The organism is Acinetobacter sp. BWR-L5 (assembly GCF_039655985.1).
Taxonomy (GTDB): domain Bacteria; phylum Pseudomonadota; class Gammaproteobacteria; order Pseudomonadales; family Moraxellaceae; genus Acinetobacter; species Acinetobacter johnsonii.
On the sequence record NZ_JAGFEV010000005.1, the window covers coordinates 57,672 to 288,357 of the forward strand.

At 41.4% G+C, this 230,686-nt stretch carries 206 protein-coding genes, 7 tRNA genes, 1 other RNA gene and 1 pseudogene (2 of these 215 only partly in view); 93 read left to right on the forward strand and 122 right to left on the reverse strand.

The genetic code is table 11. From position 1 onward, the window contains the following. A protein-coding gene (locus JZ787_RS10170; protein ID WP_346312349.1) for a M66 family metalloprotease crosses the window boundary here: on the reverse strand, positions 1-1,356 show its 5' portion. The gene continues 1,266 nt to the left of window position 1, outside the view; the window shows 1,356 of its 2,622 coding nt (coding positions 1-1,356); the start codon lies at positions 1,354-1,356; its stop codon lies off the left edge, out of view. A 467-nt stretch (positions 1,357-1,823) separates the two neighbouring features. Here JZ787_RS10170 and JZ787_RS10175 point away from each other — a divergent pair, with 467 nt between their 5' ends. Next, positions 1,824-2,264 (forward strand): hypothetical protein, encoded by a 441-nt coding sequence (locus JZ787_RS10175; RefSeq protein ID WP_010326978.1) that lies wholly within the window; start codon positions 1,824-1,826, stop codon positions 2,262-2,264. A gap of 140 nt (positions 2,265-2,404) precedes the next feature. Here the strand turns inward: JZ787_RS10175 and JZ787_RS10180 are convergent, their stop codons facing one another. The 4 genes from JZ787_RS10180 to JZ787_RS10195 all read right to left on the reverse strand — a co-directional run bounded on the left by JZ787_RS10180 (position 2,405) and on the right by JZ787_RS10195 (position 5,358). Then, positions 2,405-3,136, reverse strand: coding sequence for a histidine phosphatase family protein (locus tag JZ787_RS10180; RefSeq protein WP_004696597.1), 732 nt, complete (start codon positions 3,134-3,136; stop codon positions 2,405-2,407). 54 nt (positions 3,137-3,190) lie between these two features. Then, positions 3,191-4,045, reverse strand: a complete 855-nt coding sequence (locus JZ787_RS10185; RefSeq protein ID WP_346312236.1) for a 3'(2'),5'-bisphosphate nucleotidase CysQ — start codon at positions 4,043-4,045, stop codon at positions 3,191-3,193. Positions 4,046-4,540: 495 nt separating this feature from the next. Further along, a complete protein-coding gene (locus tag JZ787_RS10190; protein ID WP_005401037.1) occupies positions 4,541-4,792 on the reverse strand; it encodes a hypothetical protein in 252 nt (83 codons plus the stop codon). Between the two features lie 320 nt (positions 4,793-5,112). Continuing rightward, complete coding sequence (locus tag JZ787_RS10195; protein ID WP_004696593.1) at positions 5,113-5,358, reverse strand: hypothetical protein; 246 nt, start codon at positions 5,356-5,358, stop codon at positions 5,113-5,115. Between the two features lie 671 nt (positions 5,359-6,029). Here JZ787_RS10195 and JZ787_RS10200 point away from each other — a divergent pair. The 4 genes from JZ787_RS10200 (at position 6,030) to JZ787_RS10215 (ending at position 9,010) form a co-directional block, all read left to right on the forward strand. Beyond that, a complete protein-coding gene (locus JZ787_RS10200) occupies positions 6,030-6,704 on the forward strand; it encodes an HAD-IA family hydrolase (protein ID WP_004981908.1) in 675 nt (224 codons plus the stop codon). Further along, positions 6,697-7,140, forward strand: coding sequence for a S4 domain-containing protein (locus JZ787_RS10205; protein ID WP_004696588.1), 444 nt, complete (start codon positions 6,697-6,699; stop codon positions 7,138-7,140). Before JZ787_RS10200 ends, JZ787_RS10205 begins: the two co-directional genes overlap by 8 nt. Positions 7,141-7,254: 114 nt before the next feature. Beyond that, on the forward strand, positions 7,255-8,298 hold the full coding sequence (gene recA, locus JZ787_RS10210) for a recombinase RecA (RefSeq protein WP_005401034.1): 1,044 nt from the start codon (positions 7,255-7,257) through the stop codon (positions 8,296-8,298). Positions 8,299-8,404: 106 nt separating this feature from the next. Next, positions 8,405-9,010: a regulatory protein RecX gene (locus tag JZ787_RS10215; RefSeq protein ID WP_346312237.1), complete on the forward strand. Its 606-nt coding sequence runs from the start codon at positions 8,405-8,407 to the stop codon at positions 9,008-9,010. A gap of 426 nt (positions 9,011-9,436) precedes the next feature. Here the strand turns inward: JZ787_RS10215 and ffs are convergent. Beyond that, positions 9,437-9,533: signal recognition particle sRNA small type (gene ffs / locus JZ787_RS10220), an RNA gene on the reverse strand. Between the two features lie 274 nt (positions 9,534-9,807). Between ffs and JZ787_RS10225 the strand changes: the two genes are divergently transcribed. Then, entirely contained in the window at positions 9,808-10,653 is an 846-nt protein-coding gene (locus tag JZ787_RS10225) for a YbgF trimerization domain-containing protein (protein ID WP_058869820.1), read from the forward strand. 59 nt (positions 10,654-10,712) lie between these two features. Here the strand turns inward: JZ787_RS10225 and lpxA are convergent, their stop codons facing one another. The 12 genes from lpxA to rimO form a co-directional block, all read right to left on the reverse strand. Continuing rightward, on the reverse strand, positions 10,713-11,501 hold the full coding sequence (gene lpxA / locus JZ787_RS10230) for an acyl-ACP--UDP-N-acetylglucosamine O-acyltransferase (RefSeq protein ID WP_125273303.1): 789 nt from the start codon (positions 11,499-11,501) through the stop codon (positions 10,713-10,715). Then, positions 11,498-11,983 carry a 3-hydroxyacyl-ACP dehydratase FabZ gene (gene fabZ, locus JZ787_RS10235; RefSeq protein ID WP_010326983.1) on the reverse strand — a complete coding sequence of 162 codons (486 nt, stop codon included), beginning with the start codon at positions 11,981-11,983 and terminating at the stop codon, positions 11,498-11,500. Before fabZ ends, lpxA begins: the two co-directional genes overlap by 4 nt. Before the next feature lie 7 nt (positions 11,984-11,990). Then, complete coding sequence (lpxD, locus tag JZ787_RS10240; protein WP_218288357.1) at positions 11,991-13,058, reverse strand: UDP-3-O-(3-hydroxymyristoyl)glucosamine N-acyltransferase; 1,068 nt, start codon at positions 13,056-13,058, stop codon at positions 11,991-11,993. 3 nt (positions 13,059-13,061) lie between these two features. Further along, positions 13,062-13,556, reverse strand: coding sequence for an OmpH family outer membrane protein (locus JZ787_RS10245; protein ID WP_346312238.1), 495 nt, complete (start codon positions 13,554-13,556; stop codon positions 13,062-13,064). A 33-nt stretch (positions 13,557-13,589) separates the two neighbouring features. After that, positions 13,590-16,124 carry an outer membrane protein assembly factor BamA gene (gene bamA, locus JZ787_RS10250; RefSeq protein WP_346312239.1) on the reverse strand — a complete coding sequence of 845 codons (2,535 nt, stop codon included), beginning with the start codon at positions 16,122-16,124 and terminating at the stop codon, positions 13,590-13,592. Between the two features lie 45 nt (positions 16,125-16,169). Continuing rightward, on the reverse strand, positions 16,170-17,525 hold the full coding sequence (gene rseP / locus JZ787_RS10255; RefSeq protein WP_346312240.1) for an RIP metalloprotease RseP: 1,356 nt from the start codon (positions 17,523-17,525) through the stop codon (positions 16,170-16,172). A 2-nt stretch (positions 17,526-17,527) separates the two neighbouring features. Continuing rightward, a complete protein-coding gene (gene ispC, locus JZ787_RS10260; RefSeq protein WP_346312241.1) occupies positions 17,528-18,724 on the reverse strand; it encodes a 1-deoxy-D-xylulose-5-phosphate reductoisomerase in 1,197 nt (398 codons plus the stop codon). Beyond that, on the reverse strand, positions 18,725-19,549 hold the full coding sequence (locus tag JZ787_RS10265; protein ID WP_004981939.1) for a CDP-archaeol synthase: 825 nt from the start codon (positions 19,547-19,549) through the stop codon (positions 18,725-18,727). Positions 19,550-19,552: 3 nt separating this feature from the next. Then, positions 19,553-20,305, reverse strand: coding sequence for a polyprenyl diphosphate synthase (gene uppS / locus JZ787_RS10270; RefSeq protein WP_346312242.1), 753 nt, complete (start codon positions 20,303-20,305; stop codon positions 19,553-19,555). 8 nt (positions 20,306-20,313) lie between these two features. Continuing rightward, on the reverse strand, positions 20,314-20,868 hold the full coding sequence (gene frr / locus JZ787_RS10275; protein WP_010326990.1) for a ribosome recycling factor: 555 nt from the start codon (positions 20,866-20,868) through the stop codon (positions 20,314-20,316). Between the two features lie 79 nt (positions 20,869-20,947). Then, entirely contained in the window at positions 20,948-21,676 is a 729-nt protein-coding gene (gene pyrH / locus JZ787_RS10280) for a UMP kinase (protein WP_004696558.1), read from the reverse strand. A gap of 43 nt (positions 21,677-21,719) precedes the next feature. Continuing rightward, complete coding sequence (gene rimO, locus JZ787_RS10285; RefSeq protein ID WP_004696556.1) at positions 21,720-23,063, reverse strand: 30S ribosomal protein S12 methylthiotransferase RimO; 1,344 nt, start codon at positions 23,061-23,063, stop codon at positions 21,720-21,722. Positions 23,064-23,414: 351 nt separating this feature from the next. Between rimO and glnL the strand changes: the two genes are divergently transcribed. Together glnL and glnG are read left to right on the forward strand one after the other, a co-directional pair. Beyond that, positions 23,415-24,524 (forward strand): nitrogen regulation protein NR(II), encoded by a 1,110-nt coding sequence (glnL, locus tag JZ787_RS10290; protein WP_004696555.1) that lies wholly within the window; start codon positions 23,415-23,417, stop codon positions 24,522-24,524. Continuing rightward, positions 24,511-25,992 carry a nitrogen regulation protein NR(I) gene (glnG, locus tag JZ787_RS10295; RefSeq protein WP_346312243.1) on the forward strand — a complete coding sequence of 494 codons (1,482 nt, stop codon included), beginning with the start codon at positions 24,511-24,513 and terminating at the stop codon, positions 25,990-25,992. Before glnL ends, glnG begins: the two co-directional genes overlap by 14 nt. A gap of 41 nt (positions 25,993-26,033) precedes the next feature. On the opposite strand, the gene JZ787_RS10300 is transcribed toward glnG, so the two are convergent. Further along, a complete protein-coding gene (locus JZ787_RS10300) occupies positions 26,034-26,360 on the reverse strand; it encodes a hypothetical protein (RefSeq protein ID WP_058951729.1) in 327 nt (108 codons plus the stop codon). Between the two features lie 62 nt (positions 26,361-26,422). Here JZ787_RS10300 and JZ787_RS10305 point away from each other — a divergent pair, with 62 nt between their 5' ends. Both JZ787_RS10305 and JZ787_RS10310 read left to right on the forward strand, forming a co-directional pair. Beyond that, positions 26,423-26,854 (forward strand): HD domain-containing protein, encoded by a 432-nt coding sequence (locus JZ787_RS10305; protein ID WP_094148173.1) that lies wholly within the window; start codon positions 26,423-26,425, stop codon positions 26,852-26,854. Positions 26,855-26,965: 111 nt separating this feature from the next. Further along, entirely contained in the window at positions 26,966-27,874 is a 909-nt protein-coding gene (locus tag JZ787_RS10310; protein ID WP_094148172.1) for a LysR family transcriptional regulator, read from the forward strand. Between the two features lie 302 nt (positions 27,875-28,176). On the opposite strand, the gene map is transcribed toward JZ787_RS10310, so the two are convergent. Further along, positions 28,177-28,971: a type I methionyl aminopeptidase gene (gene map, locus JZ787_RS10315; protein ID WP_346312244.1), complete on the reverse strand. Its 795-nt coding sequence runs from the start codon at positions 28,969-28,971 to the stop codon at positions 28,177-28,179. A gap of 352 nt (positions 28,972-29,323) precedes the next feature. On the opposite strand from map, the gene brnQ reads away from it, so the two are divergent. Continuing rightward, positions 29,324-30,610, forward strand: a complete 1,287-nt coding sequence (gene brnQ / locus JZ787_RS10320; protein ID WP_218288350.1) for a branched-chain amino acid transport system II carrier protein — start codon at positions 29,324-29,326, stop codon at positions 30,608-30,610. 493 nt (positions 30,611-31,103) lie between these two features. After that, entirely contained in the window at positions 31,104-31,340 is a 237-nt protein-coding gene (locus tag JZ787_RS10325; protein WP_004696541.1) for a hypothetical protein, read from the forward strand. Between the two features lie 67 nt (positions 31,341-31,407). On the opposite strand, the gene JZ787_RS10330 is transcribed toward JZ787_RS10325, so the two are convergent. Beyond that, positions 31,408-31,866, reverse strand: a complete 459-nt coding sequence (locus JZ787_RS10330) for a hypothetical protein (protein WP_183175529.1) — start codon at positions 31,864-31,866, stop codon at positions 31,408-31,410. Between the two features lie 123 nt (positions 31,867-31,989). On the opposite strand from JZ787_RS10330, the gene JZ787_RS10335 reads away from it, so the two are divergent. The 3 genes from JZ787_RS10335 (at position 31,990) to JZ787_RS10345 (ending at position 35,131) form a co-directional block, all read left to right on the forward strand. Beyond that, positions 31,990-32,847, forward strand: a complete 858-nt coding sequence (locus JZ787_RS10335) for an alpha/beta fold hydrolase (RefSeq protein WP_346312245.1) — start codon at positions 31,990-31,992, stop codon at positions 32,845-32,847. A gap of 217 nt (positions 32,848-33,064) precedes the next feature. After that, complete coding sequence (locus JZ787_RS10340; protein ID WP_004981955.1) at positions 33,065-34,429, forward strand: amino acid permease; 1,365 nt, start codon at positions 33,065-33,067, stop codon at positions 34,427-34,429. A 216-nt stretch (positions 34,430-34,645) separates the two neighbouring features. Continuing rightward, a complete protein-coding gene (locus JZ787_RS10345; RefSeq protein ID WP_346312246.1) occupies positions 34,646-35,131 on the forward strand; it encodes an Lrp/AsnC family transcriptional regulator in 486 nt (161 codons plus the stop codon). 232 nt (positions 35,132-35,363) lie between these two features. Here the strand turns inward: JZ787_RS10345 and gltS are convergent, their stop codons facing one another. The 11 genes from gltS to JZ787_RS10400 form a co-directional block, all read right to left on the reverse strand. Then, complete coding sequence (gltS, locus tag JZ787_RS10350) at positions 35,364-36,587, reverse strand: sodium/glutamate symporter (RefSeq protein WP_346312247.1); 1,224 nt, start codon at positions 36,585-36,587, stop codon at positions 35,364-35,366. 204 nt (positions 36,588-36,791) lie between these two features. Beyond that, positions 36,792-39,023, reverse strand: coding sequence for a TonB-dependent siderophore receptor (locus JZ787_RS10355; RefSeq protein WP_346312248.1), 2,232 nt, complete (start codon positions 39,021-39,023; stop codon positions 36,792-36,794). Positions 39,024-39,439: 416 nt separating this feature from the next. Further along, positions 39,440-39,655, reverse strand: a complete 216-nt coding sequence (locus JZ787_RS10360) for a hypothetical protein (RefSeq protein ID WP_259233255.1) — start codon at positions 39,653-39,655, stop codon at positions 39,440-39,442. A gap of 194 nt (positions 39,656-39,849) precedes the next feature. Further along, a complete protein-coding gene (locus JZ787_RS10365) occupies positions 39,850-40,836 on the reverse strand; it encodes a PD-(D/E)XK nuclease family protein (RefSeq protein ID WP_094148167.1) in 987 nt (328 codons plus the stop codon). Positions 40,837-40,909: 73 nt separating this feature from the next. Further along, complete coding sequence (locus JZ787_RS10370; protein WP_234964441.1) at positions 40,910-43,549, reverse strand: bifunctional aconitate hydratase 2/2-methylisocitrate dehydratase; 2,640 nt, start codon at positions 43,547-43,549, stop codon at positions 40,910-40,912. 294 nt (positions 43,550-43,843) lie between these two features. Further along, the gene (locus JZ787_RS10375) at positions 43,844-44,113 is read right to left on the reverse strand and encodes a hypothetical protein (protein WP_010327006.1); all 270 of its coding nucleotides are present in this window, start codon (positions 44,111-44,113) and stop codon (positions 43,844-43,846) included. A 121-nt stretch (positions 44,114-44,234) separates the two neighbouring features. After that, on the reverse strand, positions 44,235-44,594 hold the full coding sequence (locus JZ787_RS10380) for a hypothetical protein (protein ID WP_010327007.1): 360 nt from the start codon (positions 44,592-44,594) through the stop codon (positions 44,235-44,237). Between the two features lie 108 nt (positions 44,595-44,702). Continuing rightward, the gene (locus tag JZ787_RS10385) at positions 44,703-45,137 is read right to left on the reverse strand and encodes an I78 family peptidase inhibitor (protein WP_010327008.1); all 435 of its coding nucleotides are present in this window, start codon (positions 45,135-45,137) and stop codon (positions 44,703-44,705) included. Between the two features lie 145 nt (positions 45,138-45,282). Beyond that, entirely contained in the window at positions 45,283-45,486 is a 204-nt protein-coding gene (locus JZ787_RS10390) for a hypothetical protein (protein WP_168158845.1), read from the reverse strand. A 208-nt stretch (positions 45,487-45,694) separates the two neighbouring features. Then, positions 45,695-50,212 carry a translocation/assembly module TamB domain-containing protein gene (locus JZ787_RS10395; protein ID WP_346312249.1) on the reverse strand — a complete coding sequence of 1,506 codons (4,518 nt, stop codon included), beginning with the start codon at positions 50,210-50,212 and terminating at the stop codon, positions 45,695-45,697. A gap of 25 nt (positions 50,213-50,237) precedes the next feature. Beyond that, a complete protein-coding gene (locus JZ787_RS10400) occupies positions 50,238-52,991 on the reverse strand; it encodes a BamA/TamA family outer membrane protein (protein ID WP_346312250.1) in 2,754 nt (917 codons plus the stop codon). Positions 52,992-53,167: 176 nt separating this feature from the next. Between JZ787_RS10400 and JZ787_RS10405 the strand changes: the two genes are divergently transcribed. Together JZ787_RS10405 and coq7 are read left to right on the forward strand one after the other, a co-directional pair. Then, positions 53,168-54,487, forward strand: coding sequence for an MFS transporter (locus JZ787_RS10405; protein WP_346312251.1), 1,320 nt, complete (start codon positions 53,168-53,170; stop codon positions 54,485-54,487). A 4-nt stretch (positions 54,488-54,491) separates the two neighbouring features. Beyond that, a complete protein-coding gene (gene coq7 / locus JZ787_RS10410; protein ID WP_004696505.1) occupies positions 54,492-55,127 on the forward strand; it encodes a 2-polyprenyl-3-methyl-6-methoxy-1,4-benzoquinone monooxygenase in 636 nt (211 codons plus the stop codon). 68 nt (positions 55,128-55,195) lie between these two features. Here the strand turns inward: coq7 and JZ787_RS10415 are convergent, their stop codons facing one another. The 8 genes from JZ787_RS10415 to JZ787_RS10450 form a co-directional block, all read right to left on the reverse strand. After that, positions 55,196-55,633: a hypothetical protein gene (locus JZ787_RS10415; protein ID WP_168158978.1), complete on the reverse strand. Its 438-nt coding sequence runs from the start codon at positions 55,631-55,633 to the stop codon at positions 55,196-55,198. A gap of 163 nt (positions 55,634-55,796) precedes the next feature. After that, on the reverse strand, positions 55,797-56,240 hold the full coding sequence (locus tag JZ787_RS10420) for a 2-amino-4-hydroxy-6-hydroxymethyldihydropteridine diphosphokinase (protein ID WP_218288337.1): 444 nt from the start codon (positions 56,238-56,240) through the stop codon (positions 55,797-55,799). Further along, positions 56,197-56,577: a dihydroneopterin aldolase gene (gene folB, locus JZ787_RS10425; protein WP_010327015.1), complete on the reverse strand. Its 381-nt coding sequence runs from the start codon at positions 56,575-56,577 to the stop codon at positions 56,197-56,199. The genes JZ787_RS10420 and folB overlap by 44 nt, the downstream gene beginning before the upstream one ends. A 145-nt stretch (positions 56,578-56,722) precedes the next feature. Further along, positions 56,723-58,021, reverse strand: a complete 1,299-nt coding sequence (locus JZ787_RS10430; protein WP_005400705.1) for an AarF/UbiB family protein — start codon at positions 58,019-58,021, stop codon at positions 56,723-56,725. 57 nt (positions 58,022-58,078) lie between these two features. Beyond that, positions 58,079-58,849, reverse strand: a complete 771-nt coding sequence (locus JZ787_RS10435; RefSeq protein WP_346312252.1) for a HesA/MoeB/ThiF family protein — start codon at positions 58,847-58,849, stop codon at positions 58,079-58,081. Positions 58,850-59,143: 294 nt separating this feature from the next. Beyond that, positions 59,144-60,790, reverse strand: a complete 1,647-nt coding sequence (locus JZ787_RS10440; protein ID WP_346312253.1) for an AMP-binding protein — start codon at positions 60,788-60,790, stop codon at positions 59,144-59,146. 258 nt (positions 60,791-61,048) lie between these two features. Next, a complete protein-coding gene (locus tag JZ787_RS10445) occupies positions 61,049-62,185 on the reverse strand; it encodes an acyl-CoA dehydrogenase family protein (RefSeq protein WP_346312254.1) in 1,137 nt (378 codons plus the stop codon). A gap of 262 nt (positions 62,186-62,447) precedes the next feature. Further along, positions 62,448-63,218: a 3-hydroxyacyl-CoA dehydrogenase gene (locus JZ787_RS10450; RefSeq protein WP_346312255.1), complete on the reverse strand. Its 771-nt coding sequence runs from the start codon at positions 63,216-63,218 to the stop codon at positions 62,448-62,450. A 143-nt stretch (positions 63,219-63,361) separates the two neighbouring features. Between JZ787_RS10450 and JZ787_RS10455 the strand changes: the two genes are divergently transcribed. From JZ787_RS10455 to JZ787_RS10480, 6 genes are all read left to right on the forward strand, one after another. Next, positions 63,362-64,387, forward strand: coding sequence for an AraC family transcriptional regulator (locus JZ787_RS10455; protein WP_346312256.1), 1,026 nt, complete (start codon positions 63,362-63,364; stop codon positions 64,385-64,387). Positions 64,388-64,714: 327 nt separating this feature from the next. Beyond that, positions 64,715-66,037: a sphingomyelin phosphodiesterase gene (locus JZ787_RS10460; protein ID WP_346312350.1), complete on the forward strand. Its 1,323-nt coding sequence runs from the start codon at positions 64,715-64,717 to the stop codon at positions 66,035-66,037. A gap of 9 nt (positions 66,038-66,046) precedes the next feature. Beyond that, positions 66,047-67,006 carry a hypothetical protein gene (locus tag JZ787_RS10465; RefSeq protein ID WP_346312257.1) on the forward strand — a complete coding sequence of 320 codons (960 nt, stop codon included), beginning with the start codon at positions 66,047-66,049 and terminating at the stop codon, positions 67,004-67,006. Positions 67,007-67,483: 477 nt separating this feature from the next. Beyond that, positions 67,484-67,837, forward strand: coding sequence for a hypothetical protein (locus tag JZ787_RS10470; protein ID WP_029575052.1), 354 nt, complete (start codon positions 67,484-67,486; stop codon positions 67,835-67,837). Positions 67,838-68,125: 288 nt separating this feature from the next. Beyond that, positions 68,126-69,085 (forward strand): aliphatic sulfonate ABC transporter substrate-binding protein, encoded by a 960-nt coding sequence (locus JZ787_RS10475; protein WP_234964454.1) that lies wholly within the window; start codon positions 68,126-68,128, stop codon positions 69,083-69,085. Next, positions 69,085-69,906 (forward strand): ABC transporter permease, encoded by an 822-nt coding sequence (locus JZ787_RS10480; RefSeq protein WP_346312258.1) that lies wholly within the window; start codon positions 69,085-69,087, stop codon positions 69,904-69,906. Before JZ787_RS10475 ends, JZ787_RS10480 begins: the two co-directional genes overlap by 1 nt. A 56-nt stretch (positions 69,907-69,962) precedes the next feature. Here the strand turns inward: JZ787_RS10480 and prmC are convergent, their stop codons facing one another. Then, entirely contained in the window at positions 69,963-70,781 is an 819-nt protein-coding gene (prmC, locus tag JZ787_RS10485) for a peptide chain release factor N(5)-glutamine methyltransferase (RefSeq protein ID WP_346312259.1), read from the reverse strand. Then, positions 70,781-71,869 (reverse strand): peptide chain release factor 1, encoded by a 1,089-nt coding sequence (gene prfA, locus JZ787_RS10490; protein ID WP_346312260.1) that lies wholly within the window; start codon positions 71,867-71,869, stop codon positions 70,781-70,783. The genes prmC and prfA overlap by 1 nt, the downstream gene beginning before the upstream one ends. A 461-nt stretch (positions 71,870-72,330) precedes the next feature. Here prfA and JZ787_RS10495 point away from each other — a divergent pair, with 461 nt between their 5' ends. The 4 genes from JZ787_RS10495 to JZ787_RS10510 all read left to right on the forward strand — a co-directional run bounded on the left by JZ787_RS10495 (position 72,331) and on the right by JZ787_RS10510 (position 75,605). Further along, on the forward strand, positions 72,331-72,756 hold the full coding sequence (locus JZ787_RS10495) for a hypothetical protein (RefSeq protein WP_004696467.1): 426 nt from the start codon (positions 72,331-72,333) through the stop codon (positions 72,754-72,756). A 224-nt stretch (positions 72,757-72,980) separates the two neighbouring features. Further along, positions 72,981-73,508 carry a hypothetical protein gene (locus JZ787_RS10500; protein ID WP_004982017.1) on the forward strand — a complete coding sequence of 176 codons (528 nt, stop codon included), beginning with the start codon at positions 72,981-72,983 and terminating at the stop codon, positions 73,506-73,508. Between the two features lie 289 nt (positions 73,509-73,797). After that, positions 73,798-74,799 (forward strand): LLM class flavin-dependent oxidoreductase, encoded by a 1,002-nt coding sequence (locus tag JZ787_RS10505; RefSeq protein ID WP_004696463.1) that lies wholly within the window; start codon positions 73,798-73,800, stop codon positions 74,797-74,799. A gap of 242 nt (positions 74,800-75,041) precedes the next feature. Continuing rightward, on the forward strand, positions 75,042-75,605 hold the full coding sequence (locus JZ787_RS10510) for a flavoprotein (RefSeq protein WP_168158862.1): 564 nt from the start codon (positions 75,042-75,044) through the stop codon (positions 75,603-75,605). 35 nt (positions 75,606-75,640) lie between these two features. Here JZ787_RS10510 and JZ787_RS10515 read toward each other — a convergent pair whose 3' ends face one another. After that, positions 75,641-76,315, reverse strand: coding sequence for a hypothetical protein (locus tag JZ787_RS10515; protein ID WP_346312261.1), 675 nt, complete (start codon positions 76,313-76,315; stop codon positions 75,641-75,643). A 132-nt stretch (positions 76,316-76,447) separates the two neighbouring features. Further along, positions 76,448-77,284 carry a pyruvate, water dikinase regulatory protein gene (locus JZ787_RS10520; protein ID WP_005400687.1) on the reverse strand — a complete coding sequence of 279 codons (837 nt, stop codon included), beginning with the start codon at positions 77,282-77,284 and terminating at the stop codon, positions 76,448-76,450. A gap of 156 nt (positions 77,285-77,440) precedes the next feature. Between JZ787_RS10520 and ppsA the strand changes: the two genes are divergently transcribed. The 14 genes from ppsA to alr all read left to right on the forward strand — a co-directional run bounded on the left by ppsA (position 77,441) and on the right by alr (position 93,180). Further along, complete coding sequence (ppsA, locus tag JZ787_RS10525; RefSeq protein WP_004982030.1) at positions 77,441-79,819, forward strand: phosphoenolpyruvate synthase; 2,379 nt, start codon at positions 77,441-77,443, stop codon at positions 79,817-79,819. A gap of 340 nt (positions 79,820-80,159) precedes the next feature. Further along, a complete protein-coding gene (locus JZ787_RS10530) occupies positions 80,160-80,927 on the forward strand; it encodes an RDD family protein (RefSeq protein WP_346312262.1) in 768 nt (255 codons plus the stop codon). A gap of 301 nt (positions 80,928-81,228) precedes the next feature. Then, positions 81,229-82,302: a ubiquinol oxidase subunit II gene (cyoA, locus tag JZ787_RS10535; RefSeq protein WP_004696450.1), complete on the forward strand. Its 1,074-nt coding sequence runs from the start codon at positions 81,229-81,231 to the stop codon at positions 82,300-82,302. A gap of 3 nt (positions 82,303-82,305) precedes the next feature. Beyond that, complete coding sequence (gene cyoB / locus JZ787_RS10540; protein WP_218288322.1) at positions 82,306-84,294, forward strand: cytochrome o ubiquinol oxidase subunit I; 1,989 nt, start codon at positions 82,306-82,308, stop codon at positions 84,292-84,294. 4 nt (positions 84,295-84,298) lie between these two features. Continuing rightward, complete coding sequence (gene cyoC / locus JZ787_RS10545; RefSeq protein ID WP_004696446.1) at positions 84,299-84,919, forward strand: cytochrome o ubiquinol oxidase subunit III; 621 nt, start codon at positions 84,299-84,301, stop codon at positions 84,917-84,919. Beyond that, positions 84,916-85,245: a cytochrome o ubiquinol oxidase subunit IV gene (locus JZ787_RS10550; RefSeq protein WP_026056475.1), complete on the forward strand. Its 330-nt coding sequence runs from the start codon at positions 84,916-84,918 to the stop codon at positions 85,243-85,245. Before cyoC ends, JZ787_RS10550 begins: the two co-directional genes overlap by 4 nt. Positions 85,246-85,255: 10 nt before the next feature. Continuing rightward, positions 85,256-86,134, forward strand: coding sequence for a heme o synthase (gene cyoE / locus JZ787_RS10555; protein WP_005400682.1), 879 nt, complete (start codon positions 85,256-85,258; stop codon positions 86,132-86,134). A gap of 105 nt (positions 86,135-86,239) precedes the next feature. Beyond that, positions 86,240-88,354, forward strand: coding sequence for a hypothetical protein (locus JZ787_RS10560; protein WP_346312263.1), 2,115 nt, complete (start codon positions 86,240-86,242; stop codon positions 88,352-88,354). A gap of 7 nt (positions 88,355-88,361) precedes the next feature. Further along, the gene (locus tag JZ787_RS10565; RefSeq protein ID WP_346312264.1) at positions 88,362-89,117 is read left to right on the forward strand and encodes a DUF3142 domain-containing protein; all 756 of its coding nucleotides are present in this window, start codon (positions 88,362-88,364) and stop codon (positions 89,115-89,117) included. Positions 89,118-89,261: 144 nt separating this feature from the next. Next, entirely contained in the window at positions 89,262-89,648 is a 387-nt protein-coding gene (gene rpsF / locus JZ787_RS10570) for a 30S ribosomal protein S6 (protein ID WP_004696436.1), read from the forward strand. Positions 89,649-89,659: 11 nt separating this feature from the next. Next, entirely contained in the window at positions 89,660-89,887 is a 228-nt protein-coding gene (gene rpsR, locus JZ787_RS10575; RefSeq protein ID WP_004278792.1) for a 30S ribosomal protein S18, read from the forward strand. Positions 89,888-89,896: 9 nt separating this feature from the next. Further along, positions 89,897-90,343, forward strand: a complete 447-nt coding sequence (rplI, locus tag JZ787_RS10580; protein WP_004696433.1) for a 50S ribosomal protein L9 — start codon at positions 89,897-89,899, stop codon at positions 90,341-90,343. A gap of 273 nt (positions 90,344-90,616) precedes the next feature. Beyond that, the gene (gene dnaB / locus JZ787_RS10585; RefSeq protein ID WP_004696432.1) at positions 90,617-92,062 is read left to right on the forward strand and encodes a replicative DNA helicase; all 1,446 of its coding nucleotides are present in this window, start codon (positions 90,617-90,619) and stop codon (positions 92,060-92,062) included. Positions 92,063-92,109: 47 nt separating this feature from the next. Continuing rightward, positions 92,110-93,180: an alanine racemase gene (gene alr / locus JZ787_RS10590; RefSeq protein WP_346312265.1), complete on the forward strand. Its 1,071-nt coding sequence runs from the start codon at positions 92,110-92,112 to the stop codon at positions 93,178-93,180. 31 nt (positions 93,181-93,211) lie between these two features. On the opposite strand, the gene JZ787_RS10595 is transcribed toward alr, so the two are convergent. The 5 genes from JZ787_RS10595 to JZ787_RS10615 are packed head-to-tail and all read right to left on the reverse strand — an operon-like array spanning position 93,212 to position 97,398. Continuing rightward, complete coding sequence (locus JZ787_RS10595) at positions 93,212-93,637, reverse strand: BLUF domain-containing protein (RefSeq protein WP_346312266.1); 426 nt, start codon at positions 93,635-93,637, stop codon at positions 93,212-93,214. Between the two features lie 47 nt (positions 93,638-93,684). After that, positions 93,685-94,419, reverse strand: coding sequence for a proteasome-type protease (locus JZ787_RS10600; protein WP_004696423.1), 735 nt, complete (start codon positions 94,417-94,419; stop codon positions 93,685-93,687). 24 nt (positions 94,420-94,443) lie between these two features. After that, complete coding sequence (locus tag JZ787_RS10605; protein WP_010327041.1) at positions 94,444-95,223, reverse strand: transglutaminase family protein; 780 nt, start codon at positions 95,221-95,223, stop codon at positions 94,444-94,446. Beyond that, positions 95,220-95,822, reverse strand: coding sequence for an alpha-E domain-containing protein (locus tag JZ787_RS10610; protein WP_004696419.1), 603 nt, complete (start codon positions 95,820-95,822; stop codon positions 95,220-95,222). Before JZ787_RS10610 ends, JZ787_RS10605 begins: the two co-directional genes overlap by 4 nt. A gap of 25 nt (positions 95,823-95,847) precedes the next feature. Beyond that, positions 95,848-97,398 (reverse strand): circularly permuted type 2 ATP-grasp protein, encoded by a 1,551-nt coding sequence (locus tag JZ787_RS10615; protein ID WP_234950382.1) that lies wholly within the window; start codon positions 97,396-97,398, stop codon positions 95,848-95,850. Between the two features lie 239 nt (positions 97,399-97,637). On the opposite strand from JZ787_RS10615, the gene JZ787_RS10620 reads away from it, so the two are divergent. Beyond that, positions 97,638-98,639, forward strand: coding sequence for a WYL domain-containing protein (locus tag JZ787_RS10620; protein WP_078425881.1), 1,002 nt, complete (start codon positions 97,638-97,640; stop codon positions 98,637-98,639). 438 nt (positions 98,640-99,077) lie between these two features. Here the strand turns inward: JZ787_RS10620 and JZ787_RS10625 are convergent, their stop codons facing one another. Then, positions 99,078-100,886, reverse strand: coding sequence for a tetratricopeptide repeat protein (locus tag JZ787_RS10625; RefSeq protein ID WP_346312267.1), 1,809 nt, complete (start codon positions 100,884-100,886; stop codon positions 99,078-99,080). Positions 100,887-100,982: 96 nt separating this feature from the next. Then, positions 100,983-102,863 (reverse strand): tRNA uridine-5-carboxymethylaminomethyl(34) synthesis enzyme MnmG, encoded by a 1,881-nt coding sequence (gene mnmG, locus JZ787_RS10630; protein ID WP_062033597.1) that lies wholly within the window; start codon positions 102,861-102,863, stop codon positions 100,983-100,985. A 253-nt stretch (positions 102,864-103,116) separates the two neighbouring features. Here mnmG and JZ787_RS10635 point away from each other — a divergent pair, with 253 nt between their 5' ends. From JZ787_RS10635 to purD, 8 genes are all read left to right on the forward strand, one after another. Continuing rightward, entirely contained in the window at positions 103,117-103,467 is a 351-nt protein-coding gene (locus JZ787_RS10635; RefSeq protein WP_058869877.1) for a hypothetical protein, read from the forward strand. A 137-nt stretch (positions 103,468-103,604) separates the two neighbouring features. Further along, positions 103,605-104,492, forward strand: a complete 888-nt coding sequence (locus JZ787_RS10640) for a bile acid:sodium symporter family protein (protein ID WP_346312268.1) — start codon at positions 103,605-103,607, stop codon at positions 104,490-104,492. Between the two features lie 44 nt (positions 104,493-104,536). Then, complete coding sequence (locus JZ787_RS10645; RefSeq protein WP_346312269.1) at positions 104,537-105,418, forward strand: bile acid:sodium symporter family protein; 882 nt, start codon at positions 104,537-104,539, stop codon at positions 105,416-105,418. Between the two features lie 114 nt (positions 105,419-105,532). Then, entirely contained in the window at positions 105,533-106,435 is a 903-nt protein-coding gene (gene prmA, locus JZ787_RS10650) for a 50S ribosomal protein L11 methyltransferase (RefSeq protein WP_183175547.1), read from the forward strand. Positions 106,436-106,453: 18 nt separating this feature from the next. After that, a complete protein-coding gene (locus tag JZ787_RS10655) occupies positions 106,454-107,353 on the forward strand; it encodes a DUF3426 domain-containing protein (RefSeq protein ID WP_279688834.1) in 900 nt (299 codons plus the stop codon). Between the two features lie 380 nt (positions 107,354-107,733). Beyond that, positions 107,734-108,003, forward strand: coding sequence for a DNA-binding transcriptional regulator Fis (gene fis, locus JZ787_RS10660; RefSeq protein WP_001086304.1), 270 nt, complete (start codon positions 107,734-107,736; stop codon positions 108,001-108,003). Positions 108,004-108,093: 90 nt separating this feature from the next. Continuing rightward, positions 108,094-109,668, forward strand: coding sequence for a bifunctional phosphoribosylaminoimidazolecarboxamide formyltransferase/IMP cyclohydrolase (gene purH, locus JZ787_RS10665; RefSeq protein WP_346312270.1), 1,575 nt, complete (start codon positions 108,094-108,096; stop codon positions 109,666-109,668). Between the two features lie 128 nt (positions 109,669-109,796). Beyond that, on the forward strand, positions 109,797-111,080 hold the full coding sequence (gene purD / locus JZ787_RS10670) for a phosphoribosylamine--glycine ligase (RefSeq protein WP_279669888.1): 1,284 nt from the start codon (positions 109,797-109,799) through the stop codon (positions 111,078-111,080). Positions 111,081-111,119: 39 nt separating this feature from the next. Here the strand turns inward: purD and JZ787_RS10675 are convergent, their stop codons facing one another. Next, positions 111,120-112,208 (reverse strand): AraC family transcriptional regulator, encoded by a 1,089-nt coding sequence (locus tag JZ787_RS10675; RefSeq protein WP_234964471.1) that lies wholly within the window; start codon positions 112,206-112,208, stop codon positions 111,120-111,122. Positions 112,209-112,411: 203 nt separating this feature from the next. Here JZ787_RS10675 and JZ787_RS10680 point away from each other — a divergent pair, with 203 nt between their 5' ends. From JZ787_RS10680 to JZ787_RS10745, 14 genes are all read left to right on the forward strand, one after another. Next, a complete protein-coding gene (locus JZ787_RS10680; protein ID WP_168158877.1) occupies positions 112,412-113,305 on the forward strand; it encodes a 3-hydroxyacyl-CoA dehydrogenase in 894 nt (297 codons plus the stop codon). Between the two features lie 611 nt (positions 113,306-113,916). Continuing rightward, positions 113,917-114,789 (forward strand): MetQ/NlpA family ABC transporter substrate-binding protein, encoded by an 873-nt coding sequence (locus JZ787_RS10685; protein WP_159152837.1) that lies wholly within the window; start codon positions 113,917-113,919, stop codon positions 114,787-114,789. A gap of 73 nt (positions 114,790-114,862) precedes the next feature. Beyond that, on the forward strand, positions 114,863-115,888 hold the full coding sequence (locus JZ787_RS10690) for a methionine ABC transporter ATP-binding protein (protein WP_126037103.1): 1,026 nt from the start codon (positions 114,863-114,865) through the stop codon (positions 115,886-115,888). Then, a complete protein-coding gene (locus tag JZ787_RS10695; RefSeq protein WP_004982094.1) occupies positions 115,885-116,580 on the forward strand; it encodes a methionine ABC transporter permease in 696 nt (231 codons plus the stop codon). Before JZ787_RS10690 ends, JZ787_RS10695 begins: the two co-directional genes overlap by 4 nt. A gap of 93 nt (positions 116,581-116,673) precedes the next feature. Next, entirely contained in the window at positions 116,674-117,192 is a 519-nt protein-coding gene (locus tag JZ787_RS10700) for a hypothetical protein (protein WP_004982095.1), read from the forward strand. Positions 117,193-117,385: 193 nt separating this feature from the next. Then, on the forward strand, positions 117,386-120,955 hold the full coding sequence (dnaE, locus tag JZ787_RS10705) for a DNA polymerase III subunit alpha (protein WP_346312271.1): 3,570 nt from the start codon (positions 117,386-117,388) through the stop codon (positions 120,953-120,955). Positions 120,956-120,988: 33 nt separating this feature from the next. Continuing rightward, positions 120,989-121,837, forward strand: coding sequence for an RNA methyltransferase (locus tag JZ787_RS10710; RefSeq protein WP_168158881.1), 849 nt, complete (start codon positions 120,989-120,991; stop codon positions 121,835-121,837). Beyond that, positions 121,830-122,639 carry a serine O-acetyltransferase gene (gene cysE, locus JZ787_RS10715; protein ID WP_004696365.1) on the forward strand — a complete coding sequence of 270 codons (810 nt, stop codon included), beginning with the start codon at positions 121,830-121,832 and terminating at the stop codon, positions 122,637-122,639. Before JZ787_RS10710 ends, cysE begins: the two co-directional genes overlap by 8 nt. Positions 122,640-122,762: 123 nt before the next feature. Continuing rightward, positions 122,763-123,665, forward strand: coding sequence for a hypothetical protein (locus JZ787_RS10720; protein ID WP_148825800.1), 903 nt, complete (start codon positions 122,763-122,765; stop codon positions 123,663-123,665). Positions 123,666-123,797: 132 nt separating this feature from the next. Beyond that, the gene (locus tag JZ787_RS10725) at positions 123,798-125,804 is read left to right on the forward strand and encodes an alpha/beta hydrolase (protein WP_346312272.1); all 2,007 of its coding nucleotides are present in this window, start codon (positions 123,798-123,800) and stop codon (positions 125,802-125,804) included. A gap of 251 nt (positions 125,805-126,055) precedes the next feature. Next, on the forward strand, positions 126,056-128,689 hold the full coding sequence (gene mutS / locus JZ787_RS10730) for a DNA mismatch repair protein MutS (RefSeq protein ID WP_346312273.1): 2,634 nt from the start codon (positions 126,056-126,058) through the stop codon (positions 128,687-128,689). Positions 128,690-128,896: 207 nt separating this feature from the next. Then, positions 128,897-129,220, forward strand: coding sequence for a ferredoxin FdxA (fdxA, locus tag JZ787_RS10735; RefSeq protein ID WP_010327061.1), 324 nt, complete (start codon positions 128,897-128,899; stop codon positions 129,218-129,220). A 132-nt stretch (positions 129,221-129,352) separates the two neighbouring features. Next, positions 129,353-130,072 (forward strand): D-Ala-D-Ala carboxypeptidase family metallohydrolase, encoded by a 720-nt coding sequence (locus JZ787_RS10740; RefSeq protein WP_004982106.1) that lies wholly within the window; start codon positions 129,353-129,355, stop codon positions 130,070-130,072. A 131-nt stretch (positions 130,073-130,203) separates the two neighbouring features. Then, positions 130,204-130,869 carry an O-methyltransferase gene (locus tag JZ787_RS10745; protein WP_346312274.1) on the forward strand — a complete coding sequence of 222 codons (666 nt, stop codon included), beginning with the start codon at positions 130,204-130,206 and terminating at the stop codon, positions 130,867-130,869. Between the two features lie 141 nt (positions 130,870-131,010). Here the strand turns inward: JZ787_RS10745 and JZ787_RS10750 are convergent, their stop codons facing one another. The 23 genes and pseudogenes from JZ787_RS10750 to JZ787_RS10860 form a co-directional block, all read right to left on the reverse strand. Then, positions 131,011-131,853, reverse strand: coding sequence for a universal stress protein (locus JZ787_RS10750; protein ID WP_004696353.1), 843 nt, complete (start codon positions 131,851-131,853; stop codon positions 131,011-131,013). Positions 131,854-131,981: 128 nt separating this feature from the next. Continuing rightward, complete coding sequence (locus JZ787_RS10755) at positions 131,982-132,593, reverse strand: acyltransferase (protein WP_346312275.1); 612 nt, start codon at positions 132,591-132,593, stop codon at positions 131,982-131,984. Next, a complete protein-coding gene (locus JZ787_RS10760) occupies positions 132,586-133,182 on the reverse strand; it encodes a YigZ family protein (RefSeq protein ID WP_333641828.1) in 597 nt (198 codons plus the stop codon). Before JZ787_RS10760 ends, JZ787_RS10755 begins: the two co-directional genes overlap by 8 nt. Before the next feature lie 263 nt (positions 133,183-133,445). Continuing rightward, positions 133,446-134,192, reverse strand: coding sequence for an LPS export ABC transporter ATP-binding protein (gene lptB / locus JZ787_RS10765; RefSeq protein WP_346312276.1), 747 nt, complete (start codon positions 134,190-134,192; stop codon positions 133,446-133,448). Beyond that, complete coding sequence (lptA, locus tag JZ787_RS10770; RefSeq protein ID WP_339400212.1) at positions 134,192-134,758, reverse strand: lipopolysaccharide transport periplasmic protein LptA; 567 nt, start codon at positions 134,756-134,758, stop codon at positions 134,192-134,194. The genes lptB and lptA overlap by 1 nt, the downstream gene beginning before the upstream one ends. Continuing rightward, a complete protein-coding gene (gene lptC / locus JZ787_RS10775) occupies positions 134,748-135,290 on the reverse strand; it encodes an LPS export ABC transporter periplasmic protein LptC (RefSeq protein ID WP_004696345.1) in 543 nt (180 codons plus the stop codon). The genes lptA and lptC overlap by 11 nt, the downstream gene beginning before the upstream one ends. Before the next feature lie 34 nt (positions 135,291-135,324). Continuing rightward, positions 135,325-135,864 carry an HAD-IIIA family hydrolase gene (locus tag JZ787_RS10780; protein WP_004982122.1) on the reverse strand — a complete coding sequence of 180 codons (540 nt, stop codon included), beginning with the start codon at positions 135,862-135,864 and terminating at the stop codon, positions 135,325-135,327. A gap of 3 nt (positions 135,865-135,867) precedes the next feature. Beyond that, positions 135,868-136,845 carry a KpsF/GutQ family sugar-phosphate isomerase gene (locus JZ787_RS10785; protein WP_218288297.1) on the reverse strand — a complete coding sequence of 326 codons (978 nt, stop codon included), beginning with the start codon at positions 136,843-136,845 and terminating at the stop codon, positions 135,868-135,870. Positions 136,846-137,117: 272 nt separating this feature from the next. Further along, entirely contained in the window at positions 137,118-137,861 is a 744-nt protein-coding gene (locus JZ787_RS10790) for an adenosylcobinamide-GDP ribazoletransferase (protein ID WP_346312277.1), read from the reverse strand. Continuing rightward, positions 137,861-138,463 (reverse strand): histidine phosphatase family protein, encoded by a 603-nt coding sequence (locus JZ787_RS10795; RefSeq protein WP_346312278.1) that lies wholly within the window; start codon positions 138,461-138,463, stop codon positions 137,861-137,863. The genes JZ787_RS10790 and JZ787_RS10795 overlap by 1 nt, the downstream gene beginning before the upstream one ends. A 2-nt stretch (positions 138,464-138,465) precedes the next feature. Beyond that, positions 138,466-139,518, reverse strand: coding sequence for a nicotinate-nucleotide--dimethylbenzimidazole phosphoribosyltransferase (gene cobT, locus JZ787_RS10800; protein ID WP_346312279.1), 1,053 nt, complete (start codon positions 139,516-139,518; stop codon positions 138,466-138,468). Beyond that, positions 139,515-140,033, reverse strand: coding sequence for a bifunctional adenosylcobinamide kinase/adenosylcobinamide-phosphate guanylyltransferase (gene cobU, locus JZ787_RS10805; protein ID WP_346312351.1), 519 nt, complete (start codon positions 140,031-140,033; stop codon positions 139,515-139,517). Before cobU ends, cobT begins: the two co-directional genes overlap by 4 nt. A gap of 141 nt (positions 140,034-140,174) precedes the next feature. After that, a pseudogene (locus JZ787_RS10810) lies at positions 140,175-140,672 on the reverse strand (2'-5' RNA ligase family protein); the annotation flags it as partial. A 147-nt stretch (positions 140,673-140,819) separates the two neighbouring features. Next, positions 140,820-140,895, reverse strand: a tRNA-Gly gene (locus tag JZ787_RS10815). A gap of 64 nt (positions 140,896-140,959) precedes the next feature. Continuing rightward, positions 140,960-142,381: a cysteine--tRNA ligase gene (cysS, locus tag JZ787_RS10820; RefSeq protein WP_234950406.1), complete on the reverse strand. Its 1,422-nt coding sequence runs from the start codon at positions 142,379-142,381 to the stop codon at positions 140,960-140,962. A gap of 189 nt (positions 142,382-142,570) precedes the next feature. Continuing rightward, a complete protein-coding gene (locus JZ787_RS10825; protein WP_346312280.1) occupies positions 142,571-143,068 on the reverse strand; it encodes a molybdenum cofactor biosynthesis protein MoaE in 498 nt (165 codons plus the stop codon). 1 nt (position 143,069) lies between these two features. Then, entirely contained in the window at positions 143,070-143,336 is a 267-nt protein-coding gene (locus JZ787_RS10830) for a MoaD/ThiS family protein (protein WP_183172845.1), read from the reverse strand. A gap of 1 nt (position 143,337) precedes the next feature. Next, complete coding sequence (gene moaA, locus JZ787_RS10835; protein WP_346312281.1) at positions 143,338-144,366, reverse strand: GTP 3',8-cyclase MoaA; 1,029 nt, start codon at positions 144,364-144,366, stop codon at positions 143,338-143,340. A gap of 345 nt (positions 144,367-144,711) precedes the next feature. Beyond that, positions 144,712-145,338: a molybdenum cofactor guanylyltransferase gene (locus tag JZ787_RS10840; protein WP_004982162.1), complete on the reverse strand. Its 627-nt coding sequence runs from the start codon at positions 145,336-145,338 to the stop codon at positions 144,712-144,714. After that, positions 145,335-148,127, reverse strand: coding sequence for a molybdopterin-dependent oxidoreductase (locus tag JZ787_RS10845; protein ID WP_346312282.1), 2,793 nt, complete (start codon positions 148,125-148,127; stop codon positions 145,335-145,337). Before JZ787_RS10845 ends, JZ787_RS10840 begins: the two co-directional genes overlap by 4 nt. Before the next feature lie 289 nt (positions 148,128-148,416). Beyond that, positions 148,417-150,027: a nitrite reductase small subunit NirD gene (gene nirD, locus JZ787_RS10850; protein WP_346312352.1), complete on the reverse strand. Its 1,611-nt coding sequence runs from the start codon at positions 150,025-150,027 to the stop codon at positions 148,417-148,419. Positions 150,028-150,123: 96 nt separating this feature from the next. Then, positions 150,124-152,670, reverse strand: a complete 2,547-nt coding sequence (nirB, locus tag JZ787_RS10855; protein WP_346312283.1) for a nitrite reductase large subunit NirB — start codon at positions 152,668-152,670, stop codon at positions 150,124-150,126. 65 nt (positions 152,671-152,735) lie between these two features. Beyond that, a complete protein-coding gene (locus JZ787_RS10860) occupies positions 152,736-154,085 on the reverse strand; it encodes an MFS transporter (RefSeq protein WP_346312284.1) in 1,350 nt (449 codons plus the stop codon). Between the two features lie 612 nt (positions 154,086-154,697). On the opposite strand from JZ787_RS10860, the gene JZ787_RS10865 reads away from it, so the two are divergent. From JZ787_RS10865 to JZ787_RS10875, 3 genes are all read left to right on the forward strand, one after another. Then, entirely contained in the window at positions 154,698-155,285 is a 588-nt protein-coding gene (locus tag JZ787_RS10865) for an ANTAR domain-containing protein (protein ID WP_004696311.1), read from the forward strand. Positions 155,286-155,288: 3 nt separating this feature from the next. After that, positions 155,289-156,272 carry an ABC transporter substrate-binding protein gene (locus tag JZ787_RS10870; protein ID WP_346312285.1) on the forward strand — a complete coding sequence of 328 codons (984 nt, stop codon included), beginning with the start codon at positions 155,289-155,291 and terminating at the stop codon, positions 156,270-156,272. A 283-nt stretch (positions 156,273-156,555) separates the two neighbouring features. Further along, a complete protein-coding gene (locus JZ787_RS10875) occupies positions 156,556-156,834 on the forward strand; it encodes a hypothetical protein (protein WP_168158899.1) in 279 nt (92 codons plus the stop codon). Between the two features lie 23 nt (positions 156,835-156,857). Here JZ787_RS10875 and JZ787_RS10880 read toward each other — a convergent pair whose 3' ends face one another. The 3 genes from JZ787_RS10880 to hrpA are packed head-to-tail and all read right to left on the reverse strand — an operon-like array spanning position 156,858 to position 162,698. After that, positions 156,858-157,631, reverse strand: a complete 774-nt coding sequence (locus JZ787_RS10880) for a 1-acyl-sn-glycerol-3-phosphate acyltransferase (protein ID WP_346312286.1) — start codon at positions 157,629-157,631, stop codon at positions 156,858-156,860. A 6-nt stretch (positions 157,632-157,637) separates the two neighbouring features. Next, entirely contained in the window at positions 157,638-158,750 is a 1,113-nt protein-coding gene (locus JZ787_RS10885; protein WP_218288284.1) for a beta-ketoacyl-ACP synthase III, read from the reverse strand. Between the two features lie 30 nt (positions 158,751-158,780). Next, the gene (gene hrpA, locus JZ787_RS10890) at positions 158,781-162,698 is read right to left on the reverse strand and encodes an ATP-dependent RNA helicase HrpA (RefSeq protein WP_346312287.1); all 3,918 of its coding nucleotides are present in this window, start codon (positions 162,696-162,698) and stop codon (positions 158,781-158,783) included. Between the two features lie 344 nt (positions 162,699-163,042). On the opposite strand from hrpA, the gene ahpC reads away from it, so the two are divergent. The 3 genes from ahpC to JZ787_RS10905 all read left to right on the forward strand — a co-directional run bounded on the left by ahpC (position 163,043) and on the right by JZ787_RS10905 (position 165,235). Continuing rightward, positions 163,043-163,606, forward strand: coding sequence for an alkyl hydroperoxide reductase subunit C (gene ahpC / locus JZ787_RS10895; protein WP_004982189.1), 564 nt, complete (start codon positions 163,043-163,045; stop codon positions 163,604-163,606). A 204-nt stretch (positions 163,607-163,810) separates the two neighbouring features. Continuing rightward, a complete protein-coding gene (gene gloB / locus JZ787_RS10900) occupies positions 163,811-164,542 on the forward strand; it encodes a hydroxyacylglutathione hydrolase (protein WP_234950417.1) in 732 nt (243 codons plus the stop codon). A gap of 489 nt (positions 164,543-165,031) precedes the next feature. Next, positions 165,032-165,235: a hypothetical protein gene (locus tag JZ787_RS10905; protein WP_004696295.1), complete on the forward strand. Its 204-nt coding sequence runs from the start codon at positions 165,032-165,034 to the stop codon at positions 165,233-165,235. 130 nt (positions 165,236-165,365) lie between these two features. Here the strand turns inward: JZ787_RS10905 and JZ787_RS10910 are convergent. From JZ787_RS10910 to JZ787_RS10945, 8 genes are all read right to left on the reverse strand, one after another. Continuing rightward, positions 165,366-165,450, reverse strand: a tRNA-Leu gene (locus JZ787_RS10910). Between the two features lie 33 nt (positions 165,451-165,483). Beyond that, positions 165,484-165,557: transfer RNA gene (locus JZ787_RS10915), tRNA-Trp, on the reverse strand. Between the two features lie 35 nt (positions 165,558-165,592). Beyond that, positions 165,593-165,677 (reverse strand) — tRNA-Leu (locus JZ787_RS10920). A 189-nt stretch (positions 165,678-165,866) separates the two neighbouring features. Beyond that, positions 165,867-165,951 (reverse strand) — tRNA-Leu (locus JZ787_RS10925). A gap of 33 nt (positions 165,952-165,984) precedes the next feature. Next, positions 165,985-166,058 (reverse strand) — tRNA-Trp (locus JZ787_RS10930). A gap of 35 nt (positions 166,059-166,093) precedes the next feature. Continuing rightward, positions 166,094-166,178 (reverse strand) — tRNA-Leu (locus JZ787_RS10935). Between the two features lie 107 nt (positions 166,179-166,285). Next, positions 166,286-167,110, reverse strand: coding sequence for a protein kinase (locus tag JZ787_RS10940; protein ID WP_346312288.1), 825 nt, complete (start codon positions 167,108-167,110; stop codon positions 166,286-166,288). After that, positions 167,085-168,596, reverse strand: a complete 1,512-nt coding sequence (locus JZ787_RS10945) for a DUF3336 domain-containing protein (RefSeq protein WP_346312289.1) — start codon at positions 168,594-168,596, stop codon at positions 167,085-167,087. The genes JZ787_RS10940 and JZ787_RS10945 overlap by 26 nt, the downstream gene beginning before the upstream one ends. A gap of 204 nt (positions 168,597-168,800) precedes the next feature. On the opposite strand from JZ787_RS10945, the gene JZ787_RS10950 reads away from it, so the two are divergent. Continuing rightward, positions 168,801-169,673 (forward strand): ATP-binding protein, encoded by an 873-nt coding sequence (locus JZ787_RS10950; protein WP_346312290.1) that lies wholly within the window; start codon positions 168,801-168,803, stop codon positions 169,671-169,673. Positions 169,674-169,832: 159 nt separating this feature from the next. Here JZ787_RS10950 and JZ787_RS10955 read toward each other — a convergent pair whose 3' ends face one another. Next, positions 169,833-170,501, reverse strand: a complete 669-nt coding sequence (locus JZ787_RS10955; protein WP_010327090.1) for an isochorismatase family protein — start codon at positions 170,499-170,501, stop codon at positions 169,833-169,835. Positions 170,502-171,048: 547 nt separating this feature from the next. Beyond that, positions 171,049-172,065 carry a tRNA (adenosine(37)-N6)-threonylcarbamoyltransferase complex transferase subunit TsaD gene (gene tsaD, locus JZ787_RS10960; protein WP_346312291.1) on the reverse strand — a complete coding sequence of 339 codons (1,017 nt, stop codon included), beginning with the start codon at positions 172,063-172,065 and terminating at the stop codon, positions 171,049-171,051. Positions 172,066-172,210: 145 nt separating this feature from the next. On the opposite strand from tsaD, the gene rpsU reads away from it, so the two are divergent. Both rpsU and JZ787_RS10970 read left to right on the forward strand, forming a co-directional pair. After that, positions 172,211-172,426, forward strand: coding sequence for a 30S ribosomal protein S21 (rpsU, locus tag JZ787_RS10965; protein WP_001136722.1), 216 nt, complete (start codon positions 172,211-172,213; stop codon positions 172,424-172,426). A gap of 33 nt (positions 172,427-172,459) precedes the next feature. Continuing rightward, a complete protein-coding gene (locus JZ787_RS10970; protein WP_004982206.1) occupies positions 172,460-172,906 on the forward strand; it encodes a GatB/YqeY domain-containing protein in 447 nt (148 codons plus the stop codon). 163 nt (positions 172,907-173,069) lie between these two features. Here JZ787_RS10970 and JZ787_RS10975 read toward each other — a convergent pair whose 3' ends face one another. The 12 genes from JZ787_RS10975 to JZ787_RS11030 form a co-directional block, all read right to left on the reverse strand. Continuing rightward, positions 173,070-174,509 carry a M48 family metalloprotease gene (locus JZ787_RS10975; RefSeq protein WP_346312292.1) on the reverse strand — a complete coding sequence of 480 codons (1,440 nt, stop codon included), beginning with the start codon at positions 174,507-174,509 and terminating at the stop codon, positions 173,070-173,072. Between the two features lie 84 nt (positions 174,510-174,593). Then, positions 174,594-175,562, reverse strand: coding sequence for a D-glycerate dehydrogenase (locus tag JZ787_RS10980; RefSeq protein ID WP_346312293.1), 969 nt, complete (start codon positions 175,560-175,562; stop codon positions 174,594-174,596). Between the two features lie 2 nt (positions 175,563-175,564). Further along, positions 175,565-176,230, reverse strand: coding sequence for a hypothetical protein (locus JZ787_RS10985; RefSeq protein ID WP_346312294.1), 666 nt, complete (start codon positions 176,228-176,230; stop codon positions 175,565-175,567). A gap of 120 nt (positions 176,231-176,350) precedes the next feature. After that, entirely contained in the window at positions 176,351-178,237 is a 1,887-nt protein-coding gene (locus JZ787_RS10990) for a M48 family metalloprotease (protein WP_234964512.1), read from the reverse strand. A gap of 87 nt (positions 178,238-178,324) precedes the next feature. Continuing rightward, a complete protein-coding gene (gene purF, locus JZ787_RS10995) occupies positions 178,325-179,860 on the reverse strand; it encodes an amidophosphoribosyltransferase (protein ID WP_004696272.1) in 1,536 nt (511 codons plus the stop codon). A gap of 24 nt (positions 179,861-179,884) precedes the next feature. Continuing rightward, complete coding sequence (locus JZ787_RS11000; protein ID WP_004696270.1) at positions 179,885-180,469, reverse strand: CvpA family protein; 585 nt, start codon at positions 180,467-180,469, stop codon at positions 179,885-179,887. Further along, positions 180,466-181,476 (reverse strand): quinone-dependent dihydroorotate dehydrogenase, encoded by a 1,011-nt coding sequence (locus tag JZ787_RS11005; protein ID WP_346312295.1) that lies wholly within the window; start codon positions 181,474-181,476, stop codon positions 180,466-180,468. The genes JZ787_RS11000 and JZ787_RS11005 overlap by 4 nt, the downstream gene beginning before the upstream one ends. A gap of 90 nt (positions 181,477-181,566) precedes the next feature. Continuing rightward, complete coding sequence (gspM, locus tag JZ787_RS11010) at positions 181,567-182,046, reverse strand: type II secretion system protein GspM (RefSeq protein ID WP_168158910.1); 480 nt, start codon at positions 182,044-182,046, stop codon at positions 181,567-181,569. After that, positions 182,046-183,185 carry a type II secretion system protein GspL gene (gene gspL / locus JZ787_RS11015; protein ID WP_346312296.1) on the reverse strand — a complete coding sequence of 380 codons (1,140 nt, stop codon included), beginning with the start codon at positions 183,183-183,185 and terminating at the stop codon, positions 182,046-182,048. Before gspL ends, gspM begins: the two co-directional genes overlap by 1 nt. A gap of 29 nt (positions 183,186-183,214) precedes the next feature. Beyond that, positions 183,215-183,670, reverse strand: a complete 456-nt coding sequence (locus JZ787_RS11020; RefSeq protein ID WP_346312297.1) for a phosphoglycerate mutase family protein — start codon at positions 183,668-183,670, stop codon at positions 183,215-183,217. A gap of 102 nt (positions 183,671-183,772) precedes the next feature. Beyond that, positions 183,773-184,846 carry an NAD(P)H-dependent glycerol-3-phosphate dehydrogenase gene (locus JZ787_RS11025; RefSeq protein ID WP_346312298.1) on the reverse strand — a complete coding sequence of 358 codons (1,074 nt, stop codon included), beginning with the start codon at positions 184,844-184,846 and terminating at the stop codon, positions 183,773-183,775. A 23-nt stretch (positions 184,847-184,869) separates the two neighbouring features. Continuing rightward, positions 184,870-185,445 (reverse strand): nitroreductase family protein, encoded by a 576-nt coding sequence (locus tag JZ787_RS11030; protein WP_346312299.1) that lies wholly within the window; start codon positions 185,443-185,445, stop codon positions 184,870-184,872. A gap of 232 nt (positions 185,446-185,677) precedes the next feature. Between JZ787_RS11030 and JZ787_RS11035 the strand changes: the two genes are divergently transcribed. Beyond that, complete coding sequence (locus JZ787_RS11035; RefSeq protein ID WP_004982234.1) at positions 185,678-186,058, forward strand: hypothetical protein; 381 nt, start codon at positions 185,678-185,680, stop codon at positions 186,056-186,058. Between the two features lie 58 nt (positions 186,059-186,116). Here JZ787_RS11035 and rhlB read toward each other — a convergent pair whose 3' ends face one another. Both rhlB and JZ787_RS11045 read right to left on the reverse strand, forming a co-directional pair. Next, complete coding sequence (rhlB, locus tag JZ787_RS11040) at positions 186,117-187,268, reverse strand: ATP-dependent RNA helicase RhlB (RefSeq protein ID WP_005400612.1); 1,152 nt, start codon at positions 187,266-187,268, stop codon at positions 186,117-186,119. A 97-nt stretch (positions 187,269-187,365) separates the two neighbouring features. Then, on the reverse strand, positions 187,366-187,578 hold the full coding sequence (locus JZ787_RS11045; protein ID WP_004648643.1) for a cold-shock protein: 213 nt from the start codon (positions 187,576-187,578) through the stop codon (positions 187,366-187,368). Between the two features lie 391 nt (positions 187,579-187,969). Here JZ787_RS11045 and JZ787_RS11050 point away from each other — a divergent pair, with 391 nt between their 5' ends. The 6 genes from JZ787_RS11050 to JZ787_RS11075 all read left to right on the forward strand — a co-directional run bounded on the left by JZ787_RS11050 (position 187,970) and on the right by JZ787_RS11075 (position 191,632). Then, the gene (locus JZ787_RS11050; protein WP_004696251.1) at positions 187,970-188,203 is read left to right on the forward strand and encodes a sulfurtransferase TusA family protein; all 234 of its coding nucleotides are present in this window, start codon (positions 187,970-187,972) and stop codon (positions 188,201-188,203) included. A gap of 138 nt (positions 188,204-188,341) precedes the next feature. Beyond that, complete coding sequence (rpoH, locus tag JZ787_RS11055) at positions 188,342-189,211, forward strand: RNA polymerase sigma factor RpoH (protein WP_004982243.1); 870 nt, start codon at positions 188,342-188,344, stop codon at positions 189,209-189,211. 129 nt (positions 189,212-189,340) lie between these two features. Continuing rightward, positions 189,341-189,706, forward strand: a complete 366-nt coding sequence (locus tag JZ787_RS11060) for a DUF423 domain-containing protein (RefSeq protein ID WP_062033855.1) — start codon at positions 189,341-189,343, stop codon at positions 189,704-189,706. 19 nt (positions 189,707-189,725) lie between these two features. Then, on the forward strand, positions 189,726-189,923 hold the full coding sequence (gene thiS, locus JZ787_RS11065; RefSeq protein ID WP_004696245.1) for a sulfur carrier protein ThiS: 198 nt from the start codon (positions 189,726-189,728) through the stop codon (positions 189,921-189,923). Positions 189,924-189,935: 12 nt separating this feature from the next. Beyond that, on the forward strand, positions 189,936-190,721 hold the full coding sequence (locus JZ787_RS11070) for a thiazole synthase (protein WP_346312300.1): 786 nt from the start codon (positions 189,936-189,938) through the stop codon (positions 190,719-190,721). Positions 190,722-190,906: 185 nt separating this feature from the next. Continuing rightward, positions 190,907-191,632: a hypothetical protein gene (locus JZ787_RS11075; protein WP_346312301.1), complete on the forward strand. Its 726-nt coding sequence runs from the start codon at positions 190,907-190,909 to the stop codon at positions 191,630-191,632. A 40-nt stretch (positions 191,633-191,672) separates the two neighbouring features. On the opposite strand, the gene JZ787_RS11080 is transcribed toward JZ787_RS11075, so the two are convergent. From JZ787_RS11080 to JZ787_RS11090, 3 genes are all read right to left on the reverse strand, one after another. Beyond that, positions 191,673-191,984: an antibiotic biosynthesis monooxygenase gene (locus JZ787_RS11080; RefSeq protein WP_178927663.1), complete on the reverse strand. Its 312-nt coding sequence runs from the start codon at positions 191,982-191,984 to the stop codon at positions 191,673-191,675. A 15-nt stretch (positions 191,985-191,999) separates the two neighbouring features. Next, positions 192,000-192,581: an NAD(P)H-dependent oxidoreductase gene (locus JZ787_RS11085; protein WP_346312302.1), complete on the reverse strand. Its 582-nt coding sequence runs from the start codon at positions 192,579-192,581 to the stop codon at positions 192,000-192,002. A gap of 156 nt (positions 192,582-192,737) precedes the next feature. After that, positions 192,738-193,349 (reverse strand): glutathione binding-like protein, encoded by a 612-nt coding sequence (locus JZ787_RS11090; RefSeq protein ID WP_183174866.1) that lies wholly within the window; start codon positions 193,347-193,349, stop codon positions 192,738-192,740. A 219-nt stretch (positions 193,350-193,568) separates the two neighbouring features. Between JZ787_RS11090 and JZ787_RS11095 the strand changes: the two genes are divergently transcribed. Continuing rightward, on the forward strand, positions 193,569-195,011 hold the full coding sequence (locus tag JZ787_RS11095) for a SulP family inorganic anion transporter (RefSeq protein ID WP_346312303.1): 1,443 nt from the start codon (positions 193,569-193,571) through the stop codon (positions 195,009-195,011). Between the two features lie 61 nt (positions 195,012-195,072). On the opposite strand, the gene JZ787_RS11100 is transcribed toward JZ787_RS11095, so the two are convergent. Next, the gene (locus JZ787_RS11100; RefSeq protein ID WP_346312353.1) at positions 195,073-197,526 is read right to left on the reverse strand and encodes an ExeM/NucH family extracellular endonuclease; all 2,454 of its coding nucleotides are present in this window, start codon (positions 197,524-197,526) and stop codon (positions 195,073-195,075) included. Between the two features lie 193 nt (positions 197,527-197,719). On the opposite strand from JZ787_RS11100, the gene trmB reads away from it, so the two are divergent. After that, on the forward strand, positions 197,720-198,436 hold the full coding sequence (trmB, locus tag JZ787_RS11105; RefSeq protein ID WP_005400603.1) for a tRNA (guanosine(46)-N7)-methyltransferase TrmB: 717 nt from the start codon (positions 197,720-197,722) through the stop codon (positions 198,434-198,436). Between the two features lie 55 nt (positions 198,437-198,491). Here trmB and JZ787_RS11110 read toward each other — a convergent pair whose 3' ends face one another. The 7 genes from JZ787_RS11110 to JZ787_RS11140 form a co-directional block, all read right to left on the reverse strand. Continuing rightward, entirely contained in the window at positions 198,492-199,277 is a 786-nt protein-coding gene (locus JZ787_RS11110) for a fatty acid desaturase (protein WP_346312304.1), read from the reverse strand. Between the two features lie 127 nt (positions 199,278-199,404). After that, positions 199,405-200,178 (reverse strand): F420-dependent NADP oxidoreductase, encoded by a 774-nt coding sequence (locus JZ787_RS11115; protein WP_346312305.1) that lies wholly within the window; start codon positions 200,176-200,178, stop codon positions 199,405-199,407. A gap of 90 nt (positions 200,179-200,268) precedes the next feature. Continuing rightward, complete coding sequence (locus tag JZ787_RS11120) at positions 200,269-201,066, reverse strand: thioesterase family protein (RefSeq protein ID WP_346312306.1); 798 nt, start codon at positions 201,064-201,066, stop codon at positions 200,269-200,271. Positions 201,067-201,119: 53 nt separating this feature from the next. Continuing rightward, positions 201,120-201,794 carry a class I SAM-dependent methyltransferase gene (locus JZ787_RS11125; RefSeq protein ID WP_346312307.1) on the reverse strand — a complete coding sequence of 225 codons (675 nt, stop codon included), beginning with the start codon at positions 201,792-201,794 and terminating at the stop codon, positions 201,120-201,122. Positions 201,795-201,864: 70 nt separating this feature from the next. After that, positions 201,865-202,857: a biotin synthase BioB gene (gene bioB / locus JZ787_RS11130; protein ID WP_346312308.1), complete on the reverse strand. Its 993-nt coding sequence runs from the start codon at positions 202,855-202,857 to the stop codon at positions 201,865-201,867. 74 nt (positions 202,858-202,931) lie between these two features. Beyond that, positions 202,932-204,620, reverse strand: coding sequence for an AMP-binding protein (locus JZ787_RS11135; protein ID WP_078426220.1), 1,689 nt, complete (start codon positions 204,618-204,620; stop codon positions 202,932-202,934). Positions 204,621-204,719: 99 nt separating this feature from the next. After that, positions 204,720-205,346: a TetR/AcrR family transcriptional regulator gene (locus JZ787_RS11140; protein WP_004982268.1), complete on the reverse strand. Its 627-nt coding sequence runs from the start codon at positions 205,344-205,346 to the stop codon at positions 204,720-204,722. Between the two features lie 148 nt (positions 205,347-205,494). Between JZ787_RS11140 and JZ787_RS11145 the strand changes: the two genes are divergently transcribed. The 8 genes from JZ787_RS11145 to JZ787_RS11180 all read left to right on the forward strand — a co-directional run bounded on the left by JZ787_RS11145 (position 205,495) and on the right by JZ787_RS11180 (position 214,929). Further along, a complete protein-coding gene (locus JZ787_RS11145) occupies positions 205,495-206,667 on the forward strand; it encodes an isovaleryl-CoA dehydrogenase (protein ID WP_346312309.1) in 1,173 nt (390 codons plus the stop codon). 36 nt (positions 206,668-206,703) lie between these two features. Next, positions 206,704-208,305 (forward strand): carboxyl transferase domain-containing protein, encoded by a 1,602-nt coding sequence (locus tag JZ787_RS11150; RefSeq protein WP_062033822.1) that lies wholly within the window; start codon positions 206,704-206,706, stop codon positions 208,303-208,305. A 10-nt stretch (positions 208,306-208,315) separates the two neighbouring features. Then, on the forward strand, positions 208,316-209,110 hold the full coding sequence (locus JZ787_RS11155) for an enoyl-CoA hydratase/isomerase family protein (RefSeq protein ID WP_151836394.1): 795 nt from the start codon (positions 208,316-208,318) through the stop codon (positions 209,108-209,110). A 20-nt stretch (positions 209,111-209,130) separates the two neighbouring features. Further along, entirely contained in the window at positions 209,131-211,122 is a 1,992-nt protein-coding gene (locus tag JZ787_RS11160) for an acetyl/propionyl/methylcrotonyl-CoA carboxylase subunit alpha (RefSeq protein WP_346312310.1), read from the forward strand. Next, complete coding sequence (locus JZ787_RS11165) at positions 211,119-212,021, forward strand: hydroxymethylglutaryl-CoA lyase (protein ID WP_346312311.1); 903 nt, start codon at positions 211,119-211,121, stop codon at positions 212,019-212,021. Before JZ787_RS11160 ends, JZ787_RS11165 begins: the two co-directional genes overlap by 4 nt. A 26-nt stretch (positions 212,022-212,047) precedes the next feature. Continuing rightward, complete coding sequence (locus tag JZ787_RS11170; protein WP_346312312.1) at positions 212,048-212,752, forward strand: CoA transferase subunit A; 705 nt, start codon at positions 212,048-212,050, stop codon at positions 212,750-212,752. Between the two features lie 3 nt (positions 212,753-212,755). Continuing rightward, positions 212,756-213,385: a CoA transferase subunit B gene (locus JZ787_RS11175; RefSeq protein WP_346312313.1), complete on the forward strand. Its 630-nt coding sequence runs from the start codon at positions 212,756-212,758 to the stop codon at positions 213,383-213,385. A gap of 134 nt (positions 213,386-213,519) precedes the next feature. Then, complete coding sequence (locus JZ787_RS11180) at positions 213,520-214,929, forward strand: TIGR00366 family protein (RefSeq protein ID WP_346312314.1); 1,410 nt, start codon at positions 213,520-213,522, stop codon at positions 214,927-214,929. A 101-nt stretch (positions 214,930-215,030) separates the two neighbouring features. Here JZ787_RS11180 and JZ787_RS11185 read toward each other — a convergent pair whose 3' ends face one another. From JZ787_RS11185 to JZ787_RS11205, 5 genes are all read right to left on the reverse strand, one after another. Beyond that, a complete protein-coding gene (locus tag JZ787_RS11185; RefSeq protein ID WP_346312354.1) occupies positions 215,031-216,053 on the reverse strand; it encodes a DUF1311 domain-containing protein in 1,023 nt (340 codons plus the stop codon). 114 nt (positions 216,054-216,167) lie between these two features. Continuing rightward, entirely contained in the window at positions 216,168-217,625 is a 1,458-nt protein-coding gene (locus JZ787_RS11190; protein ID WP_346312315.1) for an OmpA family protein, read from the reverse strand. A gap of 160 nt (positions 217,626-217,785) precedes the next feature. Continuing rightward, a complete protein-coding gene (locus JZ787_RS11195; RefSeq protein ID WP_279734849.1) occupies positions 217,786-219,021 on the reverse strand; it encodes a dihydroorotase in 1,236 nt (411 codons plus the stop codon). A 10-nt stretch (positions 219,022-219,031) separates the two neighbouring features. Beyond that, positions 219,032-220,048: an aspartate carbamoyltransferase catalytic subunit gene (locus tag JZ787_RS11200; RefSeq protein ID WP_234950446.1), complete on the reverse strand. Its 1,017-nt coding sequence runs from the start codon at positions 220,046-220,048 to the stop codon at positions 219,032-219,034. 285 nt (positions 220,049-220,333) lie between these two features. After that, entirely contained in the window at positions 220,334-220,687 is a 354-nt protein-coding gene (locus JZ787_RS11205) for a hypothetical protein (protein WP_168158934.1), read from the reverse strand. A 231-nt stretch (positions 220,688-220,918) separates the two neighbouring features. Between JZ787_RS11205 and rlmKL the strand changes: the two genes are divergently transcribed. After that, positions 220,919-223,123 carry a bifunctional 23S rRNA (guanine(2069)-N(7))-methyltransferase RlmK/23S rRNA (guanine(2445)-N(2))-methyltransferase RlmL gene (rlmKL, locus tag JZ787_RS11210; protein WP_168158935.1) on the forward strand — a complete coding sequence of 735 codons (2,205 nt, stop codon included), beginning with the start codon at positions 220,919-220,921 and terminating at the stop codon, positions 223,121-223,123. A gap of 120 nt (positions 223,124-223,243) precedes the next feature. On the opposite strand, the gene JZ787_RS11215 is transcribed toward rlmKL, so the two are convergent. The 3 genes from JZ787_RS11215 to JZ787_RS11225 form a co-directional block, all read right to left on the reverse strand. Continuing rightward, positions 223,244-224,530 carry a DUF945 family protein gene (locus tag JZ787_RS11215; protein WP_346312316.1) on the reverse strand — a complete coding sequence of 429 codons (1,287 nt, stop codon included), beginning with the start codon at positions 224,528-224,530 and terminating at the stop codon, positions 223,244-223,246. A gap of 228 nt (positions 224,531-224,758) precedes the next feature. Then, entirely contained in the window at positions 224,759-227,338 is a 2,580-nt protein-coding gene (gene clpB, locus JZ787_RS11220; RefSeq protein ID WP_346312317.1) for an ATP-dependent chaperone ClpB, read from the reverse strand. Between the two features lie 390 nt (positions 227,339-227,728). Further along, positions 227,729-228,151 carry an OsmC family protein gene (locus JZ787_RS11225; protein WP_004982311.1) on the reverse strand — a complete coding sequence of 141 codons (423 nt, stop codon included), beginning with the start codon at positions 228,149-228,151 and terminating at the stop codon, positions 227,729-227,731. Positions 228,152-228,298: 147 nt separating this feature from the next. Here JZ787_RS11225 and crp point away from each other — a divergent pair, with 147 nt between their 5' ends. Both crp and JZ787_RS11235 read left to right on the forward strand, forming a co-directional pair. Continuing rightward, complete coding sequence (crp, locus tag JZ787_RS11230) at positions 228,299-229,006, forward strand: cAMP-activated global transcriptional regulator CRP (RefSeq protein WP_004696183.1); 708 nt, start codon at positions 228,299-228,301, stop codon at positions 229,004-229,006. Between the two features lie 186 nt (positions 229,007-229,192). Continuing rightward, positions 229,193-230,242 carry an NADP(H)-dependent aldo-keto reductase gene (locus tag JZ787_RS11235; RefSeq protein ID WP_346312318.1) on the forward strand — a complete coding sequence of 350 codons (1,050 nt, stop codon included), beginning with the start codon at positions 229,193-229,195 and terminating at the stop codon, positions 230,240-230,242. A gap of 125 nt (positions 230,243-230,367) precedes the next feature. On the opposite strand, the gene JZ787_RS11240 is transcribed toward JZ787_RS11235, so the two are convergent. Beyond that, positions 230,368-230,686, reverse strand: the final stretch of a protein-coding gene (locus JZ787_RS11240; protein ID WP_004982314.1) for a M48 family metallopeptidase. The gene runs 455 nt beyond the window's last position; the window shows 319 of its 774 coding nt (coding positions 456-774); its start codon lies beyond the right edge, outside the window; it ends in the stop codon at positions 230,368-230,370.

Below are 230,686 nucleotides of genomic sequence, written 5' to 3' on the forward strand. Positions count from 1 at the left end.
ATAACCCGTCGGTGAAGTCTTGTCCCACACTAAGAGTTTATTAAATTGAGGTTGAATTTTTTCGAAGGTGCTGTAACCCGTATAGTGGGTATAACGTGAAACTGAGCTTGATGCATAACCACCAGACATGGCATCTCGGCTATGTGGATATAAAGCTAAAAAATTTGCAATTCCTGTAGAAGAAGCCCATAAATCCTTATTATTCCAAATCAAATTACCCCGCATCATATTACGATACGGAATATAACCCCAACCACTGTCCGCATGATGAGAGGTCCAGAAATCATTACCCTTCTCCTGCCCAGGATAATGCCCCAATCCATAGTGGTGTCCAATTTCATGACTAAATTCATTCCCAACCGAATCATACAACGTTAGCATGCCGTTACCACCACTTAAGCCATGATTACTTTCTCCATTGGCATATTTTCCACGGCTATGGTGTGCAACTACGGTTTGGGTTAATTGTGGTTGATCTTGATTTACCATCGAAGCACTGGTAATTCCCCAGTTTGCTAGATTAATGCCTACACTAAATGTCGACTTCCCCACGTTTTCACGCATGTCACCCTCATAAACCCCGCCTTGGCTGGCACTTGCCGTATCGTAAATCGTCCCGTCGGCAATCATGACGCGATCTAACTGAATATCATCATATTTTGCAACGGTCATTTCAGCAGCTGGAATCGTTTGAAAGTAATCTGAACCTGCCCGAACAGGATCATTCAGCATATAGTGACCATTGGAAACAGGAGGAGCAGTTAACATGCCGATACGAATATTATTTAAGACCAACTCTCCAGGAGAGGCAAAATCAATTTTATCTTCCGCGATTTGCCCCTGCCGTCCATGAGAATCTTTAAACTGAATACGCAAACCTGGACGTATTTCATCCCAATTGAGTCGAGCACTCCACGCACGCTTACTATATTGCACACGCGCACGCTCATCAGTATTAGTTTGATCAGACTGAGGAATCTGAGTTGGATCGTTAAATATAACTGTGCGGAGCAACTGATTATTCATGTAAATATCAGCACTCAGACCATCAATTTTCCCCATGCTATCAGTTGGCGTAACTAGCAATAGCGCTTCTTTTTCCATCGTCAGACGCGGCATTTTTTTACTTTCATTACCATTTGGATCAACCACATGACTCTGACCAAATTGCAGCATCGCCTCAAAGCTACCAGTTAAATCATTTCGTATCACACGTATTTTTGAGTTTGCATCGTAATCAAAATAACCCAATGTATTTACATCAGCCACATCCTGTGTAGGTTCCGCATAGGTTTTCACTACAGGCGTTGTAGAGTTTTCGGTTCCACTCTCTCCACCACCACATGCAGCAAGCATCAGCGTTACAACACAAAGACTTAGCTTGCAATACAAGAACTCATTCACACTTTTCACATCTTCCCCCAAAATAGTCACAAATAAAAATCAAAAAACCATTAATAATTTATATAAATCAAAAGCTTAATTATTTAACACTATTTTCTATTCATATTCAATTTACATAATTTGTCACTTCAGAACATATTTTTTATAAACCTTAAAACTAAAGTCCGAAAAGTAAAAGTTCTGTGACAGGGCTTGAATTTATGAAAAATAATGATGAGTTATACATTTGAATTTGCACCAATATAGTGCCAATATTTGTCAGTCAATTTCTTTTAAAAAATATATTTCAATTAATTTTCTTTGTAAGCACGTAGCTTATTTTAATTTTTAGATCCAAAACGACTAAAATCCCATAAATAAATTATGGTATTCTGTTTTCTTATAATGAAACCACATAGAATGTTCTACTGGGGAATAGCATGATTAATAAATTTCTTCCAACACTTGAAAAATTCCAACCGACAGAACAACAATATATTGAGTATTTTCATACCAAAGGTGAAAAAGACATACTCGCCAAAGTCATCTCAAATATGCGTGGAACCGCAGAAATTCAGGCCTCTCAGGGCGTTGACGCGTGGTTAGGCTATGGCGTTTACTTGCCTGCAATTGAACGTATTTTTGCACTGCACCAAGGGGAAACGGAAGCTGAGTTTTATGACCGCACTCAATATCCAGCCGATGTTGTCAATGCTTATACCCTTTCGAATCATGAGATTGCCACGCTCATTGCTGCAGATAAATACAATCGCATTCATCAGCACAGCGTAGCGGTGAATACCTCATTATGGCCTTTAAATGATGAAGGCCTAAGTATCGACTTACTCGATTTTCCCAATCGACTCAAAGCCAAAATTTAAATTGATGCGATATAGCATTTAATAAAGCCGACGAATGATCGATCTATAAATCTCGTATATTCTTTTTCTCGTTCAAACGAACGTCTAAATGAATGAACGAGATTTTTAGTTGAATTAATTTTTATTTTTAAACAAAGCACTTACAGATTTTGAAATTCATGAATATTCAGTTCATTCATTTCCCCACGCCAAATCCATTTCAATTTTGATTCCAAAAACACATCTCCCTCAAACCATACGAAAAGACCTTCCATCATTTTCGGCCAGTCTTCTTTGGTCACAATCGTACGCCCTGAAATAACCGCCAAAATCGCAGCTAAAATCGTGTCATGACTGACCGCAAGGCTCAAACCATAAGGGTTGTTCGGATGCGTGTTATATATAAGCTCCAATACATCTACGACACCGTGAATCGGATGCTTCATACCAGGTAAGGCATTATTCACAAAGCTATTAATAAATCCTAGAGCGCCTTGACGCTGAAAATAAGGGCCGGCTTGCTTAATATCCAAAACAAAACTGCCTGGCTCAACCAATAAACCTTGTTCGATAATTTCAATACGGTGGGTATTTGGCTCAAGGGTTTGTCCATCTGCCCCTTGAATCATTAACGCAGCGGTATCAATACAACGTTGAATTGGGCTAGAAATACAGTGTTGTATCACTCGATCCGTATTATCGATCAGATAGGAACCCCACGCCTCCGCCAAATCTCGCCCTTGATGCGTCAACTGTAAATCATAGCCTGCAAGCCCCTGACCCGTAACAACTTCACGAATGGAATGACGTGTAAACAACGTCACTGGCGTTTTTGCATCTGGCAATAAATCAATTGCCTTCAACATACTAGGCGGGAGTAACTCTAAGGCCATAATCACTAGCAACTCAATAATTCAAAAAACACTATAGCACGCTCAGTTTTTAGCTCAAGCCGACGAAGGCATTAGTTCAAGTGCTTGTAATGCCAGTTTTTTCATATCTTTATTTCGATATGCAATAAAACCGCCATTCAGTAAACTCAATCTTTGGTTATATACGAATGGTCGTCCCTGAAAATCAACCAAACCACCACCGATTCGCTCCAATAAACACTGCCCAGCACTGGTATCCCACTCACTCGTTGGGTGAAAGCGCGGGTAAATATCGACTCGGTCTTCCAACACCATACAAAACTTATATGCACTCCCTGCGCGATACTCTTGAATAGGTGTAAGTTTTTCTAACTGCTCTAAATACACATGGTACTGTGGTTTACTCTGACTACTTTGACTTAAGCCGACTTTAACAGCACTGTGGTTTTCAACTGGAACATATTCAGACCATACGTCTTTTTCAATATTATATTTTAAAGGCTGACCTTGTAGTGGACAGAAGTAAATTTGCTGTTCACAAGGAATAGCCAGTACCGCAAAAGTTGTATGCGCACCCTCAATAAGACTGAGATTGATGGTGAATTCAGGACGTTGATGCAAAAATTCTTTGGTGCCATCTAAAGGATCAAGCATCCAAAAAGACTGCCACTGCTGTCTATGCGCATGCTGCCCTTCTTCAGAAAGAACAGGCAAATGAGGAAAGGTGTTGTTTAAAGCATCAGTAATAAATTGATTGACACGATAGTCCGCTTGCGTGACGGGTGAATGATCGTATTTTCGTTCAACTGTAAAATCACCACCTGCAACATAAGCTTGATACTCTGCTCGTAAAATCTCGCACGCTTGAGTCACAATCGGTACAAGTTGCAATATCAGCGCATCTTGAGGTGCAGTTGTGGGCTTAAACATGAGACCGCCTTTTTATTCATTAAGTTATAGATCGAGAAGTTCATCTATTGGGATAGCAGCATGCTGATCGCCTCGTATTCAACGGTATACAGTCACCTCAGAGGAGAACACGCGAACACTTTTTCAACACTGCCTTAAAAATATTATACGCCTAAGACACTCAGGAAATATCACTCAATTCCAATTCTTCTTTTGACTTTGGGTTGAGTGGTCCAATCAACCTGACTTTACCTTTACCCACACCTTAAATATTGAGACTAGAGAAAGTCACAAGCTGACCGTTTCTAATTTGTACTTACGCTTAACTTCTTTTCAGCTTTATACATCCAAGTGATTACTTTAGGAAAAATCATCGCGCAAAAAAATCCCACGCATGGGAGCGTGGGATATAAAACAAGAAAAGCTACAGCGCTTTAATTTCGAGTGTAGTATAAACCTGCATTTAAAATACATCAATTAAAAAATGCACTCTTTCTCCAGTTTTTTTAAATTACTTTACAGCGACTCATTTTTATCTGAACACTTCACTTCTAATTGATACTCATCCTGCGTCACTTTGATCTTAATCTTTTGATACTTTCTTTTATTCGGATCCATAGCCGAACTAGCGACTTCATGCAAAAACTTTCGGTCATTCATAAGCTCGCTATATGCTTTATAACCAATCAAAATCTTTTCAGGCTTTTTATTTTTGGAAATTAATTCTTTTAGAATATCGTCTAGTTCATTTGCAGTAACAATTGACATATCGAAGCAACTCAAAATAAAAAAGATTATCCATGAACAATATGATCAAAAGATGTCAGAAATCATCTTTCTCACTATTTTCATTTCAATAGAAAAATAAAAGCCCGATCAGTATAAAAACAAATCGGGCTTTTAGTCTGCAATCACTCAGACCAGAAAGTTATTATAATAAAAAACCTGTTTACCTCTCTCCAAATAAACAGGCTTAACTGCACAAACATCATCTAATCATTATATTTTCATTTCTTTATGTCACACACTCTACAGACCAAATATTTAAGATAAATGAAACCTTAGGGCTTTTTAACACAATTGAATACTTAATCATCATTACGTAAAAAGGTTAACTCATATTCATCGTGCGTAATTTTAATCTTGGTATTGCGATAAGTCCGCTTATTTGGATCTAAAGATGAACTCATTACATTTTCTGCAAATTTTTTATTCGACATAAATTTTGCATAGAGCATATAACCAATACGGATTTTTTTAATGGCCTTTTTCTTACCTTTTGCTTCATATTTATCTAAGGTTTCATCTAAAAAATCTAAATTTAATTCACTCATCCATTCCTCTCTATTTTATTCTCATTCGCCACATCTTTTTTAACCGATTCTTGTGTAAATAACCAGAAAAACCACTTTATTTTTTATTTTTGTCAGAAAACTTACTTTTATTGCGCTGGGCTGGATACAACGAATCTTTCTCCATCAGTTGAAGTGATTTAAATTTAGCTTCAAACATAAAAAATCGCCCTCAGGTGGTGTTAATAGTATCGATGTAAAATGAACATTTGATGAAATAGATTAGATAGATATGAGAGCCGAATAGCTAAGTGGTACTGAAAAGCTGAAAAAACCAATGATGCAGTCCATTGTAATCCATGGCTGATTTAGGTCAGCAGCAACAGTAGAGGTTTTTCTATAATAATGACTGCTCTAAGTGTTCTCATCGGATGTTTACAAAAACTCTTCCTTCTCCATAAGGTGAATCATTTCTTATGTTGAAGTTCAATATTGTTGTGGATCAATGTGCGATTAACACATCTTATATACTCTGACTTAAAAAATTGAGATCCCATATTCTTCAATTTTTGACAATGAGGTATGCAAGTCCGTAAGCTTATGCAGCTATACGCTATAATTACGCCATATTTGCATAAAGTAAAACTACTAGATCGACTGCTAACTGTTTTCTATAGCCGTTGCTGAACTTTGAAACATTGGAGATTTTTTGAGTGGAAAAGCCAATTATCATTTTTGATATGGACGGCACATTACTAGATCTTGCCTATGATGATTTTATTTGGAATCATCAGCTTCCTATCCGTTATGCTGAACAACACCAGTGCTCTTTAGAACAAAGTACTCAGGCCCTGTTTCAGTTTTATCAAACCCATAATCACACACTCAATTGGTATTCTACGCGCTTTTGGACAGCCAAAGTCGGCGTAGATACGCTCGCTTTGCAGCAGGAATTTAAGCATAAAGTTAGCCTACGTGAAGGCTGTCTTGAACTTCTCGACTATTTAAAAAGTAACGGCTACCCTTGCTGGCTTGCCACTAATGCTGACTGCGAGGGACTCAAGTTCAAACTTGAACACACGAAACTGGCTTCATATTTCGATGTCATTATTAGCAGTGAAACTCTCGGTCATGCCAAAGAGTTTACTGAGTTTTGGCAACATCTCCATGAACGCCATCCTTTTGCAGCCACACAGTGTTACTTTATCGATGACACTGAAAAAGTACTAAAGGGTGCTGAAAGTTATGGTATTCAAAACCTATTTACCATTGCTCAACCCTCATCACTAGGTCAAAGCAAGACATCCAGCCCTTATCCGATCTTAAATCAGCTCACCGATTTAATTCCTTATTTAGAGCAAGCTGAGGTCACGGCCAAATATGCGTAAATCTACTTTAGCGGAAGATGCTGTCGGCATGCGTATTGACAAATGGTTATGGGCAGCACGTTTTTTTAAAACACGTTCCATTGCCAAAAATGCAATTGAGGGAGGCAAAGTTCACCACAATGGCGAACGTGTCAAAGTGTCGAGAGAAGTTCGGGTTGGAATGGAACTCACCATACAACAAGGTATTGACAAGAAAACCGTAGTGATCAAAGAGCTCTCTGACGTGCGTGGCCCCGCTCCTGTTGCACAAAAATTATATGAAGAAACTGAAGTCAGTATTACACGACGGGAATTGATTGCAAGCCAAAGAAAGTTGCATAATCTAGCTCGACCTGATCATCGTCCAAGTAAAAAAGACCGACGCGATATCAGTAAGTTTAGACAAGAAAATGATCAACAATTTGACCAATATTGGTCTTATAATGATGATGAATGACATGCGTCATATTGTGTCGCACACGATGTGACTTTTATAGAAGATACAGACTAAATCTGTCACTATACTGAGCATATTCAGTAAATATCCGTGACATCGTTTTGAGGTTGTAAGATGGATGATAATAAAAGCAAGGCGCTCAATGCTGCGCTAAGCCAAATTGAAAAGCAGTTTGGTAAAAACACAGTAATGCGTCTTGGCGATAACACCGTACAAGCTGTTGAAGCGGTATCAACGGGTTCTTTGACACTTGATATTGCTCTAGGCATTGGCGGCTTACCGAAAGGTCGTATCGTTGAGATTTATGGTCCTGAATCTTCAGGTAAAACAACCATGACTTTACAAGCGATTGCCGAATGTCAAAAAGCAGGTGGTACATGTGCATTTATCGATGCAGAACACGCTTTAGACCCACAGTATGCGCGTAAACTTGGCGTAGATATTGACAATCTACTGGTTTCTCAGCCTGACCATGGTGAGCAAGCACTTGAAATTGCAGACATGCTGGTTCGCTCTGGTGCCATTGACCTCATTGTTGTCGACTCTGTTGCAGCATTGACACCACGTGCGGAAATTGAAGGTGAAATGGGTGACTCACACATGGGCCTTCAAGCGCGTTTAATGAGCCAAGCATTACGTAAAATTACAGGTAATGCAAAACGTTCAAACTGTATGGTGATTTTCATTAACCAAATTCGTATGAAAATTGGTGTAATGTTTGGTAGCCCTGAAACCACGACTGGTGGTAATGCGTTGAAATTCTATGCGTCTGTGCGTTTAGACATTCGTCGCGTAGGTCAGGTCAAAGAAGGCGATGAAATCGTTGGTTCTGAAACCAAAGTGAAAGTTGTCAAAAACAAAATGGCACCTCCATTCCGCGAAGCGCTCTTCCAAATCCTGTATGGTAAAGGTGTCAACCATTTGGGCGAACTTGTAGACTTGGCTGTTCAACAAGAAATCGTACAAAAAGCAGGTGCTTGGTATTCATACCAAGGTGATAAAATTGGTCAAGGTAAAAACAATGTGATCCGTCACCTTGAAGAAAACCCTCAGTTGGCTGAAACCATTGAGAAAATCATTCGAGAAAAACTACTGACGACTGCAAACGCTGCGCCTGTAGAAGAGAATGAAGAAGAGCCAGACTTTTTAGATGCTTAATTAAAGGTATCGAAAAAGATTAAATGTTATTACACGACATTTAGGCTTACACTAAGAAACGCCCTACGGGGCGTTTTGTTTATTCAGATCTATTTCATAGCCGATTATGCCTAATTCAAAATTCCCTAAACTCCTTGACTATGATGCTCTCAAACAACAATTTGGTGAGGAAGAATCCCCCGCTACTCAATACGGCCACACGCAGGTAACACAAGAAACTGCTGCTGCTTTAGATTTTGATGAAGAGAATCAACCCAAACCCACAGGTTTAACAGGTTCCCGTCTACGCTCTTATGCCTTTGCTGTATTAACACGTAAGGAATATTCAAAAGCAGAATTGATTGAAAAATTGGCCACATGGGCAATGCACCGCGAAGAAGTGATTAAACTGGTTGAAGAGCTTTCAGCACAAAACTATCAGAGTGATCAACGTGTGGCTGAGATCACTTTATCGAGCCAAAAGCGTAAAGGCAAAGGCCCTAATCGCATTAAACTGGCGCTTAAAACTAAAAAGATTGACACTGGTTTAATTTTAGAAGAACTAAAAGAAACAGATTGGGTCGAACAAGCCTATCAACTCAAAGTTAGAAAGTATGGAATTGAGGTCGCAACAGATCCAAAACTAAAAGCCAAGCAAATCCGTTTTTTAATGTATCGTGGCTTTGAAATGGACGCGATTATGAAAGCGATTAATCGCAGGGTTGATGACTAATCACCATTCGCTCTTGACCAAGCTATACCCAAATCACCTTTATAAATATTGATCTTATATTCACACCCAACATTAACTACATGTAATCGTTAATGAATTATAAAATTATAGCACTCTTAAATAAGTATAAATCAAACCAAACTCAGAAAAGCTTAAATATATACAAGACGTGTAAGATAAAAAATAATGCAATGATTTCTAATGCTTGAAATACATCACGCCCAAAAGAAAAAATACACATGGTAGAGAGCAAAAAGAGGTGAGGAATAGAGTAAATGAATTTTAAAATAAAAGTTAAGGGTAAAGATAATAGGAAATATTACAAATGTAATAACAGTCAATGGACAAGATATTTTTAAATTTGGTCTACATACAATGTATTTGTGTATTGATTATTATATTTTTAATAAATGAATATGGTGGCAACCCTACCAGCAAGCCTTCGGCACATCATATTTCTACTACCGTTGCTACCTTCCGGTCCTGGCGGGGTTCGTAGAGTACAATTGCGAAGTAACCGGCAGGGCTACCATTGCAAGAACAGAGTATAGAGATTTTTCCCTAAGTTGCAAGCCTATAAACGACTTTTCAATAAGTATTTCATTCAATTGACTATTTATAAAACAAAATCAAGAAAAATCGCTCAATTTTTGGTAACGACTAGGCTACATTCATTTACCTAAATATACGACAACAATGTAAAAGGTTATTGCAATTCATAACGTTGCCGTTTTTAATGAGGGAAATGAATTTTGTTTGATGTGTCCCCCATCAAAGCCTTATAACACGGATATTTTATGATGCTAAAGAAGCATAGCCTATGTGCCCTCACCCTACTTTGCACAACGCCTGTTTTCGCCAATATTCCAATTGAATCTCGCGGCTTAAGCCAAGCAACGAACAATAGTGTCAATCCAACCAGCGTCGCAGTAGACACAGGTGCGAGTGCAACAGCAACCAATATTAATTGGCAAATCATGCAAAAGAACCAACAATTAGAAAGTGATTTGCGTAGCTTACGCGGTAAACTTGAAGAGCAAGACAACGAGATCGCTCAACTCAAACATGAGTTGGAAAATCGTTACGCTGACCTAGATCAACGCTTAGAGTTACTTCAGCAAAAAGTAGACCCTGAAGCGAGTACCACAACGGAGGATAACCAACAGGATACTCCTCCCAGTAACACCACAATCACCAACCCCAGCAGTAACACAACCGCAGCCGCAGTAAACAAAGCACCTGTAGTGGTCAGTACGCAAAACACATCAGAGCCATCTGAGCTAGAAAAAGCCGCGTATACTGTCGCATTGGATGCCTATAAGCAAGGTGGTGCGAAGAAAGCGATTGCACCCATGCAAAATTTTATTAAAAACAATCCCAACAGTGTTTACATCAGCAATGCATATTTCTGGTTAGCGGAATTTAATTTAGCGATTGAACCTACCAACTATGCAGAAGCGAAAAAGAACTACGGGATTGTGGCAAACCAATACCCAAACTCTTCGCGCGCACCTCGAGCCGTCTATCAGCTCTATAATATTGCCAAAGAAGTGGATAAAAACTCGACTCAGGCCAACCAATACAAAGCCAAACTTCTTAAGCAATATCCCAAGTCTGAAGAAGCCTCTTTCTTTAAAAAATAATTTTCCTACAGATATAAAAAAAGACACGCGAAGTGTCTTTTTTTATATCTGAAATAAGCTTAACGCACAATGCCGCGCTCTGATTGCTCTAATGAATCGATGAGCAATTGTGCTTCAGCAACTTCAGGCAAAATTTCTGCACGGATACGTTCTAAAGCCTGCTCTGTCGTCAAACCTTCTTTATAGATCAGTTTAAATGCTGTACGTAAACCTTGAATCACATTTTTAGACCAACCTTTACGACGCATACCTTCAACATTCATCGCAAAAGCATGTGCAGGATTACCAGAAACCATCACATAAGCAGGTACATCTTTCACAATCAATGACGCACCACCAATCATGCTATAAGAATCAATCTTACAGAATTGGTGTATACCCGAGTTACCGCCGACAATCACATAGTCACCTACGTGAACATGGCCAGCCACGCCGACGTTGTTTGCAAAAATATTATGATCACCGACCACGCAGTCGTGCGCAATATGTGTATTCACCATCAATAAATTATGGCTACCAATCTTGGTTATACCGTGATCCTGAACCGTACCACGGTGTAAACTACAATGCTCACGAATTTTATTATGGTCACCAATTTCTAACCAGGTTTCTTCACCTGCATATTTTAGATCTTGGCAGACCTCACCCACGCTTGCGAATTGGAAAATTTCATTGTGTTCTCCAATACGCGTATAACCACCGACCACTACATGCGAATGTAACTGCGTACCTGCACCAATAGTGACATTTGGACCAATAATACAATACGGTCCAATCTTTGCATCTGCTGCAATCACGGCAGATGCATCGATGATTGCTGTTGGGTGAATAAATTCGTTATTGCTCATGATTGCTCTATTTTCTGATGCGAAACCATAATTTCCGCAGATGCTGCTACTACACCGTCAACGGTGGCAATACAATTATATTTGTAAATACCACGTTTCTGCATGACCAATTCTGATTTTAACACCAATTGGTCGCCTGCAACGACTTGCTTTTTAAAGCGAACTTTCTCTGCACCTGCAAACAAGAACAAAGAACCTTCACTTGGTTTCTCATTGTTCATTATGAAACCAAGAATACCTGAAACTTGCGCTAATGCTTCGACAATCAAAACACCAGGCATAATTGGATAATTAGGGAAATGGCCTTGAAGAAATTCTTCATTAATAGACACATTTTTATACGCCACAATTCCATTTTCAGTCACATCAACAACACGATCGACCAATAAAAAAGGATAGCGGTGTGGTAAGTACTCACGAATAGTTTGAATCGTCATTGGCAATTCAGGTTTCGTGAAACTAGTAGAATTCGACTCAGTCATCATATTTCTATTTACGCAATTTAATTGTTGATTCAAGGGACTCAATTTGAGCCTGCATATGATCAAGTTTTTTTACCAATTGGGTCAATGGCACATCTGCTAATTGTCTTAAACGAACAACGGTGCGTTTCCACTTTTGATTTTCAAACAGTCCAATTCCTGAAGAATACGTTCCGGCCACAGAAATATTATTTGTGACCATTGACATTCCAGTTAAAGTGACATTATCAACAATATTTAGGTGCCCTGCAATTGCAGACCCACCACCTACGATGCAATTTTTGCCAATGGTTGTACTACCCGCAATTGCGGTATTGGCAGCAAAAGCAGAATTGGCACCAATTTTAGCGTTATGGGCGATTTGCACAAGGTTATCAATAATGACACCATCTTCCAAAATTGTGTCATCCAATGCACCGCGATCAATACTACAATTTGAACCAATCCGTACATCATTACCGATGATGACCGAACCCAATTGAGCAATTCGATGCCATTTCCCTTGATAAGGGGCAAAACCAAAACCTTCACTACCAATCACAGTATTGGCATGAATACGAACACGATCGCCAATTTTGCATGACATCAAATTTACATGCGATTCAATTAAACCGCTGCGGCCAATTTCAACCCCATCATGTATGCTGACATGTGAATGGATAATCGTGTCATCGCCAACAACGCAATTTGCTCCAATGACCACATAATGTCCAATATAAGCTGTATCTGAGATGATTGCAGAAGGATGTATCTGCGCAGTGCTTTCGATGCCCTGTTCAGTGTGCTTAACCTCAAAAGCATGGGTTAAAATGGCAAAGGCTAAATAAGGATTGGTAACAACAATAAAGTTTTGATGTTCTACCAAGTGATCTTTCAGATCAGCTGTAACAATGAATGCTCCAGCTTTAGACTGCTGTGCTTGCTCTAAGTATTTTTCACCATTTACAAATGCAAGATGTCTAGATTCTGCCGAATCTAGACTTGCTAATCCCTTAAGGATTAAATCAGCTTGACCTACACACTCACCTTGGACTAAACGAGCAAGATCTTCTAAGCGATACTGTTGAGGATTCATTGATTACTTAATTGCGTTAACCTTTTGAATCATTTTATCAGTTAAATCATACTTAGCGTCATAGGCAAGTGCTGAGTTTTTATTCAAAACAACATCTAATTGATTTTCTTTACGCAATTGTTCAGCAACTTGCTTCACTCGACCATCAAATACAGTACGTACTTGCTGAATAGAGCTTTGCACACTGCTTTGCATGGTTTGCTGCAAAGTATTGAACTCGTTCATTTTGGTTTGATACTGAGTCACCATTTTTTGCTTATCCGTAGCGCTCAGCTTATCACCTGTTTGTAAACGCTGTTGTAAGTCTTGAAGCTCTTTACTAAGTTGATCAAGCTTCGTACTTTGCGGTTGAATTTTCTGTTGAAAACTCGAATTTTGCTGTTTTAAATAGGTGCTATTTTCAACAACACGCTCAAGATCTACCACACCATAGCCAGCAGCATTCACCACTGTAGAAGTTAATGTTGTAAGTGTTAAAGCTGTAAGAAGTTTTTTCATATTTATATCTTTCATGTAGAGAAAAGGTCGACCTTAGAAGGTACGACCGATTTCAAATTGAATGTTCTTTGTTTCATCGCCATCTTTATCATTCAATGGGTATGCATAGCTAAGAGACAATGGACCAATCATGGTAATCCAAGTAAAGCCTACACCCACGCTATAGCGCATGTTAGAAACATCAAAACCAAAGTTGTCTTTACAGTATTGTTTCGCATCTACACCTGGGTCATTTGCCTCACCAGACATATACAACTTACCAGATGGCACATCACACTGTGTATCAAACACTTGCGCACCTTCAGCAAACAGCACTGGACGAACTTGACGTGTCCAATCCCCTTTAAATGGCAAAGGCAAAGCCAATTCTGTACCAAATTGAATCAGCGCATTACCACCCACTTCCTCATAGTCATTATCTTTAGATCTTGATTCGCTATAAGTCACACCTGGATATTTCGGACCTAAGGTACTGTTATCATAACCACGTACCGAACCAAAACCACCAGCATAGAAGTTTTTATAGAATGGTAAGTCATTACCATAACCCAACTTACCATAGCCACGAAGTACGAAGTCTTTACCTAATGGGAAATACGCCTGAGCATCATATGTCAGTTTCTGATATTCAACATCACTACCCGGTAATGCAATTTCACCATTTACACGATGCGACATACCAGATGTAGGGAACACCGGACGGTTTAAAGTGTTATATGACCAACCCAAGTTTAAGTTATACGTTAGGAAATCACCGTTAAATTCATTATCATAATCAACAGTCTGACCATTACATTTCGTACCAGTTATTTTTGTTGGATCAGCAGGGTCCTCATACAAGTTTTCTATAGTACCAATACAAACATCTTCAGCTTTGCCAGTTGCCTTACCGCCATGTGCCAGCAAGTAATCACGTACATAGGTCGATACATACGGACCTGTGGTGACTTCAGTTTGGTCGATGTTTAAACCCGCACTAATGCTTTGGTTTTCATCAATTGGATAACCGAAATTGATACCACCACCAAAACTGTCCGTCACATAGTTGTTGACGTTATAGTCTTCATCCAACTTGGTTTTACGGTAGTACATGTTATAACCACGACGTACACCATCAATCGTAAAGTACGGATCCGTCACACTTAGGTTGTAGTAATCTTGTGTTTCTGAGCGGGATAAATCAATTGCAACAGAGTTACCTGTACCCATGAAATTGGTTTGACTTAAACCTGCTTGGAAGGTTACACCACCACTTTGTGAGAAACCAACTGCTAAAGTACTGGTACCTGAGTGTTGCTCTTCTACATTAATATTTAGATCAACTTGGTCGGCTGTGTTCGGAACACGTGCAGGTTTGATATCTACAGTCTTAAAGAAACCTGTGCGCTCTAAACGAACTTTAGATAAATCAATTTTCTCATTACTTGCGAGTGCACCTTCCATTTGGCGCATTTCACGACGTAATACTTCATCCGCAGTTTTCGTGTTGCCAGTAAAGTTAATACGACGCACAGTCACTTGCTGACCTGGATTCACATAATAATTTAAATCCACCAGATGAGTTTCTTTATCGATCTGAGGCACGACGTTCACTTCTGCATAGTAATAACCTGCATTACCGTATTTACGTAGAAGCAACTGTTTAACAGCATTCACTTTTTCTTGTGAATAGATATCGCCATCTTTATAAATTTGCAAAGCTTTCAGTTCTGCTGGGGTGTATAAAGCATCGCCCAAAAATTTAGTTTCGCCAAATTTAAACTGTTCGCCTTCATCCACTGAAACTTCAACAAAAATATTCTTTTTATCTTCACTTAAATTTAAGCTTGAGTGATTGATATTAAAGTTGATATAGCCTTTGTTTAAATAAAGTGCACGTAAAGACTCTAAGCTTGCAGCCATCTTTTCACGTGCATAACGGTCATTGCGTGAAATAATGGACGTCCAACCACTTTCTTTTACCGCAAACGCTTGTTCAATTTCGCTTTCTTTAAATACGGTATTACCAATAATATTGATATCTACAACTTTTGCAGCCTTACCTTCAACAAACTCAATAGTAAGATCTACACGGTTGTTCGGCTTCGCTGTTGTCACAACTTTAACATCAGCATCATAACGACCTTGCTGCATGTACTGTTGTTCAAGCTCAGACTCAACCGTCTGTAGCGCTGATTTTTTCAGCACTTCACCTTCGGTAATCCCCATCTTCTTCAAGCCTTCTTCCAAGGCCTCTTTAGGAATGAGTTTATTACCTTTAAATTCAACTTTAGAAATTAGTGGACGTTCGACAACTTTGAAAACCAGCGTATCACCCTGCTTTTCTGTTTTAATGTCATCAAACAAACCTGTTGCATATAAACTACGAATGGCATTGGCAAGTGCTGCATCGCTCACACGATCCCCACTATTCAACGGAATCATTCCATAGACATTTGCTGGCGTTAAACGAACAAGTCCATCAACCTTAATATCACGTACTATATAATCTTCTGCTGCATATACTTGTTGTACTGTTGCCATAGCACTGATGAGCGCCAAAGGCATAAATAAATGTGTGTGCTGCATGCCAGTTTTTTCCGATGTAAAATTTAATTCCGTATCTACGCTTTTTTACAAACGCATAAAATCATTGAATAGTGCCAAAAGCATCATACTTCCGAGCAATACCATACCAATTTTTAAACCAACCAATTGTATTTGTTCAGAAACAGGTTTACCACGTATTAGTTCTATAAAATAATAGACCAAATGTCCACCATCAAGCATAGGAATAGGCAATAAATTTAATATCCCTAAACTTACACTCATCAGTGCCATAAATGAGATAAAAGTTTGCCAACCCATTTCCGCACTTTGTCCTGCGACTTTGGCAATCGTGATCGGTCCTGATAGGTTGTCTAGACCAATCAAACCGCGCACCATTTTCACAATCGAGTTCAAAATCATACTCGACAGTTGACCGGTTTTATCCACCGCCATCATGAAGGCTTCAGCAGGATTATATTGTATCGTTTGTTTATATTCTGTAGGAATACTGATTTTCCCAGGGTCACTTTGTACACCTAAGACACCAGAAACCTTGCCCATATTGTCGCGCTTACCTTGCGGCATCACCTCAAGTTGTACTAATTTATTTTGACGAAGCACATCAATTTTTAACAATTTCTCAGGCGAGGCTTGAACCACTTGAACTACATCAAACCAATCATTCATCTTGATGCCATCAATCGCGACAATTTTGTCACCTTGTTGCATACCCTGACGAATGGCTGCACCATCTTCACTCAACTTAGTCACAACTGCAGGAATTTTTGGTCGATAAGGCGTAAAACCCAGAACATCAAGCGGAGACTGTGTTTGATCTTTCAAGAAGTTTTGAATAGGTAAACTAAACGTTTTAACTTGTCCCGCACGTTCGGCCTGAATTTGGATTGATCCCGTTTCACCCACACGATCAACCAAGGCAAAATTCAATTTTTCCCAAGTGGGTGTCGTTAAGCCATCAACAGCGGTAATTTTATCACCCACTTGCATTTGAACTTGTGCTGCAGGGGTATTAGGTAGCACTTTACCCACACGTGTATTCAATTGTTCTTGTGCAGGTAAAAATAAAATCCAAAACAGTAAAATGGCGAATGCCAAGTTAATCAATGGACCCGCCGCAACAATTGCGATACGCTTCCAAGGTGACTGACGATTAAACGCTTTGGGCGCATCCTCTTCAGCAACATCACCTTCACGCTCATCCAGCATTTTGACATAACCACCCAAGGGCAATGCCGAAAGCTGATATTGAATACCTGACTTTTTAGAGGTCCACTTTAAAACCGTTGGCCCAAAACCAATGGAATAAACTAAAACTTTTACGCCCAATTTACGCGCAACAAAATAGTGCCCAAACTCATGTATTGCAATAAGTGGGCCTAAAAGCAAAATTGCCGCAACAATCATAAACAAGGCGCTCATGCTTAAATTCCTATATTCACCACATATTGCTGAGCAACATGACGTGCGTTTCGATCAGCTTCTAAAATAACATCAAGTTGTGTTGCTGCTTGATGTGGGATGGTATTCAAAGTGTGTTCAACAATAGCAGGAATATCCATAAACCCCACCTGTTGATTTAAAAAGGCAGCAACCGCAATTTCATTGGCTGCATTTAAAATCGCAGGGGCCGTACCCCCAGTTTTCATCGCTTGACGTGCCAAGCTTAATGCAGGGAATCGATGCGTATCAGGCGCTTGAAAATCCAACTGATGATTTTTAAATAAATCTAAAGCTGGAACATGGGTTTGAATACGCTCAGGCCATGCCAACGCATGTGCAATCGGCGTACACATATCAGGATTTCCCATTTGCGCCAATGTTGAACCATCTACATATTGCACCATGGAATGAATAATACTCTGCGGATGCACAACTACTGTAACAAAATGTTCTTCGATTGAAAAAAGATGACAAGCTTCAATTAGCTCTAACCCTTTGTTCATAAGGGTCGCCGAATCAACCGAGATTTTCTGCCCCATCGACCAATTAGGGTGTTTGCACGCCTGGGCAGGCGTTACATTATGTAATTCATCTAAACTATGTTTTAGAAATGGCCCACCGGATGCGGTCAGAAGAATACCAGAGACTCCGAGTTTCGGCTGTCCGTGACGCTCAGCTTGTAAATAGGTCTGCGGCAAGCATTGGAAGATTGCATTATGCTCAGAATCTACAGGAAGTAAAAGAGCCTGATGATCATGAGCAGCCTGCATCATGATGTCACCCGACATCACCAGCGCTTCTTTATTTGCCAAAAGAACACGCTTTCCTGCTTTTACCGCTGCTAGCGTCGGCATTAAACCTGCAGCACCAACAATGGCCGCCATTACCACATCTACTTCTGGATGTTCTGCAACTTCGATGAGACCTGCCTCATCCGCCAAAATTTCAATGTTTTGTAAATTGGCTGCGAGGAGAAGTTGGCGCAGTTCATCCACTTTAGCTTGAGGTACAACTGCAATTTTCGGTTGAAACTGCTGACAAATATCAACAAGCTCTTGTATCCGACTATGTGCGGTAACAGCAAACACAGAATAGCGTTCAGCATGTTGATGCAATATTTTTAAGGTGCTCTGCCCAATCGAACCTGTAACACCTAAAATACAAACAGATTGAGACATTTACAAATCTACGCCAATAAGTTTTAACACATATACACCCGCAGCAAAGATAGGTGCAGCAGCCAGTAGCGAATCAATACGATCCAACACCCCACCATGCCCTGGCAAAATACGACCTGAGTCTTTAATTCCAGCACGACGTTTAATCATAGACTCAAACAAATCACCGAGCACCGAGCTAAATACAGTCACTACAGATAAAATAAGAAATAATAAATGCTGTGCGTACGTTAGGTCTAAATAGAGGATTTCAACAGCGACCACAATGATCATGGCCGTAATCACACCACCATAGAGACCTTCCAACGATTTATTTGGACTCACTTCAGGTGCAAGTTTACGCTTACCCAGTTTACGCCCAACAAAGTATGCCCCGCTGTCAGCACCCCATACCAATAAAAACAGGTACATCAGCCACCATGGAGACATCTTCCAGAGTGCAAAAATAGCAGTCACAGCCGAAGATATCAGAACAATCCCAACCACCTTAAGGGTTGAATTATACCAAGCATCATAATTTGGATAGGATTTAACCCAATACAGACTGAGCAACCAGCATAGAATAGAGGCAGCCCAAAGTAGAAGTGCAATATCATTAAAGTATAAGGCAAGTGTAGCAAGGCCAGCACTTAGTAAACCAAAACCCCATGCTAGAGGTTTATTAACATTTTTTGTTGTACGGGGCATGAGTTTAAACCACTCATAGCCTGCAACCCCTGCCGCAATAATCATCAGCACAAACATTGGATAGTGTGACTGGGTTGCAAACATACAACTCAGTACAACGGCCACCAAAACCAATGCGGTTATAATCCGCTCTAACATTTATTAGTTCTCAATTTTATCTTGTAGAATTTGTTCCGTCGTTTTCCCGAAACGACGTTCACGCCCACCAAATACAGCCAAGGCGTCATCAAACTCTTCTACACTAAACTCTGGCCAAAGAGTCGGAGTGAAGTAAAGCTCTGCATAAGCTGCTTGCCACAACATAAAGTTCGATAAACGAAAATCCCCGCCTGTACGAATCAATAGATCCACAGCGGGTAAATCACTCAAACTAACGTATTGGCCAAAAACATGTTCATCAATTTGCTCAGGATCTAACGTTTGAGATTGAACAGCAAGTGCAATCTGCTTAGCCGCATGCGCCATATCCCACATCCCACCGTAACTAATTGCGATGGTCAAAGTCATCTTGTCGAAATTAGCAGTGTCTTGTTCGGCATGCAACATTAAGTCACGCAATTGCGGAGATAATTTAGAACGATCACCAATAAAACGTAAGGACATTTGATATTGATGCATACGAGGCAACTGTTCATGAATCGTGTCTTCCAACAGTTTCATGAGCAAATCAACTTCAGCTTGAGGGCGCTTCCAATTTTCACTCGAAAAAGCAAAAACGGTTAATGCTTGAATATTTTTTTTTCGACAATGTTCAACAATCGGGTCAAGGACATTTTTTCCTTCACGGTGACCATCGCCCTTTTGCATTGCATTTTTTTTGGCAAAACGATTGTTGCCATCCATGATGATGGCAACATGTTTTGGAAGAGTAAGCTTATCTTCTGAATCGGTCATTATACAAGTTAGACCTTCAACAACTCAGCTTCTTTATTCGCAAGACGTTTGTCGATTTCAGCAACAAACTTATCTGTGATTTTTTGAATATCATCAGATGCACGACGTTCATCATCTTCAGAAATTTCTTTTTCTTTCAACAATGCTTTGATGTCGCCCAGTACATCACGGCGAATATTACGTACTGCAACTTTTGCATTTTCAGCTTCGTTACGTGCAACTTTTTGCATGTCACGACGTGTTTCTTCCGTCAATGCAGCCATTGGAACACGAATCGCATCAGCCGTAATTGGGTTTAAGCCCAAATCTGACTCACGAATCGCTTTATCAATTGCCGCAACCATCGTACGCTCAAATGGCTGAACCAACAATGTACGCGAGTCTTCAACACCCACGTTTGCCACTTGGTTTAATGGCACATCTGAGCCATAGTAAGGAACCATTACCCCGTTTAAGATAGATGGATGCGCACGTCCAGTACGAACCTTGGCAAAACCATGTTCTAACGAGTCAAGTGACTTGTTCATACGGTCTTCTGCGTCTTTTTTAAGATCGTTAATCATGTGATCTTCCTTACTTAATTCGAAAAGATATAAATTCTAAAATAGCGTGTAGTATAAAGAGCTTTCGAGGTCACGTACATTAGTTCGTTACGTGAGTACCCTCTTTTTCACCCATAACCACTGAAAGCAATGAACCTGCTTTATTCATGTCAAAGACTTGAAGCGGCACATTGTGGTCACGACACAAGCAAATCGCTGTTAAATCCATCACACCCAATTTCTCATCTAACACTTGGTCAAAAGTTAAGGTGTCATATTTAACGGCATCATCGTATTTGCTTGGGTCTTTGTTGTAGACACCATCAACTTTCGTTGCTTTTAGGATCAGGTTGGCTTCAATCTCGATACCACGTAAGCATGCTGCTGTATCTGTGGTAAAGAACGGATTACCTGTACCTGCGACAAACACACAAACTTCACCTTGTGTTAGATGACGAATGGCATCACGACTTGAGTATGATTCAACTACAGCACCAATTGGCAATGCTGACATCAAACGAGTTTTGATATTACGGCGTACCAAAGCATCACGTAATGCCAAACCATTCATCACGGTTGCAAGCATACCCATTTGGTCACCGGTTACACGACCAACCAAACCATCTTTTTGTAATTGACTACCGCGATATAAGTTACCACCACCCACAACAATCCCGACCTGCACACCCAAACCCACTAAGTGCGCAATTGCCAAAGACATTTGATCAAGTACTTGAGCATCAATACCCATATCTTTATTTCCAGCCAATGCTTCGCCAGAAAGTTTCAGTAAGATGCGTTCAAAACGTGGTTTTTTAGAATCCAACATCGCAATAACTCCAATATCTAAATTTTAAAATTTTATTTGTGTCTTAATTCGATTTAATCGAAATCAATTGTGCATACAGATCATATTCATCTGCATCGGTAATTTCGACTTCTAACAAATCGCCTGATTTAATCTGGCTTTTATCAATATCTTCCACAAAGACATTGCCATCAATTTCAGGAGCATCTGCGTATGAACGTGCAATCGCAACTGGGAATTCTTCATCCAGTTCATCGACTAGCACCGTCATTTTCTGACCAACACGCTTTTGAAGTTTCGCAGCAGAAATCGCCTGTTGCACTTCCATAAAGCGCTCATAACGCTGTTGCTTAATCTCTTCAGGCACATGATCTGGCAAGTCGTTTGCTGTTGCACCTTCAACAGGTGAATAGGTAAAGCAGCCTACGCGATCAAGTTGTGCTTCTTTTAGCCACTCAAGCAAGATTTCAAAATCTTCTTCAGTTTCGCCCGGGAAACCCACAACGAAGGTTGAACGAATTACTAAGTCAGGACATTTTTCACGCCACAACTTTAAACGCTCAAGTGTATTTTCACTATGCGCAGGTCGTTTCATCAGTTTTAAAACTTTTGGGCTGGCATGTTGGAATGGAATATCCAAATAAGGCAAAATTTTGCCTTGTGCCATCAAGTCAATCACTGCATCCACATGTGGATATGGATAGACATAGTGCAAACGCACCCAAATACCCAGTTGACCTAAGGCCTCACACATGTCATAGAACTTTGTCTTAACAGGTTGACCATTCCAAAAGTCTAATTTGTATTTGGTATCGAGGCCGTAAGCAGAAGTATCTTGGGAGATAACGAGTACTTCTTTTACACCAGCACGTTTAAGCGCAGCCGCTTCTTCTAAAACAGAACCGACTGGGCGAGACACTAAGTCACCACGCATACTTGGAATAATGCAGAAGGTACAACGATGGTTGCATCCTTCTGAGATTTTTAAGTACGCATAATGCTTCGGCGTTAAACGAATCCCTTGTTCTGGAACAAGGTCAATAAATGGGTTGTGTTTTGGTGGCTCAGGCACGTATTGGTGCACAGCTTCCATCACTTCTTGATATGCAGCCGCCCCTGTCACTTTTAAGACATTTGGGTGCATTTGGCGAATTTTGTCTTCGTCTTTACCTAGGCAGCCCGTAACGATTACACGACCGTTCGCACTCATGGCTTCGCCAATGGCATCTAAAGACTCTTGCACTGCAGACTCAATAAAACCACAGGTATTTACAACAACTAAATCCGCACCGTCATAATCTGATGCTACATCATAACCTTCAGTCTTCAACTGAGTTAAAATTCGTTCGGAATCAACCAATGCCTTAGGACAACCTAAAGAAACAAAACCGACTTTGGGGGATTTCATGAATCTGCGCTCCACTAGAATGCGCGTATTGTATGTCTTTTCTGTTTATAAAAACAGATCGATTCCACACTCTTTGTTTAATGCACCAAAATAAAACCAACACTGTAGTAGAATTAACATAACGCACCATTTTAAGCCACTTTCGGTTTACTTGATTTTTAGAATCCGCTATATCTTTAGCTAATCGTTCATTTACAGCGCATTCCGCAAAAAAAGTGTGCTCATTTCACTATACAAAATCAAAGTTGGCGTGCATTTTGCTTTATTTGCATCAATTCAGTCCGCTATTTGGAACGGTTAATGCTTTATCAAGATGCCATTGCGCTATTTTAATACAGGATACATTCGCTAATGGATCACCCTATTTCTATCGACTATCGCCTTTTAGTGGACAATTTGACCACTGCGATTTTATTGGTCGACAGTAAATTAAATATTTTTTACTTAAATTCCTCTTGCGAAGCATTATTTGATATCAGTCTTTTACGTGCCTCTGGTCAACCTGCGCTTAATTTACTCCATGCACCCAATGATGAGTTCAATACAGAAGAAGCTCTTCTCAATACTTTAAACTCGGGACAACACTACACCCGCCGTGAAGCCATCATTAAGGTCAACTTTAAAGATATTCATGTTGACTATACCGTGTCACAGTTGAATTCAAATAAGCCCTATCATCCTTTGCTTTTAATTGAGATCAATCCGATTGATCGGATGCTCAAAATTTCCAAGGAAGAAAACTTCTTACAACAACATCAGGTCGCACGCCAACTCATTCGCGGTGTTGCACATGAAATTAAAAATCCGTTGGGCGGAATTCGCGGCGCTACACAACTGTTAGCGCGTAGCCTCAATGATCCGCAATATAGCGAGTTCACCGACATTATTATCAGTGAAGTCGATCGCTTACGTAATTTAGCAGACACCATGCTTGGTTCTCGTCAGCTCCCAAGTTATGAGTTGGTCAATGTACATGAACCTTTAGAGCGTGTCCGCTCACTCATTACCAATCAGACCAAAAAGAAAATTAAGATCACCCGTGATTATGATTTGTCATTACCAGAAGTGATGGCCGATCGTGATCAACTAATACAAGTCATGCTGAACATTAGCGTTAATGCAGTGCAAGCCATGACTGAAAATAAAGAGTTCTTTGTCGACCACCAACCTGAGCTGATGTTACGTACCCGTATTCAACGTTTAGTGACCATTAATGGTGTACTGCAACGCTCCGTAGTGCGGATTGATATCGAAGACAATGGTCCAGGCGTTCCAGAAGAAATTTTAGAATCTGTGTTTTACCCGCTGGTCACGGGTCGTGCTAAAGGCACAGGACTAGGTTTAAGTATTGCGCAAAATATTATGCATCAACATAACGGAATGATTGAATGTCAATCTGTTCCCGGAAAAACAACTTTTAGCTTATATATACCTTGGGAGTTAAACCATGTCGCGAAATAAAATATGGGTAATTGATGACGATCGCGCCATGCGCTGGGTGCTGGAAAAAACATTCAAAGAAGAAGGTTTCGACGTCACAAGTTTTGAAGAAGCTCAATCCGCTTTAGACCAGCTCAGTTTAGATGCACCCGATGTGATCTTGACCGATATTCGCATGCCCGGCATCGATGGCTTAACTTTTTTAGCGAAAGTTAAAGCCAACTATCCTGATCTACCTGTCATTATTATGACGGCTCACTCTGACCTAGAGTCTGCTGTTTCAAGTTATCAAACGGGTGCATTTGAGTATTTACCCAAGCCTTTTGACATTGATGAAGCATTAGCCTTGGTGAATCGTGCGATTCTGCACATCACCAAAATGCAGCAGCAAGAATCGGCAAAAACTGTACAACCGATTCAATCGACCGAAATCATTGGCGAGTCTCCTGCTATGCAGGAAGTTTTCCGTGCGATTGGTCGTTTGTCTCAATCACACATTACAGTGTTAATTAATGGTGAATCAGGTACAGGTAAAGAGTTGGTTGCACATGCTTTACACCGCCACTCACCACGTAGCAGTAAACCTTTTATTGCACTCAACATGGCTGCAATTCCAAAAGACCTAATTGAAACAGAGCTTTTTGGTCATGAGAAAGGTGCCTTTACAGGGGCAAATACACAACGCCAAGGTCGCTTTGAACAAGCCAATGGCGGAACACTGTTTTTAGATGAAATTGGCGATATGCCTTTCGAAACGCAAACACGTTTACTGCGTGTTCTAGCTGATGGCGAGTTTTACCGTGTCGGTGGGCATATCCCAGTAAAAGTGGATGTACGTATTGTCGCGGCAACGCACCAAGACTTAGAAAAATTGGTACATGATGGTCGCTTCCGTGAAGACTTATATCACCGTCTGAACGTGATTCGCATTCACATTCCAAAACTGGCGCATCGTAGCGAAGACATCCCAATGTTAGCGCAACACTTCTTGGCACGTGCAGGCAAAGAATTAGGCGTCAGCCCTAAAATCCTTCGCCCTGAAACGCAAGAATATATGCAACAGCTGCCTTGGCAAGGAAATGTACGTCAGCTCGAGAACACCTGCCGCTGGTTAACGGTCATGATTACAGGGCGTGAAGTTTATCCTGAAGACTTACCATCAGAGCTGAAGCAAATTCCAATTACCCGCTCAGGTGAAGATGCACAAGCAGCGCATAACCTTGATCGCATTGCAGTCCACCATTGGGATGAGTTATTAGGTCAATGGGCTGTGCAGAAACTAAAAAATGGCGAGATGAAAATCCTCGATATCGCCACCCCTATGTTCGAACGCACATTGATCATTGCTGCGCTCCAACAAACCCGTGGCCGTAAACGGCATGCGGCTGAGTTACTCGGTTGGGGGCGTAACACCCTTACGCGTAAACTTAAAGAGCTGGGTATGGATACCGCAGATGATGAAAGTGAAGAAGAAGCTTTAGAAAACTAAGGCAGATTCAAATAAAAGCGCCGCAATGGCGCTTTTATTTATTAAGCCGTAAAACCCAAATAACGTGAATAACCTTCAACACCTAGTGGTGCTTTTAACATGATAAATTTTGGGTAACTGGCTTGGGTTAACTCTTCAAACATAATCACTTGATCATCATGCGCATGGAGATCATCAACACTGCGCTGCATAGTCGCTTCAAATTCATCTGTGATATATTCAAAGCCAATATCCATCGCAATAAATAAGGTATGTTCACAAGGCTGAACGTATTGTTCATGAGACCAATCAATTACCTGTTGTTGGCAGTGTGGACACGCTACGGGATCTGTCGCTTCACAGTCTAGTGGGATCAATTGATAAGTCATAATTTAGTTTTTAAACAAAGATGCTGCGAAGTTTAGCATAGGATAAAGTACCTAGAATAATCATGTCGACTTTAGAAAAAGCCATTGCACTGGCTGCAACCCAACATGCGGGGCAACTCGATAAGGGCGGACAACCTTACATCTTGCATCCATTACGCCTCATGTTGCAATTTTCCAATCCTACCCTACAAATCATTGCGGTGTTGCATGACATTTTGGAAGACACCGCAACGACTGCTGAAGACTTAGAAGCGCTTGGCTTTAGTGCCGAGATCATTAAATCCATACAAGCACTGACCAAACAAACAGGTGAATCACGTTTGGAAGCGGCTAAGCGCACTACATTAAACCCTCTTGCAACCCAAGTAAAATATGTCGATGTACTCGATAATATGAACCTTTCGCGCATAAACAACCCAACAGCACGCGACTTTGCACGACTTGAAGAATATAAAGAGGTGCTTGAAATACTCAAACAAGCGAAAACTCAGTGAAACCCTTAAAATAACTGAGTATTTTCAATTAAATCTCTACAATTTCAAAATTGACAAACTGCAACGATCACTTTTTAATTAAGCCTATCGTTGCACAAATGGACATGGTGAATGTTAAGCGATTTAGATGATTTTTATTGTTTTGCTCAAGTGGTTGAACATGGTGGTTTTAGCGCAGCCGAACGCGCAACAGATATTCCTAAATCCAAGCTCAGTCGACGCGTGTATAACCTCGAAGAGCGCTTGGGTGTACGCCTAATTCAACGCAGCTCTCGACACTTCGCAGTGACCGATATTGGTATGAACATTTACCGTCATGCGCAAGTGATGATGAATGCTGCACAAGCCGCACACGACTTGGTCGATCATCTCAGTTTACAACCGCGTGGTGTCATTAAACTCAGCTTGCCTGTATCGATTGCACAAAACGAAATTGCACGTATTTTACCTAACTTCTTAAAAACCTATCCCGAAATTAAAGTGCAAATGATGGTGACCAATCGCCGTGTGGATATTATTAACGAAGGTTTTGATATCGCGCTGCGGGTTCGCTCCAATCTAGACGATGATCCAAGTTTGGTAATTCGTAAATTTGAAAATATCGAGCAGCATTTATTTGCCAGCCAAGCTTACTTAAATGAATTTGGCGAACTGAAACAACCTGAAGATTTAAGCCAACATCATATACTGAGTATGGTTGATGAGCATTTAGATCAACATATCATCGTGCATAATGATGCACAGCAACAAAAGAAAATACGCGTCAATCCTGTAGTGATGGGCTCTGATTTGAGCATGTTGGCTCAACTGGTCCGTAAAAACTGCGGCATTGCCTTACTTCCAGACAGCATCGTACAAGATATGGTGAAAAGTGGTGAGCTGGTTCGTGTCCTACCCGACTGGAAAGCACCACACGGTATTTTTCATGCGGTATATCCTTCACGTCGTGGTTTACTGCCTGCTGTCCGTGTGTTTATTGACTATTTAATTGAACACCTTAGCTCAAATAAATCACTTTAAACCCTACTCATGCTCAATGACATTGAGCCAATCCATGAGGCAAAAAAAAGAGCTTAACCGAGGTGGATAAGCTCATAAACTTTCAAAATAAGAAACTACAGCGAGTATCTTGGAAACAATTTTAGTGACAAAATAAAGTCTAGGCCAATAGCTTACATGTATAAGTTTTAATCAGATAATATCAAAAACCCAATAAATAAATGGTTTCAAAAATATCAGTTATTGATTTTAAGACTTAATTTAGCTTTTAAGCCACAAAGCTAGACCAAAGTCTAAAATTTAATCACCTACAAAACATCAACTTAAATTCCTGGATAACTGCCCGTACCTTCAGGCCAAGGTGATAGTAACTCAAAACCTGTTTCAGTCACGAGTACCATATGCTCCCATTGCGCAGTTAAAGACTTATCTGCAGTCACGACTGTCCAACCGTCCTTGAGCTCTTTGACATGCGCTTTGCCCATATTAATCATCGGCTCAATCGTAAACACCATGCCCGCTTTAAGCTGCATCCCCTTACCAGGTTGCCCGTAGTGCAATACGCTTGGCTGTTCGTGATAAACCTTGCCAATACCATGACCACAATACTCGCGTACCACACTATAACCTTCACGGTGCGCAACTGTTTGAATGGCATAACCAATATCACCAAGCGTTGCACCTTGCTTCACAGCATGAATACCGGCAACCATCGCCTCATAAGTCGTATCGACTAGCTTTTTGGCTTCTGGTTTCACTGTACCCACATAGTACATACGACTGGTATCACCAAAGTAGCCATCTTTAATAATCGCCACATCAATATTAATAATATCGCCATCTTTGAGCACAACATTCGGCGATGGAATACCGTGACAGACCACTTCATTTGGAGAAATACAAGTGGTTTTGGTATAGCCATGATAACCAATATTGGCAGGCGTCACTTTTAAGGTATTTACAATGAAGTCATGACAAATATCATCTAGATATTCAGTTGTGACACCCGGCTTTACATGCTCACCAATCATCGCTAAAACTTCGGCAGCCAAACGACCAGATATACGAAGTTTTTCTACATCTTGTTCAGTTTTTATGCTCACATTTAAGCCACGCATTGAAATATCCTCAATTATGAAGTCGCAAGTATAGACCTTTTCTCAATATTTTTGTTCAAACTTAAATCTTAGGGTAGCCTCCAACAACCAGCCTTTAAAAAAAAATTGTGTGATTTTAAAGCATTTGCACTACGACTTTTAATTTAGGAAAAACAGTGCCTCAAGCTTTTCATATTTATAATTTTTCTATTTTAAAATGGATAATCAATCACATATATCAACCTGTTTTTTACAAGTTGATATATTCACTTTTCATCTTATAAAAAAATTTAATACTACCCATGAAATAAATTAGCCAAAAAAACACATATGCACTAAAATCGTCCCCTTTGTTCAACTCGATCTCCCTTTTATGACAAGTCTGCGTACTCGGGATATTGTTGCTTTGGGTTTTATGACTTTCGCACTCTTCATTGGTGCGGGCAACATTATCTTTCCACCGATTGTGGCTCAACAAGCAGGTGAGCATGTATGGTTAGCAGCTTTTGGTTTCTTAATCACTGCTGTGGGCTTACCTGTAATCACCATTATTGCGCTGTCACGTGTCGAAGGTTCGATTCAAATTTTAAGTTCACCTTTGGGTAAAATAGCCAGCCTCATTTTAACCATTACGTGTTACCTAACTGTCGGGCCACTCTTTGCGACACCACGTACTGCAACCGTTTCTTATGAAATTGGTTTTTCATCTTATCTTGGAACATCAAGCAGTAGCTTGCTGATCTACAGTGCAATCTACTTTAGTGTAGTCACCCTCATTTCACTGTATCCAAACAAGATTTTAGATACGGTTGGTTATGTACTCTCGCCACTGAAGATTTTATCTTTGGCCATCCTTGGCATTGCGGCGATGATGATTCCAACTGGTTTCGTTCCGCCAGCCATCAATAATTATGTCGACAGCCCTGTTTCTGAAGGTTTTGTAAATGGTTATTTAACCATGGACACTTTAGGTGCTTTGGTTTTTGGTATTGTGATTATTCAAGCGATTCGTTCACGCGGTGTCAGCAACCCTAAACTGATTACACGTTATGCGGTTATTGCGAGTATCATTTCTGGTATTGGTTTAACTGTAGTTTACCTCAGCTTATTTAAACTTGGCCTTGGAAGCCATGAAGTCGCAGCAAATGCGAGCAATGGTGCAGTGATCCTGCATGCATATGTTCAACATGCATTTGGTGACTTAGGTTCTATCTTCCTTTCTGCCATGATTTTTATTGCGTGTATGGTCACTGCGATTGGCCTGACCTGTGCATGTGCTGAATATTTCAGTTCAATCACTAAAATTGGCTATAAAGTTTGGGTCTTCATTCTGATTGGTTTCTCTTTCATTATTTCAAACTTAGGTTTAACCAAACTCATCGCCTTTTCTGTGCCTGTTTTAAGTGCAATTTATCCACCTGCAATTGTGGTGATTATGCTGAGCTTTGGCTGGAAATTCTTTAATCATCCTCGCCGAGTGATTGCACCTGTTACAGCAGTGTCTTTGGTCTTTGGTATTCTAGACGGTTTAAAAGTTGCGAACTTTGAACTGCCGTATGCGCTGACTCACTTACCTCTTGCAGAACAAAACCTTGCATGGCTTATCCCATCATTGGTGGTTTTTGTAATTGCTATTGTAATCGACAAAGTGAAAAAGTAAGCAAAAACTGATGTTGTTAAAGTCTGGTTTTACCCAAACCTGATTTTAAGCATGATCAATATTTGTCACATTTTATCCAAATGGACACATATTGTTTCATTTCTTTCTACATCAGTTTTTGTACATACTGACACATTTCATATACACCGCTAAAGTCGTATATCAACACCTTCATATCTCTTATAAATTTAATATTAGAAAATAAAAAATTCTTTAAAGCCTGTCCTAGCAAGCCATTCATGGCATCAATATTGCTTTATACAATCTATGTATAAGCTTACATACATCATTTATTTGTCATCTTATACGGTAACGAAATACTATTTATTCACTAAAAAAATGCTACATACATATTTTCTGATTGGTATAGCATAATTTCTCTGAAAAATAGTTGTTTTTGCTCTTGATCAACGCAAGTTTTAGCAGTACAACATTAAGAACTAATCCGACTAAACACATTGGTTTTTAGTCAAAAACTCAAGGAGGGATGGAGATGTTATCATTACATTTCAACAAGCAAGTCTTCATTAACGCTCTGAAGGCAAACAAGAATATGGTGACGTATTTAAGTACCACCATTGCCCTGATGGTCATTATGATCATGCATGGCTTAATTCAAGGTAACCTTAAAGCTGAATATTTTGCTTACGCTATCGTCGTATCATTTGCCTTTTATTTATGGGCAGTCGTCGATCAAAAATTCCGAAAGGCCACACAGTCAATTGACTAGCAAACAGGTGGATGATTAGTCATCCACCTTTGTAAAAGTATAAAAATTAAAAAACTATAAGAACAACTTAAAATAAACCTAAAAACATTCCCCACAACAAACCCAACGTCGCCACAATTTCCCCCACAACCAATGCCATCATTGCCATCAGCATGATTGATTTGGGCAAAGTCCATTTGCCTAAAACATGCGGACTACGAAATTGGTTATTGGTGTCTTGCAATAGCCCATGCACAATATAGCTCAGTATAGAAAAGCTAAAAAAGAATAAATTAATTCCCACAAACAGCATATTCACAGGTTCAGGCCAGACTGAAATTGCAGCCATTACCGCAATAATTAAACTTGCAGGTGCATATAACAAACTGCTGCGGTGTGCGATATCAACATAATAGTGCGCACGAAACTGTGGTGAATGGCGAATTTGCGCATATTTCCATACCCCTGTCAGCATCCCAACAAACAGAAAAATCCCACTAAACAGAAGTGCAAATTTTACCGACATATCTAATTCAACAAACTGCATGTGTTTTCCTTTTTTATTTTCACCCTATTCTATACAGATCTACTTGACTTCAAAGTCATAGATTAGACAAGTTTCTTTTTGGAACTTAGGTAGAGTAGAAAAAACTTCAATACTTAACCGATTATGCAAAATTACGAAACTTTAGCTATTACCTGCTCTGACCATTATTCACTCAGTGGACGCTTTTATGCAGCCCAAGGTACACAACAAGCCCTACCTGTTTTAATCTGCCCTGCCACAGGTATTACCCAGCAGTTTTACCACTATTTTGCATCATGGCTTGCAGAACAAGGCTATGCCGTTTTGGTTTTTGACTTTCGCGGTATTGGTGAGTCTCTGCATGAACCACTGAAAAAGTCGAAAGCCAGCATCGTGCAATGGGGGCAATTAGATATCCCAGCAGCGATGGAGGTGTTATTGAATAAAACCCAAGCGACACAAGTGATCTTGCTCGGTCATAGTGCAGGTGGGCAACTTTTAGGTATTAACCCAAACTATGAAAAAGTCGCAAAAGTCGTTGCTGTTGCAGGATCAACAGGCCACGTAAAAGATTTGAAAGGTCGTACCAAATTGCTGGCTCCTGTGATGTTTAAACTAATCTTCCCTATTGCACGTTATACCTTAGGCTATGGACCGACCAATGCCATTGGCATGGGCGAAAACCTACCCAAAGATGTGGCGCGTGATTGGGCACAGTTTTGCAGCAAACCTGGTTATGTAATTAATGCCTTAGGCAAAACAGTACAAGATGACTTCCACCGTGATATTCGCTGTCCAATCACAGCCATTTGGGCCTCGGATGATGAAATTGCCACGCAAGTGAATGTTAAAGGCTTACTCAGCCTTTACCCAAATGCCCAAACAGATCAAATTGAACTCAAACCACAAGCTTATGGTCACAAAGCCATTGGTCATATGGCGATGTTTAAGCGCTCTCATCAAAACTTATGGCCTGAAATTGCAGCACAGCTTTCATCTTAAGGCTGCACATATCAAGCCAAGGCCTATCGCCAGTTCAAGCAGCACTTGCTTGACTGGCTTTATTTTCACCGCAAAATTGCAGCTTTCAGATAAAAACCAACGCTATTGATAAATTTAATTTCATTAATCGATAAATAAATATTATATTTCCACCACGAATTTTTATTAAGTCATAGTTCATGTGATGTCTATCGCATGTGCTAGAGATGGATGAATCATGTCTGCACAACAGCAACCCCAGCTTAAGCATGGGCTGAGCAACCGCCATATTCAGCTGATTGCTTTAGGCGGCTCTATTGGTACAGGCCTATTTTTAGGCATTTCGCAAACCATTAAACTGGCTGGCCCTTCCGTTATTTTAGGCTACGCACTGGCGGGCTTAATTGCATTTTTCATGATGCGCCAGTTGGGTGAAATGGTGGTTGAAGAACCCGTGAGTGGCTCTTTTAGTTATTTTGCCTATAAGTTTTGGAGCCCTTTTGCGGGCTTTATGTCGGGCTGGAATTATTGGGTACTCAATGTCTTGGTCTGCATGGCGGAACTCAGTGCCATCGGGCTCTATGTCCAGTATTGGTGGCCTGAAATTCCCACATGGATTTCAGCACTTGGTTTCTTTGTACTGATCAATGCCATCAATCTGCTGCATGTCAAAGTCTTTGGTGAAACAGAATTTTTATTCTCCATGATTAAAATTCTCGCAATCATTGGCATGATTGGATATGGCGCTTGGTTACTGGCAAGTGGTCACGGTGGTGCACATGCCTCTATTTCCAACCTCTGGGCTCTAGGCGGTTTCTTTCCCAACGGGATTTCCGGCTTAATCATGGCGATGGCCATCATTATGTTTTCCTTTGGGGGGATTGAACTCGTTGGTATTGCAGCTGCGGAAACCAAAAATCCGACCACAACTATCCCTAAAGCAGTCAATCAAATTGTCTACCGCGTGTTACTGTTTTATGTGCTTACGATCATTGTTCTGCTCTCATTGTTTCCATGGAATCAAATCGCAGAAGGCGGTAGTCCTTTTGTTTTGATTTTTGACTCCTTAGGCAGTCAAGGCGTTGCAACTGTGCTGAATTTTGTGGTCTTAACCGCAGCTATATCAGTGTATAACGGCACCAGCTACGGCACGAGTCGTATGCTGCTAGGTCTGGCAGAACAAGGCAATGCCCCACAATTTTTAAAGAAAATTAACCAACGCGGCATCCCTTATGCAGCCATTTTATGCTCTGCGTTGGTGACCTTACTGTGTGTCGTATTGAATTATATCTTCCCAGAAAAAGCCTTTAAGCTGCTAATGAGCCTTGTGGTTTCAGCCATTGTGATTAACTGGATGATGTTGGCGTTGACCCATTTAAAATTCAAGCAACGCATGCTGGCATTGCAAAAATCAACATTGTTTCCAACTTTGATTTACCCTATCAGCAACTATATCTGTATTGTATTTATGCTTGGTATTTTAGTGGTGATGTGGCTCACACCTGATATGCGAATTGCAGTGATGCTGATTCCACTTTGGATTGGCTGCTTAACCCTAACTTACTGGTTTAAACAAAGATCAAAAACGCAAAAAATACAATAAATAAGTCAGCAAACAGCGCCGTTAAAAGGCACCCTTCCCTTTAAGGGCGCTGGTTGCAAATCAAAGCCAATTTCCCAAATGACTTTGATTGAATCACTTTATTGTAGTCATGACCGATGCAGAGTGTTTCTCTTTTATTTGCTTATTTTGAGTATTTATTGAGAAATATTTTCACATAAAATAGTTTATAAAGAAAATTATACGCAGGAATACGTTATGAATGACGCTCACTACGTTTTAGATAAAATTGACCGTCGTATTTTGTCTGAACTTCGCCAAGATGGCCGTCTGACCGTTACCCAGTTGGCTGAGAAAGTTGGGCTGTCCTCTTCTCCTTGCTGGACACGTGTAAAACGCCTAGAAAATCTCAATATTATTGAAGGCTATACAGCAAAGATTAATTCAAAAGCCATTGGCATTAATGAGCTGTTTTTTATTGAAATTACGCTTGAACGCCATGATGATGAAATCTTAGAACAATTTAGTGAAGCACTGGCTTACATGCCTGAAGTGGTTGAAGCACATTTAGTAACTGGCGATTACGACTACTTACTCAAAGTTGCAGTGAAAAATGCGGAACACTATGAACGCTTTTTGCGTAAAAATTTGTACTCAATGGAAGGTGTACGACATACACGCTCCATTTTTGCCTTACGTCCTTTAAAACTCGAAAATAAATCCGACCTCATTATGATTGAGTGATTGCTGCAAATATTGTGTAAATGTGGTTTAATACACTCAGTATGAGATGAGCCTCTTACAGTATGTGCCTTAGATGTGCATACGACTAGCCCCTAACCATGGGGCTTTTTAATGTCTATACGTTTTAGATCACTGATATTTTAGATAGTACACATTATTCAAATACAAAATGGTAGCCAATAAAAAAGCACCCCAAGGTGCTTTTTTATTAACGATATCATCTCTAAAAATTTTAACTTAAAATACCAATTAAAAGTTGAATCACAAAAGCATTCACAATATCGACAAAGAATGCACCTGTCAGCGGGATAATCAAAAAGGCTTTATGGGATGGTCCATAGGTATTGGTTACCGCTTGAATATTGGCAATTGCTGTAGGTGTCGCACCTAAGTTGACACCACATTGGCCTGCACAAAGTACCGCAGCATCGTAGTTCTTACCCATCACACGGAAAGTCACAAAGTACAAATAAAGCGCTAAGAACAATGTTTGAACAATCAAGATAATCACCAGTGGACCAGCCAAATCTGCCAACAACCAAAGCTGTAAGGACATCAACGCCATGGCTAAAAACAGTGCCAGTGAAGCATTACCAAATACATCGATACAGCGGTCAAAGACCTCAACTTTCAAACCATGCTCTAAAATATTACGTAAAACCACACCACACATTAGCGCCCAAACAAAACTTGGTAGCTCAAACCACTGCCCTTTAGCCGCCGCTGTCATGAAGTATGCAAAGCTGATGCAAATTGCAAAGATCCCCATAGTTTTGACCGCATCATCTGCCGTAATCAGACGTGTTTTTTCAGGAAATTCAAATGGCGCCGTTTGTGCTGAAGGTGGCGCTTCATTACGCCCTGTTGCTGCTGGAATTTCTTCAGCTAACTGGTAGCGACGTATCAGAAATTTAGCGATAGGTCCACCTATTACCCCGCCAATGATCAAACCAAATGTTGCACTTGCCATGCCCAGTACAATCGCACCCTGCACACCGTGTTCATTTTCAAATATCGTACCCCACGCTCCTGCTGTCCCATGACCACCTGTGAGTGTGACTGAACCAGTAATTAAACCAATCAGCGGGTCTAGACCTAAAACTGTGGCAAGGCTAATACCAACCACATTTTGCAGCAGGACAAATACAATGACGCAAACCAAAAAAACAAGCAGCGACTTCCCACCTTCTTTGAGCTTAACAAAGCTTGCACTTAAACCCACAGAGGTAAAGAACATCAGCATAAAAATTTGCTGAATATTGGTATCAAAGTTGACGGTTATGTTTGAACTTTTAAACAAAATATAAGTAATAACAGCTGCAACCAACCCACCTGCAACAGGTTCGGGAATGTTATATTTTTTTAAAATACTGACTTTATTCACACATACATAACCGACCAATAGCACAGCAACTGCTGCAACAATGGTCATAAATGCATCGAATTGATAATTCATGAGATATCCAATGATGCTTATTGCATTAATTCTAAAACAGATAAGTCAGTGGTGAACAGGCTAAAGTTTCTCAATGTACAATTTCTATGCTTTAGATTACATGATGTTTTAAAACTGAGCTCAGTATTTTAAAACTACATCATCTTAAAAACAAAAAAGACCCAATTGAGTCTTTTTTGTTTTTACAGCAGCGTAACTTTAAAATTAAAATTTATAATGAAAGCTTAATGTTGCATTTCTTGGTTCGCCCCAAATCATTGAGTCTGAGCCTATTCCATCATAATATTTTTTATCAAATAAATTATTTACATTGAGTTGTGTACTAAAATTTGGATCAAACTTATAACCCAGCATTGCATTTGCAAGATACAAATCACCTCTGTCCACACGCGTCGCACCTGTGCCTTTATAAATTTTACTAAAATAATTTAGGCCAGCACCGGCATACCATGCTTCATTTTTATATTTAACAAATAAGTCTGCCGTAGTCCGAGAACTGGTAGAGTTATAATCAACACCTTTAGCATCCTTAGCATCAAAATTGGCAACACCAAAGCTAAGCCCCCAATTCTCATTAAGCTCACCATCAATGTTGAGCTCAACCCCTTTACTTGTTACACCTTCAGCCGCAAAATAAGCATTTTCTGGTGTATCAGCCCCGTTGTTATCTTTAACTTTTACTTCTTTTCCATTTGAATCATATAATTGCTCTGCAACATTATCTTGCTCAATTCGGAAGATAGATAAGGCGGCATTTAGCTTTCCATCCAAATATTCACCTTTTAAACCCATTTCATAGCTTTTACCATCAATAGGATCAAGGTAATTGCCACTTACATCTTTTCTGTTTTGTGGTTTAAAAATACTGGTATAGCTCACGTATGCTGAATAATCTCGCGCAACGTCATAAATAAGGCCAAAGTAAGGCGTAATCTCATTTTTAAACTCTCTATTCCCTTTACCATCTGCTGCTTCGTATTCCCAATTTGAAACACGAACACCTGCAACGGCTTTTAATGGATCTAAAATATGGAATTTACCTGAAATGTAACCTGCTGTTTGAACCGTGTTATTGAGTACACCTTTTTGATTTTTTTCTATAGGTACAACAATTTGGGTATTCATATCGTTAAAGTTTAATGCATCTACATTTAATACATTCCCTCCCGTATAATAAGAACCTCCAAAGTTATTTTTCTTTAGTTCAGATTTATTCCATGCCCCTCCAATAACAATCTCTTGCTCACGGCCGGCAAGTGTGAAAGGTGCTGCGATATAAACATCGACATTATTTTCATCGGTACGTTGATCATCTGCATAAACAGAAACATTATACTTTTTGGTAGTCTCATTATAGACAGGAAGTTTATTTGTTTCTTTATTCACTTGCCCTGTTGTGTACAACAAGTTTGAAGATGAATCTTCTTTTCTGTATAAATATGAAACGTTTAAGCTTACATCATTAAACAAAGTATGCTTTAAGTCAGCAAAAAGCATCGTCGTTTTTGCATCCCAATACGTCCAGTCAGAACTAACTGTTAGTGATCGATCAAAATTGGTTCTGGTACCATCGGTATAAAATGCGGGTAAGCCTCCCCAACGCACACCATCGCGATTCAACTCTTGATAAGATGCAGCGAAAGATAATAATGTTTTATCGCTAATATCATAATCAATTGCACCATAAACAATATTTCGCTCTTTCTCATAAAAATCCATAAATGAATCTTCATCAGAATGTTTTACAAAGACGCGTCCACGAAGTGAACCATCATTATTTAAAGGTGCAGATAGATCCGTCGAGCTTGAATAACTATTCCATGAACCTGCCGATGCACTTACTGATCCAGCAAATTCCCTTGAATTTGCATGCTTACGGATTAAATTAATACCCATTGCTGGGCTTCCAGCTCCAGTCATTAAACCATTAGCACCTTTTACGACTTCAACACGATCATAAATACTTAAATCTAGGTCAGCTGCCACTAAGTTTGCAGTTGTTGGCTTGCCATCGATAAGGAAATAATCTACATCAAAACCGCGTGCATAAGGTCGTTGACGTTCGTCCGTACGTGGAGTAGATACACCTGTAATATTACTCATCAAATCTTGGAAGGACTCAATGTTACGATCATCCAAATATTCACGGGTATAGACTTTGACTGTTTGTGGGGTTTCACGTAGGGATAAATTCAACTTGGTTGCCGTATTTGTGCTACTCGTCGTATAGCTGCCTGTATTTTCGGTAACTGCTGTTTTATCTTGGGCTGTAAGGGTAATAGTCGCCAACTGTGCATTGGGCTGAGACGTTGCATTCGCCTCCTCCTCTTCCACGGTGTTTGCGTGAGTTATAGACAGCATGGCAGTTGAAGACAGGAAAATGATTTGCATCGCCAAATAGAGTGGCTTTTGCGTAGACAGAGGACGTATAAACATATCAGGACATTCACAGCTAATGAGAAAAAATAAGACAATGAATTGATAATTTTAAAGTGCCCACGTGCCTACTATGCTTAAGCAAAACAAGCACCTTTGTAGCATCACAAGTACTAAGATTCGTAAAATCCTTTTCGAACATCTCAGTGGTTTGAGTCATTACATATCAATCCATGTCGAAAAATTATAAACAAAAAATAACGCAAGTGATACTAATTATCATTAGCAAATACATCTTTAATTTAGATTTAAGATATTTGTATTGCCGATATACGTTCCTTTTCACAGAAAAACTGAGTAAAAAAACAAACAATCGCTATTTATAATGCTCTAACTTTTTATAATTATAAATATGAAAAAAAAAAATAGACCACGTGTATTTTGGTCTATTTTTAACTCATGGTCTTGTCGACGACTTACTCGATGTCATAGACCCAGTTTTTAGCTTGTTGGTCTGTTGTCGTTTCACACACATAGTAGTCTTGATCCCACGAGTCTTGATGGAAAATTTCCATTTTTCGGTAGGTCACTTGTTTACCATTTTCCACACAGATAAAGCTATCACCTTGGTCTTTGACTTGAGTTCCGTTGAGGAAACCACCAATACAGAGGAATCGAGATTGTTTAACCATTTGTGTACTTCAACTTTTTAAATCATTTAACAATTCGTGGATTAAACGATTTATTAGATGGACTGTAAAGTGGAACAAACAATATCTATAAAAGAAATATCAATCTATCAAAGTGAATATTCAACTGAAAGATTGAAGTCATAAGCAATACACAAATGACCTCATGTTGTAATATCAAGAGATGCCTATTTCATTTAATCAACAAACTGTGCAGGACTTAAAGAATTAGTTTCAATAAATTGAGTGTACCTCTTCAGTTTCTCAAGAGTACTTTCGATATCTATTAATTCTGAACTTTCATCTCTAATAAGATACTTAGTTGTTAAAATCGTCATTGTTTCACCTTTACCAAATCTGGTTGGTTTTTCAAAACTTAAACCATCCTCCTTAGCTTTAGCTAAATAATGCTTGTAACAAATATTTCTAAATTTTTTGTCATTTTCTTCTTTGTTACTATTAATTTTTAACACTAGATCTTCTTCTTGAATTTGCAAATACTGTGTACAAAATTCATTTTTTTGAAATGCCCACCAATACCCCATGAACCCACCATTTTGATTAGGAACATATCCCCAATTACCTCGATTCAACTCTTTTTGCAAATACTTGAAAAATCCGATCCAATTTTTATGATTCCATTTCTCTTTATGAACAAATGCGTTAACTTCATTTTCAATTGAATTTATATAGTCTTTAAAATCATTAAAAATATCACTGAGCACATTCTCATAAATATTTAAAACTGAAATTAATTTATCTCTAGAAAAAATCTTAAACCCATCATCTATTTCTTTTTTATAATTAGATTGATCGTGTGTTTTAAAAAATATAGCTAAAACATTTTCCTCACCTACCTCTGAGGCAATAATATTTCGATATCTAGTTAGCTGATCTCCATGTGATTGGGTTCCAGTTTTATCTTCAATAATAATAGAAAAATTGTTTATTTTAAGTAAGATATCAATATTTTTGTATTGTTTGGAAAGACTGAACTGTTCAATTTTTTCAGGTATTTTTTTATTTTCCAATTTAAAAAATTCTGATATTAAACTCAAAGCACAATTTTTTAAAGCTTGATTTACATTCTCATATTTAGGATTTGCATGATCTAATAGCCAAAAAATAAAAGCATCTTGCGATAATTCTTTTGTAGCATATTTAAAAATATTTGGTTTATCCATTTTATAATCCAAAAAATAAGGGCTGATAAATCAGCCCTTATTTTTAACTCATTTAAACTTAATTATCAATAAATTAAGTCAACTGAGCAGCAGCAATTTTCTTGGTATCAACATTCGCAGCAGCGTCAGTATAGTCGCCCATTTTGTCGAAGCTTAAGTATTGGTAGATGTCAGCAGACATACTATCAATTTGAGCTGCATACTGTTGGTATTCTTCTGGAGTTGGTAATTTACCAAGTACAGCAGCAACAGAAGCAAGTTCAGCAGAAGCTAAGTAAACGTTCGCACCTTGACCTAAACGGTTCGGGAAGTTACGTGTAGAAGTCGATACACATGTTGTGTTCGGAGCCACACGTGCTTGGTTACCCATACATAATGAACAACCTGGCATTTCAGTACGCGCGCCAGCTTTACCATAAGTATTGTAGAAACCCTCTTCCATCAATTGACGTTCGTCCATACGCGTAGGTGGAGCAATCCACAAACGAGTTGAAAGTACGCCACCAGGAACTTTCTCAAGCAACTTACCAGTTGCGCGGAAGTGACCGATGTTCGTCATACATGAACCAACGAATACTTCGTCAATTTTCACGCCTTGAACGTCAGAAAGCAATTTTGCATCATCTGGGTCATTCGGGCAGCAAAGAACTGGTTCAGTAATTGTCGCAAGGTCAATTTCATACACTTTCGTGTATTCAGCGTCAGCATCAGCTTTAAGAAGTGATGGATTCGCTAACCATTTTTCCATGTTCTCTACACGACGAGCCATAGTACGCGCATCGCCATAACCTTCAGAAATCATCCACTTCAACATTGTGATGTTTGATTTCAGGTATTCAGCAACTTTCTCTTCAGAAAGTGTGATAGAACAACCAGCAGCAGAACGTTCAGCAGATGCATCAGAAAGTTCGAATGCTTGCTCAACAGTAAGGTCAGTTTCCATTTCTGTTAAGTCGATCTCAAGGATACGACCAGAGAAGATGTTTTTCTTACCTTTCTTCTCTACAGTTAAGTCACCTTGCTGAATTGCAACGTAAGGAATGGCATGTACAAGGTCACGTAGTGTGATACCAGGTTGCATTTTACCTTTGAACTTAACAAGTACAGATTCAGGCATATCCAGTGGCATAACACCAGTCGCAGCAGCGAAGGCTACAAGACCAGAACCCGCAGGGAATGAAATACCAATTGGGAAACGCGTATGTGAGTCACCACCAGTACCAACTGTATCTGGAAGAAGCATACGGTTTAACCAAGAGTGAATAATACCGTCGCCTGGACGTAGAGATACACCACCACGGTTCATGATGAAATCAGGAAGCGAGTGTTGCATTTGAACATCAACTGGTTTTGGATACGCAGCTGTGTGACAGAAAGATTGCATAACAAGGTCAGCAGAGAAACCTAAGCAAGCCAAGTCTTTCAATTCATCACGTGTCATTGGACCAGTGGTATCTTGCGAACCAACAGTCGTCATCTTAGGTTCACAGTAAGTACCTGGAAGTACGCCTTGACCTTCAGGAAGACCACATGCGCGACCAACCATTTTCTGTGCTTGAGTAAAACCTTTGCCAGTAGCAGCAGGTTGAACTGGAGCACGGAATAAAGTCGATGGAGCAAGACCAAGAGCTTCACGCGCTTTAGTCGTCAAACCACGACCAACGATTAAGTTGATACGACCACCCGCACGTACTTCGTCTAGAAGCACTGGAGTTTTAAGTTCAGCTTCAGCAATGACTGCACCGTCTTTAGTTGCAGTTACTTTTGCAGCAGCGTGATCAATGTTAAGAACGATTTCGTCGCCCATGTTCATGTTTGCAACATCAATCTCGATTGGCAACGCGCCAGCATCTTCCATTGTGTTGAAGAAAATCGGAGCGATTTTAGAACCTAAGCAGTAACCACCGTCTTTTTTGTTCGGGATGTGAGCAATTTCGTCACCGAAGAACCAAAGTACAGAGTTAGTTGCTGATTTACGGCTTGAACCAGTACCAACAACGTCACCTACGTAAGCAACTTGGTTGCCTTTCGCGATTAAGTCTTTAATTTGGTTAAGTGGGCCAACTTCACCAGGAACTTCTGGGTTGATACCGTCACGTACGTTTTTCAACATTGCATTTGCGTGCAATGGAATGTCTGGACGGCTCCATGCGTCTTGCGCAGGTGACAAGTCGTCAGTGTTGGTTTCGCCAGTTACTTTGAAAACAGTCAGTTTGATTTCAGTTGGAACGTCTTTACGAGTCGTGAACCATTCAGCATCAGCCCAAGACTGCATAACCGCTTGTGCATTCGCGTTACCCGCTTTTGCTTTGTCTGCAACGTCATGGAACGCATCAAATACTAGAAGCGTTTTCTTAAGCGCTTCAGCAGCTAATTCAGCAAGTGCAGCATCGTCAAGAAGAGCAACTAAAGGAGCAACGTTATAACCACCAAGCATAGTGCCTAGTAAGTAAACCGCACGTTCTTTAGAAACTAATGGTGAAGTCGCCTCGCCTTTAGCCAAAGCAGCTAAGAATGCAGCTTTAACATATGCAGCTTGGTCAACACCCGCTGGAACACGGTTTTCTAGTAAATCAACTAAAAATGCTTCTTCGCCAGCTGGTGGGTTTTTTAATAATTCAACTAATGCAGCTGTTTGAGCATCGTCAAGTGGCTTCGGTGGGACTCCGAGTGCGGCACGTTCTTCAACGTGTTGGCGGTAAGCTTCTAGCACGGTGTTATTCCTCTTTTTTAAAAAATTATTTACGTATTCCTGCTTTAAATAAAGCTACGTAAATAATATGGACTGCTTAATTTTACTAAAATTCCAGTTAAAAGTTAATGCGCTACAAGTGTTTCTTCGTGATGCCCATTATTTTCTAACTAAATGATGTTCATATTGATTGCACATAAAAACGGCAATATAGTCAGATCGTTTGGAATTGTTTCACATTAACTTTGAACTGCCATTTAAAAACAAAAAAGGCAACCTATGTTGCCTCTTTTTACGCAATATAAATATTCAACCTTAGTGTACTGTTGTGGCTTGAATATATTGTTTGAAACTTTCACGGCAACCTTCAAATTTCATCTGAATTTCATCATCATGCAAATTTTGATGTGCAGAGCTTGCAAAAGAAATTTGTACTGAAATTCGTGTAGGTTCATGGTCAAGTGCGTGTTTGAAGTATACATGGTCACCCAAGCTAAGGACATAATGACCACCGCCAATTACGGCCACACCATTTTCATCTTCCAAGAGTAAATCAGCGTGATTTAAATAGCCAACAACTTCCATTTTCTGCTCCTCTCGTTTTTTATTCTATGTTCATTATTCTTTATTTTTATATGCTTTGCTATATATATGATTTAGAGTTTTGTCACAAAAAGTTCCATGCAAAAAATAAAAAAACCGTTCCTTAGAACGGTTTGTAATCTGGCATTTCAGTATGCGGTGTTGCAATACATTTTTCAGTATATTTCACACGAACTTTTTCACGTGCACCTTCAATATCGGATTTAATTTCAGCCTCAGGTAAAGCATAAACATCTTCAATAATTTCTAACGCAAATGTTTTGGTCATTTCGTCTTCAACTTTATTGGCATGCTCAATTGCTTTATCTTTTTCAATGGCATTTTGACGGTCTAACATAATTGAACGTGCTGCATTACCAATACTTTTACAATAGCCATGCCATTGCTCTTCTGGTGTTAACGGTTTTTTTTCAGCACAACCCACCAGTGCAATCACAGCAGCCAAAGCGAATAACTTTTTCATTACAACTCTCCTATTCGCCCTATCATAATCAAACTTTTTCAAATGAAGAACCATTACTCATTTTAAATAGAATAAATGCCCAAATTTGGGCTTTTATTCTTAGAACAATTAACCGCAGCTTGCTTGAACCACTTTATTGGTTTTCGGATCGACTGTTACTGTCACACGGTCTTCGCGATAATCCATAGTCACAGGCTGCCCCGGTTGTACTAAGCGTACCATCTTCGCACTGGTTTTTTGCTTAATCTGTGCTTCAGTTAAATTTGACTGACCAATCAAAGCTGTCGCTTGCTCAGCAACACATTTGCTTTGACTAGCACGGAAAAGCGCCCATTCTTCAATGACTTGACCATTCGGCAAATGGCAATAGCCTACTTCACCATTGGCCTCTTTTCGAATCTCTAATTTACCACCCTGTTCAACACAGTATGTACTGGCAGGATTAGCCATCCCCAAAGTTGGCTTTTCAGTTTCATTCTTTTGCGCAGTACTACAACCCGAAATAGCAGCAACCATTAATCCAAGCATTAAGATTTTTTTCATAAAAAATATTTCTTTAAATAAAAGATCAACATAGCAAATATATTTTTAAAAAACTGTGCGAGTTTTGCAAAATTTAAGATTGCATAAAAAAGCCCATCACTTGACAGGCTTTTTTATATTGAAAAGCTGTATTTTTATGTCATTTTTAATTGACTGAGTGAATATCAAGCTCTTCGTTTTTCGCTAAAACTACAGATGCTAGAATTGGAGTACCTAAAATGAACGGCATGGCAAAAATCCAAAAGACCACGGTATAGTGCGGATCAAAGAAAAACTGAATAGCAAGCGCCACTAAAATTAAAACTAAAAATAAAATCGCTGCAAAACGTATTACAAAATTGATCGGCATAGGGATCATCACTCTAAATTTAGCAAGTCCATTTACTATACACCTACTTTGATTATGGTTTAATTGATTTTAAGTATCTAGTGTCTGTTATTCATAGGTTTTCTTCATCTATCAAATAAAGAGTTTTATCAAATGGCAGATTAAGCTTTTTTTAACCCCTAAAAATAAAGCCTACATGATGGAGGCTTTATTTAGCAGGAGGCTGGCTTTAGAACTTCCAGTTATAAAAGACGTCGATGGCACGCTCTAATGACTGACTCGCCTCTAAGTACATACGTTTGTTCATTTGATAACGCAGAGTCAGTTTATTGACTGGTGTAAAGACACCCACACCATAACGAATATATAAGTCAGGTGTAATATACCCCGTCAGACTGACTTGTGTGTCATCCCCTGTACCTTGCGCATCCAACGCCAAACCACTTAAGCCAAAAGTACGTCCAATTTGGTTCGTAAAAGCGCGTGTACCGCCTAAACCTAAACTGATCCCTGCGGCAGCAATGGTGTTGTTGACATCTGACTTAAAGCCTTCCGTTTGACTTAAACCAGTTGTACCTTCGTTAATACGACCTGTAATTAATGCATTCAAAGCCTCTTGCTCAGAAAGCCCTGCATCGTTATAGACTTGAATATTGGGTGATGTTGCTGTACCCGTTACACGGAAACCCACCGTACTACCTTGTACATTTTTATTTGCATCAACATCCAGTGTTGGGTTGCTCAACACACCGTTAAAACGTGCAATGGCACGGTTTAAATCCAAACTCTGTCCATAAGCTTCAATTTTAACTTTCTGACTTACCCCAATTGCACCATTGGCACGCATTGCGGTTTCAGCACCACGCTGCGATAGATATAAACGCCCTAACAATGGAATACGGCTATTAAACCCTTGGAAGAAAACTTGATTACCTAATCCGACCATCACATCGGCACGAATATCCCAAGGTTTTGCGCTATTTAAAATCGCTAATTGGTTTTGACCTTCTCTGACCACGCGTACATCAGATGATACATTCACCACAGGTACAGATGCTTCAGGCATCGAAATCAACGCACGAGGAACTTGAATTTCACCGTTTAAGGTCAACTTCTTACTCAATGGTAAAACATCCAGTGTGATTTTTGGTGTTACTAGCGCGGTAATTAATGGTGCTTGGCGAATTAGTAAATTTTCTCCATTCAACTGAAGCTGAATGCGTGGATCATTTTTCCAATCTACCGTCCCTGTAAGTGTACCCACACCACGACCACTGTTAAAAGCACCATTAATGGTGGCTTGGTCTTGGCGTATAGCGGAATACAACTGAATATTGGTCAAATTGACTGGCAGTGAGATCATACTAATTGAACCGTCTTTCAGACGGACATCGCCTGTAAGTAGTGGTGCTTTTAGCGTTCCATTAATCTTACCTGCATACGAAAGTGTTCCGCCCATCGAACGTACATCAGCAATGAAAGGTTTAAAGACTTTGAGTTGCACCTGATCAAATGCAATTTCACCACGCATAGGCAAATTGTCCCGATATGGATCAATAACCACATTGGCATAGCCCACACCAATTTCAGGTGTTTTGACATCCAAACGGATTTGTAATCCTTCTGCGATGCTTTTGGCAACCAAAGCCACTTGTTCATATTTTAAGGTTGAGCCCATATCTTGTGGGTCATCCGCCGCCAAGCCAATCACACCATTACGGGTGACTAAGCGCGCATCAATTTTTGGTTTAGACCCTTGTGCCCAAACCGCTTTAGCATGACCATTTAACTTACCTGTAATTGCTAACCCTTCAGGCATAAAGGCAGCAAAGTCGTTTAGGTCTAGGTTTTGAGTCACGAATGAAATATTTCCACGTGTTTTACTGACACGAATCGGCTGGTCAAAACACAACTGACTTTGTTGACTCATCCAACAATGCGCGCCAATCAACAAATCTGCTTTGGCACTGTTATAGACCACGGCTGCACTTTGGCGCTGTACCAAACGTGCGCGTAAAGAGTCAAAATCACCTTTTTGGATCTGGCCTAACCAATCATTTTGCGCATTAAAACCACCTGCCAATTGCACATAAAATTTCGACTTTTCGTTTTGTGCAGAAACTTTTAATAAATGGGCTTTACGAATACCTGCCAGTGAAATTTCACCTTGCTGAATTTCACGATTACCACTTCTTAAGCTTTCCATTTTTGCAGTCAATAATGACGGCGTTGTTTCCGATGTCGGTAACTGCCCGACAATGCGTAATTTACGCATATCAATCAGATCTTTAAAGCCAAAATTATCCACTGCTAAGTTTGCGGTGGCCCTTAGGCGTGGTTGAGATTGGATATTTAAATAGCCGTAGGCACGGCCACGTAAGCCCGCATAAATTTCATACAGAGCAGGTGCATTAATATTCAATCTTAGGTTTTGTGCATTACCCGTCGCTTGCACTTGGTTTTTAGCATACGCCAACAGTAGATTATTCGCTTCAAACTGTTGCGGTAAAAAGCCTTTTTCGCTGGAGTTGAGCACCAAAGCTAAATTACCTGTACCACGGACTGGCTTATTGTTCAGTGTACCTGCGAGGTTTAGGCTCTCAATGTTAATGCGTTTTAAAGCATCCGACCATGTGCCTTTGGTTTTCACTACACCAGACAATTCGCCTTTAACACTAGACGCAAAATATTGTGGTTTAAAACGAATGAATGCTGCATTCACATCCCAAGTGATGCCGTGAATAAAATGCACCAAACCACTGGCATTAATTTGACCTGCTACACCATTGTGTTTCAGCTCAGTCACTTTAATAAATTCAGGCGTTCCTGAAAGTTTTAGGTTTAATGTGCCCTGACTGGCTTCAAACTGACTGGCTTTTAAAGCGCCATCATAGTTCACTGCATAGCCTTTGAAAGCACCACCCGCTTTTTCATCATTGAACAGAAGTGCTGCAGTTGACTGACCTGTTAAGTGAACCGATTCATTATTACCCACTAACTTTCCAGTCAAATCAATCCCCTGTAGCTGAATGATCTGCTGATTCGGTTTGGCATAGCCACTTGCTTGTAGCTTTCCATTCAATAGATTAACTGGTGAAGCTTCGGCAACCATTTGCGGGTTAAAATCTTTCGCGTTTAAAGCAGCTTTCCACTTCAGTTGACGTTTCTCATCTGGCAGCTCTACCACCGCATTACCACTTAAGCTTCCCTTACCTGCTACATAACTAAAACTCGGCACATTTAAATTATTATTTTTAAAATTTAACTGCGCGAGGTAATTACCCGCAGGTAACGTCGCTTTTTCGTGTTGACTCACAACAGTAGCAACATGAATATCTTGCTGACCTTCAACCAACGCCAGTTTTACATCCCCTGAAGCACTACTTAACCAGCCGATATAAGGCATGGCGCGGTCAATATTTTTCCAAGAGACATCCATCAACATTGGCTGGACTTTGTTATTTTTCTCTGGGTTTTGGTCTAGTGCGAGATGCCATGCTTCATAACGATCAAAGTCTAGATCTGCGGTTAAGTGCAAACCTTTTTCAAGTGTGCCTTTGGATGCAATTTTTGCATCCAAACTTGGTGGTAGAAAGTCAGAAACCACTTGTGGCAGTACATCATCTTTAGGATTGATTTTATCTAAACGACCTTGTATATCCCAAGTGACATGATCCTTCCAACTTACCACACCACCCAGATTGACCGAACCTTTCATCAACTGAGCATTTAGGTTATCAATATCAAGTTGATGAACCAAATCGGTATGCATCAAAGCAGTATATTGACCTTTTGGAATATCTTTACCACTTAAATCTGTATTTAAATCGATATCTAAACGTTCGATATCACCTGAAAATTTAGCAACGCCTTTTTCAGCATAGAGTTTGTAATCGGTCAGCAGTGGTAAGTTGTAATGATTAAATTTAAGCTGACCTTGCATCGGTACATGCTTACGTACAGGGTGCAAAATGGCCCAACCTGTCAACAGGTCAGGCGTCCGCGTTGCAAAACCCGCTTGAATGGTGTCCAGCGTGCCTGTTGCATGTACAGCAATATCATGCACATTTAAACTATCACGCAGTGCCGGTAAGTTGGCAATGGCCGTCGCTTCAAGTGGATATTTCCCTGAGAATTTCATTTTCCCAGTTGCTTTACGAACTGCTAAATAGCCCATGTCCATACGAGAGTCTTCAAACTCAAGTTCCGTCCCTGACCAAAGGGCATTATTTAAATGCACATCATAAAAATCTACTTGGGCATCGGATGCAGTACGGATATTTAAATGATCAACATCTGCTGTATCTAACCGTAAAACAAAGGGTAATTTAATTTCGCTGAACTTAAAGGGTTCATCACTCGGCTCACCTTTGGTAATGATGCGCAAATTGCGCACATCGGCTTCACGTAGATGAATCTCTTTATTCAAAATGGCACGCCAGCCTAAAACCACATCGGCACGGTCAATTTTGACATCAACAGGTTTTAAGGTGACCACCACATTTTTAAGGATAATGCCTTTCCACAGATTACCACCTTCATATTCATATTGGATAATCTGCTGACGTTGTAAAACTTGGTCGAGTAGAAACTTACTGCCTTTATCAGTAGAAAACATGACCGCAAGCGATATCACCAACAAAATGAGCGTCAACAACAGCGTCAAAATGACACTTCTAAAAATCCGTCGCTGTTTGATGTGCGGCGCAGGTGGCGTTGGTTCTTGCTGCTGTTCTACTTCAGCCATAGTCTTCCCAAAAAAGTCTTAAATTTTATAATAATGAGCCAATAAAGAAATGCACACGTATCGGATGACTATCATCAGAAATTCCTGAAGCTACATCTATACGAATAGAGCCAATTGGTGAGGCCCAGCGTACGCCAAGACCGACACTATATTCGGTGTCATTGCTAAAATCTGTATCATAAGCATTACCAAAATCGCTGAATACTGCTGCACGCCAGCCTTCTTTAAACTGGTAATTGTACTCCATCGAGCCAACAGCTAAGGCCTGACCGCCCACTTTAAAGCCATCAACCACTGGAGACAGACTCTTATAGTCAAAACCGCGAATGCCTTGGTCACCACCCGTGAAATAACGTAAGTTATAAGGGACTTTATTAAAGTCTTCAGTGAAGATATAACCGAGATCACCACGCCCAACAAACTGATGGTTGTCATTTTCACCCAATGAATAGATAAAGCGCCAACCCGCATTTACGATAGCCATATCGGCATCTGAAAGTAGGCTTTCGCTACCCAATTCAATTTTATAAGTTTGTTTAATACCTTTACTTGGGTTTACACGTTTATCGCTGTCAATTCTAGAAATTTCATAGCCCAATAAAAGCGACTCTTGCTCAGGATCATTATTTGCAATAAATGCATCCGGCAAATCATCTACATTCGCTGAACCCTTTTGCGTCAGTCGGTCTAAACGGTAACGTACACCATAGGTATGTTGCCAATTGCCCATTGGGTTTTTAATAACACGGTCTGCCCCTGCAACAGCAGACTCGGTGAGTAAGTTTACACCTTGTCCGACATCATCACGTTCTTCACGCTCATAGCCGCCCACGAGACTGATATAATCATTTAGTGGATGTTTATAGGGAATATTATAGCGACCATCAATAGCCTGTCGGATTTCTGAAAGCTCTAAGTTGGCATCAAATGAGTGGCCACGTTGGTTTACAATCGCACGGCGATATTGTGTACGCAAACGCGCCCCAGAATCACTACCATAACCCGCACCAACCTCGACACTATTTAACTGGTCCGCGTTTAAAGTGACTTTGACAGGGATCACTTTTGTTTCTCGAGCTTCAAGTTTTAAACGTTCTTCTTCACTTTTTTTGGTTTCTTGTGCGCTGCGAAGTTCTAATTGTGCTTGATTTTGCTCGGCATCATTGACACCAGCAAACTGTGCTTCACTTACCACAGACTGCGTCACTTCACGGCTTGAAACAACTTCCTGTTTTTCTTGAACCAGAACATCCTGACGAGAAAGTTGTTGGTCATCGACCAACTGCTGTAAATCAGGGGGTAACTCACGAACCCTTTCTACAGGATCAGGTCGAACAGCATCTACCAAGCTGTAGTTAAAGTAACGTGAGTTGGTCAAATTATTAGCCAAACCATTAACACGCCAAAAAGTATAATCCGCCCCAGGCTCCCAAGTCACTAAACTTTGTAAAACATCTAAATCAATAGGGAGCGGTTTGCTTGGGTCGCTCATCACAAACTCAACACCGCCGAGTTTATAACGTTCACCTGTTTCATAACGTAAGTTAATGTCTGCCGTATTTTGCGGCTGTTCAACTTTCACATCATGTAAACGCCAGTAACTATCAAAGAAACCGTTATTACTAGCAGCTTCATTAATTCGTGCTTTAGTCGACTCATATAAACCATGGTGTAATACATCACCGACATCTTGCTCTGGTAAGACTTTAATCACTTGGAACTGCGGTAAGTACTGACCTGCACCACTAAACTCGATGTTTTGTTCTTCAATCCGCACAGGGTTATTCGGTACCACTTGAATGCGCACACGATTACTGCTGGTTTTTTCAAACTTAAACTCAGCATTATAAAACCCAACGGCTTGAGCAGCTTGGTTGGAAAGTGTCCGCAACTGTGGCAGTGCTGAAGGAAAGTCTTCAAAAGATTCTTCAGTAAAGCTCGAAACCTTGCCTTCAATATTTTCTTTTAAATTGACCAAAGCAGCCTGATACGCTTTATTGGATATCTCGCCTTCATATTTCGCATTGATGATTTCAACATCTGCATTGATTCGCGGCACTTTTGCAGTATCTAATGCTCTTGGTGGTCGAATTTTATAAAGCATGCGCTTAAAGAAATTTGGTTCTTTGGCAATTTGCTCTTCAGCGCTCATACCAAAATCTAAGTTATTCCCTTCAGTGTTGGCTTCTACTGAAATTTTACTGTCTGCTTGAATGCTTTGCATCAGTTGATCAACATTGACTGGAGCTTGATTAATTTCCGCCATTTCCTGTTGAGTTGCATCGCTTAGCACCAACTCGGTCTTTTGGCCACTACGGTAAGCTTGGGCTTCTGCTTTCGCTTGCTCAGCTACCTGATAAATATCATTGGCCATACCTTGGTCAACTTGGACAGTTGGCAAGTCCTCAAGGTTATCAAACTCAATCGGTGCAAATTCAGGTAAATTTTTTAAAGCCATCTGCTGTTGTTGCAACATTTGCATACTGTCTGGAACCGTGGGCTGAACCACAGAATTTTCAACTTTTTTTAATTCGTCCGCACTGCCCATACCTTGGCGAATTGCTTCTTTTTTAATGTCTTCAGTGAATTGTGTAGAAATTTGTGGATTGACTTCCGCGTTACTTGGTTCAATCGCAACGGGCGTTTCAGCCAAAGCAGCTTGTGACAAAAGCGTTAAAAAGATACTCAGACACAAATATTTATTGTTATGATGCCACGGTATGAAAGAATTCATACTCAATGAAAGAGTCGACTTTTTAAATTGTGTTTTGGCAAGCATATAAAACTCTAAATTTATTTAATCGTTATGGATTTGCTCTAATGAATTGTCACAAAAGAACTGAAATCTATTGATTATTTTAACCAGTTTCAGGTTTTAAATATCTTACATGATTTTATTGAACGTTTGAGCAATTAGTCACATTTCTTAATAAAACTTAATGCAGTGCAAAAAGCATGAAAAACAATGAACATCTATTAAGTACCCGTCGTTTTCTTCCCATGTTTATTACCCAATTTTTTGGTGCTTTAAACGACAATGTCTATAAACAAGCTTTGCTTTTAGTCATTACTTATGGATGGATTAATCAACAAGCCGCGGATGTCAGTACCTTAAATAATTTAGCCGCGCTGTTATTTATTTTGCCTTACTTCATTTTTTCTGCAACTGCAGGACAAATTGCCGATAAGTTTGAGCGCTCACAACTTATTCGTGGCATCAAAGTTCTAGAAATTGTGATTATGCTCATCGGTTCCGCGGGTTTCTTATTGGGCAATTTATGGCTGCTGCTCTTGGCTCTATTTATGATGGGAACACACTCCACCTTCTTTGGCCCCATTAAATACGCCATTTTGCCTGAGATTCTAAACCCGAATGAACTCATGTCGGGCAATGCGCTATTTCAGTCGGGCACCTCCATTGCTATTTTAATCGGGATGATTTTGGGTGGCGCAGTCATTTCGGTTTCTCAAGGCAATCTTATTTGGATCAGCCTGACTGTCGTCATCATTGCCATTTTGGGTTATCTCTCCAGTCGATTTATTTTAAAACAGCCAGTCAGCTCACCCGAGTTAAAAATTGACTGGAATTTCTTTAGAACCAGTTTTCAAACACTCAAATATGCCAAAAGCCTCCCCCTCATCTTTATGATTTTACTGGGAAATTCGTGGTATTGGTTTTACGGCGCGACCTATCTCACCCAAATTCCACAGTTGACTCAACAAAACCTACATGCATCAGAAAATGTCGTCAGTCTTTTACTCACGTTCTTTTCTGTCGGGATTGGAGTTGGCTCCCTGCTGTGTCGTAGAATTGGCGGCTCTGAAGTGAATATTAAAATAGTGCCTATCGGTGCGATTGGACTCACCCTATTTGCCTTTTACTTGGCTTTGAGTCTGGCTTATGTCCCAGAGCGTACAGGGGCAATGATGAATGTCGCGGATATGTTTAACCACGGTGCAATTTACTACCATGTCATGCTTGCGGTGACCTTACTCGGCATCAGTGGCGGTTTTTATATTGTGCCGCTATACGCCATGATGCAAGCCTATTCACCGCGTTCACATCGTGCACGTGTTGTTGCCGCAAACAACATATTAAATGCGGTGTTTATGGTGTCTTCTGCTATATTTTCGATTATCATTTTAAGTGTTTTGAAGATTGATATTAAAATACTTTTCAGCATTACTGCTGTATTGAGTGCGGGCTTTACGCTGTGGTTGTTATATCGACTCAAACCCATGCTAAAAACTGTACAACCTGAGTTAGAGGACTAAAGTTATGCGTCATTACACTGGCATCGATAAATTTATCAATTCTTTTGATCAAGCCCTGCGTAGCTTAGTTCCGGGCACAACGTCTGCTCAACGTGAAAACCCAGGCAAGGCGGTAGAAACTCAACTCGCAGTGAGTGAAGCGCGTCATGTTGCAGGTTTAATGCGGGTCAACCATAGTGGTGAAGTCTGTGCGCAAGCGCTTTATCATGGGCAAGCATTAACCGCAAAATTGCCAAATGTACGCCGCGAAATGGAACAAGCCGCGATTGAAGAACAAGACCATCTTGCATGGTGTGAAGACCGCTTAAAAGAGCTAGACAGCCATACCAGTCTGCTTAATCCAATTTGGTACGGTTTATCCTTTGGTATGGGTGCAATCGCAGGCATTGCAGGTGATAAATATAGCTTAGGTTTTGTTGCAGAAACTGAACGCCAAGTGAGCCTGCACTTACAGCATCACATCAGCCAACTCCCTGCTCAAGATGACCGTTCACGTAATATTCTTGTGCAAATGAATGAAGACGAATTGCATCACCGTGATACAGCACTGAATGCTGGCGGAGTCGATTTGCCAATTCCTGTCAAAATTACCATGACGGCTATTTCAAAACTCATGACCAAGACCAGTTATTTTATTTAAGCAAATATGCCTTACTCTTATAAAAAAGCAGTGGTTATGCCACTGCTTTTTTATTGACTCTAATTTGCTTATTCCGCTGATATCGGCAGTAATAAAGTATTACCCGCTTGCTTTAAATTCGCCGTATATTTTGACGCTAGTGATGGATTGGATGGATAGCTTTTCCCATTGTACTTCAGTATGACCTGTCCTAAACCTCGGGTATAGACCGATAAATCACGCCAACCTTGGGTTTGAGTACTTAAAGCATAAATCGGTGTAGATGAAACAGTCATTTTGCTATGCGGTTGGAAACTCCCATCTGCAAGACCTTTAAAGACCAGCAACGTACAGCCACCTGAACCACACCACTCCATCCCACTTAATAGCACCACGGCATCATCGATTCCGTCTTGGTTTAAATCATATAGGCTAGTTTGATAATCCGATTGATCTTGGGTATAGGTCTGAACAGCTAGTTTTAACCCTTGTTTTTCAGTCGTTTGAGATACACTCGTTTTATCCATAGCAGTTGTCGCTGTCATTTTGGACGGAGTTGAATGACAGCCCGCTAGAAACACTGCTAAAGAAAGAGCACTCAAAATTTGTATTTTCATGAAAATAGCTCGCTGTGAATTGTGTTTTATGAGCATGTTAAGCCAGTTCAACTGCCAATCACACTTCGATATGTTATTTGGTTTCCAAGCAGCTTACCGTTGGAAATGTATGCGTTTGATGTTGAAATGCATTATCCTTCCACACATCGAACATTGGAATTTTAACATCTAAAGCCAAAGGCAATTTTTTGGGATTGAACTGCATATGTTCTAAGTTTTCACCCCATGCAATCAAATCGACATCCAGTGAAATCTGATGTGATGGACGGACACGCCCAGATGTGGCTTCCATATTTTTCAGCAATACTGAAATCTCGGTAACAGACAAAGACGATTTCAACAAACAGGCTGCATTCCAATAATCTGCCCCAACCCCATCACGGCATGGAATTAAATAAATATTCGAAAATTGTAGTTGCCCAATTTTAGCAAGTTGCTCAGAGGCATATAAAAAATGTTGCTTTGGATTATTATTACTCGCCAGAGCTAGGGCGAAAATCGTTTCGGTGGCGTTCAAGACGAATTCCTACAGAATTTGCTTGCGCGATAATGGCAGGCTTACGGATGGTAATATTAATCGATTCAATCGCATGAAAGGTAGAAAAAAGTGCGTTGATGACCAATTTTGCCGCATGTTCAATCAGTTCAGGCTTGGCGTCTTGAATGACCTTTGCTGCAATTTCACAAATTTCAGCATAATTTAAGGTATGGTCTAAGTCATCTGAGTTTGATGCTTGCTCCAAATCCGTTTGAATAATCATATCCAACATTAAAGGCTGAATAATCTGACGTTCCCAGTTAAAACAGCCAACCACTGTTTCAACTTTTAAGCCTTCAATGATAATTGCGTCCACATTATTACCTTTAACAGATTTTGACATTTTAATCCCTGTCTTAGGAAACTAAGTTTTTCATCCCCTAAACAGGAAAGCGTTTTTCAGTCCCTCCTTTCAAAAGAAGGACTGAAAGGTTTTTTTGGTGAATGTGCTTCAAAAGAACTTAGTTTTTTAACAACACATTTGGATCCATAGTTTGCACCATTTGCAAACGCTGGTCAGCATAGATGTCGGTATACGGTGCAAGGATGCGCATGAAACGATCGAAATACAACATCTGTTTAAATAACAAGGCAAAATCACGTGGGAAGCGAATACCGTGACGCTCGCCTACTGCAACCATATCCATCATGATGTCATTCAAATCTGCTGGGTTTGAACTCAGCAATTCTTGCGGATCTGCCAACAACACACCACTAAATAAACGCTCAAGATCTGCGGCCAACACCTGAGTATCAATCTGCACTGCGGTCATGCCCATTTTCAGCATGTTTTCCGCCATGAGTGCATAATCCGTTTTTTGTAAGGCATCCATAAAGGCAATACAAGCTGTCCATACTTCAGGTTTCAACTGCCCCACAATGCCGAAATCAATAAAACCCACACGACCATCATCAAGCAGCATCAGGTTTCCAGCATGTAAGTCAGCATGGAAGCTATTACACATCATCAGGCTACCAAACCATGTATTCATGGCAGTTATCAGGACTTGTGAAGGATCTTTACAGCGCTTTTTAACCACTTCAAAATCAGTTAATGGCACGCCGTAAAGACGCTGCATGGTGAGCACACGGCGAGTCGAATACTGGTGATAGACTTTAGGTGCCATCGCCTTATGGTTTTGCGTGATATTGAGATAATTCACAAAGTCATCCAGATTACTGGCTTCTTCAATAAAATCGACTTCGCGCACCATGCGGGTTTTGATTTCTTCCACAATGTCTGCAAGAGATGCAAATTTGACTTTAGGCACTGCTTTTTCTAAAACCTTGGTAGCCCAGTGCAGAACATTTAAGTCGGTATAGAGAATTGTTTCTACACCTGGCTTTTGTACTTTAATAACTACATCTTCGCCCGTCACCAGCTTTGCGGCATGGACTTGAGCAATAGATGCTGAAGCTAAAGGTGTTTCATCAATCGATGCAAAAATCTCAGACAGATTTCGGCCTTCAAACTCAGACGCCAAAACCCCTTGTACATAACTAAACGGTAAAGATGGCGTTTGGTCTAAACAGCCTTGAAACTCTTCAACATATTCACGTGGAAAAAGTGAAGGTGTACTCGCAATAAACTGACCCAACTTGATATAGGTTGAGCCCAGAGACTCAAAGGTTTCACGCATCAATTTGGCATTACTTGGTTTTTCAGTTGCGTACTTAATACCAGCACGTGCTGCAATGACTGCTGTTTCCCCAACACGGGCAACGGAACGCAGTCCATCTAAAAAGATATTGTTTTTCATAATATCGGTCAAAAATAAATTGTATTGAGTGTATCAAAGAATGAAAAAATTGTAGGCTTATCTTGCCTGACAAACGGGACAATCTGTATCTTTTTCGAAAGCAAGCAAACGTTGTTTCATACTTAAGCCATCCCAAAGTAACAAGCGTTGTTTGAGTGCAGTCACATTTAAACCCAAATATAAAAGTGCATGATGCGCTTGAAGACTGGCCATTACATTTGGGGTGGTAGCTAAAACGCCCGAATCTGCACAGCGTAGACTTTCATTCGCATGTTCTTCTTTAGGGAACAGACATTCATAGCAAGCGGACTCACCTTCCACCATAAACAGTTGCCCTTGAAAACCAATGGCCGATGCACTGATGAGTGGAACATTGGCCGCTTTACACTGCTGATTGACCAAATATCGTGTCGTAAAATTATCACAACCATCAAGGACTAAGTCTTGACCTGCAATTAAACTAGCTGCATTGGCTGTATCAAGTTTTACAGCATGCGCATGGACTTGGATGTAGGGATTGATCTGCTTTAAACGCTGGGCCAAAACCTCTGCTTTATAAAAACCGACATTATTTTCTACATAGGCAATCTGTCTTTGGAGATTGCTCACTTCGATCGTATCAGCATCAATCAGAGTGATTTGCCCTACACCAGCACGTGCCAATAACTCAGCAGTCAAACAACCAATACCACCACAGCCAACAATGAGTACATTGGCCAACTTGAGTTTTTCTTGTGCCTCTATATCCCATCCGTCCAATAAAATTTGACGACTATAGAGATGCATTTCAGCATTACTGAGTTCTAGACTTTCATCTAACTCGTCCATGATTCAGCCTTTTGCTAAAGAAAATATTGATGGCGAATTATACCCATGAAACCAAGGTTAGCTATGCAAAAATTCAATAAATGCTATGTGCTTTACATAGCTCAACTTTTTCACTTTTAAGTTACGGAGATTGAATCATACTAGTTACCTAGTTAAATTTTCTTAGACTATTTATACCTCTAACTATATTTCAAGCGGTGTTCCACAAGTCACATGCCACTATAAATGGTTAAAAGAAAAAGCCAGTCTATTAGAACTGACTGGCTTTAGCTTTAAGACCCTTTTATTTTTAAATTAAATGGCAGCTTGTAAAGTTTGCATCTTTGCCACCTCTTGCTGTTTCAGCAAATTACGTTGAATTTTTCCACTCGACGTTTTCGGCAAACTTTCAACAAACTCAATTTCTTTCGGATACGCATGTTTAGATAAACGTGAGCGCACATAGGCTTGGAGTTTGCCATCCAATTCCTTAGATGCTTGGTACTGTGGCTTCAGCACTACAAAAGCTTTCACCACTTCCGTACGCTCTGGATCAGGCTTACCAATCACAGCTGACTCGAGTACTTCCGCACACTCAAGCAAAGTACTTTCGACATCAAAAGGTCCGACTCGATAGCCTGACGTTGTAATGACATCGTCAGCACGCCCAACAAAGTCGATACCACCAATTTCATTCAGCTTGACCGTATCACCTGTTAAATAATACTGTCCCACAAAGGACTTACGATTATTGCCACCATAGCCTTTAAACCATGTCAGTGGTGACTGGCTAAAGTCTATCGCCAACGTTCCTATTTCACCGCACTTGACTTCTTGGTGGTTGACATCAAGTACAGCAAAGCGGTGTCCAGGGTTAGCAAAGCCTGCCGAACCAACCTTTTTCTCATGCTCCAATGCATGATGGTTCGCAATCACCATGCCCAACTCAGTTTGTCCATACTGGTCATAAATATTGACATTCAGATCATTATTGAACCAATGAATCACTTCTGGGGTCAAAGGCTCACCCGCACTACTGACAGCACGTAGGTGAGTTTTAATGGAAGGATCAAACTTTTCTTTAAAACCAAAGAACATCCGAAAAGCTGTAGGTGAACCCGTTAAATTACTGACGCGATATTTTTTAATGACTTCAACCGCATGATCGACGCTAAATGCGCGCTCATCCATAATGATGCTATGCCCCAAGCTGAGCGGCCCTGTGATTCCGTAGTACAACCCATAAGCCCAGCCCGGATCGGCTAAATTCCAAAATGAATCGTCTTCTCTTAAATCAACCGCATGTTGCATATAACCCTTAAAAGCCAAAACTGCTTTTAAAGGGACAGGCACTGATTTGGCTAAACCTGTGGTGCCTGAGGTAAACATCATGAGGAAATCATCATCAAAGCTACGCAAAACAGCTTCACATTGATTGGACTGTTGTTTTGCTTCCTGCCAAAAATCAGTTTCATTGCTGGTTAAGTTTGTTCCTGCATTCACAGTCAGGATATGTTTGACTTCAACGTGATTTAGCTTTGGACGTTGCTCTGCATTGGTCACAATCAATTTAGTATTCGCAGTTAAAACTCGATGTTCAATCGCCTTCGACTCAAAAGCAGTAAACAAAGGCTGATAAATCGCGCCGATCCGCCATGTTGCTAAAATTGTAATCAACAGTTCACGCGTACGCGGTAACAGCCCTGCGATACAGTCACCTACTTGAATCCCAATACTTTTAAAATAATTTGCCAACTGAGCTGAGGCAACATCGAGCTGTTCAAAACTCCATTGCTCAGACTCGCCATTTTTTCCTTCCCAGATGAGTGCTGTTTTTTTCTGCCCTACATAGCGCTGACAGCACTCAATATAGGCATTGATTGCATTGGGTTGGCCTAGCAATTGTTCCTGAATCAGTTGTTCATAGTTAAATTCTTGATGGGCTTGTTCTAATGTCTTCATCACGACAACCTCGTATTATCCATTTTTAAGGCCAAATCCACTTTGGCCGTCCATATTCTTTATCGTTTTAAGCGTTGAACTGACCTCATTGTCAGTCCTATATTATTTGAAAACTTAGAGCGGTTCAGTTGCTCTATTTAATGACTGTACTTAACCGCTGTACCTAGATAACCATGTTTTAAATGCGCCTACAATTTCCAAATCCCTCAATGAAAATGCAGGCTTTGAACATCGACCAAGGTCTAAAACTAAGTCGACTTAAACCTTGGTGACTTCACGTGCAATGACAAGACGCTGGATATCAGACGCTCCTTCATAAATCTGGCTCACACGGACGTCCCGATAAATTCGTTCAACAGGAAAATCTGAAACATAGCCATAGCCACCATGAATTTGAATCGCATCAGAACAAACACGCTCCGCCATGGTTGAGGCAAACAGTTTGGCCATAGAGGCTTCTTTTAAACACGGCAATCCTGCATCCTTCAAAGTGGCTGCATGGAAAATTAACTGACGTGCAGCTTCAATTTGCGTCGCCATATCGGCTAAACGAAAAGCAACTGCCTGATGTTGCACAATTTCAACACCGAAGGCTTTTCGTTCATTAGCATATTCAACCGCAGCATCTAAAGCGGCACGAGCCATACCCACTGATTGCGCTGCAATACCAATACGTCCCGACTCCAAATTTGAAAGCGCAATTTTATAGCCCTCACCTTCTGCGCCTAGCAAATGATCTGCTGGAATGCGGCAGTTCTCCAAAACGATGGTTGCCGTATCTGAACAGTGCTGTCCCATCTTTTCCTCTGTACGAGAGACAATATAGCCGTCGATATCGGTTGGGACTAAAAAGCAAGAAATACCTTTCTTACCCGCAGCTTTGTCTGTGACTGCAAAAACCAAAGCGACTTGAGCATGCTTACCTGTGGTAATGAATTGTTTGGTTCCATTCAGCACCCATTCCTCACCTTCACGAACGGCCTTGCACTCCAACGCACCTGCATCTGAGCCTGCTTGTGGTTCAGTGAGACAAAAACATCCCAACCACTCACCTGTGGCAAGCTTGCTTAAATATTTCTGCTTTTGTGCATCAGTTCCGTAGCGCTGGGTAATACCGCACGGCAGTGAGTTTTGCACACTGACAATGGTCGAAATCGCACCATCACCTGCTGCAATTTCCTCAAGTGCTACCACCAGTGAAATATAATCTAAGCCTGCACCACCCCATTCAGGTGAAACAGTCATACCCAAAGCACCTAACTCACCCAGCTCTTTGAGTTCTTGCGCAGGAAACTGTGAGGTTTTGTCACGTTCAGCTGCAGTTGGTTTCAGTTTTTCCTGCGAATAACTACGCAGCATATCCTGAACCATTTTTTGTTCTTCATTTAAAAGCATTAGATGTCCCTTCTCTGTTCAGGTTATTAAATTTAATAAATATTTGATACACGGCGACCCATTCGCAACCTGAAAGCCTTTCAAAAGATAATGTTTCTGCGAGAAAGTAGTCTGTAAATTTAATAAAACAGGTTTTGCGAATGGAGATGGTTTTGCCTACTTTTCCCGAAAGAAAAGTAGGTCGAACCGAAGGTTATAAGAAGCCTTTACTTATCGAGGCAAAGACTCCGTTATAAACTCAAAGATCACAAGTCAAAATAAATTATTTAGGCTGCATACGAATCGCACCATCTAAACGAATCACCTCACCATTCAAATAAATATTTTCAAAAATATGCCCCACAAGCTGAGCAAACTCTTGAGGTTTTGCCAACCGCTTCGGAAATGGCACCATTTCACCCAACGCATCTTGTACATTTTGCGGCATCGCCTTCAACATTGGCGTTTCCATAATGCCCGGAGCAATGGTCATCACTCGAATTTTCTCACGTGCTAGCTCGCGTGCCAGTGGTAAAGTCATTGAAACCACAGCGCCCTTAGAGGCTGCATAAGCGGTCTGTCCAATTTGTCCGTCATAGGCTGCAACCGAAGCTGTATTCACAATCACTCCGCGTTCTTCTTCACCAGCTTGAAGTTCATATTTCGCGATTAACTGCGCAGCAAAACGCAGCATATTGAAAGTACCTGAGACATTGATGTTTAATACTTTTTGGAATAACGCCAGCTCATGAATACCATCACGACCTAACACTTTGGCTGAAGGCGCTACACCCGCACAGTTCACCAAACCATTCAATTGCCCATATTCCGCCTCGACTTCTTGGAAGAAACTTTGCACAGCGTGCTCATCAGTAACATCGAGGCTTTTAAACTGAGCATTTTCACCCAACTCACGCTGTAGCTCTGCACCTAAAGCTTGGTTCATATCCACCAAAATAACTTTCGCACCTTGCTCAATCAAATGACGTGCTGTTGCTGCACCTAAACCCGATGCTCCACCCGTGACGACAAAAACCTTCCCTTGAATCTTCATTTATTTTTCCTTGTATGATTGAATGCTACGACTTAAGAAGAAATGTAAACACTGAAGCACTCGAGTACAATTTCCAAATATTGCATCTTCCATGATGGTTTTGGACAATGCTCAAAATGCACAATAAAAATATGGAAGCCACTATGACTGCATCGGAACATGCAAACGCCCAGAAAGATTCCATTTCGATTGCTTTGGTACACGAAGCATTGTTTGAAGCTGAAAAGCAGGGATATGCAGTTGCTGATATTTTGAAAAATGCAGGCATCAATAGCGAATTGTTAAGTGCGACAAAAGCACGGGTCTCAGTCAATCAATATGCACAGCTCTGGACTGAACTGGCCAATGTGATGAATGATGAGTTTTTTGGGATGGATCGTCATGCTATGCGCCGTGGCAGTTTTCAGTTTTTATCTAAATCACTATTACACACCATCCAGCTCGAACAAGCCATTCAGCATATTTTGCAGTTTATGAATTTGGTACTAGACGACTTTAGCAGTCACCTCATGGTGCAAGAACATTATGCCTATATTGTGATTTATGAACGACAACAGCCCAAGCGTATGTTTAGTTACGCAACTTACATCATGCTGATTCATGCTCTAATGTGTTGGCTAATAGGTCAACGGGTAATTTTGAATCAAATTCAACTCAAATGTGATGCACCTACAAATGACATCGATTACAAAGTTCGTTTTTGTGAAAATATCCAGTATCAAATGGCTGAAAACTATATTCAGTTCGATGCCAATTATTTAAAAATGCCCATAAAACAGGACAGTAAATCGTGGTATCAATTTATTCAGCAAACCCCACATATTTTACTGACCCGTTATAAAAATCCACATTCAACCAGTGCCCAAATTCGTCGCTATTTAATGCAGGAACCCCCGATCCAGTGGCTTGAACTGTCTGAAATTGCCCATCATTTCAATATGTCTGAGGCGACTATTCAGAGACGACTGAAAAGTGAAGGTTTCAGTTATCAACAACTCAAAAATGATATACGCCGTGATATGGCGATTGAGCTGCTCAGTAACAGCCAAGTATCATTACAAGACATTAGCACTGAACTCAATTTTCATGATCCGAGTGCTTTCCATCGTGCTTTCAAAAAGTGGACTGGGGTCAGCCCTGGCGCTTATCGTCAAAATAAGGATGCTTAACTTCAGTCGATTGGTATAAGCAACTACGAAACGCTCTTGCTCTTTCTACATAACAAATAACCGACCCATAAAATTCTCTCGTTAAAGTAAACCTCAACATTCTATTGTTCTGGGTTTGGTTTTGATTGGCCAAATGAAATGTCAACAGAGCTTATAAATTAAATTGATTTTTTGATGCTCATTCATCGGAAAATCAGGGGGCTGTCGCACTTTGTCACTGACTTAAAAAAATTACCTGCCATAGTGATCTCGTCATATTGTTTTACACAATATTGAATAAAAACATCATGGAGGGAACACATGAGCACCCAATTAAATAAAAACTTAATGAAAAATATCGGATGGTTATCATTATTGCTGTGCAGTCAGCAAGCGATAGCAGACTCATACATTTATGTGACCAATACCACCCCTGAAACGGTATCCGTCAATATTAATCATCATGGTACACGCACCTTAACTCAGGGGAGTCAATGGGCTCAAGAAGCCACCCAAATTGCACCTTATGAAACCAAACGTGTACTGCGTTTTAACCGTTATACTGGGGTAAAGTCAGGTCAAACCTATAATTTTGATACCGTGATTACAGGCGGTGGTTCAAGTGTCACCCTGAAGCAATCTATGACCGGCACTTGGTCTGGCAGTGATATTAAACACTCTGCATCTGGCAGTGATTTCTCTGCACCATGGTTTAACGATCGTAACATTCAGCGTTTCAACACCAATTATGCAGGAAAAGCGGCGCAGACTGCTTTTAAAGCTGAATACACTGGCGGTTATGACGACTTCCACTACACTATCCATCAAAATACCGTGCCAGAACCCGTTGCCAGCAGTGCCGACGAGTTTAAAGTTTTAACCTACAATATTTATGCTCTTCCTTTGGTAGCAAGTAAAATTGATTCACGTTTAGAGCAACTGCCGCAAAACCTAAAAGGCTACGACGCGATCTTATTCCAAGAAACCTTTGCTTCTGGGCGTACCGCCATGTTGGCCAAATTAGCGCAGGAATATCCGTACCAAACCTATATTCCAATCGGTTCAGGCTTCAATATTTATGACAGCGGCATATTGGTTGCCAGTCGCCATCCAATTGTAAAAACGGATCATTTTATTTACCCGAGCTGTACGGGGATTGACTGTTTTGCCGATAAAGGCGTGATTTATGCTGAAATTCTCAAGAATGGCAAAGCCTACCATGTGACCTCCACGCATACCGCATCGTTTGATACCGACGCGGCACGTGATATGCGCCAGCAACAATTTAAGCAAATCCGCGCTTTGGTCGATAAGCAAAATATTCCATCATTTGATGCAGTGCTCATGGGCGGTGACTTTAATGTCAACAAACTCCTGTGGCCGCAAGATTATGCTCAAATGCAAATTAACTTGAATGGTACGGTCCCAGTCAGCACAGGATATACCGAATCGACCTTCGATCCACGAGTGAATAAACTCGCAGGTGCAGGACTCACGGGTGGCTCTACCGTAGAGTATTTAGACTACGTGGTGTCATCCAATAACCACCGTCAGCCTATGCAAGCACGTAATGATGTCCGCATTCTTCGCTCGGCTGCCGACACCGTATTTATGACTTGGGACTTATCTGACCACTTCCCAGTAATGGGTCAATTCCAATACAACCCATAAGGAAGAATAATGAAGCGCTTTGGGCTTATCGCTTTGGTGCTGAGTGTATTGGTGATCGGTGTGGTGATATGGTTGGGCCTTGGCTCATCATATGCCACATCGGGTCAAACTCAGGCATCCTCACCGTCCCTTACAGAGACTGCTCAACCCAGCAGTTTGCAAGAGAAGCTTGCCGCTGCAAACAATGACGAGTCAAAAATGCAGCAACAACAGCAACAAGAATCTATCCAAAAAATCATTCAACTCTTTCAAAAAAATCCGGGCAATATCACACAATTATTAAACCAGTTACAGCAAAACTGCCCTGATACCAACTGTCAGGCATTATTAAAACAGGTATTGGACGAATATCCAGATCAGCAGTTTGCCCAGACTTTAAAACAATTGATAGAACGCCTACCACTGTACGAAAAAGAAATGCAAGCTAAAACCATGTCCACACAAATGACACCACAACAGCGTTATCAGGAAATTTGGAACTTACGTGAGCAGACTTTAGGTAAGCAAGAAACCCAACTCGGCTTTGCTGAAGAAAAAGAGTTTGCCAGCTATCAGTTTGCTTATGGTGAGCTCTTGAGCCGCGCACCGCACATGACCTTACAACAACGGCTGAGTGAACTTGCGCAACTACAGCAACAATATAAAAACCCGAGCAAAAATATTGATGGTCAAAGTGGTAGTTATGATAAAGCCCTTAAATTGGCTTTAATTGGCGTCACCGATCCAATACAACAGCAAGAAATTACCCAACAAATTCGTAACAGCTACTTTTCAGGCAAAGAAGCGGCGCAGTTGGCTGAACGCGAACAACAAGTCGCTCGGCAACAACAACAGATCGCCAGTTATCAATCTGAGCTTGCTGCTCTCAACCAAGAAATGAACCAGCAAAAACAAAACTTAGCTGAAAGTGCATGGCAGCAGCAATATCAACTCCGTCTAGAACAACTGAGGCAAAAGCACTTTAACTAGTGGCTTAAACGTTCATCATTCTTCACATCAAACAAAGACAGCTAAAGCAAGGTGATATACCTCATGTTGCTTTAGCATGTCCTTATAAATTGCAATTCCACAATGTTTTGAGTTCGCATCAATGATGCGTGAAATAAAGACCATTGCAACAAAAATATTAATAAAATATTACTTTTCAACATCTTAAAAATAACTTAAATAACTTTTTAATTGAAGTCCCTCGATAGTCGGCATTGAATACTTCTTTTGATCGATCTGAGTCCATTTGAGCAGTAGCGTAAAATGTAAACATGCACTCAATTTAATAAATTTAATCTTTTCATTTACTTAACAAATCCATCTTTCATTTATCGGAATCTATTTGCAAAAAGTTCCAAAATGGATTATTTTTCAACCAATTTTAAAGCATTCTTTAATGCTTATTTTCCGGCTGTACTCCCCCTGTTTAATCACCTTATTTCTTTTAAAGGTTATGACATGCTTAAAATGATTGATGTTCTCGATCAACGTCTAGTGCAAAACTTTACTCAAGCTTTGCAGTCTCCTACCCCACAATTTGAAGAGCAATTGGATCAAGGTATTCTCAATGCATCAGACCTTGAATTAAATCATGCTGTTACTGCATTTTTTAATGAAGTTAATGCGATTGAAGCTGCTCAAGCGTTGGATATTAGCGCTGACCGTATTCAAGCCCTACAGTTAGGTGCATCGTTTAAAGATGAACAATATTTAGCTGATCTAAAGAAAATTGTGACACTTTGTCTTGCACTTGAAACTGATGCTTTAGAGCAAGTTGAAGTGTTTGACAGCTTACAAGACTATCCTATGTAAGCTTGCAAGCCCTTAAAAAAGCGACTATTACAGTCGCTTTTTTACATTCAAAATGAATGATTTAGTTATGCAATCTTCATATAAGAAGAAATTATTCTATGCTTTTTTAAAGTTATTCTATACTCCAAAAACTACACAAAGTTCAATCAAGTTATTAAAATTCAGATACTTAAATCAAGACTATCTACTTATTTCAATTTAATATTTTATTATCCATTTTTCTTTTTTTATTTTTCGCATACATAACGTTAAAAGAACTCACAAATGAACTTATTTAAATGATGCAACATGAAAAACTTTAAACTACTGAGCACTTCACTGATTTTAGGTCTGATCGGCTCGTATGCCAATGCCGCTATTCCAAACACACTTAAACTCGATTATGCCTACTACGCACCAACCAGTCTTGTGGTGAAAGAGCAGAAATTGTTAGAAAAAGCCTTACCTAAAACTGAAATTAAATGGGTATTTAGCCAAGGCAGTAACCGTTCACTGGAATATTTAAATAGTGGCAGTGTCGATTTTGCTTCAACCGCAGGGCTTGCAGCCGTACTTAGTCGTGCCAACGGCAGTCCAATCAATACCGTTTATATCCAAAGCCAACCTGAATGGACCTCTTTGGTGGTTGCTAAAAACTCCCAAATTAAAAGCCTAAAAGACTTAAAAGGAAAGAAAATTGCCGCAACCAAAGGCACAGATCCATTTCTGTTTACCTTACAAGCGTTGGATACAGTGGGTCTAAATAAACGTGATGTACAACTGGTTCACTTACAACATCCAGATGGCAAAACAGCTTTAGAACGTGGTCAAGTCGATGCTTGGGCAGGCTTAGATCCATTGATGGCATCGGCACAAGTCCAATCTGGTGCAAAATTGCTGTATCGAAATATTGGGTTTAACAGTTATAGCGTGCTCAGCGTCAAAGAGTCTTTTACTCAGCAAAGTCCCGAAGCCATTGAAGCAGTGATTAAAGCTTATGAGCAAGCACGTAAATGGGCCAAAGCTAACCCAGAGAAATTGGCGGAGTTACTGGCACGCGAGTCCAAACTGCCGTTGAATGTCGCAAAATTACAATTAAGCCGTACCAACTTTGATCAAAACATTCCGTCAGCCAAACAGATTGCTGCATTACAAAAGTCTGGCGGCATTTTGAATGAAGAAGACTTAGTCCGTAAAGGCACCAATGTTAATCAAGTCGTGACTCAGTTGTTTAAACCACAATATGCACAAAAGGTTGTAAGCAAATAATGACCAAGTCAGTCGCGAGCTCTTTCACCCCTATTGTAGTGAAAAAGAGTTCCTCATTTCAGTTGAAATTGAAGAGTGTTCTCAAAGCGATCACCCTTCCAATGCTCTTACTGATTGCTTGTGAATATCTGGTTCGTGCAGGTTTTATTGAACCTTATTTATTACCTGCACCCAGTAGTCTATGTCAAACCTTTCTAGATTTATGGCAGGCAGATTTATGGATGCATGTCTGGACCAGTACATGGCGGGTGTTTCTAGGCTTTTTTATTGGCAGTGCTCTGGCTTTAATATTTGCGCTTTTGGTGGGACTCAATAAACAGGTTGAAGCGTTTTTAGAACCCAGTTTTTCAGCGATTAAATCCATCCCGAGTTTAGCGTGGATTCCTCTACTTTTACTGTGGCTGGGAATTGATGAAGCATCGAAGATTACCTTGATTGCGATTGGTGCATTTTTTCCGACCTATACCAACACGGTCGCAGCGATTAAAGGAGTTGATCGCAAGCTCATCGAAGTCGCACAAGTCTATCGATTGAAGTACTGGCAGCAAGTACAACAGATTATTCTGCCTGCAGCATCTCCGGGGATCTTAACGGGACTGCGCAACAGTTTAAGTTTGGCATGGATGTTTATGATTGCTGCAGAACTCATTGCAGCAACACAAGGGATTGGCTACTTACTGAGTGATGGCCGAGAAACTTCACGCCCCGATATTGTGATCTTAGCAATTATTCTTCTAGCCGTGCTCGGAAAACTCAGTGATAGCATCATGAAGGCCATCGAGACTTGGCTCCTGCGTTGGCGTGACGTATTTGGAACATAAGCTAGAAAAAATAAAAGCGCATCGAATGCGCTTTTATTTTGGAGGGAACAATGAAATTATTGTGTCCACTGCCCTAATGTAACGCGGTCATTCCCACCATAATCTTTCACAGTCCGGACTTGTTTATAGCCCGCCTCTTTAAAGATTTTCTGTACAGCGTCAGCTTGATCATAACCATGCTCAAGCACCACCCAACCATCGAGGGTTAAATGCTTTTTGCCTTGCTGGATAATGACTTTTAAATCAGCCAAACCATGATCCGCAGCAACTAGAGCACGTTCAGGCTCAGTTGCTAAGTCTTGCATGTGGGCGTCATCGGCATCGATGTACGGTGGATTCGAAACAATCACATCAAAAAACTTTCGATTTAGCGGTGCAAACCAACTTCCACACACAAAAGTCACATCATTTAAGTCATGCTTTTCTGCATTTTGCTGCGCCACGGCTAAAGTTGGCTCATAAATATCGGTAGCCGTGATGTCCCATGTGTCCCGTTCACTGGCCAATGAAAGCGCAACCGCACCCGTCCCCGTACCTAAATCGACAATGCGGGCATCTTCAGGTAAGTCTAAACGTAGTACAGTTTCAACCAATACTTCGGTATCTGGACGTGGCACTAAGGTGTCAGGAGTGACAATCAGATCCAATGTCCAAAACGGCTGTGAACCTGTCACATAGGCCAAAGGTTCACCTGCTTCAATTCGCGCCAAGGCAGCAACATAGGCTTGCTCTTGTTCATCGGTCAGCACTTGATCTTTTTTCATAAACAAATCAAAAGAATCAATTTTGGTGATGTGTTCCAGCAACCATGCGTTCTCTTGACGTTCGTAACTCTCGGCTTCACCACGTAAAGCCAAAGCTTGGGCAATATTCATTATCCACCATTCTGCTGTGCAAGCATCGCAAGCTGATCTGCTTGATATTCACGATGTAAGCTATCTAATAGTTCAGTTAAATCGCCTTCCATAACCGCGTCTAACTTGTATAAAGTTAAGTTAATACGGTGATCGGTCATACGACCTTGCGGGTAGTTATAGGTACGGATACGCTCTGAACGATCACCCGAGCCGACCAAGTCACGGCGCATTTCAGAAGTTGCTGCATCAGCTGCTGCACGTTTTGCATTTTCCAAACGTGAAGCAAGCAAAGCCATCGCTTTGGCTTTGTTTTTATGCTGCGAACGCTCTTCCTGACATTCCACCACCGTTCCTGTTGGAATGTGGGTAATACGCACAGCAGAATCGGTTTTGTTGATGTGCTGACCACCCGCACCTGAGGCACGGTAGGTATCAATACGTAAGTCTGATGCATTAATCTCGACCGTTGTATCGACATCAATTTCAGGCAAAATCGCAACGGTACACGCCGAAGTATGTACACGACCCTGAGACTCCGTTGCAGGTACACGTTGTACACGGTGCGCGCCACTTTCAAACTTCAAGCGACCGTAAACGCCTTCACCATTCACCAAACAAATGATTTCTTTATAACCACCGTGTTCGCCTTCATTTTCAGACAACACTTCAATACGCCAGCCTTGTGATTCAGCGTACTTGGTATACATGCGGTATAAGTCACCCGAGAAAATAGCGGCTTCATCACCGCCTGTTCCCGCTCGAATTTCCAAATATGCAGAGTTCGCATCATTTGGATCTTTCGGAATCATTAAGATATTTAAATCAGCTTCTAAAGACGCAATAATGGCTTTATTTTCTTTAATTTCTTCAACAGCCATTTCCTTAAAATCAGGATCTGACAGCATCGCTTCAGCCGTTTCAATATCAGCTTCTGCTTGTTTGTACTTGGTCCAAACTTCTGCGATTTCGCTTAAATCACTATGTTCACGTGACAACTGACGAAAGCGTTTGTTATCCGAAATGACTTCTACATCTGCAAGTAATGCTGTTAATTCTTCGTGACGGTCAGAAAGTTGATCTAATCGTAAACGTAACGATTCTTTCATTAGGAAAATATCTCAATATAAAGGCTGCAATACAGTTTCACAGCACCAAAAAATTTGCGCTTAGTTTAACGGCTCTATCACGCAAAGAACATCTTTATTCAATCCTGAGCGACGTTTACTTTATACGCCTCAGTAGATTGATACACTTTTAAAGCGTGTTTATGCACTTACTAGCGTTCAAAAAATGTAGAACAGCTTATTTCATATACATCTTTTAAATAGGTCATTTCAGCTCAAAATTCAGAGTGTGAACTGTATCACTCCTAGGTTTATCCACATTTGCATGATTTTGGATAAATTTCATTCTGCTTATTCACATTTGTAATAAAACTGATACAAACAAGAAACCAACGGGTTTCAATTTAGTTTTAACTCTCCACAATTAACTGGAATCTTTTTGTTACATTAGCCACATCGAAAGAAGTAAGACAGTTCAACCAATGTTGGACATGGAGAAATACATGAAACTTAATACACTCTTAATGTCAGCAACATTAGCAACGGCATCTATGTTTACTGCAACTGCATATGCAGACAGCACAACTCGCGTTGCTGCAGCCAGTGCTTTAGGTAGTGTTGCAGGGACAGCAATTGGTAAAAACATGGGCGGCACAACTGGTGCAACTATTGGCGCAGCACTCGGTGGTGCTGGTGGTGCAGCAGTTGCAAGTGACAAACGTCATCGTACTGAATCTGCTATTGGCGGTGCGATCGGTGGTGGTGCGGGCTATACCGTAGGTAAAAGCATGGGCGGCACCAATGGTGGGTACGTGGGTTCTGCATTAGGTGCAGCGGGCGGTGCAGCACTCGGCAACAAAATCTCAAAAGATAAACAGTATGACTCTTACCATGGTAAAAAATGGAAGAAAAAACATAAACACCATTAATTAGCTGCATCGTAAAGATGTCATTGAAAGCACCTTCGGGTGCTTTTTTATGGCACAGATTTAGACGCAACAACACATCAGCCAAACTGGTAGAAAATACGAAGAGCCGTTACACAGCACTTACCAAAGCAACAGTTTCGATAAAATTTCTCTTCATTATTCTTCCCACTTGTTTCGCTAAAGTGAAATCAAGACAAAATAGACATGCTCTTAGGAGTTTAAAAATGAAAATTAAATCAATTTTAATGAGTACCGTAATTGCAGCTTCTGCATTAACGATGACCACAACATATGCAGGTAATACAACCAATACTGCACTAACGTCTGCATTAGGTGGTGTTGTCGGTGCCGCGATTGGTAATCAAATGGGTGGGCAAACAGGCGCGATGATTGGTTCTGCCATTGGTGGTGGTGCAGGTGCAGCTGCTTCAGCCAACAAACGTGACCGTAATGGTGCAATCATTGGTGGAGCACTCGGTGGTGCAGGTGGTTATACCGTAGGTAAAAACATGGGCGGTACCAATGGTGGGTATATTGGTGCAGGTCTCGGTTCAGCGGGTGGTGCAGTTCTGGGTAAAAAAGTCTCTGAAGACCGTCGTTACGATGATGAATATGACCGCCGTTACGATGACCGTTATGATCGTCGTTATGACAGCCGCGGCTACCGTAACAGCAATTATAAATATAATGGTCGCGACTATCGTGGTGACAATGGCCGTCACTTGGGCTGGTACAAAAACGGGAAACGTTAAGCACCTATAAAATATTTTCAAATAAAAAGCACCTTCGGGTGCTTTTTATTTATCTCACAACCGACACTCAAAAAAGACACTGCATCGTTTCTACTGAATGCAGCAGCTTACCACTTTGGTTTTAAACGTATATGTGGCTGGTGCTGTTCAACGATGTTGAATATAAATTTTGTTTCATTTTTAAATCAATACTTTACTATAAAACAATCAGAATATCGAATAAAATCGATATACAAGATGGCACTTATATCGTATTATTTCGATATATAAAACAAAACTGAGAAGTAGAATGCGCACGTTGTCCGAGACTCAATTTTCTATTCTAGAATTAGCTCCTGTCCGCGAAGATCAAACTGTACAACTCACTCTACAGCATAGCTTAAAATTGGCCCAACAAGCTGAGCGTTTAGGCTATAGCCGACTTTGGCTTGCAGAACATCATAATATGGATGGTATTGCCAGCTCTGCAACTGCGGTGCTACTCGGCTATTTACTCGCAAATACCTCAACCTTAAAAGTGGGCTCTGGCGGTATCATGCTCCCAAACCATGCCCCACTGATCGTAGCGGAGCAATTCGGTACACTTGCAACACTCTATCCAAACCGGATTGAATTAGGTTTAGGTCGAGCACCAGGTACAGACCAAGTGACCATGCGCGCACTTCGCCGTGGCCGTCAAGAAACTGAAGATCAATTCCCACAAGATGTCTTAGAAATTCTGCATTACTTTAAGGACGCTGAGCCAAATCAGCGTATCATTGCAACTCCGGGGCAAGGGACACATGTGCCTGTATGGCTACTTGGTTCAAGCTTATTTAGTGCACAACTGGCTGCAAAACTAGGACTTCCCTACTCTTTTGCATCACACTTTGCACCGCGCATGCTAAAACAAGCGATTCAGCTCTATCGTGAAAACTTTGAACCCTCTGAGTACTTATCCAAACCTTATGTGTCTATGGGTGTCCCGACGGTCGTTGCTGAAACCGATGCCGAAGCTGAATATCTAGCGACCAGTGCCTACCAACGAGTTTTAGGTCTCATGCGCGGTCAAAGTTTAAAGTTAAAAGCACCAATTGCCAGCATGGACGGTCTATGGTCACCTGCGGAAAAAATGTCGGTAGATAGTTTTTATGCCATGGCGCAAATCGGTTCCAATGGCACGGTAAAAGAAGGCTTGAAACAGCTTCTTTTGGAATATGATGTCGACGAGTTTATTTTCACCTGTGACATCTATGACACGGACAAACGTTTAGAAAATTTTGAACGTCTCATGCAGATCAAAAATAGCTAAGTACAAATGAAGCTAATCGCCTTATGCGTATTAATGCATACCCATAAGGCGACGTGCATAAATGAATAACTAAAATCTCAGCCGATACCTAAATAATCCTTAAAACCCTGCAAAAACTGCTGCTATGTCTAGACTAAAGTTAGCGTGACTGCTCAGACAATTTATCACTTTGCCTTTTTAGAGCAAAAGCACTAAAAATAATAAATTAAGGAAAGACGATAAAAAACAATTAAGGATCGAGCATGGTCAATTTGCATTCAACAGACAATGGATCTGGTTTATTTCAAAACCATCCCGAGTATTTTCAGCATTTTAAAGGGCAACTGATTGCTGCTTCAGAAATTAAACAACATACTTTTGCTGAGCAACGTGTCGCAATTATTGGCACTAACCAACATACAGTAACAGCCCTCGAGTCGATTTGTCAGGTCGCTCAATCAGTCTATGTTTTTCAAAACGCACCTCAATTCATCTTGCCGAAAACGGAACGCGGAATTCAACGCTTAATCCAACATCCACTGGTTATTAAGAACCGACGTCTATTTAATACACGCATCAAATGCCTACTGGCTTTACGCTTTTTAGAAACCCAAGTTCAAGACCCATGGCTTAGACACCAACTTAAACCTAATTCCGCTGCCGATAAACTTAAATTTTTTAAGTCCGATCATTATTATCATGCCCTACAGCGCGACAACTGTAAGCTAATCACTTGGCCAATCGTCAAAATTCGAGAACATGATATTCAAAGTTTAGATGGTGCTGAATATCCAGTCGATGTGATCATTACCACCTATAGCCATTAACCGTGTAGGGTAAGTTCTATCCACTTACCCGTTGTTTATTTCGTCACACCTGTATATTGATAGCCTCTATTTGAACGCTGATAACGTAAGTATTTTCCAGTCGGGTGGCTGTTTTTATCTAATAAAGTGATATCAATCTTGTTTAAGTCTTTTGCAACACGAATATATGAACCGCGCTGCTCTTCGTCATAATGACAGTCATAATCTACTTCAATCGAACTTAGTTGCTTGTTCTTGGTCTGAAAAACTGGTGTTGCTGTCAAAGCTTGGGCATGCATTTTAAAGGCTTGAATTTGATAGAGACCGTGACAACTATCGCCTTTGTAATAACTTTGAATCAGATAAATCGGCTGTGCACCCCATTTCACTTGATCAATCTTTAAAATATAGCCTGTTTCTAAAGGCTGAAGTTTAGTGGACTTGCTCGATTTCATCTGCACATAGGATGAAAATTCACCCATGGTACCGCCACCACCTACATCAAAGGTATAGAATTTAAGCAGTTGGTCCGGTGAGGCATTAATCTTTAGTCTAAGATTTTCAGTCAATTTGGGGAAAGAATAAGCATAACTTTCTGCATTTTCACGGATTAAATCAACCACATCATTTTCGATCTGTTGATTCACTGCATAAAAATCTAGCGCTGCATATTTTTGATCAATGGCCTGCTCAGCCTGATGAATTGATATATTTTGCGCATATAAAGCCATATTAAAATGAGCAAAACAAAATACACCTAATAGGCATTTTGATATTATTTTCATTTGATATAATCTATATTTTTATATTGATCGACATTATAAAGCATCATCAATATGACGCTTTATAATGTAATGACAATATCAACCAATGCGACGTTTTAAACCCGTCATTTGCAGTACACGAGTTGAAATTTCTTCAATCGACATTTCCGAGACATTTAAGTATTTAATCCCTTCAGAGATATAAATCCCTTCAATTGCGCGAAGCTCCATTTGGCACTGGCTGAAGCTTGCATAACGGCTATTGGCTTTACGTTCAGAGCGAATAGCGACAAGACGTTCAGCATCAATCATCAAACCAAAAAGCTTCTGCTTATGTGCGCGAAGTACCGCAGGTAAACGGTTGTCATCCAAGTCTTCTTCTGTCAATGGATAGTTTGCTACACGAATCCCAAACTGTAATGACAAATAAATTGAAGTCGGTGTTTTACCCGAACGTGATACCCCAATCAGAATCAGGTCAGCCTTGTCATAGTGGCGTGTACGTGCACCGTCATCGTTATCTAAAGCAAAATGCACCGCATCAATACGTGCTTTATAAGACTCCGAATCGGTCACCGCATGGGTCTGTCCGACTAAAGTTGTAGGCGGCGTTCCCAACTCTTCAGACAGTTTACTAATAAGCCCTTCAAATACATCAAGATTTATAGCATTTGCAGTATTAATAATGTCACGCACGTACGGGTCGACTAAAGTGTCAAAAACCAGTGGCTTTTGTCCGTCTTGTTGTGCCCTTAAATTGATCTCAGCAACGACATTTGTAGCAGCTTCTTCAGAGCTAATATAAGGAATAATATGAATGTCAAAGTCAACATTTGGAAACTGCGCCAATAGCGAGTGCCCAAGGGTTTCAGCGGTAATCGCAGTACCATCAGATACAAAAAAAACACTCCGCTTAAATTGTTTACTTCCCGACATTAAAATTCTCCTCAAAAATTTGTCTTAGTGCTATATAATCTTTATAGTAAACCGATCTTACATGACTGTCGCTTAGTAAAATCAAAAAGCTAAGTAGATTTGTTATAATCTGATGCCAAGATAGTGATTAAATACTGCAAAAGTGGAGTAACAACTTTGGAAGCGCGCGTAATTGGTCTAGAAAAATTAGGGAAACACGACGTTGAACTTGTAGGTGGGAAAAACTCATCTTTAGGTGAAATGATCAGCCACCTATCAAATGCAGGTGTATCTGTACCAGGTGGCTTTGCTACTACAGCTCAAGCATATCGTGAATTTCTCGAGCAAAGTGGCCTAAACGCTAAAATCAATGCAGAGTTAAAAGTCCTCAATGTTGATGATGTAAATGCTCTTGCTGAAACAGGCGCGAAAATTCGCCAATGGATTGTAGATACTCCACTGACGGCAGAACTCGAACAAGAAGTTCGTAAAGCATTTGCAGAGCTTTCAAACGGCAACCCAGACATCGCGGTTGCCGTTCGTTCTTCTGCGACAGCAGAAGATTTACCAGATGCATCTTTTGCAGGCCAACAAGAAACCTTCTTAAACATTCGCGGTATCGACAACGTATTGATCGCGATCAAAGAAGTATTTGCATCACTGTATAACGACCGTGCAATCTCTTACCGCGTACACCAAAACTTTGCGCATGATGTTGTGGCTTTATCTGCTGGTATTCAGCGTATGGTTCGCTCTGAAACTGGTGCAGCAGGTGTAATGTTTACACTCGACACTGAATCAGGTTTCCGTGACGTAGTGTTTATCACTGCATCTTATGGTTTGGGTGAAATGGTTGTTCAAGGTGCTGTAAACCCTGACGAATTCTACCTTTCTAAACCTCTTTTAAATGCAGGCAAGCACGCTGTCCTCCGTCGTAATCTGGGTTCTAAACACCAAAAAATGATTTATGGCGAAGAAGCATCTGCAGGTAAATCAGTTGTTGTGGTTGATGTTGAAAAACAAGAGCGTCAACAATTCGCATTAAACGACCACGAACTACAAGAACTTGCAAAACAAGCGCTGATCATTGAAAACCATTATGGTTCTCCAATGGACATCGAGTGGGCAAAAGATGGCGATGACGGTCAAATTTATATCGTTCAAGCGCGCCCTGAAACAGTGAAGAGCCGTGAAAACGTCGGTACCATGGAACGCTACCTTTTGAAGCAAAAAGGCACAGTGATTTGTGAAGGCCGTTCAATCGGTCAACGTATCGGTTCTGGTAAAGTACGCATTGTTACGTCTATTAAAGAAATGGACAAAGTACAAGACGGTGACGTACTGGTTTCTGACATGACTGACCCAGACTGGGAACCAGTGATGAAACGTGCCGCTGCAATTGTCACTAACCGTGGTGGTCGTACTTGTCACGCAGCGATTATTGCACGTGAACTGGGTGTTCCAGCAATTGTCGGTTGTGGTAATGCAACTGAAGTTCTAGTAGACGGCCAAGAAGTAACTGTTTCATGTGCAGAAGGTGATACAGGTTTCATCTACGAAGGTTCTTTAGATTTCGAGATTCAAACCAATTCAATCGAATCTATGCCAGAGCTTCCGTTCAAAGTAATGATGAATGTCGGTAACCCTGACCGCGCATTTGACTTTGCACAAATTCCAAATGAAGGGATTGGCCTTGCACGTCTTGAGTTCATCATTAACCGTATGATCGGTGTCCACCCTAAAGCATTGTTGAACATTGACAGCTTGCCACGTGAAACACGTGCTGCGGTAATGGCACGTACTGCGGGTTATGCATCTCCAATCGAATTCTATGTTGAAAAACTGGTTGAAGGTATTTCTACCCTTGCTGCAGCATTTGCAGACAAACCTGTGATCGTTCGTATGTCTGACTTTAAGTCAAATGAATATGCAAACTTGATCGGTGGTAAGTTATACGAACCTGAAGAAGAAAACCCAATGTTGGGCTTCCGTGGTGCAAGCCGTTATGTGTCTGACAACTTCCGTGACTGTTTCGAATTAGAATGCCGCGCGTTGAAAAAAGCACGTGACGAAATGGGCTTAACCAATATTCAAATCATGATTCCTTTCGTACGTACTGTACATGAAGCGAAACGTGTAATTGAATTATTGGCGTTAAATGGTTTGAAACGTGGTGAAAATGGTCTAAAAGTGATCATGATGTGTGAGTTACCAACAAACGCATTATTGGCTGAACAGTTCCTTGAACACTTCGATGGCTTCTCTATCGGTTCAAACGACTTAACCCAGTTAACACTTGGTCTAGACCGTGACTCTGGTATTGTATCTCACCTATTTGATGAACGTGATCCAGCTGTAAAAGCGCTTCTTTCTATGGCAATTCATGCATGCCGTAAAGCAGGTAAATATGTGGGTATCTGTGGTCAAGGCCCATCAGATCACCCAGATCTTGCGCAATGGCTTATGGAACAAGGTATCGAATCTGTATCACTTAACCCTGACTCAGTATTAGACACTTGGTTCTTCCTTGCAGAAGAAAAAGTTCAAAAAGCTTAACTCTTTGATGCGAAAAAAAGACCCTTTCATGGGTCTTTTTTTATATCTACTCTTTTAACGCATCCGCATTAAAACAAGCATATTGATACAAAAATTTAGACTAAGTCTGGCACTCATGCAGCATCATCTTGATTGAGAAAAGATCGCATTGCGATAAAGCTAGAAGAAGCAGCATAATCCTTGCTACACTGTCCTGCATTTTGTGTAGTTTTGTTAATTTCAGCTTGAAATTCTCTAGACTATCCGCATGTTTTATCATAGATTTTTTATTTGTTTTTCATCTGAAACAAATACATTTATTATTTGAATATCCCAATTTATATTTTGAGATTAAGTTTATATGCAGATTTACTTGGCACGAAATAATCAACAAGCCGGTCCATATACCTTAGAGCAGTTGAATCAGATGCTCGCAAGCCAACAAGTTTTATTGACGGATTTAGTTTGGCATCAGGGTATGCCTGAATGGAAAGCTTTAGGTGAACTCACCCAAGGAAAACTGGCGTATGAACCTGTAGGTTATCAACCTCAGCCCCCTATTCCTGAGCCAATGCATACGCCAAATCAATTTTCACAACCAAACCGTACAGCGGCGAAAGTTGCTCAACCTGAACTTGCATCAATAGGCACACGTGTCTTAGCCAAAGTCATTGATTTACTTCTTTGGCTCCCTGCCGCTGCTATCCCCTCGTTCTTTTTACAAGCAGATAAATTTGGTGAACTAACTGAAATTCAGCAAAAAATGCAAGCGGCCACCACAGCAACTCAGGCCAGTGAACTGCAAGCACAACTGTTTAGTTTGATTCCTACTGAAGCATGGACCACCATGGGAATTTACATACTGATTATGCTGGGTATTCAGGCCTTTTTCTTAGCAAAAAGTGGTCAAAGTATTGGTAAAAAACTCACCAAAATTAAAATTGTAGACGTTGAAACCAACGAAAAAGTCAGTCTTTTGCGTGTATTCACATTGCGCAGTGTTGTCTTTATTGTGCTCAATATGCTGTTCATGCCGTTTATTACCATCATCGATCACGTCTTTGGTTTAAGTGCAAAGCGTCAAACTTTGCACGATAAGCTGGCGAAAACCAAGGTCATTAAGCAGTAATTCGACCATATTTAAGCTGAGGTTTGGCGTCCCTCAGTTTTCCGCAGTTTATTGATATTCAAAATAAATCCATAAATAAATTATAAAATTCCGAGTGAAAAAATCGGTTTTTATAACAGTCATTTAAAGCATCTTTACGTATAGCTTAGTTTGTCGATATGAGGCATAATGCCCTACAACGTAGCGGTGTCTTATGATTGAGAAGTGTTTTTAGACTTAAAAAGAAACTTTTCAATCATGCGACACTTTAATCGCTATCCCAATTTTATTAGGGAATGGGACTCTTCACCGAGGTTGTAAAATGAGACAAACGATTTTAGCTGTATTGTCTTTATCTGCGATTGCCGCGCTCTTAACTGGGTGTGGTGGTGATATGGTACTTCTAAACTCAAAAGGTCCAGTTGCACAAGGTCAATCTGACTTAATGATGACTGCGATCTATTTAATGCTATTGGTGGTTATTCCATCAGTCGTAATGGCATTATGGTTTGGTTGGAAATATCGCGCGTCGAATAAAGATGCAGACTATAAACCTACATGGGCACACTCTACTGCAATTGAAATTGTAGTTTGGGGTATTCCTGTCATTATTATTGGTATTCTGGCTTGGTTAACTTGGTGGGGTTCACACAAGTATGACCCTTACCGCCCACTCGAATCTGATAAAGCACCTGTAAATATTCAAGTCATTGCAGAACAGTTTAAATGGATCTTCATTTACCCTGATCTTAACATTGCGACGGTTAACGAAATTCGTTTCCCTGAAAAAACTCCAGTTGCACTTAAAATTACCTCTAACTTCACGATGAACTCTTTCTTCATCCCTGCGTTAGGTGGTCAAATTTATGCAATGGCAGGCATGCAAACGCACTTGAATTTGTTAGCAGATGGAACTAGCCCAGCTGAAGGCTACCGCGGTTTCTCTTCGAACTATTCAGGCTACGGCTTCTCGCAAATGCGCTTCCGTGCTCACTCTGTAACTGACGCTCAATTCGCTGAATGGGTTGCTGCAGTTAAAGCAGGTAACGGTACAAGCATTAATCCTAAAGCTGTACAAAAAACAATTTTAGATCAAGCTGAATTTGAGTCTTTACGTGACGGTAACCGTGGTAAACACCAAATTGAAGTTTTGATTTCAAAAGCAAAAACTCCTGAAGAGAAGGCTGCTGCTGAGGCAATGAAGCCTTATCCAACTAAGCCACACCCTGTGACTTACTACTCTTCTGTAGAGGAAGGCTTGTTTAAGTCAGTCATCAGCAAATATATGAGCAACTATCACGGTGCTGATCACTCAGCGACTGCGGGTGCTCACGGGGCTGCTTCATCTGAAGCACATGCCGCTGTTGAACCTGCTTCATCAGTTGTAGGGGAATAAGACATGAGCTTCTTAGGTAAGTTAGGTCCGGACGTTATTCCGCACGATCCAATTGTACTGGTCACAGTTGCAATGATGATCTTAGGTGGTATCGCAGTTGTTGCTGGTATTACCTACTTTAAAAAATGGGGCTACTTGTGGAACGAATGGTTCACATCAGTCGACCATAAAAAAATTGGTATCATGTATCTTTTCGTATCGATCATCATGCTTTTGCGTGGTTTCGCCGATGCGATCATGATGCGTCTTCAACTGTTCCTTGCAAAAGGTGGCGGTGAAGGTTATTTACACCCAGAACACTACGATCAGATCTTCACCGCACACGGTGTAATCATGATCTTCTTCGTAGCAATGGGTCTAGTTGTTGGCTTAATGAACATCTCTGTACCACTTCAAATTGGTGCACGTGACGTTGCCTTCCCATTATTAAACTCTCTAAGCTTCTGGCTATTTGCTGGTGCTGCAGGCTTAATGATGGCATCTCTTGCAATTGGTGAATTCGCTGCAACAGGTTGGATGGCTTATCCTCCTCTTTCAGGTATCGAATACTCTCCAGGCGTGGGTGTGGACTACTATATCTGGGCACTTCAGATTTCAGGTTTAGGTACGCTATTAACAGGTGTTAACTTCTTCGTTACCATCATTAAAATGCGCGCGCCTGGTATGTCACTTATGGACATGCCGATCTTTACTTGGACATCTTTGTGTACTGCGGTATTGATCATTGCGTCGTTCCCAGTGTTAACAGCAACAATTGCGATGTTAACGCTTGACCGTTACTTCGGTTTCCACTTCTTTACAAATGACATGGGTGGTAGCCCAATGTTGTATGTAAACTTGATTTGGACATGGGGTCACCCAGAAGTTTACATCTTAGTATTACCAGCATTTGGTATTTACTCTGAAGTTGTTTCAACGTTCTCTCGTAAAACGTTGTTCGGTTACAAATCAATGGTGTATGCAACAATTGCGATCACAGTACTTGCGTTCGTAGTATGGCTTCACCACTTCTTCACCATGGGTGCTGGTGCGAACGTGAATGCGTTCTTCGGTATCATGACCATGGTTATTGCGATTCCTACAGGTGTGAAAATCTTCTCTTGGTTATTCACAATGTATAAGGGTCGTATCACCTTCACTACTCCTATGTTATGGACGCTTGGCTTCCTTGTAACATTCGGTATTGGCGGTTTAACTGGTGTATTAATGGCGGTTCCACCTGCGGACTTCCTTGTACACAACTCATTGTTCTTGATTGCTCACTTCCATAACGTAATTATCGGTGGTGTGGTGTTTGGTATGTTTGCCGGCATCATTTTCTACTGGCCGAAAATGTTTGGTTGGAAGCTCAATGAAGCATGGGGTAAAGCTGCGTTCTGGTTCTGGTTCTTCGGTTTCTACTTTGCATTCATGCCACTTTATATCCTTGGTTTCATGGGTATGACTCGTCGTTTGAATACATATGACAACCCTGAATGGGATCCGTACATTGCTATTGCATTCTTCGGTTCTGTGTTAGTCGCGATTGGTATTGCATGTTTCGTTATGCAGATTGTTGTTGGTTACTTACAACGCAACGACAACCTCGACCTTACAGGCGATCCATGGGATGGTCGTACACTTGAATGGGCGACTTCGTCTCCTGCTCCGTTCTACAACTTTGCTCACCTTCCAACAATCAATGGTATTGATACGTTCTGGAATGACAAAGAGAATGGCGTAGCATATGCGAAACCTACTTCATACGAAGACATTCATATGCCAACGAATCGTGCTGCTGGTATTGTGATTGCCATGTTCATTACTGTTATGGGCTTTGGTTTAATCTGGCATATCTGGTGGTTAGTTGTTGTGATGTTCATCGCTGCTATTATCAGCTTCATCGCGTCTTCGTTTACGAAGAAAGTGGACTACTATGTTCCTGCTGCTGAAGTTGAGCGTATTGAAAATGAACGTTACGCGATTCTTGAAAAACATTTGAAGAAGGACTAAGACAATGGCTGACGTACTTCATCACGAAAACCACGGACATGATGAGCATCATCACCACGATGATACTGACATCACCGTCTTTGGTTTTTGGACTTATTTGATGAGTGACTTGATTCTATTCGGTACACTCTTCATTGCATTCGCTGTTTTAAGTAGCCATGTGCCTATGGGCACACCAAGTGCAAAAGAATTATTCGGTGAGTCTTTAGGTTTCGTTTTAACTGAAACTTTCGCTCTCTTGATCTCTTCTGTAACTTTTGGTTTTGCGGTTCTTGCTGCATACAAAAAGAACGTCAACCAAGTTTTAACTTGGTTAGCGATCACTTGGTTATTCGGTGCTTCATTCATCGGTATGGAACTATATGAGTTTAATCACTTAGTTCATGCTGGCCACGGTCCAAGCGTAAGTGCGTTTTTATCGTCGTTCTTTACTTTAGTAGGTACGCACGGTATTCACGTAACTTCAGGTTTGGTATGGATGATCATTTTGATGATTCAGATCAAGAAAAATGGTTTGACTCTTCCAAACACTCGTCGTCTTGCTTGCCTAAGCTTGTTCTGGCACTTCCTTGACATCGTTTGGATCTGTGTATTCAGCGTAGTTTACTTAATGGGAGTTCTATAATGAGTCACGATCATAACTCAGCTGGTGCTTCACACGGTAACACCAAGCAATACACGATCGGCTTTATCCTTTCAGTTATCCTGACCGTAATTCCATTCGGTATGGTAATGGCTGGTGGTTTTGGCCGCGGTATTGTTATGGCCGTTATCGCAATTACAGCGGTTGCTCAGGTTCTAGTTCAATTAGTTTACTTCTTGCACATGAACTCATCTTCAGAGCAACGTTGGAACGTGATTGCATTTATCTATACAGTACTTTGTATTGCTGTACTTCTAGTCGGCTCTGTATGGATTATGAACTACTTACACTACAACATGATGATCTAAACTGATCGTCATGTTGAAAAAGTATTTATTCCTGACTAAACCAGGAATTCTCTTTGGTAACTTCGTTACCACTCTGGGCGGCTTCTTTTTAGCCGCTCAGGGGTCTGTAGATTTCCTCCTCCTTCTCATCACCCTACTCGGTACAACACTGGTTGTTGCTTCTGGCTGTGTCGTCAATAACGTCATTGATCAAGATATTGATCAAAAGATGGAACGGACGATGAACCGTGCATTAGTTAAAAAAACCATCAGTCCTTCCGTTGCTTTGGCATTTTCTGCTGCGCTTGGAATATTAGGTTTCGCCCTACTCTGGTTCTTTGTTAATGCTTATGCCTTTGGCTTTGCTGTACTTGGTTTTGTGGTTTATGTGGTTTTTTATAGTCTATGGAGCAAACGCACATCCATTCACCAAACCGTGATTGGAAGTATTTCTGGTGCTAGTCCACCAGTGATCGGCTATACAGCTGTGACCAATGAATTTGATGTTGCCGCATTGTTGCTTTTTTTAGCATATGCACTTTGGCAAATGCCTCATTCATGGGGAATTGCGGTATACCGCTTTGACGACTATAAAAATGCAGGCATTCCAATTTTACCTGTAGCACGTTCAATTTTCCGCACGAAAGTTGAAAGCTTGATTTATGTCTTGCTATTTGCTGCGGTGTTAAATGGTTTGTATTGTTTTGGCTATACCAATATGTTTTTTCTTATCACCTTTAACGCACTTTGTGCTTATTGGGTATATTTATCAATCATTGGTTTTAAAGCTGAAAATGATCAGGTTTGGGCAAAACGCTATTTCTTATATTCAGTAATTTTAATTACTGCATTAAGTTTTAGTTTTAGTTTTAGCTATGTCTCACCTGCGCCACATTTGCCTCTGTTTTAAAAAGATAGAGTTCTCTCTATCTTTTTTTATTTCAACTTATTCAATATTTAAGTCTAGTCTTTAAATTGTTACCATAGCAGACACAACAATAACTCATGCTCTGTAATGAAAATTCCATCACAATTTTTTAAAAAATCTATTTTTATTAGTCTATTCCCTATCACTCTTGCTTATAGCACGCACAGTTTTTCTGGTTTTGATGTTACTTGCTATCCATCGACCAACATTCAAACCAATGCGTATACAGCCTGTGACAATTTGCCTGCGCTCACGCCCGCCAATGACAATCAAACCAATATGCTTTTACTTCTGAGCGACATGGGCTTGGCCAAATTGAATTTTAATCAGCCAAATGGTCCGCTTTGGGAAACTGAATATAGCAACGTACCATTTGCAGCTAAAACATTGTTTGAAAGCGTAACCAATAAACGACCGAATGCCCGATTAAAACCGAGCAATGAAAAAACACCCTACCAAGAACATTGCAGCAGTCTAGACAATGGTGCAGATCAATTTACCCAGCAGGTGAGAGCTGACAAAAATCTCAGCAAAACGGAAAAAGATTTACTGATTCAAGAAAGACAAAATATCTCGGCCTGTGACCGTGATCTTGCTCTCATCCAAGTCAATCCAAACTGGTCTCTACAAGCACGTCAGTATGCGTCTTATTTAAATGCTACCATTGCCTTTTACAACAGTAACTTTTCCATAGCTACTAAAATTTACTCAGTTTTAACTACGGTTGATCAGCCTTGGATCAAAGAAACATCACAATATATGTTGATCCGTAGCAGCCTCAATGAAAGCTATCAGTCAGGTGTCGGTAAATATGGCGACTTAACAACCGATAAAGTAGATCAGACTTTACTCAAAAATACCTATGAGCATATTACTACCTACTTCAAACGCTTTCCTGAGGGAAAATATGCGGCAAGTGCACGCGGCTTACTACGTCGTTGTTATTGGCTGAGTGGAAATACCGAACTCCTGACCAACGAACTCGCATGGCAAATCAATCATCCCGATTCCAAATACTATAATTTAGAGCTCGATAATCTAGCCTTTGAAATGGATCGCCATGTATTTCAAAGCCGCTCATTCAATGCAAAAAACCTAAAAGATCCCTTCTTTCTGACCATTTCAGATTTAATGCAAATGCGTCAGGCAACATCAGCAGAAGATAAAGTCTTAAGCTGGTCTGAACTCAACAACCAAAAAACACTATTTAAGAGTCAGCCAGAACTATTCCACTACCTACAAGCCAATCACTTATTCTTTGTGCAGAACAAACCAGCCGAAGCTTTAAAATATTTGCCAGAACATTCCTCTAATTCAATCGATAGTTACCTTCAACTCAGTCAAATATTGTTAAAAGGTCGTATTTTAGAAAAACTCGGACAAACTCAAAATGCACAGCAATACTGGGAAGGTTGGCTTAGTCACTCGAAAGAAGTTGAACAACGTGGCTTATTTGAGCTGATGTTGTATCCACATTATGCTCAACAGCAAAGTGCAAACCTATTCATCGGTTCAAATGCTAAAATCAAACAAGCTTCATTGCAAAAAAGCTTTATTGAAAATCAAGCCAATGAAAAAAACTTAATGCAAATTGTACAGAGCAAAGCATCAAATACAGATCAAAAAAATTTAGCTTTATATAAAACTTTGCAAAAGTCATTGGTACATCAGAACTTTAAACTGTTTAATCAAGCCTTTGTACTGCTACCACAAGATGCCGCGAAGTATAAATATGACTCAGAAACATATAAAAATTATAAAAACCAACCACCTTTCAGTGATTTCATTTGGACAGGAACAAAAATCACGCCACAGATTCAATGCCCTGATTTATTCAGCCTGACTCAAAAACTTGAAAATTCACCTCAAGATTCAAAACTCCAACTTTGTTTGGGCGAATATGCACGCTCGACTCAAGGCTACAACATAAGCTATGTCACCGCTTTAGAAAAAGAAACTGCTAGCTTCCAAGGTGCAATTTTTACCCGTGGCCAAGTGTATAAAGACATCATCAAATCCAGTTCTGTACCAGATTTAAAAGCATATGCTCTTTATCGCTCAATCATGTGTTATTCACCAAGCGGGATGAATGACTGTCAGGATGCAGAGGTTGAAAAATCCACTCGTAAACAATGGTTCGACCACATTAAACGTGACTATCCAAGTACCTCTTGGGCACAATCTTTAAAGTATTACTGGTAAAACGTATATGTTGAAGCAGATTTTTTCAGTTGTTATAACGTTGATCTGTATGCTGAGCATCATGGCCTGTCAGCCGAGTCAGTCAGCTTCAACATCTGGTTCGGTAAATGCCGAAGACTATGGTGTGTTTTGGATTTGGGGCAATATTTCATCTGCCCCTTACCTCAAAGCGGCTAAAGAAATTTATGTTTTACAAGGTGAAATCCGTTTAGACTCCCAAACACATCACTCTAAGCTCATACCGCAAGGCGTAAGCGTTTTAACGATTCCTCAGCAAAAGGTGTGGCTGGTTTTTCGTAATTATCATCTAGACTGGCAGGGCCAAGAACTTGCACACATTCTAAAACGTATTCAGCAATGGGAAAATGTAGGGAATCATATTCAAGGCATACAAATTGATTTCGATGCCAAAACCAGACATATTCACCAATATGCCCTATTCTTAAGTCAATTAAGAAAACAATTACCGCAGCACTATCAACTCAGTATCACGGGTTTAATGGACTGGACCAATGTGACAAATCAGGAGACTTTAAACCTCCTGAATAAGACCATCGACGAGTTGGTCATTCAAACTTATCAAGGTTCAACCACCCTCCCCAACTATGCAGCTTATTTAAAAAAAGTTTCAGCACTGAAACTGCCTTACAAAATTGGCATTGTTCAACATGGTCAGTGGCATAGACCATCAAAGCTTGAAAATGATACAAACTTTAAAGGCTATGTCGTCTTCCTTTTGCGCTCAAAACCTCAAAATAATTAGGGCTTTTTAAGAGAAGTTCTTGAATTTGGCGCGCAAAGTCTCTAAAATTCCCCCTTCGCATCTAATGCGACACAACCTAGGTTGTGACTCCTTGCTTCTAACAACTTTTTTGTTAGGGGCTGTTTAAACCGTAAGGAGCTGACAATGCGTCATTACGAAATCGTACTTTTAGTACACCCTGATCAAAGCGATCAAGTCGTTGGTATGGTAGAACGCTACCTAACTCACATCAAAGAAGCTGAAGGTCAAATTCACCGTCTTGAAGACTGGGGCCGTCGTCAATTGGCTTACCCAATCAACAAGATCCACAAAGCTCACTACATTCTTATGAATGTTGAGTGTGGTCAAACTACTCTTGATGAGTTAGAAGAATTGTTCCGTTACAACGATGCAATTATTCGTAGCCTTATCATCCGTCGTGAGAACGCTATCACTGAAGAGTCACTATTGGCTAAGAGTGCTGAAGAAAAACGTGCGCGTAAAGCTCAACGTGAAGAAGCACAACAAGCTCAAGACTCTGCTGAAGCATAAGGAGAACATCAATGGCACGTTTTTACCGTCGTCGCAAGTTCTGCCGCTTTACAGCTGAGAACGTTACGTACATCGACTACAAAGATATCGACACTTTAAAACAGTACATCACTGAAAACGGCAAGATTGTTCCTAGCCGTATTACAGGTACTAAAGCTCGTTACCAACGTCAATTAGCGCTTGCTATTAAACAAGCTCGCTACTTGTCTTTGATCCCTTACACTGACAATCATAAGTGAGGTTGAGCTGTGGATATTATCTTATTACAACGCATTAAAAACCTTGGTAAATTAGGCGATAAAGTTTCAGTTAAAGCTGGTTACGGCCGCAACTACCTTATCCCTCAAGGTCAAGCAGTAGCTGCTACTGAAGCTAACACTGCTGCTTTTGAAGCTCGTCGCGCTGAACTTGAGAAAGCTGAAGCTGATGTTTTAGCTGCTGCTCAAGCACGTGCTAGCCAATTAGACGAAGTTAACATCGTAATCACTGCGAAAGCTGGTGACGAAGGTAAACTATTCGGTTCTATCGGTACTCGTGATATCGCTGACGCGTTAACAAATGCTGGTCTTGAAGTTGACCGTGCAGAAGTTCGTTTACCGAACGGTGCACTTCGTCACACTGGCGAATTCAACATCGCAATCCAATTGCACCATGATGTTGTTGCTGAAGTTCTCGTTACTATCGTATCTGAGTAATTTCTTGCAAAAAAAAGAGCATGCTTTTGCATGCTCTTTTTTTTATCTCTATGAAAAAGTAGTTTCTTCGCTCAGCTTAAAACTTCATCAGCCTGCCTCGCAAAATGCCAAATTTGAATATTATGGGTTTTATCCATAAGCCTTGAATTCAGCACACAGCAGCTGCATTTTTTGATAAAGTGCATAGAGTTAAATGACTGTAATTTTTTCCAAATTTACAGTGAAATTTATCTTAAGTTATCCCTCTTACTGTATTAAAAATCAGGGCGTTATATGTCACAGGCGAATGCCACTGCTCAAAAGAGCTCATCGAAACAAGACAATAAACCGAATGAGTCAGGGCAACTGAAAGAATTCCGTACACCTCCGCATAACTTAGCATTGGAACAAGCCGTACTTGCCGCTTTAATGACGGTTGCTGAATCCTTTGAACAAGTTGGCGATGTACTGACTGAAAATGACTTTTATGCGACGCGCCATAAATATATTTTTCGTGCGATTGCGCAACTCTCCAAAGACAGCTCACCCTATGATGCAGTTTTAGTCCATGACTGGCTCACCACACAAAACCTACTCGATGCGGTTGGTGGTGAAGAGTACCTGATGCAATTGATGGCAGACTCCCCGTCTAGTTTCTATAACATGGAAACTTATGCCACTAAGATCAAAGAATTTTCAACTTTGCGTAGCATGATCAAGGTTAGCTCTGAAATTTTACAAAATGCCTATGACACCAAAGGTCGTAACGTCAGTGAAATTTTAGATTTAGCCGAAACCAATATTTTCTCCTTGGCAGAACAACACAATAACAACGCCAAAGCTCAAGGGCCTAAAGCCATCAATACAGTTGTGGCCGATGTCTTTGATAAGCTGAATGAGCTGTCGCAAATGGAAGGCAGCATTACAGGCTTAACCACAGGCTTTCTTGAACTCGACAATAAAACCTCGGGCATGCAAGCAGGTGATTTGATTATTGTTGCAGCGCGTCCATCGATGGGTAAAACCACCTTTGCCATGAATTTAGTGGAAAGCGTGCTGTTTAATAATGACCTACCTGCCTTGGTTTACTCCATGGAAATGCCAGCCGACTCCATCGCCATGCGTTTGATTTCATCTTACGGGAAAGTCCATCAGGGCCATTTACGTTCAGGTAAACTCGATGGCGATGAATGGTCAAAAGTGACCGGCACCATTTTGCAACTGCAAGAGAAAAAGCTCTATATCGATGACTCTTCTGCTCTTCCACCTACAGAAGTTCGTGCTCGCGCACGTCGTATTGCCAAACAGCACGATGGTAAACTCGGCTGCATCATGGTCGATTACTTACAGCTGATGAAAGTACCAGGCATGGGTGATAACCGTGTAGGTGAGATTTCAGAAATTTCACGAAGCTTAAAAGCTCTTGCCAAAGAAATGATGTGCCCTGTGATTGCACTATCGCAGCTTAACCGTTCCCTCGAGAACCGTCCCAACAAACGTCCCGTCATGTCAGACTTACGTGAATCCGGTGCGATCGAGCAGGACGCCGACTTGATCATGTTTATTTACCGTGATGAAGTCTATAACAAAGAATCCAAAGAAGCGGGCACTGCCGAAATTATTATTGGTAAGCAGCGTAACGGCCCTATTGGTACCGTTCGACTTGCTTTTGAAGGCCAATACACCCGCTTTAGTAACTTATCCCCTGAGTTTTATGCTCAGTACGATGATGAGGAATAATTAAAACCTCATCATCGCCCTTCCATGACCCTGTAGGAGTAATTAGGGTGCGTCAAGCAACAGTTTATATTGATAGCCAAGCGCTGCAATATAATTTAAACCGTGTCAAACAACTTGCCCCAAACGCGAAAATCGTCAGCATGGTCAAAGCCAATGCTTATGGACACGGAGTCAAAGACTGTTTAGCAGCCTTAAGTGAAACCGATGCCTTTGGTGTCGCCTGTTTACAAGAAGCACTAGAGATTCGTGAACTCGGCTTTAAACAGCCGATTACCCTCATTGAAGGTGTTTTCTCAGCAGATGAAATGCCAACCGTCATTGAGCAAAATATCGAGTGTGTGGTTCATCAGCAACAACAAGTCGATTGGCTGATCGCACATAAAACCACGTATATCGCACAAAAGCTTAAAGTATGGGTAAAACTCAATAGCGGTATGAACCGTTTAGGCTTTAAAATTGCTGAAATCATTGCTGTCATCAACACATTGAAAGCAGAAGGCTTTACATGTGTCCTAGCAATGCACTTTGCCAATGCCGATGCGGATCACCCACTCAATGAGCAGCAACGTGCGCAATTCCTACACATCAAAGAAGCGTGCTCACCAATTCTAGCCTCATGTTGTAACTCAGCGGCTATTTTTAAATGGCCTGAACTTAATTTTGATTTTGTTCGTCCCGGCATCATGCTTTACGGGGCATCACCTTTTGTCGATAAAAATGCACACGACTTGGACTTAAAGCCCGTTATGAGCTTCACGGCGGAAATTATTGCATTAAATACCATTCAAGCAGGTGAAGGTGTCGGCTATGGTTCGCATTTTGTCGCAAACCAAGAAACTGAACTGGCTATTGTTTCGATTGGTTATGGTGATGGCTACCCACGTGCATTTCCAAAACAAAACCATGTTGCTATAAATGGTCAGGCTGCAGCTGTTGTGGGCCGAGTAGCAATGGACATGATTGCGATCGATGTGACGGGTTTAAACGCCGAACTCGGTACAAAGGTTGAGCTCTGGGGTGAAAACCGCTTAGTTGACGATGTTGCGGAAGCCAATGGAACTATTGGTTATGAGCTACTTTGTCGGTTAAGCAATCGCCCTACACGTAAGCAAATCTAACAAAAAAGCCCAAGTTCTACTTGGGCTTTTTTCAACACAAACTCTCATCAGGCTGGGCATCGTAAAGGTCTTGTAACAACTGATCAATTTGTTGCTGACTCATACTCTGCGGTTCAAATGTTGTAAAACCCATCTCACGCATTTTGGTATGTACACTACTCATACGTTGCACATACTTCATGCCCCAAGCTCTAAAATGTGCCGCGTGAATGGTTTTCGCCTCAAAGACTTTGATATCTTTATGTCTAGGGTCTTTCAATAATTTCGACATTAATAATTCTAAAGCAGCTTCATCCCCTTCTAAGCACTGGAAATAATGCTGATCTGCATAATAAAGAACGCCTGAAATATTATGTATTGCATTAAAATCACGTGCTTCGCTTAAAATGTCTCGAACATCTTGAAGAAGCTGTACGTGATCCGACGTTGAAGTACTTGCATAGCAAATTTGCCGCATAGACTTCCCCAATTTATTGATTTCATTATTTTTAGCATCTAACACGTTTATACTAAATAGTCATCCGTCGGCTTTGCCAATTCTTGCAATCCTTTTCTTAAGGTATCCGACCATTGCTTACTGATGCTTGAAAAATACGGATCCTCTTCATCAATCCGCTTACCCACTGGAATATGTAAACTATCTCTTGTATACACCAAAGCATCTAAAGGCAAACCTACAGAAACATTGGAACGTAAAGTTGAGTCAAAAGAAATCAAACTACACTTCACCGCTTCGTCTAAGGGCATGTCATACCGTAATGCACGATCTAGAATCGGCTTGCCATATTTACTTTCACCAATTTGAAAATACGGCGTATCTTTGGTCGCACAAATAAAATTCCCCTGCGGATAAATATTATAAAGTTGCATTTCTGCCCCTTTAATTTGTCCACCGACCAATAAACTACAGTAGTAATTACTCTGTTCCTGCGTGTCCGGCGCCATATCCGCCAAGACTTTTTTCAAAGTATGTCCAACCAACTCAGCCGCTTCGAACATGGTATTGACACTATATAAATTCGGTTCTTGGCTTAACTCCAGATGATTTTTTAAATGTCCAATCACCGCTTGGGTCGTTGCTAAATTTCCTGAGGTTTGAATCGCAATAAAGCGTTCACCCTCCACACCGAAGGTATACAGTTTCCTAAACACGGATATATGGTCTACACCTGCGTTCGTACGTGTATCACTTATAAAAACCAAACCATCTTGCAGACGAAGTGCACAACAATAGGTCATAGAACATCCTTTTTCAGCTAAACCTTAACAACTTAAAACTTGTACCATGGAATGCATCGATTCCACCCCACCTTTTTCACGTACGCCACGAACGGGAGCCACATCCCAATAATCGCGCCCAATAGCTACATAGATATGTGACTGTGGTTTGAATAATTGATTACTGGTATCAAAACAATACCATGCATCATCAATATATACCTCGGCCCACGCGTGACTGGCGAGGTGTGAAGTTTCAGGCACATGCAAATACCCCGATACATAACGTACCGGTAAGCCCAGATGCTTGCACATAGCAATAAAAACATGACTATGGTCCTGACATACACCTTGTTGCCCATTGAATGCATCAATTGCCGAAGTTAACACCGAAGTTTCGGCAGGTACATAAGGAATATGCACTAAAACTGCTTCTGACAGTTTCATCAAATTTTCCCGATTCAACTCAGGCACATACTGATGTGCAAATGCCTTCATTTCAGCATTGCACTGGGTATTGAGCGTCGGCTGTAAAAATAAATTGGGATTCAGCCGATCTTGTATACCATGTTCTGCCAAGCTATTAATTTCAACAATGCCCTGCGCCATAATGGTCAACTGTTGATAGGCTTCACGTTGCGAACTGGTAATCCAAATATTTTGGAAGGCATCCCGTTTTTCTTCACGCTCTCCTGGCACACTCACATGCCAATGACATACCTTTTGGTGTGAATTATTCGTAGGTGTCATTTTGATATATTGAATGCTATTCAGGGCCAATTCACTATATTGATAATGCGTTTGATGATTGATCATAAGTTTCATACATCAACCTCAAACAATTGTTGAATATAATCACTAAAATGATAAAAATTCATCGCATCAGGTTGTGATTTGAGCTCTAGCCAAGCCTGTGCCAAATTTAGCCAACCCATTTCTTTTAACAAGATGACGATGTTTTCTATTTCAACTAAAGTATTTTGTGCATCTTGTTTCAGGCGGATTTGACGGTCGAGCTGCTCAATCATTTGCCCCAAACTAAAGAATAAAAAGACATCACTGGCTTCAGACTCAAGTACATCCTGACACTCTCCAACCACATCACAAATATAGGCGGTGTTTTCAGTGGCATTTTTGATAAATTGATTTAGTTCCGCGTAGGCCTTTGCAGATAAAATCCCGCGCAAGTCTTGCACATTACTCTTAGCACTTTGAAATTGCTGGTTAAATGAAGCAGGATTGTTTGGGTTTAAAATCAGCTCATTCAGTGAACACGCATCAAAAGCAGGCAAACAAAATGCATGCGCATAATCCATTGCAGGCTGATCTTGGGTAAACGGAAACTGAGCACACAAATATTGAGTACGTGTTAAATAACGCCCTAACCAAAAAATATTTTCAGCATTGGTGCTTAATAAAATCATAGTTCTACCCTCATATTTGTTTATTTTATGAATGTAAGTTTTCCACGACCCAAGTGTCTTTAATTCCTCCTCCTTGGGATGAGTTGACCACCAACGAACCTTCTTTCATCGCAACACGTGTTAAACCGCCAGGGACAATTTCGGTACGATACGGTGAACTGAGCACAAACGGTCTAAGGTCAATATGACGCTCAGAAACACCCGATTCAGTCATGGTTGGACTGACAGAAAGCTCTAATGTGGGCTGGGCAATATATAAATGCGGTGTCGCCATGAGCTTATCTCTAAATTGCTCAATTTGGCTTTTACAGGCTTGCGGTCCAATCAGCATACCATATCCACCCGAACCTTGCGCCTCTTTGACCACTAACTGCTCAAGGTTCTCCAGTACATAAGCCAAATCCTGCTTGTCACGGCATTGATATGTCGGAACATTTTTTAAGATAGGTTGTTCACCTAAATAGAACTGAATCATTTTATCGACATAAGGATAAATCGATTTATCATCCGCAACCCCTGTGCCTGGTGCATTCGCAATGACCACGTTATGACTCAAATAAGCCGACATCAACCCTGCGACACCTAAAGTGCTATTCGGCATAAAGCACAGCGGGTCAAGGTATGCATCATCCAAACGGCGGTAAATTACATCTACTCGTTGACGGCCACGAATGGTTTTAACATAGACTTTATCATGCTCCACAAATAAATCGCGTGATGTCACCAAAGGCACATCCATTTCACGGGCTAAAAAAGCATGTTCATAATAGGCACTATTAAAACGTCCCGGTGTCAACACCACGATGAAAGGCTGATCGACATAAGCATTTTCAGCCAAGATTTGTTTAAGTAATTGTGGGTATTGTTCTATGCCTAAAATATGGTTCTTCTGCATCAAATCAGGCATAAGTTTTTCACTAATCTTACGACTTTCAAGCATATAAGACACGCCCGACGGCGTTCTTAAATTATCTTCGAGCACATAAAACTCACCCTGCCCATCACGGATAATATCAATTCCACTAATTTGGCTATAAATCTGACCTTTTAAACGGTGCTCATACATATGCGGTTGATAAGCCTCATGCGTCAACACTTGCAGTTCTGGAATAATTTTCGCTTTGAGAATGTCTTGTTGATGGTAAATATCATGTAAAAATAGATTTAAAGCTCGCACACGTTGTGCAGAGCCAAGGGAGATTTTATTCCATTGTTGTTTAGCGATCACACGTGGAATTAAATCATAAGGAATGGTGCGCTCAATGCCCTCAGATTCACCATATACAGTAAACGTAATACCTTCATATAAAAAATGCTGTTTGGCAATTTGGTTTAGTTCTTCGAGTTCTTCTACACTATGCTGTGACAACCAGTGCTCAATACGCGCACAAGCCTCACCCGACATCGCTTGGTCATCTGTCATTTCATTAAAGAAATTCGAGGTCATTTGATGAAACAATCCAACAGACTGGCTCGATAGACGATCATGAGAGTGAATCGGATTTAATACAGGAGAGTTAAGCTTATATCCGTCCAACATCGTATTTACATTTGTATCTTTATCTTCTTTAAACATACAAACCTCTCAATTGTTATCGATATGTAACCCATACGTAGCAATATCTATGCCATGGATTTCTAAAGATGCTTTGTTTATTAATCGATAAAAAACGCATTGCTTCAATTCTATTTCGCATTAAGTTGTGTCAAAAAATATAACTGAAAAATTTCAAGCAAAGCTTGCTTAAACGAATGAGTTTTCTTATTGTGTTCACATTCAAGTAAGTAATTTCGACTCCTAAATTTTATTAAACTATGTCTATACAAGAAAAAGAAACGTCCAATAGTCTCTATCGCCAATGGCAAATTTTGTCTCGTCTTTCCACTGGAAAATGGATGGGGACTCGAGAGCTGCAAGAGATTTTACAACGTGAAGGCATCGATATTACTTTGCGAACCATTCAACGTGATTTAAACCAAATCTCTCAACGCTTCCCGATTGAAAACAATGGGGCTGTGCCTCAAGGTTGGCGTTGGCGTTCTGATGCTCCAATTCAAAGCTTACCGCACATGACCAGCTCTCAGGCGGTGACGTTTATGATGGTGGAAGAACACCTTAAACATCTACTTCCACCAAGCTTAATTGAAGAAATGAATCCATGGTTTGACTTAGCACGTCGTAGCCTCTCTACCCAAAACAATGTACGCCAATGGATTAACCGCGTACGCATTGTCCCTGCGACACAACCACTGATTCCCCCAATTGTGGAGAAAACAGCGCAGCAAGCCATCTATGAAGGACTGCTCCAAGACAAACAGCTGGAATGCGTTTATCAAGGCTTAAACCAAGCGGCTGAAGCAAAAACCTATACGCTCAATCCACTCGCACTGGTTCAAAAAGGTGCAATTATTTATCTAATTTGTACCCGCCACGACAAAACCGATATTCAGACCTTTGCGCTGCACCGTTTCAAATCAGCGACGGTTTTAAACACACGTGCCTTACACCCAGTCAATTTTGATATCGATGAATACATCGAATCAGGTGCGTTAGGTTTCCGTGTAGACTTTTCAAAACCCACAGAAACCGTTGCACTTACCCTGACCATGACTGAAATAGATGCACTGTATTTGGAAGAAACCAAACTCAGTACCAATCAGGTTTTAGAACCGCTTGGAAATGGGCAAATCTTGGTTCATGCGACCGTACCTTTTACCAATCAACTGGTGTGGTGGTTACGTAGTTTTGGTCATAAAATTAGTCACATTGAACCCAAAGAAGTTCGTGATGCAGTTAATCAAACCATCACTGACTAAAATAAAAAAAGCCCCAAGTATTCGGGGCCTTACAGTTTTTTTGGTATTAGATATTTGAATTGCTTGAGTTTGTCGTTTTCATTGCTCATCTTGGTTTAATGCCTCCCCTAAACCAAGATAAGTGCGCTGTTTTTGGTGATTGATACAAACTAGCATTGGCATGCAAGCTCTCCACTGTTAAAACGGATCGATTTCATTGTCATGGTGTTGACCTCATGTTAAGAACGTAAAATCAATTTAAAAGACGGCAATACTTTTGTGAAATAACATGATTGGCTATTTTTATCTGTTTTTATCTTAAACAACTCTTTTGCTTTGTTTATCTGTCAAAACAAAAAGCAGACCTTATGGTCAGCAGGCTTATGATTAGCCTTCTGCATTTCCAAATGCCGATCGCAAAAACCTTCCTCATCAGCAATCGTTACAAATCATCCGCTTTTATTTCTTCCAAAATTGCCACTTGCTACGTTTAGGCCGCTTTTCTTCAATACGCACTAATCCCTTGAGGGCTTCATTATTGATTCTGTCATACATTTTTAAATACTCAGGATTCAACTGCTCTCCGATATATTCAGGCGTATACGATGTACAAGGTTTTCGTAATGAGCGCTCATACCATTTTTGTGCAACGTCTAAATCGGCATTAAAATAGAGCCCTTTTTCATACAAATAGCCAATTTTACATTCCGCATATTGGTCTTTTTGATCAGTCACTTTTTGAATCCAATACACGGCTTCTTCCAAATTTTTCTCAGTGTACAAGCCATTTAAATACCAATATCCCACCTGGTACTGTGAAGATGCCTCACCTTTTTGGGCATTCAGTAAAAACAGTTTGAAGAATAATTGTTTGGCTTCATCCATATGTAAAAATGAATCAATTTTTCCAATCTGCTCCGAAACTTGTTCAATCGAATAATCACGTGCATTTTTGAGAACGTGTTGAGCCAGTTGCAGCGGACTTTCTTCGGTAAAGGATGCGATTAATTGCATCGCTTCTGCCTGCATTTCATCTATACCCTCAATGCGTGCATCCAGTACGACATTTAAATATTTTCGAGCCAATTCGAAGTCTTGCTCAACACCTCGTCCTTTTAAATACATACGACCCAAACTTAAATCTGCCGCTATGACCTGACCTGCTACTTGTTGATACAGTCCAATTGCCATATCTAGGTCCAGTGGTACACCTAAACCATGCTCATACTTATCCGCTAAATTATTGATCGCAACGGGATTACCCAAATCAGCAGATTTTTGATACCAATAGACACATTGTTCGTAGTCTTGTTGAGTCCCAATACCGTCTTGATACATCCAGCCTAAATGATAATAAGCATTTGCTAAAACAGCTTTTTCAGTTTCAGGCGCTTGTGACGAAATTCGATGATACAGATAGAATGCTCGTGCCGAGTGAATCACATGTTCGCTCACCACGCCATAATTCTGATAAACTGAATTTACCAAGAAACACGTTAACCAGCCAAAACGATAATAAGCCGCCAACCCCAATGTGGCTGCCCAACAACCCTGTTCGGAGGACTGCTCCAAGAGCTGCAAACTTTTTTGTAAATCTTGTTCAGTGCCTTGACCTCGTGCATAACATCCCGCCAACTGATATAGCGCAATGCTATCCATTTTGGACGCGGCTTCTCGATACCAGTTAAAACTTCCTTCCAGACTTTTTTGTAAAATTCCACCAATGAATAATTGCTGTGCTAACTGACACATCGCAGGGGTATAACCTGACTGAGCGGATTGACGTAGTAAATCAATATAGAGCTGAAACTCACGCTCTTGGTAGGCTTGATCTGCCAAATAATATTGATAAATACCCCGATATTGCTCGGCTTTACCTCGAATGAGTTGAAGGATTAACGCTCCATGTCCAGTTTCATGCTCAGAGAAATACTCAATTCGTTCAATCAATCCCAAACTTTTAGACACTTGCTCCAAGGGTAGAAACCATCGTGTAATGGTATAGAGTCCCGGAACATCTTGCATTTTCACAATGTCAGAAGATGGCTCAGGATCTTCGGGTCGAACCAAAGCTCTCAGCATCTGCATAGGAGATTCTGCTTCTGGTGGCATTAAATTTACCCCAACCAGTTCTCCATCATTGGTTTTAGCAACCTCCCAAACTTTCATAATGGCTTGATCAAATTGATAAAACTCACTACTTTGATTGAGCCAGATAACCACATCACCCGCGCGAATCTCTTCTCCGCTTTTATAATGTAATGACATAATTCACCTTATTTTTTATTGTATATTACCCCTGCGCAGATTTTACCCAAAAAAAAAAGCCCGCATAAAGCGGACTTTTTCAATAACTTTCAAATATTAAGCAGATTTTTTCGCTTGTGCATTTTTACGGATCGTAATCATGATCAATTGTACTGCTGCAGGTGTTACCCCCGGAATACGATTTGCTTGTGCGAGTGTCTCAGGACGTACATCTTTCAATTTTAAAGTAATTTCACGAGATAAGCCTGAAACCACATCATAATTAAAATCAGCAGGAATTTTAGTTTCTTCCAAACGCTTCATTTGCGCAACGTCTTCATGCTGACGGTTAATATAACCTGCATATTTCACCGCAATTTCAATTTGATCGCCCACTTGTGCAGAGACTTCAGAACCTGTGAGCTCCGCAATTTGAGCAAATGAAATATTCGGACGTTTTAACAAATCAATCGCAGAGCATTCTTTCGATAAATCTGCACCCGTCATTTCAACAAATTTTTTGCCCATTGGGTTGTTTGGTGCCGCCCAAAGGTGTTGTAAGCGACCTGTTTCTAGTTCAACCGCTTCCATTTTTTCACAGTAAGCTGCCCAACGCTCATCATCCACCAAGCCCATTTCACGACCCACTGGCGTTAAACGTTGATCCGCATTGTCTTCACGCAACATCAAACGATATTCGGCACGTGAAGTAAACATACGGTACGGTTCTTTCGTGCCTAGCGTAATCAAGTCATCTACCAATACGCCCATATAGGCTTCATCACGTTTTGGTGTCCATTGCTCTTGATCCCACGCACGACGCGCAGCGTTTAAGCCTGCAAGCAAGCCTTGTGCACCCGCCTCTTCATACCCTGTCGTACCATTGATTTGACCGGCAAAGTACAAGTTATTGATGGCTTTGGTTTCTAAAGTAAACTTCAACGCTTGCGGGTTGAAATAATCGTATTCAATAGCATAGCCCGGACGTAAAATGTGCGCATTTTCCATCCCGCGAATTGAACGAACCAGCTCAAACTGCACATCAAACGGAAGTGACGTTGAAATACCATTTGGATAAAGCTCATGTGTATCTAGACCTTCAGGCTCTAAGAATACTTGGTGTGAGTCTTTATCGGCAAAACGGTGAATTTTGTCTTCAATGGATGGGCAGTAACGTGGCCCCACACCTTCAATAACACCAGTGTACATCGGTGAACGGTCTAAACCGCCGCGGATGATGTCATGGGTTTTTTCATTGGTATGGGTAATATAACAATTCACTTGTTCAGGGTGCATAGATGCATCACCCATGAATGACATCGTCGGTGATGGGAAGTCACCCGGCTGTGGAATCATCACAGAAAAATCAACCGAACGCGCATCAATACGTGGTGGCGTACCTGTCTTTAAACGACCCACTGGCAAATTCAACTCACGTAAACGGTGTGCCAGTGAAATTGAAGGTGGATCACCTGCACGGCCGCCACTTGATTTTTCAAGACCAACGTGGATTACACCACCCAAGAACGTCCCTGCAGTGAGTACAACTGTTTTCGCATCAAAGCGAATACCCGTTTGAGTTACAACACCCTTTACAGTATCACCCTCAACAATCAGGTCATCTGCGGCTTGTTGGAAAATATCGAGATTTGCTTGGTTTTCTAAAGTGTCACGAATCGCGGCTTTATAGCGAATACGGTCTGCCTGTGCACGTGTTGCACGAACGGCTGCACCTTTACGTGAGTTTAGGATACGGAACTGAATACCACCTTTATCGGCAGCCAATGCCATTGCACCGCCTAAGGCATCAATTTCACGCACCAAATGCGATTTACCAATACCACCAATTGCTGGATTACAGCTCATCTGCCCTAAAGTCTCAATATTATGAGTTAAGAGTAAAGTCTGTCGCCCCATACGTGCCGCAGCCAATGCTGCTTCTGTACCTGCGTGACCGCCGCCGATAACAATGACATCGTAAACTTTAGGATAATGCATAGTGGTAAAGGAGATTAAAAAATGATAACGAAAGATTATAGCAAATTTTCGATTGTAAGTTGACAGATTCCGTGGAATTTATTGTATATGCGGTACCATGCTTACGGCACTAGCGCTAGGTTTATGTAATTTTACTTGCAGAGCAATAGCAAAAACTCAACAAAGGATGCGTTTTGTTACCTGAAAAGCCTTGTATTAATTTGATCATTTTTTATCCTATAAGTTGATCATACAACAACCAAAGGTAAGCATTATGAATAAGAAGATTCTTTTTTCATCCATTCTCTGCGGTTTATTTTTTTCGCCTTTTGTGTCAGCCAACGACAAAGTTGAAAAGGTTTATGACAGTCAACGTTATCAACAAGTCTGTAAAGGCAAGTCACAAGGAACAGCGGTTAGTTTTGCCTATCGAGGTATTATTTGGAATGGTACCTGTGAACCTCAATTTTTCCCAAGCTCAAAAAATGCCAATATTCATGGTGATGAAGCTGAGTTAGCCAGCATTTGCCAAGGCGACTCAAAAACGACATCAATCAATATCGAAGGTAAAGAAATCAAAGGCAAATGTGCCCTTGGTTTTGTAGCACCTAAACCAAGAATGTAATCAAAACAACTTAAAGCTCATGCTGTATTAAGGGTGAAAAATAGTCCATTTTTTACCCTTTTTTCTACCTTGTAAATTATTGAATTCTGTATACACTCAAAAACACAAAAGATAAAAACGAATAAAAAAGGTATTCCATGGATTCGGAATTGTTTACAGTTTTTTTGCCTTTGACTTTGGCCTTGATGATGATGGGTCTTGGTTTACACCTACGCCCAGCTGATTTTTATCGCCTCACCCTGCACCCCAAAGTCATTTTCATCGCGCTATTTTCACAGTTAGTTCTACTGGTGGGCATTGCGTTCCTCATTTGCCAGTTTTTAAATTTAGCGCCTATTTTCGCGATTGGTTTGATGCTCGTTGCAGCTTCACCAGGTGGGCCAACGTCAAACCTATTGACCTATTTATTTAAAGGTGATGTTGCGCTCAACATCACTCTTACAGCCACGAACTCCATCATTTCAACACTAACCCTTCCTTTTATTATTAATTTTTCACTGATGTACTTTCTACAAACATCACAACCCGTTGACATGCCCGCCATGAAAATGATGAAAGTTTTTTTCATCACTCTACTTCCTGTCAGTATGGGCATGTTTTTACGTTATTACTTTCCAAAACTTGCCGACAGATTAAACCGCCCAATGCGTATTTTGTCTGCAAGCTGTCTTCTTTTTATCTTTTTTCTCGCACTGTACTTAGAGCGACATAATTTTGTTGAATATGTGTTTGAGATTGGGCCTGCCGTGGCCTTATTCTGCTTCTGTAGTATGTTTATTGGTTTTTTTGTGCCACATCTGGCCAATATTCCAGAAAAACAAGCCTTAACCTGCTCTTTTGAGATCACCATTCACAACACCGCACTTGCCATTACAGTTGCCCTTTCAGTCTTAGGCAACACTGCCATGGCCATTCCTGCCGGTATTTATTCTATTTTCATGTTTGTATTTGCTGCGTTATTGGGCCTATTAATCTCGCGAAGAAATGACAGTTTATTTTTGAAGAAAGAGACCGCAGCTGGATAATTTCACGGTCATGATTTATACAATTTTAAGGAGAATATACACCTATGGATTCAGGAATGATAACTATTATGTTACCCCTAGCTCTTGCCATCATCATGATTGGTTTGGGCTTAGAGTTAACCCCGAAGGATTTTGCACGCGTCAGCAAACATCCCAAAGCAGTATTGGTTGCTTTATTTTGTCAGTTGGTACTTCTTGTTGGGATTGCCTTTGTAATTTGCAAAGTACTCAACTTACCGCCACTGCTTGCCGTCGGCTTAATGCTCTTAGCAGCTTCTCCAGGTGGTAGTACTGCAAACTTATTTAGCTATTTGTTTAAAGGTGATATTGCGCTCAATATTACTTTAACCGCAATTAACTCCGTTATTGCAGCGTTTACCTTGCCGCTAATTGTCAACTTTGCCATTCAGTACTTTATGCAGGATGGACAACACGTCAGTATGCAGTTTAGTAAAATCTTGCAGGTATTCTCGATTATTCTTATCCCCGTCTGTATTGGTATGTTGATTCGCCACTATGCACCTTCTTTTACCAAGAAGCTGAATAAGCCATTGCGTATTTTTTCTGTTGTATTTTTGGTCTTAATCATTGTTGGAGCAATAGCCAAAGAACGCGCACATATTCTGGAGTATCTGACTCAGGTCGGTTTAGCCACCGTCATTTTCTGTATTTGTAGTTTAATGATTGGTTATTTTGTACCGAGACTACTGGGGATCAACAGTGCTCAAGCACGGGCTTGTGCCTTTGAAATTGGCATTCATAACAGCACCCTTGCCATGACCATTGCACTCACCGTGATGGCCAGTACCACCATTGCCATGCCTGCAGCGGTCTATTCTATTTTTATGTATATCTTTGCTGCCATCTTTGGGACATTACTCAACCGTTTTGCCCCATCGGTTCAAACCAGTACAGAACAAGCCTAGAACAGGTGTAGATCTAAGGATGCTTCGGCATCCTTTTTTATTTTGAGGAATGCTGTCGAACTGCCCCCTGTTCCGCTACAATATTTATTTATACATAAATATTAGGTTATTCCTGTGAAGTGGTTACAAATTCATATTACGGTTGATCAAGCGCAAGTCGATTTTACTGAAACCCTTTTAGAATCTTTGGGTGCAGTCAGTGTCACATTAGATGATGCAGAAAACCAAGACTTACTTGAACCACTTCCAGGTGAAACGCCACTTTGGAATAAAGTCATTGTGACAGGTATCTATGCGCAAGAAGACGACGAAGAAATTGATGTCAATGCATTAGAAACGTTTATTCGCACTCAAATGCCTGATGCACCGATGCGTAGCGAATTTCTTGAAGACCAAGAATGGGAACGCACATGGATGGATGCCTACGAACCGATTCAAATTGCTGACAAATACTGGATCGTTCCTGAATGGATGGAAGCACCAGAACCAGATGCAGTGAACATTAAACTTGATCCAGGCTTAGCGTTTGGTACGGGGAACCATGCATCTACTTTTCTTTGCCTGCAGTGGTTAGGTAAAACTGATGTTAAAGATAAAATCGTGATCGACTATGGTTGCGGTTCAGGTATTTTAGGGGTTGCTGCTCTACTCCTAGGTGCAAAAAAAGTCTATGCGACAGATATTGATCCACAAGCAATTTTAGCCACTGAACAAAATGCGGCACTCAATGGCGTGGCTGAGAACCTTTATGTCGGCTTACCAGACGAGTTCAATTTAGAGCTGGCTGACCAAAAAGCAGATGTCTTTGTTGCAAATATTTTGGCAGGCCCGCTTATGATGTTAGCGCCAGAATTCGCAACTTTGGTCAAATCTGAGGGAGAGTTCGCACTTGCAGGTGTAATTGAAGAGCAAGTTTCTGATGTTTCTAGTGTTTATTCTGAGTTTTTTGATATATTAGAGGTCGAGAAACGTGATGAAAACTGGTGCCGAATCTCGGGTAAACGCCACACCTTTTAAATGAACTCTTAATACACTATGAGCGACAAACAAACCTCTTGCCCTAAATGCCTAACCATCTACAAAGTAAGTGTTGCACAACTCACTGTTGCGCAAGGTATGGTTTGTTGCCCAAAGTGTTCGATGACCTTTAATGCGCTCTCGCATTTAACCACGGGTCATACTTTTGACACAGGTGAGGAAAGATCGTCGAATCAGAATGACATGAGCATGTCTTCAAATTCAGCATTTTCCTCTCCTCGTGTAGACAGCATTCATTTTGATTTATCACAATCTGCTGCGCTTTCAATGTCGACATCAAATTTGCTTGATATTTTCAATCTGAAAGTTGAGCACTCCAACATTGACCTCAAAACCTATTTAAACAATTTAAACTATTTTAGTACCGACCCGATTGGTAACTATCCTGCCATGAATTTGGCAGACAACAATCCAGCGAAACCGCAAAAAAGCCCGATGTACTATATGCTTTGGGGTGTGGTTAACTTCAGCTTATTGGCGCTATTGTGTTTCCAATACTTATGGTTTAACCCACATATTCTCAATAACAGCCCCGCACTAGGCGCAACCTATAATAAAATTTGTCTTGTACTGAACTGTAGCAGCCTACAAGAACGCTACAGCCTAATCAGCATTAATAAATTAAAAGTAAAACGTATAGAGGCACAGAAAACTCAATTTTCAGGTGAACTGATCAACTATCATGATACCAGTCTTCCGCTACCAGATCTTAAGGTCATTTTAAAAGTGGATGGTGAAGTCGATTCAACCTATCAACTACATGCAAATGAATATTTGATTGATAGTCTGGTTGGAATTAAACGAATTCCTAAAAATAGTCCGTTCAAATTCAAATTTAGCCTGCCAGTCAGCCGTAAAAGCTTCAATCATTACAGTTTAGAAATAGTCCAGCCCTAAAATTTAAAAAAAATGTAAAAAAAGTGAAAAAAAATGCAGTTTTCTTGCTCACTTTTTCTTAGACAATGGTATGATACGCGCCACGAAAGCTTAGTGCTGCAATCTCCTCAGTCTTTTAATACAAATAGAACTTCAGCAAAAATACGCGTTATCCCAATATCGCGTATTGAGCAGATTTTTTTGTTTAAAAAAGGTCGGTAACAAATATTTAACTATTGTTACGCTTATATTTCGACCAACTTAGCGATATTGTGGCATGCTAAATGTACAGTTTTAGAACTACTCGTTTTAGGATCTAAAACGAAGTTCATTTTAATTTTAGACCACTTTATATATGTCACTTTACCCAAGTGATATTTAGATTTTTCGGATTACTTCGCATGAATAGCAAATCTCCTATTTTTACTGCACAGTCTGATGTCGCTCTTCGTATTCACGTAGATCGCGCAGTTCGCCACTATTTTGCACAACTGCAAGGCGAGCAACCATCTCAGGTCTACGACATGGTGCTGGCAGAAATGGAGAAACCTCTTCTATCTGTAGTTTTAGAATATACCCGCGGTAACCAAACACGTGCTGCGGAGATTCTAGGACTTAACCGTGGAACTTTACGTAAAAAGTTGAAAGCTCACGGTTTAATGAGTGAATAAATGATAAAATGCTTGCGGCTTCCGCGGGCATTTTTTTTACCTGCTATTTTTGGCTTTTTGTTTTAATTCTTGATAACTGTGACGAAGATCATGACCATTAAACGCGCTTTAATCTCTGTTTCCGATAAAACTGGCATTGTTGAGTTCGCTCAAAACCTTGTTGCTCTAGGGGTAGAAATTTTATCTACTGGCGGTACATATAAGTTGTTAAAAGACAACAATATCGCTGTAGTTGAAGTTTCAGAGCATACTGGTTTCCCAGAAATGATGGATGGTCGTGTAAAAACGCTACACCCGAAAATTCATGGTGGTATCTTAGCTCGTCGCGGTCTAGACGAAGCTGTGATGGCTGAACACAATATTGATGCGATCGATCTTGTGGTTGTGAATCTTTATCCATTTGCTGCAACTGTCGCTAAACCGAACTGCTCACTTGCAGATGCGATTGAAAATATCGACATCGGCGGCCCAACCATGGTGCGTGCTGCTGCGAAAAACCATGCTTCTGTCGGTATTGTGGTCAATGCTACAGACTACGACACTGTTGTTGCTGAGCTAAAAGCAAATGGTGCTTTGTCTTACGAAACTCGTTTTGACTTAGCCGTTAAAGCATTTGAACATACAGCACAGTATGATGGCATGATTGCTTCTTACCTAGGCGCTCGCGTAGGCAAAGAAGAAGGTCAAGCAGACAAGTTTGCTCGTACGTTCAATACACAGTTAAATAAAGCTCAAGACTTGCGTTATGGTGAAAACCCGCATCAGTCAGCAGCATTCTATGTCGAAAGCACAGCAACTGAAGCCTCTGTTTCAACAGCGAAACAACTTCAAGGTAAAGAACTTTCTTATAACAACATTGCAGACACAGATGCCGCACTTGAATGTGTGAAATCATTTGCCAAACCGGCTTGTGTCATCGTTAAACACGCAAACCCATGTGGCGTTGCTCTGTCTTTAGATGGTATTCAAGCAGCATATGACTTGGCTTATGCAACAGATCCTGAATCAGCTTTTGGCGGCATCATTGCATTCAACCGTGAATTAGACGTTGCAACTGCACAATCAATTGTTGACCGTCAGTTTGTTGAAGTCATCATTGCACCAAGCATTGCTGAAGGCGTACTTGAAGTCACTGGTGCGAAGAAAAATGTTCGTGTTCTCGTGTGTGGTGAATTACCTGCACTTGATGAGCGTGCGCCACAATTGGACTATAAACGCGTCAATGGCGGTTTATTGGTTCAAGACCAAGACTTAGGCATGATCACCAAAGATGATCTTAAAGTTGTGACTAAACGTGCACCAACGGATGCTGAGATTGATGATTTGATCTTTGCATGGAAAGTTGCGAAATACGTAAAATCAAATGCCATTGTTTATGCTAAAGGTCGTCAAACCATTGGTGTAGGCGCAGGTCAAATGAGCCGTGTTAACTCAGCGCGTATTGCTGCAATTAAAGCGGAACATGCAGGCTTAGTGGTTGAAGGTGCTGTAATGGCGTCTGATGCATTCTTCCCATTCCGCGATGGTATTGATAATGCAGCGAAAGCAGGCATTAAATGTATTATCCAGCCGGGTGGTTCTATGCGTGATGAAGAAACTATTGCAGCAGCTGATGAAGCTGGTATTGCAATGGTCTTCACGGGCATGCGTCACTTCCGTCACTAAGTGATAGATGCAGACCGTAATGACAAAGTCATACATGTGGTTTAAAACAGATTTCTAAATCTTACATAAAGTCCTCTCCTTCTTAGGCTGAGGACTTTATGTCATTTCGATTCATGGAGTATGAACCGATGAACATTTTAGTTTTGGGTAATGGCGGTCGTGAACATGCGTTGGCATGGAAAATCGCGCAAGATGAAAAAGTTGCAAAAGTTTTTGTTGCACCAGGTAATGCAGGAACTGCAACAGAAAACAAATGTGAAAATGTTGCACTCAACATTTTAGATAATGCTGCAATTATCGACTTTGCAAAAAATAATGCAGTAGATTTGATTATTGTGGGTCCAGAAGCACCGCTTGTAAATGGTGTAGTTGATGCTTGTCGCGCGGCAGAGCTTCAAATTTGGGGCCCAACTCAATTTGCTGCCCAGCTAGAAGGCTCAAAAGCTTTTGCTAAGCACTTCTTAAAACGCCACAACATTCCTACTGCGTTCTACGATGTATTTACTGAAGTCGATGCAGCGAAAGCATTTGTTGAAAAAAATGGCGCGCCAATCGTGATCAAGGCCGATGGTCTTGCTGCGGGTAAAGGCGTGATTGTAGCTATGACCAATCAAGAAGCTTTTGATGCGATTGATGACATGTTGGCGGGCAACAAGTTTGGTGATGCCGGTTCACGTGTTGTGATTGAACAGTTCCTTGCAGGTGAAGAAGCATCTTTCATTTGTATGATTGATGGCGACAACATCTTACCAATGGCAACTTCACAAGATCACAAACGTATCTTTGAAGGCGACCAAGGTCCAAACACGGGCGGTATGGGTGCTTACTCTCCTGCTCCAGTGGTTACAGCTGAAGTATTTAATCGTGCAATGACTGAAATTATGCGTCCAACTGTGGAAGGCATGAAAAAAGATGGTCATGTTTACACAGGCTTCTTATATGCAGGCCTCATGATTGATGAACAAGGTCAACCTCGTGTAATCGAATTTAACTGTCGTTTTGGTGATCCTGAAACACAACCGATTATGATGCGTTTAAAATCATCATTGGTCGATCTGGTTGAAGCTGGTATTGCAGGTAATCTTCCAGCAGAAGCTGAATGGGATGAACGCAAATCAATTGGTATTGTTCTTGCAGCAGAAGGCTACCCAGAAACCGTTCGTCAAGGTGACGTCATCTCTGGTCTTGGCCAATCTCCTGAAAACACAAAAATCTTCCATGCAGGCACAACAATGAGTGCCGACGGTCACATCTTGACTGCAGGTGGTCGTGTTTTATGTGTCACAGCTCTTGGCGATACCGTACTTGAAGCGCAAGTCAATGCTTTAGAAGTTTGTGGTCAAGTTACATTTACGGGTATGCAATATCGTACAGATATTGGTTATCGTGCTATTGCGCGTGAAAATGCTTAAAAACACTCATACTTTAAAAACCCGCTAAATGCGGGTTTTTTATTGCAAACCGCTGCGAAGCTTTTTTAGCTGTCTCGGTGTTACACCAAACCAATTTTTACAAGCACGGCTTAATGCTGACTGCTCGGAAAAACCCAGTACAGAAGCGATTTGACTCATCGACGCTTTTGAGTCTGCTAAATATTGCAATAACAGCTGTTGTCTGAGTTTATCTCGAATCTGCTCAAAGCTAGTTCCCTCTTCATCCAATTTACGTTGTAAGCTTCGAGGATGCATCGCAAGCATATTTGCAATATCAGTTTTATTTGCTTTTGGGCCCGATAAATGAATACGAATCGCATGTCGAACACGATCGCTAAATGAACCTTGATGACTGCGAAAACTCCGCTCCAGATAACTGTCTACAATTTCCCGTAAGCCATGATCTATGCTGTCTAAAGTAATATTCAACATATCTTTATGGAAATACAAAGCTGCATGTTGTTGATCGATCATGACTTCCGCATGAAAAAATCGTTTATACACATTTAAGGGAGCAACTGGACTATGTGGCAGTGCAACTCTCAGTGGCTGATAACGTTCGCCACTTAAATAACGAAGAACCCGATGGCACACAGCGAGCCCCATATCCATGGTTTGTCGTTTACTCAAAATACGTGTAGCGTCATGTAGCTGAATATCAAAAATAAGTTCAACAATATTCGAGTTGGGCTCAAAAATATCTGTACGAGCACGGTCATTGATATATAAGCGTAAAGCAGAGCCATGCAAAAATAGCAAATCTGAACTGTATTTAATCACCTCATGAAGTGTCGATGCACTTTGTAAGATCAGCCCCAGTACACCTAAAATACCAATGTCCTGATACTGGGAAATACGCAAACCTAAATCCGCAGACTTGGCGTGTTGCGCACTTTCTTCAAGAAGTTGGATCAGTGCGGTATGTGAAATCCATGCATTGTCATCTTGTAATTGCGCAAGTTGAATCCCATGCTTGATCAGCAACGGCATTGGGTCAACGCCTAGTTGTTGCATTACTTCTAAATAACCACGTAGCCCTGAACTATGCACCATATCATCATGGATATTTTTTGGGTATTCAACTTCGCTTGAATCATCCTGATTCATTCCAACAATCCTTGTCTCAATCCGTCAAAAAATTGACTCATTCCGTCAAGTTAGCATAAAAAAGCCACGGCAGAATAGCCCCATGAGCAATTTATTTGTTCATAAATTTTGCACATCAAACACACAACAAGATGATGCGACTAAATGTAGCACATGGATATGAAAACTGCATTTTTCACCAAGGATAAAACAAGGAAAATCGAATGAATTTCAAGAATGTAACAGTTGCAGGTAGTGGCGTATTAGGCTATCAAATTGCTTTTCAAACAGCATTTCATGGCTTCAAAGTATCAGTTTATGACATCAATGATGAAGTACTTGCTAAAGCCAAAGCTAAATTTTATGAATTATGCGAATGCTATAAACAAGACCTTAATGCGACTCAAGAACAACTAGACAATACTTTCAATAATTTGAGCTATCATTCTAACCTTGCAGAAGCAGTAAAAGATGCGGATTTATTAGTTGAAGCCGTGCCTGAAGATGCGAATATTAAAACTGAGTTTTATAAACAACTCAGCCTAGTAGCTCCTGAAAAAACCGTATTTGCAACCAATACATCTACAATGCTACCAAGCCATTTCAAGGATCTTACTGGTCGTCCAGAAAAATTTTTAGCACTTCATTTTTCTAATAAAATCTGGACTTTTAACATGGCAGAAATTATGGGCCATGCTGGAACTGACAAAAAAGTATTCGATGATGTAGTTGAGTTTGCTAAAGCAATTGGCATGATGGCTTTACCAATTTACAAAGAACAACCAGGTCACCTTCTGAACTCTATGTTGGTTCCATTTTTAATTTCAGCAACCGAGCTTTGGGTGAAAGAAGTTTCAGATCATGAAATGATTGATCGCGCTTGGATGAAATCTTTTGGCTCACCGTTGGGCCCATTCGCGATCTTAGACATCATTGGTATTAACACAGTTTACAACGTCGCAAAATTAAATGCAGAAACCAACCCAAATATGACTCCACTTATGGAGAAATTAGATGCTGAGTTTATTAAACCAGGCCATTTAGGTATGTTTGCTGGTAAGGGCTTCTACAGCTATCCAAACCCGACTTATGCATCTGAAGATTTTCTAAAATCATAATTAATTCATTAGCTGAGTTAAATTGGTACGATACACACTCAATCTAATGTCTTCATTCGGATCGAGTGTGTATCTTATTTTCAAGTTAAAATGCTGCGAAGAATAGTCAAACAAATTTCTTAATGCATAATGATGTAATACCTAATTCAGATAAGAAATATAAAACAAGCATATTGCCATTTACCCCTTTTATCTATTTTTTGTATTTAGTTTGGATAAAATCTTATAAAGCATAAAATTTATGCAAATTATTATTTTTAAACAAATTAATTAAAAATAATATATTGTTTTCATTATAAAATTACACACAACTTACAGAATCCTAATCTTTAAATAAGATAAGTATTGAACTTTTATGCTCTATATCGAATATTAGTTTGTTGGTATGATGTGCAAAATTTAACGATTGAGCAGAGATGTTTCTAGTGAGTTGAAAAAATTAATCTTTTTCAAAGTGAACGCCTATATTCGACTGATATCGAATTGCACACTTGCAAAACTCACATTACAGTCAGATGCATCAAATCAGGCATACCTGATTTAAAATCAATTGATCTCTCTATTGTTCAGCTAAGTTAAGCCTCATTTAGATGCTTACTCGGGAAGAAAAAATGAAAAAAATTCTAGGAATTGCGCTGGGTTTATCTGTTGCTTTGACCGGTTGTAGCAAACCTGAAGCACCTGCAACAGATGCGGCTAAAACGGATACTGCAGCAGCTGAGCAAACAGTAACCATCGCATCGACTGGTTCTGATGCTGATATTTGGCGCCACATTGCAACTTTGCCAGAAACTAAAGCAGCTGGCTTAAAGTTAGACATTAAGAACTTCACTGACTATGTTGCAATGAACACTGCTGTTGCAAACAATGAAGTCGATGTAAACGCATTCCAATCTTATGCTTACCTTGTAGCATATAACGAAGCGAACACAGCGAAGATTGCCCCTCTTTCAACGACCTACCTAGAGCCAATGGGCATCTATTCAAGCAAAGTCAAAACACTGGCTGAATTTAAAAATGGTGCAACGATTGCGATTCCAAATGATGGTGCGAACGAATCACGTGCATTGTTATTATTACAATCTGCGGGTCTAGTGAAGTTAAAAAATGACTTTGACTTCGTGAAAGGCACTTCGAAAGACATCGTTGAAAACAACAAAGCTCTCGTCATCAAGCCTATTCAAATGGCAACGGCTGTACGTGTGAAAGACGAAGTTGATGCCATTGTTTTGGGTAATACCCTTGCAATGGAAGGTGGTCTAAACGTATTGAAAGATGCGATTTACTATGAACCAATCGATCAAACCACAAAAATGAACGTAAACGTTCTTGCGGTGGCTGAAGCGCGTCAAAACGACCCTGTACTGAAAAAAGTCGGTGAGCTTTACCATGTCGCTGCAGTAGGCAAATATGTTCAAGAACATTTTGGCGGCACAAAAATTGATGTGAACAAGCCAGTAAGCTACCTTACTCAAGCTAAATAGTAATATAATCAAATCAACGAAACAGGCAAAGTCTCTTTGCCTGTTTTTTCATTTTTGTGTAGTTTTTGACGATATGATTCAATTTAAAAACATTTCAAAGCACTATCAGTTGAAGGGCCAAACCATTCCTGCACTGGACCAAATCAATTTGGACATTCCAGAAGGCAGTATTTTTGGCGTTATTGGCTATAGTGGTGCAGGTAAAAGTACCCTCATTCGTTTGATCAATTTACTTGAACGCCCAACTCAAGGCCAAGTGATTATCAATCAAAAAGACTTTACTGCATTAGATGCAAAAGCATTACGTCAAGAACGTGCAAATATTGGCATGATTTTCCAGCATTTTAATTTACTGCAAACCAAAACCGTTGCAGCCAATATTGAAATGCCCATGAAACTTTTAGGTTATAGCAAAGCTGAACGTGAAAAACGTTTGAATGAGCTACTTGAGTTTATTGATCTCAAACACAAAAAAGAAGCTTATCCAGACGAGCTCTCGGGTGGTCAAAAACAACGTGTCGGTATTGCACGTGCGCTTGCCAACCATCCTAAAATATTACTTTGTGACGAAGCGACTTCTGCACTAGACCCACAAACCACCAAGTCTGTCTTGGACTTGCTCAAAAAAATCAATCAAGAGCAAGGCATTACCATCGTCATGGTGACACATGAAATGGATGTGATCCAAAGCATCTGCTCACATGTAGCCGTAATGGAACTCGGTAAAGTGGTTGAAACTGGAAAAACAGTGGACCTGTTTAGTCGTCCGCAACATGCAACGACACAGAATTTTATTCAAACGATTTTGCATCAACAACTACCGATTAAGCTTCTGAATAACCTCGAACATAAGCACCATCACAGTATTTACCGCTTACAATTCCTGGGTAACTCTGCACACGAAACCGTAATTCAAAACTTAATTAAACAGTTTGATATTAGTCTCAATATCCTGTTTGCCAATATGATTGAAATTGATGGCAATGTGATTGGGCAAATGTTTGTTCAACTCTTGGGCGATGAAAGCCTGATCGCTGAAGCGGTTGAGTTTTTAAAACAACATGGTGTGGCTGTTGAACAATCAGGAGAGCTGGCATGAGAGATTTAATTGTCCAGTGGTTAACTCAAATCACAGCACCTTTTTGGAAAAGCTCTTTATCAATTGATCAGTTTATTACTGCTTTGCAAGAAACATTTCATATGGTGTTTTTTGCAATGCTATTTGGCTGTATTTGGGGCTTTATTCAGGCCATCATTTTATTGGTCACACGTCCTGATGGTATTTTGCCAAACAAAGCGATTTATCACAGCCTGAACCCGATTGTGAATGCTCTGCGCTCTCTACCCTTTATTATTTTGCTGATTGCGGTTTTACCTTTAACCAAACTCATCGTCGGAACATCGATTGGCACGTGGGCTGCAATTGTTCCGCTCACCATCTATGTCGGACCATACATTGGTCGTTTGGTGGAAACTTCATTACTTGAAGTGAATGAGGGCATTATCGAATCTGCACAAGCAATGGGTGCAACTCCGCTACAAATCATCTTTAAGTTTATTTTACCTGAAGCACGCAGTTCACTGATTTTAAACTTAACCACAGCCACCATCAGCTTAATTGGTGCAACCGCGATGGCCGGTGCAGTGGGTGCAGGCGGTATTGGCGACCTTGCTATTTCTTATGGTTATCAACGTTTTGACACCAGTGTCGTGATACTCACAGTAATTGTGCTGTTGATCATGGTGCAAATTGTACAGTCTGTCGGGGATTGGTTATCGAGAATTCGTTAATCTCATCCTATAAAAAAACACTCTGAATTCAGGGTGTTTTTTTTACCAAAAACTTTTATAATTTAATTAAATTTCCATTTAAATCAAAATAATATGAATCATAACAATAGCAAGACAACAGTAATTCAAGACTTCAATGGTCTGTCTATCACAATTCCAACTTCTATACCTAAGCTGGTTTTAATCCTTAGCACCCTAATACTCTCGTTCATACTCTATATTGGCTTATATGAGGATGCAAAAAACTACTTTTCAACCATAGATTATAGTGACTATTTCCAAATCATCATTGCTCTCGGTCTTGTATTTATCATTGTCAATTTCATCAGAATATGGCTTTGGTTGCTCTTTGGAAAAGAAATTATTGAGATCACAAATCAACATTTAAAAATGAAAAACTCTATTCTAGGGATCAGCATATCTAAAATCATCCCTATCTCAGAAATCACACAAGTGAGTGTCAATAGCAATCCAAACAAACAACAACCGGGTAAAATTCTACTTCATCGTGGAACAAAGGTGATTGACCTTGGCAATTTCATTCGTGCTGAAGAATCAGTATATCTCGTTCAACTGATGAACAATAAACTCGATAAAATAAAGGCATCTTAGATCCAAACTTATCAACACTATAATGATGGCGATATCAATAATCGCTTTAGCATGTCGTCTAGCTATATGCACAACTCATCTCAAAGCATATTTATGAGATGAGTCATCAAAACTTAAGCATTTCCCTGCTTTTTCAAACTGAAATCTAAATTCCCATGTTAAACTATTCAGCGGTTTTTGCAGGGACTCACTTATGCACTTTGTACATCTTGGTATTCATACAGAATTTTCAATCACAGAATCAATTGTACGTATACCTGATTTAGTCAAAGCTGCTAAGGCAGAAGGTATGCCAGCCCTTGCCATTACTGACTTATCTAACTTACACGCTGCTGTAAAATTTTATGGTAAATGCTTAGATAATGGTATCAAACCGATTATGGGTTCAGAAGTTCGCTTGAACGATGCTGAACATCGCGTGACATTATTGGCGATGAGCAATGTTGGCTGGCGTAATCTAACCGAACTGGTTTCAGAAGGTTTTATCCGAGGTCAACAGCTTGATATTCCTTGCGTTGCAAAAGACTGGATTTTAGAACAAAACCATGACCTGATTGCACTACTTGGCATGCGATCTGATGTCGGCAAAATGCTCTGTACATCGAATCCACAAAAAGCCGAACCTTTACTCGAAGAATGGATTGCAAAATTTGGCAATCGGGTTTATTTGGCTCTATGTCGAACAGAACGCTCAGGTGAAGATGACTTCAACTATGAAGCCTTAAAACTGGCTAAAAAGTACAATATTGGTGTAGTTGCGCACAACGATGTGCACTTCATGAAAGAAATCGACTTTGAAGCACACGAAGCCCGAGTCTGTATTGCCGATGGTTATGTATTAGGGGATAACCGCCGACCAAAAAATTACTCTCCAGAGCAATATTTTAAATCTGGCCAACAAATGGCGGAATTATTTGCAGACATTCCCTCTGCAATTGAAAATACTTATCAAATTGCCAAACGTTGTAACGTCACGCTGCAATTAGGTAAATACTTCCTGCCTGACTACCCTATTCCTGAAGGCCATACCATCGACACCTACTTTGCACATTTATCTAAAGTAGGTTTAGAAGAACGTTTAGACTTTTTATATCCACCTGAAACGCGTGATGAATACTGGCCTCAAAAACGTAAAGAATATGATGACCGTTTAGAGTATGAAATCGGTACCATTCTTAAAATGGGTTTCCCGGGCTACTTCTTGATTGTCATGGACTTCATCCAATGGTCCAAAGGTAATGGCGTTCCCGTTGGTCCAGGCCGTGGTTCAGGTGCAGGTTCACTTGTTGCCTACAGCTTAAAAATTACGGATCTCGATCCTCTCCCATATGGGCTGCTGTTCGAACGCTTCTTAAACCCAGAACGTGTTTCAATGCCCGATTTCGACGTCGATTTCTGTATTGCTGGTCGTGACCGCGTGATTGACTATGTGGCGCGTACATACGGACGCGATGCAGTATCACAAATTGCCACTTTCGGCACCATGGCAGCCAAAGGTGCGATTCGTGATGTGGCACGTGTCTTGGGTAAATCTTATGGTTTGGCAGACCGAATCTCAAAAATGATTCCGACCAAACCTTTAGGTTTAAGCCTCGAAGAATCCATTGAAGCAGAGCCACAACTTAAAGACATTGTCACTAACCCATCCAACCCAGACAATGACGATGCTGCTGAAATTTGGGAAATGGCATTAAAACTCGAAGGCATTACCCGTAACACAGGTAAACACGCAGGTGGCGTGGTCATTTCCCCGACCAAGATTACCGACTTTTCTGCTGTTTTGTGTGATGCCGATGGTACAGGCCGTGTTGCGCAGTACGATAAAGACGATGTTGAATCGGCAGGTCTAGTGAAGTTCGACTTCTTGGGTCTACGTAACTTAACGGTCATTGAAGATGCCGTTAAGAATATCAATAAGCGCATTCAGCTAGATGTGCCTTTAGACATTGCGTTCATTCCGCTTGATGACAAAGATGCATACCTTATCTTTGCCAATGCCAACACCACAGCGGTCTTCCAGTTTGAATCCGTGGGCATGAAAAAAATGCTCAAAGAAGCACGTCCAAGCAAATTTGAAGAAATTATCGCCTTCGTATCCCTTTACCGTCCGGGTCCGATGGACCTGATTCCAGACTTTATCCACCGTATGCATGGTGGCGAGTTTGAGTATCTTCACCCCCTACTTGAAGGTGTACTTGAGCCGACTTACGGCATTATGGTTTACCAAGAACAGGTCATGCAGGCAGCACAGTATTGTGCGGGCTATAGCTTGGGTGGCGCGGACTTACTTCGTCGTGCGATGGGTAAGAAAAAGCCCGAAGAAATGGTCAAACAGCGCCAAATTTTCACGGAAGGAGCAGCGAAAAAAGACATTGATGAAGCCACTGCCAACCATATCTTTGACTATATGGAAAAGTTCGCAGGTTATGGTTTTAACAAATCACATGCCGCAGCCTATGCCCTTGTAGCTTATCAAACTGCATGGCTCAAAGCGCATTATCCAGCTGAATTCTTAGCAGCGGTGATGTCATCGGAAATGCAAAACACCGATAACGTGGTGTTCTTGATTGATGACTGTCGACACAACGATATAGAGGTATTGCCGCCTTCGGTCAATATGTCTATCTATCAATTCCATGCTTCGGACGACAAAACGATCGTCTATGGGCTCGGTGCAATTAAAGGCGTCGGTGAAGCGGCGATGCAGTCGGTTATTGACTCGCGTATTCAAGATGGGCCGTATCGTGACTTATTTGATTTCTGCCATCGTATTGATCTGAAAAAAATTAATAAGCGGACTTTAGAAGCGTTGATTCGATCAGGTGCTTTAGACTGTCTCGGCATTGAACGCTCAAGTTTAATGGCGCAATTACCTGAAGCGGTACAAGCGGCTGAACAAGCTCGCTCAAACCGTGAAACAGGCATCATGGACTTGTTTGGTGAGGTTGAAGAAGTACAACGTAAACCCGCTAAACCCGTTAAACCTTGGTCAGATGAAGTCCGTCTCAAAGGTGAGAAAGACACCCTAGGTTTGTATTTAACCGGCCACCCAATTGATGTCTATCGCACTGAGTTGAAAGCGTTTATTCCGAATAAAATTAATGAACTTACCCCAACCCGTCGTGGTGTTACTACGGTTTTTGCAGGTCTCGTGGTTGATGTAGCTAACTTCCCGAACCGAATGATGGTGACGTTGGATGATGGTACCTCACGAATTGAAGTCTCTGCGAATCATGAACGCTTTATGCGTTTTAAAGACATCATTCAAAATGAAAAAGTCGTGGTAATTGAAGGCGAAATTTACGAGCGTGAAGGTTTTGACCGTCCAATGGGACGCTTAACCAAAGCATTTACTCTGAATGAAATTCGTCAAAAACGCGCCAACTGTATTCAAATTCGTCTCGACCCAACACATAGTACAAAAACACAGAGTCAAGATTTAAAAAATATACTTGCACCCTTTTGTAATGTCGATATGTGTAATCACATTCCGCTGCAATTGCTGTTGGACTACCCGTATGCCACGGCTGAATTGCACTTAGGGATCAATTGGAAAGTGGCACCGCTGGATGAACTACTTTCCAAACTCCGTGACTATTTTGGTAAAGAAAATCTTCATGTGGAATATCAAGTCAAATCCAAAGCAGCCAAAGCGGTGAGCTATGAAGAAGCCAAACCTGTAGATGTACCACCGCCCCCTGCGGATATGAGCATGGATGATGCCATGGACTTATATCAAGCTGAAGTCGGTCAGTTCTCTTAATTATTTAAATTTTAAAGATTCATTGGAAAAATCATGAGCCAATTTGACAATGCCGCTGTTTCAGCGCATCTCTCCCATGTGCGTATTGTCATGGTCAATACCACACTCCCTGCGAACATTGGTAGTGCACTGCGCGCCATGAAAACAATGGGACTCTCAAAGCTGGTGTTGGTTGCGCCAAAAACCTATCCACATCCGGATATAGATGCTTTAGCTGCGGGTGCAACTGATTTAATCGAGCAGATTGAAATCGTTGAAACCCTTGCCGATGCCATCAAAGACTGCCATTTAGTGTTTGGTACCAGTGCGCGTAGTCGTACCATTCCTTGGCCTTTGCTAGACGCACGTCCCGCAGCTGAAAAATCAATTTCAGCAGTGGTGAATGATCAGCAAGAGGTTGCTGTTGTATTTGGCCGTGAAGACCGCGGGCTAACCAACGAAGAACTAGCCATGGCCAACTACCATGTCACCATTCCTGTAAATACAGACTATGGTGTACTAAATGTGGCTCAAGCCATTCAAGTGATTTGTTATGAAATGCGTATGGCCACACTGGCTAGTGTGGAAAGCACTGAAGATGAAGCTGCAACCATGCCTGTAACAGATACAGAGTCTATGCAGTGGGATGAGCCTTTGGTCACACATGAGCAAATGGAACAGTTCTACCCGCACATTGAAAAAATGTTGGCCGAGATTGAATTTTTAGATCCAAAAAATCCTCGGTTACTGCCTTTACGCTTGCGTCGTCTTTTTGGACGTATACAATTAGATCGTATGGAATATCATTTACTTCGTGGTATTTTTAGTCGAGTACAAGCTTTAAATAATGGCACATGGAAAAAGTCAAATACGGATCAAACAGAGGATCAATCTAATGCTTAAACAGCTCAAAGAAGATATACAAGCTGTATTCGCGCGCGATCCTGCGGCACGAAACACTTTAGAAGTTCTGACCACATATCCAGGTATTCATGCTTTGATTATGCACCGTATGGCGCATGAGTTATGGAAAAAAGAATGTAAAGGCTCAGCACGTTTATTGTCTTCTTTTAGCCGTTTTGCAACAGGTATTGAAATTCACCCGGGTGCTAAAATTGGTCGTCGTTTTTTTATTGACCATGGCATGGGCGTCGTGATTGGTGAAACCGCTGAAATTGGCGACGATGTGACCCTATATCATGGTGTCACTTTAGGTGGAACTACATGGAATAAAGGCAAACGTCACCCGACCTTAGAAGACGGCGTGGTAGTTGGTGCTGGTGCTAAAATTTTAGGCCCTTTTACTGTCGGTAAAAATGCGAAAGTCGGCTCAAATGCAGTCGTCACCAAAGCTGTTCCAGCCGACACGACCGCAGTTGGTAATCCTGCACGCTTTATTTCTAAAGATAAACCGAAAGATGAAGCAGAAACACGTCGTCGCGATTATGCAGAAAGTATTGGTTTCCAACCTTATGCTGCAACGCAAGACCAGTCTGATCCAATTCTTGAAGGTATGCGTGTTCTACTTGACCGCATTCAGTTGAATGAAAAACGGATGAATACCCTTTGCCAACGTTTGTCTTTACTTGATCCAACTTTTAAAAAGCAACAACAAAATGAACAACCCTTTAGTGCTGAAGAATTGAAAATTTTGGAAGATGTACGCCGCGAATGTGAAGCTCAAAGCCTGCCATCTAACGACTAAACATGAAAAGTGTTAGTTTTTGAAAACCTGCCTATAGCAAACCTTGCATGTTCATCAGAGTTTTTTTAGACTGACGAACATGCCTTTTATACCACTTCTTAAAATAATGAATGGAAGAACCTTATGATGCTTAAACCCTTAGCGGTTGCTGTTCTTGCTGTCTCGTTTTTAACAGCGTGTAGCTCAAACCCAACGAAGAATAACAACGATACCATCGTTTTTACAGAGCCTGAATTAACTGCACCATTTTATGCACTCAATCCATTTAATTATGATGCGCCACCTCCATTTGAAATTAACTTAAAAAAAGCAGCGGCTCAGCCTGTAACAAAAATGGAAGTGACTCGCTCTGACGATCCATCTAAAAAAATGGTTTTAGACACCAATAAACTGATTATTCCAACCATAAACAGCAAAGACCGTCAATTAAAGTTTGCCGTACTGGCAGGCGACAATGAAGTCGACATTACTGAAATTGATGACTTCTTACAGTTGGTTGAAGGCAAAGCCCGTCACTACCCACCGCGCTTTACGGAACGCCAAGAACGTAAAGGTTTTGAGTTAAAACTAAAAGAAGTGACACAACAGCTTGATACGTTAGCATCGAAAGACAATGCTTCATTTGATGTACTGGTTCGTGCATTCAAAGCCAGCGTTATGGCACGTAATTTAGACCTTGGTTCAGTCTATACCACCAAGTCTTTAGCTTATGCACAGCGTATTTTAAAAATTAACCAAGAAGACCCTGAAGCAAACTTCTGGTTCGGTTTTGCTTTGTCTGAAGGTGGTGGTCAACGCGAAGCGATGCCATACCTCGATAAAGCAATGAAAGCTGGTGTTCAAGAAGCCTATTTAGCGACAGCAAATAACTACATTGCTATGGAACAAAAGAAAAATGCGGTGCAAACCTTGAAAAACTACAAACTGAAATATCCACAAGAAGCCGAAGTTGCAGATCGCTTGATTAATGAAATTGAAAAACAAGGTCGTTGGAATGTTTGGCAAGTTCTAAATACTGCAAAATAATTCTATCACTTCTGATGTACCTAAAAATAGACCGAATTTTCGGTCTATTTTTATTTTAGGCGAATTGATAAATCCGAGAATTATCGTATGATTTAAAAAATTCAAAAGAATAAACGGTAGTCGACGCTTTTTATGCCTAAATACATCCGTAGCACCTTGATGGTAACCACTCTATTTTCGCTCTTGAGTGGTTGCCAAGTGGTCAGTGTGAAAAATCAATCACTGAACGTCACGATTACCAATGAGCGTGAAAGTATTTTAACGCGGGATAAGCTCAGTGAAGCGAGTCTAAACGTGCTGTCCATGACAGGTCGAGAAGCCAAAATCTGTTCAGAGCAACCTGAAGAATGTGTCAGCGAACTCAGACAAATTCCACAAATTCAAGATGAACAACTTCTCTCTACTGCCAGCGAACTGTATCTCGCTAAAGCAATTTCCTTAGAAAAATCATCTGCCTGTAAAGTGAGTATTTTAGCCAAGACCCAGTCTGAAGAAAAAAAAGCGCTACAAAAACAAAACTACCAAAGCTGCCTAGATCAACAACTCGGCATGTTAGATAAAAGTATTCGCTACAGTTATGCATACATGTTTAACACCAAACGTGGCCCCCAAGATCGTATTTTTGATAACCGACAAGTCCAACTCCGTGACTTTTATAACCAAGCTATCGCTAAACTTGTACATAGTTATGGACTACGCCATGGACCAGCAGAAGTCGGCAATCAAATCAAAGTGGGACAAAGTATTTACCGCATAAATTACGATAACTACCCACTTTTAAAAAACCGTCAAGTTGAACAACTAATGTCAACTTACAATATGAACTTTTCAGGCCTGCGCTCTATCACACGTCGCGATGGTTTTGGTTCAGAGTTTCTGATTGTCCTCCCACCTGAGCACAATGACACCTCACCAGAAAAAGCCAAATATATTGTCGATCCACTACATTATCAGTATACCAATGGTCGTAATCCCAACATTCACAATGCCCGTTATTTAGCGGCGACCATTACTGCACAGCCACGCTCTGCATCCAGTATCGATGAGATCTTAAACAACCCTGAGTTTGAAATCTCAGCTTATGATCCCTACAAGTTTGAATCTGCGAAAATTGCAGGCAAAAGTTACCCTCTTGCTGCAAACTTTTCTGCACCTTATGGCTTATGGTTGGCACAAAACAACTTAGGCAAGGCCGCGTATTTATCCCTGATTGATCGTGATGCACGCCTCACCATGCCGCACCTATACATGCTTGAGCCGTACAACCCAAATAAAAAAGTAGTGGTGCTCGTTCACGGACTAGCCAGTAGTCCAGAGGCATGGATTCGTTTGACGAATGATGTCATGGGCGATCCCGTGCTACGTGAACACTATCAAGTCTGGCAAGTGTTCTACTCGACCAATATGCCAATTTTGGAAAGTCGTTTCCAAATCTATGCAATCATTCAACAAAGTTTTAATTTGCTCGACAGCAAAGCGCCTGCCAAAAAGGATGCAGTGTTAGTTGGACATAGTATGGGCGGCATTATTGCGCGGCTTTTGGTAAGCGATGCTGACTTAACCCCTGCGGCAATGAAACTGCTACCTAATCGACGTGTGCAACAATTTAAAAATGACCCTCTGTTTAAATCGCGCCTCGACATTCAACCGATTCCAAACTTTAGTCGGGCCATTTTCTTGGCAGCGCCACATCGTGGGACAGAGTTTGCTGACCGCTGGTTTACCCTTGCGGCACGTAAAGTTATTCGTCTACCTGGTGCGTTTTTGGGGGCACTGACCGATGTTATACAAAGTAGTGACCCTGACCTACAAGCCTTCATTAAAGATGTCGATAATGGACTCATTCAAAATGGGCCAAGTGATCTCAGCAAGAACTCTAACTTCACTCGATTAACGAAAAATGTCGTTCCATACAAAGGCATGAAATTCCACAGTATCATGGGGAATGCGACCAAAAGTGATGACCTCAATATCATTACAGACGATGTCGTGCCTTATACGAGTGCCCATCTAGATGGTGCATTGTCTGAGAAGATTATTAAAGGTGGACATTCTATTCAAGAAACGCCTGAAGCCGTTCTTGAGTTACGTCGTATCCTGCGGTTGCACCTGACTGAACTCGGTCTGTATAAACCTTAAATCTTTAAAAGCCTAAACAGATGTTTAGGCTCTTTTATTTTTGCTTTACGCTAACGCATACAGCAATAATCACTTGGCTGTTTAACAACTGTTCGCTTTATAGATGATTTATTGTTTAGTCGTTTTCAATTTTGCTAAGATATTGCCATTCATACAATAGCTGTTCATAGCGCATAAATACACACGGTAAGCGGTGTCGCTCGGTCTATTTTTATATTGTGCATTTTCAAAGATTTAAGGATTTCACCTACATGAGCAATTCGGGAATCATAACTGATTTGTCCACCCTCACTCCCATGATGCAACAATATATGGGCGTCAAAATGCAACATCCGCACTCTTTGATGTTCTATCGTATGGGTGACTTCTACGAGCTATTTTTTGAAGATGCACACAAGGCCGCTAAACTTCTCGGAATTACCCTGACCCATCGTGGCAAAGTCAATGGTGAACCCATCCCTATGGCAGGTGTTCCTTACCATGCAGCTGAAGGCTACCTTGCTCGCTTGGTGAAAAAAGGCGAAACCGTCGTCATTTGCGAGCAAATTGGTGAGGTTACAGGTAAAGCCCCTGTTGAACGTGGCGTTGTCCGGATTATTACACCGGGTACGCTGACTGACGATGCCTTACTGACTGCACATCAAAGTTCAAACCTTGTTGCGCTTTGCGTACAACAAAATGAAATTGGTATTGCATTGTTAGATTTGAGTGCAGGTTTATTCAAAGTTCAGCAACAAGAGTTTCAGCTTGAGCAACTCGGTATTGAACTGTCTCGCCTCATGCCAAGTGAAATTTTGGTCGATGAAAATATTGTCGACCCCAATATCATTGAACACATTAAAAAACTGCTCGACTGCCCTGTAACACGCCGTCCCAATGTCGACTTTAATTTAAACAATGCACAAAAAACTTTATGTGATCAGTTTGCTGTATCGACTTTAGCTGGTTTCGGTATTGATCATTTGCCGCTTGCCAAAGCAGCAGCAGCATCGCTGATTCATTATGCCAAAGAAACGCAAAAGACTGCCTTGCCGCATATTCGCTCAATTCAACTAGAACAAAGCAGTGATTTCATTGCGCTTGATCCTGTGACGCGTAGAAACTTAGAGCTGGTTGAGCCTCTGTTTGAACACGGCACGTCATTATTCCAACTCATCAATGACTGTCAAACTGCAATGGGTGGACGTTTACTTAGTCGTACACTGATGCAACCGTTACGTGACACCAAGCTCTTAGACGCACGTTTAGATGCCACCAAGAGTCTTGTGGATGGCTACCACGAATCGCCAGTCCGTTTAGTATTAAAAGAGATTGGAGACATTGAACGTGTCCTCAGTCGGGTGGCTTTAGGTAGTGCCCGTCCGCGTGACTTAGTGCAACTGCGCCAAGCCTGTGCTCAAATCCCTTATTTACGTCATGCCATTCAACCCGTGATCCAAAGCAAACAGTCTGCACTCATTAGCCAATTGAATGAGGAATTGGGTGATTTCCATGGCTTACATCAACGTTTAATGTCTGCCATCGTTGAACATCCACCTGTGCTTTTACGGGATGGAAATGTAATAGCCGAAGGCTTCGATCATGAACTGGATGAACTCCGTAAAATCCGCGATCATGCAGGACAGTACTTGATCGACCTTGAAATTCAAGAACGTCAAAATACTGGAATTTCGACCTTAAAAATTGGTTATAACCGTGTCAGTGGGTATTATATTGAACTGACCCGTGCACAAGCCGAGCAAGCACCTGATCACTACATTCGTCGTCAAACCTTGAAAAATGCTGAGCGTTATATCACCCCTGAGCTAAAAACCTTTGAAGACAAAGTGCTTTCGAGTGAATCCCGTGCATTAGCTCGCGAAAAAATGCTGTTCGAAATGCTTTTAGATGAACTGCGCGCCGAGATTGGGCATTTACAAATGATGAGCAGCGCTATTGCGCAGATCGACCTCTTAGCCAACTTCGCACATCAGGCTCGCTTACGCAATTGGTCACGTCCTGAGTATAGTCCAGAAATTGGGGTTAAAATTATTGCGGGACGTCATCCAGTGGTTGAGGCTTTGAACAAAGCCTCATTTACACCGAATGACACGACACTTGATTTTAACCACCGCATGGCCATTATTACGGGTCCTAACATGGGCGGTAAATCAACCTTTATGCGTCAAACGGCTTTAATTAGCCTATTGGCCTATTGTGGCTCATATGTACCAGCCCAATCAGCAGTCTTAGGTCCTATTGATCGAATCTTTACCCGTATTGGTTCTGCGGACGACCTATCTACAGGCAAATCGACCTTTATGGTGGAAATGACTGAGACCTCGCAAATCCTACATCATGCAACCAATCAGTCGCTGGTTCTGATGGATGAAGTTGGTCGTGGCACCAGTACCTATGATGGTTTATCCTTGGCATGGGCTTGCGTACTTGACTTAACCAAACGCATTAAATGCTTATGTTTATTTGCCACACATTACTTTGAACTAACCGAGCTAGCCAAAGAAACTGCTATTGATAACTACCATGTCACCGCAAAAGAACTCAATGGCAACCTCATTTTGTTACATAAAGTCCAACATGGGCCAGCGAGCCAAAGTCACGGCTTACAGGTAGCAAAATTGGCGGGTATTCCTGCCAGTGTGATCAAAGAAGCACAAAATCGTCTGAAAATTTTAGAGAAGCAACAACTGCAAAAACCTAAAGTCGTTCAAAATGATTTGTTTGCCGCGATAGAAACACCTGAACTTGAAATCATTGAACGTGTGGTCGAAATTGAGAAGCCTTCTGCCGCACTTGAACTACTCAAGAGCATTGATGTCGATAACTTAAGTCCACGTGAAGCCTTACAGCAGCTTTATGCATTGAAAGATCAGCTACATTCATAGTAGTTTTCTATTTTTGTAAACCGTCTAGACCGTCAAAATGACGGTCTTTTTTATTGTAAAAAGCAATTTTCAGCAGAATGTTCAGTTTTTATCAAATTTAACAGCCGTGCATATAACAAATATCAATAAAAGCAATTGTTAGTTGGTGCTGTTTTTGCCTAAAATACACATTAGTTATTAGAACCATATTTTTAGGTAGCCTTCGCCATGACCTTTGTTGTCACTGAAAATTGTATTAAATGTAAATATCAAGACTGCGTAGAAGTTTGTCCAGTAGACTGTTTCTATGAAGGTCCAAACTTTCTAGTGATCAATCCTGATGAATGTATCGATTGCGCACTGTGTGAACCTGAATGTCCAGCAAATGCAATTTTCTCTGAAGATGAACTGCCAGAAGGTCAAGAAGTATTTATTGAACTAAATGCTGAGTTATCACAAACTTGGCCGAACATTACCCAGATTGGTGACCAACCTGCTGACCGTGAAGAATGGAACGGTAAAACAGATAAGTTACAATATTTAGAAAAGTAAGCCAGAAAAAGATCAGCATAAGCTGATCTTTTTTTATACCTAAAACACACATTTGATTGCAATATTTCCAATTTTTCCTCACAAATTTGGATTAAAATAATAGGCGTATTTTTTAAATATTTGATTTCTATAATGAAGAAATTTTTAAAGGGATTATTTGCGGTTAGCATAATCCCCTTGGTGATGATTGGCTGTACGACTTCATCCCACAAAGGCCAGACCATCACAACTCCTGATGGAAAACGTATTTTTATCCCACAAGAGAAAATTAGTTTTGACCGCCCTGCTCCACCTAAAATTATTCCTTATACCTACAATGCTTGGATGTCTGTCGGTGACACGCTAGCACGCGTACGTGAGTATGAAGTTTTTCTTGAACGCAATGGCGTGGGAAATATCATCCCAAGCTTTGAACTGCTCAGAACAGCACGTGACTGGCAAAAATGTGGTCGTTCACAATACATGATCCCGAACCGTGAACTTTGGAAAAACCAAATTGCGACCTTAAAAGTATTTAAATATTTAGTTGCAGCCAAAGTACTGACTGATTTTGAAGTCACTTCAGTTTATCGTGATCTACCTTTAAACCAATGTGCTGGCGGTGCAAACTCATCCCGCCACTTATTCAATTCTGCCATCGATTTTCGAATTGGGTCTGAAAACCCGCAACCCGAAGATTATGCTTATATTGAAAATACAAAATATCGTCTATGCCAATTTTGGACCCAACATGGTCAGAGCTTGAACATGGGCTTAGGTTTATATGCTTCTGGTCAGATTCACATTGATACCCAAGGATATCGCACATGGGGCCCAGACCTCAGTCGCAATTCTTCGATGTGTAGTTACTAGTTTTTAAAAATTAAAAGAGGTCAATATGACCTCTTTTTTTGAGCATTGATTTCAACAAATATGGTCGGAAAAATTGCACTCTGAAAATAAAAGTTTAAAATGCTCCACATCGCAACCAAGGTGAACATGCTATGCAACAAATGTGGACAGAGATTGATAACTATATCGATGCACATTTAATTCCTGAAGACCCCATTCTACTGCAAACTTTAGAAAATACAGAGAAGCATGGTTTTCCAGATCACTTAGCTGTTGCACCGAACCAAGGCATGCTTCTACAAATGCTGATTCAAATGAATCAATGTAAGCGTGTGCTAGAGCTTGGCACTTTTGCTGCCTATAGCACAATGTGGTTAGCGCGCGCTTTACCTGAAGACGGCTATATTTTAACGATTGAAGGGCGTGATACGCATGCCGCGATGGGCCAAGAAAATATCGACAAAGCTCAGCTTAAACAAACCGTTGAACTCAAATGTGGACGTGCAACAGATATCCTTAAATCACTGCCTGCAGACATTGAACCTTTCGACTTTATTTTTATTGATGCCGATAAACAAAGCTACACAGAGTATTTGGAATTAAGCCTGAACCTATCTCATTCAGGTACTTTGATTTTCCTCGATAACGTGATTCGTGCAGGCGATATTATCAATCCTGAAAATCATAAACCAAGTATTGAAGGGATTCGAAATATGTTCAAAGCGATGCAAAACCATCCGAAAATTTTGTCGTGCACCGCACTTCAAACGGTCGGTAGCAAAGGACATGATGGATTTGCCTTAGCTATTGTAAAATAAGCTAAAACTTAGATTAAAAAACAATCGATTAATTTAAGCTTATATAAATTATAAACTTACATTTACTGTCCATATAGTTATCCACAATTAATGCGGATAACTATGGATAAAACAGTTTCAATTTAGATAAATCACTCTAAATTAACGGGCGACCAGTAAAGGAACTTTGGCATTCCTAAAGATGGTGGTTGCAATGCTGCCCAAGAAGAACTGATGAATTTTACTGTGGCTGAATGCACCGAGTACAATCAATTGTATGCCATGCTCATTTTGGTATTCCAGAATATTCTCAGCCACGTCGCCATAACGATACTCTGTAATCACATCCAAATTCGCATCTTTCAAATACTGTTCAGGCTCTCTTAAAATTTCAGGATGGTCACCGACATAGACCAAATGGCATTGTAAGAGGCGCAGCAGATCACTTTGCGCAATCCGCTTCATCATCTTCACACACGTCGGTGAATACTCGTAGGCAAAGATAAAGCGCGTAGGTGGCTTAAAGCTATCGCCTACCGTCATGACGGTACAGTTTGCGCCACGGATAAAGTTCTCAACATTACTGCCCAACGGTTTATTGCGTTCAGCCGATTTCTCACCCACACGACCAATCACCACAATGTCATCTTCATGCAATAAGTTAAAACTTTGCTCTAGAAAGTCACCCTTTTCTTGAATATGCGTTGTATGTAGGCCATGCGTTTCGAGAATGAGTTTCGAAATATGATCGAGTAAATTATTGCTATAACTGAGCGCAAGTTCACTTTGTTTTTGCTCTAATTCAGCCAGCTCTTTGAGCAACATTGCATTGCTTTCAAATCCAATTACCCCGCTAATTTCACCTAAGTGATAACTTGCAGGATAATAATCCAAAACTTGTAAAAGGACCAATTCCCGCCCCGTCTGTTTTGCAATCCATGCCGCAGCTTCTGCTAGGGCATTGATACAAGGGGAAGAATCAATACATGCAATGACTCGTTTCATTATCGCCTCTCATTACACCGCATTTGGTATAAGGTCTCATTGTTGTTCTAAACTTAGCATATCTTTTTTTTTGATGGCAGGTTTTTATGTAATTAAGTATTGATAAATGTTCAATATTCTTTGATATCTTAATCACGTAAACGAATAAACTGAGCAGGATTGCCAGCAACAATCGATTGCTTGGCGATATCTTTGGTTACCATACTATTCATCCCCACCACAGCATGTGCACCAATTTTCACCCCATCTTTCACACCCACATGTGCACCCAACCAAACATCCCGACCAATTTCTATCCCTTGTGAACGCACAGGTTGTTGATAAATCGGATCGCTAAGTGCCATACCATGATCAAAGGCATATAAGTGACAATAAGCCGCAATACGCACTTGATCATGTAACTTAATCCCCACACGACCACCATCTAAAATACAATGGTGGTTGATCGCGACTTCGTTGCCAATCTCTAAAGGCCCATGCAAAGTACAATCGGCAGCAATAAACGTGTTGTCGCCAATGACAATTTTGCGACCAGGCTCTGCAAAAATGTGTGCCAATGGAGAAATAAAACAGTTTTGACCAATTTCAACGGTTTCCATTTCCATTAGATAAGCTTGGTATTCTTGCTGCCATACTTCAGCCCACACACGGTTTTTAGGCTTGAGCGACCAATACAACCAGGGCATATAGTTTAAGCGGTGCTTATGCTGCTCACGATATTTTAATAAGGGATCAGTCATGATGGTCATCCACAATTTTTAACGCTTCACGTCCACGGGTCACATCTTGTATTTTAAGTGCGAGCGCTTCAATCTGATGCACTTGTAATAATGCCTCCACAAGCACGCCATCCGCAGTATATTGCTCATTAAATTCAATCTGCTGGCAATTCAGCTCGTACTGGAAAATTGCCCATTCATTAAATTGGCAGGCGAAATGCACTTTTTTCTTCTCAATGAGTTCTATTTTTTCAGCCAACAGTAAACACTGTCCTGCAGTTCCACCATAAGCACGTACCAGCCCGCCTGTGCCTAGCTTGACACCACCATACCAACGATTGACCAAAACCAAAACATTGGTCAGTTCATTGCCTTCAATGGTCGCTAAAATAGGACGACCTGCAGTACCTGAGGGTTCACCGTCATCATTAAAACGAACATTATGACCAATTTTCCATGCCCAACACTGATGCGTGGTACTGATATCTTTATATTGCTCTAGAAAATCTTTAACGGCTTGTTCATTTTCAACAGGCACAGCAAAAGCTTGAAAACGACTTTTTTTAATGTCTTCTTCATAGCTCACTAAACTAGAGATGGTAAATGGCATAGCGTAATTTTTAAAAATTTCACAAAAAATTATAACGTATTTTCAATCAACTATCGTATGAAAATGGCTTTTCGCTTTAAGCCCACACAAAATAAAGAGATATGCATCCTATGTAGCATGCTAAAAAAAGCGATTTCAAAAGGATGGCAGAGCACACAGTTTGAGTATAAGGGGATGCCCTGTTATTAATTCAATGCAAAGCGATGGATTAAACATATGGGAGGGAAATCTGCGCCAACTCTTTTCATTGGCGCAGAATAATCTTATACAGTGAAGTCATCACCAAGGTAAACTTGACGCACGGTTTCATTGGCTAAGATTTCATCTGGAGAACCTTCAGCAATCACCGCACCCTCACTCACGATATAAGCACGTTCACAAATCGCCAAAGTCTCACGAACGTTATGATCCGTAATAAGAACGCCAATACCACGGTCTTTTAGGGTACGAATAATATCTTTAATGTCGCCCACGGAAATTGGATCAACCCCAGCAAAAGGTTCATCGAGCAACATAAATTTTGGATCGGCTGCCAGCGCACGTGCAATTTCAGCACGACGACGTTCACCACCAGACACACTCATACCCAATGAATCTTTAATATGGCTAATTTTGAAATCGGTCAGCAATTCATACAAACGCTGTTTACGTTGTTCTTTGTTTAGGTCTTTACGCGTTTCCAAAATCGACATAATATTTTCAGAAATAGTGAGTTTTCTAAAAATTGATGCTTCTTGAGGTAAGTAACCAATACCTTTACGCGCACGTTCATGCATAGCCAAATCAGACATGTCTAGGTCATCAAGATGAATTTCACCTTTGTCCATACGCACCAGTCCAACCACCATGTAGAAGCTGGTGGTTTTCCCTGCACCGTTAGGACCGAGCAAACCTACGATTTGTCCGCTTTGCATGCTAAAAGATACATCTTTCACTACCCAACGCTTACTGTAGTTTTTCGCAAGATGCTTAATACATAGGGTTTGTGGCTGATTGAGAGTTTGCTCCATTAGTCACGCGCTCCTGGGAAGGATTGAGAACCTGAAGGTGGGATCACAATCTGAACACGACCACTCGACGAACCATTGTTGTTTGGTGTGCCAATCGCTTCGATATCACCTTTGTTCATACTATAACGCAATGTATTACCACGAATACTGGCACCATCTTGTTCTAGAAGTGCACTACCCGATAAGGTAATAATGCCTGTTTCTGCATTATAAATAATCTTTTGCGCCTGACCTTTGGCAATACCTTTATTGGTACTGACTTGCTGCTGGAAACGTGCAGGCTTACCATTGGCCGTAATGGTGCTAATTTGACGGGTTTGATTTAAATTGGCAACAATCGAATCCGCTTGTAGTTTCATCGTGCCCTGTTCAATGATGACATTGCCGGTGTACGTCGTAACACCCGTTTTTTCATTAAAAGTCGCACGATCTGCAACCAACGAAATCGCTTTACTACGGTCACTTGGCAGTGCTAAAGCAAAAGTTGAAACAGCCACACCTAAACTCAGTGCAAGTGTTTGCTTGAGGAAAGTTTTCGAAATAGAAAATTTTGGATTATGGTTCATACTTCCCTCGAATATGGAAAAAGTCATATTGACCCGTATTTAAATTCGCTTTTAAGCCCTGACTAACAAATTCGGCTTGTGGTGTTGTAACAACCACTTGATGCTGAGATTCAAGTTCACGCGTCTGTGGAAACGCAGTCAGTTCTGCTGTCTCAAACTGCATCTGACCTTGATCCAACATTTTCTTTGCAACCACTTGGTTTGTCAGAACGACTTTTTCGTTGTCGTTGATGCCATTGGCTTGCTTGGCATAGAAAGTTGCATCCACTTTTCCATCTTTATACATCTCAGCATTTAAGTTCTCTAACTTAGAGGTCTTCTTTTGCATGTCCTGCTCAAGACGATCTACTTTTGCGCGGACGTATAAATTACCCTGCTCATCTGTTTGAGTCAGTTGGATCTGCTCAGCAGAATAGGTCATGCTTTGCGCACCATCGACCTCGAGCTTTTGCCCTTTTCCGCTGTAATAGTAATAACCACTACTGATAGCCGCAATGGCTACAGCAGTGATATATAAAACTTTAGTATCCATAAATGTTAACTAAACTCTCATGCATGCATACAGATTAATGCGGGACTGCGGTGTACTTTTCAAGTAAAGTTTCGTATACACCTTTGGCTTGTAAAATCATATCGCAGATTTCACGTACCGCGCCACGTCCACCCATCGCTTGAGTTACCAAATCGGCACGGCGACGTACTTCTAAATGACCATTTGGCACGGTCACTTTCATGCCTGCAATGGCAAATGCAGATAGGTCAGGCCAATCATCACCCATGTATAAACAATCTTCGGGTGAAATACCAAATTTTGCACAAGCCTCGCGCAATGCAACACCTTTGTCTTCACGGCCTTGATAAACAAGGTCCACGCCCAAATCAGACATGCGTTTTTCTACGATCTGACTTTTACGCCCTGTGATAATAATCACTTTCACACCAGCTTGCTGAACCAGTTTCATGCCTAGACCATCACGGATATCAAAAGATTTGATTTCGTCTCCCGAGTTGGTCAAAGTCACAAAACCATCACTTAAAATACCATCAACATCCAAAACTAGAGCTTCTACATAACGCGCTTGTTCTAACAAAATATAAGAAGCCATTTTTTAATTTACCCCAGCTTGAATCAGGTCATGCATACTCAAAACACCAATGACTTTATTGCTCTCATCAACAACGACAAATTGGTTAATTTTCTTTTCATTCATTCGCTCTAATGCTTCAACAGCACGTGCTTCCGGTGAAATCGTCAGCGGGCTCTTAATCATCACATCAGACACCGCCAAGTTCACATCAAAACCTTGCTGTTTATCAATCAAACGGCGTAAGTCACCATCGGTAAAAATCCCCAATAGATGATCATTGTCATCCACAATTGTGGTTAAACCTAGGCGTTTGTTAGAGATTTCGTACAGAACTTTGTTCATTGCTGTATCTGGAGACACTTTCGGTAGTTCGTCTCCAGTGTGCATTAAATGCTTCACATGTAATAACAAGCGTTTACCCAAAGCACCCGCAGGATGCGAGCGTGCAAAGTCATCTGAAGTAAACCCGCGTGCATCTAACAGTGCAACAGCCAATGCATCACCCAAAGCTAAAGTCGCCGTTGTACTCGATGTTGGTGCTAGACCTAATGGACACGCTTCTTGGATATTGCCTAACGTTAGCGCCACATCAGCATTCTGTGGCATCGGCCCACGGTCATCCCCACTGATGGTAATTAAAGGCACACCCAAATATTTGATCAAAGGCATCAGCATCATGATTTCATCACTCTTACCTGAGTTTGAAATCGCAATCAGCACATCACCTGCAACCAACATCCCCAAATCACCATGCCCCGCTTCACCTGGATGCATAAAGAATGATGGTGTACCTGTAGAGGCAAAGGTGGCTGCCATTTTTCGGCCAATATGCCCTGATTTCCCCATGCCAGTAATGACTAAGCGACCTTTGCACTTTAAGATAATTTCACAAGCACGGCTAAAACGATCATCGATTTGCTGAGCAAGTACCGAGAGTGCCTGACGCTCTATCTCTAGTGTTTCTAAAGCAACTTTTTGGAAATCAATGGGATTTGACATATTTTCAGAATTCAACGTTGTTTTACCTGAACCGTGTGACGAAATGAAACGTCAGCACATAAAAAAATAATTTTCACAATTTTATCATATCTCTGTAGGCAACTAGCGCGGAAATCTTTGGATTTTCACAACATATCTACAAATGTGTTTTGCCTATGCTGGAAGACCTTTGTTTCAGATGCATATAGCTCGTTGCCTTTTTATTATTTTTTCTTTCGACCACGTATGACTGCACAGCTTTCATGCTGAGAGGCTCTTATTTATTTCGTAACTTAAGTTAAATAAAAAGTAGCCATCACAAAACTAAAGAGTGTCGCTAATTCAATTATTTCAATACTGGCACCAATGGTATCTCCCGTCACACCGCCAATACGCTGTATAAATTTATACCGCAAATACCACAATACCAGATAAAAAGTGGCAATCACTACAACACCAACCCATGCCCAATACAAAGCCACTAAAGGCATCAACAGTAAAATTGCCACTGCCATCGGTCGTACTAAATATTGACTCAACTGGCTGCCGAGTCCTTTAGCGCGCACATAGTGTGTACTTAAAAAGAAAAATAGCGGTACGAGACGCCCTAACATAGGAAAGAGGATCAGCGCTGTATACAGCTGTTTTTGTAATAACACATACAATGCCGACCATTTTAATATACAGACAATGACAAGACTAAGTACACCCATAGGCCCGCAACTCGGATCTTTCATGATCTCAAGTGTGCGTGCTTTATCGCCAAAACCACCGACCCAAGCATCTGCGGTATCAGCCAAACCATCCAGATGCAAACCACCTGTCAGCCAAATCCATAACACCAGAATCCCACTGCTTAACAGCACAAGTGGCAAAGCATGCAATAACAGGGCGATCCCATATAGAATGCCTCCCATAAGCAAACCCACTACAGGATAAAACAACAATGCCTGCGCATTTTGCTGAGGCGTTGGCATTGCGCTTAAGCGAACTGGAAACGTCGTTAAAAACTGTAATGCAATCCAAAACGGTGTCATTACACATCCTCATTTTGAATAAACTGAAGTTGCCCTTGATCGAATACAAAACGGTTCAACTGTCCCAACTCTGCTGACATTTTTAAAAGATCGTTATCATGCTGTTTCAGCGCTTGGCACTTTAAGAGTTTGATTACGCCACCATGGGAAATAATCAATGCGCGTGTCCAGCCCTGCGCATACATTTGCTGGGTCAAGATCTGTATAGATTCGACAACGCGGCTTTTAAATGTCATTAAACTTTCCGCCTGAGGCGGGGTAAAGCTTAACGGTGTTTGCCAAAATTGAGCCAATTTATCTGGGTAGAGTTGATAGAGTCGCTCAGTCGACTGAGCCTCCCATTCCCCAAAATCCATTTCTTGCAAATTCGGTTCTATAAACAAAGGAAGCTGTTTTTGCCCCGCCCATTGCTCTGCAAACAAACGGCAGCGCTGTAATGGTGAGCTATAAATGACATCCCACACCTGCCTAAGCTGCTCAGCCTGTGTGATGGTAGATCGCATTTGCGTCCAACCCTTCGCAGTCAAAGCATCATCCGTTCTACCCCGTAGAGTATGGCTTAAGCTGGTTTCGCCGTGGCGTAGGAAGTCTAAATACAACATCCTTAAACTTTCTCACCAATCACGGCCGCTTCAGCAAATGTTGCCATCTCATTGTGTAAGCGACAGGCTAACTTGATCAACCCCAGTGCAGCCCCTGCGCCACTGCCTTCACCCAAACGTAGGTTCAGCTTCAATAAAGGCATCGCTTTAAGTTCTTCTAGCAAACGTACATGACCATATTCAGCCGACTGATGCCCAAAAAGCATCCAAGCGCGAACGTCTGGATTTAAACATACTGCGAGCAATGCCGAAACAGTACTGATAAACCCATCCACCACCATCGGCAGTCCCAATTGTGCACAGCGAATATACGCGGCTGTCATGGCTGCAATTTCAAGCCCACCCACTGCACATAAGGCTTTAAACGGATCATTCCCAACATATTGCGCATGCAGTGAAAGTGCTTGATCAATCACCTGTTTTTTATGTATCAATTGTTCAGTACGGATACCTGTTCCAACACCCGTGAGCTTTTCAGCGGGTTCAGCCAATAAAAAACAAGCCACGGCTGAGGCTGAACAGGTATTTCCAATTCCCATTTCACCCGCGACATAGATATCCGCCCCATAAGCGATGGCATCTTCCACACTTTTTTGACCCAAAGCAAAAGCATCTTCACACTCAGCCTCAGTCATAGCCAGAGTTTGAGCAAAGTTAGCCGTACCCGCGCGGATGCAGTGGCGTTCAACTCCGACATATTCATACGCTTCACCGACTGAACCACAGTCGATGACTTGTAACTTGGCTTGATACTCTTTGGCAATCACACTAATACACGCCCCGCCAGTTGCGAAGTTCTGCAACATTTGACGCGTCACCGCTTGTGGATAGGCAGAAATATTTTCTTCCATCACCCCATGATCACCTGCAAAAATCGTAATCCATGGGCGGTCAATCTTAGGTTTTACAGTGTTTTGCAAACTGGCTAAGGTTACTGCAACCGATTCAAGCTCCGACAACGAGCCCGTCGGTTTGGTCAACTGTGACTGGCGTACTAGGGCTTGAGCCAATACTGACTCACTCGGACTTTGACATGCTTCTAACCACCAACTCACACTTGTTCTCCTTTTAAAATCATTGGAAATCCTGCTACGCAGAACACCACTTTATGAGCGATTTGACCTAACTGCTGATGCAATCGCCCTGTTTCATCGACAAAGCGACGGCTGATTTGTCCCATTGGAACCACACCTAAGCCTGTTTCATTACTCACTAAAATCAGCTCGGACTGTAAATTTCCGACAACATCTAACAACTTCTGGCATTCTTGAACTTGCAAATCTGGGTCAGCATGCATCAGTAAATTACTCATCCATAAAGTCAGACAATCGACCAAAATGGTTTGGTTTGGGCAATCTAATTTGAGCAACTGCGCTGCAAGATAAATAGGTTCTTCACACAGCCCCCAATCTTCAGGTCGTTGTTGCTGATGGTGTTGAATACGCACTTGCATCTCCCCATCCAAGGCTTGTGCAGTTGCCACATAAACCACAGGCTGCGCCAACTGTTGTGCAATCTGCTCCGCCAAGCGACTTTTCCCCGAACGTGCACCACCTAAAATCAGTTGCATTGCGCATTCCCCCAACTCAATCTGTGTATGTGAAAACAATGACCCTTGTAAGACATGGGACTGATAAAAACCAAACGTGAGCTTTGAGACATTTAAGCTATAGCTAATATCTTCAATTTCAGCCATCCGTGCCAATACATGATCACTACACAATGCTTCACGGTATAGACCTAATGTAATATGTGGACAATAACTCAATGCCGCGACTTCCTGCGAGGTTTGCAGCAATGTTTTTCTAATTTGATCCAACACGCCTGCGGTATCATCTACTTTTAAAAATAAGGCACTTTCAAAACTATTTAATTCACCCATCTGTAACTGAAAAGATTCTAGCTTTAAATTTTTAAGGCGTTCAAGCTGCTGATTCAGTTGCACTCGACTAAAGTCATCCGACTGTGTTGCCTGCTCTACCCAAAAACCTGCAACAAATAAAGTGATATGAAACTGCCGTTGATTTGGTTGATAAAGTAAATCTGAGAACTGCTCACGAAGCTTTGTTAAATAGCTGATCAAAACGGGATCATCCACTTCAATATACCAAAGTGCATAGCGTTCTCGTCCCAAATGCCATTCAGGATAGTCTGGAGCTTCGGTCGGTACTACAGTGCTATGGGGTTGAAGAAACACAATTTTATTCACAAATTAGGATGAATAATTTAAGCATATTTTTGTCAAAATTATGGGCTGAAACGCCGAGATAATTTCACATTTAAATGAATTATTTTCAATACACTCAAATTACAGACATAAAAAAACCCCAAGTTGAACTTGAGGTTTTTTAAATTTTGGAGCGGGAAACGAGACTCGAACTCGCGACCCCAACCTTGGCAAGGTTGTGCTCTACCAACTGAGCTATTCCCGCAATATGGATGTGCATTATAGAGAGTTTCATCAAACTGTCAACACTCTATAATGCAATTGCTGAATTAATCAGCGCGGCGCCAGATTGTCCCTTGGCGAGTGTCTTCCAAAACGACACCCTGATCTAACAAGGACTGACGAATTTCATCCGCTTTGGCAAATTCTTTGGCTTTTTTCGCATCTTGACGTTGTTGAATCAAATCTTCAATTTGCTCTTGAGACAAAGCCAACGCCTCTTGCCCAATATCAGACTTCAGGAATTCTTCAACATTGTGCTGAACCAAACCTAAAATATTGGTTAAATGACGTAAGGTTGCATAGTAAATCGCCGCTTGTTCCGCTTGTTGCTCTTTCACGGCACGGTTCAATTCTTTGTTGACTTCAAACAATACCGCAATGGCTTCAGCGGTATTGAAGTCATCACGCATGGCACTGTTGAAACGCTCAAGCAATGTTTCATCTAAGGTATCGACTTGCGTATCACCATAGGCTTGTTGATAAGCTTTGAATGAATGATAGAAACGTGACAGTGCTGTTTTTGCTTCTTTTAAGGCAACATCAGAGAAGTTCACAGGGCTACGATAGTGTGATGACACAATGAAGTAGCGAATCACTTCAGGATGGAACTTATCCATCACATCACGAATGGTAAAGAAATTGCCCAATGACTTCGACATTTTCTCGCCATCAACGTTGATGAAACCGACATGCATCCAGTAGTTGACATACTGCTCGCCAGTTGAAGCCTCAGACTGTGCAATTTCATTTTCATGGTGCGGGAACATGAGGTCTGAACCACCACCATGAATGTCAAAATGATTACCTAGGCAGCAAGTCGACATCGCAGAACATTCAATATGCCAGCCCGGACGACCTTTGCCCCACGGCGAAGCCCATGCAGGTTCATTTTCTTTGGCATGTTTCCAAAGTACAAAGTCAAAAGGATGTTTTTTCTCAACTTCAACATCGACACGTTCAGATGCACCCGCTTGCATATCTTCCAATTTACGCCCTGAAAGACGACCATATTTGGCGAATTTTTCCACTTGGAAATACACATCACCATTGGCAGATGGATAAGCAGTGCCCTTTTCAACCAAGTTGCCAATCATGCTTTGCATTTGATCAATATAATCTGTTGCACGCGGTGCTTCGTCTGGATGTAAACAGCCTAGGTTTTCAGCATCTTCATTCATCGCTTGAATAAAGCGGTCTGTCAGCTGCGTAATCGACTCTCCATTTTCATTGGCACGTTTAATGATTTTGTCGTCAATGTCGGTAATGTTACGTACATATTTAACGCTCCAACCTTGGCTACGCAGGAAGCGAATAATATAGTCAAATGCAACCATCACGCGCGCATGTCCAATATGACAGTAGTCATATACCGTCATACCGCAAACATACATATCAATATGCCCCTCAACACGAGGTACGAATTCTACTTTTTTGCGTTGCTCTGAGTTATATAGAACAAATGGTTGCATAGCGATTCAAAAGACTTCAAATATAAGAATGGATCATCTTAACCTAAGCATTATTTTTCATAAAGTTTTCAGAAGATTTTTCTTTCAATTATCTCGCCACTTTTCATTCATACTCAACTGTTACTAAATTTCCATTATCCAAATCTTAAACGGATTATTGGTAAATATTGGCATTGCATGATGCATTTGCTAGGGAGGAACATGTGCATGCTCACAATGCTCATGGCTATGAAGTTTTGGCGCTTCATGATCTGTTCGAATACAGCAACCCTCGACATACTGACTGGTACCGTCCATATAAAATTCCTCTTTCCATACAGGAACTTCATGTTTTACCCGTTCTACCGCTTCCTCACAGGCTTGAAAGGCTTCACGGCGGTGCGCAGCGTAAGCCATTGCAATAATCGCAGTATCACCAATATCTAAAGCACCAATGCGATGCACCACCCGAACGTAGGACACGCCATATTTTAATTGGATCTCTTGTTCAATTTGACGAATCATTTTTTCAGCGACAGGTGCATAAGCGGTATATTTTAACGCTTTTACAGCTTTACCTTGATGGTGATTCCGCACCGTACCAATGAATATGCCAATGCCACCACACTCAGGAAAATGTTGGATGCCATCAAAGTCATTTTGGGTAAAAGTCACTGTTTGAATCCGCGGAAATAGTTTTAAGTCCATCTCAACCTCCTGCCACAGGGGACAACAACACCAAAGTACAATCTCGACTTAAAATGGTCTGCCTTGGAATAATGTCTTCACCGATTGCACAGGCACAGCGCTCCAATACTGTGTGGACATCTGGGTACTGAGTAACGAGATCCTTTAAAACCACCGTAACCGATGAATCAGGCTCGCATTGCAGCATTAAATTGCGGGGTAACTGCCGTTCAATCGCACCAAAAGCTTCGATCTTCACTCTAATCACGTTGTTTAATTCCTGAGTCATCCTAACCTCCAATCATATGCATACTGATTTTTCGCACGGGCTGATGCAACTGCTGTTTTTGAATAGCATGAAAGCCTTGCTCTTTATGCCAAACATAAGTTGAAAGTTTCCCCTCTAAAACAAAGGGTTCATGCTGATTGATTTGAGCAAGTTGTTGAATGTCTGACTTTAGGTTTAAGCCTTGCTTGGCAAAAAGACAATTATAAAACTCACCTTGCGCATTCAACCGTAGTCGGTCACATTCCCCACAAAATGAGTTGCTAATGGTAGAAATAATCCCAACCTTCTCGCCATCTACCTGATAACTACGTGCTGGATTGGCACCTTGTCCTTCAAGCACTTGCACCGTAAATTGCGAGCTGAGTTGCGACAAAATCTCTTGTTCAGTGACAACATCGGCTTGCGACCAATTTTGATCGCCATCTAAAGGCATAAACTCAATAAAACGCAGTTCTACCTTTTGCTGCTTTGCCCACTGCACCAAAGGGACAATTTGATCGTCATTGATGCCTTTCATCAGCACGGTATTGATTTTGATGTTAAAACCAAGCTGTTGTGCAGCCTGAATGCCTTCCAACACTGTATGTAGTTGTTTCTTGGTGAGGTGTTGAAATTGTTCGGTATCTAAACTGTCTAGACTAATATTTAAATCATCCAGCCCTGCTTGCTTTAAAGCAGTGGCATATTGTTTTAAATAATGACCATTGGTGGTCATGGAAATACGCTTCAACCCCTGTTTTTTTAGGCTTTGTAGTTGTTCGATAAAATGTACCACACCTTGGCGCATTAACGGTTCACCACCCGTGATACGAATTTGCTCAATGCCATGCTGCACCATAAATTTGCAAAAATGGTAGAGTTCTTCAAAGCTGAGCAAGTCGTGCTTTTTCATCCATTCGGGATGTTCGGGCATGCAATAGACGCATTTAAAATTACAACGATCCGTCACCGAGATTCGTAGTTTGCGCTTTTCACGTCCAAACTGATCTTGGAATACTCTAACTGCGGATACATGGGTCATGCTGTTCATCTGTCTTGCCTATGCGTCCTTTGAGCGGTGTGGGTGCAGTTCATATTTCACGCCCTATTTTCTGAAGTATATTTTGCAATAACTGTTCCAACTTTGTGCACTTTCTAAATTTTGAGTATTTCAGTTCACCGCCGCAATGAGTGATCACTGCTGCATACATTCATAATCTAAATAAAATAACGACTCCCTCTAAATTTATTTCAAATAATTGTTTTATAATAAATTTAATATCAAAATGAATACTTATTTGGTTCTTTTATAGATTTTTATTTAAACAGTCAAATCAGCTTATGGCAACATCTTCTACTCTCGACACACACCTCCTCTCTTCAATATCTGAGGTATTTATAAAAAATTGAGTTGCCGATGCTGTTGTAACTCATCCAACGAGTTAATGCTGTGAAAAAACAGTGCATGATTTTTAAATCGTGCCACTTGTGGGTGCAAATCTGCAAAACACTGCCTTAAACTGCGCTGATTTTGCTCAAGGTGCTGAATCAATGTCGGTAAACTGCTCCGTTTTAACAAACAAAACGGATACAGTGCACGGTCATTGATTTCTACAATAACGACACCACAGTTCGGATCTTGTTGCATCGCTTGATGTAACCGTGAAAACACTTTTTTCGGAATAAAAGTGACATCACAGGGCACGAACAGCACATAGTCTGATTGCACATGTGTCCATGCACTTTTCATCCCCATCAATGGTCCTTGAAAGCCTGTTGCCTCATCTTCAAAAAAACCAATCGAAGGAATCAACCGCTCATAAATGGAGTGATCACGATGGCTGTTGACCCATACCTTGGTTGCTCGTGATTTTAGCTGCTGATGAATTTTGATGAGTTGAATTTCATCATCAAATTTTTGCAAGAGCTTATTAATGCCATTCATACGACGCGCCTGACCGCCCGCCAAAATGACAACTTCAGTTTCTGGGTAGCTCACGGGTTTGAATATTTTTCTTTTCATTCTACCTCCTCCGTTTGACACGCTTTGATCAGACCTCGAATTTCAGGTAAGCAGGAACCGCAATTTCCTCCTGCCTTTAAGCATGCAGTCACTTGTTTTTCATGGGTGATATTTTTTTCTTTAATGACATCGATAATACGATTTTTCCCAACTTTAAAGCAACTACAGACCAGTGGGCCATCGCTATTAGTCATTGACATGGCTTGCCCTGCCAATAAAGCCTTCCGATGCATCGCACTTAAGCGTTCGCGCTTAAACAGACTTGCCACCCAGTCTCGATCTGGCAATAACGCTTTAGGCGCAATATACAGACTTGCAACGAGGTGTCCATCTTGTAACACCACACTATGACTGATATGGGCGGTTTGATCTTCTACATTGAGCCATTCAAAACTTTCATCATCAAAAGGCAATAAAGCTTTGAGTTGTTCGGTCGTTTCCGTAAAACGTCGACGGTCTGCCAGCTCATAACGAATAGCTTTGGACGTTTTGATTTTGGTCCACCAAATGCTTTGTTCAATACTTTGTTGTACCAAATGTTCAAAGCCCGTTCTGACATAAAATACGCCCTGCCATTGCGTATAAAACGGATGAATCATCACAGGGGTATGTTTGAACTCAGGTTCTCCTGAAATCGCATCCACCACAGGATTCACCACTTTGCCAATCCGTGCATCTGATGCGAATTGATCACTCCAGTGAATCGGTGCAAAAATCTGTCCACGGCGGATATTGTCACTGACCGTGGCACGCAGTACGCAATTTCCCCAAGCCGATTTGATCTCTACCAGTTCCCCATCTTTCAAACCATATTTCAAGGCATCATTTGGGTGAATTTCACAATAGGGTTCTGCTTTATGTGTACTTAAATTGGCTGATAAACCTGTACGTGTCATGGTATGCCATTGATCGCGGATGCGTCCCGTATTGAGCACCAATGGATATTCACTGCTGGTTGGATTTACTGCACCAACTGCTGTTGTTGCAATAAACTTGGCTTTACCATCTGCGTGACTAAACTGACCATCTTTAAATAATTGAGCAAAAGTGTTTAGTTGGGTTTGACTGTTTTTCAAAAGGGCAAGTACAGGCCACTGCGTCGGTTCAAGTTCTTGGTAGTCATCAAATGAAAGATCCGTCAGACCTGCCAAATTGAAATAGCGGAATGTTTCAGTCGATGAACGTAAAGCAATTTCTGCATTTTGATAAGCTGAAAGCTGGGCATGTTCTTTGAAAATGTCATGACTACTTTCAAAGTCAAAACCCTGAAATCCTAATTTTTTCGCAACTTGTGAAACTGACCACCAATCCGCTTGTGCTTGGACTGGGCGTTCTAGAAAGGCACGCTGTCTGGAAATACGGCGTTCTGAATTGGTGACTGTCCCATCTTTTTCCCCCCAACCCAATGCAGGCAGTAACACATCGGCATATTGCGTGGTATCAGTATCTAGACAAATGTCTGACACCACCACAAACTCACATTTCTCTAGTGCACGTTTCACCTGATCGGCATTGGGCAAACTCACCACAGGATTGGTCGCCATAATCCAAATGGCTTTAATTTTTCTAGCTTCGACCGCTTCAAAAAGGTCGACAGCCTTTAAACCCACTTGCTTGGCAATCGTTGGACTGTGCCAAAACTGCTGTACGAGTTGCTGATGCTTGGGATTATCCAAATCCATATGGGCAGCCAACATATTGGCAAGGCCACCCACTTCACGCCCGCCCATTGCATTCGGTTGGCCCGTCATGGAAAAAGGCGCTGCGCCCAATTTCCCAATTTTGCCAGTTAACAAATGACAGTTGGTAATGCTATTGGCTTTGTCTACCCCACGTGAAGACTGATTCACACCCATTGAAAATAAGCTCATCACTTTTTCTGTTTGAGCAAATTTTTCAAAAAAGAGTGCTAATTTTTCAACAGAAATCCCCGTCCGTTCGCTCACACTCGCTATTGATGCTTCAGATGCGCTGCTTGCCAGCGCTTGCTCTAGCCCTTGAGTATGCTTTGCAATAAAATCGGTATCGGTATAATGATTGGTTGCTAAATACTGTAATAGACCATTGAACAGTGCGACATCTTGACCCGGTAAAATCGGTAAGTGTAAATCAGCCGCCTCACAAGTGGCAGTAAAACGCGGGTCAATCACGACGACAAAAAGATCTCGCTCCTCTTTGGCTTTCATGATGCGTTGGTACAATACTGGATGACACCATGCTGTATTTGAACCCACCAAAACCACCATATCGGTATGTTCAAAATCACTATAACTGGCTGGGACTAAATCTTCCCCAAAAGCGCGTTTATGCGCAGCAACGGCTGAAGACATACACAACCGTGAATTGGTGTCGATATTGGCCGTACCTAAGTAGCCTTTAACAAATTTATTGACCACATAATAGTCTTCGGTCAGCAGTTGACCTGAAACATAAAAAGCAATACTTTCAGGCCCATATTGATCGATATAATGTTGAAATTTGTTGGCGATTAAATCTGTTGCGGCATCCCATGAACTTACCTCACGTTGCGGTTTACGCCCTAACATGGGATGTAAGACGCGCGTTTCTAAACCTACCGTATCGGCTAAATTACTGCCTTTAATGCACAACTTTCCATAATTAGATGGATGTTGAGCATCACCCACCACAGAGACTTTTTGCCCTAAAGCCGTTTCTTCAACAGTTGCTGTTACCCCACATCCCACCCCACAATATGGGCAAGTGGTTTGTGTGGTTGTTATCATTTTTTCTGTGGAGCTATGCAGTTCCATTACAGGGATACTATTCATTTCTGCTTCGCTCCTATTTGCCTTTCATTTATTTTGAATCACTCACAACGGCGTCTTTTCTTTTGTGTTTAGATTTAGGATTAACCTTCGGTTCGACCTACTTTTCTTTTGGGAAAAGTAGGCAAACCATTGTCATTCACAAAACTCGTTCCATACCACTTTCATCCCAACTTATTCGCAGAAACATTGATTTTCATAAGTAGCCCTACCTCAAACAAGTTGTGAATGACGTTTCCACGTATCAAATTAACTATTAGAAAATCTATCCCCCTCCTTTCAAGAGGAGGTTTTACCCTGCTTTTTTTAATGCAAAATCTTTACCAAATAACAATTTATTTCGAATTGAGGAAATTGGGGTTTGATCCGAAATAAGTTCTGCATACCAAACACCATCTTCGGTATCCCCAAACAACACCGCACCAACGACCTTATCCTTTTGAATAATAATGCGTTTATAAATCTGACGTTTTTCATCATTTAAAATGATGTCTTCAAAGTCATCCTTCGGTTCAAAATTACCCGCTGAGAACACATCACAGCCACTTACCTTTAACTGTGTCGGAACAGTTGGTGCTTTGAACGTTAAGCTGCCATGCTCCGCCAAATGTGAGGCACAAATGAACGCCTGCCCCCAAAGTGGCTCAACCAAGCCAAAAGTCTGGCTACGATGTTCAATACACTCCCCCACGGCGTAAATACTTGGGTCAAAAGTCTGCATGGTGTCATTCACCAACACACCACGGTTACAGCGTAGTCCTGCACTTTGTGCAAGTGCTATGTTCGGACGAATACCAACTGCAAATACTACAAGATCCGCCTCTAGGACTGTACCGTCTTTCAAGCGAATTTGAGTGACATGACCATCTACACCCACCAATGCTTCAGTATTGGCCTCAGTGATAATGGAGATACCCTTTTGTTCAATACTATGGCGTAACATTTGGCTAGCTTTACTGTCTAATTGACGCTCCATAATGCGATCCATCAGATGTAAAACGGTGACATTCATCCCGCGTTGTTTGAGGCCATATGCAGCTTCAAGTCCCAACAGTCCACCACCGATTACCACGGCATTTTTCTTGGTCTTGCAGTAATCCAGCATGGTGTTGATGTCGTAGATATCTCGGAAACTAATGACACCTTTCAAATCCGATCCAGCAATTGGAGGAATAAATGGTTTCGAGCCTGTCGCTAAAATTAAACGATCATAATCAACCACTTCACCTTTTTCGGTATAGACCTGCTTACGAGGACGGTCTATACGTACCGCAGGGTCACCCGCAATGAAACGAATCCCTTTGTCGCTATACCATGCATGTGGATGTAACATGATGTCGTCAATGGTTTTATCGCCTGACAATACAGGCGATAACATAATACGGTTGTAGTTTCCCCAAGGCTCTTCACCAATTACGGTCACTTCATAACGATCTGGTGCCATATCGAGCAAATCTTCCAAACAACGCATCCCCGCTAGGCCATTACCAACCAGCACCAACTTCATTTTTTCCTGAGATGCACCTGTGTTTGTGATGTAGGTTTTTTGTGGTGTCGGACTAATCCACACTCGGCCATTTTCAATTTTACTTGGAAAAACCAACAGTTTCTGATCTTTATCTTCCAAACAACGTCCTGTCGCCAAGCTAAAATGCTGTTTATAAATGGGCGATGCCACCACACGCTCACCTTGCAAATCACCAATAATGCCGCGCGACATTACAAAAGCTTGGCTAAATGGGTCTTGATTGCTCAAGGCATATACCCGCTTTTCAGCACCGACACGAAAAATAGCAATTTGCTGATGTTCAATAAGTGCACCTACGCCAGTGTTTGGCGTTACATCATCTAACGCACAGACATCAACCCAATTTAGCTCATTCATTTCTTTTAAAATTGTCATCATCTTGATCCTTTTTAAACTTATTCATTCATTTATTCCCTCTATCTTTGCTTTTGAGAGAGTGCTGAAGAAAGAAGTTTGAATACCCTAATTTTGTTAAGCTTCAACCACTGGAATACGGCTACGATCTCGTTCAGCCTCAGTTTTAGGACGAATCTGGCCACGAACTTCTGCAAACTGAATATGCGGATCTTGTTGTTGCTCAGCTTTGGCATTGATGAAAGTCACGAAGCGTTTACGTACTTCTGGGTCTTCAACAGCCGTACGCCATTCATCTTGATAAGTCACCACCACATGGCTCATACGACGTTCTAGTTCAGCAGCTAGACCTAAAGAATCATGCACAACCACATCTTTGAGATAATCTAAACCACCTTCCATGTTGTCGCGCCATACCGAAGTTCGTTGTAAACGGTCTGCGGTTTGCACATAGAACATAAAGAATCGATCGATGTATTTAATTAAAGTTTGGGTGTCAAGATCCGAAGCCAATAACTCGGCATGGCGAGGCTTCATCCCGCCATTACCACAAACATACAGGTTCCAGCCTTTTTCAGTGGCAATCACACCGACATCTTTACTTTGTGCTTCGGCACATTCACGGGTACAGCCTGAAACAGCCATTTTTAATTTGTGCGGTGAGCGCAGTCCTTTGTAGCGGTTCTCTAGGAAAATAGCTAAACCAACCGAGTCATCCACACCGTAACGACACCATGTGCTGCCGACACAAGACTTCACTGTACGCAGCGATTTCCCATACGCATGGCCTGACTCAAAGCCCGCAGCGATGAGCTTTGCCCAAATTTCAGGAAGTTGGTGAATTTGCGCGCCAAACATATCGACACGTTGCCCACCAGTGAGCTTGGTATATAAACCATATTCTTTGGCAATTTGCCCCACAGCAATTAACCCGTCAGGCGTCACTTCACCGCCTGCCATACGTGGAACTACAGAATAAGAACCATCTTTTTGAATATTTCCTAGGTAGTAGTCGTTACTGTCTTGTAGACCTGCATGGCTTGGTTTCAAAACAAAGTCATTCCAACACGACGCTAAAATATTGGCTGCAGTTGGCTTACAAATATCGCAGCCCAAACCATGACCATGTTGTTGAATCAAGTCATCAAAAGTTTTGATTTCATTGACCCGTACCAAGTGATACAGCTCTTGACGTGAGTAAGCAAAGTGCTCACAAATATGGTTATTCACGGTCACGCCTTGGCGTTGTAATTCAGACTTCAGTACTTGAGTGACCAGTGGCGCACATCCACCACATGCTGTAGCTGCTTTGGTACATTTTTTTAGGGCACCTAGAGACGTTGAACCCTCGGCAATTGCACTACAAATATCGGCTTTAGAGACGTTATTACATGAGCAAATGGTTGCACTGTCTGGCAGCAAATCAACTCCACTGCCGCCAGATTTACTTGAAGATTGTGCATAACCTGGCATGATTAAACTTTCAGGATTTTCTGGAAGTGCTAAACCATTCAGCATCATTTGTAGTAAGTCGTTGTACTCTTTTGCACAGCCCACTAAAACTGCACCAAGTAGCTTGGTCTTTTCGGCATTTACCACGATTTTTTTATAGACTTGTGTGTCTTCGTCGGCATAGAAATAACTGAGTGCATTTGGTGTCATCGCATGTGCATCACCGACAGAAGCAACATCAACGCCCATCAGTTTCAACTTGGTGCTCATGTCTGCACCTGCAAATTCAGCACAAGCTTGTTCAGTGACATGTTTTGCTGCAATACGTGCCATGTCATAGCCTGGTGCCACCAGACCATAAATTTTGTTTTGCCACAGTGCACATTCACCAATGGCGTAAATATCTGGATTTGACGTTTGGCAATAATCATTAATCATGATCCCGCCACGCTCCCCAAGCGCTAAACCACTTTGACGTGCCAACTCATCACGTGGGCGAATACCAGCTGAGAACAAAATGATGTCTGTTTCAAGCTCAGAACCATCACCAAATTTCATCACATGCTTCGTCGTTGCACCTTCCTCAATTGATGAAGTTGCTTTTTGGGTATGGACTTTTACGCCTAAGTTTTCAATTTTTGCACGTAGAACCTTTCCGCCCAAGTCATCAATTTGAACCGCCATGAGACGTGGTGCAAACTCAACCACATGGGTTTCCAAGTTCAAATCACGTAGCGCCTTAGCGGCTTCTAGGCCTAATAAACCGCCACCAATTACCACACCTGATTTCGCATTGAGACTTGCAGCACGAATCGCATCTAAGTCTTCAATGGTTCGGTAGACAAAGCAGTTTTCACGGTCATTACCCGAAATAGGCGGAACAAAAGCATATGAACCTGTTGCCAAGATTAGTTTGTCAAAACGAAGAACATCACCATGATTCGTCGTCACCGTTTTATGGCTTTGATCAATTGCAACCGCTTTGGTATTCAAACGTAGATCAATGCCATAAGCATCAGCAAAATCTGCACGACAAAGGGTTAAATCCTTTGCCGATTTACCACTGAAATATTCAGTTAAATGTACGCGGTCATAAGCCAAGCGCGGTTCTTCGGCCAAGATGGTAATTTCAACATCATCACCCACATGTTCGAGTACTGATTCGATAAATTTGTGGCCAACCATGCCATGACCAATCATGATGATTTTCATATTCTTTCTCCGCAATATTTCATTTGTTCTGCCTAAGCCTTGAGGCTTGGGTTTAATCTCTTTATTTAGTTTTGCGCTTCAGCAATGCTACGATCATGTACTGCTTGTTCGAATAAGCGCTGTTCCTTTTCTTTATGCTCAACAGAGAAGCGAATCATCAGGACAAAACTTGCTGCGATGACCACCAAGCCACCTAAAATCATCAGTGTGGTTTGAATATCCAACATACCTTTGAGTAGGAACCCTGCTGCCACTGCACCAACGTTCCCCCCTGCGCCAATAATGCCTGCCACACCGCCCAAGGCATCACGATCAATGAAAGGCACCAAAGCGTAAGTTGCACCACATGCCATGTGCGTGAACAATGCAAAGACTGTCATTGCGAGAATCGCAAAGATAGGGGTATTCATTTGAGAGAATAGGACGAGGAAGAGACCTTCCAGCAAAATCATGCCAAACAACACTTTGGTACGACCATCAAGCCCTTTTTTGGTTGCGACTTTGTCTGACACAATGCCACCCAAAGCACGAGCAAACAGCGCTAGTAGGCCGAAAATACCTGCCGCCATTCCCGCTTCTTTTAAACCAAAGCTAAAATGGTCGACGTAGTACATCGCGACAATGTTGTGAATAAATATTTCAATCCCGAAACACGCGGCATAAGCGCCAAATAGAATCCAAACACGGTAGTTTTTCGCAGCATGCATCAGAATCGCTACACCACCTTTTTTATCTGAACCAACACTGGCACCCTCTGCACGAAGTTCTTTGAAGTTGCCTTGTGGACAATCTTGAGTAAATTTCCAGTACATCAAACCCACGATCAGCATCAGGACACCCGGAACAATCAGTGCAATTCTCCAGCCCATCGCTTGCTCTACACCAAACATCACCAAGGCACCGAGCATCAATGGCATAAGTACTTGTGTTGCACCACCGCCTGCATTACCCCAGCCTGCTGTCGCTGCGTTTGCAGTCCCGACTACGTTTGGCGCAAACATAATGCTGGTGTGATACTGAGTGATGACAAAGCTTGCCCCAATCGCACCAATCAATAGACGGAAGAACAAAAAGGATTCATAGCTATTTGCAGACGCGACTCCAAAGACTGGAATGCTGCCGAGTACAAGAAGTGCGGTATAGGTTTTACGCGGGCCGTATTTATCACACAATGGCCCCACAATAAGACGAACTAAAATGGTGATGGCTACAGCAGCAATATTAATATTGGCAATTTGATCTTTGGTTAAATGAAATTCACCCGCAATCACTGGCATCAGCGGCGCACAAGCGAACCAAGCAAAGAAGCAGACAAAAAAGGCGAGCCAACTCATGTGGAAGGCTCTCATTGCTGCGCCGTTAAAACTGAAAAGACTTATTTTTGTTGCTTTTTTAGCATGTAAATTTGAAGACATAACCTTCTCCAGACTGAACTGAGCGTATAGTTTTTCTACAGCACAAATACTTGCGATGTAGAAGCGATCAGAACGGACGTCGTTGGCCGTCTTACAAATTTGATTTAGAGTCGTCTTTGACTCATTAGGGATAATGCAACGAGTGTGCCAATATTTCTAATTTAATTTTAATCTGTTGTTTTTTAATATTTTATTTAAAATAAAATCTTATACTTCGATATAAGCAGCTCTTTTTATTTTTAAAGCACAACAGCTAATTTTTCCGACTTTTTAAAACCCTGCTACCTCTTGGTGCATTTTGCATTATCGATGAGCATCTGCTTTATCAAATAAACGACATTGCTTTGTTCTAAGCACGACATCTAGAAATTCGCCCTTAGACGTACAAATCGACTGAGAACATCAACACTTCAATTTACTGAATCCATATCCGTAAACTCTTTCATGAAAACTCCGATCACAACATATGCAACATGCATACTTTGTCTGTAATCGCGACCATAAAGATTGACTGCCTGATTCGAGATAAAGCTGGCATTTGTTAAGTTTGGCATTTAAATTGCTTGTACACTTTTAGATCTCATTTTCAGGTTTTCCTGAGCACTGTACAGTATGCCTAAACTGAAAATTGCATTGATTGATGACAATCAAGAACGCGCACAATATATTCGAAGTTCCCTCATCGAACATGATTTCGATGTAGTTGCCTGCCTGATTATCGATCACATCAATATTAGCCGCCTTGAACAATTAAGTGCGGATGTCATTTTGTTAGATATGGACCATCCGCAACGTGACATCATTGAAAGCTGTGTAAGCCAATTTAATCTGCCCACTGTTTTATTTACTAAAAATAGTCATAAAGACACCATTAAAAGTGCCATAGATGCTGGGGTGACAGCTTATATTGTGGATGGGATTGATCCTTCAAAGTTAGAAAATATTTTAGAAATCTCAATCGAGCAGTTTCGTAAACACAAAAAGTTGCTCACAGACTTACAAGACACCAAAAATAAACTCGCCGATCGTAAAGATGTGGAGCGTGCGAAAGTCTTACTGATGCAATTACATGGGCTATCTGAAGACGATGCCTTTCAATTGCTGCGTAAAAATGCCATGAGCCACCGTATGACCATCGGTGAAATGGCAAGACGTCTATTGGATGCTCAACAGCTTTTACAATCTCAACTCAAGGACTAAGTCATGGCTCAACTCGAAAAGTCACAACTTCATCTGGGCTATATTCCACTTTTAGACTGTGTTGCTTTACTATGGGCTAAACAACGCGGTTTTTTTGAGGAAGTAGGCTTAGACGTAAGCTTAGTCAAAGAAGCGTCTTGGGCAAGCTTAAGAGATCGTTTGGCTTTTGGTTTTCTAGACGCCGCACATTGCTTATCTGCCATGTTGCCTGCTACCGCACTCGCTCAAGATCAACTCGGTATTCCTCTACAAACCCCTCTCGTCTTAAGCTACAACAGTGCTTTTATCAGCTTAAGCCAAAAACTATGCTACGCGCTTGATATCAAAAAAACTGACGATGCAGCCACCACTGCACAAAAAGTTTTTAGCGTCATGCAACATGAACAGTATCTTCCGATTGCCCATGTGTTTAAGCAGTCTATTCATCATTATTGTTTACGCGAGTGGTTGGCGTTGGCCAATCCTGAATTTGCCAAACGCGTACATTTACGCACTTTACCGCCACCCTATATGGTGGAAGCCATTTCAAATCAATTGATCGATGGTTTTTGTGTTGGGGAACCTTGGAACACACAAGCGGAAATTCAAGGCTATAGCCAAATCATTGCGACTGGCTCAGAAATTATTCCTCGCGTCGCAGACAAAGTACTGGCTGTGACTCAAGAATGGGCTATCTCCAATCCTAATACACTTGCAGCCCTCGTCCAAGCCATCCAAAAAGCACAAGTTGAACTTAAACAAATGCAAGATCTTGAGCCTGTTTGGCAAGTCTTGGTCGATTACAACATCATTCGCTTTGCGTGTTCAGCAAGTGTTCACGTCGAAAAATATCACCTGATTCAGAACATCATTCGTAGTTTTATTCCCGAACAAGTCCAGCCGCAAGTTTCGGATTTTGTTTGGCTCACACAGCAAATGCAAAAATGGGATGATGTAAATTTAGATAGTGATGAAATTCACAGTATTAGTGAAAATTGCGTCATTTAAGAAAATACTTGATTTTTAAATTATTACTACATGTTACTTAAGACGTAATTACGCACTATTTTGAAACATTTATTCTGAATAATATTTTGAAGTAAATCTGTGATCTAACTTTACTACCACTTTATTAGACATTTTTCTTTAGCTTCCATTTATCTGAGCGTGCTATTTACTCATGCGAAAAGCACGTTAAGATATTTTAAAACATGAAAACAATAGATAAATAATCTTCATCACAACTTCTTTTTTAAACGTCAAACTAACCCAAGGACAGCGGGGGTGCATTATGTTTACCGAGGAAAATCGACATGTTTCTTTATTACATGCGATTAACAAAATACTGATTAAAGACTGGGATCCCCTGTGTATCTATCGCAATCCTGCACTACAAGATGAGTATGAGGAATACTTACCCAGTTTATTTCAATTCATTTGTGAACAAGCCAGTGAAACTGAAATTTTTGAATATTTATGGTGGGTGGAAAATAAGGTTATGGAAGTCAAAGGGAATAAGACCCATACTTTAAAAATTGCACATTTGTTGAAAGATTTACAGGAAGACTAAGCAGATTTTACGCCTGTAAATGCTCAATCAAATCGGTCACCATGTTGCTGTTGACGCAATACTCTTAAGTCTGCAAGCCCAGTATAAATTTCTGCTGCAATCAAGTCGCGGAACTGCTGTAACTGTTCTAGGTTTTCAATATGCATCAAACTTTGTCTGGGCATAAACTTAAAATAAAAAGGCAAGCGTTTCGGAATCAAATGTTTCGGCAAAGATGGGATCACCTCCCCTTTACGCAGTAATCGATTTAACTGCGGCACTTGTAGCAACTTTTGAAAATATTGGTGCTGAACCACTTTATTAGCATCAAAACCAATATCAAAGACTTCATCTCCACCTAACGCGGCAAACGGCACAATGTCATAGCCAAATTCTTGAGCAAGTTTTAAAAAGCCGTAGCGCTGTTTCCAAATCAGGTGGTACTGTTCGCCCTCACGTTTTAGAACTTCGCGTCCGCCACCAGGAAAAACCAAAATGGAATAGCCTTGTTGCATGGCTTCACGTACATAGGCTGGGACACCATCGACTGCACCAAATTTTTTCACCACACTGCGCCACAGCGGCAAATAAAAATGGCTATGATCAGCAATACTGACCACAGCCACTTGATGCTCATTATAGAGATAATCAATCAACATAGGTGAATCAAGCACACCATACATAGAATGATTTCCTACATACATTGCAGGTTGTGATGCATCTAACTGTTCAGCACCGATAAATGTCGGTGTGAAATAAACTTTGGATAAAGCACTCAGACGTTTAATCCATTTTGCATCATGTTCAACCTGCAACATACGGGCTTATGCGACGTGTTTTTTCACAAGCACAGCTCCAACAGAGTAACCTGCGCCGAATGAACACAAGACACCGTATTCACCGTCATTGACTTGGTCTGCTGTGCGGTGCAACGCAATAATGACACCTGCTGAAGAGGTATTTGCAAACTCATCTAAAATGATCGGTACTAAATCAGGCTGAGCATGTTCTTTGCCTACGACCAATTTCAAAATCAGCTCATTCATGCTGGCATTGGCTTGGTGTAACCAGAAACGCTTCACATCAGTCGGTGCAATGTTGTTTTTCTCAAGTTGCGCTGTAATCATTTTGGCAACCAGTGGACAAACTTCTTTGAACACTTTACGACCGTCTTGAGCGAAACGATTGTTTTCAATGTCTGCATCGACTTCACTTAAGTTTAGGAAACCAAAGTTATTGCGGATGTTGTTTGAGAACTGGGTGAATAAGTTAATGTCTTCAATTTCAAAACCAGTTTTGCTGTCGGTTTCTTCAATGATTGAAGCGGTTGCAACATCACCAAAGATAAAGTGACAATCACGTGAACGGTAGTCGGTATGACCAGAGGTGATTTCTACATTCACCAATAATACACGGCGTCCGCCTGCTTTGATCGCATCATAGGCTTGTTTAATGCCAAAAGTTGCTGCCGAACAAGCCACGTTCATGTCATAGGCATAGCCTTGAATACCAAGTGCAGTTTGAATTTCAATCGCAACAGCCGGATAAGCACGCTGTAAATTAGAGCACGATAAAATCACGACATCGATATCTTCTGCAGTTACGCCTGCATTTTCCATCGCTTGTTTTGCAGCGATCACACCCCATTCGGCTTGAATCGAGAGTTCATCATTTGAACGTTCATGTAACAATGGACGTAAACGCTTCGGATCTAAGATCCCTGTTTTCTCAACCACATAACGACGTTTTACACCAGATGCTTTTTCAATAAACTCTGCGCTTGACCCACGACGGGCTTCCAACTCGCCCGAAGCAATTTTGTCAGCATTGTCTAGGTTATACTGTTCCACATAAGCATTTAAACTTTCAACTAACTCTTCATTGGTAATGATGTCTTCAGGATGATAAAGACCCGTACCTGTAATGCGGATGCCCATGTAAAACTCCTTCTTTAAATTACCTATATCTTAACTGATTCCAAGCTTTTCCCATACTTTTTGCAAGCGAGTCGGAGAAATGGGCATCTTTGTCTTCATCGGTTGAGAGAATAAAGAAATCCGAAACTCCTCAACCATGAAATACAATTCTTTAAGGCGAGTGTCATTTTTAAACTTAAATAATTTTTCCATCCACGGGTCAACTTGATCAATGGCAGAATTATCCCTCTGTAGGTTATTGGGCAGGCGCTCCAAACGCAAGACCAATGCTTTCAAATATCGAGGAAATTCAAGCCAGATGTCGGAAGATTTCACATAAACAAAGTTTGATAAGCACATCAAATCTAGCTGATCTTCAACATCATCAATATTTTTCCCAAACACTGCATCATCTAAGACCAACAACTTTCGACGTATATCCTGCCATTGAATATAGATCTCTGTCACATCTGCCAGTGCTTTTTGCCCATGGGTCAGAAAAGTTTTTTTGACATTTGCAAGCAAGTTTTCAAACTCTTGTGCATTGACCGGCAGTTCATGAATCGACATTTGCAGTGTGGCATAAACTAACATTTGCTCCAGCTGCGCCTTATCGCCCAAAGGTGAATACGCCAATGCCAAAGGTTTGGAAATTTGTTTTTTCAACTGACGGACCAAATCCCCCAGCTGTATATGCACCAAACGAAGTACACCCTCGCGGTGCTGTTTAATCGCCTCAGCTTGATCATTAAAGGTCTGAATCACGACACCGGACTCATCCTTTTGTTCCAATACTGCAAAGGCCTTGGTCGGGACTAAAGCTTGATACTGCTTCACCACCACGCCCGTCACTTTTTGTGATGCTTCAAACACAAAATTTTCAGGAAAAGCTTGAAACTCTCCTTTGAGCTGTTTGACTGGACTATGGGTTTCCGTTCGGCAGCGCGCTTTTAACTCAGACAAGTCACGACCTTGTTCAATCACACGGCCTTTGTCATCAATGACTTTAATCAGCGGCAATAAATATTGTTCAACCCGATCAAAGCTAAAGTCTTTTTCAGTGATTTGTTCACCACGTAGCTGGAAGGCTAAAAAACTAAAAATATGCTGCTGCAAATGCATCGCATCTACTTTCGCCATTAGCTTTGCAGCCGTATCAGGGATAGGCACCAAGTGACGACGTTTATCTTTAGGTAATGCTTTGAGTAAGGCTTCCATTAAATCCTGACGCCAGCCGGGAATGCCCCACGACCACAAGTTTTCATCCACCTGAGGCAAGGCTTGCAACGGAATTTTCACTGTTGCACCATCTTCGTCATGGCTTGGATCAAAACGGTAACTGGCCGCAAGGCGCAGTTCGCCATTGCGTAAAAAATCGGGGAATTGTTGTGTGGTTGGACGGTCGTTCATCCACAGCGCATCATCATCGATAAATAAATAACGTGGGTTTTGCGGTTCAACCGTTGCGCGCCAGTCTTCAAAACTACGACGGCTTGCCACATCTTCAGGAACTTTAGCCGCATAAAACTGGTAAATAGTCTCTTCATCCACCACCAAATCACGGCGGCGTAGCTTATCTTCGACCCGCTCTACTTCTTCAAGTTTAAGCAGGTTGTGTTTTAAAAATGGTGGCGTAATGCCCAAATGTCCTGTCGTCAGTGCATCTCGAAGGAAAATTTCATGTGCTGCAACATGGTCGACTTTTTCATAGTTGATTTGACGTTTCGGCTCAATAATTAAGCCAAATAGTGAAATTTGGTCATAGGCATTGACCACACCTGCTTTTTTCGACCAGTGCGGCTCAAAATAGTGGTGCTTGAGCAAATCACCTGCTGCAAGCAAAATCCACTCAGGTTCAATTTTTGCCAGTGTACGAATGTAGACCTGTGAGGTTTCTACCATCTCAAAAGCCATGACCCAAGGCGTATTGGTCTTATGTAAAGTAGATGCTGGAAAAATGCGGGCCTTTTGCTGACGTACCGCCATAAACACATTGCGTTCATCGGTTTTATTGGCAATAAAAGACAACAAACCTGTTAAAAGCGCACGGTGTAAATTTTCATAACTGGCTTTTTTTTCATTAAAAGACAGCTTTAAGCCTTTTGCTAAATCGACCAATTGCTCATGAGTTTTCTTCCACTCACGTAGACGCAACCAACTTAAAAAGTGATTACGCGCAAAAGTACGACGTTTGTTTTCACTCATGTCTCGGTTGGCAACCAGTGCTTCCCAAAGTTTGATATAAAATAAAAAGTCAGAATCGGCTTCACGGAACAATGCATGTTTTTGATCTGCTTGCATTTGTTTATCCGCAGGGCGTTCACGTGGGTCTTGTACGGCCAAGGCAGCAACGATCACCAAGACTTCATTCAACACACCAAAATGTGCCCCACCCAAAATCATACGGGCCAAACGTGGATCAATTGGCATTTTGGCCATTTGTTGACCAATTTTGGTTAATCCACCTTGTATGCCTCCTTTACCTACAGAAGAAGATGTTACGGACTGCTTTTCATCTGTAACTTTTGGCGGATTCTTATCAGACATAGCCCCAAGTTCAACCAACAACTTACGACCATCGTTGACTAAACGATGATCTGGCGGCTCAATAAAATCAAAATCTTCTAAAGCACCCAGCCCTAAACTTTGCATCTGTAAAATCACTGAAGCTAAGTTCGTTCGCTTAATTTCGGGTTCAGTAAACTCTGGGCGACTTTGAAAGTCTTCCTCAGAATACAAACGAATACATACACCTGGAGCAATACGACCACAACGACCTTTACGCTGATTTGCTGCGGCCTGAGAAACTGCTTCAATCGGTAAACGCTGTACGCGTGAACGATAGTTATAGCGAGAAATACGCGCAAAACCACTGTCAATCACATAACGAATATTGGGTACAGTCAGCGCTGTTTCTGCAACGTTGGTGGCGATAATAATGCGTCGCCCGCCACCTGATGGATTAAATATTTTTTGTTGTTCAGCTAAAGCCAAGCGCGCATATAAAGGTAAAATTTCTGTATGTCGCGGTCCATGCTTTTGCAAAGTTTCTTGTAACTCACGAATCTCTTGTTCGGTACTGGCAAAAATTAAAGTATCGGCATATTCAGGATGTCCTTTTTCTTGTGCATCCCGAAAACATTCCTCTACAGCTTGCACGACAGCACGAGGCAGGTTTTCTTCAAAGTCATCAAACTCATCATCATCACTACCGACAATGCTCATCTCAGATACAGGGCGATAACGTAGTTCGACTGGAAAGCTACGACCTTCTACTTCAAAAATAGGCGCATTGTTAAAGTACTGACTAAAACGGTTTACATCTAAAGTTGCCGAAGTGATGATGACTTTTAAATCTTTACGGCGAGGCAAAAGCTGTTTGAGATAACCCATGATAAAGTCGATATTGAGCGAACGCTCATGCGCTTCATCGATAATAATGGTGTCGTATTTATTGAGATAACGGTCATTGGCCAGCTCTGCCAGCAAAATACCATCCGTCATTAAACGGACGATCGAATCCTGCGACCCTTGTTCATTAAAGCGAACTTTAAAGGAAATCGACTCGCCAAGTTTCTCACCAACTTCTTCCGCAATACGCTGGGACACGCTACGCGCAGCCAAACGACGTGGCTGTGTGTGACCAATCAGACCGGTTAAACCACGACCCGCCAACATTGCAATTTGCGGTAGCTGTGTGGTTTTACCCGAACCCGTCTCCCCTGCAACGATAATCACTTGATGCTCTTGAATGGCATCAATTAACTTGTCTGCATACTGCGTAACAGGCAGGTCTTGATTCAGTTTAATATTCGGAATGCGTTCAATACGCTCTAGAACTTTTAAATGCGACTGTTCAAATAATGCTTGATATTGCTTTTCGTTGGCATCTTTTCCTTTTTTGAGTCGGTTTAAACGATGACGGTCTTTGACCATCACCAATTGCTCTATATTTAAAGGACGCTGCACAGAAAAAATACCTACATCAAAAACATCAATCGCTTAGTTTACGTGGTAATACAGCGAAGCGAAAGTACAGCATAATTTTTTAATTTTAACTTTTTTTCAAATATCCCCTTGAATTTTAAGCCTAGGGACATCATGTCTGTAGACGAGTTGCGGAATAGATGATTTTGTCATTTGGTCATCATATTTATCATGCTAAATGAACAGAATGATCACATTCGCTGAAATAGTCTGGAGTAAGATTCGGTTTTTCCGATTCTTGTAATGTAAAAATACTGTTTCAGCAATAACAAAAATTTCGATACCCTATTCAACATTAAATACAAACCCCAATCATGGAGACAATGATGAGCTTGATTAATACTGAAGTAAAACCATTCGCAGCTACTGCATATCACAACGGTCAATTTGTTGACGTAACTGAAGCAGATCTTAAAGGCAAATGGTCTGTAGTATTCTTCTACCCAGCTGACTTCACTTTCGTTTGCCCAACTGAACTTGGTGACCTTGCTGACAACTACGCTGAATTCCAAAAATTAGGCGTGGAAATCTACGGTGTTTCTACTGACACTCACTTCACTCACAAAGCTTGGCACGACACTTCTGAAGTTATTGGTAAAATCCAATACCCATTAATCGGCGACCCAACTTGGACTCTTTCTAAAAACTTCGACGTTCTAATCGAAGCTGCTGGTCTTGCTGACCGTGGTACTTTCGTAATCGATCCAGAAGGTAAAATCCAGATCGTTGAAATCAACGCTGGTGGTATTGGTCGTGATGCTCAAGAATTACTTCGTAAAGTTAAAGCAGCTCAATACGTTCACGCTCACCCAGGTGAAGTTTGCCCAGCTAAATGGAAAGAAGGCGAAGCAACTCTTGCTCCTTCAATCGACCTAGTAGGTAAAATCTAATCTAAATTAGATTGAACACATAAAAAACCACGCTTTTTAGCGTGGTTTTTTATGGCCAAGATAACAGCACAATATGACAAGAAAGAGAAAAATATAGAATAAGAAAGAGCTATCCTTTATGCGTTACACATAATTCATGACTGGAATTCAGTGCTTGTACCCGCTACAGTAGAATGAATACATGCAGCTCTTTGAAGAATAAAAATGACTTATCAAGTTCATATGATTGATGTGAAAAACCAACTCCAAAACTATATTTGGCTACTGGAACACACCTCATCAAAGCAAGTCGTGGTGGTTGATCCAACTGAGGCTGGATTAGTTGAAGATTATTGCACTGAACATGGCTTAAACATTGCTCAAATTTGGCTGACTCATTGGCATAAAGACCATATTGGCGGTGTCTCTGACCTGATTGCGAGTCGGAATATTCCTGTGTATGGGCCACGTGAGGAATTATCTAAAATTCCATTCATCACCCATGCATTGATGGATGATGACTATTTTTCATTTCATGATTTACATGTCGACGTTTTAGCAGTTCCAGGCCACACACTGGGCCATATTGTGTACTTTATTGAATCTATCCAGACTTTATTTTGCGGTGACACTCTGTTTGCTATGGGCTGTGGGCGAGTGTTTGAAGGTACACATGAGCAGATGTACCATTCGCTCAATCGTTTAGCGGCTTTACCTGCCGAAACCAAAGTCTATTGTACGCACGAATACACGCTCTCTAACGCGAAGTTTGCCATCCATGTTGAACCAGACAATATCGCCATTCAAGAACGTTTAGACCGTGTCGAAACCATGCGTTATTTGGGGCAATGTACCCTTCCAAGCAGTATTGAGATCGAACTCGAAACCAATCCTTTTTTACGTACAGAAAATGTTGAAGAGTTTAAACGACTGCGTGATCTGAAGGATCAATTTTAATTGGTCTCCGCCTTCTAGAGACTGCTGACTAACGCAGTCTCCTATTATGTATGTATGCTTCTATTGAGTTATAACGATCAGTTTGGGCTCCCACCCTTAACCTTTGAGCTCTCAAAATTTCAACCTACGCAGTTTCAAGCCACACGATGCCTGAATCGAATGATCACGAGCAAGGCTGTTTGAAAATACTGTCACAAAAGACCCAGCCTTTGAAAAAAATCATTACATTTCTATTTATGACAAAATACTTCTCTATCACGAACGCACATAATTCCATTGTATTGAGACTCATCTCAAAATATTATTATTTTTCATCATGATAAAATTATTTTAAACAATGAAAAACTATCGTTTATGCTTTCTATACGTTTTCGCCTTAGTTTAGATTGCTTTAAAAAGAGACAAAAACAAAAATATATAAAAAAATCCCCTTTAAAAAAGCGTGAAATATCCCTATTAATAATTTATCAGTGAAAAAGGAATATCCTCGTGAAAAAAGTAGTGAAAGCAAAAAACCTCATCGCCTTTCGTATTTGGCTAGAGAAATTAGGTTATTCAGTTAAAACTTTAGCAGACAACCGTGGCTTTACTTTTAGCTTTAAAAAAGAATATGGACTGGTGACTTGCGACCTAGCGGGCAATAACTTAGCCATGCAGCTCGGTGAAGAATTCGAAGACCATTTGAAAGCCTAAAATTGCTCCATACTTACTTCGCGTGACGAATCAAAATTTAGCCCCTTAAAGGGGCTTTTTTTATATATGAATCATCTATTAAATTTTAGGCAATAAAAAAGCAAGGCTTAATACCTTGCTTCATTACTGATGGTGGGGACGGAGAGACTCGAACTCTCACACCTTGCGGCGCTGGAACCTAAATCCAGTGCGTCTACCAATTTCGCCACGTCCCCATCAGGGTGCTAACTTTGCGTTAGACTTTAAGTTGGCAGAGGATCAAGGATTCGAACCTTGACGAACGGTTTTGGAGACCGTCATGCTACCATTACACCAATCCTCTATTGCCTTATAAACCATCTTAATTCAAATGATTTATGGTGGGGACGGAGAGACTCGAACTCTCACACCTTGCGGCGCTGGAACCTAAATCCAGTGCGTCTACCAATTTCGCCACGTCCCCAATGGCTGTGTATATTATAGCGATAGACACTATATGACAAGCGCTTTTATAAGCAATCACCCGCTTTTCTGTCATAAAATCGACAGTTGAATCTATTTTTATGCTCTATCTGTATAAAAAGACTATTCAGCTCTTTACTAAATTTTAGGCAATAAAAAAGCAAGGCTTAATACCTTGCTTCATTACTGATGGTGGGGACGGAGAGACTCGAACTCTCACACCTTGCGGCGCTGGAACCTAAATCCAGTGCGTCTACCAATTTCGCCACGTCCCCATCAGGGTGCTAACTTTGCGTTAGACTTTAAGTTGGCAGAGGATCAAGGATTCGAACCTTGACGAACGGTTTTGGAGACCGTCATGCTACCATTACACCAATCCTCTATTGCCTTATAAACCATCTTAATTCAAATGATTTATGGTGGGGACGGAGAGACTCGAACTCTCACACCTTGCGGCGCTGGAACCTAAATCCAGTGCGTCTACCAATTTCGCCACGTCCCCAATGGCTGTGTATACTATAGGGATCATTTTCGCATGACAAGCAATTTTTAAGAAAAACACACTCATTTGATTAAATAAGAAACAATAATCATATACTTGGCTTTTTCTCATTCAATTTCAGTCATTAAGCATCGTTTTGCAGCCATGGTATTTTGCCATCTTTGGCTTTTTTGCTTAGCTAAAAGTCGCTGTAAAAGTGGACTAAAACCCTGAAAAGGTTCTGGAAGCGCTATCTTCAAAAACTGACAGTGTAAATACGCCCAATCTTGGTAGCTTGATGCCTGCAAACGTTGATCAGTCAACCACTCAAGTAGAATGATCCCGAGTGCATACAGGTCGGTTTGTACGGTCTTTGCTTCACCATGAAATAATTCAGGTGCCATATAGCGCGGTGTCGCCGTTAGAGCCTTTTGACAGCTTATTTCACCAATTCTTTGGCTCTGCTCAAAATCAATTAATTTACATGTAGAACCATCTAACAAAAAATGCGAAGCTTTTAAATCAGCATGAATCCACCCCATCTGATGTAATTCTTCAACAGCATTCAGCATTTTAAAAATGATATGAATGACATGATCACGACTTAACTGATGGGGATTCGCCATAAGTAAGGATGGAACATCTTTTAAGATGAGTGCGGCTTTCACCAGCTCTGAGTGAAACTCAAAATTTTCAAGGATTTGCACTTCAGGCAAGAACTTTGGCAGTTGCAGCATCGCAAGTGCATGTTGATAAAAACTAAGTTCAGTGTCAAAGCCGTTAATTAGCGCCACATGCTCTGATAGCGACTGATACTTTAACCAATACCCCTGCCCTGCAACTTCAAAGCGATAAAGCCTTCGCCCCCAGCCCAAACGCTGAGTCGGAGTATGAAGCGACATCGCGAGAGCATTTAATTCTTGACGATTAAACTGCCAAGAATTCGGATTCATTCATCTCTGCCGTATCCAATGCAGTTAAGACCTCTAAACAATGTTGTATAGTTTTCCCGACACGAGCATGTGTTTCAATCATTGAGATTTTTGGCCAAGTTGCACGTTCGCCTTCACGTTGTAAGAGCTTAAACAAGTGTGGTCTTGGATTTTGCAGCATATAACTATAATGGCGCAGGCCATATTTCCCTACAATGTTCACATCGCCATAATAACGCTGATCCACCACGCCATAGCCATGATCCAGTAAACGGCGGATCGGTGGAATCATCCCCACACGCTCACGGGCAAAGTCCATCACCCCTTTACTAATCACTTTGCCTTGTCTGCGTACAATTCGTTCAGGCCAGCTCAACATGTCTTTACGAAACCGTGCTTCATCCGACTGCATAAACGGCACCACATGTGGGTTCACTTGACTGGCAATGGTGTAGTTTAAATTGTATAAACGCGCCATTTTTTCCTGCGGGAAATCGCTACGCACACTACCATCGACCCAGCGTGTCGAAGACATATAGGGAGTATATAAGCCATCATGTCGCTTACTGGTGAGCTTGACTGGTGGAAATAGAATCGGCACTGCACAAGACGCGAGCACCGCACTCCACACCAATAAGTCAGGTGAAGTAAAGGTATTCATAATGCGTGGATTTTGTGAGGCATCATAAGGCGCAACCGCTACATTGTTATATAAGCCTGACTGCTTAAAGGCCTCTTCAAAGGTAACGTCACCCAAATTTGCAATTAAAAAGTTTTTTAAATGCTTTACATCCGCTAAGCCGCCATTGCCCTTTAAGACCTCACGAAAGCCTCGAAATTGAAAAGCATCGGTAAAAAAGTTTTCACCATTTAAGATGCTCAGCATTTCTGCAGGCGTTGCTCGCCCCAGCATCGCTGTCATAATGGCACCCGCACTTGAACCAGACAGTACTTTCGGCATCAGGTCTTGCTCAAGCAAAGCCTTACACACACCTGTATGAAACAGTCCTAATGTTGCACCGCCTGAAAACATCATGGCTGGTTGCCCAAAAGCTTTTTGGCAGTGCTGAAAAAATTCAATTTTTTGCTGTTTATCTAAACACTGGCAATCTGTAGATGCTACAAATGCTAAACCCAAACTGACTTCTTCAATATAGTCTTCAATAATTTTTTTGGTGCCGACATAGGTTGCGGTAAACAACATGGGATGAGCAATATTGGCAATGTCGTAACTCAAACCTTCTCGTAGCAGGTACATTAAATCGGTCGTACGCTTTTGTTGGCGATAACGCTTCAACAAACCCAAACGATGGGTAATCACTTCTGCATCGAAATAAGGTGAACAGTTGTCATACTTCCACTCTTGCGCCCCTGACTCTTCATCAATTCTAAGTGCAATGCTTTTCCACTCAGTATAGTTCTCTGCCTGAGCCAATTGGTTTTTCAGTTTTTTGATTCGATAGGCTTGGTGCGGGTTGATTTCCCGTGTGAAATCTTTAAACAACATATTCATCCTCACCCACTTTTTTTGTTTTCCTAAAATTTCACTGACACGTTCAACCGTCAGTCTAACTGACTATGTGCAAATTATGTGAGCATTACAATTGCCATTTCAACCCTAAAATTGGCAAATCTGCACCACGTTAAGGGTTTGATGCGGCTAGATCGGATGTTAAGATCAACGACAAGTGTAATTATAAGCTGATTAATCATGGCGACCATTGACCTACCGAACAATATCTTAGAAGCACTATCGACTGTACTCCAACAACTACAGCAAAGCCTACCAGAAGTTAAACAAGCACCTGATTTTTCAGCGATTGCCTTTAAATGGGAAAATGGCGAGTTAAAAGCGATTCATCAGCTCAAACGAATCGAATTAAATGATTTAAAAGGCATTGAGCGTCAAAAAGAAAAAGTACTGCAAAATACAGAACAGTTTCTTAATGGTTTACCTGCCAATGACGTCCTGCTTACTGGCTCTCGCGGGACAGGCAAGTCCTCTATTGTGCGTGCTTTATTAACGGAATACGCAGAGCAAGGCTTAAGGCTGATTGAAATTGAACGTGATGATTTATCCGAACTGCCTGAAATTCAAAAGCTAATTGCAGAGCGCCCTGAAAAGTTTATTGTGTATTGTGATGACTTGGCTTTTAACGCCGAAGATGAAAACTATCGCAGTTTAAAAAGTGTGCTGGATGGATCTTTGCAGTCAGGTTCAAGTAATTTTATTATCTATGCCACCAGTAATCGTCGTCATTTACTGCCTGAGTTTATGCATGAAAACACACCTGTGACTCGAGTCGACGTACCGCAGTACACTGAACTGCATCCACAAGAAGCGATTGAAGAAAAAATTTCACTCTCCGATCGTTTTGGATTATGGCTGTCTTTTTATCCAATGGATCAAAACTTATATTTGGACATTGTGCAGCACTACTTAGCAAAAGCTCAAATCGCCATGGACGATATGGTACGAGCCGAAGCGCTTCGTTGGTGTCAGTCGCGTGGACAACGCTCTGGACGTGCCGCGTATCAATTTTCTAAACACTGGGTCGGTTCACAACAATTAAAACAGCTTTAGGATAAAAATACTGATAGGAACTTAAGCATCTATTTTATCTAATTTTTACGACTAACAGTTCAGTCTAATCAAATAAATAACCCAAATTCCGCATTAGAATTTGGGTTATTTATTTGAAAAAATGAGGGATGAATATCAGTTCAAATAGCTTTGATCTGATTATTGATATTTATCTAAGTTTGTTTCTGGCCCATCTTTGACCACAGCTTGCGCTTTTGCATAACTCTCCATTAAGCATTTATATTCTGGGCAGACATGATCTGAAAGAATTTCGGCAAAACGGGAGCCTTCAGGACGGTTCCAAGTACGCATTAACTCGGCCACAATCGCAAAAGTATCGGTTGGAATTGCGCCCGCTTGGGTCACACGAGCAATTGATGTATCTGTGGCTAATTTGCTCCAGTTACCTGATGCATCCACAACACAATAGACGTTATAACCTTCTTTACGAGCGCTTACAGCAGGGAAAGTCATACATACACTGGTCAGCGTTCCAGCAATAATCAGTGTCTTCCTACCCGTTTTTTTAACTTCATCTACAAATAAGGGATTGTCCCAAGTATTAATTTGTCCAGTACGTGGTACATAAACTGCATGCGGAGCAAAGTGATGAATTTCAGGAATTAAAGGGCCATTGGGGCCGTCAGGTACAGAAGCCGTGGTAATTACAGGTATATTTAATAAAGTTGCTGCTTTTGCAATTGCAATCACATAATTGCGTAAGTCGGGTACAGGTACATCGCGTACGGTATTAAAAAGTCCACTTTGATGGTCAATCAGTAGAATTATCGAATCATCAGGGTCTAGCATTCCATTAGTAGCCGCCATGGGTAACACCTCTAAAATTTTCTTCTAATTATGTACTTCCATTGTTGTAATGAAAGTTCCTAAGACAGACCGTCATAGCTTTGTGATTTATACGACCAAGATATTTTTAATGAAATCTACATCTGCCTTTCATATAAACTAAAGAATATCCTTAAGCTCAGGAAGCTAAATCATGTTACTTGTTGTAATTGGCCTTCGTGGCTTTGAGTTTTATCCTCGTATAGAAATAAAAATTTAAGAAAAATACAAACTATTAATATTAATCAATACCTTAAAACCATATAAAATAAAATTTTAATTAAATTCAGAAATACTCAAAGTCTTAATCTCTTGAGATCAATCAAAAACCACGCTAGGCATACTTATCCCCAATTTCTATGGATAAACCTATGGGTAAATACTTTTAACTTGGTGCTAAGCTACATTTAAGTGAGTCAAAAAATATTCTTAAAGTCTAAGCAGCGCATTTTTAAAAGCCCTTTGGTAAAGACCTAAATGTAAAAAAGCCCAACATTTAGTCGGGCTTTAAACTGATCAAATGAAAGTCTTAGACTTCACTGGGATTAGTCAACTCAGTCATTGGCCAGCGTGGTGTTGTCGTTACAGCTAAACCATCTTGCTGTCCTGCTTTTAAACGCTGATAACCAGCAAAAGCAATCATAGCGCCATTGTCCGTACAAAGTGCAGGTTCGGCATAGTAAACCTGAGCACGAATCTTGGTTAAATCTGCTTCCAAACGCTCACGTAAACGTTTATTGGCACTGACACCACCTGCGATCACTAAGCGTTTTAAACCTATTTGCTTCAACGCTTTCACAGATTTTTTAACTAAGGTATCCACGATAGCTTCTTGGAAACTCGCTGCAATATCCGCATCACGGTTTTCGTCACCGAGTTTTTTCATTTGCACAGATACGGCTGTTTTTAAACCACTAAATGAAAACTCCAAACCTTGATGCAGCATTGGACGTGGGAAAGCAAAGGCATTCGGATCACCTTGCTCAGCCAGTTTTGAAATATTTGGGCCACCTGGATACGGTAATCCCATCATTTTCGCAACCTTATCAAAGGCCTCACCTGCAGCATCATCAATCGACTCCCCCAATAATTCGTACTGTCCAATCCCATAGGCAGCCATCAATTGAGAATGTCCACCTGAGACCAAAAGTGCTACAAAAGGAAATTCTGGCGGCGTTTCCGATAAAAGTGGTGCCAACATATGCCCTTCCATATGATGCACACCAATTGCAGGTTTATTTAAAGCAAAGGCCAAAGTTCGACCAAACAGCGCACCTGTCATCAGCGCGCCCATCAAACCTGGGCCACGCGTATATGCCACGGCATCAATTTCAGATTTTTTTACACCACTTTCTTCAAGCAGTTGATTCATCAATGGAATCAGCTTACGCACATGGTCACGCGATGCCAACTCCGGCACCACACCACCATACTCTGCATGCAGTTTAATTTGGCTGTACAGCACTTGCCCACGTAAACCCGACTCGCTGTCATAAAGGGCAAGTCCTGTTTCATCACAAGATGTTTCTAAGCCTAAAACGATCATTAAACTGCCTATAACCTGTATCAAATCTATTGCGTGAACCATTATAGACTTGTGGTATGAGATGTAAATGAGTAAAATACTGACCTTCACTTGTGATCAGGGCAATGTCGCCCAGATCTTATCCATAACTTAATGAGGATTCTTCATGCCACAAGTTAAATTGAAAGAAGGCGAACCAGTAGACGTAGCTATCCGTCGTTTCAAACGTTCATGCGAAAAAGCGGGCGTTTTAGCTGACGTTCGTAAGCGCGAATTCTACGAGAAACCAACTCAAGAACGTAAGCGCAAAAAAGCTGCTGCTGTTAAACGCTACCAAAAGAAATTGGCGCGTGAATCAGTACGTACTACTCGCCTTTACTAAGATTAATTTGTGATTGACTGCCTGGACTAAATAATGACTACTTTAAAAAGCCAAATAACTGAAGTTTTGAAAGCCACTATGCGTGCTAAAGAAATGGATAAGTTAACGGTAATTCGTGGTCTACAGGCGGCAATTAAGCAAATCGAAGTCGATGAGCGCAAAGAACTTGACGACGCTCAAGTTCTTGCGGTCATTGAAAAACAAATTAAACAACGTAAAGAATCGATCAAAGCCTTTGAAGGCGCTGGTCGAGAAGATTTAGCTAGTAAGGAACAAGCCGAACTTGAGGTTTTATCTCAATTTCTACCAGAAGCTATGACTGAGGAAGAACTTGATTCCATGATTGCGCAAACGATTGCAGCGCAAGAAGCTACTAGCATGAAAGATATGGGTAAGGTGATGAATTCTCTGCGTCCGCTCATAGCCGGGCGCGCCGATCCTTCTCAAGTTTCAGCAAAAATTAAAGCAAAACTGGCTTAATTTAAAAATCTTTAAATCGATTACGTTGAACTGACCTTAAAAAGGCAGTTCAAAGTTTTATTTTCTATAAAAATTATTATTTTTATTTTATCTATTCATTCTCAGCTTTAAAACAAATCCTGACTCATCTCTGTTTTATCCCTCTATTTGCAATACCGCTTTCCTAAGCTCTAAATTGTCGATCCTTTTGCATTTGGGTTAAACGCGTTTTAATGGTCGCTGACATTGATTCATTATCTTTCGCTAAACGCTGAGCATGCAATAAAGATTTAATCGCTTCTTCTTCAAAGCCCGACCAGAACTGCACTTCAGCCCGATAGCGCAAAACATTAATGGTATGCATTGACGACTTTTTATCTAAACTCGCAGCTTGCTGCATCAGTCTCCACGCATTCACATCACGCGGATTATTTTTCAAAAACCGATTGAGTACAGGCTGCGCAAGCTCAGGTCGATTCTGACGAATATAAACTTCAGCCAATTTATAATTTAAAGCCCGATTTTCAGGCATGATGCTCGCAGGTGATTGGATAACAGCAAGGGCTTCATTCACACGATTTTGTCCAAGCAAAATATCAGTTTGAATCAAGGTCTGCAGGTTATGTAATTTCTGATGCGACTTGGCCTGATCTAACACTTGTTGAGCAAGTTTATAGTCACCTTGTTTGAGGTAAAAACTAGCCAAAGCCAATTGTGCTGCATAGCTGTTACGGCTTACCAGCATCTGAAGTTGCTGTTCTGTCGCCTGATTCGATATCACCATGGTATACAGCTTTAAGATCTCAAAGTCTTCATCACGCCAAATAGATTTCACTTTAGGCAACTGATTCGCTCTGAGTCTTGCCTCACTCATCCGCTCAGTCGTGAGTGGGTGTGTGAACCAAAAGTCGGGTAAAAAACTCACTCGACTGGTTGCACGGTGCATCACTTCAAAAAAATCAGCCATACTTTGCGGGTTATAACCAGCGCTATACATATACTGCATCCCTATACGGTCAGCTTCACGCTCTTGGTTACGACTATAAGACAGCTGCTTGTCCATGAGTGCGGCTTGCGTACCAACCATGACCGCAGAACCGACATCACCATCGGCTTGAGACGCAACCAAAGCACCAACCAAAATCCCTGCCAGCGCGAGCAACCCCTGCCCCTTAAACGCCTCTTGCGAACGACTGTAGTGGCGCTGTGTGACGTGCGCAATTTCGTGCGCCATTACGCCGGCAACTTCATCCATATTATTGGCATTGGTAATCAAACCAGCGTTTAATGCAAACAAACCACCCGGGACTGCAAAGGCATTAATTTGCGGGTCATTAATGACCACCAGACCAATCGGTTGACCAAGCTGGGTTTGACTCAAAATGCTTGAAAAAGCATTCATCAGTTGATCTTCTAGCCACGGATTTTGCGTAACAGGTAGCTGACGCTGTACTTCACGATAAACTTTTTCACCAATATAGCGCTCATTATATTGATCAATAAAACCTATACCTGAACCAATCTCAGGTACATTGAACTGTGGGGCATTCGTAAGAAATTGACCTTCTGCAAAACCAACAGTCGAAATAAGACTTAAACTGCACGCACACAGAAAACGCTTCAACCCTCACCCCGACTTTATTTAAAGGAATCGAATGAATATAACATTGATAATTGAATGAAAATGCAATGAAGTGTTATCAAATTTTTATCTAAATTCAGGATTCACCACATATGGAGGTTGACTACCTTCCAATGCTTTCACCAAGTTTTGGTAAGCCAACTCTGCCATTTTTTTACGTGTTACAGATGTTGCAGAACCAATATGTGGCAACGTTACCACATTATGCAGCTGGAACAGTGCTGAATCTTGCAAGGGTTCTTTTTCATAAACATCCAGCCCAGCTGCAAAAATTTGCTTTTGCTCCAAGGCCTGAATAAGTGCCTGTTCATCCACTACGGCACCACGCGAAATATTTACAAAGACGGCATGAGATTGCATTTTCTTAAATGCTTCTGCATCAATCAAATGCTGCGTATTCGCGTTTAGATCAACCGCCACAACAATGAAGTCCGATTGCTCTAACAGCTCATCTAATTCGCAAAAACGTGCATTTAAGGGTTGTGCCAATTCTAATTTTTCTCGGCGCCCGTGATACAAAATATTCATATTGAAACCATGAAAACCACGTCGCGCAATTGCCGCACCAATATTCCCTAAACCAATTATACCCAATGTTTGACCAAAAATTTCCTGACCAAATTGTGCCTGCCCGACAGTACGCGACCACTGACCTGTTTTGGTCCATTGATCCAAATAAGGCACTTGACGCGCCGCACTCATCAACAAAGTAAAGGCCAAATCGGCAGTCGTTTCAGTTAGCACATGAGGGGTGTGGCTGAGCCAAATTTTTGCTTGGTTTAAGTAGTTCAGATCATAGTTGTCATAGCCAACACTAACACTAGATATAATTTTGAGCTGTTTCGCAGTTTCTAGGTTGTTTTGATTCAGTAAACGCCCTGCACCAATCATGGCATCCGCATCCGCAACTTGCTCACGGATTTGCGTATTTACATCACCTGCTTTCGGGTTGATGACCACCACGTGATAACGCTGCTCTAGGCGCTGTAATACTTCTGCATCTATTTGACTAAAAACAACGACTTTCTGCTTCATACCTATTCCATATTTTGTTGTTTTGCTCGCATCATGTGCCACAGGGCTTTTTTAAGTAATGGCTGATCAAGCATTTCTTGTAAGCTTGCTGCTTGTGTGACTTTTATACCATTAGCATTTGGTATAGAGCCCAATGCAATAACTGTTTTGCCCTGACTTAAACCATCAATGAAACCTTGAATATAACTCTGAACACCGCGCCCATCTTGGAAATTCAACAAAGGAAAAGGCCAATTCAGCGCATATTTTTGCGCAGGTAAGGCCTGCACAATATTTTGCCACAACTGTTGCTGCTCCAAGCTCAATTGTGTCGCTTCAAGCACCAAAGCGCAGTGCTCCAAAGCAACAGCTTGCAACTGAAAAGCCTCAACATGGATGGCCTCTCGGACAATCTCTTCTTTTAATGCTGTAACAACTTCTTGTTCAATCGGCTGCGTTGCAATTTCAGCAGGAGGCGCTGGATGTGGAAGCTTATTCTGTACAAGTGGATGTTCAGAAATGCTTTTGGCTTCGGGCTGAGATTGAGGTCGTACAATTTCAGAAATAATCTCAGTCGTGCTTTGATCTCGCCAGATCGATGTGGTTGCATTTTGTTGAGACGGCAAAAAAGCAGGAACCCACAAATCAATTCCTAAACTCGCCAAAACCTCACGCTGATGCCCGATCATCTTTTACCTTCACACTTAATTCAGTGCATATTCTATCGAGAAATGCCTAGAGATGCTGTTCTTTTCACATATTATTCGCATAGACAATATGCAAATACTAAGAACGCATTAAACCCTCAATTAAACAATCATCAAGCGATTTTTCTTTTGCATTTGCTCAACAATCTCTTCACTGTCGAAACCGAGACGCCAATAAAGCAACTCCAAAACATCCTGCTCATCTTGAGTAATAATGCGGTCGTTCCATAGACAAATTTCAGCCACCCCCAAAATACTTAAACGATCCCGCAGCAGCAGCCCCGCCATATCATTTAAAATTTCGGCCAAATCAATCGGCTCATCTGAAATTTCCGCATACTGCTCTAACTCTTGTACAGTTAAAACTCGACGCAAGATTTTCTCTCGTACTTCCAACTGTGTTTCACTATTGATTTGCTGCACATGTAACAAAGCATCAATTAAACGCACAATCTGCGGTTTAACTTCATCTAGAGCCGCAGGTGTATGCACAGGCAACAAATTCAGCTCAAACTTAACCCGTTCAAGTAGCAGTGCATCCAACAGTCCAATTTCACCGTCTTCTTGAATAATCTTCGCCAACTTTAATAAAAACTGGCGTGCAATTGTCGCTGGCATGCCACCAATATTTCGGCATGCCTCATGGAAAATTGAAATATGAACACGGCCATCTAGATTTAATAGTGAATCCACAATGGCACGGCTGACTTCAGCCTCAGCAGGAATAAACTCACGGAATTGACGAATCATGAGAATCGCGACCATCAGCTCGCGCGAACCTGTTGCGGTCTGTAAAGCTCGCTGAATTAACTCTGGACGTTCAATATGTGCACGTACTTCAGGGTTAAGCGGTTTAATTGCATCTTTAATGGCAAAACTAATTGGAGACAGTCTTAATAAGGGCAAAGGCTGCGGTGAAGTCCAAGGCGCTTGGAAATCTGCGTACTGCTCTTCTAAGGAACGAAACAAGCCAAATAACGGACGGTTGCGCAGTTTTTCTAGGTTTTCCAACTGTATGTCTTGAACCAAATTCGGATTCATTTCATAAATACGTTCTTCAATGCTTGGATGAATATTCATCCAACTTTGCGCACTTAATGAGTTGGCAAAACACATGTGTGCAATCGACTCAGAATATTCACTGTGAATTTGCGAACCTGCGTGATGCACATAGATACGCATGAGAGTTTGAATATTGGCATCATTTTGCATCAGACGACGTGTTTTCATATCATTTTTTAAAGTACGCCCCCCCAACGTCAGAAACTTAATACAGCGTGTAACCAGCACCCCCAAACTTCCAATCAGCCAGATCACACCACCTGTTGCAACAAAAGTGGTTTCAAAACTTTGCGACTTTTTATGATGAGTTGAAAATCCCAATTTAGCAATTTTACTGCCCCACTGACTGAAGGTGGTGAGGGCACTATATAAAATTTTTAACCGAGTATTTTCAGCGGTCTCACCTGATAAAATTTGATTAAACTCATGATTCAATAACCCCGTCAGCTCAAGTTCATCGAGGTTTTGCAGGGCGCCCCACGTTAAAATAATCGCAATATCTTTGGGATAAAAACCAGCAGTTAAGGCATTCACCCCCACTTCATCGGGCAAAACATAGACCGCAGGTGTTTCAATTAAAAAAGTATCCGCTAGTTTTTCTGTAATTTTCAGTGCAATACTTTCTTCTGGTGTACTTTCAATCAAACTTAAACGTCGTGCACGCAGCTGCTTGGCCAAACTGTGTCCGCCTGAACGGAACACATACAACTCATATACCACGGAATAACTCATCACCAAGAGCAATAAACCAATGATATAAATACTCAAGCTATGCCAAAAAATGCTTTGACTCGAATCAAAATAAAAAACCAGCAGCCCAGCCACAGTATTTAAAATAAATAGCGACAAAAGTACCGCCAGCAAGCAGATACTGGCAGACCACAACATGTTTTTATTCTTTATGATTGAATAACTTACACCCTTCAATGTAAATCCCTTTTCTTACATTGTTTGAATCAATCCATCATAAATGAAAAAAGCGGGAAACTCCCGCTTTTCTCAAATCTAAATCAATTAGACTTCTTTCACACCCGTCAAATCAACGGAAGCTGCATCAATGTTGACATCAATATAGCTGTCTTTCTTTTTCGATGTTTCACGACGTTTCGCCTGTAATTCATCTAAATAAGCTTCATCGATACCACCAGCAACATATTTACCATCAAATACCGAGCAATCAAACTCTTGTAAATCTGGTACTTTGCTGGTGCGCACAGCTGCTTTTAAGTCTTCTAAATCTTGGAAAATTAGACGATCTGCACCAATAATTTCACGAATTTCTTCAACGGTACGCTCAGATGCAATCAACTCTTCTTTTGCTGGCATATCAATGCCATACACGTTTGGATATTTCACCATCGGCGCAGCAGAAGCAAAGAATACTTTTTTCGCACCCGCATCACGTGCCATTTGGATAATTTCATTACACGTAGTACCACGCACAATCGAGTCATCCACCAAAAGTACATTTTTACCTTGGAACTCAAGTTCAACAGGGTTCAACTTTTGACGTACTGATTTTTTACGCAATTGCTGACCCGGCATAATGAAGGTACGGCCGATGTAGCGGTTCTTCATAAAGCCTTCACGGAACTTCACGCCCAACATATTTGCCAGTTCAAGTGCAGAGGTACGCGATGTATCTGGAATTGGGATCACGACATCAATATCGTGCTCTTCACTCCACTCTGTCAGGATTTTTTGAGCAAGCTTTTCGCCCATTTTTAAACGTGCTTTGTAGACTGAAATGCCATCAATAATCGCATCTGGACGCGCAAAGTAAACATATTCAAAAATACATGGGCGGTATTCAGGCGCTTCAGCACACTGCTTGGTAAACATCTGCCCTTGTGAGTCGATAAAGATCGCTTCACCCGGCGCAATATCACGCTCAACTTTAAAGCCGAGTGCCGTAATAGCGACAGACTCAGATGCAATGATATATTCCATACCAGCATCAGTTTCACGCGAACCGTAAATCAGTGGACGAATACCATTTGGATCACGGAAACCCACTAAGCCATGCCCAGTAAGCATTGCAACTACAGCATAACCACCTTTACAGCGTTCATGTACTTTACTAACTACATGAAAAATGTCGTCTGCTGTAGGCATCAATTTGCCGCGTTTTTGCAACTCATGCGCAAACACGTTTAACAGTACTTCTGAGTCTGAATCCGTATTCATATGACGTAAGTCTGTTTTGAACAGATCGTCATGAATTTCTTCAGCATTGGTTAAGTTACCATTATGCGCTAACGTGATCCCGTAAGGTGAGTTCACATAGAAGGGCTGCGCTTCAGCGCTGCTCGATGAACCCGCAGTAGGATAACGCACATGCCCAATACCATAGTTACCTTGTAATGCACGCATATGGCGAGTGTGGAACACATCACGAACCATGCCATTGTCTTTACGTAAGAATAAACGACCTTCGTGGCAGGTTACTATCCCAGCTGCATCTTGCCCACGATGTTGTAACATCGTTAATGCATCAAACAACATTTGGTTAACAGCTGATTTACCAGCTATACCAACTACTCCACACATAGCAACCTCGCAGACAAGCTAGGATTAATAAAAAGGATTATTTGTTGACTCACCCTGTCCCTCAGCATTTTTCGAGGAAATTTTCGGTGAAGAATCTGAAGATACATGTGTATCTTTAGACTTGATATGTGACATCGCCTCGCTTGCAGCCTCTTTAGAAAGCTCCATCGCCCAAGGCGCGTAAGGCAAAAGTGTTTGGACAAACTTGGATTGTCTCCAATATGGAGAACTTTCAACCCAAGAACCCACACCTTGCATCGTAATCAGAACAATTAACAACCCTTTTAATGAACCAAAAGCACCGCCGGCTAATCGATTCAAAGGCCCGAGTTTTAAACTCTTCAATATGTTATTCAGTAATGCCGTGACAATCCACGTCAAAACCACAATAACCAATACAATAAATGCAAAAGCTGCAATTTTTTGAACCACTGGATCTTCACTGAGTGAGACCATCGAAGGTGCTAGGACGCTTGCAAATTTAGCACCAACAATCAGCGCTAAAATCCATCCTATCAAGTTCGCAAAGGCTTTAACAAATCCTTGACGCAAACCGTTGAGCCCTCCAATGAGCAATACAATCAATATGAAGATATCAATGGCATTCATGTTGTTTTCATTGCAGAGACGCAGTCTTGAATTAAGGTTGGTCCTGTATAGATGAGGCCACTATAAACTTGTACAAGATTTGCCCCTGCATTTTGTTTTGCAAGCGCCTGCTCACCCGACAAAATCCCACCCACACCAATCAAAGGAATCTGACCTTTTAAAACCTCAGCAAAGGCTTTTAAACACGCTGTACTTTTCTCAAACACAGGCGCACCAGATAAACCACCCGCTTCATCACCAAAAGGTAAGTTTTCCACCCCTTCACGAGACAAAGTCGTATTGGTCACAATCAACCCATCAATTTTAAACTGAAGCAGTTGTTTCGCAATAAATTGAATATCTTCCGCTTCCAAATCCGGCGCAACTTTCAACACCAAGGGTACATAGTGCTGCTGCTCTTCAGCCAACTCTAACTGACGTTTTTTCAGCGTCTCTAGCAGCTCAGTTAAAGCATCGCCACTTTGCAAACTACGCAGGTTTTTAGTATTTGGAGAGGAAATGTTAACGGTAATATAAGACGCATAGTTATAGACTTTTTCTAAACAAATGAGATAGTCATCTACTGCTTTTTCGACTGGGGTATCCGCATTTTTGCCGATATTAATCCCTAAAACCCCTTTGAACTTGGCCGCTTTGACATTTTCAATCAGTTGATCCACACCATCGTTGTTAAAACCCATACGGTTAATAATGGCTTTAGCTTGTGGGATACGGAATAAACGTGGCAGAGGATTACCCTGCTGTGGACGCGGAGTAATGGTTCCAATTTCAATAAAACCAAACCCTAGACCTGCCATTGCGTCAATATAAGCACCATTTTTATCTAGACCAGCAGCCAAACCTACAGGATTGGGGAACTCGATGCCCATACATGTCACCGGTTTAGCCGCTATATTTTGACGCATTAAGCCTAGCTTATGCGTTGATTTCAATAGCGATAGTGTTAGCTCATGTGCACGCTCTGGTGCTAAAGTAAACAACAAAGGGCGGGCAAGAGAATACAACATATCTGTAAAAGTCTACTGCTTTTTAAGTCGCCATATTATAGGCATAGCCTCGCTAAAACACCATGCTTCGTCTGGCTTTATTTTTAGCGATTATTTCACGCTAGCCGATAATTTAATCTGCCCTGCATCTGAGACCAACTCCATTTTTTCAATACTCAAACCATTTTGCGTTAGTTGGGTCAAAAAGTTAGCTAACACTACATAGTTGGCATGGCTTACTACCAACTGAATTTGTTCAGCATTCTGCTGCGAAGCAACCGACAAACCTTGCTGCTGTGCAATACGCTGGATCTGTTCCATCGGGGTTAGTTGACCATCTGAGCTCGATTTCATGGTGACTGCATTGCTCTGCATCCATGTCATGGTTTCTTTGAGCTGGTTCACGCGTTTTTGCTGTTTCTCTGCCGCAGCATGGGTATACCAAAGTGCAGCCCCTATCGAGCTCACCAATACGAAAATGAGCAAGAAGATGACTAATACACGGTCGCGCGGTGTAAGACGATCAAAATAAGTACTGATCAGCTCTAAACGCTGATCCAAAACAGTTTGTAAATTTTGCATGGCTTTCATTATTGTATTTTCACCATTCCAATTGCCCCACCCGTGGTCGGCTGAATATTGCCTAATTCAACCTGAAAACCTTGTTGATTAAGCTGCTGAGTGAGTGTCTGTAAAGCCTCTGCCGAGTTGGCTTTAAGTTGCATATTTAGGCTATTCGCTTCATACACCACCTGATTAGCCACAATTTGCTGTTGCATAAGCACAGGCCCAACGCGACTCAATAAAGACAAAGCTTGCGCATCCGCTTGTTTATTCATATTCAGTTGATATTCAAACTGGCTTCGCAGCGTTTGCTCGGTCACAGGATAGTTCGCACCAAACCAATATTTAAATTGATCGACCGCCTGAACAGCCACTTGCTCTGCAAGCTTTTTATTTTGATACCAACGGGTCGCATCATAGGTCAATTGCGTCACAATCAATGCAGCAAATACCGCTGCACAGGCTTTCCAATAGCCCGTTGAAACATGTTGCTCTTTCACCTTCGGCAAAAGATTCCATGGATGTTGTTTTGCTCTTGGCAATGCCATCCATTCATAATGGAAAGACTCAAGCTGCTCCTGCGTCACACTGGCGTTTAAGCTATGCATGTGCGAAGCACTAAAGTTACAAATTTTATATTTTTGGTTGACTGCTTGATAATCTAAAAATACAGCAAGATCATCAATTGATCCGCCCAACCAAGTATTAGCGCGAAACAGAAGTCGCTCTTCTACATAGCCCAAGATTACCTGTTCTGCGTCAGGTACAGGCAAAATCAGAAAATCAGGCAATAGGCTGACCAGCTTCACAGGAATCAAACTCAAGGCATGCTGTAAAGTCTCTAAACGATGCTTTGAAATACCCAAAACAGTGAGTTGCTCAGGCGCTTGAAAGTGATGTAATACTTTCATCTGATCGATTGAGCTCAATACATATTCTTCCAGCAAATACTTCACACCTTCAGCCCCCAACTGCTTGTATTGGGCCTTAGGCATATTTTGCTGAATAATTTGCACATCACGGCTTGGAAAGAAAACAGTTGCTTCCTCACCATGATGCGCTTGTATATCTTGGATCAATTGCTCAAGTGTATAAGCAGATTGCCATCTTTCCCCTATAGACCAGTGCCATGTTCCATCGGCTTCGGGCATCCAAATTTGCAACATGTATTATATTCTGCCGTTTTAATTGGTTTTTATATGCTAGGTATAAATGCTTTTGTTTGTGTCGACAAGCCTTCCGCGATAACTGCTTGCTCATAAATCCGCGCTTCAGCCAAAGCATAAGGATTGAAAGATTCTGTCACCAAAATCGAGGCCATATGTGCCACCAAATTCATATGACACACCACCACAATAGACTCATACGGCAAATGTGATAACCATTCCACAGCCGCTTTTGCATCATCATCGGGCTTAATGGTATTGCAGATTACAACAGGTACATCCGCAAAGTACTGTTTAATGTGTGCCAATGTTTCCTGCGCACGCAGCAATGGGCTAACCACAAAGACATCAGGTTGGATACGTGACTTTAAAAAGTCAGCAGTTTGCTCTGCCTGTGCATGCCCACGTTCGGTGAGTGGGCGTTTAGTGTCATTCCCCATGATCGGTGGCGCAGCTTCACCATGACGTACCAAAGTCAGTTGCATAAAAAATCCTTATTCAAATCCTGATTATTTTAATTAATTTTTATGACAATTCAGTCATTATACCCACTTAAACGCTCATTTTATTTCGGTTTTTAAGTGACTTTAAACCTCATGATGCGGCAAAACAAACTCCACATCACTGCGGTGTCCATTTTTCATTAAGGATAGTGCAATTGTCATTGGTGGTGCATTTTCAAAAATAACACTGTATAAAGCGCTAGTAATCGGCATATACACATCTAGCTCTTCAGAACGTGCTTTGACTTGTACAATAGTGTTAATGCCTTCTGCTGTTTGTCCCAATTCAGCGGTTGCCTGTTCCAAACTCTTGCCTTGCCCCAGTGCAAAACCGATTTGATAGTTGCGACTCAGTGGGCTGCTACACGTTGCAAATAAATCACCGACACCAGACAAACCTAAGAAGGTCAGTGGATTTGCCCCTAACTTCACAGCAAAACGACTCATTTCCGCCAAAGCACGAGTCAAAATCATACTCTTGGTATTTTCACCGACTTTGTATGCAGCAGCCATTCCCATCGCAACCGCATAAATGTTTTTAAGCGCACCGCCGAGTTCTACACCATGCACATCATCACTGGCGAAAACACGGAACAAGGCACTATGTAAAGCTTGCTGTACCGCATAACGCACCAAGTCAGACTGGCTTGCAATGACCGTCCCAGCCGGTTGTCCTGCCACAATTTCCTTGGCTAAGTTTGGCCCAGATAACACGCCATAAGGCACTTCTGGTAGCTCTGAGCGAATAATATCACTCATAAAACTAAAAGTATTCGCTTCGATACCCTTGGTCAAAGACACCACGGCTTGCGAAGTAATAAACGGTTTAATTTGTTTGAGTACATCACGGAAAGAATGACTCGGAATCGCCACCAAAATAATATCGCGATCACGAACAGCCTCTTCTATATTTGAAACTGCACGTAAACCGTCTTCAAGTTTAAAATCGGGCAAATAGCGTTTATTCACATGTGTCGCATTGATATCAGCCGCAACCGCTTCATCACGAATCCAAATCATGGTATCGCAGCCATTACGAACCGCGGTATTCGCCATCGCTGTCCCAAAACTACCACCACCCAAAACGGTAATACGTAGTGCCGTTTTTTGATCTACTGCTACAGGTTCAACCAAATCTGAAAACTTCAACTCTGACATTATTTTTATATCCTAAAATGGAACTATTGATTCCAATAACTTACATAATCTTGGGTTTGAATTTCGGCACGTGGCGGAATCGCTTTAACTGCCGTACCAATATATAAAATACCTGAGATCAAATCATCTGCGCTGAAGCCTAAAGCCTGTTTGAAATGCACCGACTCCACCACTGCCCCACTACGCCACATACTCGAAAAACCTTGAGCTTGTAGGGACAAAATAAAATTCTGAATAGTAGCCCCACTACTTAAAGTCTGCTCAAAATTAGGGACTTTCGGATGCGATTGAAATTTAGTCAATACCAAAACCAGTAATGGGGCACGAAAAGGATGATTTTTAACACGCTCTAACTGTGCTGACTCAGTCTCACCCAAATCAGCCAAGGCTTGTGACAATAACTCACCAAATGCCTCACGTTGATCTTCAGCAATTACGATAAAACGTGTCGGCTTTAAACGATGATGATCTGGTGCAGTCAATGCGGCTTGAAATGCCCGCTCTAATTGTTCTGCATTGGGAGCAGGCTCGACCAAATGGCCAATCGATTGACGTTGATGCATATTCTGGTGAACGATATCTACCGCGAGTTCCGTCATTAGGCTCTTAATCTTTCAAATTAAACAATACGTTTTAGAGTAGCACACTCTGAAAAGTTTGCTCTAGGGCTTCAGTATGAAATACCCAGTTTCGGCAAAACTAATTTTAAAATTTTGAGCACTTTTCAAACTGTTCGATAAGACTGCATTTTTCATACATTTCTTACATGATTCATCCTACAAGCTATGTTCCAATAAACAATGATTTAATAAAACATGACTGGGGTATGAAATGAAAAAGAATATCGCTATTGCTGGAGCAGCAGCACTAACACTACTTCTAAGCGCTTGCGCATCGACACCAAGCAACTCTTTAGCGATCCAAAAAGCTGACAATCAATACGAAGTTACAGGTATTGGGAAAACTGCATTGATTGCAAAAAACAACGCCATTGAAGCAGCAGCTAAAACGTGTGGCTCTAAAGCAACAGCGATTGTGAGTGATGAAAAAACCGAATATCAAGGTGCTTTAAAAGGCGTTGTAAGTGACGAAACTGGAAAAATGATCCAAGCAGCCGCATCTGTACTGGGTTCTATTTCGGGTACAAACTCAGGCATTAATCAAGACAGTGACTATCAAACAATCCTGACTTTTTCTTGTAAAGCAAAATAAAGATGCCATAAAAAACCGCTCATCTGAGCGGTTTTTTTACACCAATCACTTCAAACGATTAGCAATAGCCTTCTAAACGTGTCAGTGGCAGTTTTTGCCCAATGGCTTTTTCAATTTCGGGTAGATAGAACGCATCATCTTCAGATAAGAAACTAATACTCACACCACGCGTACCAGCACGACCTGTACGACCAATACGGTGCACATAGTCATCCGACTGTTCAGGTAAAGTGAAATTGACCACATGCGATACACCATCCACATGGATACCACGTCCCGCAACATCGGTTGCAATCATGATGTTATGTTGACCATTTTTAAATTGATCTAACATTTTCAAACGTTTGTCTTGTGCAATTTCACCTGACAGCATCACCACTTTATAGCCATCACGCTTCAAGTTGTCATAGAGCTTACGCACTTGATCGCGACGATTTGCGAAAATCATCACTTTTTCAATGGGCTCATCACGCAGAATGTCTTGTAGCAATTTATATTTATCAGACTTTGCCACCATGTACACCCGTTGTTCAACGTCTGCATTGGTCTTCTTCTCTGGCTCAATTTCAACAGTTACAGGTTCAAACAACCACTGCTGCGCAAGGTTTAAAACATCGTAACTAAACGTTGCAGAGAACATCAGAGTCTGACGTTGTTCCTTACGCGGTGAGAAACGAACAATACGTTTGACTGAAGGAATAAAGCCCATATCTAATAAGCGATCGGCTTCATCAATCACTAAAAATTCAATCTGGTCGAGCCAAACTTCTTTTTGTTCAACAAAGTCAATCAGACGACCTGGCGTCGCCACCATAATATCGACAGGTTTTTTATCAAGTTGTGCTTTTTGTTTATCAAAGTCAACGCCGCCTAAAAGCGTCACGACATGTAAATCTGAGAATTTTGTGAGTTCTTTCGCATCGCTTTCGATTTGCAGTGCAAGCTCTCGAGTCGGTGCTAAAATCAAGGCACGAGGTTCACCGCGGTAGCGCTGCTCTTGAATTGGATTATTCAGCAAGTCGTTAATCACGCTCACCAAAAATGCCGCTGTTTTACCAGTCCCTGTTTGCGCACGACCAATTGCATCGTGTCCCGCCAAAGTGAATTTTAAAACCTTTTGCTGAATAGGCGTCATATCCTTAAAACCTAAAGCATCAATAGCTCGTTTAAGTTGAGGATGTAAATTTAAGGTTTCAAAACCTGATGACATATAAGTGCGCTCTGACGAAAAATCACGAAAATTGATCTGTAGTATAAACAAAAACGCCCCAATTTACATTGGGGCGTTTTAAAGTACGTTCAGACAATTAGTCTAAAGGTTGTACTTCTTCAGCTTGGAAGCCTTTTTGACCTTTTACAACGCTGAATTCAACGCGTTGGCCGTCACGTAGTGAACGGTGGCCGTCGCCTTGGATTGCACGGAAGTGAACGAATACATCGTCGCCGCCATTGCGTTGGATAAAGCCGAAGCCTTTAGTGTCGTTGAACCATTTAACTACGCCTTGTTCACGAGCTGTCATAAGTTAATCCTCATTGTATCTAAAAGAAGGACCACCCGGTGTTGCAAACAGCAGACCAAACAAGGTTTAAAAATATTTATTATTTCTAAGCTTGTAATCATTCTGTATAACTATTAACAAAATCCCGGTTACATCCATTTGTAAAATAGGCTTTAAAACAATTTATGGTTGTGTTAAATCCCAGTACGCGACGAGCTTAACATGGGTTAAAAACAATTCATACCCTTTTTTTTGATTAATCGTCTTTTTAATTCAGCATATTTTTTAACTAGTTATTTGTAATTTTAGATATAGCGACTATAGGCCTATAAAGCATGAAATATTTGGGTTTTGGCACTGAATTTGCTAATATTTCTACCCACCTAAATGTTGTAAAGCCTTCCTTAGCTATATGAGTGATATCGAACAAAATACCAACATTATTGATGCAATGGGGCAACCATGTCCTATGCCTCTGTTGTTGCTTAAACGCGCACTTAAGAAGAGTCCAGCGCAGCATTTTCTATTAAAATCGTCTGATCCGCACAGTCAGATCGATATCACGCGTTATTGCGAAATCCATCATTTAACTTGCGTTTTGAAACAAATTAATGAGCATGAATTTCACTACTTCATTGAATCTTAATTCTTTTCAATTACACTAAGTCTATTCACATTTGCATAAAAGTTTACATTTCTATACCCAATTTTCCATTATTCAGTGGAAGATTGGATTAAGATAAATTCAATTGTTGGGTAAAAATGAAATCCCTAAGGAGAACACATGAGTGACAGCAGCAATCAATTGATGCCCCTGTCATTATCGGCACCAGGTGTAAACTTGGGCGCTTATATTAGTACTGTCAACCAAATCCCGATTTTGACAGCGGAACAAGAAAAAGAGCTAGCTGAACGCTACTATTATGACCAAGACCTCGATGCCGCTAAACTTCTAGTCATGTCGCATCTGCGTTTTGTGGTTCATATTGCCCGCAGTTATGCAGGCTACGGCTTACCTCAAGGTGACCTCATTCAAGAAGGTAACTTGGGCTTAATGAAAGCTGTTAAACGCTTCGACCCAAACATGGGCGTACGCTTGGTCTCTTTTGCGGTACACTGGATTAAAGCCGAAATTCACGAATATGTGATTCGTAACTGGCGTATTGTCAAAATTGCAACGACTAAAGCACAACGTAAACTGTTCTTTAATTTACGTAGTCTAAAAAAATCGTCTAAAAAGCTCACTCTAAAAGAAGCGCAATCGATTGCGAATGACCTCAATGTAACACCTGAACAGGTGTTAGAAATGGAAGGTCGTTTAACTGCTTATGATGCAGCGTTTGAAGCTCAAGGCGATGATGACGATGAAGGTTCAACCCATGTTGCACCTGCGCTCTATCTTGAAGATAACCGCTATGACCCAGCGCGTTTGGCTGAAGAAGAAGATTACGAAGAACAGAGCACCAATGCTTTGCATGATGCGATGGAACAACTTGATGACCGTTCGCGTAATATTTTACAGCGCCGTTGGTTAGATGATGAAAAATCGACACTGCACGAACTAGCTGCTGAATACAATGTTTCCGCCGAACGCATTCGTCAACTTGAAAAAAATGCCATGGAAAAAATTAAAGTGGCGATGTCATCGAACTAAGATGATACCAATACAGAAAAGGGCGAAATGCCCTTTTCTTTTTACTAATAAATGAGGCTTTTTGTCTTTTAACCTTTCTTCAAAATATGCTACTTTGTTGCGCACAGTGATATAAGTAAAGCATTGCATATGTGGATTGCGATTTCAGCGCTGAATTTAGCGTTTGCCGTTATATTAGGTGCCTTTGGCGCACACGGTCTCAAAGCACGTGCTACTGAAGCCCAATTGGCTTGGTGGCAAACTGCAACTGATTACTTTTTTTACCATGCGCTTGGTTTACTGGCGCTCGGCATTTTGGCCAAAGTTATTCCTCAACTTCCCATCAAAACCAGCTTTTTACTGATTCAAATCGGCATCTTCTTTTTCTGTGGTTCCCTCTATGTCATGGCATTGGGCTTACCGCGTGGCCTAGGTGCGATTACCCCGATTGGTGGTGCATTGATGATTGCAGGTTGGTTGGTTCTGGCATGGAATGCCATGAAATATGCCAAGTAAACAACTAGAGATGAGCACGATGCAGATTTATTTAAACGGCGAACTACAGCACACCGAATGTAAAAACCTGCTTGAACTGGTGCAAACCTTTGCACTTGAAGGCAAACGTTTTGCTGTTGAGCAAAATGAAAATATTATTAGTAAAAGTAAATTGGAACACACTCCAATTTGTGCAATGGATCGAATTGAAATTATTCATGCCGTCGGTGGCGGTTAATACGGAGTTCACATGCAAGACAGCCCTCTCATCATTGGTTCTAGATCATTTCAATCTCGTCTACTGGTGGGCACAGGTAAATATAAGGACCTGCTAGAAACCGATTTGGCCATTCAAGCCAGTGGCGCAGAAATCGTGACTGTTGCTATTCGTCGGGTCAATATTGGTCAACACCCCGACCAACCAAACTTATTGTCCGTGGTCCCACCTGAAAAATACACCATTCTCCCAAATACAGCAGGCTGCTTTGATGCCAATAGTGCCGTGCGTACCTGTATGTTAGCGCGTGAATTATTAGACGGTCATAACTTGGTCAAGCTTGAGGTACTCGGTGATGAAAAAACGCTGTATCCAAACATTACCGAAACATTGAAAGCGGCACGTACCCTGATTGACGATGGTTTTGAAATCATGGTCTATACCTCGGATGACCCAATTGTGGCACATGAGCTTGAAAGCATGGGCTGTGTTGCCATCATGCCTTTAGGCAGTTTGATTGGTTCGGGTTTAGGAATTTTGAATCCACACACAATTTCTATTATTAAAGAAAATGCCAAAGTGCCTGTGTTGGTGGATGCTGGTGTGGGAACTGCAAGTGATGCAGCCATTGCAATGGAACTCGGCTGTGATGGCGTGTTGATGAATACCGCGATTGCTGCAGCTCAACACCCGATTTTAATGGCTTCTGCAATGAAAAAAGCAGTTGAAGCGGGTCGTGAAGCATTCCTCGCAGGTCGTATGCCTCGCAAACGTATGGCCAATGCAAGCTCACCAGAAACAGGTTATTTCTTTAAATAATCTCTTAATCTGTTTTAAGCAATAAAAAAGGACTCTTCGGAGTCCTTTTTTATTTATCTGAACACTAGGACAACACTTTATGATGACCTAGGTTGTAGGGACATTTCGCCACACGCTTTGATACACTCAGCAATACCCACCTTCAAACATCTATAACCATATAAAAATGAGAGGAAACGATGCCCATGCAAAAATGGATTAGACCAACACACATAGTCAATGCCCTATTTTTCATAACACTCACAAGCAATGCTTGGGCCAAAGTAGAGGCAAAACCGACTCTCAAAGTAAGTTACCAATCTTTTGTACCAAAAAACTGGAAGATTTTAGAAAAAGTCCAAGGCGATTTAAACCAAGATGGTCAAGCGGATATTGCCCTGATTATTGAAGACACCAATCCTGAACATATTGTTAAAAATGATCGCTTAGGGAGTGATGTCCTCAATATCAATGAACGAAAGCTTTTGGTTTTATTGAAGCAAACGCATGGTTATCAACTTGCGGCGACTAATACTACTTTGCCGACAGAAGGCGATATAGAGTCCCCTTGCCTCGCTGATCCACTCGGTGAGACTGAAGCATTAAGTATTCAAAAGGGCGTGCTCAAAGTTCATCTGCACTACTGGTTAAGCTGTGGTTCGTGGTATGTGACCAATCACACGTATACCTTCCGATACCAAGACCGTGCATTTAAACTGATTGGTTATGATGTCGATGATTTCCACCGTGCATCAGGCGACATCACGGCGCGAAGTATCAACTTTATGACAGGCAAAGTAAAAAGTACAACAGGTGAAAATGAGTTTGCTGAAACAACACAACCTGTCAAAGTTCAATGGTCAACATTAAAACAGCGTTATGCATTGAAACTCGAACAGGTTCAGTTTAATGAAACACTGGAGTTTAAATAAACGGAGCGAAGAAAAGCGCTGTCAAACTCATATGCATCACTTATTGCGCTTCTAAAATACGAATTTGCACATGAGCAACTGCCCCTTCGGTTGCTTGAGCATGTTGCTGCATATTGACACTGTGCATATGTGTTTCTAAATGCTGCATACTTTCCCATTTTTCATACATCATGATTGAAAACGGTACTTTGGTTTGTAATGCACTCTCAACAGCAGGATGATCGATATGCACATCATAGAGATGGCAACCGGGCTCTTGTAATACTTGCTCACGGATGTTGTTGAATGAATCAAGAACCGTTTTAAAATCTTGCTCTGAATGACAAATGATTTCAGCAATGACAGTTAACATACTCGCATCTCCCAATTAAGCAAAAACTTGCGTCAAATGCTCACGGTACTGTGCCATATAGGCTTCAACTTCAGGTGCTTTAATCACATCATTGACAATAAACGTCGGTAAGGTTTGCATCCCTAAAAATTGATTGGCTTTGTGAAAAGGTAAATAAACCCCGTCGACCCCAACCCCATGGAAAAATTGTTCAGCATCATTAAATGCATCCATTGGCGCATTCCATGTCAACGACAGCATATAGTTTTTATCGTGAATCAGACCGCCTGAACCATATTTTTTTGAAGCGTCCGAACGTGAGCGACCATCATTGGCATACAGACTACCGTGCCCTTCGGTAAAGACATCATCGATATACTTTTTCACAGTCCACGGCGCACCCATCCACCAACCTGGCATTTGGTAAATCACGGTGTCTGCCCACAGAAATTTCTCCACTTCAACTTTTGCATCATATTCGCTGTCGGCACGGGTTACTTGAACCTGATGTCCTAAGCCTGACAAGACCTCTTGTGCAAATTCAGTTAAGGTATCGTTTAACTGACCATTCGAGTGTGCAAAAGTTTTTGCACCGTTAATTAATAAAATATTTTTCATTGGAAGAGCCTAAAAGCCAAAATCTATGTAGGCACTATAGAGACTCTGTTCAGCGCTAAAAAGTAGTGAATCTGCAAAATATTATTGACTAAATATCAACAATAAACTTTAGAGTAATAAAAAAGCGCCTCTCGGCGCTTCTTCAATGCATCAAAATTAAGGAATTAGACCTTCATCTCGCATTGCAATTTGTACAGACTGACGTTCAGCCACTTTATTACGGATAAAGATAATATTTTTATACGGCGATAAATCATGTTCGATGACATTTGACCAATTGGTGAGGACAAATAAATACGCATCTGCAGGTCCAAAATTATCATCAACCAAATAGTCATGATCCGACTCACCAATTTGTTTGTCGATATAACTAAGTAAACGATCAATCTCTGCATAGGCTTTTTCTTTAGCAACAGCGTCTAATGGCGCACCAAAGAAAACAGCATAAGCATCGTGCAATTCAGAGTTTAAATAACCTAGCCATTCTAAAACTTTGGCACGCCCCAAACCTGATGGCGGAATAAGATCCTGTTTTGGATCATGTTGTGCTAAAAATGGCAAAATGGCTACATTTTCAGTCAGAATCAAACCTGGATTAATCTCTAAAGCGGGGACATATCCTTTTGGATTAATTTCGTAATAATCAGCACCTTTTTCTGTTTTATGTGTTTTTAAATCTACTCGGACTAAATCAAAGTCAACATTAATTTCATTGAGGATAATGTGCGCCGCAAGCGAGCACGCACCCGGTGCATAATAAAGCTTCATATCTGATCCTTGTTATAACTCTATTCTCTGTTTTAAATGGCTTCTAACAAACTTTCAAGTGATCAAAACCTGTAAATTGCAAAAAAGCGTAAACGAAAAATCATTCGTTCGCCTATTGAATATTGTCTAATTCACATTTTTTTTCAAGTACAACAACACTGCAATTTGCAACAGAGTTGTTTTATCATAGCCCCCTTGACCCTAAAATGAATTTGATCTGTGATTAGCTTTAAAAAAGATGAATGGTTTTCTAACATTCGTACCGATGTTCTTGCTGGTTTAGTGGTAGGACTTGCACTGATTCCCGAATCTATTGCTTTTTCAGCAATTGCAGGTGTAGACCCTCAAGTCGGACTGTATGCCTCCTTTTGTATCGCAGTGAGCATTGCTTTTTTTGGTGGTCGTCCAGCCATGATTTCAGCAGCAACAGGCGCCATGGCCCTACTCATGATCACGCTGGTCAAAGAGCATGGTTTACAGTATTTACTGGCGGCAACCATTCTCACTGGGGTCATTCAAATCATTGCAGGTTATTTTAAAGTCGCCAAACTGATGCGTTTTGTGTCGCAGTCAGTGGTGTATGGTTTTTTAAATGCACTGGCGATTTTAATCTTCGTGGCACAACTTCCAGAGCTCAGCCAAATGAATTACTGGGGCTATGCATTTGTCGCTCTTGGCCTCGCTGTGATTTATCTGTTTCCCTATCTGCCTAAAGTAGGGAAAACCATTCCTTCACCGCTCATTTGTATTCTCGTCCTGACCGCCTTAGCACTATTTTTAAGTACGGATATGCGTATGGTCAGTGACTTAGGTCATTTCCCTGATACTTTACCTCTTTTTCTACTGCCTGATATTCCACTGACCTTTGAAACGCTGCAAATTGTCTTCCCTTACGCCATCACATTAGCGACCGTCGGTTTGCTTGAAAGCATGATGACCACCACAGTAGTGAATGAAGTCACAGGTACTGAAGGTGACCGTCATCAAGAATGCCGTGGACAAGGCATAGCCAATATTGTAAGCGGTTTTATGGGCGGTATGGCAGGTTGTGCCATGATTGGACAGTCTGCGATTAATGTCAGCTCAGGTGCACGTACTCGACTTTCAACCTTAGTGGCAGGTGTGTTTTTACTGTGTTTGGTGGTGTTTTTTAAAGACTGGCTGTCCTATATTCCAATGGCAGCGCTGGTTGCAATCATGATCATGGTGGCATTTACAACCTTCCAATGGGACTCAGTTAAAAACATCGCTAAACACCCGCTACAAAGTAATGTAGTGATGCTCAGTGTCGTGATCATTGTCTTAGCCACACATAATCTTGCTTTGGGTGTCTTTGTCGGAGTTTTACTGTCCGCATTATTTTTCATTAACAAGCTGGAAAGTACGGTTCATGTTCAGTCTGAACTGCATAACCATACTCGTCGCTATGTGGTGAGTGGTCAAATTTTCTTTAGCAGCTCAGAGAAATTCTTTCAGTTTTTTGACTTTAACGAACACATTCAGAAGGTTGAAATTGAACTCAGCCATGCACATATTTGGGACATAACCTCAGTTAATATGCTCAATGCGGTAGTGGAAAAATTCCAAGCGCATGGGATTGTGATCGAAGTCATTGGTTTAAATGAAGCCAGTAACACGCTTATTGACCGCATCAGTTCATAAAGTTGAAACCATAGACCAAATAAAAGGGCGACAACGCCCTTTTATTTTCGATGCAATTTACCTAAGGCAGATTCTTTCGTCGTCTTAAACGGCTATACAATGCCAAACTAATTAATCCTAAAGCAGACCACAGCCCTGTACTCCCCGCACTGGTTTTTTTATCTTCATTCACCCCTGCATCGTTTAGGTCTAAATCCACAATCACAGGATCGTGGTCAGAAGAGCGGTAAGCATCGTCCGCATAGAATGCAGCAATTTGCTCCTCAGTTTTATATTCTTCGTTATAGTCCAGTGCCGTCGGCTCATCCGCATTGATATGCCATGCAAATGCTTTTTTCACTAAAGGATAAAGCGTTGCATCCGCTATCGCATGGTCTAAGTTGCCTGCCCCACCATAACCTTGAGTATTACTGGCAACACCAAAAACATAGCTATACGCTGTTTTCCCTTGACCAATTTTTTCATCGTTTAAAAGCACTTTATAGTTGGCTTGTTCAAGTGCCAAAATGGGATCTTCTTTGGCATAACTGTTCAGATCACCCAACAGTAGAACATTCGGCTGACTGACCTGTGTTGGATTCTTCGTGACCCACTGCATTAAGTCTTGTACCGCTTTAACGCGGGTTGGATTCCAGCAACCTTGACCATCGCCCTGATCGGCCTCTATTGAAGTTTTATCCTCTGGACAGCTACCTTTAGACTTCAAATGGTTCGGAATAACTGTAAAAGTCTTCCCGCCTGATAAGGCTTGAAAGGTCTGCGCCATCGTGACTCGGTTTTTCTGGCTCTGGTCATCAAAGACCGCTGCAACATTGATTGGTTTGACCCGCTTAGCATTATAAATAATAGCAACAGCAATCGCATCGGTTCCGAGTTTGTCAGCATTTGGAGGCGTTACATATTTCCAGTCACTCCCCAGCGCTTGAGCTAAATAAGCAACTGCACTACGCTCGCTATAACCATTGTTGGCAATTTCCATCAGACCATAAACATCTGCATCAATCGCTTTTAATGCACTGACAATTTTCTGATGTTGCTTTTTAAACTCAGCTTCGGAACTTGCACCACGTTCAGTTGGAAAACCTTGTGCCAAACCATTGTCATAATTCAGTACATTAAATGCTGCAACACGAACTTGTTGTGTAGCCTTTGCTGGAACGCTTGCACGTGGGTTTGTCGCGTCTAAGACTTGTGGCGCTGTTGCCCCAAGCACAGGTTGAATTCGCCATTGGTTATAGCGGTATTCTAAAATGCCTTGTACATTTTGCAGTTGTGCACCTGTACGTAGGGTGTTTTTAGCACTAAAGGTCGTTGGCAACCATGGCGTCCTGTTCTGATTGTTATAACCATCATCCAAAATGAGTTTAGAACGTAAATTTTGTTGTGCCAGTGCTTTGGCCTCGGTTGAATGGGCAGGATATAGATTGGTTGGGATATATAAACGCGCGGGGCTTAAAGCCAGTTCTCCAAAACGCCCATAGTTATAGTTTTCACTGACCGTTAAGGTTTGAGGAATATTGACCAACATGCCTTGATAACGTTTCGGTGCATGGCCTGACATTTCAGTCAAATTATCAAAGGGCAAGTTGATCGCCATTGGTTTAACCCAATCACTTGCCGAAGGATTACATACATTAATATCGCTACTTAAATCTTGAAGCTGTAATTGGTTTTGATAGGTTTTTAACTTGCCTTTGAAAATGACTTCCTGCCCGACTTGCCCACCTGTCACGCTACTTGAAGATGGAATATAGACAAACACCGCATTGCTGGTATTGGCTTGGGCTTGAATATCTGGGGTTTGAACAAAGAAACCTGAGAAACCATTGTTATAACGATAATCAGCAGTGATTACGCCTTTTACCACATATTCCGCATCTTGCGCTGCATTTTGCAATGTCGCAATTGGGGTAGCTGTCGTACTACAGCTCACGGTGCTTAGAGGCGGTGCCGTACTTCCAGCCAGATAACTGGAAAATGCGTTTCGGTCTGACCATTTTTCCCATGCCGATGCCAAATCAAATGGTGCGGTAACGTCAATCCCTGCACTGGATACATTATTACTTAATAATGTACGTTTAAAACTATTCGCTGTTGCAACACTACCCCATCCAGTGCTTGGTCTTTCGCCCACTGTACCAAAGCGGTCAATCGCAACGCCATTATGATAAAGCACCAAAGTGTCGTCACCATTGAAAGCTAAGTTCGCCTGCTGTTGCACCGTATCGCCTAGAGCTTCTTTTAAAGCAGAATGCCCGACTAGATAATGCCCCTTTGCTGCCAATTGCCCTGTCAAACTCACCGTCAAATTTGCACTGCTACTGCCATTTGCGTATTGCTTGATCTGATATTCTGCCAAGTTGACCGTCGTCGGATCTGGATTATAAATTTCCAATCCTTTCTTATTTGAAGTTCCATCTACATACTGACTAAACAATAACTGTGCATAGGCAGGAAAGGAACAACCCGCCAAAATCAGGCTCAGGCTTAATATCTGTGGCTTAAAATTTTTCATCATTTTTTTATCAGTTGGTTAAATCAGCTGGCAGGTTAATTTTTATTCGTTACATCATGATTAATAAATGATGACAGTTTCTAGGCTGCGCAAACATGGTGGTGCTGAATTTAATAAATTCTGAGTAAAAAATTTGACTTGTCCTGCTCAGGACTTACAATACCGCTTTCGAATTTCTACATCTGCCAAAATTATGACGAATGATCAATTAGACCAGCAAGTCGTCGAGCTAGACAACTTAAATGAACACCGCGAAATTGTGACATTTATGCGTCGTTCATCTCCGCTGAACACCTCGCAACGCACTGCGCTTGAACAATATGGTCACATGATTTTGGAATACCCTGTAGGTGACCTACGCCAGCAGTTTGAACATCCAGAGCGTCCGCTCACGGTTGAAATTGGCTTTGGTATGGGACGTTCATTGGTCTTGATGGCGCAGGCCAACCCTGAACGTAACTATGTCGGGATTGAAGTGCATGTTCCGGGGATTGCGCAATGTGTGTATGAAGCTGGAATTGCAGGTTTAACCAATCTTCGTCTTTTAGATGCCGATGCCATTCAAGTATTACGTGAAATGCCAGATAACAGCATTAACGCTGTGCAACTGTACTTTCCAGACCCGTGGCAGAAAAAACGTCACTTCAAACGTCGTTTCGTTTCCCATGACCGTATGCCACTGGTTGAGCAAAAGTTGGAAATGGGTGGCACATTCCACGCTGCAACAGATTGGGAACCGTATGCAGAGTGGATGATTGATGTACTCGATAACCGTCCAAATCTTGAAAATATGGCAGGTAAAGGTAACAGTTACCCACGTCCAGACTGGCGTCCACAAACTAAATTTGAACGTCGTGGACTCGAAGAAGGTCATAAGATTAACGACTTCTTATTTAAGAAAATTAAATAAATTTTAGATCTTCAAAAAATAGGGTCTAGTGCCCTATTTTTTTATGTTTGAATTGTTAGAACACATGCCTAATTTCAACCGTTGGATCATGTTCATCCAAACGTTTTGCCAAAATATGTAAACATCGTGTCGGCACTGCGGGAAACAAATGATGTTCCACATGATAAAACATGTTGTAGGTCACGACCCGTTTAAACTCATTACGCACAGTACGCGCCATATACACATGATCTTCCGTATCATGATGCACCGTCCATACCGCAAAAAATGCCGTCATACATTGCCCAATCAACATAGCACTGACATGGTATTTTAAAATACTGATATCCAAGATCACAAAAACCAAAAACAATACAATGACGTTGGCAACCAGTTCAGCAGACATCCATTTTTTCTGGGTTTTAGTCCCAACCTCAAAGGCTTTTTTATGTAATATCCATGGAAAAACTGGGCCAAAAAGCAAAGCTTGCCACCACTTCATGGTTGCACTTTTCGCTTCAATATCTTCGTCCTGCATACAGTGCTGATGGTGTCGCAGGTGATTAATTTGTACTGCATGCATCGAGCCCAACATGACGATGCTCAAAACAAACATGACCCAATGAGTCGCAGGACGGCTAATCCCTAAGGCAAAATGAAAAGCGTTATGCACCTGTCTGAGTCCTGTTAAGAAAAACATAAACGAGCAAAACAGCGCCAAGACATACCACTGTAAACCTGCAAAAATGAAAGAGACGATCAACCACGGTAAAGAGATAAATAACTCACTAATCACATCGGTACGGCCTAACTGAACGAGATCTTTCCACTGCACTTGCTCTAATAATGAATGTGAACGCATACGCCCTCTATTTGTTTGTATTTATTTTAAGCAACACTGTACCGAATCTTAGAGCATAAAAAAAGCCACGTTTTCAGTGGCTTTGCTTATTCTTTGTGACTTGCTTCTTCGTTTATTATTTTAAACATCAACTGTGACGTTGACTGATCTGCTGACTCATTAAGGCATACACTTCAGCAAGATCTGCTCGTTGAGCTTGCGCAAGCATCTGTTGATGCATCTGTAGAATATTCTGATCCTGACGCATCGCAGGGCCAGTTTGCATCTGCTTCGGATCATTCTGTGTGGCTTTCTGTGCGGTTTCTAAGATCAAGGGATACAAGAGATTAAAATCGACCTGCTCTGCATCCACCACTTGTTTCGCCATGTCATAACAATAATTACTAAAATTACAGGCAAAAACAGCCGCTAAATGCAAACTTAGACGCTGCGCAGAGCTGTAGCTATACACGCGTTGGCTCAGGCTTTCTGCCAGTGTATGTAGTCTTTGAAGATCCGTATTTTCAGTGGCTTCTACAAACAACGGTGTATTTGACCAATCAATTTCACGTTCTAGGCTAAAGGTCTGTAAGGGGTAAAAAACCCCTGCACGTGTATGTTGCGTCGCCAAAACTGAAAGCGCTGTACTCCCCGAAGTATGTACAATCAACACATTCGGCAGATATTCAGTCAATGCCGAAATTACACTCGGAATAGACTGATCACTTACCGCAATAATCACCAAATCAACATCAGCATTTAACTGCTTAAAATGGCTGACCGCCTTTGCATGTGCGACTTGCGCTAAATCTGTAGCTTTGTCAAAGCTTCGGCTATAAATATTGACGATTTCATGCTGAGACATCAGGGCTTTGGCTAAATGATGAGCCACCCGCCCGGCTCCAATTAAACTGATCCGCATCTTCATTTCACTATTTTAAAGTGCCTACAGCATGCCAATAAAAAAAGGATGAAGCAATTCATCCTTTTTTATTAAATTGACACTGCCCCACTAAAACTTACGAAGAGTCAAAATCTGTTCACTACGGCCAAATGGCCCCTGCTCATCGTGCAAAACTGCACTGGTTAAACCGATACCATCATCACCATATTGTTGAGTCGCTTCCAAACCCAACCATTTCCCTTGGGGTAGGCGGTATAGATGCAGTTGTAGGTCTAAATTGGGAAAGCCCCATCCAGATGCTGGATTTTGACGTGGCACAATACCGTTGGCTGTATCCACCATACCCAATAAGCGCACAAAACTTGATGTTTTCTGAGCTTCCACCATGTCCAAATCATTATGTAACCAGACAATGCCTTTACCAGCACGGTGCCCTTCTGCCGCACGTGTCTCAATACTCTGAATATAACCACCCGGCCAACATTTCATCCCATCCCATACTGGCAAAGTTTCAGGATGTACAATCGATTGATCTTCCAACCCTGCAATTGCACTGGTATCTTGCTTCATCATTTTCCAAGCACGGGCCACAATACAAGTCTTCCCGTTTGCCTGCATTTCCGCCTCGATCAGTTCAATGGTTTTTCCAGCACGAATGACACGGGTATGCACGGTAAACTCACCAAAAGCAATCAATCCAAAAATATCTAAACTCACGCGTCCAATGCGCATCTCATCGCGTGGTTGAAACAGCTCTAACTCTGCACACAAAACCCCTGTTGCTGGTGCCATGTGCTGTTCATGCGGGTTCCATGCGCCTTGTGCATGAATATTGGAAAGATACGACGCTGTACAGCTCCCATCACTGTGCTGTTCACGATTTAAAAGTTGATAATAGGCTGCCATGTGTATTCCTTCATTATTATCTTTAAAATGTATCTTTTCACTGCTATTGGTTTTTACTTTTGTGCAAAAAAACCATAATAATTCAACAGTTGACTATAAGTTCGTACTTCATGAAATCCAACTTTAGTCAGAAGCTCTCGCATCTGACTGGCCGAGACCAAATAAAAATCTTGTTGCAGGCGCTCAATCATTTTTTCACTCTGCACCACCGTCAAACCATTGCTCTGACATAAAATTTGTAAAACCTTGAGTTCAGTGTCATCACTAGAGCTCATCAGGTCATAGCTCAGTAAAATAGCTTGTGTTTTAAGACAGCGTAAAATGTCGGCAAAGAAGAATGACTTTGCTTCAAGTGGAATAAAATGCGCCACCAATATGGCTAAAGCGGCATCAAACTGTGCACTTTCCTGTAATGCCGTCGTATCACCATGCACAAAGCGAACCCGCGTTAAATCACTATGGGTCTCGCTCAATAACTGCTGCGCTTTTTCAATCATGGTCAAAGATGGGTCAACAGCGGTAAAACTCCACGTTGGATGCTGCGCCAATAAATATGAAAGCTCATAACCTGTACCACACCCCACAATCAATACTTGCGCATGTTCTGGTAGATGTGTTTTGAAAATGGCTTGAATTTGCAGATGGACCAACTCATAACCTGGGATGAGCTTACGAATATGTTGATCATAACCATCCACTACAGTTTGACTCTGAAAGTCTTTCGCCATTTTATTGTCCACTCATCTACTTTTATTCTTCGCCCTAAATCTACACATTCATGACCGCATGTTCTAGCACTTAAGCCACAGCCATAGCATCGACTGTTAACTCAGCAAGTTGCGGTTTGGCTTTTTCTGCATGTAGACCCAGTTTTTGAAAGAGTTGTTGGTCCTTACCTTGTGCTGTATTTGGCGTAGTCAGCAACTTTTCACCAGAAAACAGTGAGTTTGCACCAGCCATAAAAGCCAAAGCTTGGTCGGCATCGGACAAAGATTCACGTCCTGCGGACAGACGAATATAGCTTTTCGGCATAATAATGCGCGCTACCGCAATAGTGCGAATCCACTCTGTCACATCTAACTTGTCAACTTCTGCCAAAGGCGTACCTTGCATTGGAACCAGCATGTTGATCGGCACAGACTCAGGATGTATCGGTAAAGTCGCCAATTCAAACAATAAACCAATTCGATCTTTGGTCTCTTCACCTAGGCCAACAATCCCGCCACTGCACACTTTTAAACCTGCTTCTCGAACATGACTTAAGGTATCCAAACGGTCATCAAAACTACGGGTACTAATCACATTTGGGTAGTATTCACGAGACGTGTCTAAGTTATGGTTGTAATAATCGAGTCCTGCACCTTTTAAACGTTCGGCTTGTGAAGCATTCAACATGCCTAAAGTCATACAAGTTTCTAAACCCAGTGCTTTAACTTCACGCACCATATCCAAGACATAAGGCATATCGCGTTCATGTGGATTGCGCCATGCCGCGCCCATACAAAACCGAGTAGAACCCGAGGCCTTCGCCTGTTGTGCTTCGCTAATGACCTTTTCAACCGCAATTCTTTTTTCAGCTTCAAGCTTTGAGTCATAGCGCGCAGACTGTGAACAGTATTTGCAGTCTTCAGGGCATTTACCTGTTTTGATCGACAGTAAAGTACTGACTTGGATGGCATTCGCTTCAAAGTACTGACGATGAATTTGCTGTGCTCGAAAGACCAAATCTAAAAAAGGCTGTTGGTAGAGTGCTTGTATTTCAGCGCGAGTCCAATCATTTCTCAGGTGCATATGCTATTCCTTTTGCTTTTCACTTCGGACTTTCCTTTGGCTTTAACCCAGCAAAGGAAAGTCCGTCTTCAACCTTATGCGATTTCTTTCAAATCCAGTTCATTACGCATAAATTCCTGCAATTTAAACTTCTGCGCTTTGCCCGAAGCCGTCATTGGGAACTCATTAAAAAACCGGACATAACGTGGAACTTTATTGTGTGAAATGTGTTCCGCACAGTACTGACGGATCGACTCTTCAGTAATTTCATGATGCTCATGTAAAATAATACAAGCACACAACTCTTCACCATAACGCGCATCGGGCAGACCAATGACTTGGACATCACTGACATCAGGATGGGTATATAAAAAGTCTTCGATTTCTTTCGGGAATAGGTTTTCTCCGCCACGAATGACCACATCCTTAATCCGGCCTTTAATTTTCACAAAACCGGCTTCGTCCATTTCTGCGATGTCGCCCGTATGCATCCAACGAGCTGAATCAATCACTTCTTGCGACTTTTCATGATCTTCCCAATACCCCAACATCACCGAATAGCCACGAACACACAGTTCACCCAACTGACCACGTGGCACGACTTTGCCTTGTTCATCTACAATTTTAATTTCAAGATGTGGATGGACGCGCCCCACGGTTCCGACCCGTTGTTCAACTGAATCTGATGTTGAACTTTGTGCACTGACAGGTGCCGTTTCAGTCATACCATAGCAAATGGTAATTTCGGACATATGCATCCGATCAATAACACGTTGCATAATTTCACGTGGACAAGGACTGCCCGCCATAATGCCTGTACGTAAACTGGAAAGATCAAAATCATCGAACTGTTCATGCTCTAAAATAGCAATGAACATGGTCGGTACACCGTATGCAGCCGTACATTTTTCCTGCTGAATGGCTTTTAACGTTTCTAAAGGATTAAACACCGCCGATGGATAGACCATGGTTGAACCATGCGTAATACAGGCCAAATTACCCATCACCATACCGAAACAGTGAAAGAGCGGTACAGAAATACAAACACGATCGGCTGGACTTAAGTGAATGGCTTCACCAACAAAATAACCATTATTTAAAATATTATTATGTGTCAGCATTGTGCCTTTCGGGTTACCCGTGGTGCCCGAAGTAAACTGGATATTGATGGTTTCATCAAACTGCGATTCGCTTGCAACGAGCTCTAGTTGATTGAGCTGTCTCTTGCTGGGGGGAGTGAGCAAATCGCTAAAACGATGCAAACCCGTATGCTCTTCTTCATCAATTTTAATAATATATTTCAAATGTGGCAGTCGTTCTGCCTTTAACACTTTATTTTCAGCACCTTTAATTTCAGGTGCAATTTTCATTAGAATATCTTGATAATTCGTGCTTTTAAATTGCGATGCAATGACCAAGCCCTTACATGACACTTTATTCAACACATACTCAAGTTCATTGCTTTTATAGGCAGGGTTCAAGTTAACTAAAATGATGCCTGCTTTAAACGCAGCAAACTGGGTAATCGTCCATTCCACACAGTTCGGTGACCAAATCGCAAGTCGATCGCCTTTCTTCAAGCCCAGTTTTAGTAAACTACAGGCAAACGCATTGACCTGAGTTTGCAATTCCTTATACGTGAGTCTGACATTTTGATGCAGGCTGACAACAGCATCTTGTTCCGCATACTGCTGACAAGCCTGATCAAATTTCTCACCAATCGTCATGCCTAATAGGGGCTGACTGCTCGTTCCATAGGCATAACTTAACCGTTCTTGTGTCATCGAATCGATCTCCTTGATTCATTGTAATCTTGTTATTCAACTTTAATTGTTCTATGACTACTTCCCTTCAAACACCAAGCCTTGTGTTCACACCTGCTACTATTTTTCCTCCTGAACCTGAACTGCATTGACACAAAATTCGGCAATTTGTTTCACAAAGTAGTCTTTATAGTTTTGATCAAACATCACATTTCGAGACGGATTTAAAGGCTCAATCACCACAAAAGTCATGGCGCCGACCACACAAAGTGCTGCGGTATTTAAATCTTCAAATCCAAACTCACCGTTAATTTTCCCTGCGGCCAGTATTTCTTTGATGCTCTGTTTAATCAGCTGTTTACTGCGAAAACGTTCATGTTCTAACTCAGCATCGACTGGCTCAAACATGAGTGAATACGCAAGTTGGGGGCTATTCATAGCACGTTTCACAAACGTGGTTACCGCCTTGTCCAATTTCTGTTTTGACGAGAGCTCACTTTCAGCAATGTGATTTAAAATTTTCACCTCATGCTGAATGGCCTCAGACAAAACCTCAATTAACACTTGGCTTTTATTATCGAAGTATCGATACACCAAACCACTCGAAACACCCGCGCGTTCAGCAATTGCTTGAATTTGCGCGTCTTTAATCCCCCCTTGAGCAATAAGTTCACGAGCGGATTGCAAAATCGCTTCACGATTTTGTTCCATTCGCTCTTGCATCAACGATGATCTTTTATAACTCATAATTCTATTCTCAACCAGATAAAATGAATTGTAAATCAATTTGTGAATTTTAGTTCACTTTTTTAAAAATTCGATGTATTGTAAAAATCAAGCACAACAAAAATGCTTTATCAGGAACAATAAATACACTCATAGGACGAATGAAGAAATGACCCTACAAAGCTTAAATTTCGGTTTAGATGAAACACTCATTGCACTGCGTGATTCCGTTGCGGCTTTTTGTGCCAAAGAAATTACTCCTATTGCTCAACAAGTCGATCAGAACAACGAATTTCCAGCTCAGTTGTGGAAAAAATTTGGCAATATGGGCTTACTCGGTCTGACCGTCAGTGAAGAATATGGCGGTACAGGCCTAGGTTATTTAGCGCATATCATTGCCATGCAAGAAATCTCACGTGCTTCCGCTTCGATAGGTCTTTCTTATGGTGCACATTCTAACCTATGTGTGAATCAAATTAACCGAAACGGTAGCGAGGAACAAAAGCAGCGCTATTTACCGAAGCTGATTTCAGGTGAATACGTCGGTGCACTTGCCATGTCTGAACCAAACGCAGGCTCAGACGTAGTCAGCATGAAACTCAAAGCTGAAGATTGTGGCGATCACTTCCTGTTAAATGGTTCAAAAATGTGGATCACCAATGGCGGTGATGCTGATGTACTTGTGGTGTATGCCAAAACTGATTTACATGCAGGGGCTAAAGGCATGACGGCTTTCCTTGTAGAAAAAGACATGGACGGTTTTAGCCACGGCACACATTTAGACAAGTTGGGTATGCGCGGTTCGAACACTTATCCGCTGTTCTTTGACAACGTGAAAGTACCAAAAGAAAACGTGATGGGTGGTGTAGGAAACGGCACGAAAGTACTCATGAGTGGTTTGGACTATGAGCGTGCGGTTTTAAGCGCAGGTCCTTTAGGCATTATGGATGCCTGCATGGACACCGTGATTCCCTATATCCATGACCGTAAACAATTCGGACAAGCGCTCGGTGAATTCCAGCTAATGCAAGGAAAAATTGCCGATATGTATTCGACATGGTTGGCGTGTAAGGCACTGGTCTATGCTGTGGGTGCTGAATGCGATAAGGCTGACCATAGCCGTAGCCTACGTAAAGACGCAGCCAGTGCAATTTTATATGCTGCGGAAAAAGCCACGTGGATGGCGGGTGAAACCATTCAGACCTTAGGTGGAAATGGTTATATCAATGAATTTTCTGCAGGCCGTCTATGGCGTGATGCAAAACTCTATGAAATTGGCGCGGGAACTTCTGAAATTCGCCGTATGTTGATTGGCCGTGAACTGTTTAATGAAACAGCTTAACCCTCCACAACAATAAAAATGACAAGGATGTTCGTGATGAATCAATTACATAGCAAGATCAATATTCGAAGTGAAGACTTCAAAACCAACCAAACCGCAATGCAAAGCTTGGTCGATGACTTAAAACAAAAAGCAGAACAAATTGCTTTAGGCGGCGGTGAAGCGGCGCGACAAAAACATTTGGCACGCGGAAAACTGTTAGCACGTGATCGTATTGATCAGTTAATTGATGCAGGCACGGCATTCCTTGAAATTGGTCAGTTGGCGGCACAAAACGTCTATGCAGACGATGTGCCTGCGGCTGGTGTCGTTGCTGGTGTAGGTCAGGTCAATGGTGTGACCTGTATGATCGTCGCCAACGATGCGACAGTGAAAGGCGGCACGTACTACCCACTGACTGTTAAAAAACACTTACGTGCTCAAGAAATTGCGGAGCAAAACCATCTGCCATGTATTTATTTGGTGGACTCAGGTGGTGCATATTTACCGATGCAGGACGAAGTTTTCCCTGACCGTGATCACTTTGGCCGTATTTTCTATAATCAAGCACGCATGTCGAGCATGGGAATTGCCCAAATTGCGGTAGTAATGGGCAGTTGTACAGCTGGGGGTGCATACGTACCTGCCATGTCTGATGAAACCATTATTGTGCGTAATCAAGGGACGATTTTCTTAGGTGGCCCACCGCTGGTGAAAGCAGCAACAGGTGAAGTGGTCAGCAGTGAAGACTTAGGCGGTGGTGATGTGCATACTCGCCTGTCTGGTGTAGCGGATCATTTGGCTGAGAACGACGAACATGCAATTGCCATTGCACGTAACATCGTAGCCAACCTGAATAAAACACCACATACGCGTGCAACAGAGATTGAAGAACCGTTATTTGATGCAACTGAACTGTATGGTGTTGTGCCAAGTGATGCACGAAAGCCATTCGATATTCGTGAAGTGATTGCGCGTATTGTCGATGGTTCACGGTTTGATGAATTCAAAGCCCGCTTTGGCACCACCTTAGTCACAGGTTTTGCCAAAATCTACGGCATGCCCGTTGGCATTATTGCAAACAACGGTATTTTATTTTCAGAGTCTGCACAAAAAGGGGCTCACTTTATTGAACTCTGTACGCAGCGCAATATTCCTCTTCTGTTCCTTCAAAACATTACTGGCTTTATGGTCGGTCGCCAATATGAAAATGAAGGCATTGCCAAAAATGGCGCTAAACTGGTCATGGCTGTTGCAACTGCAAATGTCCCGAAACTTACCCTTGTGATTGGTGGTTCATTTGGTGCAGGCAACTACGGTATGTGTGGTCGTGCCTATTCTCCACGCTTCATGTGGACATGGCCGAACTCGCGTATTTCGGTCATGGGTGGTGAACAAGCGGCAAGTGTATTGTCGACCTTAAAGCGTGATCAAATCGAAAAACGTGGCGAGTCTTGGTCTGCGGCAGAAGAAGATGATTTCAAACAACCTTTCCGTGACCAATTTGAACGTCAAGGCCATCCATATTATGCATCGGCGCGTTTGTGGGATGACGGTGTGATTGATCCTGCACAAAGCCGTCAGGTGCTCGGTTTAAGTTTAGCTGCAGCCTTAAATGCACCGATTCAACCGACCAAATTTGGCGTGTTCCGCATGTAGGAGATGAGCGATGAGCTTTCAATATTTACAACTCGAACAACGTGACCAAGTGGCAACGGTATGGATTAATCGTGCAGAAATGCACAATGCCTTCAATACTCAAGTAATTGAAGAACTGCACCGCTGCTTTAGCGAACTCAATACGCGTGATGATGTCCGTGTGGTGATTTTAGCAGGACGTGGCAAAAGCTTCTCGGCGGGTGCTGACCTGAACTGGATGAAAGAAGCAGGACAAGCCTCACAGGCTGAAAATGAAGCCGATGCATTAAAACTAGCGAAAATGCTACAAAGCTTAGCAACATTAAAACAGCCGACCATCGCCCGTGTGCAAGGCATTGCTTTTGGTGGTGGGATGGGACTGGCTTCTGCCTGTGATATTTGTGTGGCAAGCAGCGATGCTAAGTTTGCAACCTCTGAAGTGCGCTTAGGTTTAGCCCCTTCAACCATTAGCCCTTATGTGATTCGTGCGATTGGTGCACGTCAGGCTTCACGCTACTTTTTAACCGCAGAGCGTATTTCTGCGGAGCAAGCCCTACACATTGGTCTAGCGCATGTGGTGGCCGATGCTGAACAGTTAGATGAAAAAGTCGCAGAAATGGTCGATGCCTTACTTTTGGGTGGGCCAGAAGCACAAACGTCTTCAAAACAACTCATCCAAATGGTCGACCAGCAAGTGTTAACTGAAGCATTGTTGTTGCAAACCGCACAACATATTGCCCATGTACGCCAAGGATCAGAGGCGAAAAATGGCTTAAATGCTTTTTTAAATAAACACAGTCCAGTCTGGATCAAGACGACGGCATAACAACAAGAAAGGATATCGATATGTTTAATAAAATCTTAATTGCAAACCGTGGTGAAATTGCTTGTCGTGTGATCCGAACTGCAAAAAAAATGGGCATTGCCACCGTTGCAGTCTATTCAGATGCTGACGCTCAAGCACAGCACGTGCAACAAGCCGACGAAGCCATTTATATCGGCGAATCCCCTGCTGCACAAAGCTATCTACAAATTGAACGTATTATCCAAGCTGCCTTAGACACAGGTGCTGAAGCAATTCATCCGGGTTATGGCTTTTTATCTGAAAATGACCAATTTGCCAATGCCTGCCAAAAAAACAACATTGTCTTTATTGGTCCACCTGTAGATGCCATTTTAGCCATGGGCCTCAAAGCCACTTCTAAATCCTTAATGGAGAAAGCAGGTGTACCGCTGACACCGGGCTACCATGGCACCAACCAAGATCCTGATTTTTTAAAACAACAAGCCGATGCCATTGGCTACCCTGTGCTGATTAAAGCCAGTGCTGGCGGTGGTGGTAAAGGCATGCGTTTGGTTGATCGCGGTGAAGACTTTTTAAGCCATTTGGCTTCATGTAAAAGTGAGGCGCGTTCAAGCTTTGGCAATGACGATGTACTGGTTGAACGCTATGTAGTACAACCGCGCCATATTGAAGTGCAAGTTTTTGGTGATACACATGGTAACTATGTGCACCTCTTTGAACGCGATTGTTCGGTACAACGTCGCCATCAAAAAGTATTAGAAGAAGCACCTGCACCCAAAATGGCAGAGCCAAAACTCGAAGCCATGCGCCAAGCCGCTATTGATGCAGCACGTGCAGTGGATTATGTCGGTGCAGGGACAGTTGAGTTTATTGTGGAACAAGACGGCACGGCGTATTTCATGGAAATGAATACTCGCCTGCAAGTTGAGCATCCTGTAACAGAGATGATTACAGGGCAAGATTTGGTGGAATGGCAACTACGTGTCGCTTTTGGTGAACCGCTGCCTAAACAACAACACGAGCTCAGTATTCATGGTCATGCATTAGAAGCGCGTGTCTATGCTGAAGAGCCTGAAAAAGGTTTCTTACCTGCGATTGGGAAAATCCACTACCTGCACTACCCTCAGCAAAATGAGCATGTCCGTGTAGACAGTGGCATTGTTGAAGGTGATGAAATCACGACCTTTTACGACCCAATGATTGCCAAATTAATTGTTTGGGCAAAGAATCGTGAAGCAGCACTCACCCAAATGCATCATGCACTGAGTCAATTTCATGTCGATGGCTTGGGCAATAACATTGCATTCTTAGACCGTTTGGTCCGTTCAGAGTCTTTTAAAACCGCCAACCTAGACACCAACTTAATTCAACGTGAAGAAGCATTTTTACTGCAACACAATGAAACTTCCTCTTCAGAGCTCATCATCACGGCGGCATTGATTGAACTCTTGTCTCGCTTTGCCAGCAATAAAATAGCTGCAAATCCTGTATGGCAAACCGACTCTCTATGGCGTTTAAATATTAATGCTAGCTATGCCATTAAACTGGCACTAAACGATGAAGAACATAAAGTCTATTTCAGCCCAGCGGCAAAAGGCTTTACAGCAAAGTACAATGGAAATAGCGTTTTCATTCAGGGTGAATTGTTAGAGGCACATTTAGCTAAAATTGAATGTGCAACAAGCAAAAAGACCTATGCTTATAGTTCAAATGCACACGGCCTAACCCTGTATGCAGATGGCCAAAGCTATAAGTTTGCACATATTAAGCCTAACTTTAATACGGAAGATGATGCTTCTGATGCCAACAACTTAAAAGCACCAATGCCGGGTGTGATCACGCAAGTCTTGGTACAAAATAACAGCGCAGTGAAAAAAGATGATGTACTCCTCACACTTGAAGCGATGAAAATTGAATATTCAATTCGTGCTCCACATGACGGCATTGTCTCTGCGGCTTATTTCCAAGTCGGTGATCAGGTCAAAGCGGGTGATGAATTGGTTGAGTTTTCAAGCTTGGAAGGTGCCGCATGAGTGAATTTGTCAGAATTGTCGAAGTCGGGCCGCGAGATGGTTTGCAAAATGAAAAGACACCGCTCACCTTGGATGACCGTCGTAAACTGATTTTAGATTTAATGCAGACAGGACTCAGTGCCATTGAAGTAGGCTCTTGCGTCTCTGCAAAGTGGGTTCCACAAATGGCACAGAGTGATGAACTCTTTGTCAGCTTACCCAAAGATCCGAATATCAGTTTTAGTTTACTGACTCCGAACTTGAAAGGGCTTGAGTCTGCTTTGGCAGTCGGCTGTCAGGAGGTTGCCGTTTTTACTGCAGCTTCCGAAAGCTTTACCCAAAAAAACATCAATTGCTCTATTGATGAAAGCTTTGAAAAATTTGCAGACATCATGACTGCGGCGAAAGCCCATAACATCAAAGTGCGTGGTTATGTGTCTTGTATTGTCGACTGCCCCTATGAAGGCGCAATTGCACCGAGCAAAGTTGCACACGTCAGTCAACGTTTGCTGGACATGGGCTGCTATGAAGTGTCCTTAGGTGAAACGATTGGCACGGCGACACCAGACCGCGTGAAAAAAGTCTGGCAGGCATGTTTAGCTGAAATGGATGCCGCGAGTTTAGCAGGACATTTTCATAATACCTATGGCATGGCCATTGCCAATATTTACCAGTCTTTAGAACAAGGCATTCGTGTATTTGATTCGTCCATTGCAGGTCTAGGTGGCTGCCCTTATGCCAAAGGTGCATCGGGCAATGTCTCCACAGAAGACCTTTACTACCTACTCTCCAACATGGGCTATGACACAGGGATTGATCTTGATGCACTGATGATTGCCAGCCAAAACATCAGCCAAGTATTACAACGTACCAATCCATCTAACTATGCCAATGCCTACTGGCAAAAGCGCTGTGCCTAAGCCATTCAATTGATAACGAGAACACTATGGTCAATAAAGTTTATTCAAGTGCAAAGGATGCACTACAAGATGTGGTTCAAGATGGTCAAACCCTAGCGGTTGGTGGCTTTGGTTTATGCGGTATTCCAGAAACTCTAATTACGGCCTTAAAACAAACGGGCGTGAAAAACCTCACCTGTATTTCAAACAATGCAGGCGTCGATGGTTTCGGCTTAGGACTCTTATTAGAAACCAAACAAATCAAAAAAATGATTGCCTCTTATGTAGGTGAAAACAAAGAATTTGAACGTCAGTTCTTAAGTGGTGAACTTGAAGTGGAGCTTACCCCTCAAGGCACGCTGGCAGAAAAACTCCGTGCTGGAGGTGCAGGTATCCCTGCCTTCTTTACCGCAACAGGCGTAGGTACGCTCATCGCTGAAGGCAAAGAAGAGCGTGAGTTTAATGGCAAACCATATATTCTAGAAAACTCGCTCACCGCTGACATTGCACTCGTGAAGGCGTACAAGGCCGATACTGCAGGTAACTTAATTTTCCGTAAAACCGCACAAAACTTTAACCCTGTATGTGCCATGGCTGGAAAAGTCTGCATTGTCGAAGTTGAGGAAATTGTTGAAATTGGCGCTTTAGACCCAGACCAGATTCATCTGCCGGGTATTTATGTCAATCGCATTGTGCTAAATGCAACCCCTGAAAAACGTATCGAACAACTCACATTAAAAGAGGAGGCTTAACCCATGGCTTGGTCTCGTAATGAAATGGCACAACGTGCAGCGCTTGAGCTGGAAGATGGTTTTTATGTCAATTTAGGCATTGGCTTACCCACACTGGTGGCCAACTATATTCCTGAAAACGTCAACGTCTGGTTGCAGTCTGAAAATGGATTGTTAGGTATTGGCGAGTTTCCAACAGCCGAAACAGTCGATGCCGATTTAATCAATGCTGGAAAACAAACTGTTACTGCACGTCAGGGCGCCGCATTTTTCTCTAGTGCAGATTCTTTTGCCATGATCCGTGGAGGTCATGTCAATATTGCCATTTTAGGGGCAATGGAGGTCTCACAAAATGGCGATTTGGCCAACTGGATGATTCCGGGTAAAAAAGTCAAAGGCATGGGTGGCGCGATGGATTTGGTTGCTGGAGTACAAAAAGTGGTGGTGCTCATGGAACACTCTGCAAAAGACGGTACGCCGAAAATTGTCGAGCAGTGTAGCCTGCCCCTGACAGGTAAAAATGTCGTACATCGCGTGATTACTGACCTCGGTGTCATGGACATTACGCATGAAGGTGTCAAATTAGTTGAACTGGCGAAAGATGTCAGTATTGAAGACATTCAAAAAGTGACAGGTGTTGCTCTGATCCGCTAATTCGACATCATTTATACAATAGAAAAAATAATCCAATGCCTTTAAAGCAGCGATCCTGTTTTAAAGGCATTTCTATCAGCACGGATAGGCTGAATCAAAAATTCATACCTCATAGATAAAAATGGAATCAATGCATGGAAAACTCTCAAAATATTTTGCAACGTTTTGCACTACGTGTCAGTGATTGGTCGGAGAAATGGTTTCCAGACTCTTATATTTTTGCCCTATTGGGTGTCGTGATCGTCGCGATTGCCTCGATCAGCATTGGCGCACCTGCCAAAGATGTCGCAGTGTCCTTTGGTGATGGTTTTTGGAGTCTGATCCCTTTTACCTTACAAATGTGTATGCTGATTGTGGTTGGTTACGTGGTTTCTGTTTCAAAGCCTGTAGAGCTGCTGATTCAAAAAATGGCCCGAATTCCCCATAGTGGCCGCGGTGCGATTGTTCTTGTTGCCACGGTCAGTTTATTAATTTCGCTGATTAACTGGGCCATGAGTACGGTACTGACTGCCCTGCTGGTGATTGCGTTAGCTAAACGCAAAGAACTCAATATGGACTATCGTGCTGCCGCTGCCGCCGCGATTATTGGTATGGGAGCAACGTGGGCCTTAGGTATTAGTTCTTCTGCGGCACAACTGCAAGCCAACAAAGCCAGCCTGCCCGAATCGATTTACAATCTAACCGGTGTGATTCCCTTCACCGAAACCATTTTCTTGCCTCAGTCGATGATCATGACGGCTGTATTGATTATTGCCTCGATTGCTATTGCATTTTGGTCTGCACCCAAAGGGCAAGACATTAAAACCATTGATCAATTCCCCATCCAGTTTGAGGAAGAAACTAAGCCGACAGCAACCACAAAACGCCCAGGAGACTGGTTAGAGAACTCGCCTTTATTGAGTATCTTGATTGTGCTCTTGGGTCTAGTTTGGATGTTCAATGAGTTCAGCAAAAGTAATCCGATCTTGGCCATTTCAAGCCTAAATACCTACAACTTTATTTTCCTGATGCTGGGTATTGCACTACATGGTACGCCACGAAATTTCCTCAATGCTGTCACCAAAGCCGTGCCAGCAGTCTCAGGTGTCCTGATTCAGTTTCCGCTGTATGGCAGTATCGCCTTTATGATGACGCAAGCACTGAACAGTCATGATTTGTCGCTATCACATTATATTGCTGATTTTTTTGTTTCGATTGCCTCCAAAGAAACCTTTGCCATTGTGATGGGCTTATATTCTGCCATTTTAGGCTTTTTCATTCCTTCTGGCGGTGGTAAGTGGATTATTGAAGCACCCTATGTCATGCAAGCTGCACATGATTTAAAAGTGCATTTAGGCTGGTCGGTGCAAATCTATAATGCTGCTGAAGCCTTGCCGAATTTAATCAATCCATTTTTTATGCTGCCAATGCTTGGCATTCTCAAATTAAAAGCCAAAGATGTGATTGGCTTTACCGTCACTCAATTGGTTTTCCACCTACCTTTGGTGCTGTTCCTGCTTTGGATTTTAGGCCGTAGCCTGACCTATATGCCACCTACCTTCTAAACGAGGACAAAAAATACAATCTAAATAAAAAAGGACGAATCATATTCGTCCTTTTCTCATTCTATAAATATTCAATAAAGCGTATTTTTAATGTAGCCCAATTAATTAAACACATTATTTAAATACACAATGCGCTCATTGGTTTTTTGGTTAAAGCACTTGGTATATTGCAATTGTTGATCTTGGGCACGTAAAGCATCATCCCAATATTGCGACTGCTTTTGATAGGTTTCTTTTTCACTATCCGTCATTTGGTAGACACTTTTTTGGGAAATCACTTTACAGTCCACATCACGCTTTTCAAACCACTCCGTTTGGTCTTGTTGTAGCTGCTGTTTTTGTTCCTCAGTGAAATTGTCCCAAGTTTGGTTCAGACGTTCCACCACTTTGACTTGGTCAGCGTCCAATTCCTTCTTACGAATATTCATGGCTTTCTGTGCCAGTTCCATCTGCGCAACTTCTTGCTCATTATATTGTTTTATATTCTTTTGTATTTCTGCATTTTCTTTTTCATATGCCGCAAACTGAACCGCATGCTGCGTCACCAACACTACACCATCAATCACGCCATTTTGATTGGGTACATTCAGGCTAATGCCTTCTTTATCCGTTTTAATGATGTTATAGCTAAATGCACCTTGTAGCTGATCATTGTCTAAGTTGAGTGAATATTCACCCTCTTCTAAAACATCACGTAAAGTACTTTGATAACCGTCCTCACACTCTTCACATGGACGCGCTAAAAATGCATTTTCAGCACGTTTCTGTAAACCTTTCGGGAAAATCACCACCAACTGGCTTTCACAGTCTAATTGCTTCGCTGTATCAGGCTTTTCTGTGGTCGTTGAAATCCCTTTAATTTCAAAGCGAATACCGTTATTAATCTGTGTTAATAATTTTTCATCGGCCTCATATTCACGGCTATCACGCAAACGGCGGTCTAGGGCCTTTAAGTATTCAGTTTTTAAATGCGCTTGAATTTGTTCGACGTTGGCAGGAGCCGTACAACTCCAATCTGACATTTCTTGCGGTTCAGCAACCGTTTCTGTTTTATTCTCGGTTCGGTTACAAGCACTTAAAAATAAACTGCTCAAGATTAGACTGGCAAAAATTGTTTTCTTCATCATTGTTATAAAACCATAAGGCTGTTGTTTTTCGCAGCGTATTTAACCAAAAAATAAGCTTTTATGCGAGTAGCTATATAAAAGAACCCTGCCGTAGCAGGGTTAAAACATCGCTTAGTTAACCTTTTCAACACCACGATCATCCACTTCACGCACCACACCTGAGTCTGTATTTAAAACCTCAAACTCGATACGGCGGTTTTTAAACTTGCCTTCATCAGTTTGATTGTCTGCGATTGGCTTTTCTTGGCCATAACCAATCGCTCTCAACTGCGCAGGATCGACGCCTTTAAAAATTAAATAATCCACCACAGCTTGCGCTCGATTTTGCGACAAAGTTTTATTGACGGCCGCATCTCCCGTTGCATCTGTATGCCCCATCACGGTCAGTTTGACTTGAGGTGCTTTTTGCATCAGCGCCGCGGCCTGATCCAAAATCGACTTATTGACGTCAGGTATCGCCGATGAAGCTGTATCAAAGTTAATAATTTGCAAATTCAATGCCGTGGCAACGTCTAGTGCTCGAACTTGCTCAGGATTAATTTCTGCCAGCGCACGCTCAGCATCACTAATACTGGTATCCACGGCACGGTTTACATCCAGTGGTTGCTGCGTCACAACTGTCATATTACGCAGTAAAGGTTTAATTTGATCTGCCACTTTAAGTGCATTGGCTGGATCTTGTGATTGAATCGATAACTGATTGCCAAACCATGTTAAATTTACATTTGGCACACCTTTCAACGCACTGATTACACTGGGTATCGCATCTTGGTCAATAAATTCAGTGTGATACATACTCTGCATATCTGCACCACAACCGATGCTGTTATTAAAAATTTGCTTTACTTCTTTTTGCAAAATTTCAACATAAGCAGCATTGGCTGAGAAAATTTGGCAGGTGACCAAGTCTCCTGTTGCCCCTGTGGTGATTTGAAATTTAGCGGGTTGGCTGGCATTCATATTTGCAGGAGGTACTGTTTCAGTGGTGGCTTTTTCGGTACAGGCCCTAAAAATAAAAGCAAACAATGCCGCAAAAATAATTAAAGCCAAAATTGGCAGTAAAAATGACCGTTTCTCATCTACTTTTGTAGCATGTACACTTGCAGGTGCGACATGTGTAGCTTGTCCTTGTAAGGTATTTACCCCTAATCCAGCCAGTAATGCACTTGCCCACTCAGGTAAGGTACGACTAATGGAATCTGTGTTGACCTGTAGTAAATGGGAAATCGCTTCAGGTTCTGAAGAACCAGCCTCTGTCGTTAAAAATGCTAATGCAGGTGTAATCGAACGGCTCAAGGTACTTTCAATTTCATCTGCGGGTGCTGCCCCGCGGACATGCTCCAAAAACTGTTGCTTGAGACTAACATTCGATGCAAAAGCATCATTAAGACGTGGATTCAACTGCTGCTGAAATGCAGGAATCAGTTCAGACTTTGACTTTAATATAGACAGTAAAATTGGTAAAAAGGATTGAATTGCTTGATTTTTTTCAAGTAAATGTTGTGTATCACCCTCTAAAACAATTGCAGAGACATTTTGTTTTAGTAAATCCATAAAATCGACATTCATGAAGCCTTACCCCACTTTTTCTCATTGTTTTCATCGTCATTTTCCAGTTTATCTGTTCATTTTTTATACTTTGTAAAATATTGTATTTGCATCAGTTTTATCTAGGCCCAATAAAAAAGCCAGCCGAAGCTGACTTTTTAATCCACGTTTAAGGCAATATTTAAGCTGCAAAAGTTTTTAGAACTTTTCCTTTCACCACTTGATTGATCAAAGGTGTATTTTTACCTTGCGACAAAATATTGTCTTTATTCACAATCCAGTCTAACTCAGGATCAACCAATACCCAGCCTGCTTCAGCAGTCCAACGTTCAAGCATATTGGCTACCGTGGCAGGTGCAATCGTGACTTTTTCGACCCATTCCAAAGGACTAAATAAACCTTCACGTACCAATTGCACACCAAAAGCTACATAGGTATCAAAAGCAGTGATGCCCGGTTGTGTTTCAGCAAATGGTGCTAGCTTTGCAGAACTGCTTAACGGTTCATGATGTGTACAAATCGCATCGATCACTCCACTTTTCACACCTTGGCGAAGGAGCTCTTTATCCGACTCAGCACGTAACGGCGGACGGACATGTGCAAGTGAGTTGAAGCCATCAATCAGCTGATCTGTTAAATGCAGCTGATGCATCGCCACATCGCATGTGACTGGTAGACCTTTATCTTTAGCGATTTTAATCAAATCAACAGAAGCACCTGTAGACAATAAACCAAAGTGGGCACGAACACCCGTCGCTTCAATCATTAACAAATACTTGGCAATGGCAATGGTTTCGGCAATCGCTGGGATGGTCGGTAAGCCCTGACGCGATGCCACAAAGCCCTCATGGACACAGCCATCTTTGGCAATTTGCGGTTCTTCGGCATAAAACACCACCGTCATACCAAGGCCTGCTGCGTATTCTAAAGTGCGCAGCACCACATCGTCATCTGCAAAAGGCGCATTGGCATTTGAAACTGCTTTACAACCGCCCTTTTTAAGACCCGCCATATTTGCAGGTTGGTTGCCTTGTAAGCCTTGGGTTTGAGCACCAATCACTTCAAGATAAATGCCGCCATCCAACATGGCTTTTTCCATCAAACCATGAATCAAAGCACCATTGTCTTGCACAATCGGTTTTGAGTCTGGCGGTGTAAACACATGCAAAATACCATTTTCACGCGCAGCACGACCTTCTGATTTTAATGTCCCGTGCTGTTGCTGACCTGGTTCACGTAGGCGTGCACATAAGTCCACCATGGTTGGCATTAACCACTTGCCTTGACCATCAATTGTTTCAGTGACATTGGTTGTTTCAGCAACCAACTTGCCATTTTCGATATACACTGTTTGAACCGCATCTGTTTGATGAATTGGGTCAAGAACACGTACATTTTCAATTTTTACAACAGTCATGACTTATTCCTTATACCGCAATTGCGTCTAACAAACCTTGCTCTTGCAGTTGACCTTGCATTGCAAGCGCCAAAACTGCCATACGTACAGCAATCCCGTTGGTCACTTGATTTAAAATCACAGACTGTGGACCATCAGCAATACTGGAATCAATCTCTACACCACGGTTCATAGGTCCCGGATGCATTACGATGCAATCAGGTTTTGCCATTGCCAGACGTTCTTTGTTTAAACCGTACATTTTGTAGAATTCAGCTTGAGATGACAGCGCAGGCGAATCAATGCGTTCATTTTGAATGCGTAAGGTAATAATCACGTCGCAGTCTTGAATCCCTGCTTCCATGTTATTAAATAAACGCACACCTTCACCATATTCATTAAAACCATATGGCAGCAGTGTGTTCGGTGCAATTACACGAATATCTTTACACCCCAGTGTTTGTAATGCAGCAACATCTGAACGCGCCACGCGTGAATGTTTAATATCACCAATGATGGCAATTGAAATATCTTCAAATTTCTTTTTGGTTTCACGGCGAATGGTCAGCATGTCCAACATAGCTTGTGTTGGATGCGCATGACGGCCATCACCTGCATTGATAATTGCAACATGCGGACAAACGGTTTGGGCAATAAAATGTGCCGCACCCGACGAAGAATGACGTACCACAAAAATATCCGCAGCCATCGCTTCTAAGTTCCACAAAGTGTCTCTGAGCGTCTCCCCTTTGGAAGTACTTGAACGTGCGATATCGATATTTAATACATTTGCAGAAAGTCGTTTTGCCGCTGCTTCAAAAGTAGTACGAGTACGGGTTGAGTTTTCAAAGAAAAGGTTCATTACCGTTCGACCTTCTAAGAGGTTGTTGGTAATCAGCTGATTTTGGTCATTAAAAAAGGACTGCGCGGTGTCCAATATTTTTGTAAGAGTTTCTTTAGAAAGGCCTTCGATGGTGAGGAAGTGTTTGAGATGACCATCTTGGTTGAGTTGAATCTGACTCGGAGTATGCAATGCTGCCAAGTGCATGAGAGATTCCTTGTACGTTAAGTTAACGCATTATACAGATTTTCTTTTTGATTTGGACCTCAGTTTAAAACAATTGCCTTAATTATCATCGGCTTCAAAACTAAGATTATGAAATTCTTATCTATTATTTCAACCAGTTAAATTAAACCATCAAAGGCTAAATTAGCTAAATTCAGAGTTCATCAAATTGCTATAAATATCAATTCTATAGAGTTTCTTATCTCATTTATCCAAGCGGACATTTAAAAAAGCTCTCTTGCGAGAGCGATCCAACTTCAGCGATTCTTATCGTAAAGCGCCAATATAGTGATGTGACACTTGGGCACGGTAGATTTCTTCTTCAGTGGCTTCCAACTCATGTCGTGTCGTGTCGACCTGTTTAGGTTTTTCGATCACGGCGGTTTCTTCATAGTTAAAAACATCCATGACACTGTCTAAACGACTCACCAATCGAATCAGTTCAGTATCTTCTGTACTTAAAGCAAGCTCTGCCATCTGACGTGCATAACTTGGATTTTCCACCAAATACATCACATCAATTACACGCCCCGATACACGGCGCAGACGTGCATAAAGTAAAGTTGCAATTGAAAAAGCATCAGCATGACTTACAACACCGCGATCTAACTTGGTCGACATATTCATCCCCTTTCAAGTGAAAAATATTTACTAACGATCTATCAGAAATCAGTCAGTAAATTAAACTTGCAAGGATTTAGCAAAATACGTACCAAAAACGTTATTGTTCACATGGTGATTCATTTATTTTAATATTTCCGCTGAGTAGAGGCATATTTAAAAAACCATTCAGAGGCAAAATACGTTAAACTTTAGCGAGTTTATTTTGTTTTATTTTGGTCTCTCAAATTTATGAAAACCGCTTCGCGTTTAAGCAGCTATTGGGTTACGTGTGCCGATGGCTTAGAAACCTTACTCCAAGAAGAATTAGAAGGTTTAGGTGTTCAAAACATTGAACGTTTTCCTGGGCGTTTAGTTTTCAAAGGTACACTGGAACATGCCTATCGCATTTGTATGTGGTCGCGTCTTGCGTCGCGTGTACTCGCACCAATTCATGTCCATGAGCTGGAATTTAGCCATGACGCACGTGATGTTGCTGAAGAGCTCTACGAAGGTGCAATGAACTTTGATTGGTCGCTGATTTTTGCACCACAAAGCACCTTCGCCGTTCGTTTACATATTGAACGTGAAATTAAGGTGAACAGCCAGTTTGCAACTCTACGTGTAAAAGACGGTATCGTGGATTCATTCATGGAAGCTGTTGGTAAGCGTCCAAGTATTGATATTAAGCAACCTGAAATTACCATTTATGCACTCGCAGGAAAAACTGAACACACCTACTGTTTAGACTTATCTGGTGATTCATTACATAAACGTGGCTACCGTCGTTATATGACCGATGCCCCAATTAAAGAAAACTTAGCCGCTGCGATTTTACAAAAAGCTAAGCTCCTTGCAAAAAGACCCGATATTTTCCTTGACCCAATGTGTGGTTCTGGGACGTTTATTATTGAAGCATTGATGATGCTGACTGACCGCGCACCTGGTTTAGTTCGTCGTTTCGGTTTCAATGGCTGGAATGGCCATGATCATGATCTGTGGATGAGCATTAAAGCGGAAGCAGCTGAACGCCATCAAACAGCCTTGGAACAACCTCTCCCTAAGTTCTACGCATTTGATGCAGACTGGGAAGCGGTAAAAGCCACCAAGCAAAATATTATTGCTGCTGGTTTTGAACGTGTACTTGACCAGATCCAAATCGAAGAACGAACTTTAGCCGATTGGCCAAACTTTGAAGCCGAAGGAAAAACAGCCTTTATTGTGACCAACCCACCTTATGGTGAGCGTTTGGGTGATAAAGCCTCAAACCGTGCTTTATATTTAGGCTTATCTGCTTTGCTGCAAAAGAACTTCCCAAATCAAACCGCAGCAGTTATCGCCGCAGCCGTCGAGCAAGCCGATGTATTGGCGCTGAATGACCCGCAAACCATGCGTTTGATGAATGGTAAACTGCCAATTTACGTACGTTCAGGTTCAGTTAAGCCAGTTGCAGTAGTCAAACCTTTCTTGGAAACATGGCAACCGCAACAGTTTGAAGCGATTGAAGGTGCTGAAGACTTTGCTAACCGTTTACAAAAGAACATGCAGACCTTAAAGAAATGGGCAGTAAAAGAAAACATTCACTGTTTACGTTTATATGATGCTGACCTTCCAGACTTTAACGTCGCAGTCGATTTGTATGGTGAACGTTTACACGTCCAAGAATATGCGCCACCGAAAAAAATCGATCCTGAAAAAGCCAAGAAGCGTTTCAATCTTGCTTTACAGGCGATTCGTGCTGTAACAGGTTTAGGCCGTGATGCGATCTTTATCAAAACACGTGCTCGCCAAGAAGGTAAAAACCAGTATACCAAGCAAAGTACTGCTTCTAAGCGTTTTATCGTGCAGGAAGGCAAAGCAAAAATTTTAGTCAATCTAACCGATTACTTAGATACAGGTTTGTTCCTCGACCACCGTCAAATCCGCTTACGCATTGCGCAAGAAGCGCGTGGTAAGCACTTTTTGAACCTCTATAGCTATACCTCTACAGCCAGCTTACATGCAGCTTTAGGCGGTGCGGCAAGTACCACCAGCGTTGATCTTTCAAATACATATTTGAACTGGTCTAAAGAGAACTTCGTCTTGAACGGCTTAACGGTCGATCATGCTGATGAACAGCATCAGTTCTTTGCCAGTGACTGTTTTGAGTGGTTAAAAGAAGGTCATGAGCAATATGAGCTGATCTTTATTGACCCACCGACTTTCTCAAACTCAAAGAAGTTCTACGGTACCTTTGACGTACAACGCGACCATTTATCATTGCTCAAACGCGCGATGAACCGTTTAACTACGGATGGTACTTTGTACTTCTCGAACAACTATCGTGGTTTTGAAATGGACGAAGAAATTTTAGCATTCTTTGATGTCGAAGAAATTACCAGTGAAACCATTGGGCCTGATTTCAAGCGCAATCAAAAAATCCACCGTGCATGGAAAATTACCCATCCAAAAAACTAATGCACTGAAGATGAAATACCAGCAGGTCTTTCATCTTCGCTAAATTTTGCATTAGACAATTTTCAGATATAAAAGGGACGAAATACGTCCCTTTTATTATGTTAGATCATCATTTTTGCATTATTCAGTCAGGAAATTGGTTTGCCCATATTTGTAATCAACTGACATTTTCATGATATTCCCTTCACGTTTCACCTGCCCTGAACTCTGCATCGTTGAAAGCATGCTTTCGATCTCTTGATCAGACATGCTGATGCCTCCTTTTTGCAGATAATTATTCATGATGCGCGAGATCATATTTTTATCAAACTGAATATCTGCTTTGTATTCTATTAAACTCGGCATCATTTTCACCATACCCATCACCGTCGATTGATGACTCGGCATAATACGCCCCGTCACACTCGCTTGTGCAACCCCTTCCCCGATAGCAAATTGGTTCTCTTTGGATTCAAAACGGAAACCTTCATTGATCACTGCCAATAAAGCAGGCTCCATATCTTTTTCCACGGCCTCTTTTGCCAAACAACTGTTTTCACTTTTCGCCAAAATATCAAACAGCGTCTGTAATTTCTGTCGGTTTACATCGAGCACATTAAAATTAAACTGTACGTTTTGGACAGCGGGTGCTGAAGGCATTTTCATTTCATCTAGACGCAATAACATTTCAGTGTTTACAACTCGGTCTGTCAGTTCACTTTGTGTTTCTATGCTAAAATTCTTCAGTTCGGCATTGATCGGTTTATTGATATCTCGATCTGACATTTTCAGTAGATCCATCTTAATTTTGGTTTCACCCGCCTCAAGATATTCACCATTCAGCCCTTGGTTACTTTCTAGCTTTAGTCCCACCATTTGCAAATGTATATTTGGATCGGTGACTGTTAGATTCGGAATTTCAAGCTGTAAATCCAGTATCTTTAACTGTTGTTCGATCGGTTTTGCCCGAAACTTTAATGTCATCGGGTCTAATCTAGACTGGAGTTGAGCTTCATTGCGGGTAATCACTGGCGTAGTCAAGGTACTATTCAAAGTACCCAACCAATTCACTTTGCTTTGTACTTTAAGTGGTTCCTTCAACAAGGACTGAAGTGCACCAGGTGCTTGCGTAATATTAATATCTGAACGAATCGCATATCCATTCCAACTCCGTTGAATATGATCCTGCCCCTTCAATTGGATCACTTCTTTCGGTTTACATGGGTCTAGTACTAATTCAGCGGTCCAGTTCGCACTGCCATTTAAAGCACCCATTTGAAATTGTTGATATTGCAACTTTAAATCATTCGACTGTTTGGTGCTGTGTTGATAATAAGCCTTCAAGCTTTTATCCGCATAAAGATTACCCCCCACTGCGACCACAGCAAGCGTAAGTACGCCTCCAATACCCCACTTCAATTGAGTCATTTCTTCTATCTCAAGTTGTTTGTTTTTTATTAAAATAAATTATAAAGAGAATCTTCGAATAAAGATAATTGTTTTGCAAATAAATCACTTATATGCCATACCTATCACATAAATGTGAAAACTTAGGTCACATTTTTGCTTAAAAGTGTCATCTTTTAACATTTCTATAACGCAATAAAAAACCCAGCCGAAGCTGGGTTTTTTAGTTTCAATGAACCATGTAAATGATTAACTCATTTTCACTTTATCAAAGCTCAACTGACCATCATGTGCAGTGATCATAATATTGTCTCCAGCCACATAGTAACCAGACAATATTTTTTGCGCTAAGTTGTTTTCAACCTGTTGTTGGATGGCACGTTTTAATGGGCGAGCACCGTAAACTGGGTCAAAACCAGCGTCAATCAATAAGTCAAAGGCTTGATCATCCACCGTTAAGCGCATATCTTTTTCAACCAAACGATCACGTAAACGATCCAATTGAATATCCGCAATACCACGAATTTGCGCCTTTTTGAGTGAATGGAAAACCACTAACTCATCAATACGGTTGATAAACTCTGGACGGAAATGTTGCGTCACGGCATTCATCACCACTGCCCGCACTTCTTCATCCAAAGGATTATCCCCCAACTCACGCACATCACTCGAACCTAAATTCGAAGTCATGACGATCACGGTATTTTTAAAGTCAACCACGCGACCTTGTGAATCCGTTAGACGACCATCATCCAACACTTGGAGCAAGATGTTAAACACATCAGGATGTGCTTTTTCCACTTCATCGAACAGCACGACACTATACGGTTTACGACGTACAGCTTCGGTTAACACACCACCTTCTTCGTAGCCAACATAACCAGGAGGTGCACCCACCAAACGGCTGACAGAGTGTTTTTCCATAAACTCGGACATGTCGATACGAATCATGGCATCGTCACTATCAAACAAGAAGTTTGCCAGTGCTTTGGTCAACTCTGTTTTACCAACACCAGTTGGACCCAAGAATAAAAACGAGCCGCTTGGTCGGTTCGGATCAGACAAGCCCGCACGCGAACGACGAACTGCATTGGATACTGCAACCACAGCATCATCCTGCCCGACGACACGGTTATGTAAGAACTCTTCCATATGGAGAAGTTTCTCACGTTCACCTTGCATCATTTTAGCCACTGGAATGCCGGTAGCAGCACTAACGACTTCTGCAATTTCATTGTCAGTGACTTTGTTTCGCAGTAGTTTTGGCTCTTCTTTTTCCTCAACGACTTCTTCTTCATTGAGACGTTTTTCCAGCTCTGGAATCACACCATACTGAAGACGCGACATTTCACCCAAGTCGTTTTCACGCTGCGCTTTTTGCAGCGCAATACGCGCCTGATCTAATTCAGCTTGAACTTGTTTAGTGCCTTCAACTAAGGTTTTTTCAGCTTTCCAAACTTCTTCTAAATCATTGTATTCGTGTTGAACTTCGCTGATTTGCTTTTCAAGATGAGCGACTTCCGCACGACTACCGGCATCTTCATCTTTTTTCACTGCTTCAAGTTGCAGTTTCAATTGAATCAAACGACGCTCAAGCTTATCCAAAGCTTCTGGCTTAGAGTCCAGCTCCATTTTGATACGAGAAGCCGCTTCATCAATCAAATCAATTGCTTTATCAGGCAATTGACGGTCAGTGATGTAACGATGTGACATTTTCGCTGCTGCAATGATGGCAGAGTCTAAAATTTTCACACCATGGTGTACTTCATAGCGCTCTTTCAAACCACGTAAAATCGCAATTGTGTCTTCCACACTCGGCTCATCGACCAACACTTTTTGGAAACGACGCTCTAGCGCAGCATCTTTCTCAATGAATTGGCGATATTCATCTAATGTGGTTGCGCCAACACAGCGTAGCTCACCACGTGCCAGAGCAGGTTTGAGCATATTGCCTGCATCCATCGCACCATCGCCTTTACCTGCGCCCACCAACGTATGTAATTCATCGATAAACAAAATGACTTCACCATCCTGTTTAGACAAATCTTTCAGTACTGCTTTTAAGCGCTCTTCAAACTCGCCACGATATTTAGCACCCGCAAGCAATGAACCCAAATCTAAGGATAAAACACGTTTACCTTGTAGGCTTTCAGGCACTTCGCGGTTAATAATCCGCTGTGCCAAGCCTTCAACAATGGCTGTTTTACCCACCCCTGGTTCACCAATCAACACTGGGTTATTTTTGGTACGACGCGACAAAACTTGAATGGTACGACGAATTTCATCATCACGCCCAATCACAGGATCTAACTTACCTGCCAGTGCGCGTTCAGTTAAATCAATGGTGTATTTATTCAGAGAATCACGTTGATCTTCATGATTGTTGCTCATGACTTTCTCATCACCTCGAATTTTTAAAATGACTTTGCGTAAGCTGTCTGCTTGTACGCCCACGCTGTTGAGTAGCGTTTTAGTTGCCCCCACTTCGGCCAAGGCTTGCATCACCCAATCGGTAGACAAAAACTCATCACCTGCTTTTTGCGCGAAGCTATCTGCCAAATTCAGCGCTTTGACTGCCTCTGAACTTAAGTTGACGTCCCCTGTGGGATTAGTCAGTGTTGGTGCATCAGCTAGTGCTTGTTTTAATTTGCTTTGTAAAGCAGGTAAATTGGCACCCGCTTGTTGCAACAAACTCAGATTAGAGGTTTCTTCTAACAATGTTGATAAGATATGAATACCTTCAATTGCGGTATGGTCTTTCCCCACTGCAAGTGATTGAGCATCTGAGAGAGCTTGCTGTAAGCGGTTTGTGAATTTTTCAAATCGCATTCTTGTTTTCCTCACAACAAATTTCGAACTTGATGGATATATGGGAACAATTGCTCAAAATTCAATTCAAATTTAATTAATTTTTCTACATTTTAACTTATTTTTCATTAGCTTATCTTAACAATAAATTCATAAGACTCGGTTATAAGATGGGTCTTATCCGCCTTATTTTCAAGCGCCAACCTAGATTATTTATGTATTAAAGACCACGACGACCTATCAATCCGTGACAACCAAAATCATTTGATCAATTATTAATCAAACAAACAACGCATTTTTCTATTTATTCGTGTGATGAATTGTGTCCCAGTTTACGGAATCAAAACAAAAGCGTGAAGCATGAAAAAGGCCGATCACTAGATCAGCCTCAAATGACTTAAAAGTCAGCGTTTAATTTGCTTCAATAATCTCAAAATCATGGGTGATTTCAACCCCACCATCCATCAACATTTTGCTCGCAGAACAGTACTTTTCTGCCGATAATTCCACAGCTTTTGCGACTTGTTTTTCCTTCACCGCATGACCCGTAATCACGAAATGTAAGTGGATTTTTGTGAACACTGCAGGGATGCTATCTGCCCGCTCTGCCTTGAGTTCACAGCGTACATCGGTAATTTCTTGGCGTGATTTTTTAAGTATGGTTACGATGTCAAAAGAGGCACAACCACCCAGTCCCGTCAGGATCAATTCCATTGGTCTTGGACCACGGTTTTCACCCCCATATTCTGGCGATCCATCCATGATAACACTGTGACCACTTTGAGTTTTTGCTTCGAAAGCAACATTCTCTAACCAATGAACAGTTGTTTGCATTGCAAGTACCTAAAAAAAGCTATAGATTGACGAAGTGACTGTACACTAACATAAATTGAGTTGATAAGGAATTTCAGCTCTGACTGTGTGACAAGTTCACCCTAGGTCTGTGCGATCTATATTTTATCCATTTTCGGAACCGTTAGCATGACTTCAAGCTTTTCACAATTAAGCACTGATGCGCTGTCTCCAGGTCAACTCCCCGAGTCAGTCAAAGCATTATTAAAACGCGCATATATTAATCGTTATCCTAAACGTACCACCATCGTAGATGCAGGCTCAGAATCTAAATCTTTATATTTGATTTTAAAAGGTTCGGTCTCCATTATTCTGCGTGAAGACGATGAACGTGAAATCGTGGTCGCTTATTTAAATGCGGGTGATTTTTTTGGGGAAATGGGGCTATTCGAAGCAAACTCACAACGTACTGCTGAAGTGCGTACACGTGATGTCTGCGAAATTGCTGAAGTAACTTATGAAAACTTCCATGAACTCAGCAAGCAATACCCTGACCTAAGCTATGCAGTATTTGCACAGCTGGTACGCCGTCTAAAAAATACCACACGTAAAGTGACTGACCTTGCATTTATCGATGTTTCAGGTCGTATTGCACGTTGCCTAATCGACCTATCTTCGCAACCTGAAGCGATGATTTTACCAAATGGCCGCCAAATTCGTATTACGCGTCAAGAGATTGGACGTATTGTCGGTTGTTCACGTGAAATGGTTGGTCGTGTTTTGAAAACACTCGAAGAGCAAGGCATGATCGAAACTGATGGTAAAGCCATCTTAATTTTTGATGCCTCTTTAGAAGAGTCAAAAGCGAATGCTGATGACTATGAAGACGAAGAATAAGACTTTTCTCCATAGCTGATACAGCCAAAAGCAAATCTTAGGATTTGCTTTTTTTTATGTCTTTAAATCTGCTTCTGCTTTGACAAAATCATGACAAACTTTGTAAAAATAGTGATTTAACCTACTGGGCATAACTGTGTAACCTAATTCGACCGAAAAAACGCAGTCCATAAAAGGAAATGTTGAATGCAATTTAAACCCTTAGCGAATACAGGCATTTTGGTTCCTGAAATTTGTCTCGGCACCATGACCTTTGGTGAGCAAAACACTCAAGCTGAAGCCTTTGAACAACTTGATTATGCTTTAGCGCAAGGCCTTAACTTTTGGGACACTGCGGAAATGTACCCTGTTCCTCCAAAACCTGAAACCCAAGGTGCAACCGAAAGTATTATTGGCCAATGGATTGCCCAGCGCGGCGGTCGGGACAAGTTATTTCTAGCCTCTAAAATTGCGGGGCCATCTCAAGGTGGTAGTCATATTCGTGATGGACAGACTCGTTTTAATGCAACCGACATTTCTACTGCCCTAGATGGCAACCTAAAGCGTTTACAGACCGATTATATTGATTTATATCAACTACACTGGCCACAGCGCCCAACCAACTTTTTTGGCAAATTAGGCTATGAAAACAGTGAAGCTCATAACACGCAAACCGTGACCTCTTTGCAAGAAACACTACAAGCACTAGAAGCAGAGATTCAAAAAGGACGTATTCGTTATATTGGCTTATCTAATGAAACACCATGGGGCACCATGAAGTTTCTACAAATTGCAGAACAGCTCGGCCTGTCTAAATTTGTCAGTGTGCAAAATCCATATAGCCTATTGAACCGTACTTATGAAATTGGTATGTCAGAAATTGCGAAATATGAAGGCGTTGGTTTACTCGCCTATTCCCCACTCGCTTTTGGCTATCTCACAGGTAAATTCCGTAATGGTGCACGCCCAGCGAATGCTCGCGTGACGCTTTTCAGCCGCTTTAGTCGTTATAGCAACCCAGAGAGTGAATGGGCAACAGAACAGTATGCACAGCTGGCTGGACATCACGGTTTAACGCCGACGCAACTGGCTTTAGCCTTCATCAAGCAGCAGTTTTTTGTGACCAGTACGATTATTGGTGCGACCAACTTAGACCAGTTGAAAGAAAATATCCAAGCCTTTGAGATAGATTTATCGGAAGAAGTTTTACAGGGTATTCAAGCTATCCATCAGCAACAACCTAATCCTGCGCCATAGATATTTCTTAGTCAGCTGTTCAGGTGAAATACGACTTCACCTGTCACAAATAATTGATGATTTTCAAAATCATCAACTGACAATAAAAAAGGACGCCATGGCGTCCTTTTTTACTCAAAAACAAATTAACGTCTTTGATTATAAACCGCTTGAGCAGCAGCTAAATTCTTACGCATTGCTTCAATACGTTGACTATTTGATGGGTGTGTCGACAGGAATGAAGAACCGCCTGCTCCATCAAGCTTATTCATTTTTTCCCACAGACTAATTGCGGCTTGAGGATTATAGCCTGCTTTAGCCATCAACATTAGACCACCTTGGTCCGCACGACTTTCTAAGCTACGTGAGTAAGGCAAACCAATACCAATTTGACTACCTAGCTGCGCTGCTGCTGAACCTGTTTGACCCACACCTGCTGCACTTAGACCAATTCCCAAGGCCAAA

Excerpts from the sequence above, each read along its gene's own strand:
- JZ787_RS10175 (WP_010326978.1), top strand. The coding sequence starts at position 1,824 with ATGATTAATAAATTTCTTCCAACACTTGAAAAATTCCAACCGACAGAA.
- JZ787_RS10180 (WP_004696597.1), bottom strand. The coding sequence starts at position 3,136 with ATGGCCTTAGAGTTACTCCCGCCTAGTATGTTGAAGGCAATTGATTTA.
- JZ787_RS10185 (WP_346312236.1), bottom strand. The coding sequence starts at position 4,045 with ATGTTTAAGCCCACAACTGCACCTCAAGATGCGCTGATATTGCAACTT.
- JZ787_RS10190 (WP_005401037.1), bottom strand. The coding sequence starts at position 4,792 with ATGTCAATTGTTACTGCAAATGAACTAGACGATATTCTAAAAGAATTA.
- JZ787_RS10195 (WP_004696593.1), bottom strand. The coding sequence starts at position 5,358 with ATGAGTGAATTAAATTTAGATTTTTTAGATGAAACCTTAGATAAATAT.
- JZ787_RS10205 (WP_004696588.1), top strand. The coding sequence starts at position 6,697 with ATGCGTAAATCTACTTTAGCGGAAGATGCTGTCGGCATGCGTATTGAC.
- recA (WP_005401034.1), top strand. The coding sequence starts at position 7,255 with ATGGATGATAATAAAAGCAAGGCGCTCAATGCTGCGCTAAGCCAAATT.
- JZ787_RS10215 (WP_346312237.1), top strand. The coding sequence starts at position 8,405 with ATGCCTAATTCAAAATTCCCTAAACTCCTTGACTATGATGCTCTCAAA.
- JZ787_RS10225 (WP_058869820.1), top strand. The coding sequence starts at position 9,808 with ATGATGCTAAAGAAGCATAGCCTATGTGCCCTCACCCTACTTTGCACA.
- lpxA (WP_125273303.1), bottom strand. The coding sequence starts at position 11,501 with ATGAGCAATAACGAATTTATTCACCCAACAGCAATCATCGATGCATCT.
- fabZ (WP_010326983.1), bottom strand. The coding sequence starts at position 11,983 with ATGACTGAGTCGAATTCTACTAGTTTCACGAAACCTGAATTGCCAATG.
- lpxD (WP_218288357.1), bottom strand. The coding sequence starts at position 13,058 with ATGAATCCTCAACAGTATCGCTTAGAAGATCTTGCTCGTTTAGTCCAA.
- JZ787_RS10245 (WP_346312238.1), bottom strand. The coding sequence starts at position 13,556 with ATGAAAAAACTTCTTACAGCTTTAACACTTACAACATTAACTTCTACA.
- bamA (WP_346312239.1), bottom strand. The coding sequence starts at position 16,124 with ATGCAGCACACACATTTATTTATGCCTTTGGCGCTCATCAGTGCTATG.
- rseP (WP_346312240.1), bottom strand. The coding sequence starts at position 17,525 with ATGAGCGCCTTGTTTATGATTGTTGCGGCAATTTTGCTTTTAGGCCCA.
- ispC (WP_346312241.1), bottom strand. The coding sequence starts at position 18,724 with ATGTCTCAATCTGTTTGTATTTTAGGTGTTACAGGTTCGATTGGGCAG.
- JZ787_RS10265 (WP_004981939.1), bottom strand. The coding sequence starts at position 19,549 with ATGTTAGAGCGGATTATAACCGCATTGGTTTTGGTGGCCGTTGTACTG.
- uppS (WP_346312242.1), bottom strand. The coding sequence starts at position 20,305 with ATGACCGATTCAGAAGATAAGCTTACTCTTCCAAAACATGTTGCCATC.
- frr (WP_010326990.1), bottom strand. The coding sequence starts at position 20,868 with ATGATTAACGATCTTAAAAAAGACGCAGAAGACCGTATGAACAAGTCA.
- pyrH (WP_004696558.1), bottom strand. The coding sequence starts at position 21,676 with ATGTTGGATTCTAAAAAACCACGTTTTGAACGCATCTTACTGAAACTT.
- rimO (WP_004696556.1), bottom strand. The coding sequence starts at position 23,063 with ATGAAATCCCCCAAAGTCGGTTTTGTTTCTTTAGGTTGTCCTAAGGCA.
- glnL (WP_004696555.1), top strand. The coding sequence starts at position 23,415 with ATGGATCACCCTATTTCTATCGACTATCGCCTTTTAGTGGACAATTTG.
- glnG (WP_346312243.1), top strand. The coding sequence starts at position 24,511 with ATGTCGCGAAATAAAATATGGGTAATTGATGACGATCGCGCCATGCGC.
- JZ787_RS10300 (WP_058951729.1), bottom strand. The coding sequence starts at position 26,360 with ATGACTTATCAATTGATCCCACTAGACTGTGAAGCGACAGATCCCGTA.
- JZ787_RS10305 (WP_094148173.1), top strand. The coding sequence starts at position 26,423 with ATGTCGACTTTAGAAAAAGCCATTGCACTGGCTGCAACCCAACATGCG.
- JZ787_RS10310 (WP_094148172.1), top strand. The coding sequence starts at position 26,966 with ATGTTAAGCGATTTAGATGATTTTTATTGTTTTGCTCAAGTGGTTGAA.
- map (WP_346312244.1), bottom strand. The coding sequence starts at position 28,971 with ATGCGTGGCTTAAATGTGAGCATAAAAACTGAACAAGATGTAGAAAAA.
- brnQ (WP_218288350.1), top strand. The coding sequence starts at position 29,324 with ATGACAAGTCTGCGTACTCGGGATATTGTTGCTTTGGGTTTTATGACT.
- JZ787_RS10325 (WP_004696541.1), top strand. The coding sequence starts at position 31,104 with ATGTTATCATTACATTTCAACAAGCAAGTCTTCATTAACGCTCTGAAG.
- JZ787_RS10330 (WP_183175529.1), bottom strand. The coding sequence starts at position 31,866 with ATGCAGTTTGTTGAATTAGATATGTCGGTAAAATTTGCACTTCTGTTT.
- JZ787_RS10335 (WP_346312245.1), top strand. The coding sequence starts at position 31,990 with ATGCAAAATTACGAAACTTTAGCTATTACCTGCTCTGACCATTATTCA.
- JZ787_RS10340 (WP_004981955.1), top strand. The coding sequence starts at position 33,065 with ATGTCTGCACAACAGCAACCCCAGCTTAAGCATGGGCTGAGCAACCGC.
- JZ787_RS10345 (WP_346312246.1), top strand. The coding sequence starts at position 34,646 with ATGAATGACGCTCACTACGTTTTAGATAAAATTGACCGTCGTATTTTG.
- gltS (WP_346312247.1), bottom strand. The coding sequence starts at position 36,587 with ATGAATTATCAATTCGATGCATTTATGACCATTGTTGCAGCAGTTGCT.
- JZ787_RS10355 (WP_346312248.1), bottom strand. The coding sequence starts at position 39,023 with ATGTTTATACGTCCTCTGTCTACGCAAAAGCCACTCTATTTGGCGATG.
- JZ787_RS10360 (WP_259233255.1), bottom strand. The coding sequence starts at position 39,655 with ATGGTTAAACAATCTCGATTCCTCTGTATTGGTGGTTTCCTCAACGGA.
- JZ787_RS10365 (WP_094148167.1), bottom strand. The coding sequence starts at position 40,836 with ATGGATAAACCAAATATTTTTAAATATGCTACAAAAGAATTATCGCAA.
- JZ787_RS10375 (WP_010327006.1), bottom strand. The coding sequence starts at position 44,113 with ATGGAAGTTGTTGGCTATTTAAATCACGCTGATTTACTCTTGGAAGAT.
- JZ787_RS10380 (WP_010327007.1), bottom strand. The coding sequence starts at position 44,594 with ATGAAAAAGTTATTCGCTTTGGCTGCTGTGATTGCACTGGTGGGTTGT.
- JZ787_RS10385 (WP_010327008.1), bottom strand. The coding sequence starts at position 45,137 with ATGAAAAAAATCTTAATGCTTGGATTAATGGTTGCTGCTATTTCGGGT.
- JZ787_RS10390 (WP_168158845.1), bottom strand. The coding sequence starts at position 45,486 with ATGCCGATCAATTTTGTAATACGTTTTGCAGCGATTTTATTTTTAGTT.
- JZ787_RS10395 (WP_346312249.1), bottom strand. The coding sequence starts at position 50,212 with ATGGCTGAAGTAGAACAGCAGCAAGAACCAACGCCACCTGCGCCGCAC.
- JZ787_RS10400 (WP_346312250.1), bottom strand. The coding sequence starts at position 52,991 with ATGCTTGCCAAAACACAATTTAAAAAGTCGACTCTTTCATTGAGTATG.
- JZ787_RS10405 (WP_346312251.1), top strand. The coding sequence starts at position 53,168 with ATGAAAAACAATGAACATCTATTAAGTACCCGTCGTTTTCTTCCCATG.
- coq7 (WP_004696505.1), top strand. The coding sequence starts at position 54,492 with ATGCGTCATTACACTGGCATCGATAAATTTATCAATTCTTTTGATCAA.
- JZ787_RS10415 (WP_168158978.1), bottom strand. The coding sequence starts at position 55,633 with ATGGATAAAACGAGTGTATCTCAAACGACTGAAAAACAAGGGTTAAAA.
- JZ787_RS10430 (WP_005400705.1), bottom strand. The coding sequence starts at position 58,021 with ATGAAAAACAATATCTTTTTAGATGGACTGCGTTCCGTTGCCCGTGTT.
- JZ787_RS10435 (WP_346312252.1), bottom strand. The coding sequence starts at position 58,849 with ATGGACGAGTTAGATGAAAGTCTAGAACTCAGTAATGCTGAAATGCAT.
- JZ787_RS10440 (WP_346312253.1), bottom strand. The coding sequence starts at position 60,790 with ATGAAGACATTAGAACAAGCCCATCAAGAATTTAACTATGAACAACTG.
- JZ787_RS10445 (WP_346312254.1), bottom strand. The coding sequence starts at position 62,185 with ATGCTTTTAAATGAAGAACAAAAAATGGTTCAGGATATGCTGCGTAGT.
- JZ787_RS10450 (WP_346312255.1), bottom strand. The coding sequence starts at position 63,218 with ATGAAGATTCAAGGGAAGGTTTTTGTCGTCACGGGTGGAGCATCGGGT.
- JZ787_RS10455 (WP_346312256.1), top strand. The coding sequence starts at position 63,362 with ATGACTGCATCGGAACATGCAAACGCCCAGAAAGATTCCATTTCGATT.
- JZ787_RS10460 (WP_346312350.1), top strand. The coding sequence starts at position 64,715 with ATGAAAAATATCGGATGGTTATCATTATTGCTGTGCAGTCAGCAAGCG.
- JZ787_RS10465 (WP_346312257.1), top strand. The coding sequence starts at position 66,047 with ATGAAGCGCTTTGGGCTTATCGCTTTGGTGCTGAGTGTATTGGTGATC.
- JZ787_RS10470 (WP_029575052.1), top strand. The coding sequence starts at position 67,484 with ATGCTTAAAATGATTGATGTTCTCGATCAACGTCTAGTGCAAAACTTT.
- JZ787_RS10475 (WP_234964454.1), top strand. The coding sequence starts at position 68,126 with ATGAAAAACTTTAAACTACTGAGCACTTCACTGATTTTAGGTCTGATC.
- JZ787_RS10480 (WP_346312258.1), top strand. The coding sequence starts at position 69,085 with ATGACCAAGTCAGTCGCGAGCTCTTTCACCCCTATTGTAGTGAAAAAG.
- prmC (WP_346312259.1), bottom strand. The coding sequence starts at position 70,781 with ATGAATATTGCCCAAGCTTTGGCTTTACGTGGTGAAGCCGAGAGTTAC.
- prfA (WP_346312260.1), bottom strand. The coding sequence starts at position 71,869 with ATGAAAGAATCGTTACGTTTACGATTAGATCAACTTTCTGACCGTCAC.
- JZ787_RS10495 (WP_004696467.1), top strand. The coding sequence starts at position 72,331 with ATGAAACTTAATACACTCTTAATGTCAGCAACATTAGCAACGGCATCT.
- JZ787_RS10500 (WP_004982017.1), top strand. The coding sequence starts at position 72,981 with ATGAAAATTAAATCAATTTTAATGAGTACCGTAATTGCAGCTTCTGCA.
- JZ787_RS10505 (WP_004696463.1), top strand. The coding sequence starts at position 73,798 with ATGCGCACGTTGTCCGAGACTCAATTTTCTATTCTAGAATTAGCTCCT.
- JZ787_RS10510 (WP_168158862.1), top strand. The coding sequence starts at position 75,042 with ATGGTCAATTTGCATTCAACAGACAATGGATCTGGTTTATTTCAAAAC.
- JZ787_RS10515 (WP_346312261.1), bottom strand. The coding sequence starts at position 76,315 with ATGGCTTTATATGCGCAAAATATATCAATTCATCAGGCTGAGCAGGCC.
- JZ787_RS10520 (WP_005400687.1), bottom strand. The coding sequence starts at position 77,284 with ATGTCGGGAAGTAAACAATTTAAGCGGAGTGTTTTTTTTGTATCTGAT.
- JZ787_RS10530 (WP_346312262.1), top strand. The coding sequence starts at position 80,160 with ATGCAGATTTACTTGGCACGAAATAATCAACAAGCCGGTCCATATACC.
- cyoA (WP_004696450.1), top strand. The coding sequence starts at position 81,229 with ATGAGACAAACGATTTTAGCTGTATTGTCTTTATCTGCGATTGCCGCG.
- cyoB (WP_218288322.1), top strand. The coding sequence starts at position 82,306 with ATGAGCTTCTTAGGTAAGTTAGGTCCGGACGTTATTCCGCACGATCCA.
- cyoC (WP_004696446.1), top strand. The coding sequence starts at position 84,299 with ATGGCTGACGTACTTCATCACGAAAACCACGGACATGATGAGCATCAT.
- cyoE (WP_005400682.1), top strand. The coding sequence starts at position 85,256 with ATGTTGAAAAAGTATTTATTCCTGACTAAACCAGGAATTCTCTTTGGT.
- JZ787_RS10560 (WP_346312263.1), top strand. The coding sequence starts at position 86,240 with ATGAAAATTCCATCACAATTTTTTAAAAAATCTATTTTTATTAGTCTA.
- JZ787_RS10565 (WP_346312264.1), top strand. The coding sequence starts at position 88,362 with ATGTTGAAGCAGATTTTTTCAGTTGTTATAACGTTGATCTGTATGCTG.
- rpsF (WP_004696436.1), top strand. The coding sequence starts at position 89,262 with ATGCGTCATTACGAAATCGTACTTTTAGTACACCCTGATCAAAGCGAT.
- rpsR (WP_004278792.1), top strand. The coding sequence starts at position 89,660 with ATGGCACGTTTTTACCGTCGTCGCAAGTTCTGCCGCTTTACAGCTGAG.
- dnaB (WP_004696432.1), top strand. The coding sequence starts at position 90,617 with ATGTCACAGGCGAATGCCACTGCTCAAAAGAGCTCATCGAAACAAGAC.
- JZ787_RS10595 (WP_346312266.1), bottom strand. The coding sequence starts at position 93,637 with ATGCGGCAAATTTGCTATGCAAGTACTTCAACGTCGGATCACGTACAG.
- JZ787_RS10600 (WP_004696423.1), bottom strand. The coding sequence starts at position 94,419 with ATGACCTATTGTTGTGCACTTCGTCTGCAAGATGGTTTGGTTTTTATA.
- JZ787_RS10605 (WP_010327041.1), bottom strand. The coding sequence starts at position 95,223 with ATGAAACTTATGATCAATCATCAAACGCATTATCAATATAGTGAATTG.
- JZ787_RS10610 (WP_004696419.1), bottom strand. The coding sequence starts at position 95,822 with ATGATTTTATTAAGCACCAATGCTGAAAATATTTTTTGGTTAGGGCGT.
- JZ787_RS10615 (WP_234950382.1), bottom strand. The coding sequence starts at position 97,398 with ATGTTTAAAGAAGATAAAGATACAAATGTAAATACGATGTTGGACGGA.
- JZ787_RS10620 (WP_078425881.1), top strand. The coding sequence starts at position 97,638 with ATGTCTATACAAGAAAAAGAAACGTCCAATAGTCTCTATCGCCAATGG.
- JZ787_RS10625 (WP_346312267.1), bottom strand. The coding sequence starts at position 100,886 with ATGTCATTACATTATAAAAGCGGAGAAGAGATTCGCGCGGGTGATGTG.
- mnmG (WP_062033597.1), bottom strand. The coding sequence starts at position 102,863 with ATGCATTATCCTAAAGTTTACGATGTCATTGTTATCGGCGGCGGTCAC.
- JZ787_RS10635 (WP_058869877.1), top strand. The coding sequence starts at position 103,117 with ATGAATAAGAAGATTCTTTTTTCATCCATTCTCTGCGGTTTATTTTTT.
- JZ787_RS10640 (WP_346312268.1), top strand. The coding sequence starts at position 103,605 with ATGGATTCGGAATTGTTTACAGTTTTTTTGCCTTTGACTTTGGCCTTG.
- JZ787_RS10645 (WP_346312269.1), top strand. The coding sequence starts at position 104,537 with ATGGATTCAGGAATGATAACTATTATGTTACCCCTAGCTCTTGCCATC.
- JZ787_RS10655 (WP_279688834.1), top strand. The coding sequence starts at position 106,454 with ATGAGCGACAAACAAACCTCTTGCCCTAAATGCCTAACCATCTACAAA.
- fis (WP_001086304.1), top strand. The coding sequence starts at position 107,734 with ATGAATAGCAAATCTCCTATTTTTACTGCACAGTCTGATGTCGCTCTT.
- purH (WP_346312270.1), top strand. The coding sequence starts at position 108,094 with ATGACCATTAAACGCGCTTTAATCTCTGTTTCCGATAAAACTGGCATT.
- purD (WP_279669888.1), top strand. The coding sequence starts at position 109,797 with ATGAACATTTTAGTTTTGGGTAATGGCGGTCGTGAACATGCGTTGGCA.
- JZ787_RS10675 (WP_234964471.1), bottom strand. The coding sequence starts at position 112,208 with ATGAATCAGGATGATTCAAGCGAAGTTGAATACCCAAAAAATATCCAT.
- JZ787_RS10680 (WP_168158877.1), top strand. The coding sequence starts at position 112,412 with ATGAATTTCAAGAATGTAACAGTTGCAGGTAGTGGCGTATTAGGCTAT.
- JZ787_RS10685 (WP_159152837.1), top strand. The coding sequence starts at position 113,917 with ATGAAAAAAATTCTAGGAATTGCGCTGGGTTTATCTGTTGCTTTGACC.
- JZ787_RS10690 (WP_126037103.1), top strand. The coding sequence starts at position 114,863 with ATGATTCAATTTAAAAACATTTCAAAGCACTATCAGTTGAAGGGCCAA.
- JZ787_RS10695 (WP_004982094.1), top strand. The coding sequence starts at position 115,885 with ATGAGAGATTTAATTGTCCAGTGGTTAACTCAAATCACAGCACCTTTT.
- JZ787_RS10700 (WP_004982095.1), top strand. The coding sequence starts at position 116,674 with ATGAATCATAACAATAGCAAGACAACAGTAATTCAAGACTTCAATGGT.
- dnaE (WP_346312271.1), top strand. The coding sequence starts at position 117,386 with ATGCACTTTGTACATCTTGGTATTCATACAGAATTTTCAATCACAGAA.
- JZ787_RS10710 (WP_168158881.1), top strand. The coding sequence starts at position 120,989 with ATGAGCCAATTTGACAATGCCGCTGTTTCAGCGCATCTCTCCCATGTG.
- cysE (WP_004696365.1), top strand. The coding sequence starts at position 121,830 with ATGCTTAAACAGCTCAAAGAAGATATACAAGCTGTATTCGCGCGCGAT.
- JZ787_RS10720 (WP_148825800.1), top strand. The coding sequence starts at position 122,763 with ATGATGCTTAAACCCTTAGCGGTTGCTGTTCTTGCTGTCTCGTTTTTA.
- JZ787_RS10725 (WP_346312272.1), top strand. The coding sequence starts at position 123,798 with ATGCCTAAATACATCCGTAGCACCTTGATGGTAACCACTCTATTTTCG.
- mutS (WP_346312273.1), top strand. The coding sequence starts at position 126,056 with ATGAGCAATTCGGGAATCATAACTGATTTGTCCACCCTCACTCCCATG.
- fdxA (WP_010327061.1), top strand. The coding sequence starts at position 128,897 with ATGACCTTTGTTGTCACTGAAAATTGTATTAAATGTAAATATCAAGAC.
- JZ787_RS10740 (WP_004982106.1), top strand. The coding sequence starts at position 129,353 with ATGAAGAAATTTTTAAAGGGATTATTTGCGGTTAGCATAATCCCCTTG.
- JZ787_RS10745 (WP_346312274.1), top strand. The coding sequence starts at position 130,204 with ATGCAACAAATGTGGACAGAGATTGATAACTATATCGATGCACATTTA.
- JZ787_RS10750 (WP_004696353.1), bottom strand. The coding sequence starts at position 131,853 with ATGAAACGAGTCATTGCATGTATTGATTCTTCCCCTTGTATCAATGCC.
- JZ787_RS10755 (WP_346312275.1), bottom strand. The coding sequence starts at position 132,593 with ATGACTGATCCCTTATTAAAATATCGTGAGCAGCATAAGCACCGCTTA.
- JZ787_RS10760 (WP_333641828.1), bottom strand. The coding sequence starts at position 133,182 with ATGCCATTTACCATCTCTAGTTTAGTGAGCTATGAAGAAGACATTAAA.
- lptB (WP_346312276.1), bottom strand. The coding sequence starts at position 134,192 with ATGGAGCAAACTCTCAATCAGCCACAAACCCTATGTATTAAGCATCTT.
- lptA (WP_339400212.1), bottom strand. The coding sequence starts at position 134,758 with ATGAACCATAATCCAAAATTTTCTATTTCGAAAACTTTCCTCAAGCAA.
- lptC (WP_004696345.1), bottom strand. The coding sequence starts at position 135,290 with ATGGATACTAAAGTTTTATATATCACTGCTGTAGCCATTGCGGCTATC.
- JZ787_RS10780 (WP_004982122.1), bottom strand. The coding sequence starts at position 135,864 with ATGGCTTCTTATATTTTGTTAGAACAAGCGCGTTATGTAGAAGCTCTA.
- JZ787_RS10785 (WP_218288297.1), bottom strand. The coding sequence starts at position 136,845 with ATGTCAAATCCCATTGATTTCCAAAAAGTTGCTTTAGAAACACTAGAG.
- JZ787_RS10790 (WP_346312277.1), bottom strand. The coding sequence starts at position 137,861 with ATGACACCGTTTTGGATTGCATTACAGTTTTTAACGACGTTTCCAGTT.
- JZ787_RS10795 (WP_346312278.1), bottom strand. The coding sequence starts at position 138,463 with ATGTTGTATTTAGACTTCCTACGCCACGGCGAAACCAGCTTAAGCCAT.
- cobU (WP_346312351.1), bottom strand. The coding sequence starts at position 140,033 with ATGCAACTGATTTTAGGTGGTGCACGTTCGGGGAAAAGTCGCTTGGCG.
- cysS (WP_234950406.1), bottom strand. The coding sequence starts at position 142,381 with ATGCAACCATTTGTTCTATATAACTCAGAGCAACGCAAAAAAGTAGAA.
- JZ787_RS10825 (WP_346312280.1), bottom strand. The coding sequence starts at position 143,068 with ATGGACTTAAAACTATTTCCGCGGATTCAAACAGTGACTTTTACCCAA.
- JZ787_RS10830 (WP_183172845.1), bottom strand. The coding sequence starts at position 143,336 with ATGACTCAGGAATTAAACAACGTGATTAGAGTGAAGATCGAAGCTTTT.
- moaA (WP_346312281.1), bottom strand. The coding sequence starts at position 144,366 with ATGAACAGCATGACCCATGTATCCGCAGTTAGAGTATTCCAAGATCAG.
- JZ787_RS10840 (WP_004982162.1), bottom strand. The coding sequence starts at position 145,338 with ATGAAAAGAAAAATATTCAAACCCGTGAGCTACCCAGAAACTGAAGTT.
- JZ787_RS10845 (WP_346312282.1), bottom strand. The coding sequence starts at position 148,127 with ATGAATAGTATCCCTGTAATGGAACTGCATAGCTCCACAGAAAAAATG.
- nirD (WP_346312352.1), bottom strand. The coding sequence starts at position 150,027 with ATGACAATTTTAAAAGAAATGAATGAGCTAAATTGGGTTGATGTCTGT.
- nirB (WP_346312283.1), bottom strand. The coding sequence starts at position 152,670 with ATGAAAATCATCATGATTGGTCATGGCATGGTTGGCCACAAATTTATC.
- JZ787_RS10860 (WP_346312284.1), bottom strand. The coding sequence starts at position 154,085 with ATGTCTTCAAATTTACATGCTAAAAAAGCAACAAAAATAAGTCTTTTC.
- JZ787_RS10865 (WP_004696311.1), top strand. The coding sequence starts at position 154,698 with ATGCCTAAACTGAAAATTGCATTGATTGATGACAATCAAGAACGCGCA.
- JZ787_RS10870 (WP_346312285.1), top strand. The coding sequence starts at position 155,289 with ATGGCTCAACTCGAAAAGTCACAACTTCATCTGGGCTATATTCCACTT.
- JZ787_RS10875 (WP_168158899.1), top strand. The coding sequence starts at position 156,556 with ATGTTTACCGAGGAAAATCGACATGTTTCTTTATTACATGCGATTAAC.
- JZ787_RS10880 (WP_346312286.1), bottom strand. The coding sequence starts at position 157,631 with ATGTTGCAGGTTGAACATGATGCAAAATGGATTAAACGTCTGAGTGCT.
- JZ787_RS10885 (WP_218288284.1), bottom strand. The coding sequence starts at position 158,750 with ATGGGCATCCGCATTACAGGTACGGGTCTTTATCATCCTGAAGACATC.
- ahpC (WP_004982189.1), top strand. The coding sequence starts at position 163,043 with ATGAGCTTGATTAATACTGAAGTAAAACCATTCGCAGCTACTGCATAT.
- gloB (WP_234950417.1), top strand. The coding sequence starts at position 163,811 with ATGACTTATCAAGTTCATATGATTGATGTGAAAAACCAACTCCAAAAC.
- JZ787_RS10940 (WP_346312288.1), bottom strand. The coding sequence starts at position 167,110 with ATGAATCCGAATTCTTGGCAGTTTAATCGTCAAGAATTAAATGCTCTC.
- JZ787_RS10945 (WP_346312289.1), bottom strand. The coding sequence starts at position 168,596 with ATGTTGTTTAAAGATTTCACACGGGAAATCAACCCGCACCAAGCCTAT.
- JZ787_RS10950 (WP_346312290.1), top strand. The coding sequence starts at position 168,801 with ATGGCGACCATTGACCTACCGAACAATATCTTAGAAGCACTATCGACT.
- JZ787_RS10955 (WP_010327090.1), bottom strand. The coding sequence starts at position 170,501 with ATGGCGGCTACTAATGGAATGCTAGACCCTGATGATTCGATAATTCTA.
- tsaD (WP_346312291.1), bottom strand. The coding sequence starts at position 172,065 with ATGATCGTTTTAGGCTTAGAAACATCTTGTGATGAAACAGGACTTGCC.
- rpsU (WP_001136722.1), top strand. The coding sequence starts at position 172,211 with ATGCCACAAGTTAAATTGAAAGAAGGCGAACCAGTAGACGTAGCTATC.
- JZ787_RS10970 (WP_004982206.1), top strand. The coding sequence starts at position 172,460 with ATGACTACTTTAAAAAGCCAAATAACTGAAGTTTTGAAAGCCACTATG.
- JZ787_RS10980 (WP_346312293.1), bottom strand. The coding sequence starts at position 175,562 with ATGAAGCAGAAAGTCGTTGTTTTTAGTCAAATAGATGCAGAAGTATTA.
- JZ787_RS10985 (WP_346312294.1), bottom strand. The coding sequence starts at position 176,230 with ATGATCGGGCATCAGCGTGAGGTTTTGGCGAGTTTAGGAATTGATTTG.
- purF (WP_004696272.1), bottom strand. The coding sequence starts at position 179,860 with ATGTGTGGAGTAGTTGGTATAGCTGGTAAATCAGCTGTTAACCAAATG.
- JZ787_RS11000 (WP_004696270.1), bottom strand. The coding sequence starts at position 180,469 with ATGAATGCCATTGATATCTTCATATTGATTGTATTGCTCATTGGAGGG.
- JZ787_RS11005 (WP_346312295.1), bottom strand. The coding sequence starts at position 181,476 with ATGTTGTATTCTCTTGCCCGCCCTTTGTTGTTTACTTTAGCACCAGAG.
- gspM (WP_168158910.1), bottom strand. The coding sequence starts at position 182,046 with ATGAAAGCCATGCAAAATTTACAAACTGTTTTGGATCAGCGTTTAGAG.
- gspL (WP_346312296.1), bottom strand. The coding sequence starts at position 183,185 with ATGTTGCAAATTTGGATGCCCGAAGCCGATGGAACATGGCACTGGTCT.
- JZ787_RS11020 (WP_346312297.1), bottom strand. The coding sequence starts at position 183,670 with ATGCAACTGACTTTGGTACGTCATGGTGAAGCTGCGCCACCGATCATG.
- JZ787_RS11025 (WP_346312298.1), bottom strand. The coding sequence starts at position 184,846 with ATGTCAGAGTTGAAGTTTTCAGATTTGGTTGAACCTGTAGCAGTAGAT.
- JZ787_RS11030 (WP_346312299.1), bottom strand. The coding sequence starts at position 185,445 with ATGACGGAACTCGCGGTAGATATCGTTCACCAGAATATGCATCAACGT.
- JZ787_RS11035 (WP_004982234.1), top strand. The coding sequence starts at position 185,678 with ATGAAAAAGAATATCGCTATTGCTGGAGCAGCAGCACTAACACTACTT.
- rhlB (WP_005400612.1), bottom strand. The coding sequence starts at position 187,268 with ATGTCATCAGGTTTTGAAACCTTAAATTTACATCCTCAACTTAAACGA.
- JZ787_RS11045 (WP_004648643.1), bottom strand. The coding sequence starts at position 187,578 with ATGACAGCTCGTGAACAAGGCGTAGTTAAATGGTTCAACGACACTAAA.
- JZ787_RS11050 (WP_004696251.1), top strand. The coding sequence starts at position 187,970 with ATGAGTGATATCGAACAAAATACCAACATTATTGATGCAATGGGGCAA.
- rpoH (WP_004982243.1), top strand. The coding sequence starts at position 188,342 with ATGAGTGACAGCAGCAATCAATTGATGCCCCTGTCATTATCGGCACCA.
- JZ787_RS11060 (WP_062033855.1), top strand. The coding sequence starts at position 189,341 with ATGTGGATTGCGATTTCAGCGCTGAATTTAGCGTTTGCCGTTATATTA.
- thiS (WP_004696245.1), top strand. The coding sequence starts at position 189,726 with ATGCAGATTTATTTAAACGGCGAACTACAGCACACCGAATGTAAAAAC.
- JZ787_RS11070 (WP_346312300.1), top strand. The coding sequence starts at position 189,936 with ATGCAAGACAGCCCTCTCATCATTGGTTCTAGATCATTTCAATCTCGT.
- JZ787_RS11075 (WP_346312301.1), top strand. The coding sequence starts at position 190,907 with ATGCAAAAATGGATTAGACCAACACACATAGTCAATGCCCTATTTTTC.
- JZ787_RS11080 (WP_178927663.1), bottom strand. The coding sequence starts at position 191,984 with ATGTTAACTGTCATTGCTGAAATCATTTGTCATTCAGAGCAAGATTTT.
- JZ787_RS11085 (WP_346312302.1), bottom strand. The coding sequence starts at position 192,581 with ATGAAAAATATTTTATTAATTAACGGTGCAAAAACTTTTGCACACTCG.
- JZ787_RS11090 (WP_183174866.1), bottom strand. The coding sequence starts at position 193,349 with ATGAAGCTTTATTATGCACCGGGTGCGTGCTCGCTTGCGGCGCACATT.
- JZ787_RS11100 (WP_346312353.1), bottom strand. The coding sequence starts at position 197,526 with ATGAAAAATTTTAAGCCACAGATATTAAGCCTGAGCCTGATTTTGGCG.
- trmB (WP_005400603.1), top strand. The coding sequence starts at position 197,720 with ATGACGAATGATCAATTAGACCAGCAAGTCGTCGAGCTAGACAACTTA.
- JZ787_RS11110 (WP_346312304.1), bottom strand. The coding sequence starts at position 199,277 with ATGCGTTCACATTCATTATTAGAGCAAGTGCAGTGGAAAGATCTCGTT.
- JZ787_RS11115 (WP_346312305.1), bottom strand. The coding sequence starts at position 200,178 with ATGCGGATCAGTTTAATTGGAGCCGGGCGGGTGGCTCATCATTTAGCC.
- JZ787_RS11120 (WP_346312306.1), bottom strand. The coding sequence starts at position 201,066 with ATGGCAGCCTATTATCAACTTTTAAATCGTGAACAGCACAGTGATGGG.
- JZ787_RS11125 (WP_346312307.1), bottom strand. The coding sequence starts at position 201,794 with ATGGCGAAAGACTTTCAGAGTCAAACTGTAGTGGATGGTTATGATCAA.
- bioB (WP_346312308.1), bottom strand. The coding sequence starts at position 202,857 with ATGCACCTGAGAAATGATTGGACTCGCGCTGAAATACAAGCACTCTAC.
- JZ787_RS11135 (WP_078426220.1), bottom strand. The coding sequence starts at position 204,620 with ATGACACAAGAACGGTTAAGTTATGCCTATGGAACGAGCAGTCAGCCC.
- JZ787_RS11140 (WP_004982268.1), bottom strand. The coding sequence starts at position 205,346 with ATGAGTTATAAAAGATCATCGTTGATGCAAGAGCGAATGGAACAAAAT.
- JZ787_RS11145 (WP_346312309.1), top strand. The coding sequence starts at position 205,495 with ATGACCCTACAAAGCTTAAATTTCGGTTTAGATGAAACACTCATTGCA.
- JZ787_RS11150 (WP_062033822.1), top strand. The coding sequence starts at position 206,704 with ATGAATCAATTACATAGCAAGATCAATATTCGAAGTGAAGACTTCAAA.
- JZ787_RS11155 (WP_151836394.1), top strand. The coding sequence starts at position 208,316 with ATGAGCTTTCAATATTTACAACTCGAACAACGTGACCAAGTGGCAACG.
- JZ787_RS11160 (WP_346312310.1), top strand. The coding sequence starts at position 209,131 with ATGTTTAATAAAATCTTAATTGCAAACCGTGGTGAAATTGCTTGTCGT.
- JZ787_RS11165 (WP_346312311.1), top strand. The coding sequence starts at position 211,119 with ATGAGTGAATTTGTCAGAATTGTCGAAGTCGGGCCGCGAGATGGTTTG.
- JZ787_RS11170 (WP_346312312.1), top strand. The coding sequence starts at position 212,048 with ATGGTCAATAAAGTTTATTCAAGTGCAAAGGATGCACTACAAGATGTG.
- JZ787_RS11175 (WP_346312313.1), top strand. The coding sequence starts at position 212,756 with ATGGCTTGGTCTCGTAATGAAATGGCACAACGTGCAGCGCTTGAGCTG.
- JZ787_RS11180 (WP_346312314.1), top strand. The coding sequence starts at position 213,520 with ATGGAAAACTCTCAAAATATTTTGCAACGTTTTGCACTACGTGTCAGT.
- JZ787_RS11185 (WP_346312354.1), bottom strand. The coding sequence starts at position 216,053 with ATGAAGAAAACAATTTTTGCCAGTCTAATCTTGAGCAGTTTATTTTTA.
- JZ787_RS11190 (WP_346312315.1), bottom strand. The coding sequence starts at position 217,625 with ATGAATGTCGATTTTATGGATTTACTAAAACAAAATGTCTCTGCAATT.
- JZ787_RS11195 (WP_279734849.1), bottom strand. The coding sequence starts at position 219,021 with ATGACTGTTGTAAAAATTGAAAATGTACGTGTTCTTGACCCAATTCAT.
- JZ787_RS11200 (WP_234950446.1), bottom strand. The coding sequence starts at position 220,048 with ATGCACTTGGCAGCATTGCATACTCCGAGTCAGATTCAACTCAACCAA.
- JZ787_RS11205 (WP_168158934.1), bottom strand. The coding sequence starts at position 220,687 with ATGTCGACCAAGTTAGATCGCGGTGTTGTAAGTCATGCTGATGCTTTT.
- rlmKL (WP_168158935.1), top strand. The coding sequence starts at position 220,919 with ATGAAAACCGCTTCGCGTTTAAGCAGCTATTGGGTTACGTGTGCCGAT.
- JZ787_RS11215 (WP_346312316.1), bottom strand. The coding sequence starts at position 224,530 with ATGACTCAATTGAAGTGGGGTATTGGAGGCGTACTTACGCTTGCTGTG.
- clpB (WP_346312317.1), bottom strand. The coding sequence starts at position 227,338 with ATGCGATTTGAAAAATTCACAAACCGCTTACAGCAAGCTCTCTCAGAT.
- JZ787_RS11225 (WP_004982311.1), bottom strand. The coding sequence starts at position 228,151 with ATGCAAACAACTGTTCATTGGTTAGAGAATGTTGCTTTCGAAGCAAAA.
- crp (WP_004696183.1), top strand. The coding sequence starts at position 228,299 with ATGACTTCAAGCTTTTCACAATTAAGCACTGATGCGCTGTCTCCAGGT.
- JZ787_RS11235 (WP_346312318.1), top strand. The coding sequence starts at position 229,193 with ATGCAATTTAAACCCTTAGCGAATACAGGCATTTTGGTTCCTGAAATT.